General features: G+C 71.1%; 144 protein-coding genes, 3 tRNA genes and 1 pseudogene. 78 read left to right on the top strand and 70 right to left on the bottom strand.

Annotation, left to right across the window (positions count from 1 at the left end; genetic code table 11):
• The first annotated feature begins 50 nt into the window (after positions 1–50).
• Genes HHL10_RS03840 through HHL10_RS03830 form a run of 3 tightly spaced genes read left to right on the top strand, consistent with a single transcriptional unit; the run spans position 51 to position 12,659 of the window.
• A complete protein-coding gene (locus HHL10_RS03840) occupies positions 51–9,083 on the top strand; it encodes an Ig-like domain-containing protein (RefSeq protein ID WP_510528606.1) in 9,033 nt (3,010 codons plus the stop codon).
• A gap of 52 nt (positions 9,084–9,135) precedes the next feature.
• Positions 9,136–10,434: an efflux RND transporter periplasmic adaptor subunit gene (locus tag HHL10_RS03835; protein WP_169159025.1), complete on the top strand. Its 1,299-nt coding sequence runs from the start codon at positions 9,136–9,138 to the stop codon at positions 10,432–10,434.
• Positions 10,428–12,659 (top strand): site-2 protease family protein, encoded by a 2,232-nt coding sequence (locus tag HHL10_RS03830; protein WP_169159024.1) that lies wholly within the window; start codon positions 10,428–10,430, stop codon positions 12,657–12,659. The genes HHL10_RS03835 and HHL10_RS03830 overlap by 7 nt, the downstream gene beginning before the upstream one ends.
• A 242-nt stretch (positions 12,660–12,901) precedes the next feature.
• On the opposite strand, the gene HHL10_RS03825 is transcribed toward HHL10_RS03830, so the two are convergent.
• From HHL10_RS03825 to ypfH, 3 genes are all read right to left on the bottom strand, one after another.
• Positions 12,902–13,759: a 2OG-Fe(II) oxygenase gene (locus tag HHL10_RS03825; RefSeq protein ID WP_169159023.1), complete on the bottom strand. Its 858-nt coding sequence runs from the start codon at positions 13,757–13,759 to the stop codon at positions 12,902–12,904.
• Positions 13,760–13,780: 21 nt separating this feature from the next.
• Complete coding sequence (gene yaaA, locus HHL10_RS03820) at positions 13,781–14,569, bottom strand: peroxide stress protein YaaA (RefSeq protein WP_169159022.1); 789 nt, start codon at positions 14,567–14,569, stop codon at positions 13,781–13,783.
• Positions 14,570–14,687: 118 nt separating this feature from the next.
• Positions 14,688–15,383 (bottom strand): esterase, encoded by a 696-nt coding sequence (gene ypfH / locus HHL10_RS03815; protein ID WP_169159021.1) that lies wholly within the window; start codon positions 15,381–15,383, stop codon positions 14,688–14,690.
• A 143-nt stretch (positions 15,384–15,526) separates the two neighbouring features.
• On the opposite strand from ypfH, the gene HHL10_RS03810 reads away from it, so the two are divergent.
• Genes HHL10_RS03810 through HHL10_RS03790 form a run of 5 tightly spaced genes read left to right on the top strand, consistent with a single transcriptional unit; the run spans position 15,527 to position 18,576 of the window.
• Positions 15,527–16,024 carry a VOC family protein gene (locus HHL10_RS03810; protein ID WP_169159020.1) on the top strand — a complete coding sequence of 166 codons (498 nt, stop codon included), beginning with the start codon at positions 15,527–15,529 and terminating at the stop codon, positions 16,022–16,024.
• 41 nt (positions 16,025–16,065) lie between these two features.
• Positions 16,066–16,473, top strand: coding sequence for a VOC family protein (locus HHL10_RS03805; protein WP_169159019.1), 408 nt, complete (start codon positions 16,066–16,068; stop codon positions 16,471–16,473).
• Positions 16,474–16,496: 23 nt separating this feature from the next.
• Positions 16,497–16,955 (top strand): metallophosphoesterase family protein, encoded by a 459-nt coding sequence (locus tag HHL10_RS03800; RefSeq protein ID WP_169159018.1) that lies wholly within the window; start codon positions 16,497–16,499, stop codon positions 16,953–16,955.
• 44 nt (positions 16,956–16,999) lie between these two features.
• On the top strand, positions 17,000–18,007 hold the full coding sequence (locus HHL10_RS03795; protein ID WP_169159017.1) for an XdhC family protein: 1,008 nt from the start codon (positions 17,000–17,002) through the stop codon (positions 18,005–18,007).
• A gap of 14 nt (positions 18,008–18,021) precedes the next feature.
• Complete coding sequence (locus HHL10_RS03790; RefSeq protein ID WP_169159016.1) at positions 18,022–18,576, top strand: nucleotidyltransferase family protein; 555 nt, start codon at positions 18,022–18,024, stop codon at positions 18,574–18,576.
• Positions 18,577–18,611: 35 nt separating this feature from the next.
• On the opposite strand, the gene HHL10_RS03785 is transcribed toward HHL10_RS03790, so the two are convergent.
• The gene (locus tag HHL10_RS03785; protein WP_169159015.1) at positions 18,612–21,029 is read right to left on the bottom strand and encodes a YgiQ family radical SAM protein; all 2,418 of its coding nucleotides are present in this window, start codon (positions 21,027–21,029) and stop codon (positions 18,612–18,614) included.
• A gap of 224 nt (positions 21,030–21,253) precedes the next feature.
• On the opposite strand from HHL10_RS03785, the gene HHL10_RS03780 reads away from it, so the two are divergent.
• Positions 21,254–22,678 carry a methyl-accepting chemotaxis protein gene (locus HHL10_RS03780; RefSeq protein WP_169159014.1) on the top strand — a complete coding sequence of 475 codons (1,425 nt, stop codon included), beginning with the start codon at positions 21,254–21,256 and terminating at the stop codon, positions 22,676–22,678.
• Here HHL10_RS03780 and HHL10_RS03775 read toward each other — a convergent pair.
• Positions 22,666–24,084 carry an aminotransferase-like domain-containing protein gene (locus HHL10_RS03775; protein WP_169159013.1) on the bottom strand — a complete coding sequence of 473 codons (1,419 nt, stop codon included), beginning with the start codon at positions 24,082–24,084 and terminating at the stop codon, positions 22,666–22,668. The genes HHL10_RS03780 and HHL10_RS03775 overlap by 13 nt on opposite strands.
• 170 nt (positions 24,085–24,254) lie before the next feature.
• Between HHL10_RS03775 and HHL10_RS03770 the strand changes: the two genes are divergently transcribed.
• Positions 24,255–25,466, top strand: coding sequence for an aminotransferase-like domain-containing protein (locus tag HHL10_RS03770; protein ID WP_169159012.1), 1,212 nt, complete (start codon positions 24,255–24,257; stop codon positions 25,464–25,466).
• 51 nt (positions 25,467–25,517) lie between these two features.
• On the opposite strand, the gene HHL10_RS31105 is transcribed toward HHL10_RS03770, so the two are convergent.
• Positions 25,518–28,592, bottom strand: coding sequence for a DUF4347 domain-containing protein (locus tag HHL10_RS31105; protein ID WP_169159011.1), 3,075 nt, complete (start codon positions 28,590–28,592; stop codon positions 25,518–25,520).
• A gap of 70 nt (positions 28,593–28,662) precedes the next feature.
• Positions 28,663–29,913, bottom strand: a complete 1,251-nt coding sequence (locus tag HHL10_RS03760; protein WP_169159010.1) for a glycosyltransferase family 4 protein — start codon at positions 29,911–29,913, stop codon at positions 28,663–28,665.
• Between the two features lie 220 nt (positions 29,914–30,133).
• Between HHL10_RS03760 and HHL10_RS03755 the strand changes: the two genes are divergently transcribed.
• A complete protein-coding gene (locus HHL10_RS03755; protein ID WP_375138931.1) occupies positions 30,134–31,450 on the top strand; it encodes a PQQ-dependent sugar dehydrogenase in 1,317 nt (438 codons plus the stop codon).
• A gap of 47 nt (positions 31,451–31,497) precedes the next feature.
• On the opposite strand, the gene HHL10_RS03750 is transcribed toward HHL10_RS03755, so the two are convergent.
• From HHL10_RS03750 to dbpA, 4 genes are all read right to left on the bottom strand, one after another.
• The gene (locus HHL10_RS03750) at positions 31,498–32,262 is read right to left on the bottom strand and encodes a ParA family protein (RefSeq protein ID WP_169159008.1); all 765 of its coding nucleotides are present in this window, start codon (positions 32,260–32,262) and stop codon (positions 31,498–31,500) included.
• 112 nt (positions 32,263–32,374) lie between these two features.
• On the bottom strand, positions 32,375–34,834 hold the full coding sequence (locus tag HHL10_RS03745) for a response regulator (RefSeq protein ID WP_169159007.1): 2,460 nt from the start codon (positions 34,832–34,834) through the stop codon (positions 32,375–32,377).
• Positions 34,835–35,077: 243 nt separating this feature from the next.
• Positions 35,078–36,994: an ABC transporter ATP-binding protein gene (locus HHL10_RS03740; protein ID WP_375138930.1), complete on the bottom strand. Its 1,917-nt coding sequence runs from the start codon at positions 36,992–36,994 to the stop codon at positions 35,078–35,080.
• Between the two features lie 31 nt (positions 36,995–37,025).
• Positions 37,026–38,450 carry an ATP-dependent RNA helicase DbpA gene (gene dbpA / locus HHL10_RS03735; protein WP_169159006.1) on the bottom strand — a complete coding sequence of 475 codons (1,425 nt, stop codon included), beginning with the start codon at positions 38,448–38,450 and terminating at the stop codon, positions 37,026–37,028.
• A 272-nt stretch (positions 38,451–38,722) separates the two neighbouring features.
• Here dbpA and HHL10_RS03730 point away from each other — a divergent pair, with 272 nt between their 5' ends.
• Both HHL10_RS03730 and HHL10_RS03725 read left to right on the top strand, forming a co-directional pair.
• Positions 38,723–39,736, top strand: a complete 1,014-nt coding sequence (locus HHL10_RS03730; protein WP_169159005.1) for an LLM class flavin-dependent oxidoreductase — start codon at positions 38,723–38,725, stop codon at positions 39,734–39,736.
• Positions 39,737–39,741: 5 nt separating this feature from the next.
• A complete protein-coding gene (locus HHL10_RS03725; protein WP_169159307.1) occupies positions 39,742–39,984 on the top strand; it encodes an RNA-binding S4 domain-containing protein in 243 nt (80 codons plus the stop codon).
• Between the two features lie 22 nt (positions 39,985–40,006).
• On the opposite strand, the gene HHL10_RS03720 is transcribed toward HHL10_RS03725, so the two are convergent.
• A complete protein-coding gene (locus HHL10_RS03720; protein WP_169159004.1) occupies positions 40,007–42,112 on the bottom strand; it encodes a TonB-dependent receptor plug domain-containing protein in 2,106 nt (701 codons plus the stop codon).
• A 204-nt stretch (positions 42,113–42,316) separates the two neighbouring features.
• Between HHL10_RS03720 and HHL10_RS03715 the strand changes: the two genes are divergently transcribed.
• Both HHL10_RS03715 and HHL10_RS03710 read left to right on the top strand, forming a co-directional pair.
• A complete protein-coding gene (locus tag HHL10_RS03715; RefSeq protein WP_205832900.1) occupies positions 42,317–43,291 on the top strand; it encodes a Tim44 domain-containing protein in 975 nt (324 codons plus the stop codon).
• Positions 43,292–43,304: 13 nt separating this feature from the next.
• Positions 43,305–43,865, top strand: coding sequence for a protein-tyrosine phosphatase family protein (locus HHL10_RS03710; protein WP_235971063.1), 561 nt, complete (start codon positions 43,305–43,307; stop codon positions 43,863–43,865).
• A gap of 77 nt (positions 43,866–43,942) precedes the next feature.
• Here HHL10_RS03710 and HHL10_RS03705 read toward each other — a convergent pair whose 3' ends face one another.
• Positions 43,943–44,155, bottom strand: coding sequence for a cold-shock protein (locus tag HHL10_RS03705; protein ID WP_169159003.1), 213 nt, complete (start codon positions 44,153–44,155; stop codon positions 43,943–43,945).
• Between the two features lie 263 nt (positions 44,156–44,418).
• On the opposite strand from HHL10_RS03705, the gene HHL10_RS03700 reads away from it, so the two are divergent.
• From HHL10_RS03700 to HHL10_RS03690, 3 genes are read left to right on the top strand one after another with little or no spacing between them, the layout of a single operon-like run.
• Positions 44,419–45,048, top strand: a complete 630-nt coding sequence (locus tag HHL10_RS03700) for a pseudouridine synthase (RefSeq protein WP_169159002.1) — start codon at positions 44,419–44,421, stop codon at positions 45,046–45,048.
• Between the two features lie 19 nt (positions 45,049–45,067).
• The gene (locus HHL10_RS03695) at positions 45,068–45,670 is read left to right on the top strand and encodes a flavin reductase family protein (protein WP_169159001.1); all 603 of its coding nucleotides are present in this window, start codon (positions 45,068–45,070) and stop codon (positions 45,668–45,670) included.
• Positions 45,667–46,425, top strand: a complete 759-nt coding sequence (locus HHL10_RS03690) for an SDR family NAD(P)-dependent oxidoreductase (RefSeq protein WP_169159000.1) — start codon at positions 45,667–45,669, stop codon at positions 46,423–46,425. Before HHL10_RS03695 ends, HHL10_RS03690 begins: the two co-directional genes overlap by 4 nt.
• Positions 46,426–46,438: 13 nt before the next feature.
• On the opposite strand, the gene thpR is transcribed toward HHL10_RS03690, so the two are convergent.
• Positions 46,439–46,996 carry an RNA 2',3'-cyclic phosphodiesterase gene (gene thpR, locus HHL10_RS03685; protein ID WP_169158999.1) on the bottom strand — a complete coding sequence of 186 codons (558 nt, stop codon included), beginning with the start codon at positions 46,994–46,996 and terminating at the stop codon, positions 46,439–46,441.
• A 158-nt stretch (positions 46,997–47,154) separates the two neighbouring features.
• Between thpR and HHL10_RS03680 the strand changes: the two genes are divergently transcribed.
• On the top strand, positions 47,155–48,399 hold the full coding sequence (locus tag HHL10_RS03680) for an MFS transporter (RefSeq protein WP_169158998.1): 1,245 nt from the start codon (positions 47,155–47,157) through the stop codon (positions 48,397–48,399).
• Between the two features lie 145 nt (positions 48,400–48,544).
• On the opposite strand, the gene HHL10_RS03675 is transcribed toward HHL10_RS03680, so the two are convergent.
• The 4 genes from HHL10_RS03675 to HHL10_RS03660 all read right to left on the bottom strand — a co-directional run bounded on the left by HHL10_RS03675 (position 48,545) and on the right by HHL10_RS03660 (position 52,821).
• Entirely contained in the window at positions 48,545–49,678 is a 1,134-nt protein-coding gene (locus HHL10_RS03675; protein WP_169158997.1) for a YbdK family carboxylate-amine ligase, read from the bottom strand.
• Between the two features lie 141 nt (positions 49,679–49,819).
• The gene (locus tag HHL10_RS03670; protein ID WP_169158996.1) at positions 49,820–51,022 is read right to left on the bottom strand and encodes a cation:proton antiporter; all 1,203 of its coding nucleotides are present in this window, start codon (positions 51,020–51,022) and stop codon (positions 49,820–49,822) included.
• 105 nt (positions 51,023–51,127) lie between these two features.
• Complete coding sequence (locus HHL10_RS03665; protein ID WP_169158995.1) at positions 51,128–51,871, bottom strand: 2OG-Fe dioxygenase family protein; 744 nt, start codon at positions 51,869–51,871, stop codon at positions 51,128–51,130.
• 47 nt (positions 51,872–51,918) lie between these two features.
• The gene (locus HHL10_RS03660; RefSeq protein ID WP_169158994.1) at positions 51,919–52,821 is read right to left on the bottom strand and encodes an ion transporter; all 903 of its coding nucleotides are present in this window, start codon (positions 52,819–52,821) and stop codon (positions 51,919–51,921) included.
• A gap of 109 nt (positions 52,822–52,930) precedes the next feature.
• Between HHL10_RS03660 and HHL10_RS03655 the strand changes: the two genes are divergently transcribed.
• The 7 genes from HHL10_RS03655 (at position 52,931) to HHL10_RS03625 (ending at position 63,117) form a co-directional block, all read left to right on the top strand.
• A complete protein-coding gene (locus HHL10_RS03655) occupies positions 52,931–53,482 on the top strand; it encodes a YaeQ family protein (RefSeq protein WP_169158993.1) in 552 nt (183 codons plus the stop codon).
• Between the two features lie 73 nt (positions 53,483–53,555).
• A complete protein-coding gene (locus HHL10_RS03650; protein WP_169158992.1) occupies positions 53,556–53,840 on the top strand; it encodes a GNAT family N-acetyltransferase in 285 nt (94 codons plus the stop codon).
• Positions 53,837–54,415, top strand: coding sequence for a DUF924 family protein (locus HHL10_RS03645; RefSeq protein ID WP_169158991.1), 579 nt, complete (start codon positions 53,837–53,839; stop codon positions 54,413–54,415). Before HHL10_RS03650 ends, HHL10_RS03645 begins: the two co-directional genes overlap by 4 nt.
• Positions 54,416–54,448: 33 nt before the next feature.
• Positions 54,449–54,928, top strand: coding sequence for a RidA family protein (locus HHL10_RS03640; protein WP_169158990.1), 480 nt, complete (start codon positions 54,449–54,451; stop codon positions 54,926–54,928).
• A 274-nt stretch (positions 54,929–55,202) separates the two neighbouring features.
• On the top strand, positions 55,203–60,323 hold the full coding sequence (locus HHL10_RS03635; RefSeq protein ID WP_169158989.1) for a pre-peptidase C-terminal domain-containing protein: 5,121 nt from the start codon (positions 55,203–55,205) through the stop codon (positions 60,321–60,323).
• Positions 60,324–60,365: 42 nt separating this feature from the next.
• Positions 60,366–60,626 (top strand): hypothetical protein, encoded by a 261-nt coding sequence (locus tag HHL10_RS03630; RefSeq protein ID WP_169158988.1) that lies wholly within the window; start codon positions 60,366–60,368, stop codon positions 60,624–60,626.
• 187 nt (positions 60,627–60,813) lie between these two features.
• Complete coding sequence (locus HHL10_RS03625; protein WP_169158987.1) at positions 60,814–63,117, top strand: ATP-binding protein; 2,304 nt, start codon at positions 60,814–60,816, stop codon at positions 63,115–63,117.
• Between the two features lie 73 nt (positions 63,118–63,190).
• On the opposite strand, the gene murB is transcribed toward HHL10_RS03625, so the two are convergent.
• A complete protein-coding gene (gene murB / locus HHL10_RS03620) occupies positions 63,191–64,219 on the bottom strand; it encodes a UDP-N-acetylmuramate dehydrogenase (protein ID WP_169159304.1) in 1,029 nt (342 codons plus the stop codon).
• Positions 64,220–64,270: 51 nt separating this feature from the next.
• Between murB and HHL10_RS03615 the strand changes: the two genes are divergently transcribed.
• The 4 genes from HHL10_RS03615 (at position 64,271) to HHL10_RS03600 (ending at position 67,575) form a co-directional block, all read left to right on the top strand.
• On the top strand, positions 64,271–64,768 hold the full coding sequence (locus HHL10_RS03615; protein WP_169158986.1) for a YajQ family cyclic di-GMP-binding protein: 498 nt from the start codon (positions 64,271–64,273) through the stop codon (positions 64,766–64,768).
• 187 nt (positions 64,769–64,955) lie between these two features.
• Positions 64,956–65,804 (top strand): CheR family methyltransferase, encoded by an 849-nt coding sequence (locus tag HHL10_RS03610; protein WP_169158985.1) that lies wholly within the window; start codon positions 64,956–64,958, stop codon positions 65,802–65,804.
• Complete coding sequence (gene cheD / locus HHL10_RS03605) at positions 65,804–66,451, top strand: chemoreceptor glutamine deamidase CheD (RefSeq protein ID WP_169158984.1); 648 nt, start codon at positions 65,804–65,806, stop codon at positions 66,449–66,451. The genes HHL10_RS03610 and cheD overlap by 1 nt, the downstream gene beginning before the upstream one ends.
• A gap of 11 nt (positions 66,452–66,462) precedes the next feature.
• Positions 66,463–67,575 (top strand): protein-glutamate methylesterase/protein-glutamine glutaminase, encoded by a 1,113-nt coding sequence (locus HHL10_RS03600; RefSeq protein WP_169158983.1) that lies wholly within the window; start codon positions 66,463–66,465, stop codon positions 67,573–67,575.
• 404 nt (positions 67,576–67,979) lie between these two features.
• Here HHL10_RS03600 and hemW read toward each other — a convergent pair whose 3' ends face one another.
• The 5 genes from hemW to HHL10_RS03575 are packed head-to-tail and all read right to left on the bottom strand — an operon-like array spanning position 67,980 to position 72,505.
• A complete protein-coding gene (hemW, locus tag HHL10_RS03595; protein ID WP_169158982.1) occupies positions 67,980–69,224 on the bottom strand; it encodes a radical SAM family heme chaperone HemW in 1,245 nt (414 codons plus the stop codon).
• Complete coding sequence (locus tag HHL10_RS03590; RefSeq protein ID WP_169158981.1) at positions 69,217–69,849, bottom strand: non-canonical purine NTP pyrophosphatase; 633 nt, start codon at positions 69,847–69,849, stop codon at positions 69,217–69,219. The genes hemW and HHL10_RS03590 overlap by 8 nt, the downstream gene beginning before the upstream one ends.
• Positions 69,846–70,583, bottom strand: coding sequence for a ribonuclease PH (gene rph / locus HHL10_RS03585; RefSeq protein WP_169158980.1), 738 nt, complete (start codon positions 70,581–70,583; stop codon positions 69,846–69,848). The genes HHL10_RS03590 and rph overlap by 4 nt, the downstream gene beginning before the upstream one ends.
• A gap of 22 nt (positions 70,584–70,605) precedes the next feature.
• Entirely contained in the window at positions 70,606–71,502 is an 897-nt protein-coding gene (locus HHL10_RS03580) for a PP2C family protein-serine/threonine phosphatase (protein ID WP_169158979.1), read from the bottom strand.
• Positions 71,503–71,536: 34 nt separating this feature from the next.
• Positions 71,537–72,505: a serine/threonine protein kinase gene (locus HHL10_RS03575; RefSeq protein WP_169158978.1), complete on the bottom strand. Its 969-nt coding sequence runs from the start codon at positions 72,503–72,505 to the stop codon at positions 71,537–71,539.
• Positions 72,506–72,533: 28 nt separating this feature from the next.
• Between HHL10_RS03575 and HHL10_RS03570 the strand changes: the two genes are divergently transcribed.
• From HHL10_RS03570 to HHL10_RS03555, 4 genes are all read left to right on the top strand, one after another.
• Positions 72,534–73,442, top strand: a complete 909-nt coding sequence (locus HHL10_RS03570; protein WP_169158977.1) for a YicC/YloC family endoribonuclease — start codon at positions 72,534–72,536, stop codon at positions 73,440–73,442.
• 23 nt (positions 73,443–73,465) lie between these two features.
• Positions 73,466–74,086, top strand: a complete 621-nt coding sequence (gmk, locus tag HHL10_RS03565; RefSeq protein WP_169158976.1) for a guanylate kinase — start codon at positions 73,466–73,468, stop codon at positions 74,084–74,086.
• A gap of 34 nt (positions 74,087–74,120) precedes the next feature.
• Positions 74,121–74,324, top strand: coding sequence for a DNA-directed RNA polymerase subunit omega (gene rpoZ / locus HHL10_RS03560; RefSeq protein WP_169158975.1), 204 nt, complete (start codon positions 74,121–74,123; stop codon positions 74,322–74,324).
• Between the two features lie 95 nt (positions 74,325–74,419).
• A complete protein-coding gene (locus HHL10_RS03555) occupies positions 74,420–76,699 on the top strand; it encodes a RelA/SpoT family protein (protein WP_169158974.1) in 2,280 nt (759 codons plus the stop codon).
• A gap of 40 nt (positions 76,700–76,739) precedes the next feature.
• Here the strand turns inward: HHL10_RS03555 and greB are convergent, their stop codons facing one another.
• The 9 genes from greB to hemC form a co-directional block, all read right to left on the bottom strand.
• Positions 76,740–77,300 (bottom strand): transcription elongation factor GreB, encoded by a 561-nt coding sequence (gene greB / locus HHL10_RS03550; RefSeq protein ID WP_169158973.1) that lies wholly within the window; start codon positions 77,298–77,300, stop codon positions 76,740–76,742.
• A gap of 105 nt (positions 77,301–77,405) precedes the next feature.
• Positions 77,406–77,669 carry a hypothetical protein gene (locus HHL10_RS03545; protein ID WP_169158972.1) on the bottom strand — a complete coding sequence of 88 codons (264 nt, stop codon included), beginning with the start codon at positions 77,667–77,669 and terminating at the stop codon, positions 77,406–77,408.
• A gap of 132 nt (positions 77,670–77,801) precedes the next feature.
• Positions 77,802–77,878 (bottom strand) — tRNA-Arg (locus tag HHL10_RS03540).
• A gap of 42 nt (positions 77,879–77,920) precedes the next feature.
• Positions 77,921–78,106, bottom strand: a complete 186-nt coding sequence (locus HHL10_RS03535) for a hypothetical protein (RefSeq protein ID WP_169158971.1) — start codon at positions 78,104–78,106, stop codon at positions 77,921–77,923.
• Positions 78,079–78,155: transfer RNA gene (locus HHL10_RS03530), tRNA-Arg, on the bottom strand. Before HHL10_RS03530 ends, HHL10_RS03535 begins: the two co-directional genes overlap by 28 nt.
• A gap of 34 nt (positions 78,156–78,189) precedes the next feature.
• Positions 78,190–79,431 (bottom strand): heme biosynthesis HemY N-terminal domain-containing protein, encoded by a 1,242-nt coding sequence (locus HHL10_RS03525; RefSeq protein ID WP_169158970.1) that lies wholly within the window; start codon positions 79,429–79,431, stop codon positions 78,190–78,192.
• The gene (locus HHL10_RS03520; RefSeq protein WP_310734516.1) at positions 79,431–80,420 is read right to left on the bottom strand and encodes a uroporphyrinogen-III C-methyltransferase; all 990 of its coding nucleotides are present in this window, start codon (positions 80,418–80,420) and stop codon (positions 79,431–79,433) included. Before HHL10_RS03520 ends, HHL10_RS03525 begins: the two co-directional genes overlap by 1 nt.
• An 83-nt stretch (positions 80,421–80,503) precedes the next feature.
• Positions 80,504–81,298, bottom strand: coding sequence for a uroporphyrinogen-III synthase (locus tag HHL10_RS03515; protein ID WP_310734515.1), 795 nt, complete (start codon positions 81,296–81,298; stop codon positions 80,504–80,506).
• Positions 81,299–81,306: 8 nt separating this feature from the next.
• Positions 81,307–82,245 (bottom strand): hydroxymethylbilane synthase, encoded by a 939-nt coding sequence (gene hemC, locus HHL10_RS03510; RefSeq protein ID WP_169158969.1) that lies wholly within the window; start codon positions 82,243–82,245, stop codon positions 81,307–81,309.
• Positions 82,246–82,365: 120 nt separating this feature from the next.
• Here hemC and ppc point away from each other — a divergent pair, with 120 nt between their 5' ends.
• Complete coding sequence (gene ppc / locus HHL10_RS03505; protein WP_169158968.1) at positions 82,366–85,161, top strand: phosphoenolpyruvate carboxylase; 2,796 nt, start codon at positions 82,366–82,368, stop codon at positions 85,159–85,161.
• 42 nt (positions 85,162–85,203) lie between these two features.
• Here the strand turns inward: ppc and HHL10_RS30160 are convergent, their stop codons facing one another.
• Complete coding sequence (locus tag HHL10_RS30160) at positions 85,204–86,016, bottom strand: peptidoglycan-binding domain-containing protein (protein ID WP_205832899.1); 813 nt, start codon at positions 86,014–86,016, stop codon at positions 85,204–85,206.
• Positions 86,017–86,030: 14 nt separating this feature from the next.
• Entirely contained in the window at positions 86,031–86,576 is a 546-nt protein-coding gene (locus tag HHL10_RS03495; protein ID WP_169158967.1) for a hypothetical protein, read from the bottom strand.
• A 38-nt stretch (positions 86,577–86,614) separates the two neighbouring features.
• Between HHL10_RS03495 and argH the strand changes: the two genes are divergently transcribed.
• From argH to HHL10_RS03480, 3 genes are all read left to right on the top strand, one after another.
• Entirely contained in the window at positions 86,615–88,012 is a 1,398-nt protein-coding gene (gene argH / locus HHL10_RS03490; RefSeq protein ID WP_169158966.1) for an argininosuccinate lyase, read from the top strand.
• Between the two features lie 136 nt (positions 88,013–88,148).
• On the top strand, positions 88,149–88,433 hold the full coding sequence (locus HHL10_RS03485; RefSeq protein ID WP_169158965.1) for an antitoxin: 285 nt from the start codon (positions 88,149–88,151) through the stop codon (positions 88,431–88,433).
• On the top strand, positions 88,433–88,834 hold the full coding sequence (locus tag HHL10_RS03480) for a type II toxin-antitoxin system VapC family toxin (RefSeq protein WP_169158964.1): 402 nt from the start codon (positions 88,433–88,435) through the stop codon (positions 88,832–88,834). The genes HHL10_RS03485 and HHL10_RS03480 overlap by 1 nt, the downstream gene beginning before the upstream one ends.
• A gap of 61 nt (positions 88,835–88,895) precedes the next feature.
• On the opposite strand, the gene HHL10_RS03475 is transcribed toward HHL10_RS03480, so the two are convergent.
• From HHL10_RS03475 to HHL10_RS03445, 7 genes are read right to left on the bottom strand one after another with little or no spacing between them, the layout of a single operon-like run.
• A complete protein-coding gene (locus tag HHL10_RS03475) occupies positions 88,896–89,786 on the bottom strand; it encodes a formate dehydrogenase accessory sulfurtransferase FdhD (RefSeq protein WP_169158963.1) in 891 nt (296 codons plus the stop codon).
• A gap of 18 nt (positions 89,787–89,804) precedes the next feature.
• On the bottom strand, positions 89,805–90,167 hold the full coding sequence (locus HHL10_RS03470; protein ID WP_169158962.1) for a hypothetical protein: 363 nt from the start codon (positions 90,165–90,167) through the stop codon (positions 89,805–89,807).
• A gap of 23 nt (positions 90,168–90,190) precedes the next feature.
• Positions 90,191–91,306, bottom strand: coding sequence for a formate dehydrogenase subunit gamma (locus HHL10_RS03465; protein WP_169158961.1), 1,116 nt, complete (start codon positions 91,304–91,306; stop codon positions 90,191–90,193).
• 17 nt (positions 91,307–91,323) lie between these two features.
• Positions 91,324–91,566 (bottom strand): hypothetical protein, encoded by a 243-nt coding sequence (locus tag HHL10_RS03460; RefSeq protein ID WP_169158960.1) that lies wholly within the window; start codon positions 91,564–91,566, stop codon positions 91,324–91,326.
• Positions 91,563–92,213 carry a formate dehydrogenase FDH3 subunit beta gene (fdh3B, locus tag HHL10_RS03455; RefSeq protein WP_169158959.1) on the bottom strand — a complete coding sequence of 217 codons (651 nt, stop codon included), beginning with the start codon at positions 92,211–92,213 and terminating at the stop codon, positions 91,563–91,565. The genes HHL10_RS03460 and fdh3B overlap by 4 nt, the downstream gene beginning before the upstream one ends.
• Positions 92,214–92,247: 34 nt before the next feature.
• Positions 92,248–95,247 (bottom strand): formate dehydrogenase subunit alpha, encoded by a 3,000-nt coding sequence (locus HHL10_RS03450; protein WP_169158958.1) that lies wholly within the window; start codon positions 95,245–95,247, stop codon positions 92,248–92,250.
• A gap of 33 nt (positions 95,248–95,280) precedes the next feature.
• Positions 95,281–95,493 (bottom strand): twin-arginine translocation signal domain-containing protein, encoded by a 213-nt coding sequence (locus tag HHL10_RS03445; RefSeq protein ID WP_169158957.1) that lies wholly within the window; start codon positions 95,491–95,493, stop codon positions 95,281–95,283.
• A gap of 411 nt (positions 95,494–95,904) precedes the next feature.
• On the opposite strand from HHL10_RS03445, the gene HHL10_RS03440 reads away from it, so the two are divergent.
• From HHL10_RS03440 to HHL10_RS03425, 4 genes are read left to right on the top strand one after another with little or no spacing between them, the layout of a single operon-like run.
• Positions 95,905–97,305: a sigma-54-dependent transcriptional regulator gene (locus HHL10_RS03440; protein WP_310734514.1), complete on the top strand. Its 1,401-nt coding sequence runs from the start codon at positions 95,905–95,907 to the stop codon at positions 97,303–97,305.
• On the top strand, positions 97,305–99,275 hold the full coding sequence (locus tag HHL10_RS03435) for a sensor histidine kinase (RefSeq protein WP_169158956.1): 1,971 nt from the start codon (positions 97,305–97,307) through the stop codon (positions 99,273–99,275). Before HHL10_RS03440 ends, HHL10_RS03435 begins: the two co-directional genes overlap by 1 nt.
• Before the next feature lie 38 nt (positions 99,276–99,313).
• Entirely contained in the window at positions 99,314–99,613 is a 300-nt protein-coding gene (locus HHL10_RS03430) for a hypothetical protein (protein ID WP_169158955.1), read from the top strand.
• Positions 99,597–100,016, top strand: a complete 420-nt coding sequence (locus HHL10_RS03425; RefSeq protein WP_169158954.1) for a putative toxin-antitoxin system toxin component, PIN family — start codon at positions 99,597–99,599, stop codon at positions 100,014–100,016. The genes HHL10_RS03430 and HHL10_RS03425 overlap by 17 nt, the downstream gene beginning before the upstream one ends.
• Positions 100,017–100,099: 83 nt before the next feature.
• Here the strand turns inward: HHL10_RS03425 and HHL10_RS03420 are convergent, their stop codons facing one another.
• The gene (locus HHL10_RS03420; RefSeq protein WP_169158953.1) at positions 100,100–100,627 is read right to left on the bottom strand and encodes a DUF3455 domain-containing protein; all 528 of its coding nucleotides are present in this window, start codon (positions 100,625–100,627) and stop codon (positions 100,100–100,102) included.
• 237 nt (positions 100,628–100,864) lie between these two features.
• Here HHL10_RS03420 and HHL10_RS03415 point away from each other — a divergent pair, with 237 nt between their 5' ends.
• From HHL10_RS03415 to HHL10_RS03400, 4 genes are all read left to right on the top strand, one after another.
• Complete coding sequence (locus HHL10_RS03415; RefSeq protein ID WP_169158952.1) at positions 100,865–101,599, top strand: GntR family transcriptional regulator; 735 nt, start codon at positions 100,865–100,867, stop codon at positions 101,597–101,599.
• 105 nt (positions 101,600–101,704) lie between these two features.
• Entirely contained in the window at positions 101,705–102,691 is a 987-nt protein-coding gene (locus HHL10_RS03410) for a tripartite tricarboxylate transporter substrate binding protein (RefSeq protein WP_169158951.1), read from the top strand.
• A 5-nt stretch (positions 102,692–102,696) separates the two neighbouring features.
• On the top strand, positions 102,697–103,545 hold the full coding sequence (locus HHL10_RS03405) for an amidohydrolase family protein (RefSeq protein ID WP_169158950.1): 849 nt from the start codon (positions 102,697–102,699) through the stop codon (positions 103,543–103,545).
• The gene (locus tag HHL10_RS03400) at positions 103,542–104,531 is read left to right on the top strand and encodes a Bug family tripartite tricarboxylate transporter substrate binding protein (RefSeq protein WP_169158949.1); all 990 of its coding nucleotides are present in this window, start codon (positions 103,542–103,544) and stop codon (positions 104,529–104,531) included. Before HHL10_RS03405 ends, HHL10_RS03400 begins: the two co-directional genes overlap by 4 nt.
• Before the next feature lie 254 nt (positions 104,532–104,785).
• Here HHL10_RS03400 and HHL10_RS03395 read toward each other — a convergent pair whose 3' ends face one another.
• Genes HHL10_RS03395 through HHL10_RS03375 form a run of 5 tightly spaced genes read right to left on the bottom strand, consistent with a single transcriptional unit; the run spans position 104,786 to position 108,853 of the window.
• On the bottom strand, positions 104,786–104,995 hold the full coding sequence (locus tag HHL10_RS03395; protein ID WP_169158948.1) for a hypothetical protein: 210 nt from the start codon (positions 104,993–104,995) through the stop codon (positions 104,786–104,788).
• A 13-nt stretch (positions 104,996–105,008) separates the two neighbouring features.
• Positions 105,009–106,226, bottom strand: coding sequence for an aminotransferase class I/II-fold pyridoxal phosphate-dependent enzyme (locus tag HHL10_RS03390; protein ID WP_235971061.1), 1,218 nt, complete (start codon positions 106,224–106,226; stop codon positions 105,009–105,011).
• A gap of 35 nt (positions 106,227–106,261) precedes the next feature.
• Entirely contained in the window at positions 106,262–107,515 is a 1,254-nt protein-coding gene (locus HHL10_RS03385) for an MFS transporter (protein ID WP_169158947.1), read from the bottom strand.
• Positions 107,516–107,526: 11 nt separating this feature from the next.
• A complete protein-coding gene (locus HHL10_RS03380) occupies positions 107,527–108,264 on the bottom strand; it encodes an iron-containing redox enzyme family protein (RefSeq protein ID WP_169158946.1) in 738 nt (245 codons plus the stop codon).
• A 37-nt stretch (positions 108,265–108,301) separates the two neighbouring features.
• Positions 108,302–108,853, bottom strand: a complete 552-nt coding sequence (locus HHL10_RS03375) for a GNAT family N-acetyltransferase (protein ID WP_169158945.1) — start codon at positions 108,851–108,853, stop codon at positions 108,302–108,304.
• Positions 108,854–109,078: 225 nt separating this feature from the next.
• On the opposite strand from HHL10_RS03375, the gene HHL10_RS03370 reads away from it, so the two are divergent.
• The 3 genes from HHL10_RS03370 to HHL10_RS03360 all read left to right on the top strand — a co-directional run bounded on the left by HHL10_RS03370 (position 109,079) and on the right by HHL10_RS03360 (position 112,185).
• Positions 109,079–110,053 (top strand): GlxA family transcriptional regulator, encoded by a 975-nt coding sequence (locus HHL10_RS03370; protein WP_169158944.1) that lies wholly within the window; start codon positions 109,079–109,081, stop codon positions 110,051–110,053.
• A 74-nt stretch (positions 110,054–110,127) separates the two neighbouring features.
• Entirely contained in the window at positions 110,128–111,474 is a 1,347-nt protein-coding gene (locus HHL10_RS03365) for a M20 metallopeptidase family protein (RefSeq protein WP_169158943.1), read from the top strand.
• Between the two features lie 255 nt (positions 111,475–111,729).
• Positions 111,730–112,185, top strand: coding sequence for a PilZ domain-containing protein (locus HHL10_RS03360; protein WP_169158942.1), 456 nt, complete (start codon positions 111,730–111,732; stop codon positions 112,183–112,185).
• Positions 112,186–112,197: 12 nt separating this feature from the next.
• Here the strand turns inward: HHL10_RS03360 and HHL10_RS03355 are convergent, their stop codons facing one another.
• The 5 genes from HHL10_RS03355 to apbC form a co-directional block, all read right to left on the bottom strand.
• Positions 112,198–112,830 (bottom strand): TorD/DmsD family molecular chaperone, encoded by a 633-nt coding sequence (locus tag HHL10_RS03355; protein ID WP_169158941.1) that lies wholly within the window; start codon positions 112,828–112,830, stop codon positions 112,198–112,200.
• 156 nt (positions 112,831–112,986) lie between these two features.
• A complete protein-coding gene (locus tag HHL10_RS03350) occupies positions 112,987–115,092 on the bottom strand; it encodes a 4Fe-4S binding protein (protein ID WP_169159299.1) in 2,106 nt (701 codons plus the stop codon).
• A complete protein-coding gene (locus HHL10_RS03345; protein ID WP_169158940.1) occupies positions 115,046–115,744 on the bottom strand; it encodes a DUF3306 domain-containing protein in 699 nt (232 codons plus the stop codon). The genes HHL10_RS03350 and HHL10_RS03345 overlap by 47 nt, the downstream gene beginning before the upstream one ends.
• A gap of 51 nt (positions 115,745–115,795) precedes the next feature.
• Positions 115,796–116,287 carry a DUF3305 domain-containing protein gene (locus HHL10_RS03340; protein ID WP_169158939.1) on the bottom strand — a complete coding sequence of 164 codons (492 nt, stop codon included), beginning with the start codon at positions 116,285–116,287 and terminating at the stop codon, positions 115,796–115,798.
• 1 nt (position 116,288) lies between these two features.
• Positions 116,289–117,380, bottom strand: a complete 1,092-nt coding sequence (gene apbC / locus HHL10_RS03335; RefSeq protein WP_169158938.1) for an iron-sulfur cluster carrier protein ApbC — start codon at positions 117,378–117,380, stop codon at positions 116,289–116,291.
• A gap of 112 nt (positions 117,381–117,492) precedes the next feature.
• On the opposite strand from apbC, the gene metG reads away from it, so the two are divergent.
• Entirely contained in the window at positions 117,493–119,592 is a 2,100-nt protein-coding gene (gene metG, locus HHL10_RS03330; RefSeq protein WP_169158937.1) for a methionine--tRNA ligase, read from the top strand.
• Positions 119,593–119,728: 136 nt separating this feature from the next.
• A complete protein-coding gene (locus tag HHL10_RS03325) occupies positions 119,729–121,405 on the top strand; it encodes a SulP family inorganic anion transporter (protein WP_169158936.1) in 1,677 nt (558 codons plus the stop codon).
• A 120-nt stretch (positions 121,406–121,525) separates the two neighbouring features.
• Here HHL10_RS03325 and HHL10_RS03320 read toward each other — a convergent pair whose 3' ends face one another.
• Positions 121,526–122,434, bottom strand: a complete 909-nt coding sequence (locus HHL10_RS03320; protein WP_169158935.1) for a CYTH domain-containing protein — start codon at positions 122,432–122,434, stop codon at positions 121,526–121,528.
• Between the two features lie 70 nt (positions 122,435–122,504).
• Positions 122,505–122,978, bottom strand: a complete 474-nt coding sequence (bamE, locus tag HHL10_RS03315; protein ID WP_169158934.1) for an outer membrane protein assembly factor BamE domain-containing protein — start codon at positions 122,976–122,978, stop codon at positions 122,505–122,507.
• Between the two features lie 68 nt (positions 122,979–123,046).
• Here bamE and HHL10_RS03310 point away from each other — a divergent pair, with 68 nt between their 5' ends.
• The 4 genes from HHL10_RS03310 (at position 123,047) to HHL10_RS03295 (ending at position 126,466) form a co-directional block, all read left to right on the top strand.
• Positions 123,047–123,250 (top strand): DUF3460 family protein, encoded by a 204-nt coding sequence (locus tag HHL10_RS03310; RefSeq protein ID WP_169158933.1) that lies wholly within the window; start codon positions 123,047–123,049, stop codon positions 123,248–123,250.
• A 48-nt stretch (positions 123,251–123,298) separates the two neighbouring features.
• The gene (locus tag HHL10_RS03305) at positions 123,299–124,246 is read left to right on the top strand and encodes a segregation and condensation protein A (RefSeq protein WP_169158932.1); all 948 of its coding nucleotides are present in this window, start codon (positions 123,299–123,301) and stop codon (positions 124,244–124,246) included.
• A gap of 268 nt (positions 124,247–124,514) precedes the next feature.
• Positions 124,515–125,378, top strand: a complete 864-nt coding sequence (locus HHL10_RS03300) for a hypothetical protein (protein WP_169158931.1) — start codon at positions 124,515–124,517, stop codon at positions 125,376–125,378.
• A gap of 23 nt (positions 125,379–125,401) precedes the next feature.
• Positions 125,402–126,466: a TAXI family TRAP transporter solute-binding subunit gene (locus HHL10_RS03295; protein WP_169158930.1), complete on the top strand. Its 1,065-nt coding sequence runs from the start codon at positions 125,402–125,404 to the stop codon at positions 126,464–126,466.
• 67 nt (positions 126,467–126,533) lie between these two features.
• On the opposite strand, the gene HHL10_RS03290 is transcribed toward HHL10_RS03295, so the two are convergent.
• The gene (locus HHL10_RS03290; protein ID WP_169158929.1) at positions 126,534–128,378 is read right to left on the bottom strand and encodes an ATP-binding response regulator; all 1,845 of its coding nucleotides are present in this window, start codon (positions 128,376–128,378) and stop codon (positions 126,534–126,536) included.
• Between the two features lie 4 nt (positions 128,379–128,382).
• Positions 128,383–129,108 carry a response regulator gene (locus HHL10_RS03285; RefSeq protein WP_169158928.1) on the bottom strand — a complete coding sequence of 242 codons (726 nt, stop codon included), beginning with the start codon at positions 129,106–129,108 and terminating at the stop codon, positions 128,383–128,385.
• A gap of 179 nt (positions 129,109–129,287) precedes the next feature.
• Between HHL10_RS03285 and kefC the strand changes: the two genes are divergently transcribed.
• On the top strand, positions 129,288–131,180 hold the full coding sequence (gene kefC / locus HHL10_RS03280) for a glutathione-regulated potassium-efflux system protein KefC (protein ID WP_169158927.1): 1,893 nt from the start codon (positions 129,288–129,290) through the stop codon (positions 131,178–131,180).
• Positions 131,181–131,343: 163 nt separating this feature from the next.
• On the opposite strand, the gene HHL10_RS03275 is transcribed toward kefC, so the two are convergent.
• A complete protein-coding gene (locus tag HHL10_RS03275) occupies positions 131,344–132,096 on the bottom strand; it encodes a sulfite exporter TauE/SafE family protein (RefSeq protein WP_169158926.1) in 753 nt (250 codons plus the stop codon).
• Between the two features lie 66 nt (positions 132,097–132,162).
• Here HHL10_RS03275 and HHL10_RS03270 point away from each other — a divergent pair, with 66 nt between their 5' ends.
• Together HHL10_RS03270 and HHL10_RS03265 are read left to right on the top strand one after the other, a co-directional pair.
• Positions 132,163–132,828: a trimeric intracellular cation channel family protein gene (locus tag HHL10_RS03270; RefSeq protein WP_169158925.1), complete on the top strand. Its 666-nt coding sequence runs from the start codon at positions 132,163–132,165 to the stop codon at positions 132,826–132,828.
• Positions 132,829–133,039: 211 nt separating this feature from the next.
• A complete protein-coding gene (locus HHL10_RS03265) occupies positions 133,040–133,474 on the top strand; it encodes a DUF1841 family protein (RefSeq protein WP_028999432.1) in 435 nt (144 codons plus the stop codon).
• A 240-nt stretch (positions 133,475–133,714) separates the two neighbouring features.
• On the opposite strand, the gene dxs is transcribed toward HHL10_RS03265, so the two are convergent.
• From dxs to xseB, 3 genes are read right to left on the bottom strand one after another with little or no spacing between them, the layout of a single operon-like run.
• Entirely contained in the window at positions 133,715–135,622 is a 1,908-nt protein-coding gene (gene dxs / locus HHL10_RS03260) for a 1-deoxy-D-xylulose-5-phosphate synthase (RefSeq protein ID WP_169158924.1), read from the bottom strand.
• Positions 135,623–135,652: 30 nt separating this feature from the next.
• On the bottom strand, positions 135,653–136,534 hold the full coding sequence (locus tag HHL10_RS03255) for a polyprenyl synthetase family protein (RefSeq protein WP_169159298.1): 882 nt from the start codon (positions 136,532–136,534) through the stop codon (positions 135,653–135,655).
• Between the two features lie 2 nt (positions 136,535–136,536).
• Positions 136,537–136,779: an exodeoxyribonuclease VII small subunit gene (xseB, locus tag HHL10_RS03250; RefSeq protein ID WP_169158923.1), complete on the bottom strand. Its 243-nt coding sequence runs from the start codon at positions 136,777–136,779 to the stop codon at positions 136,537–136,539.
• A gap of 283 nt (positions 136,780–137,062) precedes the next feature.
• On the opposite strand from xseB, the gene HHL10_RS03245 reads away from it, so the two are divergent.
• A complete protein-coding gene (locus HHL10_RS03245; RefSeq protein ID WP_169158922.1) occupies positions 137,063–138,184 on the top strand; it encodes an aromatic ring-hydroxylating oxygenase subunit alpha in 1,122 nt (373 codons plus the stop codon).
• 16 nt (positions 138,185–138,200) lie between these two features.
• Here HHL10_RS03245 and HHL10_RS03240 read toward each other — a convergent pair whose 3' ends face one another.
• Positions 138,201–139,163 carry a diacylglycerol/lipid kinase family protein gene (locus HHL10_RS03240; RefSeq protein WP_169158921.1) on the bottom strand — a complete coding sequence of 321 codons (963 nt, stop codon included), beginning with the start codon at positions 139,161–139,163 and terminating at the stop codon, positions 138,201–138,203.
• 9 nt (positions 139,164–139,172) lie between these two features.
• On the opposite strand from HHL10_RS03240, the gene HHL10_RS30950 reads away from it, so the two are divergent.
• From HHL10_RS30950 to HHL10_RS03215, 5 genes are all read left to right on the top strand, one after another.
• Positions 139,173–139,763 carry a phosphatase PAP2 family protein gene (locus HHL10_RS30950; protein ID WP_169158920.1) on the top strand — a complete coding sequence of 197 codons (591 nt, stop codon included), beginning with the start codon at positions 139,173–139,175 and terminating at the stop codon, positions 139,761–139,763.
• Positions 139,764–139,821: 58 nt separating this feature from the next.
• Positions 139,822–140,313, top strand: a complete 492-nt coding sequence (locus HHL10_RS03230) for a hypothetical protein (RefSeq protein WP_169158919.1) — start codon at positions 139,822–139,824, stop codon at positions 140,311–140,313.
• A gap of 82 nt (positions 140,314–140,395) precedes the next feature.
• Positions 140,396–141,268, top strand: coding sequence for a DMT family transporter (locus HHL10_RS03225; RefSeq protein WP_169158918.1), 873 nt, complete (start codon positions 140,396–140,398; stop codon positions 141,266–141,268).
• 56 nt (positions 141,269–141,324) lie between these two features.
• Positions 141,325–142,188, top strand: a complete 864-nt coding sequence (locus tag HHL10_RS03220) for a sulfurtransferase (protein ID WP_169158917.1) — start codon at positions 141,325–141,327, stop codon at positions 142,186–142,188.
• A gap of 79 nt (positions 142,189–142,267) precedes the next feature.
• Positions 142,268–142,702, top strand: a complete 435-nt coding sequence (locus HHL10_RS03215; protein ID WP_169158916.1) for a universal stress protein — start codon at positions 142,268–142,270, stop codon at positions 142,700–142,702.
• Positions 142,703–142,871: 169 nt separating this feature from the next.
• Here HHL10_RS03215 and HHL10_RS03210 read toward each other — a convergent pair whose 3' ends face one another.
• Both HHL10_RS03210 and polA read right to left on the bottom strand, forming a co-directional pair.
• Positions 142,872–143,654: a ZIP family metal transporter gene (locus tag HHL10_RS03210; RefSeq protein WP_169158915.1), complete on the bottom strand. Its 783-nt coding sequence runs from the start codon at positions 143,652–143,654 to the stop codon at positions 142,872–142,874.
• A gap of 119 nt (positions 143,655–143,773) precedes the next feature.
• Positions 143,774–146,524: a DNA polymerase I gene (gene polA / locus HHL10_RS03205; protein ID WP_169158914.1), complete on the bottom strand. Its 2,751-nt coding sequence runs from the start codon at positions 146,522–146,524 to the stop codon at positions 143,774–143,776.
• 77 nt (positions 146,525–146,601) lie between these two features.
• On the opposite strand from polA, the gene HHL10_RS03200 reads away from it, so the two are divergent.
• From HHL10_RS03200 to HHL10_RS03185, 4 genes are all read left to right on the top strand, one after another.
• The gene (locus tag HHL10_RS03200; protein WP_169158913.1) at positions 146,602–146,922 is read left to right on the top strand and encodes a hypothetical protein; all 321 of its coding nucleotides are present in this window, start codon (positions 146,602–146,604) and stop codon (positions 146,920–146,922) included.
• Between the two features lie 3 nt (positions 146,923–146,925).
• Positions 146,926–147,906, top strand: a complete 981-nt coding sequence (locus HHL10_RS03195; protein WP_169158912.1) for a homoserine kinase — start codon at positions 146,926–146,928, stop codon at positions 147,904–147,906.
• Positions 147,903–148,769 carry a BPSS1780 family membrane protein gene (locus HHL10_RS03190; protein WP_205832898.1) on the top strand — a complete coding sequence of 289 codons (867 nt, stop codon included), beginning with the start codon at positions 147,903–147,905 and terminating at the stop codon, positions 148,767–148,769. The genes HHL10_RS03195 and HHL10_RS03190 overlap by 4 nt, the downstream gene beginning before the upstream one ends.
• A 280-nt stretch (positions 148,770–149,049) precedes the next feature.
• A complete protein-coding gene (locus HHL10_RS03185; protein ID WP_169158911.1) occupies positions 149,050–149,247 on the top strand; it encodes a hypothetical protein in 198 nt (65 codons plus the stop codon).
• A gap of 180 nt (positions 149,248–149,427) precedes the next feature.
• Here the strand turns inward: HHL10_RS03185 and HHL10_RS03180 are convergent, their stop codons facing one another.
• Positions 149,428–151,776 (bottom strand): UvrD-helicase domain-containing protein, encoded by a 2,349-nt coding sequence (locus HHL10_RS03180; protein ID WP_169158910.1) that lies wholly within the window; start codon positions 151,774–151,776, stop codon positions 149,428–149,430.
• 71 nt (positions 151,777–151,847) lie between these two features.
• Between HHL10_RS03180 and HHL10_RS03175 the strand changes: the two genes are divergently transcribed.
• From HHL10_RS03175 to HHL10_RS03165, 3 genes are all read left to right on the top strand, one after another.
• On the top strand, positions 151,848–152,648 hold the full coding sequence (locus tag HHL10_RS03175) for a gamma-glutamyl-gamma-aminobutyrate hydrolase family protein (RefSeq protein ID WP_169158909.1): 801 nt from the start codon (positions 151,848–151,850) through the stop codon (positions 152,646–152,648).
• Positions 152,645–153,730: a patatin-like phospholipase family protein gene (locus HHL10_RS03170; protein ID WP_205832897.1), complete on the top strand. Its 1,086-nt coding sequence runs from the start codon at positions 152,645–152,647 to the stop codon at positions 153,728–153,730. The genes HHL10_RS03175 and HHL10_RS03170 overlap by 4 nt, the downstream gene beginning before the upstream one ends.
• A gap of 162 nt (positions 153,731–153,892) precedes the next feature.
• The gene (locus HHL10_RS03165; RefSeq protein ID WP_169158908.1) at positions 153,893–154,870 is read left to right on the top strand and encodes a GMP reductase; all 978 of its coding nucleotides are present in this window, start codon (positions 153,893–153,895) and stop codon (positions 154,868–154,870) included.
• 156 nt (positions 154,871–155,026) lie between these two features.
• On the opposite strand, the gene HHL10_RS03160 is transcribed toward HHL10_RS03165, so the two are convergent.
• Entirely contained in the window at positions 155,027–155,848 is an 822-nt protein-coding gene (locus HHL10_RS03160) for a MipA/OmpV family protein (protein ID WP_169158907.1), read from the bottom strand.
• Positions 155,849–156,051: 203 nt separating this feature from the next.
• Between HHL10_RS03160 and HHL10_RS03155 the strand changes: the two genes are divergently transcribed.
• Positions 156,052–158,883: a valine--tRNA ligase gene (locus tag HHL10_RS03155; RefSeq protein ID WP_169158906.1), complete on the top strand. Its 2,832-nt coding sequence runs from the start codon at positions 156,052–156,054 to the stop codon at positions 158,881–158,883.
• Between the two features lie 155 nt (positions 158,884–159,038).
• Positions 159,039–159,905: a UTP--glucose-1-phosphate uridylyltransferase GalU gene (gene galU / locus HHL10_RS03150; protein ID WP_169159296.1), complete on the top strand. Its 867-nt coding sequence runs from the start codon at positions 159,039–159,041 to the stop codon at positions 159,903–159,905.
• A gap of 77 nt (positions 159,906–159,982) precedes the next feature.
• Here galU and HHL10_RS03145 read toward each other — a convergent pair whose 3' ends face one another.
• Together HHL10_RS03145 and cysM are read right to left on the bottom strand one after the other, a co-directional pair.
• Complete coding sequence (locus HHL10_RS03145; RefSeq protein WP_157268095.1) at positions 159,983–160,210, bottom strand: sulfurtransferase TusA family protein; 228 nt, start codon at positions 160,208–160,210, stop codon at positions 159,983–159,985.
• Between the two features lie 21 nt (positions 160,211–160,231).
• Positions 160,232–161,137, bottom strand: coding sequence for a cysteine synthase CysM (gene cysM / locus HHL10_RS03140; RefSeq protein ID WP_169158905.1), 906 nt, complete (start codon positions 161,135–161,137; stop codon positions 160,232–160,234).
• 109 nt (positions 161,138–161,246) lie between these two features.
• Here cysM and HHL10_RS03135 point away from each other — a divergent pair.
• The 3 genes from HHL10_RS03135 (at position 161,247) to HHL10_RS03125 (ending at position 163,294) form a co-directional block, all read left to right on the top strand.
• Positions 161,247–161,331 (top strand) — tRNA-Leu (locus HHL10_RS03135).
• Positions 161,332–161,453: 122 nt separating this feature from the next.
• Positions 161,454–162,053 carry a rhomboid family intramembrane serine protease gene (locus HHL10_RS03130; protein WP_169158904.1) on the top strand — a complete coding sequence of 200 codons (600 nt, stop codon included), beginning with the start codon at positions 161,454–161,456 and terminating at the stop codon, positions 162,051–162,053.
• A gap of 107 nt (positions 162,054–162,160) precedes the next feature.
• Complete coding sequence (locus HHL10_RS03125) at positions 162,161–163,294, top strand: S1C family serine protease (protein WP_235971059.1); 1,134 nt, start codon at positions 162,161–162,163, stop codon at positions 163,292–163,294.
• On the opposite strand, the gene HHL10_RS03120 is transcribed toward HHL10_RS03125, so the two are convergent.
• Positions 163,291–164,184 (bottom strand): SDR family oxidoreductase, encoded by an 894-nt coding sequence (locus HHL10_RS03120; protein WP_169159294.1) that lies wholly within the window; start codon positions 164,182–164,184, stop codon positions 163,291–163,293. The genes HHL10_RS03125 and HHL10_RS03120 overlap by 4 nt on opposite strands.
• A gap of 134 nt (positions 164,185–164,318) precedes the next feature.
• Between HHL10_RS03120 and HHL10_RS03115 the strand changes: the two genes are divergently transcribed.
• Together HHL10_RS03115 and HHL10_RS03110 are read left to right on the top strand one after the other, a co-directional pair.
• On the top strand, positions 164,319–165,368 hold the full coding sequence (locus HHL10_RS03115) for a CDP-6-deoxy-delta-3,4-glucoseen reductase (RefSeq protein WP_169158903.1): 1,050 nt from the start codon (positions 164,319–164,321) through the stop codon (positions 165,366–165,368).
• A 5-nt stretch (positions 165,369–165,373) separates the two neighbouring features.
• Positions 165,374–166,351, top strand: coding sequence for a Bug family tripartite tricarboxylate transporter substrate binding protein (locus HHL10_RS03110; protein ID WP_169158902.1), 978 nt, complete (start codon positions 165,374–165,376; stop codon positions 166,349–166,351).
• A gap of 112 nt (positions 166,352–166,463) precedes the next feature.
• Here the strand turns inward: HHL10_RS03110 and HHL10_RS03105 are convergent.
• Positions 166,464–166,701 (bottom strand): annotated as a pseudogene (locus tag HHL10_RS03105) (ABC transporter ATP-binding protein); the annotation flags it as partial.

Here is a 166,701-nt window from a genome sequence, read left to right as displayed (position 1 = left end):
CCGACACCGGCACGGCCACCATCACCGTCACCCCGGTCAACGATGCCCCGGTGGCCGGTGACGACGCCTTCACGGTGGCCGAGGACAGCGCGGGCACCGTGCTGAATCTGCTGGGCAACGACACCGACATCGACGGCGGCGCGCTGCGCATTGCTTCCATCAACGGCACCGCCATCAGCGCCGGCACCGCCTACACCATCGCCGTGACCAACGGCACGGTGTACGTCAGCACCGCCGGCGTGGTCACCTTCGCCCCGGCCGCCAACTACAGCGGCACGGTGAGCTTCAGCTACGAGGTCAGCGACGGCACGGCTACCGACGCCGGTACGGCCACCATCACCGTCACCCCGGTCAACGATGCCCCGGTGGCCGGTGACGACGCCTTCACGGTGGCCGAGGACAGCACCGGCAACCTGCTCAACCTGCTGGGCAACGACACCGACATCGACGGCGGCGCGCTGCGCATTGCTTCCATCAACGGCACCGCCATCAGCGCCGGCACCGCCTACACCATTGCCGTGACCAACGGCACGGTGTACGTCAGCACCGCCGGCGTCGTCACCTTCGCCCCGACCGCCAACTACAGCGGCACGGTGAGCTTCAGCTACGAGGTCAGCGACGGCACGGCTACCGACACCGGCACGGCCACCATCACCGTCACCCCGGTCAACGACGCCCCGGTGGCTGACGATGACGTTTTCACCGTGGTCAAGAACAGCGGTGCCAACGTGCTGAATCTGCTGGGCAACGACACCGACATCGACGGCGGCGCACTGCGCATCGCTTCCATCAACGGCACCGCCATCAGCGCCGGCACCGCCTACACCATCGCCGTGACCAACGGCACCGTGTACGTCAGCACCGCCGGCGTGGTCACCTTCACTCCGGCCGTCAACTACACCGGCACGGTGAGCTTCAACTACGTCGTCAGCGACGGCACGGCTACCGATACCGGCGCGGTCACCATCAACGTCGCGGCGGCCGCCAACGTCGCACCCGTGGCCGTTGACGACAGCTCCACGGTCGCCGAGGACGGCTCGCTCACGCTGAACCTGCTCGGCAACGACACCGACGCCAATGGCGACACGCTGCGCATCGCGTCCATCAATGGCACCGCCATCAGCGCCGGCACCGCCTACACCATCGCCGTGCCCAACGGCACCGTGTACGTGAGCACCGCCGGCGTGGTCACTTTCACCCCGGTCGCCGACTACAGCGGCACGGTGAGCTTTGACTACGTCGTCTCCGACGGCAACGGCGGCACCGATACCGGCACGGCCACCATCACCGTCACCCCGGTCAACGACGCCCCGGTGGCCGGTGACGACGCCTTCACGGTGGCCGAGGACAGCACGGGCACCGTGCTCAACCTGCTGGGCAACGACACCGACATCGACGGCGGCGCGCTGCGCGTGTCTGCCATCAACGGCACCGCCATCACTGCCGGCACCGCCTACACCATTGCCGTGCCCAACGGCACGGTGTACGTCAGCACCGCCGGCGTCGTCACCTTCACCCCGGCCGCCAACTACAGCGGCACGGTGAGCTTTGACTACGTCGTCAGCGACGGCACGGCTACCGACACCGGCACCGCCACCATCACCGTCACCCCGGTCAACGATGCCCCGGTGGCCGGTGACGACGCCTTTACCGTGGCCGAGGACAGCACGGGCACCGTGCTGAATCTGCTGGGCAACGACACCGACATCGACGGCGGCGCGCTGCGCGTGTCCTCCGTCAACGGCACCGCCATCAGCGCCGGCACCGCCTACACCATCGCCGTGCCCAACGGCACGGTGTACGTCAGCACCACCGGCGTGGTCACCTTCACCCCGGCCGCCAACTACAGCGGCACGGTGAGCTTCAGCTACGAGGTCAGCGACGGCACGGCTACCGACACCGGCACGGCCACCATCACCGTCACCCCGGTCAACGATGCCCCGGTGGCCGGCGACGACAGCTTCACCGTGGCCGAGGACAGCACCGGCACCGTGCTGAACCTGTTGGGCAACGACACCGACATCGACGGCGGCACGCTGCGCGTGTCCTCCATCAACGGCACCGCCATCAGCGCCGGCACCGCCTACACCATCGCCGTGCCCAACGGCACCGTGTACGTCAGCACCGCCGGCGTGCTCACCTTCACCCCGGCCGCCAACTACAGCGGCCCGGTGAGCTTCGACTACGTCGTCAGCGACGGCACGGCTACCGACACCGGCACCGCCACCATCACCGTCACCCCGGTCAACGACGCCCCGGTGGCCGGTGACGACAGCTTCTCGGTGGTCGAGGACAGCACCGGCAACGTGCTCAACCTGCTCGGCAACGACACCGACGCCGATGGCAACACGCTGAGCATCCAGTCCATCGGCGGCGTCGCGCTCACTCCCGGCATTGCGCAGACCATTCCCGTGCCCAACGGCACGGTGCAGGTCAGCGCCACCGGCGTGATCACCTTCTCGCCCTCGGCCAACTACCGCGGCCCGGTGAGCTTCAACTACGTCGTCAGCGACGGCACGGCTACCGACACCGGCACGGTCAGCATCAACGTCACCCGGTTCAACGTCGCCCCGGAGGCCGATGACGAGAGCGTCACGGTGGCCGAGGACGGCTCAGTCGCGCTGGACCTGCTCGACGGCGACACCGACGACGACGGGGACCCGCTGCGCGTCCAGTCCATCAACGGCGTCACCCTCACCGGCGGCGAGCAGACCATCACCGTGCCCAACGGCACCGTGCGCGTCGGCGCCGACGGCACGCTGACCTTCATCCCGGCCGCCAACTACAACGGCCCGGTGAGCTTCGACTACGTCGTCACCGACGACTTTGGCGGCACCGACACCGGCACGGTCAACGTCACCGTCACCCCGGTCAACGACGCCCCGGTGGCCGTTGACGACCGCTTCACGGTGGCCGAGGACGGCACGGTCACGCTCAACCTGCTCGGCAACGACACCGACGCCGACGGCAACACGCTGGCCGTCCAGTCCATCCACGGCACCCTGCTCACCGGCGGCGAACAGACCATCGCCGTGCCCAACGGCACGGTGCGCGTCAGCGCCGCCGGCGTCATCACCTTCACCCCGGCCGCCAACTACAGCGGCCCGGTGAGCTTCGACTACGTCGTCACCGACGGCACGCTCACCGACACCGGCACGGCCAGCATCAGCGTCACCCCGGTCAACGACGCCCCGGTGGCCGTGGACGACAGCTTCACGGTGGCCGAGGACGGCACGGTCACGCTGAGCCTGCTCGGCAATGACACCGACATCGACGGCGGCACGCTGCGCCTGCAGTCCATCCACGGCGTGGCACTCACCGGTGGCGAGCAAACCATCAGCGTGCCCAACGGCACGGTGCGCATCAGCGCCGCCGGCGTGCTGACTTTCGTTCCGGCCGCCAACTACAAAGGCCCGGTGAGCTTCGACTACGTCGTCACCGACGGCACGGCCACCGACACCGGCACGGTCAGCATCAGCGTCACCCCGGTCAACGACGCCCCGGTGGCCCGTGACGACGGCTTCACCGTGGCCGAGGACAGCCCCGGCATCACGCTCGACCTGCTCGACGGCGACACCGACGTCGATGGCAACACGCTGAGCATCAGCTCCATCAACGGCGTGGCGCTCACTCCCGGCATCGCGCAGAGCATCGCCGTGCCCCACGGCACGGTGCGCGTCGGCGCCGACGGCGTGATCACCTTCGTTCCGGAGGCCAACTACACCGGCCCGGTGAGCTTCGACTACACCGTCACCGACGGCAGCCTCACCGACATCGGCACCGTCAGCATCGCCGTCACCCCGGTCAACGACGCGCCGGTGGCCGTTGACGACCACTTCACGGTGGCCGAGGACACTCCGCTCACGCTCAACCTGCTGGGCAATGACCGCGATGCCGACGGCACCACGCCGCGCCTGCAGTCCATCAACGGCGTGGCGCTCATCGGCGCCGAGCAGAGCATCAGCGTGCCCCACGGCACGGTGCGCGTCAGCGCCGCGGGCGTGCTCACCTTCATTCCGGAAGCCAACTACAACGGCCCGGTGAGCTTCGACTACGTCGTCACCGACGGCAGCCTCACCGACACCGGCACGGTCCGCATCGCCGTCACCCCGGTCAATGACGCTCCGGTGGCCGTGGACGACAGCGTCACGGTGGCCGAGGACGGCACGGTCACGCTCAACCTGCTGGGCAACGACACCGACATCGACAGTGGCACGCTGCGCATCCAGTCCATCAACGGCATCGTGCTCACCGGCGCCGAGCAGAGCATCGCCGTGCCCCACGGCACCGTGCGCGTCGGCGCCGACGGCACGCTGACCTTCATCCCGGAAGCCAACTACAACGGCCCGGTGAGCTTCGACTACGTCGTCACCGACGGCAGCCTCACCGACACCGGCACGGTCCGCATCGCCGTCACCCCGGTCAACGACGCCCCGGTGGCCGTGGACGACCGCTTCACGGTGGCCGAGGACACCCCGCTCGCGCTCAACCTGCTGGGCAATGACCGCGATGCCGACGGCACCACGCCGCGCCTGCAATCCATCAACGGCGTGGCGCTCACCGGCGGCGAGCAGAGCATCAGCGTGCCCCACGGCACCGTGCGCGTCAGCGCCTCGGGCGTGCTCACCTTCATCCCGGCCGCCAACTACAACGGCCCGGTGAGCTTCGACTACGTCGTCACCGACGGCACGGCCACCGACACCGGCACGGTCAGCATCACCGTCACCCCGGTGAACGACGCCCCGGTGGCCGGCGACGACAGCTTCACGGTCGCCGAGGACGGCACCGGCACCGTGCTCAACCTGCTGGGCAACGACCGCGATGCCGATGGCACCACGCTGCGCCTCCAATCCATCAACGGCGTGGCGCTCACCGGCGGCGAACAGAGCATCAGCGTGCCCCACGGCACCGTGCGCGTCGGCGCCGACGGCACGCTGACCTTCATCCCGGAAGCCAACTACAACGGCCCGGTGAGCTTCGACTACACCGTCACCGACGGCAGCCTCACCGACACCGGCACGGTCCGCATCGCCGTCACCCCGGTCAACGACGCCCCGGTGGCCGTGGACGACCGCTTCACGGTGGCCGAGGACACCCCGCTCGCGCTCAACCTGCTGGGCAATGACCGCGATGCCGACGGCACCACGCCGCGCCTGCAATCCATCAACGGCGTGGCGCTCACCGGCGGCGAGCAGAGCATCAGCGTGCCCCACGGCACCGTGCGCGTCAGCGCCTCGGGCGTGCTCACCTTCATCCCGGCCGCCAACTACAACGGCCCGGTGAGCTTCGACTACGTCGTCACCGACGGCAGCCTCACCGACACCGGCACGGTCAGCATTGCCGTCACCCCGGTGAACGACGCCCCGGTGGCGCGTGACGACAGCGTCACGGTGGCCGAGGACGGCGCGGTCACGCTGAGCCTGCTCGGCAACGACACCGACATCGACGGCGGCACGCTGCGCCTCCAATCCATCAACGGCGTGGCGCTCACCGGCGGCGAACAGAGCATCAGCGTGCCCCACGGCACCGTGCGCGTCGGCGCCGACGGCACGCTGACTTTCATCCCGGAGGCCAACTACACCGGCCCGGTGAGCTTCGATTACGTCGTCAGCGACGGCTATGGCGGCGCCGACACCGGCACCGTCAGCATCGCCGTCACCCCGGTCAACGACGCCCCGGTGGCCGTGGACGACCGCTTCACGGTGGCCGAGGACACCCCGCTCACGCTCAACCTGCTGGGCAACGACCGCGACGCCGACGGCACCACGCCGCGCATCCAGTCCATCAACGGCGTGGCGCTCACCGGCGGCGAACAGAGCATCACCGTGCCCCACGGCACGGTGCGCGTCGGCGCCGCGGGCGGGCTCACCTTCGTCCCGGCCGCCAACTACAACGGCCCGGTGAGCTTCGACTACGTCATCACCGACGGCATGGCCACCGACACCGGTACGGTCAGCATCGTCGTCACCCCGGTCAATGACGCCCCGGTGGCCCGTGACGACAGCTTCACCGTGGCCGAGGACAGCCCCGGCATCGCGCTCAACCTGCTCGACGGCGACACCGACGTCGATGGCAACACGCTGAGCATCCAGTCCATCAACGGCGTGGCGCTCACGCCCGGCACCGCGCAGAGCATCACCGTGCCCCACGGCACGGTGCGCGTCGGCGCCGACGGCGTGATCACCTTCGTTCCGGCCGCCAACTACACCGGCCCGGTGAGCTTCGACTACGTCGTCACCGACGGCCAGGGCGGCACCGACACCGGCACCGCGCGCATCGCCGTCACCCCGGTCAACGACGCCCCGGTGGCCGGCGACGACCGCTTCACGGTGGTGGAGGACAGCAAGGGCAACGTGCTCGACCTGCTCGGCAACGACACCGACGCCGACGGCAACCGCCTGAGCATCCAGTCCATCAACGGCGTGGCGCTCACCGGCCGCGAGCAGAGCATCGCCGTGCCCCACGGCACCGTGCGCGTCAACGGCAACGGCGTGATCACCTTCACCCCGGCGGCCAACCACAACGGCCCGGTGAGCTTCGACTACGTCCTCACCGACGGCCAGGGCGGCACCGACACCGGCACGGTCAGCATCGCCGTCACCCCGGTCAATGACGCCCCGGTGGCCGATGACGACGGCTTCACGGTGGCTGAGGACACCCCGCTCGCGCTGAACCTGCTGGGCAACGACCGCGATGCCGACGGCGACACGCTGCGCATCCAGTCCATCAACGGCACGCTGCTCACGCCGGGCACCGCCCAGGTCATCGCCGTGCCCCACGGCACGGTGCGCGTCGGCGCCGACGGCACGCTGACCTTCGTGCCGGAGGCCAACTACAACGGCCCGGCGAGCTTCGACTACGTCGTCACCGACGGCACGACCAGCGATACCGGCACCGTGCGCATCGGCGTCACCCCGGTCAACGACGCCCCGGTGGCCGGCGACGACCGCTCCACGGTGTTGCAGAACAGCAGCGGCAACGCGCTGAGCCTGCTCGCCAACGACACCGACGCCGACGGCGACCGCCTGAGCATCCGGTCCATCAACGGCGTGGCGCTCACCGGCCGCGAGCAGAGCATCGCCGTGCCCCACGGCACGCTGCGCGTCAACGGCAACGGCGTGATCCGCTTCACCCCGGAAGCCGGCTACACCGGCCCGGTGAGCTTCGACTACGTCCTCACCGACGGCACCGCCACCGACACCGGCACGGTGAGCATCAGCGTCGATCCGGTCGCGCCGCTCGCCGTCAGCAGCATCAGCGTCAACGAGGCCTCGCCCTACGCGGTCTTCACCGTCACCGGCAGCGCCGGGCAGTCGGTGAGCCTGGCGCTTGGCGGCGGCACCGCCACCGGCGCCGGCGTGGACTTCGGCGCCACCGGCGGCGCGAACCTGCAGGTCTCCACCGACGGCGGCAAGACCTGGACGAGCTACGGCGCCGCCGTCACGCTGCCCGCGGGCGGCGCGATCCTGGTGCGCACCCCGCTCACCGACGACGCGGTCAGCGACAACGGCGAGACCTTCACGCTCAGCGCCACCCCGGCCGGCGGCGTGGCCGCCACCGGCACCGCCACCATCCGCGACGACGGCACCGGCACCGTCTTCAAGGGCGACGGCACGTCTGACCCGGCCGGCCGCCGTACCGACGACCGCCCGGTGAGCGTCAACAGCGTCAGCGTCAACGAGGCCTCGCCCTACGCGGTCTTCACCGTCACCGGCAGCGCCGGCCAGTCGGTGAGCCTGGCGCTCGCCGGCGGCACGGCCACGGCCGGCGTGGACTTCGGCACCGGCGGGCTGCAGGTTTCCGTCGATGGCGGCAAGACCTGGGCGGGCTACGGCGGCGCCGTCACGCTGCCCGCGGGCGGCGCGATCCTGGTGCGCACGTCCATCGTCGAGGACCGCATCTCCGACAACGGCGAGACCTTCACGCTCACCGTCACCCCGGCCGGCGGCGTGGCCGCTACCGGCACGGCCACCATCAAGGACGACGGCTCCGGCGACGTCTTCGGTGCCGATGGCCGCATCGATCCCGACGCCCCGCGCACCGACGACCGCCCCATCGTCATCTCCAGCCCCAGCGTCACCGAGGGCTCGGGCGACCTGCTCTTCGCCATCACCGGCAGCCCCGGCCAGCCGGTGACCCTGCGGCGCGAGGGCGGCTCGGCCGCGGCCGGCGAGGACTACGGCACGGAGCTGCGCTACTCGCTCGACGGCGGCAAGACCTGGCTGCGCTACGGCGGCGGCCCGGTCGCGCTGTCCGCCGACGGCAGCCTGCTGGTGCGCGTGCAGGTGAACGGGGACGACAGCATCGAGGACAACGAGGATGTGCGGCTGGTCGTGGCCCCGGTCGGTGGCCAGGCCGTCACCGGCACGGGCACGATCGTGGACGACGACGTCCCGCCGCCGCCCGTCCAGCCGGAAGCCCCGCCCACGCCGGCACCTGCGCCGGCGCCGGCCTCGGCCGAGCCGCCCCCGGCGCCCTCGCCCGCGCCGCAGACCCCGGGCTTCGCCGCGCTGGGCCTGCCCGCGGACAACCCGCTGGCCGACCCGCTGCAGCGCTTCACGGGGCTCAACCCGTGGGATGACCAGCGCAGCGGCTCGGAGCGCGGCGCCGGCATCGACGACATCTACACCCGCTCCAGCGGCTTCCGCACCATGGTCACGCCGGCCAAGGAGCCCCTGCTGCGCCTGTTCAACGGCGTGGAGGACCAGGTGGTCACCACCCGCGTGATCAACGTCCAGCTCCCGGCCGACGTGTTCGTGCACACCGACCCCAACGAGACGGTGCTGCTCACGGCCAAGCAGGCCAACGGCCAGCCGCTGCCGGGCTGGCTGCACTTCGACGGCAAGGCGGGCACCTTCACGGGCGAGCCACCCCCGGGTGCGGCGGTGGATTTGCGTGTGGTTGTCACGGGCCGCGACACCAAGAACCGCGAGGCCAACGCGGTGTTCCGTATCCTGTCGCAGCCCGCGACGGTGACGCCCTCGGGCCGCGTCGGGCTGGACACCCAGCTCATGCGCGGCGAGGCGCTGGCGCACCGCAACGGCCAGTGGCAGGCCCAGCGCCATGCCCTGCGCCGGACCTGACCGGCTGAGCAGCAACACCGGCTGACCAGCAGTACCACCCCCGGGAATTGCCATGAGTCTGAGCGCCGAGGCCACCTTGCAGTTGCTGGCCACGGTCCGCGCAGCGCAGACGCCGGCGGCACGACGCTTCGTGCTGCTCGACGGCACGCGCGCGCACCTGCCCTACCACGCCGCCGTCCTCTGGCAGGACGGCGCGCTGTTCCACTCCGGCGCCAGCCAGGTCGATGCGCACGGGCCCTACGGCCAGTGGCTGCAGCGCCTGGCGCGCGCGCGTGCCGGCCAGGCCGGCCCCTTCGGCGCGCAGGAGCTGCCGGCGCTGGCCGAGGACTGGGCGCAGTGGTGGCCGCCGTATGCGCTGGCGTTGCCCGCGGGTGCGCGCGGCGCGCTGCTGCTGGTGCGCGAGATGCCCTGGACGCCCGGCGAGATCGCCGCGCTGCAGGAATGGCTCGACCTGTGGCTGCTGGCCGAGCAGGCCGCCGTGGCGGCGCAGCCGCGCAAGGCGCTGGACCTGGGCGCGCTGCGGGACAAGGTCCGCGGCTTCAGGCCGCGCCGCCGCAGCATGGCGGTGGCCGCGGCGGTGCTGCTGGTGCTGGCGCTGCCGATCCGGCTGACCGTGCGCGCGCCCGGCGAGATCGTGCCGCGCGAACCCACCGTGCTGCGCGCCACCGTGGAGGGCATGGCGCAGCGGCTGCTGGTCGAGCCCAACCAGGTGGTCAAGGCTGGGCAGCTGCTGGCCGAGCTCGACGACGCCCAGGCCGCGAGCCGGCTGCAGGTGGCGCGCCAGGCCCTGCTCACCGCCGAGGCCGAATGGCGCCAGACCATGCAGCAGGCCCTCACCGACGCGCGGGCCAAGGCCCAGCTGGCCGTGGTGCAGGGCCGCGTGGCGGAAAAGCGCACCGAGGTGGCCTACCTCAGCGAGCAGGTGCAGCGCACCGAGGTGCGCGCCCCGCATGACGGCGTGGTGCTGGTCGAGGACCCGGGCAACTGGGCCGGGCGCACCGTGGCCGCCGGCGAGCCGCTGCTGCGCCTGGCCCGGCCCGAGGACCAGGAGGTCGAGGCCTGGCTGTCCGTGGCCGACGCGGTGGAGCTGCCCCCGGACAGCGGCATGCGGCTGTTCCTCTCCAGCCGCCCCGCCGAGCCCGTGGCCGCGCAACTGCGGCTCTACGCCTACGAGGCCGCGCAGCGCCCGGACGGCACCCTGGCCTACCGGCTGCGCGGCCGCCTCGAAGGCCCGCCGCGCGAGCGCCTGGGCGCGCGCGGCACCGCCCACGTGGACGGCGCGCGCGTGCCGCTGGTGTACTGGGTGCTGCGCCGGCCGCTGGCGGCGCTGCGCGAGGCCCTAGGATGGTGAACGCGACGGCCGGGGCCGCGACGCCGGACGCTCCGGCCGCGGCGAAGACGGTCATTGCGCCCACGCCGGCCGTCGCCGCGGTGCCGGAGGTCCGGCGGCCGGCCCTCTCGCTGCCGGCCAGGGCGCCGGCCGCCCCGCCGCCGTGGCCCGAGCTGCGCCAGGACCTGCAGCTGCACCATGCCCCGGCGCTGCACGACGGCACGCCCAGCTGGACGCTGCACGACCCGGTGCGCCACCGCTTCACGCGCATCGACTGGATCACCTACGAGGTGCTGCGCTGCTGGTGGATGGCCGACCCGGCGCTGATCGCCGAGCAGGTCAACGCCCACACCACGCTGTCCATCTCCAGGGAGCATGTGCTGCGCGTGCTGGACTTCGCCCACCGCCACGAGCTGCTGCAGCCCACGGCGCCGCCGCGCGGGCCCGAGGCCGAGCCGGGGCTCAAGGCCGTGGGCACCTGGCTGCTGCACCACTACCTGTTCTTCCGCATCCCGCTGTTCAACCCCGACCGGCTGCTGCAGCGCCTGCTGCCCGCGGCGCGGCGGCTGGGCAGCCGCGGCTTCACGCGGGCCACGCTCGCGGCGCTGGTACTGGGGCTGCTGGCCGTGGCGCGCGACTGGGAGGCGTTCCGGGCCCAGGCCGTGGACCTGATGTCCTGGCGCGGACTGGCGCTCTACGGCCTGACGCTGGTGGCGGTGAAGGTGGCGCACGAGTTCGGCCATGCCTTCGTCGCCCGCGCGCACGGCTGCCGCGTGCCGACCATGGGCGCGGCCTTCATGGTGCTGTGGCCGGTGGCCTACACCGACACCTCCGAGGTGTGGCGGCTGTCGGACGCGCGCGCGCGGCTGCAGGTGGCGCTGGCCGGGGTGCGCACCGAGCTGAGCATCGCCGCCTGGGCCACGCTGGCCTGGGCGCTGCTGCCCGAGGGGCCGCTGCGCACGGCGGCCTTCATCCTGGGCACGCTGACCTGGGTCGGCACGGTGCTGGTCAACCTCAGCCCGTTCATGCGCTTCGATGGCTACTTCGTGCTGTGCGACCTGCTCGACCAGCCCAACCTGCACGAGCGCAGCTTCGCGCTGGCGCGCTGGTGGCTGCGCCGGGCGCTGCTGGGCTGGCAGGCGCCGCCGCCGGAGGAGCTGCCGCCGGCGCGGCGCCGGCTGTGGGTCGCCTTCGCTTTCGCCACCTGGGCCTACCGGCTGGTGCTGTACCTCGGCATCGCCTGGCTGGTCTATCACTTCGCCATCAAGGCGGTGGGCATCGTGCTCTTCGCCGTGGAAATGGGCTGGTTCGTCATGCGCCCCGTCATTCAAGAGCTGCGCGCCTGGCACGCCGGGCGCACCCACTGGCGCGGCAGCGCGCGGCAGCGCCGCAGCGCCGCGGTGCTGGCCGCGCTGGCCGTGCTGGGCTTCATCCCGCTGCCCTCGCACGAGAGCGCCGGCGCGCTGCTGCAGCCGGCCCAGCACCTGGCGCTGCGGCTGCCCGCGACGGCGGTGATGGAGGCCGTGCACGTGCAGCCGGGTCAGCGCGTCAAGGCCGGCGCGCCGCTGCTGGAGGCCTCGGCCGCGGCGCTGGAGCAGCGGCTGCAGGCGGCGCAGGTGCAGGTGCGCCGGCTCCAGGCCCAGGTGGCCGGTGCCAGCGTGGACACCGTGCAGCAGGCGCAATGGGGCTCGCTGCAGGAGCAGCTGGTGACGGCGCGCCGCGAGGTCGAGGCGGTGCAGGAGGAGATCGAGCGGCTGCGCCCGCGCGCGCCCTTCGACGGCGTGGTGCTGGCGCTGGAGGACGGGCTGCGCCCGGGCCTGGTGGTGAGCCCGCAGCAGACGCTGCTGCAGTTCGCCGCGTCGGGGCGCTGGCGCGTCGTGGCCTATGCCGGCGAGAACGCCGCGCGCGCGCTGCGCCCGGGCGACGAGTCCAGCTTCATGGCCGACGCCGCGCCGCTGCGGCGCCTGTCCGCGCGCGTGACCAGCGTGGCCCCGCACGCCAGCACGGTGCTGGGCGAGCCGCTGCTGGCGCAGGCCCACGGCGGCGCGGTGGAGGCCGTGCCGCACGGGCGTGAGCTGCTGCTCACGCAGCCGCTGTACCGCGTGGAGCTGGAGCTGCTGGAGGACCCGGCACTGTCGCTGCGCCAGTGGCGCGGCCATGCCGTGCTGCCGCAGCCCGCGCGCAGCCTGTGGGAGCGGCTGTGGACGGCGGGCGCCAGCGTGCTGGTGCGCGAGCTGGGGTTCTGATCCGGCCTCCTGGCCGAAGCTGAATGTCTACTCGTCAGGCCCGTGCAGGCGCAGTGCTGTGCGGGGAAAGTCTCAGGTTGGTGACCGTGAGCTGGACGGCCTCCATAAACACCTCGTCATTCCCGCGCAGGCGCTCACCAAGGGTGGGCGCCTGCGCGGGGGTGAAGAAGTAGTAAGCGAAGCGGGCCAGCTTTGGCCAACGCTCAACGACTTCCGCCTCAAGACACAGCTCGCCCCGCCCCTCACACGAACACCCTCTCCCGCAGCCACTTGGTGGCGACCCACTTCTCGCCGTCGAGCACCGGCGCGCCGCCGTGCAGGGTGCGGGTGTCGGGATGCGGGCGCTCGTAGCTGAAGAACACGGCGTTGCCCTTGAAGGGCGCGACCTCCAGGCCGACGTCGGGGAAGGTGGTGCCGCCGCCCTGCGCCGGGGTGTTCAGGTACATCACCACCGTGCCCACGCGCTGCCCGCCGCGCTGCAGGATGGCCGGCGTGCCGGGCTGCTCGGGGTCGAAGTAGTCGTGGTGCGGCCGGTACTCGGCACCGGGCCCGTAGCGCAGGATCTGCAAGCCCTCGCCGTTCTCCACCGGCCAGTTCACCAGCGCGGCGATGCGCTCCTCGATGCGCCGGTGCAGCGCGGTCTCGCCCCGGCCGAAGAACATGCCGCTGCTGGTGCGCGCGGCATTGACCTCGCTGCCGCCGGTGGCGGTGTCCACCGTCTCCGAGCGCGCCAGGCGCGGGCGCGCCAGCTCGATGAGCTGGTCGCACTCCTCGTCGGACAGCAGCCCGCCGAACACCACCACGCGCGGGTTCTCCATGGTCATGAGCACCTGCACCTGGCGGTCGCCGGCCTGCATGGTGCTCGGGCGGCTCTCCAGCGCCGGCTCGGGCACCGCCACCTTGGCCAGCGGCGCGGGCTGCACCGTGGGCTTCTGCAGCGAGTCGATGAAGCCCTGCAGCGTGGACTCCATCGCTTCCATCGCCGTGGCCTCGTCCCAGCCGCTGGCGCGCATGGCCGCCAGCACGGCCTCGGGCCGGTGGCCGGCTCGAGCCTGGTCGATGATCCACTGGCGCAATTCGGGCGTGATCTGCTGGCTCATGTCGGGTCTCCCCTGATCTGCTTAGTCCTGCTGACGGCGGCGGAACACCAGCCGCTCGGTGGTGGAGGCGGCGGCGTCGAAGCGGTAGCCGTCGCTGTCGAACTCACGCAGCGCCTCGACCCGGGCGGCACGCTGCTCGATGGCCCAGCGCGCCATCAGCCCGCGCGCGCGCTTGGCCCAGAAGCTCACGACCTTGTAGCCGCTGCCCTTCCAGTCCTCGAACACGCATTCGACGATGCGCGTGCCGGCCAGCGCCTTGCGGTCCACCGCCTTGAAATACTCCTGCGACGCCAGGTTCACCAGCACGGGCTGCGCGTCCTGCGCCAGCTGCGCGCGCAAGTGTTCGGCGATGCGCGTGCCCCACCAGGCGTAGAGATCCTTGCCGCGCGGGTTGGCGAGCCGGGTGCCCATCTCCAGCCGGTAGGGCTGCAGCCGGTCCAGCGGGCGCAGCACGCCGTACAGGCCGGAGAGGATGGCCAGATGCCGCTGCGCCCAGTCCAGGTCCTCGGCGCCCAGCGTCTTCGCGTCCAGCCCGTCGTACACGTCGCCGTCGAAGGCCAGCACCGCAGGCTTGCTGTTGTCGTCGTCGAAGGTGGTGGACCAGGCGCCGTAGCGCGCGACGTTGAGCGCGGCCAGCGGGCTGGAGAGGTCCATCAGCGCCGAGATCTCGGCCGGCGTCCTGGTCTTGAGCAGTTCCACCAGCGCCGCGGCCTCGTCGATGAAGGCCGGCAGCGTGGCGCGCTCCAGCACGGCGGGCGGCGTGGGGGTGTCGTAGTCGAGGGCCTTGGAAGGCGAGAGCAGGAAGAGCATGAAGGCGGCGGGGTTCAGGATGCGGGGCCGAAGCGGGGCTTTGGCCGGAGATGCCGCATTTTGCGCGGTCCACCCTGACTCAGGGTTTTCCTGGGAGACCGGCCCGCCAAGCCCTCATTCAATGCGTGCCGCCGCTCTGCAGCGAGGGCACCGCGCCCAGCGCGGCCTGCCAGGTGCGGTGCGGGATGTGGGTGCGCAGGCGGTGGATGGCCTCGTCGATGAGCGCGGGGTGCAGCTCGTGGCCCACGCCCTCGGCGATGTCCAGCGTGGCGTCGCCGCCGAGCAGGCCCAGCCGGTCCAGCGCCTCGCGGGCATGGCGCGGCGGCATCACCGCGTCGGCGCCGCCATGCAGCAGGTGCAGCGTGGTCTGCTGCGGCGCATGGTCGGGCAGCGTGGCGTAGCGGCCGCTGAAGGCCAGCACGCGCCCGGCCAGGCCGTCCTCGGCCTGCGCCGTCTCCAGCGCCAGGATCGCGCCCTGCGAGAAGCCCACTAGCGCCGTCGCCGCCGGCGCGGCGCGCAGCCGCTCCTGCGCCGCGCGCAGCCAGGTGACGAAGCGCGCACGCGCCTCGGCCACGCGCTGCGGCCGGTTCTCCTCGGTGATGCCGCTCACCGAGAACCACTGCCGTCCCGCGGGGCCGGCGTCGTAGGCGTCGAAGCCTTCGGGAATCAGCAGCGCCGCCTGCGGGAACTCGTGGCGCAGCGCGCGCGCCAGCGGCAGCATCGAGGCGGCATCCCCGCCCACGCCATGCAGCAGCACCATCAGCTGCGGCGGCACCCCCTGGTTCGGAGGCAAGAATTCGAGACAACTACTCATCCGGGGATTGTGCGGGAGCGGGCCAGGGGCACCGGGACACCCATTGAAACCCCTTCCGCGGACGCCATTGAAGAGCCTCTACCCTGGACAGCCCGGGCCGGGCCTGGGAGCCTGACGCCGCCCTTCACACCAGGAGCCGCGCCATGCCCAATGTCCAGAAGATCACGCCCTGCCTGTGGTTCGACGGCCAGGCCGAGGAGGCCGCCCGCTTCTACGTGAGCGTGTTCCCCAACTCGCGCATCACCCATGTCTCCCACTTCACCGAGGCCGGCTTCGAGGTGCACCGCCGCCCCGCCGGCAGCGTGATGACGGTGGCCTTCGAGCTCGACGGCCAGAGCTTCACCGCGCTCAACGGCGGGCCGGAGTTCAAGTTCAATGAGGCGCTGTCGCTGCAGGTCTATTGCGACACGCAGGAGGAGGTGGACCACTACTGGGTGCGCCTGTCCGACGGCGGCGACCCGGCCGCGCGGCAGTGCGGCTGGCTCAAGGACCGCTGGGGCCTGTCCTGGCAGGTGGTGCCGCGCCTGCTGGACTGCCTGATCGCCGACCCCGACCCGGCCAAGGCCGGCCGCGTCATGGAGGCGATGCTCAAGATGCAGAAGCTCGACATCGCCGCGCTGCAGCAGGCGCACGGCGGTTAAGGTGCCGCCTCCGGCTCAATCCCCGTCAAGGAGCAGCAGCGATGCACGAGCAGATCTATCTCAACCTGCCGGTGAAGGACCTGCAGCGGTCCATCGACTTCTTCACCCAGCTGGGCTTCACTTTCGACGAGCGCTTCAGCAACGAGCTGGCGACCTGCATGGAGGTGGGCCCCAACATCCACGTGATGCTGCTGACGGAGCCCTTCTTCCAGGGCTTCATCGGCGACAAGCAGATCGCCGACGCGCGGCGCCACACCGAGGCGCTGATCTGCCTCAGCTGCCACAGCCGCGCGCAGGTGGACGGGCTGGTGCAGCGGGCGGCGGAAGCCGGCGGCCGCATCCCGCGCCCGCCGCAGGACCAGGGCTTCGTGTACGGCCACGCCTTCGAGGACCTGGACGGCCACATCTGGGAGCTGATGCACCTCACCGGCACGCCGCCCAAGGCCTGAGCGACACGACGCGGTCCCCGCCCATGCAGCGCATCGGCCTGATCTCCGACACCCACGGCCTGCTGCGCCCCGAGGCGCTGGCGGCGCTGCGGGGCTGCGATGCGCTGGTCCACGCCGGCGACATCGGCCCGCCGGAGCTGCTGGAGCGGTTGAAAGCCATCGCGCCGCTGACCGTGGTGCGCGGCAACAACGACCGCGCCGACTGGGCCCGGGCCTTGCCGCACACCGCGCTGCTGCCGGTCGAAAACGTGCTGGTGTGCGTGGTGCACGACGTCAAGGAATTGAGCAGCCCGCCGCCCGCGGGCGTGCGCGTGGTGGTGTCGGGCCACTCGCACCGCCCGGGCTGCGCCGAGCGCGGCGGGCTGCTGTGGGTCAATCCGGGCAGTGCCGGGCCGCGGCGCTTCAAGCTGCCCGTCTCGGTGGGCGAATTGCTCATCGAGGGCGCCGCCGTCGAGGTGCGCCTGCACACGCTGGCGGTGTAGCCGCCGCGTTCATCAGACCAACCACAAGGGAGCACGACGAAGCCATGGAAGCCGTCGATCTGGAAGTGATGCGCGCCGCGCTGGCCTGGACGGCACAGGGCAAGCGCTGCTGGAGCGCCACGGTGCTGAGCACCTACGGCTCGGCGCCGCGCCCGGTGGGCGCCATGGCGCTGCTGTGCGAGGACGGCCGCGTGGCCGGCTCGGTCTCGGGCGGCTGCGTCGAGGACGACCTGATGGCGCTGCTGCAGGCCGACGCCGCCGGGCTGGAGGCGGGGCAGCGCCTGGTCTACGGCCGCGGCGATGCGGAGCGCGCCCGGCTGCGCCTGCCCTGCGGCGGCAGCCTGGAGCTGTGGGCCGAGCCCGCGCCGCTGGCCGATTTTCAACAGGCGCTGCGCTTCATCGACGCGGGCCAGGGCTGCGTGCGCGAGATCGACCTGCCCGACGGCGGCTCGCGCGTGCGCGCCGCCCAGGCCGGCGACGTGAGCATGCTTGCCGAGGGCCGCTTCGCGCAGCGCCTGGGGCCGCGGCGGCGGCTGGTGCTCATCGGCGCGGCGGAGGTGTCGCGCTACCTGGCGCCCATCGCGCGCACGCTGGACTTCGAGGTGATCGTGATCGACCCGCGCCGCGAGTACCTGGACAGCTGGCCGGCAGAGCTGCCGGCGCGGCGGCTGGCGCAGATGCCCGACGACGCGCTGCTCGCGCTCCAGCCCGACGCCGGCACGGCCGTGGTCGCGCTCTCGCACGACCCGAAGCTCGATGACATGGCCCTGCTGGAGGCGCTGCCCAGTGCCGCCTTCTACGTCGCCGCCATGGGCTCGGCGCGCAGCACCGCGGCGCGGCGCGAACGGCTGGCGCTGTTCGAGCTGGCGCCCGAGGCGATCGCGCGGCTGCGCGGCCCGGCCGGGCTGGACCTGGGCAGCCGCACGCCGCCGGAGATCGCGGTGGCGATCGCGGCGGAGCTGATCCAGTGCAGCCGCGCCGAGGAGACGCGCCAGCGCCGGCAGGCCGCGGCAGCGCTGGACGCGGCGGACACATGCCGGGTGGACGGGTGAGCACGGTTCGACCTTTGCTCCTGGCCGCCGGCTTCTCGGCCCGCTTCGGCACGGACAAGCGCGTGGCGAGGCTGGCCGAGGGCGACACGCTGCTGGAGCGCAGCTTGCGCGTCTGGGTCGAGGCGCTGGGCCCGGTGTCCGTGGCGCTGCGCGCCGAGGACGCGGCGCTGGCGCTGCGGGTGGAGGCGCTGGGCGGGCACCCGCTGTCCTGCACCCGCAGCGAGGAAGGCCTCGGTGCCACGCTGGCGCAGGCCGCGGCGCAGCTGCCGCCGGGGCCGGTGCTGGTCGGCCTGGCCGACATGCCCTTCGTGCAACCCCAGACGTTGCGGGCGCTGGCGCGGCGGCTGGAAGACGGCGCGGAAATCGTGGCGCCCTACTTCGGCGAGCGGCGCGGCAACCCGGTGGGGTTTGCGGCGGCGCGGCGCGAGCTGCTGCTGGGATTGAGCGGCGACCGCGGCGCGGGAGCGCTGCTGCACGCGCTGCCGCTGGAGCGGGTGGCGGTGGAGGATGCGGGAGTGCTGCTGGATATCGACCGGCCGGGGGATCTGGAGGCGGGGACGGGGGGCTGAGCCGGCAGGCTTCACCCCCGCGCCGGCCCGCCGCCTCAACGCCCCTTGCGCCCGCCCGCCACCTTGGACGCCCCCGGGCGCGAGCCCGTCTCCCGCGGCGGCAGCCCGGTGTGCTGCGTCAGCAGCGTGCCGCGGCGCGGCGCGGCGCCGGCCGGCTTGGCATGGGACACGCCGCCCTTGGCCGGTGCCGCCTTGGAGCCCGGCGCGCCGCCCGAGAGCTTGGTCACCGCCGGCGCCACCTTGCCGCCCGGCTTGGCCACCGAGGCCTTCGCCCCGGCCGCCGTGCTGTTCTTGCGCCGCGCGCTCTGATACGCGCCGTCGGTGGCGGGCTGGAAGGTGGGAATGAGGTGGTGCTTGCCGTTGCCGATCAGGTCGGCACGGCCCAGCTCCTTCAGCGCCTCGCGCAGCAGCGGCCAGTTGTTGGGGTCGTGGTAGCGCAGGAACGCCTTGTGCAGCCGGCGCCGGCGCTCGCCGCGCACGATGTCCACCTTCTCGCCCTTGGCCGGGTCGCGGCTGATGCCCTTGAGGGTGTTGAGCCCCGAGTGGTACATGGCCGTGGCCGTCGCCATGGGGGAGGGATAGAAGGTCTGCACCTGGTCGGCGCGGAAGCCGTTGCGCTTGAGCCAGAGCGCGAGGTTCATCATGTCCTCGTCGCTGGTGCCCGGGTGCGCGGCGATGAAGTACGGGATCAGGAACTGCTGCTTGCCCGCCTCGGCGCTGAACTGCTCGAAGAGCTGCTTGAAGCGGTCGTAGGTGCCGATGCCGGGCTTCATCATCTTCGACAGCGGCCCGCCCTCGGTGTGCTCCGGCGCGATCTTCAGGTAGCCGCCGACGTGGTGCGTGACGAGCTCCTTGATGTACTCGGGCGACTTCACCGCCAGGTCGTAGCGCAGGCCCGAGCCGATCAAGATCTTCTTGACGCCCGGCAGCGCGCGGGCGCGGCGGTACATCTTGATCAGCGGCCCGTGGTCGGTGCGCAGGTTCTGGCACACGTCCGGGTAGACGCAGCTGGGCTTGCGGCAGGCGGCCTCGATCTCCGGGCTCTTGCAGCCCAGGCGGTACATGTTGGCCGTGGGGCCGCCCAGGTCCGAGACCACGCCGGTGAAGCCCGTGACCTTGTCGCGCATCTCCTCGATCTCGCGGATCACGGAGTCCTCGCTGCGGCTCTGGATGATGCGGCCCTCGTGCTCCGTGATCGAGCAGAAGGTGCAGCCGCCGAAGCAGCCCCGCATGATGTTCACGCTGAAGCGGATCATTTCCCAGGCCGGGATCTTGGTCGCGCCGTCGTGGCGGCCGCTCTCGTCGGCATAGCGCGGGTGCGGGCTGCGCGCATAGGGCAGGTCGAACACGTGGTCCATCTCCGCCGTGGTCAGCGGGATGGGCGGCGGGTTGATCCACAGGTCGCGCTCGCCATGGCGCTGCACCAGCGCGCGGGCGTTGCCGGGGTTGGTCTCCAGGTGCAGCACGCGGTTGGCATGGGCGTAGAGCACCGGGTCGGACTTGACCTGCTCGTAGCTCGGCAGCCGGATCACGGTGCGCTCGCGCGGGGGCATGGCGATGCGGCCGCTCTTGCGGCTCACCGGCATGGCGACCACGGCCACCGCCACGTCGCCGTCCTGCGGCTGCGCGCCCTCCTCCTTGGCGCAGCTGCTGCCCTGGGCGGCGGCCTGCTCCTCGGTGGTCAGGTAGGGGTTGATGTGCTCGTCGATGCGCCCGGGGCGGTCCACCTCGGTGGAGTCCAGCTCGAACCAGCCTTCGGCGCTCGGGTCCTCGGTGCGGCGCATGAAGGCGGTGCCGCGCACGTCGGTGATGCGCTCGACCGGCTCGCGCCGGCCCAGCCGGTGCGCGACCTCGACCAGCGCGCGCTCGGCGTTGCCGTAGAGCAGCAGGTCGGCCTTGGAGTCCACCAGGATCGAGCGGCGCACCTTGTCCTGCCAGTAGTCGTAGTGCGCGATGCGGCGCAGCGAGGCCTCGATGCCGCCGATGACGATGGGCACCTCCGGGAAGGCCTCGCGGCAGCGCTGGGCGTAGACCAGGCAGGCGCGGTCCGGCCGCGCGCCGCCCTGCCCGCCAGGGGTGTAAGCGTCGTCGCTGCGGATCTTCCGGTCCGCGGTGTAGCGGTTGATCATCGAATCCATGTTCCCGGCGGTGACGCCCCAGAACAGGTTCGGCTTGCCCAGCGCCTTGAAGGGCTCGGCACTGTGCCAGTCGGGCTGGGCAATGATCCCGACGCGAAAGCCCTGCGCCTCCAGCACGCGGCCGATCACGGCCATGCCAAAGCTGGGATGGTCCACGTAGGCGTCGCCGGTGACCAGGATCACGTCACAGCTGTCCCAGCCGAGCGCGTCCATCTCCTCCCGGCTGGTGGGCAGGAATTTGGCCGTGCCGAATCGCTTGGCCCAGTACGGGCGCCAGGAAGTGATCGGCTTGGCGGTGGGCGGGAGTTGAGTCACGGCGGCGGGCTGGTGCGGGCAAACCCCGTATTGTCCCCGGACACCCTCGGCACACCGGCTCAGGGGTTGTGCAGAAAGCCGTTTTGTTCTTCGGTTTCTAAGGGTTCACCAGACCTGTAGTGCGAACAACGCGCTTACAGAATGACACATCAAGTCGCCGGCCGAGCCGGCCCGGGCCAGGACACAGCGGCCCATTGACCTTTGGCAGCCAAAGGGGAGAAACGATGAGCCTGCGCAACCTGTCGGTCCGCAACCGGCTGGCCCTGGTGTTCGGCACGCTGGTGCTGATGGTGTGGCTGGTGTCCGGCTTCACGCTGCACACGCTCGGCCAGGAGCAGCACAGCCTGGAGCGCTATGCGGCGCTGGTGGCGCAGGGCCAGACGCAGGCGGCCGGCGCGCTCCAGGCCGCCGCCGCCGCGGCCTACGACCAGAGCCGCGTGCTGCTGCTGGGCGCCTGCCTGCTGGCCGGGGCGCTGGCCATGGGGCTGGGGCTGTGGGTGACGCGCAGCATCACCGGGCCGATCCAGCAGGCGCTGGCCGTGGCGCAGTCGGTGGCCGCGGGCGAGCTGCGGGTGGACATCGACGTGCGCGGCCGCGACGAGGCCGCGCGGCTGCTGCAGGCGCTGGCGCGCATGCGCGACGCGCTGGTGCACATCGTCGCCGACGTGCGCCGCCATGCCGAAGGGGTGGCCGGCGCCAGCACGCGCTTCGCCCAGGGCAACCAGGACCTGAGCCGGCGCACCGAGCAGCAGGCCGCCTCGCTGCAGCAGACCGCGGCCTCCATGGAGGAGCTGGGCAGCACCGTGCAGCACAACGCCGGCCACGCGCGGCGTGCCAACGAGCTGGCGCGCGAGGCCTCGGCCGTGGCGGCCCAGGGCGGCACGGTGGTGGCGCAGGTGGTGTCCACCATGAAGGGCATCGAGGCCGGCTCGCGGCGCATCGCCGACATCGTCAACGTCATCGACGGCATCGCCTTCCAGACCAACATCCTCGCGCTCAACGCCGCGGTGGAGGCCGCGCGCGCGGGCGAGACCGGCCGCGGCTTCGCCGTGGTCGCCGGCGAGGTGCGCTCGCTGTCGCAGCGCTGCGCCGGCGCGGCCAAGGAGATCAAGGCCCTCATCACCGACAGCGTGCAGCGCGTGGGCGCGGGCTCGGCCCTGGCCGACCAGGCCGGCCACACCATGGAGGACGTCGTCGCCGCCATCGGGCGCGTGACCGAGCTCATGGGCGAGATCAGCGTCGCCAGCACCGAGCAGAGCAAGGGCGTGGCGCAGGTGTGCCAGGCGGTGACCGAGATGGACCACGTCACGCAGCAGAACGCCGCGCTGGTGCAGCACGGCGCCTCGGCCGCGGACGGCCTCAAGGCCCAGGCTCAGGAGCTGCTGCAGGCGGTGGCGGTGTTCCAGCTGACGCGCCAGGCCAGCGCGCCGGCCCCCATGCTCGTCGCGCCGGTGGCGGCCACATCGGTCCCGGCCCCGGTGGCGGCCGTCCCGATGGCGGCGGCCCCGGTGGCTACGCCGCGCTGGGACGGCACCGAGCGGCGCGGCCCGCAACGCGCCACCAACATCGCGCGGCCGGTGTTCCGGGCCCGGCCGGCCGTGGCGCTGGTCCAGGCGATGCCGGCGCGCACGGGGACTTACGGGGACTGAGGCGCGGCCCGCGCCAGCCACTCCTGCAGGAACTTCAGCAGCCGCGCATCGGTGGCCCAGGCCGCGTTGATGCGCAGCCGGTCCAGCCCCGCGCCGCGGCGCGAGAACATGTGGCCGCCGGCGATGACGATGCCCGCCGCGCGCGCGTCCTCCACCAGCGCCGGCGCCTCCACACCGGGCGGCAGCGCCGCCCACAGGAACACGCCCTCCGCGCCGGCCGCGTCGGCGTCGAAGCGCAGCCCGCAGCGCTGCAGCGCCGCGATGGCCGCGGCCCGCGCCCGCGCCAGCCGCTCGCGCAGGCGCAGCACGTGGCGGTGGTAGCGCCCGCTGCGCAGCACCTCCGCCACCAGCGCCTCCTCCAGCGTCGAGCCCGAGAGCACGTCCATGAGCTTCAGCTCCACCAGCCGCTCGGCCAGCGCCGGCGGCGCGGCCAGGTAGCCCACGCGCAGGCTGGGGCTGAGCACCTTGTTGAAGCTGCTGATGTAGATGACGCGGCGCAGCCCGTCGATCTGCGCCAGCCGCACGCCGGCGTCGCCGGCAAGGTCGCCGTAGACGTCGTCCTCCACCAGCATGAAATCGAAGGCCTCGGCCAGGTTGAGGATGCGGTGGCTGCGCGCCGGAGCGGTGCTGGCGCCGGTGGGGTTGTGCAGCAGCGTCTGGGTGAAAAAGGCGCGCGGCCGGTATTCCTCGGCCAGCTGGGCCAGCGCCTGCAGCTCCGGCCCCTGCTCGTCGCGCGGCACGCCCACCACGCGCAGGCCCAGCGCGGCGAGCTGGCTGTGCAGCAGGAAGTAGCCCGGGTCGTCCACCAGCACCACGTCGCCCGGGCCGGCCAGCACGCGCGCGGCCAGCTGCAGCGCCTGCGAGGCGCCGAAGCTCGTCACCAAGTGCGCGGCGGTGGCCGGGATCTGGCGCCGCGCCAGCCGCTCCGCCAGCTGCGCGCGCAGCGCCGGCAGGCCCTGCACCGGCGGGAGCACCGCGGCCTCGGCGCTCTCGCGCAGGCTGCGCGCCAGCGTGGCGGGGGCGATGGCGTCCTCGTACCAGTGGCGCGGCAGGTAGCCCGAGCCGGCCTGCAGCAGCGTGGCGTCGGCCGACAGCGCGCTGTGCGTGAAGCCGGTGGTGGTGGTGGCGGGCGCGGGCGGCGCCGGCGACGGGCCTTCCGCCGCCCGGCCGCTGGGGCGCAGCACGAAGTAACCGGCGCCGGGACGCGAGGCCACGTAGCCCTGGCCGGCGAGCCGGTCCAGCGCCACCAGCACGGTGTGCACGCTGACCTCCAGCCGCGCCGCGAGCTGTCGCACCGAGGGCAGTTTCGCGCCGGGCAGCAGCAGGCCCTCGTCGATGCGCTGCGCGAAGTGGCGCACGATCTGCTCGGTCAGCGGGACGGCGGTGTCCTTGGTCAGGGTGAACATGGCGGCGGCAAAGGGGGAAGCCCGCGGATTCAAGCATGCCCCCGTGCGCCAACTGTTGCGGTCGCCGCACCGAACAGTGCGCTCAACCGTACTGGTCACCGTCACGGGACAGCCTCGCGCCGCGCCCCTACCGTTCAGGTCCGGCCCACTGCTCCTTCCCGAACGACGCCATGACCACTGCCACCAGCCTCTATCCCCTGTCCACCCGTGCCGCGGCGCTGCGCAGCTCTGACGTGCGCGAGCTGCTGAAGGCCGCGCAGCGCGCCGACGTGATCTCGCTGGCCGGCGGCCTGCCCGCAGCCGAGCTGTTCGATGCCGAGGGCCTGCGCGCGGCCACGCGCGCCGCGCTGGAGACGCCCGCCGCCGCGCTGCAGTACGGCCTCACCGAGGGCCAGCCGGCGCTGCGCGCCGCGCTCGAAGCCCGCGAGCGCAGCCACGGCATCGCCCTGGCCGGCCGCTCCCTGCTGGTGACCACCGGCTCGCAGCAGGCGCTGGACATCGTGGCGCGGCTGCTGCTGGACGAGGGCGACGTGGTGGTGGTGCAGCGCCCCAGCTACCTGGCCGCGCTCCAGACCTTTGCCCTGGCCGGCGCGCAGTGCGTCGGGCTGGAGGAGGACGAGGACGGCGCGCGCGTCGAGGACCTGGAGACGCTGGCCTTTGCGCGCAAGCCCAAGCTGATCTACCTGGTGACGCCCTTCGCCAACCCGTCCGGCGCCTCGCTGTCGCTGCGCCGGCGCCAGTGGCTGCTGGACTGGGCCGCGCGCCACCAGGTGCTGGTGCTGGAGGACGACCCCTACGGCGTGCTGCGCACCGAAGGCGAGGCGCCGCCGAGCCTGATGGCGCTGGCGCAGGACGTGCCGGGCGCGGCCGCCTGGTGCGGGCGCACCTCCACGCTGTCCAAGGCCGTGGCGCCGGGCCTGCGCCTGGGCTGGCTGCTGCTGCCGCAGGCGCTGGCCGAGGCCGCGGCGCGCGTGAAGCAGGCCCTGGACCTGCACACCTCCTCCTTCGCCCAGGAGGTGGCGGCGCAGTACCTGGCCGGCGACCGGCTGGAGGCGCATCTGCAGCGGGTGCGCGGCGCCTACCGCGAGCGCCGCCGCGCGCTGTGCGAGGCGCTGCACGCGGCCTTCGGCGACGCGCTGGTGTTCAGCGAGCCCGAGGGCGGCATGTTCGTGTGGGCGCGCTTCACCGACGGCACCGACACCCGCGTGCTGCTGCCGCGGGCGCTGGCCGCGGGCATGGCCTACGTGCCCGGCGACGCCTTCTACGCCGACGCCGCGCCGCGCGACCGGCTGCGCCTGAGCTTCACCACGGAGCCGCCGGCGCGGCTGCGCGAGGGCGTGGCGCGGCTGCACGCGGCGTGGCAGGCGACGCGCGGCGCATAGCCCGCGCCCGGCACGGCGCCGGGGCGGCGGCTCGGGCCGCCGCCCGCGGGCTCACACCACGAACAGGTCCACCGCGCTGAGCGCCGTGCCGGCGGTGAGCTTGGCCACCAGCACCGCCGCGCCGGCGCCCGTGCCATCGGCGTCGTAGAGCAACTGGCCGGTGGACTGGGTGTAGATCAGCCGGTCGCCGGCATCCAGTGCCCGCGTGCCCTGCACGAAGGCGCCGCTCCCCACCTGCCCGACCGGGCCCAGCCGGGTGAACACCGCGTCGTCGAACTCCAGCCGGTCATCGACGCTGCTGAAGTCGCCGAGCGTGTCCAGCGTGGCGGCGCCGGGCAGGTCGATGAAGCGGAAGGCGTCCTGGCCGGCGCCGCCGCCGAGCAGGTCCAGCCCCAGGCCGCCGATGAGCAGGTCGTTGCCCATGCCGCCCTGCAGCGTGTCGTTGCCCGCGCCGCCGTCGAGCTGGTCATGGCCGTCGGCGCCGGCAAGCACGTTGGCCGCGGCGTTGCCCAGGATCAGGTTGGCCAGCGCGTTGCCCGTGCCGTTGACGGCTGCGGCACCGGTGAGCGTCAGCCGCTCCAGATTGGCCCCCAGCGTCCAGCTCACGCCGGCCTGCACGGTGTCGATCTCGGCGGCCAGCGTGGAGCTTTCATTCACCACGTCGAGCGCGTTGTCCACCACGTAGACGTCGTTGCCCGCGCCGCCGATGAGCGTGTCCGCGCCCAGGCCGCCGTTGAGCACGTTGGCCGCGGCGTTGCCGGTGAGCGTGTCGCGGCCCGAGCCGCCGATGGCGTTCTCGATCAGCGTGCCGAAGCCGAGGAAGGACTGGCCGGCGGCCAGCAGGCTGGCGGCCTTGCTGCCCACGAAATTCCAGCTGCCCGGGTTGAGGTTGATGCTGACGTTGGCCGCCTGCCCGGCCGCCGTCACGGTGTCCACGCCGGCGCCGTCCCAGATATAGCGCTCGCTCAGGGAATAGGTATTGTTGGCGACGCGGGCCTGGGTATTGACGCCGGCAAGATAATGAATCGTCGCCAGGTCGAATATGCCGATATTCTGCACCCAGGGCGCGCTGCGGTTATAGCTCATCACCGTATTGGCCTGATTATCCTCGGCCGGGTTGAGCACGGGCGCCTCGAAGGGGTGCTTCAAATACAGCGAATGCCCGATCTCGTGCAGCAGCACCTGGAAGCCATAGCTGCCCCGGGCCATGTCCACGACGCTGCTGTGGATGTGCACGGCCCCGCCGTCGATGGCATAACCCGAGGCGTTGTAGACGTTGCCCGAAGTCAGGTTGTCACGGAAGAAACGCATGCCCACGCCGGCGCTGTCGGCCACTTCCACGAAGCGCAGTCCCGACACCGCGCTGTAGGCGGCCAGCGCCTCGCGCACGGCGGCCTGCTGCTGCGCTGAATAAAGCGCAAAACCGGACGTGCCGCTGGCCTGGGTCGCGAAACTGTATTGAACCGACCGCGCGCCGCCGATGGCGGAATTCATCATCGTCCCGGAATACAGGGTCGAGACGAAATAAGGCAAGGCCTGCGCGCCGTTGGTGTAAATCACCTGCTCGATCGATTTGGGCACGTAGACGTTGCTGGCCGAGACATAGGCCATATCCTTGGTGCCGGCGCTGTCGATGACGCGGTCGTTGAGGTCGTCGAGGTAATAGACGTCGTCGCCGCTGCCGCCTTCGAGCCGGTCGCCGCCCGCGCCGCCCTGCAGCGTGTCGTTGCCGCCGTAGCCCACCAGCGTGTCGGCCCCGGCCCCGCCGTCGAGCGAGTCGCTGCCGGCGTCGGCGAACAGGTCGTCGTCGCCGTTGCCGCCCAGCAGCGTGTCGGCGCTCAGGCCGCCGTCGAGGTTGTCATTGCCGTCGCCGCCGTCGAGCAGGTTGTTGCCGCTCTGGCCGTAGACGTTGAGGAGGTCGTTGCCGGCGCCGCCGAGCAGCGTGTTGCCGCCGCCGCCGCCCAGCAGCGTGTCGGCACCCAGGCCGCCGTCGAGCCGGTCGGCGCCGGCCTGGCCCTCCAGGTGATCGTCGTCGGCACCGCCCAGCAGCGTGTCGAGCCCGTCGCCCCCGAACAGCACGTCGCGGCCCGCGCCGCCGTCCAGGACGTCGTCGCCGCTCCAGGCTTCCAGGTGGTCGTCGCCGTTGCCGCCCCACAGCGTGTCGTTGCCCGATCCGGCCTGCACCGAGTCGTTGCCGTCGCCGCCGTCGAGGCGGTTGTGGCCGAGGTAGTTGCGCGTGACCAGCCGGTCGTTGCCGGCGTCGCCGAACAGGGTGTTGTTGCCCGCGCCGCCGTCGAGATAGTCGTCGCCGGCGCCGCCGCGCAGCGTGTCCAGGCCATCGCCGCCGAAGAGCGTGTCCAGGCCCAGGCCGCCGTCGAGCTGGTCGTTGCCCGCGAAGGCCTGGAGCTGGTCGTTGCCGGCGCCGCCCAGCAGCGTGTCGTCGCCGATCCAGCTCACGAGCGTGTCGTTGCCGTCGCCGCCGTCGAGGCGGTCGCTGCCGCCGTAGCCGTAGGTCTGGATGTTGTCGTGGCCCGCGCCGCCGGCCAGCACGTCGTTGCCGGCGCTGCCGAGGAGGGTGTCGTCGCCGGCCGTGCCGGTGTAGGTGTCGTTGCCCAGCGTGCCCTGCCAGGTGCCGAGCACGCCGGCGTAGGCTGCGGGCCGCAGCGTGGCGGCCTCGATGGCGCCGGTGGCGGCTTCCAGGCGCCAGTCGCCGCCCAGCGCCGCGGCGCCGGTGAGGCCGGTGGAGGCGGCGACGTCGGCGCCGGTCAGGGCCGCGAGCCGGCCGATGAAGTGCGTTCCGTCCTCGCCCTGCGCCACGTTGCAGCCGTAGAGCAGCAGGTCTCCGTCGGCGGCGAGCGAGGCGCCCAGCGCCCGCAGCCGCGCCGCGTCGGCGCCCAGTATGGCGTCGTCCAGCACGCCGGCACCCAGCCACAGCGCGCCGGCGCTGCCGTGGCTGACGATCTGGATCGAGGCCAGCCCGCGGTAGGCCGCGGCGGCAGCCAGCATCTGCGTGAGGCCGTCACGCTCCGCCTCGACGCGCACCCAGGCGCTGTCCGGCGGCAGGGCCGCGACGAGGTGCTCGAAGTCGGCCACGCGGCTGTCGATGAAGACGAGATGTCGGGTCACAGTCACTTCCTTCTTGTTGGTGTGTGGACGGCAACCGCTCCCGCCCCATGCGCCGGCCCCGGGCCGGCATTCAGGCTGGCCGCGACCGGCCCGAGGAGGCCACCCGCTCCAGCAGCTTCAGCCCCTGCGGCAGGCAGCGCGTGGCCAGGTCGTAGCGCTCCACGACGGTGGCGCGCGCGGCCCGGCGCACGGCCTCGACCTTGGCACCGCCCTGCAGCACCTGGGCCAGCCGCTCGGCCAGCGCCTCGGTGTCGAAGAAGTCGGTGAGCCAGCCGTTGCGGCCATGCTCGATGACCTCCTCCACCGGCGCGGTGCGCGAGCCCACCACGGCGCAGCCGCTGGCCATGGCCTCCAGCATTGACCACGACAGCACGAAGGGGTACGTCAGGTAGGCATGTACCGCCGAGACCTGCAGCAGTTGCAGGTACTGCGGGTAAGGCAGCTTGCCGGTGAAGTGCACGCGCGACCAGTCCACCCGCTCGCCCAGTTCGGCCTGCAGCCGCGCGCGGTAGCTCTCCCCGGGCGGCAGGCGCTGGCCGTAGCTCACCTCGTCGCCGCCCACCACCACCACGCGCGCCTGCGGGGCGCGCGCCTGCAGCGCCGGCAGGCTGCGCATGAAGACGTGGAAGCCGCGGTAGGGCTCCAGGTTGCGCGCGACGTAGGTCACCACCGGGTCGCCGCGGCGCAGCCGCAGCTCCTGCCAGGCGAACTCGGCCAGCGCATCCGGCCGCACCAGCCGCGTGTCCACGCCCTCGTGCACCACGCTGAGCCGGGGCTGGTACACGGCCGGAAACTGCGCGCGCTGCCACTCGGTGGGGCAGACGCCGGCGTCGATGTCGTCCAGCGCCAGCAGGTGAGGCGTCTTGCGCAGCTGCAGCCGCGCCAGCGCGTCCGGGCCGCTGGGGTACTCAGGGTCGAAGCCCACATCGGCGCCGCGTGCGCGGTAGAAGAACTCGCAGTAGCCCAGCAGCGGCGTGTCGGGGCACTCGCCGCGGATGAACAGCGCCTCGCCCCAGCCGGGGTGGACCACGATCAGGTCGGGCTTGAGGCCCTTGGCATTGAAGGTGCGCAGCGCGCGCGCCACGGCCTGGCCGCGGGCGATCTGGGCGTCGAACTCGCGCAGGTGCGCCGGCGTGGCGGCCAACTGCTTCGGCTCGGGCAGGCCGTAGCCGAACACGCTCAGCCGCGGATGGCGCACGCCCCAGCGCTCCACGGCGCCGCGCTCGCCTACGGCCAGCACCTCGTCGCCGCGCTGCAGCAGCGCCGCAATGAGGTGCCGGAACTGCGCCGGCATGTTCTGGTGGATGAAACAGATGCGCATGAAGAAAACGTCAGGAAGAGAAGCGGTGCGGGTCGAGCCAGGGCAGGACCGCCGCAGTGAGCGGGAAGGAGTCTGCCTTCAGAGCCTTACATCGCGTTGCAACAAGTCACGCTGTTATCGGCAAGCCGGCGCCGCCTTTACAGGGCGAGCGCTGCGCTGCCCGCGCGGCCCGGGATTTGCCCCGGGACCGGGTATCGAGCCGCATCGAGGAGAAACCTTCGTGAGCCTGCGCCGCCCCTTACTGGCCGCCCTTGCCGCCGTGCTGGCGGCCTGCAGCAGCAGCACGCCCCACCCGCCGCCGGACGAGGTGACCGGGCCCGACCCCAAGCTGCCGGCGCCGAACAAGAGCCTCATTCCCACGGTGGACATCGCGCCCGCCTTGGGCTGGCCCGCCAACGCCAAGCCGGTGGCGGCACAGGGCCTGCAGGTGGCAGCCTTCGCCACGGGGCTGGAGCACCCGCGCTGGCTGCACGTGTTGCCCAACGGCGACGTGCTGGTGGCCGAGACCAACGCGCCGCCCAAGCCCGAGGACGGCAAGGGCATCAAGGGCTGGTTCATGAAGCGCACCATGGCCAAGGCCGGCGCCGGCGTGCCCAGCGCCAACCGCATCACGCTGCTGCACGACGGCGACGGCGACGGCGTGGCGGAGACGAAGTCGGTGCTGCTGCAGGGGCTCAATTCGCCCTTCGGCATGGCGCTGGTGGGCGACAGCCTGTTCGTGGCCAACACCGACGCGGTGGTGCGCTTTCCCTACCGCGCCGGCGAGACGCAGATCACGGCTCCCGGCGAGAAGGTGACCGACCTCCCCGGCGGGCCGCTCAACCACCACTGGACCAAGAGCCTGATCGCCAGCCCTGACGGCCGGCGCCTGTACGCCACCGTGGGCTCCAACTCCAACGTGGCCGAGAACGGCCTGCCCGCCGAGGAAGGGCGCGCCGCGATCTGGGAGATCGAGCTGCCCGGCGGCGGCAAGCGGCTGTTCGCCACCGGGTTGCGCAACCCCAACGGCATGGCCTGGGAGCCCGGCACCGGCGTGCTCTGGACGGTGGCCAACGAGCGCGACGAGATCGGCAACGACCTGGTGCCGGACTACCTGACCTCGGTGCGCGACGGCGCCTTCTACGGCTGGCCCTGGAGCTACTGGGGCCCCAACGTGGACGAGCGCGTGCAGCCGCCCAACCCCGAGGCGGTGGCCAAGGCGGTGAAGCCGGACTACGCGCTGGGCGCGCACGTGGCGGCGCTGGGCCTGGCCTGGAGCGGCTCCGCCGCGCTGCCGCCGGCGCTGCGCGAAGGCATGTTCGTGGGCGAGCACGGCAGCTGGAACCGCAAGCCGCTGTCGGGCTACCAGGTGGTGTTCGTGCCCTTCAAGGGGGGCCGCCCCGAGGGGCTGCCGCAGCCGGTGCTCACCGGCTTCGTCAACGACAAGGGCGAGGCCCAGGGCCGCCCGGTGGGCGTGGCCATCGACGGCCGCGGCGCGCTGCTGGTGGCCGACGACGTGGGCAATACGGTGTGGCGGGTGACGGCGGCGGGGAAGTGAGGCGTGCTGCCGGTGTCACGGCAACGCAACCCAATGGAGCCGTCGAATCACCCCGGCAGCGCCTCGTGCAGCTGCTGGAATTCCTGGGTGAGCTTGTGCCTCGGGTCCAGGTGCACCATGGGTTGCGCGCGCTGGTGGGACTCGCGGATCTTCACCGAGGCGCTCAGGTAGGGCTGCAGCACCGGCATCCCTTCCTCGACGAGCTGGCGCACCAGCTGCTGCGGCAGGTTGGCGCGGGGCTGGTACTGGTTGACGACGATGCCGTCCACGCGCAGCGCCGCGTTGTGGTCGGCGCGGATCTCCTGGATGCTGTCGAGCAGCCCGTCCAGCGCGCGGCGCGAGAAGGCATCGCAGTCGAAGGGAATGAGGCAGCCGCTGCCGGCGATCAGCGCCGAGCGCGTGTAGAAGTTCAGCGCCGGCGGAGTGTCGATGTAGATGCGGTCGTAGTCGCCGGCCAGGGCGGCCAGCGCGTCGCGCAGCTTGTACATCTTGTAGCGCGACTCCAGCTTGCCCTGCAGCTCCTCCAGCTGCGGATGCGAGGCCAGCAGCGACAGGTTCTCGAAGGGCGTGGGCACCACGTACTCGGCCAGCGGGCGCTCGTTGAAGATGCTCAGCACGTTGGTGAAGAAGCCGCCCAGGTGCGGCGTGCCCTCGGGCACGGCGTCGCCCAGCAGGTAGTGCGTGGAGTTGCCCTGCGGGTCCAGGTCCACCACCAGGGTGCGCAGCCCCTGGTGCGCGCTGATGGCCGCCAGGTTGCAGGTGATGGTGGACTTGCCCACCCCGCCCTTCTGGTTGAACACGACGTACCGCATGCGCTTCCCTTCCTTTGCTGCTCGGCCGCCGGCCGCAAACCGTCTATTGTGCAGTGCGGCAAAAGTTCAATCCCCGAAATGCCTTCCCGGGCGGGACCCTCCCGGGTCCGGTTCAGGCCGCCTCGCGCTCCGGCCCCCAGGGCTCGGCATGCGGCGGCAGGTTGCCGCCATGGGCCCGGGCGCGGGCGATGCCGCGCTCGATCACCGCGCCCAGCGCCTCGCGCGTGAAGGGCTTGCTCAGGTAGTCGTCCATGCCGGCGCCCAGGCAGCGCTCGCGGTCGCCCTCCATGGCGTTGGCGGTCAGCGCCACGATGGGCGTGCGCCGGCGGCCGGGCTCCATGCGCTCGATCTCGCGCAGGCGGCGCGTGGCCTGGTAGCCATCGAGCTCGGGCATCTGGCAGTCCATCAGCACCAGGTCGTGCGGGCCCGCCTGCCAGTGCTCCAGCGCCTCCAGCCCGTTGGCCGCCAGCGTCACCTCGCAGCCCAGCGCCTCCAGGTGCGCCTGGGCCAGGATCTGGTTGATCTCGTTGTCCTCGGCCAGCAGCACGCGCAGGCCGCCGGCGGGCAGCGAGGGCAGCGGCGGCGGCGCCACCGGGGGCGCCACCTGGCCGGGCGCGCCCAGCGACTGCAGCAGCCCGTACAGCGCCTGCCGGCGCACCGGCTTGGACAGCCAGCGCACCAGCCCGTCGGCGCTCTCGCCGCCGGCCTCGGTGGCCAGCGGGCTCAGCACCGCCACCGGCAGCCCGGCCCAAGCCGGCTCGGCATGCACCGCGCGCGCCAGCGCCAGGCCATCCAGCGCGGGGCCGCGGTGGTCGGTGAGCAGCAGGTCGAAGCGCTCGCCCCGCGCGGCGGCCTGCGCCAGCCGCGCCTGCGCCTGCGCCGCGTCGGCCACCGGCTCGACCCACACGCCCCATTGCGCCAGGTAGGCGGCCAGCACGTCGCACGCCGTGGCGTTGTCCTCGACCAGCAGCACGCTCAGCCCCTGCAGGCTGCCCTCCGGGCCGGCGCGCGGAGCCTCGCCGGGCAGCGGGCGCAGCGGCAGCCGCAGCGTGAACGTGGCGCCCTGGCCCGGCTCGCTGCGCAGCGTGATCTCGCCGCCCATGAGCCGCGCCAGGTGCTGGCTGATGCTCAATCCGAGCCCGGTGCCGCCGTAGCGCCGCGTGGTGGAGCTGTCGGCCTGGGTGAAGACGTTGAACAGCCGCGCCTGCACCGCCGCGTCGATGCCCGGCCCGGTGTCGCGCACTTCGATCGCCACCCGCGTGGGCACGCCCGCATCGTCCGGCGCCTCCACGCGCAGGCTCACCGCCACCTCGCCGCGGGCCGTGAACTTCAGCGCGTTGGACACCAGGTTGGCCACGATCTGCCGCACCCGCAGCGGGTCGCCCAGCACGCGCTCGGGCAGCGCCGGGTCGATGCCGCACAACAGCTCCAGCCCCTTGCCCTGCGCCGTGGGCGCGAACAGCAGCGTGCTGTCCTCCACCACCAGCCCCAGGTCCAGCGGCACGCTCTCCACCGTCAGGCGCCCGGCCTCGATCTTGGCCAGGTCCAGGATGTCGTTGAGGATGGACAGCAGCGACTGCCCCGAGGCCTGCGCGGTGCGCGCGAAGTCGATCTGCCGCTGCGACAGCGGCGTCTCCATCAGCAGCTCCAGCATGCCCAGCACGCCGTTCATGGGCGTGCGCAGCTCATGGCTCATGTTGGCCACGAACTCGCTCTTGGCGCGGTTGGCGGCCTCGGCCACCTCCTTGGCCTGGCGCAGCTCCGCGGTGCGCTGCTCGACCATGGCCTCCAGCTCGGCGCCATGGCGCGCCAGCGCATCGTCGCGCTGCTGGATCTCGCCCAGCATGGCGTTGAAGCCCAGCACCAGGCGGCCGATCTCGTCGTGCCCGTCTTCCTCCACGCGCACGTCGTAGCGGTGCTCGCGCGAGACCTCGTCCATCGCGGCGGAGAGCCGGTGCACCGGGTCGATGATCTTGCGGCGCAGCCGGGCCGAGATCAGCACCGCGCCGCAGGCCGCCAGCGCCGCCAGCGCCAGCGAGGCCGCCAGATGGCGCGCGGCGTTGCTCCACAGCGCGCCCAGGTCGGAGTCGATGAGCAGCTGCCCGGCACGCTGGCCCTCGAAGGCGATGTCGTGGCTGCTGAGCTGCTCGCTCCAGCCCTGCTCCAGCGCCATGTCGGCGCCCGCGCGCCGGGGCAGCCCCGCGGCGCGCACGCGCAGCTCCATCTGCCAGCGCCGCGACTCGCCCAGGCCGCTCTGCCGGTAGTGCGCCAGCACCACGCCGGCATCGTTCAGCAGCAGCGCGCCGCGCACCTCGGGCCGCTCCGCCAGACCTTGCAGGATGCCCTCGGCCGCCTCCAGGTCGCCCAGCACCAGGGCCGCGCGCAGGTGGTGCACCAGCATGCGCGCCACGCTCAGCGACTCGGTCTGCATGCGGGCGCGCTCGTCGATCATCTGGCGCGACACCTCCACCACGCCCAGCAGCAGCGCCGCCAGCATGGCCGCGCAGGCCACGGCGAAGCGCAGCTGGCGCCGGATGGAGTGGTCCAGCCAGCGGCCCAGCAGGGAGCTCATGCACCCGCTCCCGGATGGCCATGTCCGCTGCACGGCACGGTCCGGACGCCACGAAGGCGGAGGCGGGACGGCAGGAAGAAACAAGCGGTAGCCATGGGACGGGCCCGAAGGGGCATGCAGGGAGTACGTCACCCACTTCGGAAAGCGGCCTATCGCCCTTGAGCCACCAACGGTGACATCAAGAAAGTGGATGTAAATGCCGGTAGCGACGTGTGTAGCCGCGCCGCTCCCCGGGCCGCGCCCTCAAAGCGCCGGCCGCGGCACCTCTTCCTCGTCGTCGTCGGCGCGGCCGAGCACGTGCAGCGCGTCCTCCTCTTCCTCGCCGATGAAGCCGCCGCTCTGGTGCGCCCACAGCCGCGCGTAGATGCCGCCGCGCGCCAGCAGGCTGCGGTGGTCGCCCTCCTCGACGATGCGGCCCCGGTCCAGCACCACCAGCCGGTCCATGGCGGCGATGGTGGACAGCCGGTGCGCGATGGCCACCACCGTCTTGCCTTCCATGAGCTTGTAGAGGCTGGCCTGGATCGCGGCCTCCACCTCGGAGTCCAGCGCGCTGGTGGCCTCGTCGAGCAGCAGGATCGGCGCGTCCTTGAGCATCACGCGCGCGATGGCGATGCGCTGGCGCTGCCCACCCGAGAGCTTCACGCCGCGCTCGCCGACATGGGCGTCGTAGCCGTGGCGGCCGGTCGGGTCGTTGAGGCTCTGGATGAAGTCGTGCGCCTCGGCGCGCTTCGCAGCGGCCATCACCTGCGCGTCGCCGGCGTCGGGGCGGCCGTAAACGATGTTGTCGCGCACCGAGCGGTGCAGCAGCGAGGTGTCCTGCGTGACCATGCCGATCTGCGCGCGCAGGCTGTCCTGCGTGACCTTGGCGATGTCCTGGCCGTCGATGAGGATGCGTCCGCCCTGCACGTCGTAGAAGCGCAGCAGCAGGTTGACGAGGGTGCTCTTGCCCGCGCCGGAGCGCCCGACCAGGCCGATCTTTTCGCCCGGGCGGATGTGCAGGTTGAAATCCTCCAGCAGCGGCTGCCCGTGGCCATCGCCGCCGTAGGCGAAGCGCAGGTGCTCGAAGCGCACCTCGCCGCGCGTGACCTGCAGCGCCGGCGCGCCGGGCTCGTCCACCACCGTGCGCGACCGGCTCAGCGTGTTGATGCCGTCCTGCACCGTGCCCACATGCTCGAACAGCGAGGCCATCTCCCACATGATCCAGTGCGAGATGCCGTTGAGCCGCAGCGCCATGGCGGTCGAGGCCGCCAGCGCGCCGGCGCTGGCCTCGCCGCGCAGCCACAGCCACAGCGCCATGCCGGCGGTGCAGCCGATCAGGCCCATGCTCAGCGTGTGGTTGACGACTTCGAAGCCGCTGACCAGCCGCATCTGGCCGTGCACGGTGACCATGAACTCCTGCATCGCGCCGCGCACGTAGGCCGCCTCGCGCTGCGCGTGCGAGAACAGCTTCACGGTCGTGATGTTGGTGTAGGCGTCGGTGATGCGCCCGGTCATGAGCGAACGCGCATCGGCCTGGGCCTTGGAGACGCGGCCCAGGCGCGGCACGAAGTACCACAGCGCCAGCCCGTAGCAGACCACCCAGACCGCGAAGGGGCCGACCAGGCGCAGGTCGAAGGCGCCCACCACCGCCACCATGGTCACGAAGTAGATGGTGACGAACACCAGGATGTCGCCCAGCGTGAACCAGGCCTCGCGCACCGCCAGCGCGGTCTGCATCACCTTGGTGGCCACGCGCCCGGCGAACTCGTCCTGGTAGAAGGCCAGGCTCTGGCCCAGCATGCGGCGGTGGAAATTCCAGCGCAGCCGCATCGGGAAGTTGCCGGCCAGCGTCTGGTGCTTGAAGGCCGTCTGCAGCGCCACCACCAGCGGGCTGAACAGCAGGATGGCCGCCAGCCCCAGCAGGTTCCACTTCTCGCGCTCCCACAGCTGCGCAGGCGGCACGCCGGCGAGCCAGTCCACCATGCGGCCGAGCATGCCGAACAGCAGCGCCTCGAAGGCGCCGATGAGCGCGGTGAGCAGCGTCATGCCCAGCAGCCAGGGCCGCATGCCCTGCGAACAGGCCCACAGGAAGGGGAAGAACTGCTTGGGCGGGCTGGGCGGCGGCCCTTCCGGGTAGGGATCGACCAGGCGCTCGAAGAACGCGGACAGGGAACGGAACACGGAACCTCTTTTCTGATGGGGTCGGTCGGGCTCAGGCGTCCTGCGGCGCGTCCTGCAGCAGCCGCAGCTTCACGCGCCGGCCCTTGATGCGGCCCTGCGCCAGCCGCGCCACCACGGCCTCGGCCACCTCGCGCGCCACGGCCACGTAGGTCTGGTAGTCGCCGACGTTGATGCGGCCGACCTGGCCGGCCTCCAGGCCGCCCTCGCCGGTGAGCATGCCCAGCACGTCGCCGGGGCGGATCTTGTCCTTGCGTCCGCCCAGGATCTGCAGCGTGTGCATCGGCGGGCGCAGCGCGCCGCCGGGCGCCTCCTTGAGCGCATCGAGCTTTTCCCAGCGCGACTCGCGGCCCTGCTGCTGCTCGATGAAGCCCACGCGGCCCATCTCGTCGAGGCTGGCCAGGTTCAGCGCCAGGCCCGGCGCATCGGCGCGGCCGGTGCGGCCGATGCGGTGCACGTGCTGCTGCGCGTCGGGCGTGATCTCGACGTTGATCACCGCGTCCAGGCCCTCGATGTCCAGGCCGCGCGCGGCCACGTCGGTGGCCACCAGCACCGAGCAGCTGCGGTTGGCGAAGCGGATCAGCACCTGGTCGCGCTCGCGCTGCTCCAGTTCGCCGTGCAGCGCCAGCGCCTCGATGCCCTGCGCGCGCAGCACGTCCACCAGGTCGCGGCACTGCTGGCGCGTGTTGCAGAAGGCCAGGCTGCTCTCGGGCCGGTAATGCGCCAGCAGCTGCGACACGGCATGCAGCCGCTGGTCTTCCGTGACCTCGAACCAGTGCTCGACGATGCGCCCCGGCGCGTGCGCCTCGGCCGCCTTCACTTCCCTGGGCTCGCGCAGGAAGCGCTGCGCCAGCTTGGCGATGCCTTCGGGGTAGGTGGCGGAGAACAGCAGCGTCTGCCGCTGCTTGGGGCAGCGCGCGGCCACGGCGGCGATGTCGTCGAAGAAGCCCATGTCGAGCATGCGGTCCGCCTCGTCCAGCACCAGGGTGGACAGCGCGTCGAGCTGCAGGTTGCCGCGCTCCAGGTGGTCCAGCAGCCGGCCGGGCGTGCCCACCACCACGTGCGCGCCATGGGCCAGGCTCTCGGCCTGGGGCTTGATCGGGCTGCCGCCGCTGAGGTTGAGCACCTTGACGTTGGCCTCGGCGCGCGCGAGGCGGCGCACCTGCTGCGCCACCTGCTCGGCCAGCTCGCGCGTGGGGCACAGCACCAGGGCCTGCACGTCGGGCCGCGCCGCGTCCAGGCGCGCCAGCAGCGGCAGCGCGAAGGCGGCGGTCTTGCCGCTGCCGGTGCGCGCCTGCGCGATCAGGTCGTGCCCGGCCAGCGCCAGCGGCAGCGCCGCGGCCTGGATCGGGGTCATGGAAACGAAGCCCAGTTGCTCCAGGTTGCCCAGCAGCGCGGGCGGCAGCGGCAGCCGGTCGAAACCCGGGCCGGCCGCTGCGGAGGTGATTGATTCGGTCATTGCGGCGATTATCCGGAGCCCCATCAAGCCGCACCGGCAAGGGACTTGCCGCGGGCCCGGCAGCGGGGCTGGGTTAGATTGCCCGCCCTGCCGTCCCGGCGGCTCTTTGCACTCATGCGCGCTCCGGCCATGAGCACGAACACTGAATGCCCGTTCGTGCTGAGGTATCGAAGTACGAACGGGCGCTGCAGCCAGGTGGCAGGGCTTCGATACCTCAGCCCGAACGGGATGGGCCAACCGTTTTTCTTTGGCGCCGCGCCGCCGTGCCACTCATGAAACTCTCCGTCCTCGACCAATCCGTTTCCCTGGCCGGCGCCGGGGAAGACGCGGCGATCCGCGACACGCTCGACCTGGCCGTGCACTGCGAGGCGCTGGGCTACCAGCGCTTCTGGTGCTCGGAGCACCACAATTTGTTGACCATCGTGGGCAGCGCGCCGGAGCTGCTGCTGGCCGCCATCGCCGCGCGCACCACGCGCATCCGCCTGGGCAGCGCCGGCGTGATGCTGCCGCACTACTCGGCGCTGAAGGTGGCCGAGCAGTTCCGCGTGCTGGACGCGCTCGCCCCGGGCCGCATCGACCTGGGCGTGGGCCGCGCCCCGGGCGGCGACATGCGCACCGCGCGCGCCCTCAATCCCAACGCCTACGCGGCGGCCGAAAACTTCCCGCAGCAGGTGCAGGAGCTGCAGGCCTGGGTCGGCGGCGCGACGCTCCAGGGCATCACCGCGCACCCGCGCCCGCCCGAGGGGGCCGGCGTGGAGCGATCGCCCGAGCTGTGGATGCTGGGCAGCTCGGACTACGGCGCGCAGCTGGCCGCGCACCTGGGCCTGCCCTACGCCTTCGCCTACTTCTTCATGGACGGCCAGGGCGTGGAGCAGGCGCTGCACCTCTACCGCACGCTGTACCGGCCCAGTGAGCGGCACCCGAAGCCGCAGGCCACGATCTGCGTCTGGGCGCTGGCGGCCGACACCGAGGAGGAGGCGCGGCACCACACGCTGTCGCGCGAGCGCTGGCGGCTGGACCGCGCCCGCGGCGTGTTCGGCGCGCTGCAGCCGCCCGACGAGGTCGCCCGGCGCGGCTTCGACGCCATCGAAACGCAGCAGCTGGAGCCGATGCGTCATAAAGCCTTCGTCGGCACGGCCGGGAGCGTGGGCCGGAAGCTGCGTGCGCTGGCGGCGAACCTGGATCTCGACGAGCTGGTCATCAACACCTGGGCTTTCGACCCGGCCGTGCGGCGGCGCTCCTATGCGCTGCTGGCACGCGAATTCAACTTGAAGGGGAGCGCGTGATGCGCATGCAACAGATCGATTTCGAGCTGCGCGGGGACTTCATCCCGCTGGACGCGCTGCTCAAGGCCACGGGCCTGGCCGACAACGGCGGCGCCGCCAAGGCCATGGTGGCCGCCGGCAAGGTGGAGGTGGACGGCCAGCAGGAGCTGCGCAAGACCGCCAAGCTGCGCGCCGGCCAGGTGGTGGCCGTGGCCGGCACGCGGGTGCGCATCACGCCGCCGACGGGGGCAGCTTCACTGCCGGAGTGAAGATGGCGCACCGCCCCTTGGCTCAGAGCTTCATCTCCAGCCGCAGCAGCCAGTCCACGTCACTGCGCGTCACCGTCTGCGAGAACTCGCTCACGCCCGCCGCCTCCACGCCGCTGCCGCGCAGGTAGTCCGGCGTCGTGAGGTTGGTGGCCGACAGCCGCAGCGCCAGGTTCGGGTTGAAGTTCCACAGCGCGTAGGCGTCGAACACCGGCTTGCGGCCCTGGCGCGCGAATTCCGTGGCCGAAAGCCGCGTGACGTAGCCCGGCGTCCAGTTGAAATTCGCGCCCAGCGTCAGCGGCACGCTGCGCAGCTTCCAGTCCGCGCCCAGGTTGGCCGTCATGCCCGGCTGCTGGTCCACGCGGTTGTCCGGCCCCGGCACGTCGTGCACGCGCGAGCGGAAGAAGCTCACGTTGCCGCGCAGGTCCAGCGCCGGCGCCTGCGCCATGAATTCACGCAGCGCGAACTTCGCCTCCAGCTCCAGGCCCTGCACCGTGGCGTCGCCCACGTTGCGCGGCCGGTTCACCCAGCGCGCGCCCGCGCCGGGCAGCGTCTCCAGCCGCGTTTCGTTGCGCACCAGCTCGCTGATCTCGCGGTGGAACACGCCCGCGCTCAGCACCCCGCCGCCGCCCAGGTAGCGCTCGAAAGTCAGGTCCAGCCCGGTGGCCAGCTCGGGGCGCAGCGCCGGGTTGCCGGCGCGGTCGGGGCTGGTGGGCGAGTTGTCCGTGCTGGGCACCGGGCGGCCGATGAGGCTGCCCAGCGTCAGCGCGCGGTAGCTGCGCGTCAGGCTCAGGCGCAGCTGGTCGCGCTTCTTGGGATCGGGCTTCCACACCGCGTGCAGCAGCGGGCTCCACACGGCGCTGCGGTTGCGCTGCGCGTCGTCCAGGCCCGCACCGCGCGTCTCGATCGCCTCCCAGCGCAGCCCGGCATGCGCGGCCCAGTGGCGGTTGATCTCCCACTCGTCCTGCGCATAGACCGCCACGCGCTGCGAGCGCGCCTGCAGGCTGTTGCCGAAATCGGGGAACAGCGCCGCGCCGTTGAGCAGGTTGACGCGCGCCTCCTCGCGCCGCGAGCCCTCCAGCTCCAGCCCGGCCACGCCGCTGTGCGACTCGGCCAGCAGCGTCGAGGCCTTCACGCTGGCGCTCCAGCTGTGGTCCGTGGTGGTGGCCTGGTCGTCGCGCGTGCGCAGCGCGCGGCCGGCGGCATCGCGCTCGAAGCGCAGGCCGTCGTCGTCGTACTGCCAGCGCCCGAGGCTGGCGCGCCACTCCAGCCGCGTGCCGTCGTCCAGGCGCTGGTTGCGCTGCGCGCTCAGCCGCGTGAGCGAAAAGCGGGTCCGGCCGCTGCCGTCGGAGCGCACGTAGGCCGGGTCGGCGAGGTCGAACACGCCGACGTGGCGGCGGCTGTCGCCTTCGGCGTAGAGGGCGAAGGGCGTGAGCGTGAAGCTTTCACCTTCGCCCAGCCGCCACTGCAGCCGGCCGTTGAGGCTCAGGCGCTGGCGCTCGCTGCGGCTGTCGCTGGCCTCGCGCCGCAACAGGGCGCCGCCGCCGTCGCTCACGCTGCGCACGCTCTGGGTGTCGCTGCGCGTGCGCGCCGCACCCAGCGTGAGCGTGTAGGACAGCGCATCGGCGCTGCCGTTGCGCGTCCAGCTCAGGCCCGGGCTCAGCAGCCCGTCTTCCAGGCCCAGCGACAGCCGCAGGTCGTTGAGGCGCTTCCTGAAGCTTTCGCGCGTGACGATGTTGAGGGTGCCGGCGATGGCGCGCGCGCCGGTCTCGGCGGTGGGCGCGCGCAGGATTTCGATGCGCTCGACCTGCTCCGGCGCCAGCGAGTCGATCTCGAAGCCGCGCGGCACGGCCTCGCCGTCGAGCAGGATCTGGGTGTAGCCGTTGCCCAGGCCGCGCAGGCGCGGGTTGCCGCCGCGGCCCGGGGCACCGTCCACCGTCACGCCGGGCAGGCGCTTGAGCAGCTCGCCCAGCGTGGCGTCGCCGAAGCGCTCGATCTCCTCGCGCCCCACCACGGTCTTGGCCACGGTGGACTCGCGCCGCTCGCGCAGGTCGCTGCCGACGCGCTCGCCGGTGATCTCCACCCGCTGCGGCGCCTCGGCAGGCACGGCCTCTGCCGATGGAGAGGGCACGGGCGTTGCCGCGGTTTGCGCGGCGGCGACGGTGGCCAGGCCACATGCCAGGGCGGCTAGGCCCAGACGCTGGAACGGGAGAGCGGACTTCGGACAGGACATTCCGAAATTGTCATTCACCCTTATTGGGGAACTTTGTCACGCCCCCATCATTCAGAACCGGAAGCCCGGGCCATCGCCCGGAGACCTCAAGAGAGACAAGCAATGAGCAAGACAAGGACTGGACTGCTGGGTGCGCTGATGCTGGCCGTGGCGGCCGTGTCGTTCACGCCCGTGGACGTGGAAGCCAAGCGGCTGGGCGGCGGCGGCTCCTCGGGCATGCAGCGCAGCCTGCCGCAGCGCAGCACGCCGCAGACGCCCCCACCGCAACAGGCGCCGAACCAGGCCGCGCCGGGCCAGCAGGCCACCGCGCCGGCGGCCGCTGCGGCGGCCGGCAAGCGCAGCTGGCTCGGCCCCGTCGCCGGCCTGGCCGCCGGCCTGGGCTTGGCCGCGCTGTTCAGCCACCTCGGCATGGGCGAGGCCGTGGCGAACTTCGTGATGATGGCGCTGCTGGCCGTGGCGGCGATCTTCCTGATCCGCTTCCTGATGCGCCGCTTCATGGGCAACAAGACCGCCGCTCAGCAGCCGGCCTTTGCCGGCGCGGGCGCGGCCGGCACGGCGTCGAACTGGAACGCGCAGCCGCCGGGCTTGAACGCCTCGCCGATGCAGCGCCAGGCTGACGCCTTCGGCACGCCGGCCTCCAACCCGGGCTACACCAGCGCCGGCGTTGCCGACAGCGCGCTGGCGCCCAAGGCCGCGCCGAACCTGCCGGCCGACTTCGACGTGGCCGCCTTCGAGCGCATCGCCAAGCAGATCTTCATCCGTATGCAGGCGGCCAACGACGCTAGCGACCTGGAAGACCTGCGCAGCTTCACCACGCCGGAGATGTTCGCCGCGGCGCGGCTGGACCTGCAGGAGCGCGGTGCCAAGGCGCAGACCACGGACGTGGTGCGCGTCGATGCCCAGGTGCTGGACTGGGCCCAGGAGCCCGACCGCCAGGTGGTGAGCGTGCGCTACAGCGGCCTCATCCGCGAGGAGCGCGACGCGCCGGCCGCGGACTTCGACGAGGTCTGGCACCTGGTCAAGCCCAACGACGGCAGCCGCAACTGGGCCATCGCCGGCATCCAGCAGTACCACTGAGGCCCCCAGCGCAATGAGCAGCACGCCCGACATGGCCGGCAACGGTCCGTCCACCACGCCGCCGCCGGGCGCATCGCGGGTGCTGGGCAGCGCCGCGGCCGTGATGCGCGGCGTGGCGCTGCCGCCGGACGTGCCCGGGCGGCTGTGGCTGTCGGCCATGCCCGGGCGCTTCGAGCCGCTCAGGCGCTTCCTGGCCGAGGCGCGGGAGCGCAAGGTGGCACTGGTGCTGTGCCTGGCGCCGGTGGAGGAGCTGGCGGCGCTGTCGCCGGCCTACCGCACCGCGGTGACGCAGGGCACGCTGCCCTTTCGCTGGCTGAACCTGCCCATGCGCAACTTCGGCCTGCCGCCGGACCTGCCCGACTTCCACGACGGCATCGCCCAGGCCACCCAGGCGCTGCGCGCGGGCGACGCGGTGCTGCTGCACTGCGCCGCCGGCCTGGGGCGCACCGGCAGCGCCGCGGCCTGCGTGCTCAAGTCGCTGGGGCTGCCCACCGAGCAGGCGCTGCAGCGCGTGCGCGAGGCGGGCTCGAACCCGCAGACGGCGCAGCAGACCGGGCTGGTGGAGCGCTTCTGAGCCGCGGCGCCTGACCGCGGCCCCATAACGAAAAACGCGGCCAGCGGCCGCGTTTTTTCATGCTCAGGCGTTCCGGCTCAGAGGGCGCGGATGCTGGCGGCCTGCAGGCCCTTGGGGCCCTGGCGCACTTCGAATTCCACGCGCTGGTTTTCCTGCAGCGTCTTGAAGCCGTCGGACTGGATCTCGCTGAAATGCGCGAACAGATCCTTGCCGCCGCCATCGGGGGTGATGAAACCATAACCCTTGCCGGCATCAAACCATTTCACGATGCCGCTTTGCTGAGTGCTCATGCAAATACCTTGTTGTTGAAGCGTCAAACCCCGCCCACGTCTCCCACGGGCGGAGACAGAAACGCTCAAGAGCGTCGATCGGGAATTCGAACCAGGCCGGCCAAGGGCTCGTCCCCAGGGGGAACACCACTCGGCGGAGCGGGAAAGACCAGCAATAACAATCTTGGCAATTCTGCGCGAACCATTCTACACACCGAGCTTTTGGGCTCCTGACGGCGTTTTCACGGCATATATGCTCGCGCCCACATAGGCTCCCGCACCCCATGGACGCTATTTCCTTGCTGCACGCTGACGAATCGCTGTTGATACTCGTCAAACCCTCCGGGCTTTTGGCCGTACCCGGACGAACCATGTCCGATTGTTTGGCGGCACGCGTGCAATCTCAATTTCCCGACGCGCTGGTGGTGCACCGGCTGGACATGGCGACCTCGGGCCTGATCGCCATGGGCCGCGGCGCGGCAGCGCAACGCGCGCTGAGCATCGCCTTCGCCGAGCGCCGCGTGCACAAGCGCTACATCGCGCGGGTGGCGGGCCGCCTGGAAGCGCCGGCGACCGGCTGGGGCGAGATCGAGCTGCCGCTGCGCTGCGACTGGCCGAACCGGCCGCGGCAGATGGTCGATCCGGAGCTTGGGAAAGCGTCGCTGACGCGCTGGCGCGTGCTGGCGCACGAGGACGACGCCACGCGCGTGGAGCTGGAGCCGGTGACGGGCCGCTCGCACCAGCTGCGCGTGCACCTGGCGGCGCTGGGCCATCCGATCCTGGGCGACGAGCTCTACGCCCCGGCCGAGGCGCTGGCGCGCGCGCCGCGGCTGCTGCTGCACGCGGCGGAGCTGGCGCTGCCGCACCCGCTGCACGGCGAGGTCATGCGCTTCGCCAGCCCGGCGCCGTTCTGAGCGGCGGCATCATCGCCCCATGCGTCAAGACGTTCCCTTACCCCAAGCCTACCGCCTGCTGAACCACGGCCCGACCGTGCTCGTGAGCGCCGCCCATGGCGGACGCCGCAACCTCATGGCCGCCGCCTGGGCCATGCCGCTGGACTTCGATCCGCCCAAGGTCGCGGTGGTGCTCGACAAGAGCACCTTCACGCGCCAGCTGATCGAGGCCTCCGGCGAGCTGGTGCTGAACCTGCCCTGCCGCGCCCAGGCCGACATGGCCTACACGGTGGGCAGCTGCAGCGGCGAAACGCTCGACAAGTTCGAGGCTTTCAACATCGGCAGCTTCGCCGGCAGCGCCACCGGCGCGCCGCTGGTCGAGGGCTGCGTGGCCTGGCTGGAGTGCCGGCTGCTGCCCCAGCCCGACGTGCAGACCCGCTACGACCTGTTCCTGGCCGAGGTGGTGGCGGCGCAGGCCGACACGCGCGCCTATGCCCAGGGGCGCTGGCGCTTCGGCACCGGGCCGGACGCCGACCCGGCGCTGGACAAACTGCGCACGCTGCACCACATCGCCGGCGGCCGCTTCTTCGTCACCGGCGAGCAGCTGCAGGCCCGTTCGGAGGTGAAGGAGGTGAAGTCATGAGCCGCCTGGTCATCCTCACCGGCGCCTCGCGCGGCATGGGCCGCGCCCTGGCCGTGGCGCTGCTGCAGCGCGAAGGCACCCGGCTGCTGACGCTGTCGCGCCGTCCCGACGCGGCGCTGGAGGCCGAGCCCCGCGCCGCCGGCAGCACGCTGGAGCAATGGGCGCTGGACTTGGCGCAGCCGGTCGAGGCCGCCGCGCGGCTGGAGGCCTGGCTCGCGGCGCAGGGTGGCAACTCGGTCTCGGAAGCGGCGCTGGTCAACAACGCCGCGCTGCTGACGCCGCCGGGGCCGGTGGAGTCGGTGGAGGCCGACCTGCTCTCGGCCGCGCTGCGCGTGGGACTGGAGGCGCCGGTGCTGCTCACGCGCGCCTTCCTGCGCGCCACCGAGCCCTGGCGCGTGCCGCGCAAGGTGCTCAACATCTCCTCGGGCCTGGGCCGGCGTGCCATGGCCGCCAGCGCGCCCTACTGCGCGGTGAAGGCCGGGCTGGACCACTTCACGCGCGCGCTGGCGCTGGACGAGGCGCTCAAACCGCTGGGCGCGCGCGTGGTGTCGCTGGCCCCGGGCGTGATCGACACCGACATGCAGGTGCAGCTGCGCGGCGGCGACCCGGCGCATTTCCCGGACCACGACCGCTTCGTGCAGCTGCGCGCGCAAGGGCTGCTCGACAGCCCGCAAGCCGCCGCCGCGAAGCTGCTGGCCTACCTGGAGCGGCCCGATTTCGGCCAGCAGCCGGTGGCGGATGTGAGGGAGCCTTGAGCGGGCCGGCCGCTCAGACCGCCTCGGCCGTCCTGAGCACCTTGTAGAAGCCGCCGTCGGACTGCACCAGCGCCAGCTGCGCCAGGCGCCAGTGCAGCGGCGGCGGCGCCACCGGCGGCTTGGCGCCTTGCGCCTGGCGCGCCAGCGTCAGGTGCGGACGCCAGGGCTTGGCTTCCAGCGACACGCCCAGCTGGCGCAGCCGCAGGCCCAGCTGCGCGTGCAACGCCTGCAGCGAGGCCGGCACGGTGTCGGGCTCCAGCACCGCGATGCCGCCGCGCCACAGCGACGGCTGCGACAGCGTCAGCTCCGCCGCCGCGAAGGAGGCCGGCATGGCCTGGACCAGCGGCTCGACCTGCGCCTGCGGCACCTCGCCGATGAAGTGCAGCGTCAGGTGCAGCTTGGAGGCCGGCGTGGTGCGCGCCTGCGGCGGCCAGCGCCACAGCTGCTGGTGGGCGCGCGCCTCCCAGCGCTGCGCGTCATCCGGCCACAGGCCGATGAAGAGCCGGGCCATGGCGGCATTGGGAGTGGAGTTGTTGTCGGAAAGCACAGCGGTGGCGTCGGGCGTTGTCATGCCCCCTACCCTAGCCGGCCCGGGCGTTTCGCGTAAGCTGGTTGGGCTCATGCCCCTGCCGCGCGCAGGCATCGCGGCGACCGCCCGCCCGGTCCGCCCGCTTTCCAGTAAGCACCCCCTGATCGTCTTTCGGCCGCTTTCCGAGGCGGCTGCGCTCCATGACCGCCGTTTCGCCCACCGTCTCCGCGTCCGACTCGCCGCTGCGCTCTTTCCGTTCCTTCATGCTGTTCTGGTGGGGACGCCTGGCCGGCACCACGGCGGCGCAGATGCTGATGGTGGCGCTGGGCTGGCAGATGTACGAGATCACCGGCAGCGCCTGGGACCTGGGCCTGGTCGGCCTGCTGCAGTTCCTGCCGGCGCTGGTGCTGACGCTGCCCGCCGGCCACATCGTGGACCGCCACGACCGGCGCTGGCTGCTGACGCTGTGCCTGGCGCTGCAGCTCGTGGTGGGCCTGGCGCTGGCGCTGGGCACGGCCGGCGGCTGGGTCGGCCGCGAGCTGATCCTGGGCCTGTCGCTGCTGCTGGGCGTGGCGCGCGCCTTCCAGATGCCTTCGCAGCAGGCGCTGGCGCCCACGCTGGTGCCGGCGGCGGTGCTGCCGCGGGCGCTGGCCTTCAGCTCCGGCGCGATGCAGGCGGCGGTGGTGGCCGGGCCGGCGCTGGGCGGCTTCCTGTACGCCGCCGGGGCCACGGTGGTCTACGGCGTGTGCGCGGCGCTGTTCGCGCTGGGCTGCGTGCTGATCCTGCGCATCACGCCGGTGGCGCGAGCGGCGCAGCGCGAGCCGGCGAGCTGGAGCTCGATGCTGGCAGGCCTGCGCTTCATCTGGCAGCGCCAGGCGATCCTGGGCGCACTGTCGCTGGACCTGTTCGCCGTGCTGCTGGGCGGCGCCACGGCGCTGCTGCCGATCTTCGTGCGCGACGTGCTGCACACCGGGCCCTGGGGCCTGGGCCTGCTGCGCGCGGCGCCGGCGGTGGGCGCGCTGTTGGTGTCGGTGTGGCTGACGCGCGCGCCCATCGAGCGCGGCGTGGGCCGCAAGATGCTGCTGGCCGTGGGCGTGTACGGGATGTCGATGCTGGTGTTCGGCGCCTCCACCAGCTTCGCGCTCTCCTTCATGGCGCTGTTCGTCTCGGGCGGGGCCGACATGGTCAGCGTCGTGATCCGCCAGACCCTGGTGCAGTTGGACACGCCCGACGAGATGCGCGGCCGGGTCGCGGCGGCCAACTCCATCTTCATCGGCGCGAGCAACCAGCTCGGCGAGTTCGAGTCCGGCGCCACCGCCGCCGCGTTCGGCCCGGTGGGCTCGGTGTTGCTGGGCGGCGCGGGCACGCTGCTGGTGGTGGGGCTGTGGTTCAGGTTCTTCCCCGCGCTGGCGCGGCGCGACCGGCTGCAGGGGCCGGCCCAATAACCCGCTTGCCCGTAACGAGCTTTCCGTTCGCCCTGAGGTATCGAAGGGTGAACGGCTCTCACCGTGGTGCCGCCATCGCAGCCTGACGGCTTCGCACTTCGATACCTCAGTGCGAACGGGTCATTTCACGAATGGAAGGCCGGCGTCACAGCGTCGCCGCCCTTCCCTCGAAGCGCAGGCATTGCCGGCGCACGACCTCGGGCAGGTACTGCTCGTGCGCCTGCACCGCGCGCAGCCAGGCGGCGTCGCTGCCGTCGTCGCGGCCGAGCATGTCGCGCAGCAGCAGCAGCGCTGGCTCGGCCTGCAGCTCGATGGCGTGCGACTCCACCTCCTTGAGCGTCTGCGCGATCTGCGCCCGCAGCGACTGGCGCTCGGCGCTGCGCGCGTCCACCACCTCGCCCTCCAGCCCGAAGCGGCAGGCCTGGAAGCGGTTGTAGGTGTAGGCCAGGTAGTCGTCCTCCTGCGGCTGGAACGGTTTTTCCAGCACCAGGCGCCGCGCCACGCACTGCAGGTAGGCCGCGATGGCCGCCGCCTTCTCGATGGTCAGCGGCGTGTCCATCACCCGCACCTCGATCGTCCCGTACTCGGGCTTGGGCCGGATGTCCCAGTAGAAATCCTTCATGGACTCGACCACGCCGGTGTGGTGCATCTTCCCGAAGAAGGTCTTGAACTCCTCCCAGGTCAGCACGTAGGGCGCGCGCCCGGACAGCGGGAAGGCGAACACCGAGTTCAGCCGGGCTGACTGGAAGCCGGTGTCGCTGCCCTGCACGTAGGGCGAGGAGGCCGACAGCGCGATGGCGTGCGGGATGTAGCGCTGCAGCGCGTGCAGCAGCCACAGCGCCTGGTCCGCGTCGGGACAGCCGATGTGCACGTGCTGGCCGAAGACGGTGAACTGCTTGCTGAGGTAGCCGTAGAGCTCGGAGACCTGGCGGTAGCGCGGCGTGTCGTAGATGCGCCGGCGGCTCCAGTCCTGGAACGGGTGCGTGCCGCCGCCGCACAGGCGCAGGTTCTGCTGCTGGGCGCAGTCCACCAGCGCGTCGCGCACCTCGCGCAGCTGCGCCAGCGCCTGCGGGTGGCTGTGGCACACGCCGGTGGAGAGCTCGATCATGCTGCTGGTGATCTCGGGCTTGACGTCGGCGGCCAGCTTGTGGCGCCCGATGAGGCGCAGCAGGTCGTCCGAGCCGGGCGTGAGGTCGTAGTCGTGGCGGCTGACGATCTGCAGCTCCAGCTCCACGCCCAGCGTGAAGGCCTCGGAACGGGCAAAGGGCGGCAGGCTCATGTCGGAACTCCTTTCATTCGGTGGCAGGCCTCTATGAGCCCGTTCGGGCTGAGGTATCGAAGCCCGGGCGGGCACTGCAGCCTGTCGGATTCGCCCTTCGATACCTCAGGGCGAACGGTTCTCTGTCATGCACTCCACAACTCAGCGCGGTTGCTCGTGGACTTCCGCCTCGTTGGCCAGGCGCAGCCCGTAGAGCAGCACCAGCGGCGCGGGCAGCTCCAGCAGCGCCAGCATGCTCAGCAGCAGCGGCATGAGATCCGCCGCGCTGGCCGGGTGCAGCGCGGCGAAGTCCAGCGCCAGCAGCCAGGCCGTGGCCGACATCGGCAGCAGCGTCGCGCCCAGGCAGCCGGCCTGGCGCCAGCTCAATCCGCTGGCCGGGGCCAGCAGCGCCACGGCGGCGAGCTTGGCCAGCGCGCGCGCGCCCAGCAGCGCCGCGGCCACGCCGATGGCCTCGGGCAGCTTCGCCGGCGACCAGGCCGAGGCGGCGGTGACGAACAGCACCATCACCAGCACGCCGCCGGCGCTGCCGAACTGGCGCCGCCACACCCACGGGCGCGGATGGCGGTTGCGCAGCCAGATGCCCGCCAGCAGCGGCACCAGCAGCGTGGACAGCTGCAGCGTCTTGGCCACGGCCAGCGCCAGCAGCACGCAGCCCAGCAGCAGCGCCACGGCGTTGTCCTGGCGCAGGTCCAGCCGCCGCGCGATCAGCCCCAGCGCCGAGCCCAGCAGCGCGCCCAGCACGATGGAGCCGGCAAAGCCCACCAGCACCGGCAGCAGTGCCTCTTCCCAGCCGGGATTTCCCAGGCGCAGCCCGGCACTCAGGGCCTTGAGCAGCAGCACGGCATAGAGCGTGTTGAGCGCGCTGAGCGTGCTCAGCCGCTCCGTGACCTGCCCGGCGGCGTCGCTCTCGCCAATGACCCGCTGCACCACTGCCGGCGACACGCTCACGGCGATGAAGGCCAGCACCACCGCCACGTTGTGCGGCACCTCCAGCCAGGCCGCCAGCGCGTACACCGCCAGCGCCGTGAGCAGGGATTCGAGGATGCTGGTGGCCAGCAGCGCCGGGTTGCGCAGCAGCCAGCGCAGGTTCAGCCGCGCGCCGGCCTCGAACAGCAACAGCGCCAGCGCCATGTCCACCACCAGCCGCAGCGCGGTCTCGCTGCCGCTGGCGCCGCCGCCGAAGATGGCCAGCACGGTGCCCACGGCGCCGTAGCCCATCAGGCGCGGCCAGTGCAGCAGCCGCCACAGCCCCTCGCCCAGCAGCGCCGCCAGGATCAGCACCAGCGTCGCGCCGAGAAGCGTGTCCGGGCTCAGGTCCCAGGGGGCGGTGACGAGCGAGTTCATGAGGCTCCAGGCTGCGAAGGGGCGTGACTTTGACGCAGTGCAGCATGGAGCGGTGTCACAAGCCGTGACGCCCGGGCGGCGCCACGGCCTGTGCGGGCGGCGGCTTCAGCGGTGCAGCGGGTCCGCCGGCCCCTGGAAGCCGCCCTTGCGCAGCGTCACCACCAGGGTGTCGCGCCAGCCGATCTCGCCCGCGGGCTGGATGGGCGTGGTTTCGTGGATGACGCGGGTGTCGTCCAGCAGCAGCAGCGAGCCGGGCTCGCTCATGGTGAAGCGCAGGCCCTGCGGGCCGTTGGCGTCGAAGACGCGCGTCTCGCCGCCCTTGACGCCCTGGCGATCGACCAGCAGCACCGCCACCAGATCGACGCCGTCGCGGTGCGCGCCCTCGGGCGTGGGCCGGCCGATGCCGTCGGTGGTGTCGATGCGGAAGGCATGCGCTTCCACGTACCAGGGCTGCACGCCGCGCAGCGCGTCGGCCCGGGCCGCGAGCAGGCGCAGCAGCGGCATCCACAGCGCATCGGCCTCCAGCGCCGGTTCCACCGGCTCGAACCAGCGCTCGATGCCGCCGTGCAGCGCGTTGTACTCGACGGGCTGCCAGTGGGCGCGGTGCGGCACGGGCCGCACCTGGCCGTCGCTGACGACGTAGTTGGCGTGGCGCCGGCGCCGGTAGCGGCCGCCGTCGCGCAGGTAGGCGTCGGGCGGCAGCCGGTCCCAGAACGGCCGCCAGGCCTGCAGCGCATCGGGCCCGGCGTGCAGCAGCGTCTGCAGCGCCTGCGGCGAGAGCACCGCGTGGCCCTGCGCGCGCAGGACGTCATCGAGCCGGGCCGGGTCGGTGAAGGGCGGGGGCAGCATGGGAACCTTTCTGGCGAAACGCAAAAGCTTGAGAAGACCAAGGCGCCTCAGGCCTCGGTGTCGGTGAAGTAGCGCGGCAGCCGCGCACCGCAGTCGCGGCAGAAGCGGGCCGAGGGCTCGTGGCCCACGCTCAGGCACGCCGGGCAGGTGCGCGTGGTGGGCTCGCGGCGCACGCGCAGCGCCGTGAACTCGGCGCTGACGATGCCGGTGGGCACGGCCAGTGTGCCCCAGCCCAGCAGCATCATCGCCGAGGCGATGAAGCGGCCCAGTTCGGTCTTGGGCGTGATGTCGCCGAAGCCCACGGTGGTCATGGTCGTGATGGCCCAGTACACCGACACGGGGATGCTGTGGAAACCATTGGCCGGGCCCTCCACCACGTACATCAGCGTGCCCATGACCACCATCACCAGCAGCACGAAGGACAGGAACACCAGGATCTTGCGCCGGCTCGCCAGCAGCGCCCGGCCCAGCATGCCGTACTCCTCGACGTAGGCCCCGAGCTTGAGCACCCGGAACAGCCGCAGCAGCCGCAGCACGCGCACGTCGATGAGCGCGTGCAGCCCCGGCACCAGCAGCGACAGGTACGTGGGCAGGATGGCCAGCAGGTCGATGATCCCGAAGATGCTGCGCGCGTAACGCAGCGGGCGCATCACGCACGACAGCCGGGCGATGTACTCCAGCGTGAACAGCACCGTGAAGGCCCACTCCAGCGCGTCGAAGACCGGGCCCCAGCGCTGGCGATAGCCCGCCACGCTGTCGAGCATGACCACCGTCACGCTGGCCAGGATCAGGCTGATGAGCAGCAAATCGAAGGTGCGGCCGGCCGGGGTGTCGGCCTCGAAGATGACGGTGTAGAGCTTGAGCCGCCAGCCGGTAAGCGGACGGCCCAGGCGTTGCGCATCCGAGCGCGTGGCGCGTTCAAGGGCTGAAGGCTTCGAGGCCAGATTCATGGGCGTCTCCGGTACGGGCCGATTTTCGGCTGTGGCACAGTCGCGCCCCGCTGCCCCACCGCAACCCTCAAGAAGTTTTTCCGATGTCCTTTTCCCGCGGAGCCCGCGCATGGCGCTGAAGTCCACCATCTACAAGGTCCAGCTGCAGCTGGCCGACATGGACCGCCATGTCTACGCCGACCACTCGCTCACCCTGGCGCGCCACCCCTCCGAGACCGAGGAGCGGCTGATGATGCGGGTGCTGGCCTTCGCGCTGCACGTGTCCGCCGACGACACGCATGGCCAGCTGGAATTCACCAAGGGCCTGTCCGACGTGGACGAGCCCGCGCTGTGGCACAAGGACCTCACCGGGCAGCTGCTGCACTGGATCGAGCTGGGCCAGCCCGACGATCGTCGGCTCATCAAGGCCGCCGGGCGCGCCGAGCGCGTCACCGTCATCGCCTACGCCGCCTCCACGCCGGTGTGGTGGGCGCCGCTGCAGGGCAAGCTCTCGCGTGCGCCCAACATCAGCGTGTGGCAGATCCCGGCCGAGCAGAGCCAGGCGCTGGCGGCGCTGGCGCAGCGCGGCATGAACCTGCAGGTCACGGTGCAGGACGGCATCGTCTGGGTTGGCGACGGCGAGCACTCGGTGCAGATCGAGCCGGTGAAGCTCACGCCCTGAGCCGCCCTCCCCGGCCCGGGGCCGGCCGCGGCGGCGCCACAATGGGCCGATCCTGGCTTGTGGAACCCCGCCGATGAACCCTCCCGTCCAGCACAACCCCGACCAGAACCGTTTCGAGTGCAGCCTGCAGGGCGCGCTGGCGCTGTGCCAGTACCGCCGGCGCGACGGCGGCGTCGATTTCGTCCACACCGAGGTGCCCGAGGCATTGAGCGGCCAGGGCGTGGCCGCGGCGATGGTGCGGCAGGCGCTGGAGTGGGCGCGCAGCGAGGGCCTGAGCGTGCGGCCGCTGTGCAGCTACGTGGCCTCCTACATGCGCCGCCATCCCGAGACGCAGGACCTGCTGGAGCGCGGGGCGTGAGCGCCACCGCTCCCGAGGCCCAGGCGGTCCTGGACTTCTGGTTCGGCCCGGCACCGCTGGCGGCACGCCCCCAGTGGTTCACCAAGAGCACCGCCTTCGACACCGAGATCCGCGAGCGCTTCGGCGCCCTGATCGAGGCCGCGCTGCGGGGCGGGCTCGACGCCTGGCAGGCCGCGCCCGAGACCGCGTTGGCGCGCGTGCTGGTGCTGGACCAGTTCACGCGCAACGCCTTCCGCGACACGCCGCGCGCCTTCGCCGGCGATGCGCAGGCGCTGGCCGGCGCGCGCGACATGGTGCGGCGCGGCTTCGACCAGGCGCTGGCGCCGCTGCAGCGCGTCTTCGCCTACCTGCCCTTCGAGCACGCCGAGGACCTTCGCTCTCAGGAGGAGGCGCTGCGCCTCTATGCCGCGCTCAGCGCCGCCGAGCCGTCGCTGGCGGACAACGAGGAGTGGGCGAAGAAGCACCACGTCATCATCCAGCGCTTCGGACGCTTCCCGCACCGCAACGCCCTCCTGGGCCGGGCCTCGACGCCGGAGGAAGTCGAGTTCCTGAAGCAGCCCGGGTCGCGCTTCTGACATCGAACGACGATACGCACGAGGAGAAGAGCCATGTCCGCCGACCAGCGTTTCCTGCAGGCCGCCCAGGCGCTGGGCCACCGCTTCGACGGCGAGATCAAGATCGGCGGCCATTACGTGCCGCTGGTGCGCCACGGTGACCAGGTCCACGTCAGCGGCCAGATCCCGCGCGTGGGCGACACCGTGCTCGTCACGGGCCGCGCCGGCGCCGAGGTGACGCTGGCGCGGGCGCAGGAGGCGGCCAAGGTCTGCGCCATGCGCGCCCTGGCGCTGCTGCAGCGCAGCCTGGGCTCGCTGGACCAAGTGGAGCGCATCCTGCGCATTACCGTGCACGTGCAGTGCACGGCGGACTTCACCCAGCACAGCGAGGTGGCCGACGGCGCCTCGGACCTGCTGTGCTTCGTGCTCGGCAACGAGGCGGGCGCACATGCTCGCACCTCCGTGGGCGCCTACCAGCTGCCCAAGAACGCCACCGTCGAGTTGGAGCTGCTGGCGGCCATCCGCGCGGGCTGACTCCCGGCCTGATCCAGTCGAGCCGACTCCGGCCCAAACCATCCGCGGCGCGGAAACGCCCGCGCGGATTTGCGTTCGCCTTGACACACGGAGTGACAAATTATTGCTCTGTGTGCTAATTTGTTAGCGACCTTCAGAAAGCCGTTGCCTTCGCGGCCGGGCACGCAGGCGCCCTCCTCATCCCTCTCCACGGGTTGTGCCGCCAACCCAGCCGGGCAATCCCATGAGCCAAACCAATCTCCTCAGCACCAGCCAGACCCAGGACCCACAGGCCATGGACACGGCTTTGGCAACCACCCGCACCGTATCCCGGGTGGCGGACGACTACGCCGGCTCCACCGCCACCACCGGCAGCGTCAGCCTGGGCGGCAGCACTTCGGGCAACCTCGACTCCAACTACGACACCGACTGGTTCCGCGTCACGCTGACCGCGGGCCAGCTCTACCGGTTCGAGCTGCGCGGCTACGACAGCGGCAACGGCACGCTGCGCGACCCCGAGCTGCTGCTCTACAACAGCGCCGGCCAGGGCCTCACCCGCGACGACGACGGCGGCACGGGCCTGGACTCGCTGCTGACCTACACCGCCACCTACAGCGGCACCTACTACCTCGCCGCCATTGCCCACAACAGCAGCGGCTACGGCAGCTACCGGGTCAGCGCCTCGGTGGTGGACGACTACGCCGCCTCCGCCGCCACCAGCGGCGGCCTCGCCGTAGGCGGCAGCGCCACGGGCACCATTGAAAGCAGCGGCGATGTCGACTGGTTCCGCGTCACGCTCGCTGCCGGCCAGAACTACCGGCTCGAAGCCCTGGGCGCGGGCACCAGCAGCGGCACGCTGGGCGATCCCTACCTCACGCTCTACAACGCCAGCGGCACGGCGCTGGCCTCCAACGACGACGGCGGCATCAACGGCAACTCGCTGCTGAGCTACGCCGCCACCGCCAGCGGCACCTACTACCTCGCCGCGCGCGCCTACAGCACCGGCACCGGCACCTACCAGGTCCGCGCCTCCGTGGTGGACGACTACGCCGCCTCCACCGCCACCAGCGGCAGCCTCGCCGTGGGCGGCAGCGCCGCGGGCACCATTGAAAGCACCACCGACGCCGACTGGTTCCGCGTCACGCTCACCGCGGGCCAGACCTACACGCTGGAGCTGCGCGGCTACGACAGCGGCAGCGGCACGCTGCGCGATCCCGAGCTGGCGCTCTACAGCAGCACCGGCACGCGCATCACCGGCGACGACGACGGCGGCGCGGGGCTGAACTCGCTGCTGACCTACACCGCCACCGCCAGCGGTACCTATTACTTGGGCGCCATCGCCCATGGCAGCGGCGGCACCGGCACCTACCAGATCAGCGCCTCCGTGGCGGACGACTACGCCGCCTCCACCGCCACCAGCGGCAGCCTCGCCGTGGGCGGCAGCGCCGCGGGCCGCATCGAGAGCACCAACGACATCGACTGGTTCCGCGTCACGCTCGCCGCCGGCCAGAGCTACCGGCTCGAAGCCCTGGGCGCGGGCACCAGCAACGGCACGCTGGGCGACCCCTACCTCACGCTCTACAACGCCGGCGGCACGGCGCTGGGCTCCAACGACGACGGCGGCACCAACGGCAACTCGCTGCTGAGCTACACCGCCACCGCCAGCGGCACCTACTACCTCGGCGTGCGCGCCTACGGCACCGGCCTTGGCAGCTACCAGGTCCGGGCCACGGTGGCCGACGACTACGCCGCCTCCACCGCCACCACGGGAACGCTGGCCGCAAACAGCAGCAGCAGCGGCAACATCAACAGCGCCGGTGACGCCGACTGGTTCCGCATCACGCTCAATGCCGGGCAGACCTACCGGCTCGAAGTGCTGGGCCAGGACAGCAGCAACGGGACGCTGACCGATCCGCTGCTGCGCCTCTACAACGGCAGCGGCGTGCAGTTGGCCTCCGACGACGACGGCGGCACCGGCCTGGATGCGCTGCTGACCTACACGCCCACCGCCACCGGCACCTACTACCTCAGTGCCGGCGCCTACGGCAGCGGCACCGGCAGCTACCGGGTGCGGGCCTCCTCGGACGACTTCGCCGCCTCCACGGCCACCGGCGGCAGCGCCGCGCTCAACACGGTGCGCAGCGGCAACATCGAGTCCGCCGGCGACCAGGACTGGTTCCGCGTCGCGCTGACCGCGGGCAGCACCTACACCATCACGCTCAAGGGCGCGCCTTCCGGCGTGGGCACGCTGGGCGACCCGCTGCTCGACGGCATCTTCGACGCCAGCGGCGTGCGCGTGGCCGGCACCAGCAACGACGACTACGGCGGCAGCCGCGAGTCGCGCGTGGTGTTCACGCCCACGGCCAGCGGCACCTATTACGTGTCCGCCGCGGGCTACGGCTCCGGCACCGGCAGCTACCAGCTGCTGGTCACGGGCAGCGCCAACACCGACATCGCGGCCAGCACCGCCACCACCGCCACGCTGGCCGCGGGCGGCAGCCTGCGCAGCCTGATCACGCCCGCCAACGACGTGGACTGGGTGCGCGCCTCGCTCACCGCCGGGCAGAGCTACGTCATCGAGCTCAATGCCGACACCACCGCCGCCAGCCCGCTGATGGACCCCTACTTCCGCGGCATCTACAACGCCGCGGGCACGCTGATCGCGGGCACCAGCAACGACGACTACGGCATCGGCACCAACTCGCGCGTGACCTTCACGCCCACGGCCAGCGGCACCTACTACCTGGCGGCCGGCGGCTTCGGCACGCAGATCGGCGCCTACGAACTGCGGCTGACGGCGCTGACGCCGACGGTCACGGATGCCGAGGCCGCCAGCACCGCCACCACGGCGGCGCTGACGCTGGGCACGGCGCGCACGGGCAGCATCGACTTCGCGCGCGACGTGGACTGGTTCCGCGTCGCGCTGACCGCGGGCCAGACCTACCGCATCACCGCGCGCGGCGCCGACAGCGGCTCCGGCACGCTGGCCGACCCGGAGATCGGCGGCCTGTACGACGCCAGCGGCCGCATCATCGTGGGCACCGGCAACGACAACAGCGCCGGCACGCCCGATGCGCAGACGCTGTTCACCGCCACGGCCACCGGCACCTACTACGTCGCGGTCCATGCCGCCAACGACGGCACCGGCAGCTACTCGGTGGCGGTCAACGCCGTCACCGCCTCCACCGACCTGCCCGCCAACGTCACCACCACCGCCGTGCTCGCGCCCGGCGGCACGCACAGCAGCGTCATCGACACGGTCGGCGACGCCGACTGGTTCCGCGTCTCGCTCAGCGCCGGCACCACCTACCGCATCGAGGCGCTGGGCTCGGCCACCGGCAACGGCACCCTGGCGGACCCGCTGATCCAGGGCCTGTACAACGCCAGCGGCGCCTTCGTGCCCGGCACCAGCGACGACGACGGCGGCACCGGCACGAACGCGCTCGTGACCTTCACGGCCACGCAAAGCGGCACCTTCTACCTCTCCGTGGGCGCCTTCTCGGCCGCCACGGGCAGCTACCAGGTCCGGCTCACGGCCCAGGGCACCGACACCACGGCACCCACGCTGCTGGCCACCTCGCCCGCGGACAACGCCACGGGCGTGGCCGCGTCGTCCAACCTCAGCATCGAGTTCAGCGAGGCGGTGCGCGCGGGCACGGGCACCATCTACCTCACCGGCGGCGGCGTGACGCGCGCGATCTCGGTGACCGACACCAGCCAGGTCAGCTTCAACGGCTCGACCCTGACCCTCAATCCCAGCGCGGACCTGGCCCTCAACACCGACTACAGCGTCACCTTCGGCGCCGGCGTGGTGAAGGACCTGGCCGGCAACAGCTTCGCCGGCCTCACTTCCAGCTCGCAGTTCAACTTCCGCACCGCCGCCGCGAACCAGCTCGACAGCTGGACGGTGCTGGTCTATGTCGCGGCCGACAACAACCTCGAAGGCTTCGGCATCGCTGACCTCAACGAAATGGAGTCGGTCAACCTGCCGGCCAACGTCAACGTGGTGGTGCTGGTGGACCGCGCCGGCGGCTACGACAGCAGCAACGGCAACTGGACCGACACGCGCTGGGGCTCGATCCGCTACGACACCAACACCTCGACGCTGGGCTCCACGCTGACCTCGCTGGGCGAGCGCAACACCGGCGACGGCGCGACGCTGACGCAGTTCATCAACAACGCCGTGGCCGCCAACCCCGCCAGCCACTACGGGCTGATCGTGTGGAACCACGGCGGCGGCCTCTCGGGCACGGCCTGGGACGACAGCAGCGGCGGCGACAACCTCACGCTGGCCGAGTACCGCGCGGCGGTGGATGCCTCCAACGTGGCGCGCTTCGACCTGCTGGGCTTCGACGCCTGCCTGCAGGGCATGGTCGAGCAGGCCTGGGACGTCAACGGCCTCACCGACGTGCTGGTGGCCTCGCAGGAGCTCGAACCCGGCGACGGCTGGGAGTACCAGGACTTCCTGGGCACGCTGGCGAGCAACCCCTCCTCCACCGCGTTCAACCTGGCCAACGCCATGGTCAGCTCCTACGGCGCTTACTACGCCGGCCAGCCCGACGTCACGCTCTCGGCCACGCGCACCAGCAGCCTGGCCGCGCTGAAGACGGCCATCGACGCCTTCAGCACCGCGGCCATCAACGCCGGCAGCGGCATCGCCGGCCAGCTGGTGTCCGCGGCCACGCGCGCCACGGCCATCGACGGCGGCGACTCCGGCTACCGCGACCTGGGCGACTTCATGCGCGAGGTGGTGTCCACCCTGCCGGGCACGGCAGTGGCCGGCGCCGCGCAGCAGGTGGTGGCGGCACTGGACGCCGCGGTGCTGTCCTCCAGCGGCACCGTCGCCGGCGCCAACGGCCTGAGCGTCTACCTGCCGCTGTCCTCGATCAGCAGCACCTACACCACCGAGCGCTTCACCTTCCTGCAGGACACGGGCTGGGGCAACTTCCTGCGCTTCATGCTCAATGACACGCGCGGCGACGTGCTCACCGGCAACGCCAACGTCAACACCTTCATGGGCTTCGCCGGTAACGACACCATCTCGGGCGCCGGCGGCAACGACGTGTTCACCGGCGGCGCGGGCGCAGACCAGTTCGTCTTCAACACCGCCGCGACCGCCAACGGCGTGGACACGATCACCGACTTCACGGCCGGCAGCGACAAGATCGTGTTCGACGACGACTTCTACGCGCTGGGCATCACCGGCACGCTGGCCGGCACGGCCCTGGGCGCGAGTGCCTTCGTCAACGGCAGCGCGGCGCTCGACGCGCTGGACCGCGTCATCTACAACGGCGCCACCGGCGCGCTGTACTACGACGCGGACGGCTCCGGCGCCGGCGCGGCCCGGCAGATCGCGCTGCTGGGCACCACCAGCCATCCCGCGCTGAGCGCCTCGGACTTCCTCGTGATCGCCTGAGGCCCGGCCCCAACCACCACCACGACCAAGAAGCTTTTCCCCATGCAAACGACTTTCGCCGACACCGTCCTCAACATCACCGTCACCGGTCCGCTGGTGCGGCTGGAGCTGGGCACGGTCACCCCGGCGCCGGGCTCCAACGGCAAGCAGGAGTTCACCACCACGCCGACGCAGCAGGTGGTCATGCCGCTGGAGGGCTTCATCCGCGCCTTCGGCATGCAGGAGACGGTGATCAAGAAGCTCGTCGCCGACGGCGTGATCAAGGCCCAGCCCGCAGCCGCGCCGGGTGCCGCAGCGGGCTGAAGGCGCGTCGCCGGGGCCGCTTGCGGGTGGCGGCCATAATCGGCTGGTTGCGCACGCGCGCCGTGCGCCTGGAGTCCCGAGCCTTGAGAGTCCCGAGTTGCAGTCTCCCTCCACCGGCCGGAGTCACGCCGTCGCAGGCGCGGCGCCTTCCTCTGGCCCTGCGGCGCCCGATGCGGGCGGCAATTCCATGAACACTCCCGCGCGCAGCAACGTGCGCGCGCGGCTGCTGCGCTGGCTGGCCGTGGCGTTGGCGGCCCTGGCCGGCGTGGGCGTGATCCAGTGGCAGCAGGTCGAGCGCCTGCACCGCCTGGCCGAGTACCAGGACGACTACCTGCTGCTGGGCCTGCAGCAGCTGCACAGCGACTACCTGGAGCTGCGCAGCCTGTGGCGCGCGCCGCCGGGGCCGGCGCGCGACGGCGACTCCCTGCAGCAGCGCTACGAGGCCTTCGTCGGCCGCGTGGGCCTGCTCGAAGGCGAGCAGGCGCAGCGCCTGATGGAGCACAGCCCCGAGCTGGAGCGCTCCGCGCGCGTGCTGCGCGACTTCGTCGAGCGCGCCGACCTCTACCTGGGCGCGCAGCCCAAGGCGCGGCTGAGCGAGGAGTCGCACCGCGCGCTGCAGCAGGAGCTGGAGGCACTGGACGAGCCCATCCGCATCCTGTCGCGCGACAGCGCGCAGCAGGTGGCCGCACAGATCGCGCAGCGCCACGCGCTGGTGGCCGAGCATGTGCGCGTGGACCTGGCGCTGACGCTGCTGCTGGCCGGCGGCGCCCTGGCACTGGCCCTGGGGCTGCTGCGCCAGCGCCAGAAGCTCGACCAGCGCAGCGCCGGGGTGGAGCTGCTGGCGCAACGGCTGCGCGAGGCGCGCCAGGAGTCCGAAGCCGCCAGCCAGGCCAAGAGCGCCTTCCTGGCCAACATGAGCCACGAGATCCGCACGCCCTTCCAGGGCCTGCTGGGCATGCTGGCACTGCTGCGCGACACGCCGCTGGAGCCGCGCCAGCAGGAGTACCTGCGCACCGCCGGCGAGGCCGCCGACCACCTGCTGTCCATCCTCAACGACATCCTGGACATGTCCAAGCTGGAGGCCGGCACGCTGGCGCTGCTGAGCGAGCCGGTGGCGCTGCGCCCGCTGGTGGCCGATGTCGAGGCGGTGATGCGCCCGCGCGCCATGGCCAAGGGCCTGGCGCTGCGCGTGCACGTCGCGCCGGAGCTGCCCTCGGCCCTGGAGATCGACGGCACGCGGCTCAAGCAGGTGCTCACCAAGCTGATGAACAACGCCATCCAGTTCACCGACAGCGGCTCGGTGACGCTCAACGTGCGCCTGGGCAACGTCAGCGGCACCTTCGAATGCGCCGTCACCGACACCGGCATCGGCATGGACGAGTACACGCTGAGCCGGCTGTTCCAGCGCTTCGTGCAGACCGGCGGGCCGCGCCGCCATGGCGGCACGGGGCTGGGGTTGGAGATCTCGCGCCACCTGGCGCGGCTCATGGGCGGTGACCTGCTGGTGCAGAGCAGCCCCGGCGCGGGCAGCTCCTTCACGCTGGTGCTGCCGCTGGTGGAGGCGCAGGAGCCCGCGCTGCCCGAGGCCGAGGAGCGCACGCTCGTGGCGGGCCTGCGCGTGCTGGTGGCCGAGGACCACGAGATCAACCGCCGCTACCTCGGCGCGCTGCTGGACCGGCTGGGCCACCGCGCGCGCATCGTGCGCAACGGCGTGGACGCGGTGCAGGCGGTGGCCGAGCAGCGCTTCGACCTGGTGCTGATGGACCTGCACATGCCCGTGCTCGACGGCGCCGGGGCGACGCAGGCCATCCGCGCCCTGCCCGCGCCGGCCGGTCAGGTGCCCATCGTGGCGCTGACCGCCGACGCCCTGCCCGAGACGCGCCAGCGCTGCCTCAATGCCGGCATGAACGACGTGCTCACCAAGCCCGTGACGCTGCAGCAGCTGGCACAGGTGATGCGCCGCCAAGCCCGCACGCGCCAGCCCCAGGGCGCGGCAGCCGAGAGCGCCGCCACGCCGGCGGCTGCGGCCGCGGCCGCCGACCCGGTGCTGGTGGACGAGGCCACCGCCACCGGCGTGGCCCAGGTGCTGTCGGCGCCGCACTACCGCTCGCTGGTGCAGCGCTACCTGGACGATCTGGGCGTGCAGATCCCGGAGCTGTCGCAGAAGCTGCACGCGCTGCAGGACGCGCTGGCGGCCGACGAGGCCACCGCCTCCGGCGCGCCGGAGGCGGATGCCGCGGCGACCGACGCCGTGCGCGCGCAGGAGCCGGCCCTGCGCAGCGAGCTGCGCGAGGCCGCACATGCCGCCAAGGGCGCCGCGCTCAACCTGGGCCTGCCGGGGCTGGCGCAGGCGGCCGTCGAGGTCGAGAAGAACGCCTCGACCGCCGAGCCCGCGGCGCTGATCGCGGCACTGCAGCGCTGGAGCGCGCTGCTGCCGGCCACGCGCCAGGCGCTGCAGCAGTGCGGGCTGCTGCAGGACGAGACGGTGTGATTTCCTGATCCCGTTCGCCCTGAGCCTGTCGAAGGGCTCAGCCCGAACGGGAAGTTTTGTGGGACGGCGTCCGCTACACCACCACCGGCTCGGGTTCGAGCCGGATGCCGAAGCGGCCGTAGACGCTTTCCTGGATGGCGCGCGCCAGCGTCAGCACCTCCGCGCCGCTGGCGCCGCCGCGGTTGACCAGCACCAGCGCCTGCTTCTCGTACACGCCCGCGCGCCCGATGCTCTTGCCCTTCCAGCCGCAGGCGTCGATGAGCCAGCCCGCGGCCAGCTTGACCCGGCCGTCGGCCAGCGGGTAGTGCACGATGTGCGGGTCGCGGCCGATGATGTCGCGGCACTGCTCGGCGCTGACCACCGGGTTCTTGAAGAAGCTGCCGGCATTGCCGATGGCCGCCGGGTCGGGCAACTTGGCGCGGCGGATGGCGCAGACCCAGTCGAAGATCTGGCGGGCGTCCGGCTCATGCACACCGGTTTCGGCCATCTTCTTCTCCAGATCGACGTAGCCGAGCACCGGCTGCCAGGGCCGCGGCAATCTGAAACGCACGCGCGTGATGAGGCTCTTGCCCGCGAGGCCGGCGAAGCCGCCCTGCTTGAAGACGCTGTCGCGGTAGCCGAAGCGGCAGGCGTGGGCGCTGAGCGTGACGCTGCGCCCCGTGACCAGGTCCACCGCGTCCAGCGACTCGAAGCGGTCCTTGAGCTCCAGCCCGTAGGCGCCGATGTTCTGCACCGGCGAGGCGCCCACGGTGCCGGGAATCAGCGCCATGTTCTCCAGGCCGGGGAAGCCGTGCGCCAGCGTCCACTCCACCAGGCCGTGCCAGCTCTCGCCGGCGCCGGCCTCGATGATCCAGGCGTCCGGGCGCTCCTCGACCAGCCGGATGCCGGACACCTCGACCTTGAGCACCAGCGCCGCCACGTCGCGCGTGAGCACGGTGTTGCTGCCGCCGCCCAGCACCAGTTTCGGAGCGCGGCCGAGCTCGGGATGGTCCAGCACGCGGCGCACGTCGGCGTCGCTGCGGATGCGCACCAGCTGGCGCGCCTGCGCGGGCAGGCCGAAGCTGTTGTAGGGCCGCAGGCTCAGACCGCGCTCGATGGACAGGGATTGCTGCATGGCAGAATTTTCGCCGATCCCCTCTTTTACCCCTCCCAAATGCCCAGTTTCGATACCGTCCTCCAGCCTGAACTCGTCGAGGTGCGCAACGCCGTCGACCAGAGCAACAAGGAAATCGGCACCCGCTTCGACTTCAAGGGCTCCGACGCGCGCGTCGAGCTCGCCGACAAGGGCAAGGACAAGGAGCTCACGCTCTACGCCGACAGCGATTTCCAGCTCGGCCAGGTCAAGGACGTGCTGCTGGCCAAGCTCACCAAGCGCAACGTGGACGTGCGCTTCCTCGACGACAGCGCCAAGCCCGAGAAGATCGGCGGCGACAAGCTCAAGCAGCTCGTCAAGCTCAAGGCCGGCATCGACGCCGAGACGGGCAAGAAGATCCAATCGCTCATCAAGCAGAGCAAGATCAAAGTCCAGGCCTCCATCCAGGGCGACACTGTGCGCGTGAGCGGCACCAAGCGCGACGACCTGCAAGCCGTCATCGCGCTGCTGCGCAAGGACATCGACCTGCCGCTGGGCTTCGAGAACTTCAGGGACTGAAGGTTCGGCAGCCCGGCATCCGCCGCAGCTCAGGGCACGTACGGCCTGGCGGCGTGAATTGCGACACCTTGTAAGCGTTGTTCGGCCCTTGGAAGTCGCACCGGGAGTGCAGACTGGCGAGGGCTGAGCCGCCGCCCGCTTCCCCGCGCACCGGCGCGCGGCCATCGGTATCGCCCTTCACCCTGCCATGAGCCTTTCCCCTCCTCCCGTTGCCGTGCCCCCCGAAGGCGAGTTCCCCTTCGGCAGTGCCGACTTCGAGCGCGTGCGCCAGCTCATCTACCAGCGAGCGGGCATCAGCCTGCACGCGGGCAAGCAGGCCATGGTCTACAGCCGGCTCTCGCGCCGGCTGCGCGAGACCGGGCACCGCAGCTTCGCCGACTACCTGCACGCGCTGGAGAGCGCGCGCGGCCCGGCGGCCGACACCGAGTGGCAGGAGTTCGTCAACTGCCTGACCACCAACCTCACCGCCTTCTTCCGCGAGGAGCACCACTTCCACGCGCTGGCCGAGGAGCTGCGCCGCCGCGGCAGCCACATCCAGCGCATCTGGTGCTGCGCCGCCTCCACCGGCGAGGAGCCCTACTCGCTGGCGATGACGGTGCTGGAGTACGCCCCGAACCCGCAGGGCGTGCGCATCCTGGCCAGCGACATCGACACCAAGGTGCTGGCCACCGCGCAGCGCGGCATCTACGACGCCGGCTCGCGCGGCCTCAGCCCCGAACGCCTCAAGCGCCACTTCCTGCGCGGCACCGGCGCCAATGCCGGGCGCATGAAGGTCAAGCCCGAAGTGGCACGGCTGCTGAACTTCTTTCCCTTCAACCTCATGAGCACCCACTGGGAGCTGGGCGAGCCCTTCGACGTGGTGTTCTGCCGCAACGTGATGATCTATTTCGACGCCCCGACCCAGATGCAGGTGCTGCAGCGCCTGCACCGTGCCATGAAGCCCGGCGCGCTGCTGTTCGTGGGCCACTCGGAGAACTTCGGCGACGCGCGCACGCTCTTCAAGCTGCGCGGCAAGACCATCTACGAGCGCGTGTGATGGCGGCGTCCCCCCTTGCGATGTCAGGCAGCCTGCAGAGCTCGGCTCGGCTGGACGAGTTGCGCTCGCAACGCCGCAAGCCCGGCGAGGCCTCCTTCTTCTTCTACGACGCGCACTTCCGCCGCGAGGCCGTGAAGGTGCTGCCGGGCGAGTACTTCGTGCACGACCAGGACAACATCCTGATCATGACCACGCTGGGCTCGTGCATCGCCGCGTGCCTGTGGGACCGCGACCGGCGCGTCGGCGGCATGAACCACTTCATGCTGCCCGATGCCGGCGACGGTGGCCGCTACGGCCTGTACGCCATGGAACTGCTCATCAATGAGCTGATGAAGCGCGGCGCCTCGCGCTCGGCGCTGGAGGCCAAGGTCTTCGGCGGCGGGGCCGTGCTCGGGGGCATGACCACGCTCAACGTGGGTGAGCGCAACACGCGCTTCGTGCTGGACTACCTCAAGACCGAGCGCATTCCCGTCGTGAGTTCCGACGTGCTGGACGTGTACCCGCGCAAGGTGTGCTTCGAGCCCGCCAGCGGCCGCGCCAAGGTCAAGCGCCTGGCACCCACGGCCATGGGCGAACAGCTGCTGGCGCAGGAGCGCGCCGCGGCCAAGGCCGTGCCCTCCGACGCCGGCTCGATCGAACTTTTCTGACTGGAACCGACATGGCAGCAATCCGTGTGGTGGTGGTGGACGACTCGGCGCTGGTGCGCTCGCTGCTCAAGACCCTCATCGACCGCCAGAGCGACATGCAGTGCGTGGGCACTGCCGCCGACCCCTTCGCCGCGCGCGAGCTCATCCGCGAGGTCTCGCCCGACGTGGTGACGCTGGACATCGAGATGCCGCGCATGGACGGGCTGGAGTTCCTGGCGCGGCTGATGCGGCTGCGCCCCACGCCGGTGGTGATGGTGTCCACGCTGACCGAGCGCGGCGCCGAGGCCACGATGCGCGCGCTGGAGCTCGGCGCCGTGGACTTCGTGAGCAAGCCGCGCCTGGGCGTGGCCGAGGGCCTGCACCAGCTCTCCGACGAGATCTGCGACAAGATCCGCGCCGCCGCGCGCTCGCGCATCTGGCGCCGCGTGCAGCCGCCCTGCGCGGCGCCCACCGCGGAAGCGCAGCGGGCCGCGACCCCGGCTGCAACCACCCCCGTCGTCGCACCGCGCGGCCTGGGCCGGCTGTCCACCGAGAAGCTGATCTTCATCGGCGCCTCCACCGGCGGCACCGAGGCCACGCGCGAGGTGCTCACCAGCCTGCCGCCGGACTCTCCGGCGGTGCTGATCACGCAGCACATGCCCCCGGGCTTCACGCGCAGCTACGCCGCGCGGCTGAACTCGCTGTGCCGGCTCACGGTGCGCGAGGCCACCGACGGCGAGCGGCTGCTGCCCGGCCACGCCTACCTCGCCCCCGGCGGGCTGCACCTGAGCGTGGAGCGCAGCGGCGCCAACTACATCGCGCGCGTGCGCGACGGCGAGCCGGTCAACCGCCACAAGCCCTCGGTGGAAGTGCTGTTCGAGTCGGCCGCGCGCGTGGCCGGCCCCAACGCCTTCGGCGTGATGCTCACCGGCATGGGCGCCGATGGCGCCAAGGCCATGAAGCTCATGCGCGACGCCGGCGCCTACAACATCTGCCAGGACGAGGCCAGCTGCGTCGTCTTCGGCATGCCGCGCGAGGCCATCGCGCACGGCGCCGCGCACGAGGTGCTGCCGCTGCAGCGCATCGGCGCGCGGCTGATGGAGCAGCTCGCCGCCACCGCCAGCGGGCCCACGCACCGGGTTTGATTCCAACTCGCGCTTGCCAGTGACGTATTCCGTTCGTCCTGATGCTTCGGTACCTCAGCACAGGGCGCGCCTGTGGCGCGTCGAAGGATGAACGGCCCCTGCTGTAAGCCAGGCCGCGAGAGCCTCACGGATTCGCACTTCGATACCAGTACGAGCGTCCCGGAGAGCCAGCGGTTCCAAGGCGCTGCACCAGCCTTACGGATTCGTCCTTCGATACCTCAGGACGAACGGGTCATTTCACAACCACAGGAATTTGGAATGAGGCGCCCGTACCGCGGCGCGGGCCGGTTTGTTCACCAAGGGTTTACAGTTTTCTCACTCTAAGGCCGTCGAGTGAGAAAACTGTTGACTGGTGGTTGACAATACACCGCCGGATGCAGGGCGTGCTGCCCGCGATCCCGGCCTCAGCCTCCCGGCAGGAACAGCGCCTGCAGGTCGCTCAGGAAGTCGAAGCCCCGCGCGCTCGGCCGCACCACGTCCCCTTCGCGCTCCAGCAGGCCGCGGCGCTCGCCCTCGGCCAGCGCGCGCTGGATCGCCTGCAGCGGCTGCCCGGTGCGCTCGCTGAAGCGGCTCAGCTCGAAGCCCTCCTTCAGGCGCAGCGCGTTGAGCACGAACTCGAAAGGCAGCTCCTTGGGCGTGACGGCCTGCTCGTTGGAGACGGCCTGCCCCTCGCGCGCCTTGGCCATGTAGGTGGCGGGCTCGCGCCAGCGCTGCTGGCGCACGATGCGGTCGGGGAAGCTGATCTTGCCGTGCGCGCCGGCACCGATGCCCAGGTAGTCGCCGAACTCCCAGTAGTTCAGGTTGTGCACGCAGCGGTGCCCGGGGCGCGCGAAGGCCGAGACCTCGTAGCGCTGCAGCCCGGCCTCGGCCGTGCGCTGCACCAGCAGGTCCAGCATGTCGGAGGCCAGGTCGTCGTCCGGCAGCCCCTCGGGCGGGCGCGTGGCGAAGCGGGTGTTGGGCTCCAGCGTCAGGTGGTAGATGGACAGGTGCGGCGGCGCGAAGGACAGCGCCTCGTCCAGGTCGCGCTGCAGCATGGGCAGGCTCTGCCCGGGCAGCGCGTACATCAGGTCGATGTTGAAGGTGTCGAAGGCGGCGGCCGCCTCCGCCACCGCCGCGCGCGCCTGGCCGGCGTCATGGACGCGGCCGACCGCCTGCAGCATCGCGTCGTCGAAGCTCTGGACGCCGATGGACAGCCGCGTCACGCCCGCGGCGCGGTAGCTCCTGAAGCGGTCCTTCTCGAAGGTGCCGGGGTTGGCCTCCAGCGTGACCTCGCAGCCCGGCTCCAGCGGCAGCCGGGCGCGGATGTCCATCAGCAGCCGGTCGATGGCTTCGGGCTCGAACAGGCTGGGCGTGCCGCCGCCGATGAAGATGCTGTGCACGCGCCGGCCCCAGACCTGCGGCAGCGCGGCCTCCAGGTCGGCCATCAGCGCGTCGAGGTAGTCGCGCTGCGTCTGCGGCGCCAGCTCGCCGCCGCCGCGCACCTCGTGCGAGTTGAAGTCGCAGTACGGGCACTTGCGCAGGCACCAGGGCAGGTGCACGTACAGCGACAGCGGCGGCAGCGCCTGCAGCGCGATGGCGCCGGGGCGCAGCAGCCGGATCGGCGCCGCCGCGGGCGTGCCGGGCGCGGCCGGCTCGTGATGTTCAGCCAAGGTGCCAGGCCTCCCGCATCAGCGCCGCCATCTGGCGCGCGGCCAGCGCGCGGTGGCTGTGCGCGTTCTTCACCGCCGCATCGAGCTGCGCCACGGCCTGGCCCAGCGCCGGGATGAACAGCAGCGGGTCGTAGCCGAAGCCGCCCTCGCCCGCGGGCTGCTCCAGGATGTGCCCCTCCCAGCGGCCGAAGGCGATCAGCGGCTCCGGGTCCTGTGCATGGCGCAGCGCCACCAGCGTGCACACGAAGCGCGCGCGCCGGTCCTCGCTGCCCTGCAGCCGCTGCAGCAGCAGTGTGTTGTTGGCGGCATCCTGGCGCTCACGGTAGGCCTCGCGCGGCAGCCACGATGGCAGCTCCACCGGCGCGTAGTGCGCCGAGACCACGCCGGGCGCGCCGCCCAGGGCGTCCACGCACAGGCCGGAGTCGTCGGCGATGGCCGCGCCGCCGGCGGCCTGCGCCGCGTGCCGGGCCTTGGCCAGCGCGTTCTCCACGAAGCTGATGTGCGGCTCCTCGGCCTCGGCGATGCCCAGCGAGCCCTGCGTCACCAGTTCCACCGGCAGGCCCGCGAACAGGCTGCCCAGCTCGGCCAGCTTCTTGGCGTTGTTGGAGGCCAGGACGAGCCTCATGCCAGCACCTCGGCCAGCGCGCGGCGCTGCAGCTCGACCAGCTCGGCGATGCCCTGGGCGCCCAGGGCCAGCAGCGCGTCGAGCTGCTGGCGGCTGAAAGGCGCGCCCTCGGCCGTGCCCTGCACCTCGACGATGCCGCCGTTGCCGGTCATGACGATGTTCATGTCGGTGTCGCAGGCTGCGTCCTCCACGTACTCCAGGTCCAGCAGCGGCGTGCCCTCGACCAGGCCCACCGAGACGGCCGCCACCGCGTCGCGCAGCGGCGAGCGCTGAATGAGGCCGCGCTCCAGCAGCCAGCTCACCGCGTCGTGCGCGGCCACGTAGGCGCCGGTGATGGCGGCGGTGCGGGTGCCGCCGTCGGCCTGCAGCACGTCGCAGTCGATGAGGATGCTGCGCTCGCCCAGGGCGGCCAGGTCGAACACCGCGCGCAGCGAGCGGCCGATGAGGCGCTGGATCTCCTGCGTGCGGCCGCTCTGCTTGCCCTTGGCCGCCTCGCGCGCGCCGCGGGTGTGGGTGGCGCGCGGCAGCATGCCGTACTCGGCCGTGACCCAGCCCTCGCCGCTGCCCTTCTTGTGCGGCGGCACGCGCTCCTCGACCGAGGCGGTGCACAGCACCTGCGTGTCGCCAAACGCGACGAGCACGGCGCCCTCGGCGTGGCGGGTGTAGCGGCGGGTGATGCGCACCGGGCGCAGGGCGTCCGCGGCACGGGCTTGCGTGCGTTCAAACACGGTCATGCTTCTCCAGGAAATGAATGGGTTACTTGGGGCGGCGCTGCGCGGAGCGCCGGATGGCTTCGTTGATCTCGCGGATGGAGCGCTCGATCTCCTCGTCGTCGAACTCGTCGGCGGCCTGGGGCGGCGCCTCGGCGGGCTGGATGGTGGAGGAAAAGCCCACGCCGTGATCCTTGGCGTCCTCGTGCGCCTCCTCGGGCGCCTCCCACTGCAGCGCCAGCGCCGTGACGTTGTCGCTGCGCGCGCCGGCGGCATCCAGCGCCTGCTGCACCAGCGCGGGCACGGCGTCGGCCAGGGGCTGCGCCGAGGCCAGGACGCGCGCGATGTCGGCATCGGCCACGCTGCTCCACAGCCCGTCCGAGCACAGCAGCACGCGGTCGCCGGGCCACAGCCGCTGCGGCCCGCCGCCGTCGAGCACCGGCCGGCCCGGGCTGCCCAGGCAGGTGAAGAGCACGTTGCGGTTGCGCTTGGGCCCGGCCGGGTCCAGCGAGCGCTGCAGCTCGGCGTAGGAGTGGTCGCGCGTGCGTGCCAGCAGCTGGCCCTGGCGCAGCAGGTACAGCCGCGAGTCGCCGCAATGCGCCCAGTAGACATGGCGGCCCTGCAGCACGCAGGCCACCATGGTGGTGCGCGGCGTGTCGGTCATGGCGCGCTCGCCGGCATAGCGCAGCAGCTGCTGGTGCGCCGCCAGCAGCGCGTCCTGCAGGAAGCGCTGCGGATCGGCCAGCCGCGGCAGCGCCTCGCGCTGGAACAGCCCGGCCAGCGTCTGCAGCGCCAGCTGCGCCGCGACCTCGCCCTCCGGGTGGCCGCCCATGCCGTCGGCCAGCGCAAAGAGGCCCGCCTCCCGCGTGTAGCAGTAGCCCATGCGGTCCTCGTTCTTGAGGCGGCCGCCCTTGCGGCTGAGCTGGAAGACGCTGAACTTCATGGCCGTCCCGCCCGCGGCTGCCTTGCGGCAGCGCTCAGACCTTGCTCCCGGTCTTGAGGTTCTCGATCTGCAGCTTGAGCCGCTCGCTGAAGGAGAGCTTGGTGTAGCGGCGCTCGGTCTCGCGGCCGAGCTCCTTCTGCAGCGCGAACACGCTTTGCGGACGCGACAGCGGATCGAGCGACATGCACCACTCCGTGACCTCGATGAGGTTGTCGGAGTAGATGTTGCGCAGCCGCGAAAGGCTCAGTGCCAGGCGGTCCTTTTCCAGGCGCTGCGGCGCGTCGTTGGGCGGGTAGCCCTGCATGCAGGCGTAGATGCAGGCGCCCACGGCGTAGATGTCGGTCCAGGGGCCCAGCGTGCCGTCGCGGCGGTACATCTCGGGCGCGGCGAAGCCGGGGGTGTACATCGGGCGGATGAAGTCGCCCTCCTTGGCCAGCACCTCGCGCGCGGCGCCGAAGTCCAGCAGCACGGCGCGGTTGTCGTCGGTGATGAAGACGTTGGCGGGCTTGATGTCGAGGTGCAGCATCTTGTGCTGGTGCACGATGCGCAGCCCGCGCAGCACCTCGTCGAAGAGGCTGCGGATGGTGGACTCGCGGAACACCTTGTCGCGCTTGAGGTCGCGCGCGGTGACGATGAAGTCCTGCAGCGTGTCGCCCTGCAGGTAATTCATCACCATGTACACGGTCTCGTTTTCGCGGAAGAAATTGAGTACCGAGACCACGCTGGGATGGCTGATCTGGGCCAGCGAGCGGCCTTCTTCGAAGAAACTCTTGAGACCTAGGCGGTAGAGCGCCTGCTTGTCGGCACGCACGCGCGGCGCGAGCTCACCGGGGGCGCGTTCGGCCAGCGAAGAGGGCAAATACTCTTTCAGCGCAACGAGATGGCGCTGCTCATCCTCGGCCAGGTACACCACCCCGAAGCCCCCGGCCGCCAGCTTCTTGACGATCTGGTAGCCGCCCACCACGGTGCCGGCTGGCAACGGGGCCGGCTTGGGCTTTGACATAATCGAATTTTGCAATGCGATAAACGCGATGCCAGTTTACAGCATGACCGGTTACGCCAGCGCCAGCGCGGGCGGGGCCACGAATCCGGAAACGGGCGTGGTGGGCAGCAGGGCCAGCGTGGAATTGCGCTCGGTCAACGGCCGCTTCCTGGACCTGAGCCTGCGGCTGCCCGAGGAGCTGCGCGGGCTGGAGCCGGCGCTGCGCGAGCTGGTCAGCGGCGCCGTCAAGCGCGGCAAGGTCGAGCTGCGGCTGACCACCGGTCGCGAGGGCGACGGCGGCTGGCCGCGGCCCACGCCGGAGCAGCTGAGCCTGCTGTCGCGGTTGGAGAGCACGGTACAGGGCTGGCTGTCCAAGGCCGCGCCGCTGTCGGTGCACGAGGTGCTGCAATGGTGCCGCACCGGCGGCAGCAGCGAGCAGCCCGACGAGGCCGTGCTCGAAGCCGCGCGCGCCGCCGTCGAAGGCCTGCGCGAGGCGCGCGAGCGCGAAGGCGCTCGGCTGGTGGCGATCCTGATGGAGCGGGTGCAGCGCCTGCGCGAGCTCGCGGCGCAGGCCGAGCCGCTGGTGCCGCAGGTGGTGCAGCGCCAGCAGCAGCGCTTCCTGGAGCGCTGGCGCGAGGCGCTGCAGACGGCCGGCGCCGGCGCGTCGGTCAGCGCCGAGGCGCAGGCCGAGCGCGCGCTGACCGAGGCCGCGGCCTACGCCATCCGCATCGACGTGGCCGAGGAGCTGTCGCGGCTCAAGGCGCATCTGGACGAGATCGAGCGGCTGCTGGAAAAGGGCGGCGAGCTGGGCAAGCGGCTGGACTTCCTGATCCAGGAGCTGCACCGCGAGGCCAACACGCTGGGCTCGAAGTCCGCGGCGCTGGAGCTCACCGCGGTGTCGGTGGAGATGAAGGTGGCCATCGAGCAGATGCGCGAGCAGGTCCAGAACATCGAGTGACGCAGCACAGGAACGGAATCGGCATGGAAACCCCGGGCAACCTCTTCGTCGTCGCCGCGCCCAGCGGCGCGGGCAAATCCAGCTTGGTCAAGGCGCTGCTGGAGCTGGACTCGCACCTGGCGGTGTCGGTCTCGCACACCACGCGCGCGCCGCGCGGCCAGGAGCAGGACGGGCGCGAGTACCACTTCATCAGCAACGCCCAGTTCGACGCCATGATCGAGCACGGCGACTTCTTCGAATGGGCCGAGGTGCACGGCAACCGCTACGGCACCTCGCGCAACGCCATCGAGGCGCGGCTGCAGGCCGGCGAGGACGTGGTGCTGGAGATCGACTACCAGGGCGCGCTGCAGATCAAGCTGATCTTTCCGTACGCGGTGCTGATCTTCATCCTGCCGCCGAGCTGGGAGGAGCTGCGCCAGCGCCTGCAGCGCCGCGGCGAGGACCATCCGGAGGTGATCGCGCAGCGCATGATCAATGCCCGCCACGAGGTGGCCCAGGCCCGGCATTTCGACTACGTTATAATCAACGCCCTCTTTGAGACGGCGCTCTTTGATCTGAAGACCGTCGTCCACTCCCAGCGCCTGAAGTACGCGTCACAGAAGCGCAGCAAGTCGCAGGTGTTCGCCGCGCTGGATCTCATCTGAACTCCCGAGCTATTTCTCTGAAGGGGAAGCACGCATGGCCCGCATCACCGTCGAAGACTGCCTCCAGAAGATCCCCAACCGCTTCCAGCTCGTGCTGGCCGCCACCTACCGCGCCCGCATGCTGAGCCAGGGCCATGCGCCCAAGCTCGAGAGCAAGAACAAGCCGGGCGTGACGGCGCTGCGCGAGATCGCCGCCGGCGAGGTGGGCCTGGAGATGCTGCGCAAGGTGCCGGTCTGAGCGACTGAGACATCTTCCCGACGGGCGCCTATGGCGCCCGTTCTCATTTGGGCCTGCCGCGAATGCGGGGGGCGATGACAGGCTAAATTCGCTTCATGGGCATTCGTTCCTTCGCCGCCGATCTTTTGCCGTCCGCGCTCCAACTGGGCTCGCGCGCCCCTTCGCAGGCGCCGTCGCGCTCGCCCGAAGTGGCCTCTTTCGCCGCGCTCACCGACAAGCTGTCCTACCTGAGCAAGGCGGACATCAAGAAGGTGCGCGAGGCCTACAAGTTCGCCGACGAGGCGCACCTGGGCCAGTTCCGCGCCAGCGGCGAGCCCTACATCACGCATCCCATCGCGGTGGCCGGCCTGTGCGCCGACTGGCGGCTCGATGCCCAGGCCATCATGGCCGCGCTGATGCACGACGCGATGGAGGACTGCGGCATCACCAAGCCCGAGCTCATCGAGCGCTTCGGCGCCGCCACGGCGGACCTGGTGGACGGGCTGACCAAGCTGGACAAGCTGCACTTCAGCACCCGCGAGGAATCGCAGGCCGAGTCCTTCCGCAAGATGCTGCTGGCCATGGCGCGCGACGTGCGCGTCATCCTCATCAAGCTCGCCGACCGGCTGCACAACATGCGCACCATGGCGGCGATGGCGCCGCACAAGCGCGGGCGCATCGCGCGCGAGACGCTGGACATCTACGCGCCCATCGCGCATCGCCTGGGCCTGAACCAGAGCTACCGCGAGCTGCAGGAGCTCAGCTTCCAGTACCTGCATCCGTGGCGCCACGCGGCGCTGGCCAAGGCCGTGCAGCGCGCGCGCGGTTACCGGCGCGACATCGTCGAGCGCATCCGCAGCGACGTGGAGAAGGCCTTCGCCAACGCCAAGCTCAGGGCCCAGATCTCCGGGCGCGAGAAGACGGTCTACTCCATCTACATGAAGATGCGCGAGAAGCACACCGGCTTCGCGCAGGTCAACGACATCTTCGGCTTCCGCATCGTCGTGCCCGAGCTGTACGACTGCTACCACGCGCTGGGCGTGCTGCACCAGCTCTACAAGCCGGTGCCCGGGCGCTTCAAGGACTACATCGCCATCCCGAAGGCCAACGGCTACCAGTCGCTGCACACCACGCTGGTGAACCCGCTGGGCACGGCGGTGGAGTTCCAGATCCGCACCGAGCCCATGCACGCCGTGGCCGAGAGCGGCATCGCCGCGCACTGGATGTACAAGGTCAAGGACGACAACGGCCTGGGCGAGGCGCAGCGGCTGGGCGCGATGTGGCTGCAGTCGCTGGTGGACATCCAGGACGAGACGCGCGACGCCAACGAGTTCCTGGAGCACGTCAAGATCGACCTGTTCCCCGACGCGGTCTACGTCTTCACGCCCAAGAGCAAGATCCTGGCGCTGCCGCGCGGCGCCACGCCCGTGGACTTCGCCTACACCATCCACACCAACGTGGGCGACCACACCGTGGCCGCCACCGTCAACGGCGAGCCCGTGGCGCTGCGCACCGAGCTCAAGAGCGGCGACGTGGTGGAGATCGTGACCGCGCCGGGCGCGCGCCCGAATCCGGCCTGGCTGAACTTCGTGCGCACGGGCCGCGCGCGCTCCAAGATCCGCCATTACCTCAAGAACATGGAGCAGGAGGAGTCGCGCACGCTGGGCGAGAAGCTGCTGGCGCAGGCGCTGCGCGCCGAAGGCCTGCAGCTGCCGCCCATGGAGGAGCCCGACGCCCAGGCCGCGGCGCTGTGGCAGGCGCTCACGCGCTGGAGCGGCAACCGCGGCCCGGCGGAGCTGCTCACCGACATCGGCCTGGGCAAGAAGATCGCCACGATCGTGGCCAAGCGGCTGGCGCAGCTGATGCACGAGCAGGGCCAGCGCCCCGACGCGGTGACGCTGACCATGGGCCGCTTTGCCGCGCGCGAGGAAGGCGCGCCCTCGCAGGGCGTGGTCACCATCGACGGCAACGAGGGCACCTCGGTGCAGCTGGCACGCTGCTGCCGCCCCATTCCCGGCGACTCCATCGTCGGCTACCTGGGCCGCGGCGAGGGCCTGACGGTGCATACCGCCGAGTGCGCCGTGGCGCGGCGCCTGCACGAGCGCGACGCCGAGCACTGGCTGCCCGTGGAATGGGCCGAGGACATCACCCGCCCCTTCGAGGCCGCGGTGCTGGTGCTGGTGCAGAACGGCAAGGGCGTGCTCGCGCGCGTGGCCTCGGCCGTGAGCGCCGCCGAGGCCGACATCACCCACATCGACATGGGCGACGAGCATGGCGGCGACAGCGTGGAGATGCGCCTGCTGCTGAGCGTGCGCGACCGGCTGCACCTGGCCGACGTGCTGCGCACGCTCAAGCGCGCCCCGGCCGTGATGCGCGCCCAGCGCGTCAAGCCCTGAACGCGGCCTGAACCCAGCGGCGGCCCGCGCCGCCGCTCACTCAAGCGTGGCCCGGCTCGGGGTAGTGCACTTCCAGCACTTCCAGCACCTGAAGGCCACCGGGCGACATGAACTGCACCTCATCGCCCACGCGCGCCTTGAGCAGCGCGCGCGCGATCGGCGCGATCCAGCTGACCTCGCCGCGCAGGCTGTCGACTTCGTCGATGCCCTTGATGGTGATGGTGTGCTCCTCGCCCTGCGCGTCGGCGTAGGTGACGGTGGCGCCGAAAAACACCTGGTCCGAGCCGTGGTGCAGCGACGGGTCGGCGACCTCGGCGACGTCCAGCCGCTTGGTCAGGAAGCGGATGCGGCGGTCGATCTCGCGCAGCCGCTTCTTGCCGTAGAGGTAGTCGCCGTTCTCGGAGCGGTCGCCGTTCTTGGCCGCCCAGGACACCACCTCGACCGTCTTGGGACGCTCCTCGTCGATCAGCTGCAGCAGTTCCGCGCGCAGCCGCGCGTAGCCCTGCGGCGTCATGTAGTTGCGTCCGCCCCCGGGCAGCGGCGGCAGCACCAGATCGTCGTCCTCGTCGCTGTCGCTTTCCTTCGTGAATGCCTTGCTCATGGCGCGATTGTGGCGCCGCCACACAGTCCCTCAGGGTACGGTGCCGGACCGCCGTCCCTGCGACGGCGGTTTCAGGCCCCGGTCCGGCCAGGGCCTCCGGCTCGTTCAGTGCTTGGCGTTGAGCTTGTTGAAGCCGGGATTGGGCGCGAGGTGATGGAGTCCGCCGGGGCTGGCATCCCCTCCTGTGCCGCAGGGAGCCTGCCATTCCCGCAATTCCTGCTCCAGCACCTGCTCGCCGTCGCGGGCGGCCAGCTCGATGAGGGCGGAGACGTTCTCGTCATCCACCAGTTCCCGCCCCAGGCCCTTCTTGAGCTGGCGGTAGATGCCCTGGATCTGGTCCTGGGGGCCGTTGTCCTGAATCTCTTTCATGAGGCTCTCCTCGCATTGAGCGAATGCCTTCAAGTCAGCAATGCAGGTGCCCGAGGCTGGTGCCGCGAAGGAGCCCGGAGCAGGCCCAGAACGACAAAAGGGCCAGCACTTTCGTGCTGGCCCTTGTCTGTTTGGCGCGGCTGGCAGGATTCGAACCCACGACCCCTTGGTTCGTAGCCAAGTACTCTATCCAACTGAGCTACAGCCGCTGCGAGCCCGCTAGTATAACCTGCATTTGAGCGCTTGCACGTTCAAAGCCGATTATTTTTGTCGGCTGCTGCAATCGTTGCGGGTTGCAGCTCGACGACGCCCAGCGAGGCATCTGAAAAACAAAAACCAGCTTGAGGCTTGGTTTCTGCAAACGTCCCGTTGCTCTTGTTCTTGAAGCGGGCAACGGGCTTCTTGTTGTTGGCGCGGCTGGCAGGATTCGAACCCACGACCCCTTGGTTCGTAGCCAAGTACTCTATCCAACTGAGCTACAGCCGCGCGAAGCCTTGAATTCTATACTAGGTTTTGCGGATCAATCAAGGGCCGCTGCAAATTCATGACATTCATGGGCGCGGTCCTGGTCGCCCTCCTCGCGCGCGAGCTGCGCCAGCGTGCGCCAAGCCCGGCGCCGGGCCATGGACGCGAGCCGCGCATCCCGCGCCGACTGCTCCAGCGGTCGCCGCGCCTTGCCCCAGAGCTGGCGTTCGGCAAAGGCGGCGCCGGCGACCACCACCACGGCCGGCTCCTGCGGGTAAGCCTGCAGCGCCGACTCCAGCCGCGGCAGCCAGTCCGCGCCGATGCCCGGCAGCGCCTGCAGCAAGGCCAGGGCGATCTGCTCGCGCTCTTCCGGGCTCAGCTCGTCCAGACGCTCCCACAGCGGCCGCAGCCAGCCGCGGGCGTCACCATGCGCCCCGAGCGACGCTGCATGCTGCGCCGCGCGCGCCGCGACGAAGGGATCGCGCCGGTCGGACGGATCAAGGCTCTGCCAGACCTGCTCCAGCTGGTCCAGGTCATGCGCCTGCTCCAGCGCCTGGAACGCCAGCGAGCGCAGCAGCCCCTGCGCCGCCAGTGCCGAGAAGCCCTGGTGCTTGGCCAGCAGGCGCGCCGTGGGCAGGGCCTGCAGCGGCTGCTGCGCCAGGCGCTGGGCCTGCAGACGCAGCCGCAGCGCCTGCGTGCGCCGCGCCGTGCCCGGAGGCAGTTCCGACAGCAGCGACAGCGCCTGCGTGGCGTCGCGGTCGTCCAGCGCCCATTCCGCCGCCAGCAACAGAGCGGCATCGTCGCCCGGGCGCGCCACGCCGCCGCGGCGCGTGGCCAGGACCTGGCGCAGCTGCTCGTCGCGCTCGGTGCGGTTTTGCAGACGGTGGGCGCTGGCCGCGGCCAGCAGGTGCGACAGCAGCGCCAGCTCCTGCTCGCCACCCTCGGGCGTGGCCTCGCGCAGCGCCAGGGCGCGTTGCGCCGCCTTCTGCGCCCGGGTGTAGCGCGCGGCCAGGAACTCCGCCAGCGCCAGCCGCAGCGCGGCCTGCGCGGCGCGCTCGCGGCGCAGGGCCCGCCACTCCCGGGCGCGCTGCGGCAGCCCGGTGAGCGCGCGCAGCGCCTGCAGGGCCGACACCAGCACCGCGCCGCCGGCCAGCAGCGCCAGCAGGAACAGGTTGAGCGAGAGGTCCACGCGCCAGCCGCGCCAGTACAGCGAGACCAGCCCGTCGTTGGCACCCAGCGTGATCGCGGCCACCACGGCGGCCACGAACAGCAGCACCAGCCAGATGACGCTGCGCATCAGCGGCCCGCCGCCGCCGCGGCCAGCGCCGCCAGCGTCTCGTCCGGCCGCGGCAGCGACACCTGGCGCGCCTGCGACGCCACCTGCTTCAGCAGCTCCGAAGCCACCTGCACGCGGCGCGAGGCCGGGTCGAAGTAGCGCTCCAGCGCCGCCTGGGCGTCACGTAGGTCCGCCTGCGCCGTGGCGTACTGGCGCGACAGCAGCGCCAGCCGCGCATTGAGCAGCCGCAGCTTGAGGTTCTCGCGCAGGAAGTACATCTGCTCCGGCGCCAGCAGCAGCGCCTCGGGCTGCTGCACGCGCGCCACGCGCACCAGTGAGCGCATCTCCTCCCACAGCCGCACCGGCCAGGCATCCCACCAGGCCACGAGATGGTCGTTCCACGAGGCGCCGGAAGCGCCGGCCTCCGGGGCCGACGCGCCACGCGGCGCTGCCGAGGGTGCGCGGCGCGACTCGGTGGCGGCCAGCAGCGGCAGCTCGTCCACCAGGCGCACCAGCTCATCGAGCCGCAGCGTCAGGCTGGAGAGGTCGCTCACGCCCACGGCCTTGACGCGGTCCAGGTCGCGCGCCAGCGCCCGGCGCACGCGCTCCAGCCGTGGCTGGTTGTAGCGCGCCAGCCGGTCGTCGGCCTGCTGCAGCGCCTGCAGCAGCGGCTCGGTGCTGCCGGTGATGGCGCTTTGCTGCAGCGCCACGCGCAGCGCGGCATCGACGTCGGCCACCACGTTCTCGTCGCGCGAGCGCGCCAGCGACTGGATCAGGTCCTCGATCTGCGTGCGCTGCAGCGCCGCCTCGGACACGCGCGCGTCCAGCAGCGCCACGCGCGCGCCGGCCTCGCGCGAGGCGTCCTGCGCCTGCTTGGCCAGCAGCAGCGCCTGCGCCGCCTCGCCCTGGCTGTCCTGCTGGCGCTTGACCAGCTCCTTTTCCAGCACACGCAGGCGCTGCTGGGTGTTCCAGCCCACGCCCAGCGCGCCCAAGGCCACGACCGAGGCCACGATCAGCGCCCAGTTGCGCAATGCGTCGCGGCGGGAGGTTGAAGGCGCCGAAGGCGGCGGAGCGGCGGAGGAAGCGGCTTGATTCACGGTCGCGGCGATTGTAGGCAGCGGGTTTCAGCGTCCCGGAGCGCGGCACAGACGGCGTCGAAAGCGGGCGACACGGCATCGACCCGGCCAATGCCGAGCTCCCGCGCCGCCTGCGCAATGCGCGGATGCGAGGCCAGCGCCTGCGAGCGCGACCAGTCCGCGCCCGGCGCCAGCGCCGGCAGGTGGCCCACGGCCTCCGAGCTGCTGAACAACCAGATGAAGTGAGGGGCCCGAGACAGGGCCTCGTGCAGCAGCGCCTGCTGCGCGGCATCGAGCCGCGGCGCGCCGCGGCCGTAGGCCTGGAGGAAGTCCACCCGCGCGCCGGCCTCCAGCAGCCGCTGCGCGAGCCAGTCGCGCCCGCCCTCGCCGCGCACCACGCGCACGCGCCGGCCGGCCCAGGGCAAGCTCTGCATGTGTGCCCACAGCGACTCGGAATCGAAGCGTTCCGATGCCGCATCGGGCTGCAGCACGCGCTCGGCCGGCACGCCGGCATCGACCAGCGCCTGCGCCGTGCCCGGCCCCGGCGCGGCGGCCCACACCGATGCCGGCCAGGCCAGGCCCGCCGGCCGCGCCGCGAAGAACCGGCTCACGGCATTGGGGCTGACGAACATGACCGCATCGATGCTGGCGCCGGCGAGCTCCTGCCAGGCGTCGCGCAACGGCCCCGGCGCCACCGCGTCGATGTGCAGCAGCGGCAGCGCCGCGGCGTCGAAGCCGGCGCCGCGCAGCCGCCGCACCCACTCGTCGGCCTGGGGCTGCGGGCGCGTCACCAGCACGCGCAAGGACGGCACGGCGGCGCTCAGTGCGTCGCCTTCAGGTAATCGGCCGCGCCCTGCTGCTGCAGCGCCTGCGCGGCCTGCGCGCCCAGCGCCTCGGCCTGGGCCGCGTCGGCGACGGGAGACTGCAGTTGCGCGCGCAGCGGTGCGCGGGCCGTGCCGTCGGCCACGTCCTCGCCGATGAGCACGTCGATGTGCATTTCGCCGCCGGTCCAGGTGGCGTGCGCGGCCAGCGGCATGCTGCAGCTGCCGCCCAGCGCGCGCGAGACGGCGCGCTCGGCGATGGTGGCCAGCCAGGTCGGCCGGTCGATGAAGCCGGCCAGCTGCTGGATCAATGCCGCGTTGTCGCTGCGCACCTCGATGCCCAGCGCCCCCTGCCCCGCGGCCGGGATCATCTGCTTCTCATCGAACACCGAGCGGATGCGGTGCGCCAGCTCCAGGCGCTTGAGGCCCGCGGCGGCCAGCACGATGGCATCGAACTGGCCCTCGTCGAGCTTGCGCAGCCGCGTGTCGAGGTTGCCGCGCAGCGGCTCGATGCGCAGGTCCGGCCGCAGCGCGCGCAGCTGCACCACGCGGCGCAGGCTGGAGGTGCCCACGCGCGCGCCCTGCGGCAGGGCGTCCAGGTTGTCGAAGCGGTTGGAGATGAACGCGTCGCGCGGGTCCTCGCGCTCCAGGATCGCCGCCAAAGCGAAGCCCTCGGGCAGCACCATCGGCACGTCCTTGAGCGAGTGCACCGCCAGGTGCGCGCGGCCCTCTTCCAGCGCCGTTTCCAGCTCCTTGACGAACAGGCCCTTGCCGCCGACCTTGGACAGCGTGCGGTCCAGGATCTGGTCGCCGCGCGTGGTCATGCCCAGCAGGGTCACGGTGGCACCCAGGCGCTGCTGCAGCAGCGCGCGCACATGCTCGGCCTGCCACAGCGCCAGGCGGCTCTCGCGCGTGGCGATGATCAGAGATTCGTTCATGGGCCGGGATTATCGGCGCCCGCTCCAGCCCCTTTTGGCGCCCCGGGCGCGAGCGTGAAAAGGGCACGGCTCGCGCAACCCTTAGCATCAGCGCTTTTGCTTTTTCGCGAGCCCATACCCATGCCACGCCGCCCTGCTCCCGCTGACGACGCCGCTGAGAAAAACCGCCCGCTGGTGGAGGACATCCGCCTGCTGGGGCGGCTGCTGGGCGAGGTGATTCGCGAACACGAGGGCGCCGCCGCCTTCGACCTCATCGAGCGCGTGCGCCAGCTCTCGGTGGCCTACCGGCTCAAGAACGACGCCAACGCCGGCAAGAGCCTGGACCGGCTGCTCAAGAACCTGTCGTCGGAGCAGACGGTCAGCGTCATCCGCGCCTTCAGCTACTTCTCGCACCTGGCCAACATCGCCGAGGACCGCCACCACGTGCGCCGGCGCGAGTTCCACGAGCGCCTGGCCGCGCAGGGCCACCACCCGGCCCACGAAGGCTCGCTGGCCGCGAGCTTCGAGAAACTCTCCGGCGCCGACGTGCGCGCCGAGGACATCGCCCGCATGCTGGAGCACGCCTACGTCTCGCCGGTGCTCACCGCGCACCCGACGGAAGTGCAGCGCAAGAGCATCCTCGACGCCGAGCGCGCCATCGCCGACCTGGTGGCGGTGCGCGACCACCTGGGCACGCCGCGCGAGCGGGACGAGAACGAGGCGCTGCTGCGCGGGCGCATCACGCAGCTGTGGCAGACGCGCATGCTGCGCTACACCAAGCTCACCGTCGCCGACGAGATCGACAACGCCCTCTCCTACTACCGCACCACCTTCCTGCGCCAGATCCCGCGCCTGTACCGCGAGATCGAGCACATGCTGCCCGGCTACGCGGTGGGCAACTTCCTGCGCATGGGCAACTGGATCGGCGGCGACCGTGACGGCAACCCCAACGTCACGGCCGAGACGCTGAAGCTGGCCCTGGCGCGCCAGGCCGAGGTGGCGCTGCGCCACTACCTGGTGGAGGTGCACGAGCTCGGCGCGGAGCTGTCCACCTCGCAGATGCTCGCCCCGGTGTCGGCCGAGATGCTGGAGCTGGCCGAGCGCTCGCCCGACCACAACCCGCACCGCGAGGACGAGCCCTACCGCCGCGCGCTCACGGGCATGTACGCGCGGCTGGCCGCCACGCTGCACGAGCTCACCGGCACCGAGGCGCTGCGCCACGCCGTGGCGCCGCAGAACCCCTACCTCAGCGCCGAGGAGTTCCTGGGCGACCTGCGCGTGATCGAGGACTCGCTGCACACCCACCACGCCGAGGCGCTGATCGGCCCGCGCCTGGCGCCGCTGATGCGCGCGGTGCAGGTCTTCGGTTTCCATCTCGCCACCGTGGACCTGCGCCAGAGCTCCGACCAGCACGAAGCCGTGATTGCCGAGCTGCTGCAGGTGGCGCGCCTGGAGAGCGATTACTCCGGGCTGGACGAGGCCGCCAAGCGCGAGCTGCTGTTGAAGCTGCTCAATGACGCGCGGCCGCTGCGCGTCATGGGCCACGAGTACTCGCCCTGGACCTGCAGCGAGCTGGCGGTGTTCGAGACGGCGCGCCAGATGCGCCGGACCTTCGGCGCGGCGGCGCTGCGCCACTACATCATCAGCCACACCGAGGAGGTCAGCGACCTGCTCGAAGTGCTGCTGCTGCAGAAGGAAACCGGCCTGCTGCGCGGCCTGCTGGCCGAGGATGCGGCGGTGGACCTCATCGTCAGCCCGCTGTTCGAGACCATCGGCGACCTGCGCCGCGCCGCGCCCATCATGAGCGAGTACCTGGCGCTGCCCGGCGTGCTGGACATGCTCAAGCGCTCCGGCGCCGAGCAGGACGTGATGCTGGGCTACAGCGACTCCAACAAGGACGGCGGCTTCTTCACCAGCAACTGGGAGCTGTACCAGGCCGAGACCGCGCTGGTGGAGCTGTTCGGGCCGCTGCGCGAGCAGCAGGGCCTGACGCTGCGCCTGTTTCACGGCCGCGGCGGCACGGTGGGCCGCGGCGGCGGCCCCAGCTACCAGGCCATCCTGGCGCAGCCCCCGGGCACGGTGAACGGGCAGATCCGCCTCACCGAGCAGGGCGAGGTCATCGCCTCCAAGTACGCCAACCCCGAGATCGGCCGCCGCAACCTGGAGACGCTGGTTGCCGCCACGCTCGAAGCGACCCTGCTGCACCCGACCAAAGGGGCCAGCAAAGCCTTCCTGCAGGCCGCGGCCGAGCTGAGCCAGGCCAGCTTCGACGCCTACCGGCACCTGGTGTACGACACCCCGGGCTTTGCCGACTACTTCTTCGCCGCCACGCCCATCCGCGAGATCGCCGAGCTCAACATCGGCTCGCGCCCGGCCTCGCGCAAGGCCACGCGCGCCATCGAGGACCTGCGCGCCATTCCCTGGGGCTTCAGCTGGGGCCAGTGCCGCGTGGCGCTGCCGGGCTGGGCCGGCTTCGGCTCCGGCGTGGAGGCCTTCCTGGGCGAGGACGAGGCCGAGCGCGCCAGGCGCCTGGCGCTGCTGCGGCGCATGCACAAGCAGTGGCCCTTCTTCAGCACGCTGCTGTCCAACCTGGACATGGTGCTGGCCAAGAGCGACCTCGGGATCGCGCGGCGCTACGTGGACCTGGTGGAGGACAAGCGGCTGGGCAAGAAGATCTTCGCCGCCATCGAGGCCGAGTGGCAGCGCACCTACGACGCGCTCAACCTCATCACCGGGCAGTCGCAGCGCCTGGCCAGCAACCCGGCGCTGGCGCGCTCCATCGAGCACCGCTTCCCGTACCTCGATCCGCTCAACCACCTGCAGGTGGAGCTGATGCGGCGCTGGCGCCGCGAGGCCGAGCACAACGACGAGCGCCTGAAGCGCGGCATCCACATCTCGATCAACGGCGTGGCGGCGGGGCTGCGCAACACGGGCTGACGCGAGGGCCGAGCCGCGGCTCGGCGGGGGCCGCGGCCGCGCTCAATGGCCGTCGCTGGACCAGTGCGGCGGGTCCGACAGCAGCTTGATCACGCCGTAGCCGGCGCCTACCTTGTGCAGCGCGGTGTTCGAGCCGTCGCGCGGGCTCGACAGCGCCACCGCTGCGCCGGCGGCGGTCTTCACCGTGATCGTTCCCGGCCAGCGGATGCTCATGTCGATCGCCAGGCCTTGGATGTGCCGCGAGGTCAACGAGGGCTGAAACACCAGCTCGAACAGGTCCACCATCTCCTGCGCGGCCTTCCTCGACTTCGCATCGTTGCCGTGGTCCCACACGATGTCGCAGCCCGGCTCGGGCGGCACCTCGCCGGGTTTGACCACGCCCTTGGCCACCTTCCAGCTGTAGTGCATCAGGTAGGCGCGGGTGTGGTTGCGGCGCGTGGCGCTCACATCGACCGAAGCGCCCGCCGCCTGCAAGGCCTTGAGGAAGGCCGTCACCTTGGCAGCGAAGCCCGGCTCGAGATCGGCGACGCGGTTGCTGTTCGGAAACCGGGCCTGGTTCGCATGCCACCACTGGGCGCCGCTGAGAGCGGCACCGGTTGCAGTGCCGGCCGGCATGGTCAACGCCTGCCAGGTACGGCCGCCCACGTCCACGCGTCCGTCCCCGGTCTTGGCGCCCAGCACCTTGCGCTGGAACAGGCGGATGGCGTTGATCAGCTCGTCGCTGACCTGGCCGTCCACAGGCAAGGGCACAAGCCCGAAGCGCTGCGCCTGCGCGTTGAGCAGTTGCTGCACCGTGCGCACGTCCGCCTCGTGGTTGACGCCTTCGCTGCCGACCGAATGGGTGATTTCGCTCATGCTGCCTCTCCTCGCTACTCGACCTGGTCTTCGTAGTCCTTCAGCGCCGCCAGGGCATTGGCGTCACTGGCGTAGCGCCGGCGCAGATCGGCCAGTTCGCGATCGGTGCCGGTGCAGTGCTTCTTCAGCTGGGCCTGCAGAAATGCAGCCCGCTGGGCGTCGTAGGCTTCCTCGCCCCGGAAATGGTCACAGGCATCGCGCCGGGCGCGGAACGCGGTGATCTCGGCGGGCAGCGCCGCCGGAGGGGCCGTGGCGGACGCCGCCGATGCACCGGGCGCCGAAGCCGTTGAAGCAGTGGCCTGGGCGGACGCTCTCGATGGCGTCTTGGCCGGGCCGCAGGCGGCCAGGCCGACGGCCAGGACCAGACAGGCCTTCTGGAAGTGCTGCGTCCGCATCGGCAAGCTTGGAGTGGGGCTTGGCCGCAACTGTAACGGGCCCATGCCGTCGAGCCCTGTGGCCTTGGTCACCAGCGCCGGCTGCGCAGCGATGGCTGCCGCGCGGGCCGGGCGACCGTCCAGGGCGGCCAGGGGCGCGCCGATAAAATGGCGGGTTCCGCCCACGGCGCCGCCGCTGCGGCCCAATCCAACCGCATTCCATCATGTCCTCCAACCAACTCGACAAGAAGGCGCAAGCCTGGTCCGCCCTCTTTTCCGAGCCGATGAGCGAGCTGGTCAAGCGCTACACGGCCAGCGTCGATTTCGACAAGCGGCTGTGGCAGGCCGACATCGAGGGCAGCCTCGCGCACGCGGCCATGCTGCAGGCGCAAGGGATCATCGGCGAGCAGGACCTGGCCGACATCCGCCGCGGCATGGCGCAGATCCGCGCCGAGATCGAGGCCGGCACTTTCGAGTGGAAGCTGGACCTGGAGGACGTGCACCTCAACATCGAGGCACGCCTGACGCAGCTGGTGGGCGACGCCGGCAAGCGGCTGCACACCGGTCGCAGCCGCAACGACCAGGTTGCCACCGACGTGCGGCTGTGGCTGCGCGGCGAGATCGACCAGCTCCAGCCGCTGCTGGCCGCCATGCAGCGCGCGCTGGTGAGCGTGGCCGAGAAGAACGTGGACACCATCCTGCCCGGCTTCACGCACATGCAGGTGGCTCAGCCGGTGAGCTTCGCGCACCACATGCTGGCCTACGTGGAGATGTTCGCGCGCGACGCCGAGCGCCTGGCCGACCTGCGCAAGCGCGTGAACCGCCTGCCGCTGGGCTCCGCGGCGCTGGCCGGCACCAGCTACCCGCTGGACCGCGAGATGGTGGCCCAGCTGCTGGGCTTCGAGGCCGTGACGCAGAACAGCCTGGACGCCGTGAGCGACCGCGACTTCGCCATCGAGTTCACGGCCTTCGCGGCCATCGCGATGATGCACGTCTCGCGCCTGGCCGAAGAGATCGTGCTGTGGATGAGCCAGAATTTTGCATTTATCGACCTGGCCGACCGCTATTGCACGGGCAGCTCGATCATGCCGCAGAAGCGCAATCCCGATGTCGCTGAGCTGGCGCGCGGCAAAACGGGACGGGTGTACGGTCATCTGACCGCCCTGCTGACGCTGATGAAGGGCCAGCCCCTCACCTACAACAAGGACAACCAGGAGGACAAGGAGCCCTTGTTCGACGCCGTGGACACGCTGCGCGACACGCTGCGCATCATGGCCGAGATGGTGGAAGGCATCCTGGTGAAGCCCGAGGCGATGGAGAGCGCCGCGCGCCGCGGCTACGCCACCGCCACCGACCTGGCCGACTACCTGGTGAAGAAGGGCCTGCCCTTCCGCGACGCGCACGAGGTGGTGGCGCACGCGGTGAAGGTCGGCTTGCAGCGCGGCGTGGACCTGTCGGAGCTGCCGCTGGAGGTGCTGCAGCAGTTCCACGCCGCCATCGGCGAGGACGTCTACGAGGTGCTGACCCTGCGCGGCTCGCTGCAGGCGCGCCAGGTGCTCGGCGGCACGGCCCCGGTGCAGGTGCGCGCGCAGATCGAGTGGCACAAGCAGCGCCTGGCCTGAGCGGCCTCCCGCTCCGAATGACGAAAGCCCGGCTTGACCGGGCTTTTTTGTGCCTGTCAGCAGGGACTTTGCCCGCCCCGACGCGATAAGGCGTTGCCTAATATCCGGCAGCGATATCTACCAACGGACACCCCTGATGGACACTGCCAAAGTTTTCATGACCGGACGCAGCCAGGCGGTGCGGCTGCCCAAGGCCTACCGCTTCGATACCGACGAGGTGACGATCGAGCGGGCTCCCGACGGCGCGGTCATCTTGCGCCCCAAGCCCCGCGCCAACCTCGGCGAGCGCATTCGGCAGATCCTGGAAAAAGCTGGCGACACCAGCGAGTTCGAGCGCCCCGAGCAGGGTTCGCTGGAACGCGATGCCTCGTGGTGGGACGAGCAGGGTTTCGAGACGCCCAAGCAGCCCGGGCATGAGTGATGCGGCTGCTCGACACCAACATCCGCGTCTACATCATCCGCCGCCGACCTCCCAAGGTGTACGAGCAACTGGCGCGGGTCGAGGCTGAGGGTGTGGCGCTGTCCGTCATCACCGCTCTGGAACTGCAGGTCGGCGCGGTGCGTGCATCCGCGCACCAATACGCGACGCTGATCGGGGAGTTCCTGAACGCCTTCGACGTGTTGCCGCTCGACGCTGCGGTCCGGGAGGTCTATGCACGCGAGCGTGTCGCGCTGGAGCGTGCCGGCCAGATGATTGGTCCGCTCGACATGCTGATCGCGGCCCACGCACTGGCGCTCGATGCGACGCTGGTCACCAACAACCTGCGCGAGTTCAGCCGCATCCCGGGGCTGAAGCTGGAGAACTGGGCCGAAGGCACCTGAACCAGATGCCCAAGAAAAAGCCCAGCAGCGCCGGGCTTTTTCAATCCTGCGGGACAACACCTCAACTCGACCGCACCACCCGCGCCACCGGCGGCGCGGGCTCCGGCTCGGCGTCAAAGCGCTCGAAGCCCGTGTAGCAGAGGAAGTGCCGGTTCGCCGCGCGCCCGAACAGCGTCATGCCCAGCCGCGTCGCCAGCTCGTGGCCCATCTGCGTCACGCCGTTGCGGCTCACCACGATGGGCACGCCCATCTGCGCCGCCTTCATCACCATCTCGCTGGTCAGGCGCCCGGTCGTGTAGAAGCATTTGTCCGCCCCGTCCACGCCGTTCATCCACATCCAGCCGGCAATCGAGTCGATGGCGTTGTGGCGGCCCACGTCCTCGATGAAGTACAGCAGCTCGCTGCCGCGGAACAGCGCACAGCCGTGCACCGAGCCGGCCTTGCGGTGGATGCTCTCCAGCTGGATCTGGCGCATGCGCTCCAGCATGGCCGAGAGCGTGGACTGCCGGATGCGCGCCTGCGCCGCCGAGGGCAGCCGCAGCTCGTCGAACTGCGCCATCGCGTCGCCGAACACCGTGCCCTGGCCGCAGCCGGTGGTGACGATGCGCCGCGCCGTCTTGCGCTCGAAGTCCTGCACCCCGGCGCGCGTCTTCACGGCGGCGGCGTTCACTTCCCAGTCCACCGTGACGGAGTCCACCTCCGCCACCGAGCCCACCAGGCGCTGGTTGCGCAGGTAGCCCAGCACCAGCAGCTCGGGCGCGGCGCCCAGCGTCATGAGCGTGACCAGCTCGCGCCGGTCCACGAACACGGTCAGCGCACGCTCGTTGGGAATGTGGATGACGCGACGCTGTCCGTACTCGTCCAGCACCTCGACCTCGCGCGTGAGCGCCGCGCCGGTGTTGGTCAGGCGCGGCAGCAGCAGGATGTCAGACAAGGCTTGCACGGCAGCCATGGTACGGGGCCTTGCGAGTCAGGGCTTCTTGACGGGCATCGGGGCGGCGGGCGTGGCGGCAGCCGTCGTGGGCGCGGCCGGCGCCGCGGCGGTTTCGGGCGGCGGGTAGACGAAGGGGCCGGGGTCGGCGCAGGGCGGCGTCGCCACCACCTCGCCCACCGGCTTGCCGGCCTTCTTCTGCTCGACCAGGGTGCGCGCGGCCACGCGGTCGCTGGCCTTGCACAGCTGATACGCGGCGACCTTGTCGCTCCAGGCCGTCTTGGCCTTGGCCTCCTCGGCCTTGGCCTTGGCCTCGTCGGACAGCGGTGGCAGCTTCGCGAACGCGGTGCCGCCCAGGAGCGCCACCGCGGCGAGCACGGCGGAACGGGAGAGTTGCTTCATGGTTCTCTTGTCTCCTGCCCGGCTCAGGCGCGGGGCGTGGCGATGGTCGGGCGCGGCGTGGCGGCGCCGGAGCGCTGCGCGGGGATCTTCCCGGCCTTGACGTCGTCGTACCAGAGCTCGTGATGCTCGCGGGCCCAGTCCTCGCTGACGTAGCCGCTGCGCATGGCGCGGTAGGCGCCCTTCACGCCGATCGAGCCCATGTAGATGTGGCCCAGGAACAGGCACATCATCAGGATGGTCGAGACGGCGTGCACCAGGTGCGCCACCTGCATCTGGCCGCGGGTGTAGTCCATGTCGGGAATGAGCTTGTCCAGCACCAGCCCCGAGCCCACCACGGTCAGGCCCAGCCAGAACATGCCGACCCAGAACAGCGTCTTCTCGCCGGCATTGAAGCGGTGCGAGGGCACGTGCCGGCCGGTGAACAGGCCGCCGCCCTTGAGCGCCCACTGCAGGTCCCAGGCCTTGGGCCAGTTGTCGCGCGCGAACATGAGCAGCATCACCAGCATCGACACGGCAAAGGCCGGCCCGGCGAAGTTGTGCGCGGTCTTGAGCGCGTAGGTGAGCCAGCCGAACAGCGCCGTGCCCAGCACGGGCAGCAGGAAGAACTTGCCGAAGGCCATCACGATGCCGGAGATCGCCAGCAGGCAGAACGCGCCGGCGTTGACCCAGTGCGCCGCGCGCTCCAGCGGCGTGAAGCGCTCGATGGTCGCGGGCGCGTGGTCGTCATGGCCCATCGGGCCGCGGCGCCAGTAGAACAGCCCGATGGCTACCACCACGACCAGCAGCAGCGCGCCGCCGTAGGGAATGAGCCAGCGGTTGCGCACCTGGCGCCAGGCCTCGCCGGCGTTGGTATGCGCCGAGCCCGGGTACTGCGTGAAGCGCTGGATCAGCACGCCCTTCTCCACGCCGGGCAGCGTGGTCGTGCCCTCCACCACGCCGCTCTCGCGCACGGCGCGCCACAGCGGCGCATTGTTGCCGGGCTGGCTCCTGGCGCGCTCGGCGTTGGTTTCGTCGGCACGCGGCTGGGCCGGTGCCGCCGGTGCGATCGAGCCCGCCGGCGGCGCCGACTGCGCCAGCACCGGCACGCCGGCACCGGCCAGCGCCACGGCCAGCAGGAGTTTGGGGATCAAGCCTCGCATGGCTGCTCCTCGGAAAGTCACTGCGGCACCGCGGCGGGCGCGCGCGAATACTCGTTCTGGCCCTGGGCGCGGGTGCGCAGCTGCTGTTCCCAGCCCGCGCGCTCGCCGGCGGCCCAGCCCTGAGCGCTGAAGCGGGCATCGCCGCCCTGGAAGGCCGGCTGGTCGGACTTCACCACCTTGACGTCCAGCGCCTGCGAGCGCTCGCCGCAGGCGCCCAGGGCAACCGAGGCCGCGGCGATAAGGATGAAACGCGCGATCACGACTTCACCTCCGCCTTCACCGGCTCGGGTTTGACCGCGCCGCTGCCGGATTGCGGCTGCGCGGGCTTGCCGTAAGCGGTGCCCCAGCCCCAGACCTCGCTGCCCTTGCCGCGCTGCACTACGCGGGTGCGGAAGATGTCCGCCACCACGTCGCCATCGCCGCCCAGCAGCGCCTTGGTCGAGCACATCTCGGCGCAGATCGGCAGCTTGCCTTCCGACAGGCGGTTGCGCCCGTACTTTTCGAACTCGGCTTCGGAGCCGTTGGCCTCGGGGCCGCCGGCGCAGAAGGTGCACTTGTCCATCTTGCCGCGCAGGCCGAAGGTGCCGTTGGTGGGGAACTGCGGCGCGCCGAAGGGGCAGGCATAGGAGCAGTAGCCGCAGCCGATGCACACGTCCTTGTCGTGCAGCACCACGCCCTCGTCGGTGCGGTAGAAGCAGTCCACCGGGCACACCGCCATGCACGGCGCGTCCGAGCAGTGCATGCACGCCACGGAGATGCTCTTCTCGCCGGGCACGCCGTCGTTGAGCGTGACCACGCGGCGGCGGTTCACGCCCCAGGGCACTTCGTGCTCGGCCTTGCAGGCGGTCGCGCAGCTGTTGCACTCGATGCAACGCTCGGCGTCGCACAGGAATTTCATTCGGGCCATGTCAGGTCCTTGTCTCTTTCAGCGGCTTCAAGCTTCAGGCGCGCTCGATCTGGCAGAGCGTCGTCTTGGTCTCTTGCATCATGGTCACGCTGTCGTAGCCGTAGGTCGTGGCGGTGTTGACCGCCTCGCCGCGCACGATGGGCATGGCGCCCTGCGGGTAGTAGGCCGCCAGGTCCTGGCCGCCCCAGCGGCCGGAGAAGTGGAAGGGCAGAAAGACCGTCTCGTGGTTCACGCGCTCGGTCACCAGCGCCTTGACGCGGATGCCCTTGAAGCCCGGCACCGCTTCCATCGGCGGCGTCCTCACCCACACGTACTCGCCGTTGCGGATGCCACGGTCGTTGGCGGCCTTGGGATTGAGCTCGACGAACATCTCCTGCTGCAGCTCGGCCAGGTACGGGTTGGAGCGCGTCTCCTCGCCGCCGCCCTCGTACTCGACCAGCCGGCCGCTGGTCATGATCAGCGGGAAGCGCTGGCCGATGTCCTTGTTCTTCTCCTGCACGCTCTTGTAGAGCGTGGGCAGGCGCCAAAAGGCCTTCTTGTCGTCGTGCGTCGGGTATTTCGCAATGAGATCCGGCCGGTTCGAGAAGATCGGCTCGCGGTGCTGCGGGATCGGGTCGGGGAAGTTCCAAACCACGGCGCGCGCCTTGGCGTTGCCGAAGGGGTGGCAGCCGTGGTTCTTCATGACCACGCGCTGGATGCCACCGGAGAGGTCGGTCTTCCAGTTCTTGCCCTCGGCGGCCTTCTGCTCGGCCTCGGTGAGCTCGCCCCACCAGCCCAGTTTCTTGAGCAACAGGTGGTCGAACTCGGGGTAGCCGGTGGTGATGTCGGCGCCCTTGGAGTGCGAGCCGTCCTCGGCCAGCAGGCTCACGCCGTCGCGCTCCACGCCGAAGTTGGCGCGGAAGTTGCCGCCACCGTCCATGACATGCCGGCTGGTGTCATAGAGGTTGGGCGAGCCCGGGTGCTTGAGCTCGGGCGTGCCGAAGCAGGGCCAGGGCAGGCCGAAATAGTCGCCGTCGAGGCTGTAGCCGCTTTCCTTGTCGGTGCCGCCCTTGGCGCGCAGCGTCTTCACGTCGAAGACGTGCATGTTGCGCATGTGGGCCTTGAGGCGCTCGGGGCTCTGGCCGGTGTAGCCGATGGTCCACACGCCGCGGTTGATCTCGCGCAGCACCGACTCGGTCTCGGGCTCCAGCATGCCGCCCTTGCCCCGGACCATCTTGTAGCCCTGGGTGAACTCCTTGCCGAAGCCCAGCTTGTCGGCGAGCTGGGCCATGATCATGTGGTCGGTGCGGCTTTCCCACAGCGGCTCGATGACCTTCTCGCGCCACTGGATGGAGCGGTTCGAGGCGGTGCACGAGCCGCTGGTCTCGAACTGCGTGGTGGCCGGCAGCAGGTACACGGCGCGGTTGGGGTTGGCGTCCTCGGCCCGGCCGGGCATGGCCGCCATGCCGGCGGTGGCGCTGGGGAAGGGGTCGATCACGACCAGCAGGTCCAGCTTGTCCATGGCCCGCTTCATCTCCAGGCCGCGGGTCTGGGAGTTGGGCGCGTGGCCCCAGAAGATCACGCCGCGCAGGTTGGCGTCCTGGTCGATGAGCTCGTTCTTCTCCAGCACGCCGTCGATCCAGCGCGACACGGTGATGCCGGGCTTGGTCAGCATCCCCGGGGCATAGCGCTGCTTGATGTCCTCGAAGTCCAGGCCCCAGACCTTGGCGAAGTGCTTCCACGCGCCCTCGGCCAGGCCGTAGTAGCCGGGCAGCGAGTCGGGGTTGGGGCCCACGTCGGTGGCCCCCTGCACGTTGTCGTGGCCGCGGAAGATGTTGGTGCCGCCGCCGCTCTTGCCCACGTTGCCCAGCGCCAGCTGCAGCAGGCACGAGGCGCGCACGATGGCGTTGCCGATGCTGTGCTGGGTCTGGCCCATGCACCACACGATGGTGCCGGGGCGGTTCTCGGCCAGCGTCCTGGCGACCTTGTAGGTGGTTTCGCCGTCAACGCCGCAGACCTCCTGCACCTTCTCCGGCGTCCACTTGCTCAGCACCTCCTCGCGCACCTTGTCCATGCCGTAGACGCGGTCGTGCAGGTACTGCTGGTCCTCCCAGCCGTTCTTGAAGATGTGATGCATCACGCCGAACAGGAACGCGATGTCGGTGCCCGAGCGGATGCGCACGTACTCGTCGGCCTTGGCCGCGGTGCGGGTGAAGCGCGGATCGACCACGATCACCTTGCAGCCGTTCTCCTTGGCATGCAGCAGGTGCAGCATCGACACCGGGTGCGCTTCCGCGGCGTTGGAGCCGATGTAGAGCGCCGCCTTGGCGTTCTGCATGTCGTTGTAGGAGTTGGTCATCGCGCCGTAGCCCCACGTGTTCGCGACGCCCGCGACGGTGGTGGAGTGGCAGATGCGCGCCTGGTGGTCGCAGTTGTTGCTGCCCCACAGGCTCATCCACTTGCGCAGCAGGTAAGCCTGCTCGTTGTTGTGCTTGGACGAGCCCACCACGTACATCGCGTCCGGGCCGCTTTGCTTGCGCAGCTCCAGCATGCGGGCGCTGATCTCGCTCAGGGCCTGGTCCCAGCTGATGCGCTGGTACTTGCCGTCCACCAGCTTCATCGGGTACTTCAGCCGGTACTCGCCGTGGCCGTGCTCGCGCAGCGCGGCGCCCTTGGCGCAGTGCGCGCCCATGTTGATGGGCGAATCGAACACCGGTTCCTGGCGCACCCACACGCCGTTCTCGACCACGGCGTCCACCGCGCAGCCCACCGAGCAGTGGCCGCACACGGTGCGCTTCACTTCGACCTTGCGGCTGCCGTCGGCCACGGCGGCGGGTTTGTCGGAAGCCTGGGCCTTCTGCACCAGGCTCAATTGGGAGGCGGCGATGCCGGCGCCCACGCCCAGGCCCGAGCGGCGCAGGAAGGCGCGGCGGTCCAGGGTGCCGATGGCGCGGCGGTTGAAGGCGTCGATGCCGCGGGTCAGGCTGGAGACCAGGCCCGACGACGATGGGCCGGCGGCAGCGGCCGGCGCGGCGCTCTTGCGCGTGAGCAACATGGGGTGTTTTCCTCTTCTCGGGACGCCGGGGGGTCAGATGCGCGCGGTCTGGTAGTAGCGCAGCACGTGCGGCGTGACCTGGTAGCCCTCGCCCTTGGCGGGCTCGGCGGCGGGCTGCGCAGCAGCCGTCGGCGCGGGCGCGGGCTGGCCCTTGGGCAGCACGGCCACGGCGGCGGCCAGGGCGCCGGCGGTGCCGGCACCGGCCAGGGCGCGGCGGCGCGACAGTTTGGATTGGGGCTCGCTCATGAGGCTCTCCTCGGCGGTTTCAGGGGTGCGGCCGGCAGCACAGCGGGCTTGGGCCGTCTCGGGGTGGCGGCGCTTCGCGGGGAAGCGCAGCGGCAGGCGGGTACTGGGGGGCTTAGGCAGCGCCAGACATAGGGCCACGGCGTGCCTGCCGGCACGTCCTCATGCACGCACCGTTCCAGCACATGCGCGCGGCGAGTTTCGTGACGGATCAATGACTTGCGCCGGATCAAGCGGCTTGGCGACAGTCCGGCGCGACAGCTTGTCGCGACAATCCCCGACAACTTGTCGCGGCGCTCGCTGGGGTCGCAGGCAAACCCGGCTACCCGTTCCGGGGGGCCTTCCTACAATCCCGCCGCCCGTGGCCCGCCCGGCCGCCCGGCTCCTCCCTCTCTCACTCCTGGCAGTTCCGACGTGATTCCTGACGCCCCGCCCTCCTCTCCCGCCGAGCGCTGGCCGCTGGCCAGCGTGCTGGTGGTCGATGACGAGGAAGGCATGCGCAGCTTCCTGACCAAGACCCTGGCCACGCGCTGCGGCCAGGTGCTGGCCGCGGGCAGCGCCGAGGAGGCCGCCACGCTGTGCGCGCAGCACCGCTTCGACCTGCTGATCCTGGACATCGCGCTGCCGGGCAAGAGCGGCATCGAGCTGCTGCGCGAGCTGCGCGAACAGGGCCACTCCGGCGAGGTGATCCTCATCACCGCCTTCGCCGACCTCGACACCGCCATCGAGGCCCTGCGCGCCGGCGCCTCGGACTTCATCCTCAAGCCCTTCCGCATCGCGCAGATCCTCAATGCCATGGCGCAGTGCCTGGAGCGCTCGCGCCTGGCGCGCGAGAACTTCGTGCTCAGGCGCACGTTGTCGGAGAAACGGCCGGCCTCGCCGCTGGATGGTTTCATCGGCAACTCTCCAGCGATGGCTTCACTGCAGCATGCGCTGCGGCGCGCCGCCGCGGTGCCGAGCACGGTGCTGCTGTCGGGCGAGTCAGGCACCGGCAAGGAGCTGGCGGCGCTGGCGCTGCATGCGCGCAGCCCGCGCGCGGCCGGGCCCTTCGTGCCGGTGAACTGCGCCACGCTCTCGCCCGAGCTGATAGACAGCGAGCTGTTCGGCCATGCGCGCGGCGCCTTCACCGGCGCGGCCAGGCACCGCGACGGCCTGTTCTATTACGCGCAGGGCGGCACGCTGTTCCTGGACGAGATCGGCGAGCTGCCGCTGGCGCAGCAGGCCACGCTGCTGCGCGTGCTGGAAGAGCGGCGCATCCGCCCCGTGGGCAGCGAGCAGCAGATCCCGGTGGACGTGCGCATCGTCGCGGCGACGAACCGCCCGCTGGCCGAGGAGGTGCGCGCCGGGCGCTTCCGCAAGGACCTGTACTACCGGCTGCAGGTGGTGGAGATCACGCTGCCGCCGCTGCGCGCGCACAAGGAGGACCTGCCGGCGCTGGCGCAGCATTTCATTGCCACGCTGGCGCCGCAGCTGGGGCTGGAGCCCTTCGAGATCACGGCCGAGCAGATGGCCTACCTGCAGCAGTACGACTGGCCGGGCAACGTGCGCGAGCTGCGCAACCTGGTGGAGCGCTCACTGATCCTGGGCGCGCTCAACGTGCAGGCGCTCTACCCCGGGCTGGAGCCCGTGCCCCAGCCGCGCGATGCCAGTGCCGGTGCGGCGGCGCCCACCGACCTGCAGACGCTGGAGAGGCGCCACATCCTGTCGGTGCTGGAGTCCGTGGGCGGCGACAAGACGCGCGCGGCAGCGCTGCTGGGCATCTCGCGGCGCACGCTGGAGCGGCGCTGTGCGGAGTGGCAGGCCGCCGCCTCCTGATGCGCCCCTCCGGCTCCATCCGCCGCCAGCTGCTGACCCTGGCGCTGCTGCCCGCGGGCGTGGCGCTGCCGCTGCTGGGCTTGGCGCTGGCGGGGTGGGGCAGCAGCGCGCTGGACGCGCTGCTGGTCACCAAGGTGCGCTCCGACCTGGCCGTGGCCCATGGCTACCTGGAGCGCGTGCGCGTGGAGATGGGTGCCAACGCCACGGCGCTGGCGGACTCGCAGGCGCTGCAGTCGGCCCTGGCGCGCGGCGCCACCCTGGCCGAGCTCGGCGCGCTGCTGCAGCGCTTCAAGCAGCGCGAGCGGCTGGACTTCGTCAACCTGCGCGACGCCGAGGGCCGGCTGCTGGCCACCGACTTCGGCCCGCCGCCCATGGACAGCCGCGCCGCCTGGTTCGCCGGGCCGGCCTCGCGCTCGGCGGTGGAGGTGCTGGACCCGCGCGACTTCGCCGTGATCGCGCCCGCGCTGCAGTCGCGGGTGGCCGTGCCGCTGCTGCCCACGCGCAACGCCGCGCCCACCGAGCGCGCGACCGAGGAGCGCGCCCTGGTGCTGGTGGCGCGCGCGCCGGTGCAGGACGAGGCCGGCCAGGTGAAGGCCTATCTGCAGGCCGGACTGCTGCTCAACCGCAACCTGGACTTCATCGACCACGTCAACGAGATTGTCTACCCCGAGGGCGCCTTGCCCTTCGGCAGCCGCGGCACGGCCACGCTGTTCCTGGACGACCTGCGCGTCACCACCAACGTGCGGCTCTTCGACGGCCAGGGCGCGCACCGCGCCATCGGCACGCGCGTGTCGCGCGAGGTGCGCGAGGCGGTGCTGGGCCGCGGCAGCACTTGGCTGGACCGCGCCTTCGTGGTGGACGACTGGTACGTCTCGGCCTACGCCCCGCTGGCCGACGGCCAGGGCCGGCGCGTGGGCATGCTCTATGTCGGCTTCCTGGAGCAGCCTTTCAACCGGCTGAAGGTCGGCGTGCTGCTGGGCATCGGCGTGCTGTTCTTCGCCGTGATGGGCGCGGCGGCGTGGCTGTCGCTGCGCCAGGCGCGCGCGCTGTACCGGCCGCTGGAGCACATGGGCCGGACCATGGACGAGGTGCAGGCCGGGCGGCCGGCCCGCGTGGGCCCGCTGCAGGGCAGCAGCGAGGAGCTGGCGGCGCTGGGCGCGCACCTGGACGGGCTGCTCGACACCGTGGACGGGCAGACCCGCGCGCTGCGCCAGGCCAATGCCGAGCTCGACGCCAAGGTGGAAGCGCGCACGCGCGAGCTGCGGGCGGCGCAGCAGCAGCTGCTGCGCAGCGAGAAGATGGCCGCCATCGGCCAGCTCACGGCCAGCATCGCGCACGAGGTCAACAACCCCATTGCCGTGCTGCAGGGCAACCTGGACCTGATGCGCGAGCTGCTGGGCGAGCACGCCCACCGCGTGCGCGACGAGCTGAAGCTGGCTGACGAGCAGGTCGAGCGCATGCGGCTGATCGTGGCGCAGCTGCTGCAGTTCGCCCGGCCCAACGAGTACGCCGGCTACGTGCAGGCGGTGGACGTGGCGCAGGCGCTGCAGGACTGCCTGCGGCTGGTGGGCCCGCAGCTCGCGCGCAGCGGCGTGCGGGTGCGGCAGGCGCTGGCGCACACGCGCAGCGCGTCCATCAACCGCCAGGAGCTGCAGCAGGTGCTGGTGAACCTGCTGCTCAACGCGCTGCAGGCCATGGGAACCGGCGGCGAGCTGCTGCTGGCGAGCCGCGACGAGGGCAACGGCGTGGCGCTGTCCGTCACCGACAGCGGCCCGGGCCTGGCGCCCGAGGTGCTGCGCGACCTGTTCCAGCCCTTCATGACCACCAAGCACGACGGCACGGGTTTAGGCCTGTGGATCAGCCACGGGCTGATCGAGCGCTACGGCGGGACGCTGCGGGCCAGGAACCGGGAGGACGGCGTGAGCGGGGCGGTGTTCGAGGTGTGGGTGCCGGGAGAAGGAGCGGCGTAGCGAAGAACACGCACCCGCACAAAGTCCTTGCTGCGCCCATGTTCGGTACGCTGAGCGCCGAGGCAAAGGAGTCCCTGATGGATGCAACAGCAGAACAAAGCCTGATTTCCAAGATCAGGGCGCTGACGCCGCAGCAAGTGGCGCAGGTTGAGGATTTCGTCGAATTCCTGGCGGCCAAGTCTAGGAAGCGTGAGGCGCTGGATCGGCTGCTGGACATTGCCCCTGCTCTGGAAGCCAGCGGCGCGGAGCCCATCAGCGAGGAAGACATCGCCATCGAGGTGAAAGCTGCACGGGCCGAACGCCGCGCTCGTCAGGACGCCGGTGCGGATCGTTCTTGACACCAACGTGGCGCTGTCGGCGCTGCTGTGGCGCGGCACGCCTTACCGCTTGCTCGCAACCATCCGCCAACGCGGCGACGTGCAGCTCTACAGCAGTGCGGCGCTGCTCACGGAACTGGCCGATGTGCTGTCCCGACCATCGATAGCCAAGCGGCTGGCCCTTATTGGGCGGTCGGCGCGCGATGTGCTGTCCGACTACGTGGAGGCTGTCGAAGTGGTGGAACCTCAAGCCGTGCCGCGCGTGGTACCGAACGATGCGGATGACGATCACGTCATCGCTGCTGCAGTCGCCTCGCACGCTGACGCCATCGTTTCCGGTGACACCGACCTGCTCTCCATGGGCCGCCACGAAGGCATCCAGATCATCGACGCCGCCCAAGCACTGGATCAGATAGCGCCCTGACTCACCCGTTCCCGAATGTCGTTCGCCGCAGGCGCGCCAGCAGAAGCTGAGAGTCCTTCCATCCGTTTGTCTGGAACGCCCCCTCACCGCCGCCCATAAAACACGTAGTCCGCCTCATACCCCACCACCCGCTCCCGTCCCTCGCGGCGGGCGTCGCAGGGTTGAGCCGGGGCCGCGCCGCCCCGGGTGTTGAGCCGCTGGATGTAGCTCACGCCCTGCATCGTGCCCTGGCCGGAGGCGGTGCCGGCGCGCAGCAGCTGCAGCGGCAGGTGCCCGGCCCCGGCCGGCGCCACGGCCAGCGCCCGGCCGGTGACCTTGGAGCCGTCCACCGACTTCCAGGTCGGCCCGGCGTAGGACCAGCCGATCTCGCGCAGGTAGACGTCGTAGAGCCGCGCCGTGGACGCGCCCGACACCCACGCGTAGCGGCCGCCCGCGCCGGCCTGGCGGCAGGCGTAGCGGATCTCGCCCTTGCCGATGGACCACAGCCGCAGCTCATGCCCCGCCGGCACCCGCACCGGCGCGGGCAGCGCGGCGTTGTCCACGGTGGCGGCGGCAGCGGCACAGGCCGCGATCAGGCCGGCGGCGACAAGGACGTGGGCGATGGACGGCACGGCGTTTCTCCTTGGAACGTCGCAGCGGGCCGCACGCTGCCTGGGCACCGCCGCGGCGGCTCACCGGGCGCGCGGCCCATTGGGGCCCGGCACACACCGCCGCAGGCCACGGCAGCGCAGCACGCGCACTGCCCGCATCCGCCGGACAGCGCCTGAAACCGCCTACCGTGGTTCCCCCAGGTCAGGGCCTGCATTCATGCAGGCATACTTCAGTCCTCTATAGGACTAGATCAATTCATGGACCGCCTTCAGCTGATCCAGCCTGAGCCCGGCCAGAGCCGCTATGCCGCGCTGGCCGCGGCGCTGCGCGCGCGCATCGTGGCCGGCGAGTGGCCGCCGGGCTCGGCCATTCCGGCGGAGCAGACGCTGGCCGCCGAGCACGGCGTGGCGCTAGGCACCATGCGCCGCGCGCTGGAGCTGCTGACGGAACAGGGCTTCATCGAGCGCGTCCACGGCCGCGGCACCTTCGTGAAGCCGGCGCTCAGCGGCGGCTCGCTGCTGCGCTTCTTCCGCTTCGGCGACGGCAGCGGGCAGGCGCCGGCCTCGCGCATCCTGGCGCGCGAGACGCTGCCCGCGCCGGCCGAGGTGGCGCGCACGCTGGGCATGGGCCCGGGCGAGCCGGCGCTGCGGCTGCGCCGGTTGCGGCTGCTGGCGCAGCAGCCGTGTCTGCTCGAAGAGATCTGGCTGCCGTTGCCGCTGTTCGAGGCGCTGGCCGAGGGTGACCCGGCCGATTGGGGCGACCTGCTCTACCCGCTGTTCGCCCAGCGCTGCGGCGTGCACGTGCACCGCGCGGTGGACACCATCGGCTTCGGCAGCCTCGGCGCGGAGCAGGCGCGCGCGCTGGCACTGCCGCCCGGCCATCCCTGCGCCCGCGTGCAGCGCCAGGCCTTCGACTTGGCCGGGCACTGCATCGAGGCCCGCACCACGCTGGGCGACGCCAACGCCTTCCACTACACGGTGTCCATCACCTGATCCCTGGCCCGGCCTGGCTGCAGGCCCGCGGGCCTGCGGCGCCACGGGACCAAGCCGGGCTTTTCCCTCCCCCAGCGCCGCCTCAAAAGCACGAAGCGAGAACACATGACTGCCCCTGCTCCCTGGACGCGCCGGCGCCTGCTGGCTGCCTCCGCCCTGCTGGCCGCGCCCGCCCTGTCGCGCGCGGCCGGCGCCATCGCCGGCGGCAAGCCGATTTCCCTGGTGGTGAGCTACCCGCCCGGCGGCGGCGCCGACGTGATGGCGCGGCTGATCGCGCCGCGCCTGGCCCAGGCCCTGGGCCAGGCCGTGGTGGTGGAGAACAAGCCCGGCGCCAGCGGCACCATCGCCGCGACGCAGGTGGCGCGCGCCACGCCCGACGGCTCGATGCTGCTGCTCGACGCCTCCAACTACGCCGTCAACCCGGCGCTGTTCGACAAGCTGCCCTACGACCCGGCCAGCGCCTTCGCGCCGCTGGCGGTGCTGGCGACCTTTCCCAACGTGCTGGTGTGCACGCCCGGCTTCGAGGCGCAGTCGGTGGCCGACGTGCTGCGCCTGGCCCGCGCCAGGCCCAACAGCCTGTCCTACGCCTCCTCCGGCAACGGCTCGGCACAGCACCTGGCCGGCGCGCTGTTCGAGCAGCTGGCCAAGGTCGATCTCACCCACGTGCCCTACCGCGGCGGCGGCCCGGCCATGACCGACGTGATGGGCGGCCAGGTGCCCCTGTTCTTCGCCAACGTGGCCTCCGCGCTGGGCCACATCCAGAGCAGGCGGCTGCGCCCGCTGGCCGTCACCTCCAAGCTGCGCACCCGCGCCCTGCCCGAGGTGCCCACGCTGGAGGAGTCCGGCCTCAAGGGCTACGAGGTGCTGGAGTGGAACCCGGTGCTCGCCCCCGCCGCCACGCCGGCGCCGGTGCGCGCGAAATTGGCGGCAGCGCTGCGCAGCGCCATGGCCGACCCCGAGGTGCTGGCGCGCGTGCGCAGCCTGGGCGGCGAGGTTTTCACGGGCGACGAGAAGGCCGCCGCCGCCTTCCTGCGGCAGCAGCAGGCGCTGTGGACCCAGGTGGTGCGCGAGCACCGCATCACCCGGGAGTGAGCGCCATGCGGGAGCCAGGCATCACCCGCCTCTCTGATTCACCGGAAGACGGCGGCTGGGACTGCCACGTGCATGTCTTCGACATCGCCGCGCCGGTGCAGCCGGGCCACTACGTGCCGGCGCACCGGCCGCTGCACGAGATCGAGGCCCGCGCCGCCGGCCACGGCATCCGGCACCTGGTGCTGGTGCAGCCCAGCGTCTACGGCAGCGACAACAGCGTGATGCTGCGCGCGCTGCAGGCCAGCGCCGGCCGGCACCGCGGCGTGGCGGTGGTCGAGCCGGACGTCTCCGACGCCACGCTGGACGAGCTGCACGCGGCCGGCGTGCGCGGCATCCGTTTCAACCTGGTGTCGCCCGTGGGCCACCAGGGCGATGCCGGCGACGCGCTGCGCTCACTGGCCCCCCGGCTGCGCCGGCGCGGCTGGCATGTGCAGTGGTATGCGCGGGCCGGGCATCTGGCCGGCCTGGCGACGCTGCAGCGCGAAATGGATCTGCCGTTCGTGCTGGACCATCTCGCCGGCCTGCATGCCGCGCTGCCCGCCGAGGACCCGGCCTGGGCCGCCGCCGCGGCCCTGGCCGAGGGCGGCGCCTGGATCAAGCTGTCGGGCTGGTACCGGCTGCAGTCCGTGGAACCCTACCCGGCGCTGTGGCCGGCCATCGAGCGCGCGGCCGCGCTGTTCGGCGACCGCTGCGTGTGGGGCTCGGACTGGCCGCACACGAGCTTCGCGCCCGACGCCCTGCCCACCTACGACAGCACCCTGGCGCCGCTGCGCCGGGTACTCGGCGACGCCGCCACGGCGCACCTCCTGCGGGCCCACGCGCCCGCCCTCTACCTGCAGGACCCCACGTCATGAACGATCTACAACTCACCCGCCGCCAGTGGCTGGCGCTGGGCGGCGCCCTCGGCGGCGCGACCCTGTGGCCGGGGCTGGCCCAGGCCCAGGCTTGGCCCTCTAAAGCCGTGCGCTTGGTGGTGCCCTTCGCCCCGGGCGGCAGCTCCGAGATCGTGGCGCGCGCTGCCGCCGCGGAGCTCACGAAATCGCTGGGACAGTCGGTGTACGTGGACAACAAGCCCGGCGGCGCCGGCAACGTCGCCATGGGCGAGGTGGCGCGCGCGGACGACCAGCACACGCTGATCCTCGGCCACATCGGCACGCTGGCGGTGAATCCCTTCATCTTCCCCAAGCTGCCCTACGACCCGAACAAGGACTTCAAGGCCGTGAGCCTGCTGGCCAAGGTGCCCAGCCTGTACGTGGTCAACCCGGCGCTGCCGGTGAAGAACCTCAAGGAGCTCATTGCCCTGGCCAAGAGCAAACCGGGCCGGCTCACTTACGGCTCGGCCGGCAACGGCAGCGCCGGCCACTTGGCCATGGAGTACCTGAAGATGGCCACGGACACGTTCATGCTGCACGTGCCCTACCGCGGCACCGGCCCGATGCTGACCGACCTGATCGCCGGCCGGCTGGACGCGGCCTCGGTGGGCGCACCGGCGATCCTGCAGTTCATCAAGGCCGGCAAGCTGCGCTGCATCGCCACCGGCACGCCGCAGCGCATCCCGCAGCTGCCCGAGGTGCCCACCGTGGCCGAGCAGGGCTTCCCGGGCTTCGAGATGACGCAGTGGTACGGGCTGATGGCGCCGGCCAACTTGTCGCAGGCCGCGCTGGAGCGCCTGGCCCCGGCGGCGGCCGCGTCCGTGAAGACGCCCGCGGCGCAGGAGCACTACAAGACCGAGGCCGCCCTGGCCGTGGGCAGCACCCCGGCCGATTTCGCCGCCTTCATCGCCGCGGAACAGAAGCGCTGGAAGCCGGTGATCGAGCGGGCCAAGATCAAGCCGGATTGAAGGAGGAACGGGGGACGTGCGCCGGAAGTCAGAGCGCCAGTGCGAATGCAGGCGCACACCACTTGCTGAGCTTTTGTCGGCCTAGCAACCAGCTCACGCGCAGCTTGGGGACCGCCTGGGTTCCCGCCTTCGCGGGAGTGACGAAGTGGAGTACGGAGCGCGTCAGCTTTCGGCCAACGTCCAGCGACTCTTCCCCACCGCACTGCGCTTGGACGATGCCCAACCCAGCTCGTTCGGTATCAGCCGCCCCACCCTCAAAAGCGGCAGCTCGCCCCCAGCACCGCCTGGTCCACCAGCCGGTTGCCGTACTGCAGCGGGTCGGCCAGCAGTCCGGCCCACAGGGCGCCGAGCATGAGCAGCAGCCAGCGCCGGGCCTGGCGCCGGGAGCGGCTGCGCAGCGCCGTCAGCAGGAACGGCAGCGCCAGCGCGGCGGCCAGCAGCAGCTTGAGCAGCGTCAGCGCCATGGCGTCCTGCGCCTCAGGAGGCGGTGGCCAGGCTTTCCTGGAGCTCGCGCGGGACGATGTCGGCCCGCGCCAGGGCGGCGTCGAGGTCGTCCACCAGGTCGGTGAGGTCTTCCAGGCCCACCGACAGTCGCACCAGGTTGTCGCCGATGCCGGCCTGGCGCCGCTCCTCGGCCGTGAGCCGGCAGTGGGTGGTGGAGGCCGGGTGCGTGACCATGGAACGCGTGTCGCCGATGTTGGTGGCGATGGCCACGAGCTGAAGCGCGTCCATGAAGCGCCAGGCCTCCTCGCGCGTGTCGCCCACCTCGAAGCTGAACACGGCGCCGTGCCCGCGCTGCTGCTGGCCGATGAGGGTGTGCTGCGGATGCTCGGCCAGCCCGGTGTAGTGCACCCCGCGCACGCTGCCATGCTGCTGCAGCCAGCGCGCCACGGCGCCGGCGGAGGCGCTCATGGCGCGCACGCGCATCTGCAGCGTCTCCAGGCTCTTGAGCAGCATCCAGGCGTTCATGGCGCTGAGGCTGCTGCCCAGCGTGCGCATGACGCCGCGCAGGTCGGACACCAGGCGCTCGCTGCCCAGCACGGCGCCGGCCACGCAGCGGCCCTGGCCGTCGATGTACTTGCCGGCCGAGTGCAGCACCAGGTCCGCGCCCAGTTCCAGCGGGTTCTGGAACACCGGCGTGAGCATGGTGTTGTCCACCACCAGCAGCGCTCCCATGGCGTGCGACAGCGCCGCAATCGAGCGGATGTGGGCCACCTGCTGCACGGGGTTGGAAGGCGACTCCAGGAACACCAGCCGGGTGTTGCTGTCGATGGCGCGGCGCCAGGCGTCGAGCCGGGTCAGCTCCACGGTGCGCACCTGCACGCCGAGGCGGCCGAAGTAGTGGCGGAAGGCCGTGAGCGTGGTGCCGAACACGTCCTTGGACACCACCACGTTCTTGCCCGCCTCCAGCCAGGCATGCGCCACCCCGGCGATGGCGGCCATGCCCGAGGAGAAGGCGATGCCGTCCTGCGCGCCCTCCATGGAGGCCAGGCGCTGCTCGAAGGCGCGCACCGTGGGATTGGTGAAGCGCGAGTAGACGTTGCCCTTGCTCGCGCCGGAGAAGCGCGCGGCGGCCTCGGCGGCCGACTTGAAGACATAGGCCGAGGTCATGGCGATGGGCTCGCAGTGCGAGTCCGACAGGTCTTGGTGATGCCCTTCGTGGAGGGCCCGGGTCGCCATGTGATGCGCAGTCATTTCTTCCCCCTGCCGATGTGCGTGGATGGATGGGCCTACTTCGCGCCGACCCGGGAGCGGGACGCGGCGATGACCGTGGGCGCGACCGGCGTGCGCTCGCGCAGGCCCAGGAACCCGGCCAGCCCGCCCAGCGCCGTCAGCAGCACCAGGGCCGCGATGACGTTGCGGTAGTGGCCGCTGGCGTCGAAGCTCCAGGCGCCGAGCTGTACCGAGGCGAAGGCGCCGAGCTGGTGCACCAGGAACAGCAGGCCGAACACCTGCCCCTTGATGGCCGCGCCGTAGCGCTCGAAGCAGTACATGGACGTGATCACCACGGTGCCCAGGTAGCTGGCGCCGAACACCACCGCGAAGCCCAGTGTCTGCACCTCGGGGTTGCCGCCGGCCAGCAGCAGCAGCATCGCCACCGAGCGCAGCAGGTAGAAGCCCGCCAGCAGCGCGTGCTTCTTCCAGTGCATGGCCAGCCAGCCGGTGAACAGGCCGCTGGCCAGCTCCAGCACGCCCAGCAGGCTCAGGCTCAGCCCCATGCGCGCGCGCGAGGCCTGCACGCCTTCCCAGAAGGGAATCAGGTGCACGTCGATGAAGGCCATGGTCGCGCCGCAGCCCAGGAAGCCCAGCGCCAGCACGTAGAAGCCCGGGTCGGCGCGCACCTGGCGCCACACCGCCACCCGGGGGCCGGCCTCGGCGGGCGCCTGCGACAGGCCGGCCTGGTCCATGGCGCGGGCGCCGAGCCAGGCCAGCACCGCCACCGGCCCGGCCAGCAGCAGCGCCACGCCGCCGAAGGCCTCGGCCCAGCCCAGGTGCGGCCTGAGCGCCATCCACAGCGGCGACAGCACGATGAAGCCGATGGAGGTTCCGTTGGTGACCAGCGCGAAGGCGAAGCCCTTCTTGCGGTGCTCGAACAGCCGGTCCACCAGCACGCCCATGGGCACGTAGGTCATGGCCGCCAGCGCGAAGGCCCCGCCCAGGCCGTAGGCCGCGATGAACAGCGCCAGCGACCCGGGGAACAGCGTCGGCAGCGCCAGCGCGGCGCCCCCCACCAGCGCGCCCGCCACCACCGTGCGCAGCGGGCCGGCGCGGTCGCTGAGCGCGCCCACCACGGGCGACATCAGCCCGGACACCAGCATGAACAGCGACATGGACCAGGCCAGGTCCGCGCGCCCGCGGCCGAAATGCTCGGCCAGCGGCACGAAGAACATCTGGTACACGCCCTTGACGGTGGTGGACAGGAACATCACCACGAAGCCCAGGGCCACCAGGCGGTGGATCAGATAGCGGTCCGTGTGGGCCATGACCGCTCCCGTCAGGCCGCCGCCAGGGTGGTCCGGACCGCGACCGGAGCGCGGCAGTACTCGCGGTACATGTTTTCGTACATCGCGTAGAACAGCCCGCAGGTGTGGTCCACCGCCTGCAGCGCCTCCTGCTGCATCCGCGCCGTGCCGCACAGCTCCGACACCAGGCTCAGGCCCTGCTCCACATGGCCCACGTCCTCCTTCTGGTGCACCGAGAAGAACAGCAGGTCCTCGGGCTTGAGGCCGTAGGCGCGCGCCAGCAGCTCATGCCGGGGCTCGCCGTCGCTGGTTTCCAGGTTCTGGCCCTCGCTGGCGATGAGTACCGCCGCGGCGCCGATGTGGTAGAGGGCCGGGTCGCGCACCGCCGCCGCCCGGTACTCGATCAGCTCGCGGGTGGCCGGCAGCGGCCGCACCGCGTCGCGCTGCTCATCGCTGATGTCCAGGGCACGCAGGAAGCGCTGTATCAGCACCACGTGGTTGTCGGTCCGGGACAGCCGGCCCGTCTCCTCCTCGTAGACGTTGCACAGCAGGGCCCTCTTGAAATGGGGCAGCGGGCAATAGAAGAACAGGTGCTCGACATAGCCCAGGAAATGCTTGGTGAGCTGATAGCCCTGGAGCGCGACCTGGCGCAGGAGCTCGATATCGGGTTGCCCGGGGTCGAACAGTTTTCCGAATATCGGATGCGACAAGGTCAAATGACGCTGCAATTCCTGCCGCAGTGCCTCCTTGAAAACTCGCTTGTCCTGCATGGACCTGCTCCCTCTGGTGAATTGGGTCAATCCGCCGTCAATCCGGTCCGAACATGTGGGCCCGCAGCGAAGCCGTGGTCTGCACCATGAAATGCCCCCGGTGGCTCACGCCACCGATGCGGGCATAATCTTCCAGCACGCCGTAGGTCCTGAATCCGAAACGCTGCCACAGCATATGGGCGCGGCTGCCCTCGCGCACGTCGAGCACCAGTTGCTCCACCTGCAGCGCCTCGGCGCGCCGGACGATTTCCCGGAAAGCGGCCTTGACCACCTGCCCATTTCGGAATTGCGGCGCCACCACGCCCTTGCCGATTTCGGCGCGATGCCGACAATTGTGCATGCCGTTGAGCGTCAAAATCGCCATGACTGCCGGCTCCCCGCCCACGCGGCCCAGCAGCACATGGGATTCACCCGAGGCCATGCGGCGGTTCAGGTTGAAAAGAAAATACTTGGCTTCGGTTTCCGACATCGGCGCCGCATAGCCCAGCGTGCCGCCGTCGTTCACCGTCGTATTGATCAAGCCAATGATGGCCTGGCCCTCATGGGGGTCGAGACTGGAAATCCAGCCACAATTCAGGTCTGCAACCATGAGCGGCCCTGTAAATCGGTCGGGTTACCGATACTAACTACCGTCCCCAGGGGCTGACAGCAAACTTCAGGCTACAAATAGCAAAAAAACGGACATGAGTTGCCGCAGGGCACTCACCGATGACTTCCCTATATGTAAAAATGGGTTACCCCAACCGACAAGCAATAAAAATGACATCCACCACATCAAAGTCAGCCGCCGTTGCAGCGACGCAAGGGAGCCACGATGAATAAGGCCTACTTCCTGGTGCTCCCGCATGTGCACATGCTGGACCTGGCCGGCCCGCTGCAAATCATGGGCACGCTGGGCGAATTAGGCATATCCGGCGTCAATATCCAGTGCATCGGTCCGCAACAGGATGTTCTCACCTTCCAGAACGTGGCACTGCGGCATATTTCACCGCTGCCCGACAGGCTGGACCCGGACAACGTGATTTTCGTCATCGGCAGCAAGCTGGACGAGAAACTGATGGGCTCGCCGGCCTGGTTCCAGGCCGCCGACTGGCTGCGCAAGCAAATATCCACCAGGAATCCGCCCCAGGTGGCAGGCATATGCACCGGGACTTTCCTGCTGGGCGAGGCCGGCCTGCTCGACGGCCGCCTGTGCACCACCCATCACCAGTTCGTCCAGCAATTGCGGCGGCTGCATCCGGCGGCCCAGGTGGTGGACAACCGCATCTGCGTCCAGGACGGGAAACTCTGGACCTCGGCCGGCGTGGCCTCGGGCATCGACCTGGCCCTGCAATTGATTGCCCAGAGTTTCGGCGACCATGTGGCCATTCAGGTCGCGCGCGAGAACGTGGTGCATTTCCGCCGCTTCGGCAACGACCCGGAGCTGGGCGTGAGATTCCGCTACCGCGCCCATGGCAACCAGCTGGTGCACAGCATGCAGGACGAGATTTCCAACAATTTGTCCAAGGCCTGGACCTGCGAGGCGCTGGCGCGAAAATCGGGTTTCAGCAGCCGGCACTTGGCGCGCATATTCAAGGCCGAAACCGGCATCACCATGAAGCGCTACCAGATGGAGCTGCGCATGGACCTGGCGCGCCGCCTCATCACCGGCTCCACGCTGACGCTGGAGCGCATCGCCGAGCGCTGCGGCTTCAGCAGCATGCAGGCCTTCCGCTCCAACTGGAACAAGTGCGAGGAGATCCCGCCCTCGCAGCTGCGCCAGCAGAACCGGAACGCGGAAGTGGAATAAAGGCACACTCGCGCGCCTGGCTTGCACGGGCCCAGGCGCCCTCCTCTCCCCTGGCTCAGATGGACGCTTCTCCCATGCCGCGAACCCCTTGGACACCCCGGATCACGGCCGCGCTGGCGCTGGCGGCGCTGTGCGGCGGCGCGCAGGCGCAGCAAGCCCAGCAGGCGCCGGACCCCGAAGCCGCCGCGCTGGCCGCGCGCATCGCCGCCGTGCAGCCCCGGCTCGTGGCCTGGCGGCGCGACATCCACGCCCACCCCGAGCTCTCGGGCCAGGAGGTGCGCACCGCCCAGCTGGTGGCCGAGCACCTGCGCGCGCTGGGGCTGGAAGTGAAGACCGGCGTGGGCGGGCATGGCGTGGTCGGTGTCCTCAGGGGCGCGCTGCCGGGCAAGGTGGTGGCGCTGCGCGCCGACATGGACGCGCTGCCCATCGCCGAGAACACCGGCCTGCCCTTCGCCTCGCGCGAGAAGGGCCGCCACGGCGGCGAGATGGTCCCGGTGGCGCATGCCTGCGGCCACGACGGCCACACCGCCATCCTGATGGGCGTGGCCGAGGTGCTGGCCGGCATGCGGGCGCAGCTGCCCGGCACCGTGAAGTTCATCTTCCAGCCGGCCGAGGAAGGCATCCCGGACCCCGGCGGCCACGCCGCGCCGGCGAGCTGGGGCGCGCGGGCCATGGTCGAGCAGGGCGTGCTGGACGGCCCGAAGGTGGACGCGATCTTCGGCCTGCACATCGCCCCCAACCTGCCCGTGGGCGCGGTGGGCTGGCGCAGCGGCCCGCTGATGGCCAGCGCCGACTCGGTGCGCATCACCGTCAAGGGCGCGCAGGCGCATGGGGCCATGCCCTGGACGGGCGTGGACCCGATCCCCGTGTCGGCCCAGATCGTCACGGCGCTGCAGACCATCGTCAGCCGCCAGCTCGACATCACCCGCGAGCCCGCCGTGCTCACCATCGGCTCAATCCACGGCGGCAACCGCGAGAACGTGATTCCCGAGTCGGTGGAGATGCAGGGCTCGCTGCGTGCCTTCGACGAGGAGATGCGCGCCGACGCCAAGCGCCGCATCACGCGCACCGTGGAGTCGGTGGCCGCGGCCGGCGGCGCGCAGGCCAGCGTGAGCTTCGGCCCCACCAACTACGCCGTGACGGCCAATCCCGCGCCGCTCAGCGAGAGCGCGGCGCAGTCGCTGCGCCGGGCCACCGGCGGCAAGGTGGTGACGCTGCCCAAGATCAGCGCCTCGGAGGACTTCTCCGAGTTCCAGCGCGTGGTGCCGGGCTTCTTCTTCATCCTGGGCGCGCTGCCCGAGGGCAAGACGCCGGCGACCGTGTCGCCCAACCACGCGCCGGGCTTCGACTTCAACGAGCAGGCCCTGCCCGTGGGCGTGCGCACGCTGGTGACGCTGGCACTGGACCACCTCGCCCGCTGAGGCAGCACCTCCTGCCAGCGCCCCGGCACACGATAGAAACCCGTTGTTACCAAGTCGTCGCCATGATCCCGCCCGGATCGTGATTTCTACGGATGGCGCCGGTGCAACTGAATGTATAAAGCGCGGCACGCTCAACCGATGACGAAGCTCCCGCGCACACTCCACCCGGCCCATGGCCGCCCTGGTCGCGGCTTCGCCGCTGCCACGCCCCGTTGCAGCCAGCGCCTTCAGCAGTCCACCAACCAGCCGTACCGCATGTCCGCAGGAAGCACACAGGCCCAGAAGCTGGGCACGGGCGCCGAATTCCGCCGACATCAACGCGAGCGCTTCGTCAGCACCGTGCACCTGCTGCTGCCCGGCCGGCGCATCGTCGAGGCGCGCACGCTGGACATCAGCGTCGGCGGCCTGCTGGTGGTGTCGCCGCTGAGCGTGCCGGACCACGCGGTGTGCGGCGTGCGGCTGCTGGTCCCAGCCATCCCCGAGGGGACGTTCCAGGTACTGGCTCGCGCGCAGGTGGTCAGCAACCGCTTCAGCGGCAAGGAAAACGGCTTCCTGATGGGGCTGCGCTTCACCGCCCTGCCCCGGGCCTCGCTGGCGGCGATCCGCGAGTACCTGGCAGACAAGACCACCAACGCGGCCCGGCCGAACCGGCTGCGCGGCTACTCGCCGGGCGCGGACGAGAGCGAGGACGCCCCGCCGCCATTGTCCTGAGGCCGGGCGGCCTCACTCGATCAAGTCAAAACCCTGGGTCTCGACCTGCATGAAGGCCGCGGTGAAGCCGGCCAGCGCCGCGTAGAGCCGCGCCCGCGGCTGGGCCTGCACCGCCTCGCACAGCCGCTCGACCCACGGCTGCACATGGGCGCGGAAAAAGCGGCGCTGCTGCTCCAGGTTGCACACCGCCACGTCGTCGCCGGCGATGAGGAAGCGCATGACCTCGAACACGCAGGCGACGTGGTCCTCGGTCTCGCCGCGCGACGGGTCGCGCTCCAGTCCCAGGCGCGCCAGGTCGTCGCGCAGCGCCACCAGCGGGCGCTCGTTGAGGAAGCCCGCCAGGTAGTAGGAGCCGTACAGGAACACCTCGGGCTTGCCCACACCCTCGAACAGCGCCACGTACTCCTGGCGCGCCGCGTCCTCCGTGGTGGCGCGCATGGCCGCCACCAGCGCCTGCCACGGCGCTTCCAGGAAGGCGCCGGGCTGCGGCGCCTCGGTCACCGCCACCGCGAACTGCTGGAGCAGCGCCGCGTCCGGCGGCGCCCACCACAGCCGCGCCAGCAGCCCGTAGGCCTCGGCGCGGGCCAGTTCCTCGGCGTCGTCCATGGTGGCCAGGCTCAGGGCCTGGAGGTCGTTGTTGCTCATACGGACTTCATGAAGTCTTTGGACTCTGATTTCCGTTCGTCCTGAGGTATCGAAGGATGAACGGCCTCGGCTGCGCGGCAGGCCGCAGCGCCCGCTCGTGCTTCGATACCTCAGCACGAACGGGCTTTTGGCGTTCGACAGGGTTTGATTTGCAGATCACAAATCCGTGATCCGCACTTCGCTGGGGTTGGAATAGATGTCGATGACGCGGCAGTCGCCGCACATCTTCAGCCGCTGCAGCGCCTCGCCCTGGAACATCGGGTGACCCGCCAGGCGGCCCAGCATGGCCTCCACCGCCTGCAGCGTGCCGAAGGGTTTGCCGCAGCGGATGCAGGCGAAGGGCTGCGCCTCGTTGAGCACGCGGGCCTGCTTGCGCGCCTTGCCCGCGTCGGCCAGCCACAACCGCGGCTGCAGCGTGATGGCGTCCTCCGGGCAGGTGCCGGCGCACAAACCGCACTGCACGCAGTTCTTCTCGATGAAGCGCAGCTGCGGCTTGTCGGGGTTGTCGGCCAGCGCCGCCGAGGGGCAGGCGCCCACGCAGCTCAGGCACAGCGTGCAGCGGCCGGTATCGACGTTGATGCTGCCCAGCGGGCTGGCCGCGGCCAGCGCGATGGCCTCCGGCAGCGCCTGCGGTGCCTGGGCCACCAGGTGCTCCAGCGCCAGCTCCAGCGTGGCGCGCTTTTCACTTTGCGCGGCGAAGGCGGCGGCCAGCCGCACCACGGAAGCCGGCAGCGCCGAGCGCAGCGTGGCGTCCAGCGCCGCGAGGTCGCGCGCGTCGCGGGCTTCCAGGAGCTGCACGTGCACGCCCGCATAGCCCAGCCCCGCCAGCAGCGTGTTGGCCACCTCGGCCTGCTCGGCCAGCGCGGCGCGGTACTCGGGCGCCTCCTCGTCGGTGAGCAGGATGAACACCTGTGACGCCCCCTGCGCCTTGGCCGTGAGCCACAGCTCCAGGCCGACGCTGGCCGTGTGCCACAGCTCCACCGGCAGCACGCGCGCGGGCAGGCCGTGGGTATCGGCATCGGTGCGCGCGGCGCGCCCCAGCTCGCCCAGCAGCCGCGAACCCGCGCCTTGGCTATGCAGCAGCAGCGCCGCGTCGCGCCCGCCGGCGCGGGCGTAGGTGGTGAGCAGCGTGCGCAGCCGCTTGGCGGTGGTGGGCGCGTCCGGATAGGCGTAGCTCAGCGCACCGGTCGGGCACACCGTGGTGCAGGCACCGCAGCCCACGCACAGGTGCGGCTCGACGCGGATGCCGCCCGTGGTGGCGAGCTCGCTGGTGATGGCGCGCGCCGAGCAGATCTGCACGCAGGCGTCACAGCCCACGCGCTCGTTGCGGCTGTGGGCGCAGATCTTTTGCTTGTACTGGAAGAACTTCGGCTTTTCGAACTCGCCGGTGAGCTCGCGCAGCTTCAGCACGGCGTCGAACAGCTTCCCGGCGTCGGCGCCGACGTGGAAGTAGCCCTGCGGCAGCGCGTGCTGGCTGAAGGCCGGCGCGGGGCGCAGGTCCAGGATCAAGTCAAAAGTCTCGGACTGGCTTTCAGTCGCGCGGTTGAAGTCGATGGCGCCGGCCACGGCACAGGCCTTCACGCAGGCGCGGTGCCCGGTGCAGCGGCCCAGGTCGATCTGGTAGTCGAAGCCGATGGCCCCTTCCGGGCAGACGTCCACGCAGGCGTTGCAGCGCGTGCACAGGTCCAGGTCGATGGGGTTGGCGCTGTCCCAGCGCACCTGGAACGCGCCCAGCCAGCCGCTCAGGCCCGTGAGGCGCCCGGCATGCACCGCGCGCTCGCGCACCTGCGGCAGCGCGCTGCCCACGTCGCTGAGCAGCAGGCTCACGTCCAGCTTGTCCGCCAGCATCGCGGCGGCGCGCTCGGCGGCTTCCGCCGCGCCGATGACCAGCAGCCGTCCGGCGCTGCGGTAGCTCACGGTGGGCACCGGGTCGGGGTCGGGCAGCTGCGCCGCGGCGATGAGCGCGGCGAGCTTCGGCATGGCCTGGCGCGCGTCCTTGGACCAGCCGCCGCTCTCGCGCAGGTTGACGAAGCGGATCGGCTGCTCCTCGGCCGGCAGCGCGCCCTCGGTCTGGGCGTTGAGCTCCAGGAACAGGCGCTTCTCCTGCGTGCAGCCCACCAGCAGCTGCTCGCCGGCCACGGCGGCGGCCTTGGCCGCGCGCTGGAAGTGGACCGCCTCGTGGCGGCACAGCAGGTTGTGGACGGTCTGCAGCCCTTCAGCCTGCGGCAGGGCCTTGGCCAGGGCCGGGCCGTCCAGCGGCATCGTCCGGTTGCAGTTGCAGATCAGCGTTTTCATGAACTTCGGGTTCCGTCAGGAGCGGCCGTGACGCCACGGCCGCGGTATCGGGCGGCAGCGCGGGCTCGGCCGCGGGCGGCGCCTCTTCAGGCGCGGCAGCCGCCGCGGCGGGCGCGCCGGCCCCGTCCTCGGGCTTGTTCTTCTCTTCGTCCTCGTCGTCGAAGAGGCCCAGCAGCTTGGACTGCGCCAGCTGGCGCAGCATGCCGGGGGGCAGCGGATCGGGCTTGCCGTAGTCGTCGATGTAGATGTCGAGCCCGTCCATCACGTTGAAGTGCGGATCGGCAAACAGCTTGCGCAGCGCGGCGTTCTTCACGTCCGGCGCCACGTCCGGCGCGACGAAGCGGGAATAGTCCGAATCGCGGCCGAGCTTGGCCACGTCTTCCAGCGTGGGCGGCGGCTCGGCAGGCGCGGCGGGTACGTTGTCCGTTCGCCCTGGGCTTGTCGAAAGGCCTGCAGCCTGATCAGGCAGCGGGGCCTCGACAGAGCCTGTCCTGAGCTTGTCGAAGGGCTCAGCCCGAACGGAACTCTTTACTTCCGGCGGCGGCTCGGGCGGCTGCTCGCCGCGCGCCACCTGCGCCTTGCGCCGCGACCAGCGCGAGAAGAAGCCGTCTTCGGCCATCGGGGACTCCTGCTGCGGGACGGATGAGGCGGGGTCGGACGCGCCGGCGCCTCAATCCTCGCGCCCGCGCTCCTCCGGGCGCTGGAACGACACCGGGCGCTGGCGCTTCTTGGGCTCGGGGCGGTAGTGGGCGTCGACGTAGGCCTGCAGCCAGTCGCGCACCTCGGGATGCAGCGGCACGTTGTCCACGCGCTCCTGGGCGTCGAGCCAGCGGCCGGCCTCGTTGTAGGAGAGGCTGACGATCTCGGGCCAGGCACGCGAGGGGTCCTCGTCATGCACGCGCCACATCACGAACCACACCGGCGAGCCGGAGCTGAGGTTGAGGTAGTAGCCCTCGGCCTCGTCCCTGAACAGCTCCAGCGTGAAGCCGGGGAAGAGGAAGCTGGCGGTCTTGCCGTCGTCGCGCAGCAGCCGCGGCTCGGTGCCGAAGGCGCCCTCGTCGGGCACCACCTCGGCGATGCGGTGGCGCCAGTCCTCCCAGCGATTGGGCTGCTGCTCGCGCTCCATCAGGACCGCGACCCGGACCGACGGCCGCTCCGACATCTCAGGTGTTCTTGGAGATGGTGATGGTGGGGAACTTGCTGCTGAAGTCCTTGGCCTTGGCGGCGATCTTGACCGCCACCTGGCGCGCCACGGCCTTGTAGATGCCGGCGATCTCGCCCTCGGGGTCGCTCACCACGGTGGGGCGGCCACTGTCGGCCTGCTCGCGGATGCCCAGGTTCAGCGGCAGCGCGCCCAGGTAGTCCACGCCGTACTCGGCCGCCATCTTCTTGCCGCCCTCGGCGCCGAAGATGTGCTCGACATGGCCGCAGTTGGAGCACACGTGCACGGCCATGTTCTCCACCACGCCCAGGATGGGCACGCCCACCTTCTCGAACATCTTCAGGCCCTTGCGCGCGTCCAGCAGCGCGATGTCCTGCGGCGTGGTCACGATCACGGCGCCGGTGAGCGGCACCTTCTGCGAGAGCGTGAGCTGGATGTCGCCGGTGCCCGGGGGCATGTCCACGATCAGGTAGTCCAGGTCGCCCCAGTTGGTCTGGCGCAGCAGCTGCTCCAGCGCCTGCGTGGCCATGGGGCCGCGCCAGATCATGGGGTTGTCGGCGTCGATGAGGAAGCCGATGGACATGACCTGCACGCCGTAGTTCTCCAGCGGCTCCATGGTCTGGCCGTCGGCGCTCTCGGGGCGGCCCTCGATGCCCATCATCATCGGCTGGCTGGGGCCGTAGATGTCGGCGTCGAGGATGCCCACGCGCGCGCCCTCGGCGGCCAGCGCCAGCGCCAGGTTCACGGCTGTGGTGCTCTTGCCCACGCCGCCCTTGCCGGAGGCGACGGCGACGATGTTCTTGATCTTGGGCAGCAGCTGCACGCCGCGCTGCACCGCGTGCGCCACGACGTGGACGCTGAGGTTGGCGCTGACGTTGTCCACGCCGCTCACGCTGCGCGCGGCGGCGATGAGCGCGCGGCGCAGCGGGGCGATCTGGCTCTTGGCCGGGTAGCCCAGCTCGACGTCGAAGCTGACGTCGCCGCCGTCGAGCCGCAGGTTCTTGAGCTGGCGGGTGGAGACGAAATCACGCCCCGTGTTGGGATCGATGACGGTCTTGAGCGCGTCCAGCAGCGCGGCTTCGGTGGCGGCCATAGGGGTGTGGTGAAAGGGTGTTTCCAGAAACGGCGCGCAGTCTAGCCCAGGGGAACTGACCTTGACCGCAAGCCTAGAATCGAGGATTGCACTGCGCGCGAACACACCCTCGATGACCAGCCTCAAGCCCCGTCAGCTCTTCGTCACCACCGCGCTGCCTTATGCCAACGGCGCCTTCCACATCGGCCACATCATGGAGTACATCCAGGCCGACATTTGGGTGCGCTTCCAGCGCATGCGCGGCCACCAGGTGCACTTCGTGGGCGCCGATGACGCCCATGGCGCGCCGATCATGATCGCCGCCGAGAAGGTCAACAAGACGCCCCAGCAGTTCGTGGCCGAGATCGCCGCGGGCCGCAAGCAGTACCTCGACGGCTTCCACATCGCCTTCGACCACTGGCACTCCACCGACGCCCCGGAAAACCATGAGCTGGCGCAGGACATCTACCGCGCCCTGCGCCGCGAGGGCCTGATCGCCATCCGCAACATCGAGCAGTTCTTCGACCCCGTGAAGTCGATGTTCCTGCCCGACCGCTACATCAAGGGCGAGTGCCCGCGCTGCGCGGCCAAGGACCAGTACGGCGACTCCTGCGAGGTCTGCGGCGCGGTCTACGCCCCCACCGAGCTCAAGAACCCCTACTCCACGCTCACCGGCGCCACGCCGGTGATGAAGAGCTCCGAGCACCACTTCTTCCAGCTGTCCTCGCCGCGCTGCCTGGAGTTCCTGCAGCAGTGGACGCAGGCCAGCGGCCGGCTGCAGCCCGAGGTGCTCAACAAGATCAAGGAGTGGTTCGCCGCCGACGAGGAAGGCCACGTGGGCCTGTCCGACTGGGACATCAGCCGCGACGCGCCCTACTTCGGCATCGAGATCCCCGACGCCCCGGGCAAGTACTTCTACGTCTGGCTGGACGCGCCGGTGGGCTACCTGGCCTCGCTCAAGGCCTGGTTCGACCAGGGCGGCCCCAAGGCGCGCTACGGCGAGACACGCAGCTTCGAGCAGTTCATGGCCGACCCGGCGGTGGAGCAGTACCACTTCATCGGCAAGGACATCACGTACTTCCACACCCTGTTCTGGCCGGCGATGCTGCACTTCAGCGGCCGCAAGGTGCCCGACAACATCTTCGTGCACGGCTTCATCACCGTGAGCGGCGAGAAGATGAGCAAGTCGCGCGGCACCGGCATCAGCCCGCTGAAGTACCTGGACATCGGCATGAACGCCGAGTGGCTGCGCTACTACATCGCCGCCAAGCTCAACGCCAAGGTCGAGGACGTGGACTTCAACCCCGAGGACTTCGTCGCGCGGGTGAACTCCGACCTGGTGGGCAAGTACGTCAACATCGCCAGCCGCGCCGCCGGCTTCATCGCCAAGCGCTTCGACGGCCACCTCTCCGCCGACCTGGGCGTGGAAGGCCGCGCCCTGCTCGACGGCCTGCGCGCCGCACGCGAGGACATCGAGCGCCTGTACGAGGAGCGCGAGTTCGGCAAGGCGGTGCGCGAGGTGATGGCGCTGGCCGACCGCGTCAACGCCTACGTGGACCAGCACAAGCCCTGGGAGCTGGCCAAGAACCCTGAGCTGGCCGCGGCGCTGCACGACGTGTGCAGCACCTGCATCGAAGCCTTCCGCCTGCTCACCATCTACCTGAAGCCCGTGCTGCCGGCCGTGGCGGCGCAGGTGGAGAAGTTCCTGCAGGTGGAACCGCTGACCTTCGCCGACGCCGCCCGGGCCCTGGGCGCGCACCGCATCGGCGCCTACCAGCACCTGATGCAGCGCGTCGATCCCAAGCTGCTGGACGCGCTGTTCGAGCCGCCGGCAGCCGCCCCGGCGCCGGCCGAGGAAGCGCCGGAGCTGCCCGGCGGCGAGGAGATCGCGCCGACCATCGGCATCGACGACTTCGCCAAGATCGACCTGCGCATCGCCCGCATCGTCGAGGCGCGCAAGGTGGAAGGCAGCAACAAGCTGCTGCAGCTCACGCTGGATGTGGGCGAAGGCCGCACCCGCAACGTCTTCAGCGGCATCCAGTCGGCCTACACGCCCGAGCAGCTGGTGGGCAAGCTCACCGTCATGGTCGCGAACCTGGCGCCGCGCAAGATGAAGTTTGGCCTCAGCGAAGGCATGGTGCTGGCGGCCAGCCACGCCGACGAGAAGGCACAGCCCGGCATCCACATCCTGGAACCCTGGCCGGGGGCGCAGCCCGGCATGCGGGTGCGCTGATGGCGCGGCGCCCGGCCCCGAGGCATAGCCTGGTGGCCGGGCTGTCGCGCCGCCGCCGCTTCATCGCGCGGCTGCACCACTGCGGACCTCCGGCGGCGCCCCCGTGCGCCCGCCGTCCACCACTTCCGGAGGTCCCATGCTCGCCCTGCACCGTTTCCATCCGCGCTCGCTCCAGGCGTTGCGCGGCTACACCCGACAGCAGCTCATTGCTGACCTGGGCGCCGGCCTGACGGTCGGCATCGTTGCCCTGCCGCTGGCCATGGCCTTCGCCATCGCCAGCGGCCTCAAGCCCGAACAAGGCATCTTCACCGCCGTCATCGCCGGCTTCCTCATTGCCGCGCTGGGCGGCTCCAGCGTCCAGATCGGCGGGCCGGCCGGGGCGTTCATCGTCATCGTCTACGGCATCCAGGCCCAGTACGGGCTGGCCAATCTGCTCATCGCCACCATGCTCGCCGGCGTGCTGCTGTTCGCCATGGGGCTGCTGCGGCTGGGCGCGCTGGTGCGCTACATCCCGGTGGGCGTGGTCATCGGCTTCACCAACGGCATCGCGGTGCTCATCGGACTGTCCCAATTGAAGGACCTGCTGGGCCTGCGCATCGACAAGATGCCGGCGGACTTCTTCGCCCAGATCGCCGCGCTGTGGGCGCACCTGCACACCTTCAACGCCTCCGCGCTGGCGCTGGGCCTGGGCAGCCTGGCGCTGGTGGTGCTGTGGCCCAAGTCCTACGCCATGCCCACCGCGCCGCTGGGCCTGCTGCAGAAGCTGCGCCGCCATGCGGCGCAGGTGCCGGGCACCGTGATCGCGCTGGCGCTGGCCACCGTGGCGGCGCGGGGGCTGGGGCTGGAGGTGGAAACCATCGGCTCGCGCTTCGGCGGCATCCCGCAGTCGCTGCCCGCCTTCGCGCTGCCGGCCTTCGACTGGGCCACCGCCAAGCAGCTGCTGATGCCCACGCTGACCATCGCGCTGCTGGGCGCCATCGAGTCGCTGCTGTGCGCGCGCGTGGCCGACAACATGAGCGACCTGCCGCGCCACGACCCCAACCAGGAGCTGATGGCGCAGGGCGTGGCGAACTTCGTGACGCCCTTCTTCGGCGGCATGCCGGCCACGGGCACCATCGCCCGCACCTCCACCAACGTGCGCGCCGGCGCGCGCAGCCCGGTGGCGGGGATGGTGCACGCGCTCACGCTGCTGGCCATCGTGCTGGTGGCGGCGCCGCTGGCCGAGCATGTGCCGCTGGCGGCGCTGGCCGGCATCCTGCTGTTCGTGGCCTGGAACATGGGCGAGTGGCACGAGTTCGCGCGGCTGCGCCAGTTCAAGCTGAGCTACCGCCTGGTGCTGTTGGGCAGCTTCGTGCTCACCGTGGTGTTCGACCTGACGGTGGCGGTGGAAGCCGGGCTGGTCATGGCCTGCGTGTTCTTCATCTGGCGCATGAGCGAGCTGTTCCGCATCGAGCCGCTGCCGGTGGCGGAGCTGTCGCCGGGCGTGCAGGTGCGGCAGGTCTACGGCGCCCTGTTCTTCGGCGCGGTGGGCAAGCTGGAGCCGCTGGCCGAGCAGCTGCCGCCGGGCACGCGCGTGCTGGTGCTGGAGATGCACCGCCTGGTGGCGCTGGACAGCACCGGCGTGGACACGCTGGCGCAATTGGCGCGCACGCTGCGCCGGCGTGGCATCGAACTGATGCTGGCCGAGGTCAATGAGCAGCCGCTGTCGCTGCTGCAGCGCACCGAGTTCGAGGAGGTCATCGGCCGCGGCCACATCGTGGCCACGCTGGAGCAGGCGCTGGCGCTCTACGCGGCGGCGCCAAAGGCAGCCTGAGCGGCGGGAGATTGTCCACTCGGAGAGGACGCCTGACTCACTGAGCGCCAATGAGTGAGGCGATTGTCATGCCAGTGTAGACAGTCTCCCCAGTCCGCCCAGCGGCGGGGCCGCGCTGGATCAGCCCTGCGCCGCGCCCAGCAGCTCCAGCGCCAGCCGGTTGAAGCCGGGTGCGCGCAGCAGCTCGCCGGCGGCGGGCAGGCGCTCGGCCTCGGGGTGGGCGGCGACGGCATCGAGCTGCTCGCGCAGCGCCTGCAGTGCGGTGGCCACGGGCAGCAGCGCCTCGGCGCGCAGGGCGGCGTCCACCGCCTCGCGCAGGGCCTCCAGGTGCTCATCGCCACCCAGGCCGTCGGCCAGCTCGCAGGCGTTGGCCAGCAGCTGGCGCAGCGCCGTGTCCAGCGATTCGGGCTCCAGGCGCAGCGGCGGCACCACGGCGATGCCGCGCGCCAGGCGCTCGCCGCGCTCGGCCTTGCTGCGCACGTCCAGCCACAGGCCGTGGCGCAGCACACCCTCGCCGGCCAGCGCCAGCAGCGCCTGCACCGGGCCTTGCAGCAGCTCGTACTCCAGCTCGCACAGCTCGGCCGCCGCGGCACCCGCGCGCAGCACGCCCTCGTCCAGCGCCAGCTCGATGAGCGCATCGGCCTGCTGCAGGCGCAGCACGGTGCGGTGCACGTCGGTCTCGAAGGTGGGCTGCGGCTGTGCATCGCCCAGCGCGCGGCGCAGCGCCGCGCCGGCGGGCGTGCCGTCGTGGCGCGACAGGTCGAGCGCGGGCTCGGCCTCGTCCAGCGCCACCTCGTGCTCCAGGCGCTTCATGACGCCGTCGCCGCGGCCCTTGAGCGTCTGCACCCAGCGCTCGCCCTCGCGGCGCAGGCGCAGCGCCATGCCGGCCGCGGCCAGCGCGCGCTCGGCCGTGTCGAAGTAGCGCGCCTGCAGCCGCAGCGGCTGCCCGCCGGCGGCGTTCACTTCGGCACGCAGCGCCTCGCGGGCGGCGGCGGGGATCTGGAATTTCAGCTCGGTTTCGGTGCTCATGGCGATGGGGGAAGGCGCCGCGCGGCGACGGCTCGGGCAAGGGTGGATGGGAAACGGCCGGCGGGGCCGGTCAGCGGTCGTTGATGTGCTCGTCCATGCTGCCGGTCTTCTGGACCAGGCCCTGGGCATCGAAGGTGACGCTGAAGATCTTCTCCTGCTGGCCGTCGAGGTAGCGCCAGTCCCAGACCTCGGTCTGGCTGAGCCGGTAGGGCGTGCGCTTGGCCGGACGGCCCAGCAGGTCGCGCACCTGCTCGCGCGTCATGCCGGGCTGCACCTGGGCGAAGTAGCGCGGGGCAAGCACCTGGCGCAGCGCGCTCATGCGCCCGTCAGGGCCGATGGTGATGAGGTAGTTCTGGCGGCCGGCGGGCTGGCGCGTGTACTCCAGCGTGCGCGAGCCGTCGCTCTCCTCGCGCACGCGCTCGGGCTCGCCGAATTCGCGGCGCACGTCAGCCTCGGTGGACAGGCCCTCTTCGAGCTTGGCGATGTGCCGCTCGTCACAGCCGGCCAGCAAAACACCCAGCGCCGCCAGCGCGGCCAGCTTCATCCAGACCAATCGCCACCCCCCGCAAAGTTAAAATGCCGGATTCCCCCAACATTGTCCCGCCGCCCGCCATGCCGCTCTTCTGGAAGCCCTACAAGTCCGAGTTCACCCAGTTCATGGACGAGCTCAAGGCCAAGAACCCGCAGATCGAGGCGCAGCAACGCGCCGGCCGCGCCCTGCTGTGGGACCGCCCGCAGGACCGCCAGGCGACGTCCGAGTGGCGCACCGCTCGCGTGCCGCAGCAACCGTACGTCTACCAGACCAAGGCCCAGTAAGTTCGCGGCACGCGGGCGCCGCCCGCGACGGCCGCCTCAGCAGCTTCGATGGCCGTATCCGCCACCCTGACGCCCGCCGCCCCCACGGCGCCCGGGCCCGACACCGCCACGACACACCCTGCTGCGCAGGGGGCAGCGGCGCCGCACCCCGGCGCCGCGGACGCCGCGCACACCGCCGGCGTGCCGCTGCCGCAGTCCGCCCCGGACGCGGGCGACACCGCCGTGGCGCGGCTCTACGGCGAGCCGCTGTTCAAGCTGCCGCAGGACCTCTACATCCCGCCCGATGCGCTGGAGGTCATCCTCGAAGCCTTCGCGGGGCCGCTGGACCTGCTGCTCTACCTGATCCGGCGCCAGAACTTCAACATCCTCGACATCCCGCTGGCCGAGGTCACGCGCCAGTACCTGGGCTACGTCGAGGAGATCCGCAAGCGCAACCTGGAGCTGGCCAGCGAGTACCTGCTCATGGCGGCCATGCTCATCGAGATCAAGAGCCGGCTGCTGCTGCCGCCGCCCAAGAACGAGGACGGCGCCGAGCCCGAGGACCCGCGCGCCGAGCTGGTGCGCCGGCTGCTGGAGTACGAGCAGATGAAGTCGGCCGCCGCCAAGATCGACGCGCTGCCCACGCTCGGCCGCGACTTCATGGCGGCGCAGGTGGCCATCGAGCAGGCGCTGGAGCGGCCGCTGCCGCAGGTTGCGCCCGAGGAGCTGCGCGAGGCCTGGCTGGCCATCGTGCGCCGCGCCAAGCTCAACCAGCACCACACCATCACGCGCGAGCAGCTCTCGGTGCGCGAGCACATGAGCATCGTGCTGCGCCGGCTCAAGGAGCGGCGCTATCTCGAATTCGAGGCGCTGTTCGACGTCAAGCGCGGCCTGCCGGTGCTGGTGGTGACCTTCGTCGCCATGCTGGAGCTCGCGCGCGAGCGGCTGCTGGAGATCACGCAGGCCGAGGCCTTCGCGCCCATCTACGTGCGGCTGGCCGCGCCGCAGACCGAATGAGGCGGGGCCCGGGACGATCCCGGGCACCCCCGCCACAAGCCCGTGCACCACGCGGCTGCCGCAGAGCGCGCTAAGCGGCAAGCCGGATGTTTGTCCTCCCCCTGATGGGCGAAATCGACACCCCTGCAAGCGGGGGGATGCTGCGCTGCGGCATGGGTGCGGACGCATACCCTTCCCGAGCCATGTGTCAGCGACATGGCGAGGGACGCCGACCGGCGGCGTAGCGGAGCCCGGGCCGCGGGACACCCGGCCGGGCGGGATTGAAGCCATGCCCACAGCACCATCCGCATCCTGGGTGGCCGAATGCGCCGCCTGCCATCACAGCAATCCGGCGCGCGCCCATTTCTGCAGCGTCTGCGGCGCGCCGTTGCATTCACCCGCCGCGGCGGCCGCCGCAGCGACAGCGGCCGCCAAGGCCTCGTCGGCAGCGCCGTCCGCGGAAGCCGCACCGGGCGAGCAGCCCGAGCCCAAGGGCTTCATGCTGCATTTCAACGACGACAACACCCTGGCCATCGCGCCGCGCTACACCTCCCCGGACCCCGGCGATGCCGAATCGGCACCCGCGGCGGCCTCGATGGAGCACCCCGCCGCCGCTGCCGTGCCCGCCTCGGGCCATGCCGATTTCCATTTCAGCCTGCCCGGACCGCAGCACCGGCAAGAGCCCCCCGCGGCCCTGCCCCTGGCCGGGCGCGCCGGCCGGCCCTCTACCACCGTGGTCGGCGCCATGCTGGCGCTGACGGCCCTGGTGGCCACGGGCAGCTACCTGCTGGGGCGCAGCACCGCCCCCGTGGCCCAGGCCACCGCCCCGATGACCGTGCAGCCCACGGCCGCGACCGCCGCGGCGCTGAACACCGCACCGGCACCGGTGACGCAGCAGCTGGCCACCGCACCGGCCGCGCCCGCGCTGCCCGCCACGGCAACGCTGCCACCCACGGCCACCGGTCAGGGCCAGGTGCAACAGGCGGTGGCGCCCATGGCGCCGGCCCTGCCCTCCCGGCAGGTGGCCGAGGCATCCGTCACCCGGGCTGCGCCGGCCACGCCGGCCGCCCCGGTCGCCCTGCCGGCGGCACGCGCGCCGGCCGCCACGCCCTGCAATGCCACGGTGGCGGCGCTGGGGCTGTGCGAACCCTAAGACCACCATTGGGAGGAACTGTCATGCGCATCGTCCGCACCGGGCTCGCCCTGGCCTGTGCCCTGGCCACCCTGGCCGCACAGGCGGCATCTGCCGATTACAAGATCGTCACCGCCTCCGAGCGCGGCACCTACATCCAGATCGGCCGCGACCTGGCGCGCTTCGTGGCGCCGGACGCCGACATCACGCTGGAGGCCCTGCCCTCCGCCGGCTCCGCGGAAAACGTGCAGCGCCTGCGCAACGAGCCCGGCGTGAAGCTGGCGCTGGTGCAGTCCGACGTGTACCAGGCCTTCCTCGACCGGGCCTCGGCCGGCAACCCGCAGGCGGCCGAGACCATCAAGCCGCTGCGCGTGGTCATGCCGCTCTACAACGAGGAGATCTACTTCATCACCCGGGCCGACTCGCCGCTGCAGAGCGTGCACGAGATCCGGGACGCCAAGATCAACGTCGGCCCGCTGCTCAGCGGCACGGCGCTGTCGGCCACCACGCTGTACAAGCAGATGTTCGGCAAGCCGCTGCCCGAAGGGCAGGCCAGTTACCTCAGCAACGAGGAGGCGCTGGTCAAGCTCACCGTGGACAAGAGCATCGATGTGGTGGTGGCCGTGGCCGGGCAGCCGGCCAAGCTGCTGGTGGACATGAAGCCCGAGGCGCGCCAGCTCATCCGGCTGCTCAAGTTCGATGCCTCCAACCCGGCCAGCAAGGCGGCGCTGCAGACCTACTTCCCCTCGGTGATCAAGGCCAGCAACTACCCCAACCTGCTGCCCGAGGACGTGCCGGGCGTGGCCGTGAAGGCCTTCCTGGTGACCTTCAACTACGGCCGCGCCGACACCACCACCCACCTCACCCGCTTCGCCCGCTCGCTGTGCCAGAACTTCCCCACGCTGCAGGCCGAGGGACACCCGAAGTGGAAGGAAGTCAGCCTGTCGCTGCCGCCGCTGGGCAAGGGCTGGAGCTACTACGCGCCGATGGTGCGCGAGATGAACACCTGCGCGAACGCACAGACGCAGGCCCGCGCCAACCGTCCGGTCCAGCCGGTGAGCACGCAGTGCGGGCAGCAGGAGCGCATCCTGGGCCTGTGCCGGCCCTGAGCGCTTGACGCCCGCGCCGCCGCCCGACGGCGGCGCTCCCGAACAGGCCGCCCCCGGGCGGCCTGCGTCATTTGGGGGGCATGCTCAGCTTGAAGCCGATCATGGCGCGCAGCTTGTTGGGCAGCACGGGCTTGATCAGCAGGTGGAAATCGTGCTCCTCGGCCTCGTTCTCGTGCCCGCTGAGGCTGCTGCCCGTGATGACGATGGCCGGCAGCCGCGCCTCGGGCCAGCGGCGGCGGATGATGTCCAGCGCATCCAGCCCGGTGCGCCCCTCGGGCAGCCGGTAGTCCACGATCAGCAGGTCCGGGCGCTCCGGCGCAGGGCTTTCGGTCCAGGCCTGCGCGGCGCCAACGGCGTCGAAGTCCACCACGCGCGCGCCCCAGGCCTTGAGCAGCACGGTCAGGCCCTCGCGCACGGCCGGCTCGTCCTCCACCACCACGATCAGCCGCTCCTGCAGGCTCAGCCCCAGCGGCATCTTGGGGGAGGCGTCCACCAGCCCGGCCGGCGGCGCCTCCACCACGCCCGGCGGCACCTCCAGGCTGAACACCGTGCCGTGGCCCACCCGCGAGCGCACGTTCAGCGGCACATCCATCAGGTCGGCCAGCCGCTTGACGATGGCCAGCCCCAGCCCCAGGCCCTTGCGCTGGTGCGGCTCCAGCGGGCGGTGGCTGTTGACCTGGTAGAACTCGTCGAAGATGCGCGGCAGGCTCTGCTCGGCGATGCCGATGCCGCTGTCCCACACCTGCAGCAGCAGCCGCTCGCCGCGGCGGCGGCAGCTCACCAGCACGCCGCCGTCCTCGGTGTAGCGGATGGCGTTGCTCACCAGGTTGCGCAGGATGCGCTCCAGCACCACCGGGTCGGCGTGCACCACATGCGCGTCGCCGCGGAAGCTCAGCGCCAGCCCCTTCTCGAAGGCGATGGGCTCGAAGTGCAGCCGCAGCCGCGCGAACACGTCACGCAGCCGCACCGCCTCGGGCTTGAGCTCCACGCCGCCGGTGTCGATGCGGGTGATGTCCAGCAGCTCGCCGAACAGGCCCTCCAGCGCGTCCACGCTCTCGTTGATGCTGTTGACCAGCGCAGCCACGCCCGGGTCGCTGCAGCGCTGGCGCAGCGTCTCGGCGAACAGCCCCATGGCGTGCAGCGGCTGGCGCAGGTCATGGCTGGCGGCGGCGAAGAACTGCGTCTTGGCGCGGCTGGCGGCCTCGGCGGCGCGGCGCGCCTCCTCGGCCGCGGCCATCTCCACGCGCAGCTGCGCGGCGAGCTGGTCGGTGTGCAGCTTGAGGTCGATGGCCTGCGCCAGCGCGCTGCGGTAGGTGCGGCCCATGAGCCACACGGCGCCGAAGAGCACGCAGATGATCAGCGCCAGCTGCAGGTGGAAGGGGTGGCCGGTGTCGCTGGCCACGCGGGCCACGGTGGGCAGCAGCACCAGGCACAGGAACGTCATGAAGACCTTGGGCTGTCCGGCCAGCATCTGCACCGAGCCGACGCAGTAGCTGTAGATGATCAGCAGCAGCGCCACCTGGTGCGAGGGCGTGCCCAGGTCCCAGAACAGCCACGCCGCCGCGCCCCAGCAGCTGCCCAGCAGCAGCGCCAGCGCACGCCAGCTGCTGCGCCAGTCCAGCAGCGTGGCATCGTCGGCATCGCGATGGCGCCTGAAGCGCAGGTAATGCGCCAGCCGCAGGCACCACAGCACCGCCATGACGCCGACCCAGCCGAACAGCCGCCACCGGTCGGCCACGCCGCTGTAGAAGGCCAGGACCAGCAGCACGCCCACCAGGTTGCCCGCCAGCGTGGCGGGCGTCTGCACGTACAGCGCGCGCGCATGCTCCAGCCGTTGCGCCTCGGACGACGGTGCGGCCACGGCGGGCGCGGTCGGTGCCGCCGCGGTGGTCGTCGGCAGCACGGTGCTCATGGCCTCAGTGGCGCTGTGCCGACGCCGAGCCGCCCTGCTGCTGCGCCATGCGGCTCACGGCCAGCACGGCCTGCGTGCGCGTGCTGACGTTGAGCACGCGCAGCACGGCCGCCACATGGTCCTTGACCGTTTCCACCGACAGGTTGAGTTCGCGCGCGATGAGCTTGTTGGGCAGCCCCTGCAGCAGCTTGCCCAGCACCTCGTTCTGGCGCGGCGTCAGCCCGGCGACGTTGGGCACGGGCAGCCCCGAGGCCGCGCCCTGGGCCGGCTGCATGCGCGGCTGCAGCAGCGGCGGCGGGGGCGGCTCCTGCGCCGCGGGCGGCAGGCCGCTGCCCAGGCCGGTGGGCACGGGCGGCACGAAGATGCCGCCCGACATCACCAGGCGCAGCGCCTCGAACAGCAGCTCGTTGGAGGCGCGCTTGGGCACGAAGCCCATGGCGCCGAGGTCGATGGCGCGCAGCACGTCGGGCGCGCGGTCGGTGCCCGAGACCACCACCACCGGCAGCGCGGGGTGGTCGCGGCGCATCTCGGTCAGCACCTCGAAGCCGTCGGCGTCGCCGAGCTGCAGGTCCAGCAGCAGCAGGTCGTAGTCGGCATCCTCGGCCAGCCGCTGGCGCAGCTCGCGCGCGCTGGCGGCGCAGGTCACGCTGACATCGTTGCCCAGTCCACGAATGACGCCCTGCAGCGCCGAAAGAATCAGTGGATGGTCATCCACGAGCAGCACCTTCATCACCGTCTCCCGAGCAAGGAACAACGGCCTTGAGCGTAGCGCTGCCGTGCGGACCGCGACAGCCCTCCGGGTTACCGTCCGTGCATGGGCTATCGTGGCAATTCCCATGTGCTTGCCGATGACGACGATGTCCCTGCCGCCCTGCCCGCCCTCGAACGACCGGCCCTGGAGCACGCGTGATGGAGCATGAAGTCAGTGGCTGGCTGCTGTCGGGCCTGTTGTACCTGGGCGCCGCGGTGATCGCGGTGCCGCTGGCGCGGCGCCTGGGGCTGGGCTCGATCCTGGGCTACCTGGGCGCGGGCATCGCCATCGGCCCCTTCGGGCTGGACCTGGCGGGCGACGCGCAGGCGATGCTGCACTTCTCCGAGTTCGGCGTGGTGCTGATGCTGTTCCTGGTCGGCATGGAGCTGGAGCCGCGCCGGCTGTGGGCGATGCGCCGGCCCATCTTCGGTTGGGGCAGCGTGCAGCTCATCGGCTCGGCGGCGCTGCTGGCTGGCGTGGCCATGCTGCTGGGCACGCCGGGGCGGCTGGCGCTGGTGGCGGCGCTGGGCCTGGCGCTGTCCTCCACCGCCATCGGCCTGACCGAGCTGGCCGAGCGCAACCTCAGGAGCACGGCCGCCGGCCAGGGCGTGCTGGGCGTGGCGCTGCTGCAGGACATCGCCGCCATCCCGATCCTGGCGCTGATCCCGCTGCTGGCCGGCGTGCCGCACGAAACCGTGCACGAGGACGGCTGGGCCGGCTGGCCCGCGGCGCTGCGCGCGGCGCTGGTCATCGGCGCGGTGGTGCTGGGCGGCCGGCTGCTGCTGCGCCCGGCGCTGCGCTGGAGCGCGCGCAGCCGCACGCCGGAGGTGTTCACCGCCGCGTCGCTGCTGCTGGTGGTGGCGATCTCCGCGCTGATGCAGGCCGCGGGCTTGTCGATGGCGCTGGGCGCCTTCCTCGCCGGCGTGCTGCTGGCCGACAGCGAGTACCGGCGCCAGATCGAGACCGACCTGGAGCCCTTCAAGGGCCTGCTGCTGGGCCTGTTCTTCATGGCCGTGGGCATGAGCGTGGACTTCGGCGTGGTGGCGTCGCGCCCGCTGGCGCTGCTGGGAGTGGTGGTGGGCTTCGTGGCGCTCAAGGCGCTGCTGCTCATGGCCATGACCACGGGCATGCGGCTGCCGCTGCCCGAGCGCCCGGTGTTCGTGCTGCTGCTGGCGCAGGGCGGCGAGTTCGGCTTCGTGGTGTTCCAGGCCGCGGCGCTGCGCGGGGTGATGGATGCGGGCACCGCCTCGCTGCTGGTGGCGGCGGTGGCGCTGTCGATGGCGCTCACGCCCTTGCTGCTGCGCGCCGCGGACCGCTGGCTGGCGCCGCGCCTGGCGGCGCAGCGCAGCCATGGCGAGCTGCCGGTGCTGGAGGAGCCACAGCAGGCGCCGGTGATCATCGCGGGCTTCGGCCGCTACGGCCAGGTGGTGGGCCGGCTGCTGGCGGCACAGGGCCTGGCGGCCACGGTGCTGGAGCACGACGCCGACCAGGTGGAGACGGTGCGCCGCTTCGGCTGGCCGGTGTTCTTCGGCGACGCCACGCGGCTGGACCTGCTGCGCATGGCCGGCGCCGAGCAGGCGCGCGTGATCGTGGTGGCCATCGACGACATCGCGCAGAGCCTGGCGGTGGTGGACCTGGTGAAGCAGCATTTCCCGCAGCTGCAAGTCGTGGCGCGGGCACGCAACGTCACGCACTACTACGGGCTGCGCCACCGCGGCGTCTCGCTCATCGAGCGCGAGACCTTCGACAGCGCCCTGCTCAGCGCGCGCAGCGTGCTGGAGCTCATGGGCTACGACCGCGAGTTCGCCCGCACGCAGGCGCAGCGCTTCCGCGCGCACAGCATCGAGCTGCTGGAGCAGATGGCGCCGCACTTCGGCGACGAGCAGCGGCTGCTGGCCATGGCGCGCCAGGGCCGCGAGCAGTTGGAGGCGCTGTGGGCGCGCGAGCGCGCCGAGCGGGCTGAAGCCGCCGCGGCGCGCAAGGCCGCCACCGGGGAAGCGCCGCTGCCCGCGCCCGGCGTGGCGCCCTCGGAGCCGCCGCCGGCGGGGTGAGGGGCCACCTGGGAGCGGCAGGTCCGCGCTGGCCGCGGAGGATTGTCAGCCCAGGGGCAACAACTTCATCACTCAGCGCTTCCGAGTGCGCGAGTTGTGAAGCAGAGGTGAACGATTTTCCCGCCGCGGCCCCGGCGGCCGGGTTGCAGCGGCACCGGCCGGCTCAGACCACCGCATCCCACACCAGCTTCACGCCGGTGAGCAGCATCCCCAGCGAGAACAGCCCGTAGAACACGCGCTGCGAGATGCGGCGCACCACGTGCACGCCCAGCCATACGCCCACCGGCGCCAGCGGCATCAGCACCAGCGAGGTGGCCAGGTTGCGCATGTCGATCAGCCCCAGCCAAGCGTATGGAATCCACTTGGAGGCGTTGACCGCGGCGAAGAACACCGCCGTCGTGGCCGTGAACGCCACCGGCGACAGCCGCAGCGGCAGCAGGTAGAAGGCCGCCGGCGGCCCGCCCGCGTGCGCCACGAAGCTGGTGAAGCCCGAGGTCAGGCCCAGCAGGAAGCCCAGCCAGCGTGGCGGCGGCGGCGCATCGGCGCGCGGCGGGAAGAACCAGCGGATGGCCAGGAAGGCCAGCGTGATCACGCCCACCAGCCCGGCCACGATCTTGGCCGGCAGCACGCCGAACAGCAGCGTGCCCAGCACCGTGCCCAGCAGCCCGGCGGGCAGCAGCAGGCGGATCAGGGCGCGGTCGAACTCGCGCAGGAACACCGCCAGGCCCAGCGCGTCCATCACCGCCAGCAGCGGCAGCATGATGGCCGCGGCCTGCGGCACCGGCACGGCCAGCGCCATCAGCGGCACCGCCAGCGCGCCGAAGCCGGCGCCGAAGCCGCTCTTGGCCAGCCCCATGAGCAGCACCGCCGGCGCCGCCACGGCATAGAAGGACGGGTCGGTGATCAGCGGCGGCATGCGGCGGGCAAAGCGGGGGTGGCGCCGCGGCGACAATGCGCGCCGCAACGGGGGAGCAGGCAAGACATGGAGAGACTTCCGGACTGGTGGGGCGCATTGTCCACGGCGCAACTGGTGATCGAGATCGTGGCGACGCTGGCCTTCGCGCTGTCCGGGCTGGTGGAGGCGGCGCGCAAGCGGCTCGACGTGGTGGGCGTGTGCGTGGTGGCCGGGCTCACCGCCTTCGGCGGCGGCACGCTGCGCGACGTGCTGCTGGACAGGCGCCCGTTCTTCTGGGTGCAGCACGCGGGCTGGGTCTGGGCACTGCTGGCGCTGGCGCTGGGGGCGATGCTGTTCATGCGCGCGCGCCACCTGCAGCCCACCGAGCGCGCCATGCTGTGGCCCGATGCGCTGGGGCTGGGCCTGTTCGCTGCCAGCGGCACGCAGATCGCGCTGCAGGCACAGATGCCGGCGCTGATCGCCGTGGTCATGGGCGTGATGACGGCCACCTTCGGCGGCGTGCTGCGCGATGTCGTCTGCAACCAGATCCCCTCCGCCTTCAGCGACCACCGCCCCTATGCCGTGCTGGCCTTCACCGGCGGCTGGGTCGTGGTGGGCGTGCAAGCGCTGGGCGGCGGCGACGAACTGGCGCTGGCCGCTGCGGCGCTGGTGGTGTTCGGCCTGCGGCTGCTGGCGCTGCAACTGGACTGGCGCGTGCCGGCCTGGCGCTTCGAGGACGACCCGACATCCTGAACGGCCTCGGGCCGTGCCCGGCAGGGTGGCTAGCACCAAACTGTCCACAGATCTCGAACAATATCCCCGCTCATTGGGGTCATTGACCAACCAAACTGACCAATCCGTCTCCTGTCCAAGGACCGTGACGGGCCGGTTCCGGGATTAGCCCGGGAGTCGTCGAAGCCAGCGCCCCGGGGCGGGACAAGAGCCACGGCGACAATCGCGGGCTATGTTCCAACCTTCCCAACATGACGTGCGCCGCTTCTTCTGCGAGGTCTGGCGCAAGCACCGCGAGGGCGGCGTGCTCACCCCGATGGAGGCCGTGGCCGCGCCCTGGGTGGCCGAGCACCCCGAGTACCACGGCGAGCTTTCGGACGTGGAGGCCGCGCTGGCGGCCGATTACAAGGTGGAGGACGGGCGGGTGAACCCCTTCCTGCACCTGTCGATGCACCTGTCCATCAGCGAGCAGGTGTCCATCGACCAGCCGCGCGGCATCAAGCAGGCTTTCGAGCTCCTGGCGGCCAAGCTGGGCTCGGCGCACGAGGCGCAGCACGAGGTGATGGAGTGCCTGGGCGAGATGATCTGGGCCTCGCAACGCACGGGGCTGCCGCCGGACGGGCAGGCTTACCTGGAGTGCGTGCGGCGCCGGGCGACGGCGCGCTGAGCGGCGTGGGCATCACGCCGCCCCGCCGGCAAGACGGGCTTGGCGAATGCGGCGCCGGACTTGGCCGGCGCTGCCGTTTCACACCAACTCGCCTTTGGAACTGAAGTAATCCGTTCGAGTTGAGCCCTTCGACAAGCTCAGGACAGGCTCTGTCGAAGCCCTGCGGCGATATCTGAGCGCCGGCCCTTCGACAGGCTCAGGGCGAACGGGATTTGTTTCACCGACCGAGACGAACTGGATTCACTCGTTGACCGCCGCCTGCACCGGCGCCACCAGCGCCGGCTTGGGGCCGAAGCGCTTGAGCACGGCCTGCTCGATGCCCGCCGCATCCAGCCCCACCAGGGCCAGCAGCTTGGCCGGGTCGCCGTGCTCGATGAACTCGTCGGGCAGGCCCAGCGCCAGCACCGGGGTGTCCAGCCCCGCGGCCTGCAGCGCCTCCATCACCGCCGCGCCGGCGCCGCCGGGCAGACAGCCCTCCTCGACGGTGACGATCGCGTCGTGCGTGCGCGCCAGCTCGGCCACCAGCGCGGTGTCCAGCGGCTTGATGAAGCGCATGTTGGCCACCGTGGCGTCCAGCCGCTCACCCACCTCCAGCGCCGGGTACAGCAGCGTGCCGAAGGCCAGGATCGCGATGCGCTGGCCGCGGCGGCGCACTTCGCCCTTGCCCCAGGGCCACTCCGCAAAGCCCGGCTGCACCGGCTTGCCCACGCCGGCGCCGCGCGGGTAGCGCACGGCCACCGGGTGCTGCTGGCGGAAGGCGGTGGTCAGCGCGGTGCGGCACTCGTCCTCGTCGGCCGGCGCCAGCAGGCTGACGTTGGGAATGCAGCGCAGGAAGGCGATGTCGTAGGCACCGGCATGCGTGGCGCCGTCGGCGCCCACCAGGCCGGCGCGGTCCAGCGCGAACACCACCGGCAGGTTCTGCAACGCCACGTCGTGGATGAGCTGGTCGTAGCCGCGCTGCAGGAAGGTGGAGTAGATCGCCACCACCGGCTTCAAGCCCTCGCAGGCCAGGCCGGCGCCGAAGGTCACGGCGTGCTGCTCGGCGATGCCCACGTCGAAGTAGCGCTGCGGGAAGCGCTGGTGGAACTCCACCATGCCCGAGCCCTCGCGCATGGCCGGCGTGATGCCCACCAGGCGGGGATCGGCCGCGGCCATGTCGCACAGCCACTGGCCGAAGACCTGGGTGAAGGTCGGCTTCGGCGGCGTGGCCGGCTTGACCAGGCCCAGCGCCGGATCGAACTTGCCGGGGCCGTGGTAGGCGATGGGGTCGGCCTCGGCCAGCTTGTAGCCGTAGCCCTTCTTGGTGACCACGTGCAGGAACTGCGGGCCCTTCTTGTCGCGCAGGTTCTCCAGCGTGGGGATGAGGGCGTCGAGGTCGTGGCCGTCGATGGGGCCGACGTAGTTGAAGCCGAACTCCTCGAAGATCGTGCCCGGGATCACCATGCCCTTGGCGTGCTCCTCCAGGCGGCGCGCCAGCTCCAGCAGCGGCGGCGCGTTCTTGAGCACGCTCTTGGCGCCCTCGCGCGCGGCGGCGTAGAACTTGCCGCTCATCAGCCGCGCCAGGTACTTGTTGAGCGCGCCCACCGGCGGGCTGATCGACATGTCGTTGTCGTTGAGCACCACCAGCATGTTGGCCGGGATGCCCGCGTGCGGCACGCCGGCGTTGTTCAGCGCCTCGAAGGCCATGCCCGCGGTCATGGCGCCGTCGCCGATGATGGCCACGGCGTGGCGGTTCTCGCCCTTGAGTTGCGCGGCCAGCGCCATGCCCAGCGCCGCGGAGATGGACGTGGAGCTGTGGGCGGTGCCGAAAGTGTCGTACTCGCTCTCGTCGCGGCGCGGGAAGCCGCTGATGCCGCCGAGCTGGCGCAGCGAGCCCATGCGCTCGCGTCGCCCGGTGAGGATCTTGTGCGGGTAGGTCTGGTGGCCCACGTCCCACACCAGCCGGTCGTGCGGGGTGTCGAAGACTGCGTGCAGCGCGATGGTGAGCTCCACCGTGCCGAGGTTGCTGGAGAGGTGGCCACCGGTGCGGCTCACGCTCTGCAGCACGAAGTCGCGCAGCTCGTGCGCCAGCAGCTTGAGCTCCGCGCGCGAGAGGCGGCGCAGGTCGGCCGGGGCGTTGATCGTTTCGAGCAGGGGGTGAGCGTTCATCGTGCAGTGGTGTGCGGCGCTCGGCCGTCGTCAGCAGTCGCGGTCCACGACCTTGTCGGCCAGGGCCGCCAGCCGTGCGGTGCTGGCCAGTCCGGAGCGGGCCAGCGCGGCGCGGGCCTGGTCGCGCAGCTCCAGGGCATGCCGGCGCGCGGCCTCCAGGCCCAGCACCGAGACATAGGTCGGCTTGTTGTCGTGCAGGTCCTTGCCCGCGGTCTTGCCCAGGGTGTGGGACTCCTGGGTCACGTCCAGGATGTCGTCCACCACCTGGAAGGCCAGGCCCAGCGCCGCACCATAGTCGGCCAGCGCGGCCAATGCGTCGGCAGGGGGATGGCCGCAGGCCGCGCCCATGACCACGCTGGCCTGCAGCAGCGCGCCGGTCTTGCGCCGGTGCATGTCGCGCAGCGCCGCCTCGTCGAGCTTGCACCCCACGCTGGCCAGGTCGATGGCCTGGCCGCCGGCCATGCCGGCATGCCCGGCCGCGCGCGCCAGCAGCCCGCACAGCCGCGCCTGCAGCGCCGGCTCGACCGTGCCCTGCGGGGGCGTGAGCACCTCGAAGGCCAGGGCCTGCATCGCGTCGCCGGCCAGCATGGCCTGGGCCTCGCCGTAGCGCACGTGCACCGTGGGCTTGCCGCGGCGCAGCACGTCGTTGTCCATGCAGGGCAGATCGTCGTGCACCAGCGAGTAGGCGTGGATCAGCTCCACCGCCACCGCCGCGCGCAGCGCCGCCTCGCGCTGGCCGTCCACGGCCTCGCAGGCCGCCATCACCAGCAGCGGGCGCAGCCGCTTGCCGCCGTCGAGCACGCCATAGCGCATGGCCTCGCCCAGGCCGGCCGGGGCCTCCGCGGGAACCCAACCCTGCAGCACCGACTCGACCTCGTCGAGCACGGACTGCACCCAGTCATCCAACTTCATATTCATGTGCCCGTCCAGGGCTTGAGCTGCCCCTCTTCCAGCAGCTTGACCTGCTCTTCCACCGCCTGCAGCCGCCCGCGGCACAGGGCCAGCAGCTCCGCGCCGCGCTTGTAGCTTTCCAGCAACCGGTCCAGCGGCAGCTGCCCGTCTTCCATCGCCTGCACCAGGCGCTCCAGCTCGGCCAGCGCGTCTTCGTAGCTGGCGGACGCCGGGGTTTGTTTGTCTGAGGCAGGCTGACGCGGCATTTCGTGAGGCGAAAAAAGCGAGGCGTGATTGTAGTCAGCTGACCTTTCCCGGCCCTGGCAACGCGGCTGCTGTGGCGCCCCGGCACAACGGCTCCACGCCGTTGCGGCCTAGGGTTGGTCCTGGCTTGCAGCCTTTCGCAAGGACTTTGCACACCTCAAAGGCACCCCTACCCCCCCTGGCTACAATCCGCCCCTTGCCTTCCGCCCGGAAGGCATATTTCCATCCCACCCTCAAGTCTTGTGGTGGGCGGGTTGACATTGGTTTTTGGAGATCCTGGGGATCATGTCCGACCTGAGCATCAGCCTTGAAGCTCTTGAGCGCAGCCGCTCGCAACTTTCGGTTTCCACCTATTTCGACGAGGCGTTGTTCCGCAATGAACAACGATTGATCTTCCAGCCTGGCCCGCGCTACCTCGGGCACGAGTTGGCGGTGCCGGAGGTGGGTGACTACTACGCGCTGCCCCAGGAAGGCGAAGGCCGGGCCCTGGTGCGCACGCCCCAGGGGCTGGAGCTGATCTCCAACGTCTGCCGCCATCGCCAGGCCGTGATGCTGCGCGGGCGCGGCAACACCAAGCACAGCGTGGTGTGCCCGCTGCACCGCTGGACCTACGACCTGCACGGCCAGTTGCTGGGCGCGCCGCACTTCGCGCACGACCCCTGCCTGAACCTCAACAACTACAAGGTCCGCACCTGGAACGGCCTGGTGTTCGAGGACAACGGCCGCGACATCGAGGCCGACCTCGCCGGCATGGGCCCGCGCGCGGCGCTGGACTTCAGCGGCTACGTGCTCGACAAGGTCCAGGTGCACGAGTGCAACTACAACTGGAAGACCTTCATCGAGGTCTATCTGGAGGACTACCACGTCGGGCCCTTCCACCCGGGCTTGAGCGGCTTCGTCACCTGCGACGACCTGCGCTGGGAGTTCGCCAAGGAGTACTCGGTGCAGACCGTGGGCGTCAACGGCGCGCTGGGCAAGCCCGGCTCGGACGTCTACAGGCAGTGGCACGAGGCGGTGCTGCGCTACGGCCAGGGCCAGCGGCCCCAGCAGGGCGCGATCTGGCTGACGTACTACCCGAACATCATGGTCGAGTGGTATCCGAACGTGCTGGTGGTCTCCACGCTGTTCCCGATCAGCACCCAAAAGACGCTCAACCTCGTCGAGTTCTACTACCCCGAGGAGATCGCCGCCTTCGAGCGCGAGTTCGTCGAGGCCCAGCAGGCCGCCTACATGGAGACCTGCGTCGAGGATGACGAGATCGGCGAGCGCATGGACGCGGGCCGGCTGGCGCTGCTCAAGCGCGGCGACGACGAGGTCGGCCCCTACCAGAGCCCGATGGAAGACGGCATGCAGCACTTCCACGAGTGGTACCGGCGCGTCATGGGCGCGGAGCTCACCGCCCGGTGAGGCCCGCGCCGCCGGCTCACGCCAGCGGGCCGGCCGCTTCCGGCACGGGGGCGCGCAAGCGCAGCAGCCCCTCGCGCCGGCGCAACACCAGCGGGGTGCGCAGCATGCGCAGCTCGCCGTCCAGCACCACCGGCAGGCGCCGCGCACGCACGTGCAGCGTCGCCTGCCGCAGCGGCTGGGCGAACACTTCCTGCAGCGAGGACAGCTCCTCGCGCCACGCGCCCCAGGCCAGCTTCAGCAACCGCCACGCATCGACCTCGCGCACCGACAGCAGCCCCAGGGCGCCATCGGCCACCTGCCGCGCCAGCGCGGCGTCCACGTCTTCCAGCTGCAGCGGATTGGCCGCCACGAACACTAGCGAGCTGCGCAGCCGCCGCCGCTCGTGGCCCAGGTCCAGCACCACCGCGCGCCGCGCATGCGGGCGCAGCAGCGTCCACAGCGCCGAGGCCAGCGCCACCACGCGGCGGCGGCCGAAGCGCTTCTTGTGCCCCTCGCGCGCCTGGATCAGGCTGGAGTACAGCCCGAAGCAGCAGTTGTTGAAGAACAGCGCCCCATTGACCTCTCCGGCCGCCAGCGGCCGGGCCTCGCCGTGCACCGCCACGGCCACCGCCTCCTCCAGCGCCAGCGGGATGCCGTGGCGCCGCGCCACGTGGTTGAAGGTACCCAGCGGCAGCAGCGCCAGCTCCGGCCGGGGCTCGGGCCGCCCAGCCACGGCGTTGGCCACGGTGTTGAAGCTGCCGTCCCCGCCGGCGACCACCAGCACCTCGGCGCCGCTGGCCGCGGCGGCCTGCGCCAACGCATCGAGCCGGCCGTCCACGGCCTCGAACACCTGCGGCTCCACGCCTTCCCGGGTGAAGGCCTGCACCAGCCGCAAGCGCAACTCGGCGTCGCCATGGGCGCCGGCACGCTGGTTGAGCACCAGCGCGAACCGGGGCGCGGCGTGGGAAGCGGACTCGGAACCGGGAGCCGGTTGATGCATGGACGCTGGTTGCTCCTGCTGTTGCCGCTGGCGGTGACGGCGCTGCTGCTGTGGGCGGCGCCGCGCCTGGAGCGCTGGGCGCGCTGGCAGGCGCTGGAGCGGCGGGTGGCCGTGATGGTAGGACGCCACCAGCACCCGCGCGTGGTGGCGGCGGCGCTGGACATCTCCGCCCTGGGCTCCTCGACGCTGGTGGCGCTGCTGGGCCTGGTGGCCGCGCCGGCGCTGTGGGCCGCCGGCGGCACGGATGCCGCGCTGGCCCTGGCGCTGGCCACCGTGCTGCCCGGGCCGCTGGGGCGCTGGCTCAAGCACCGCACGCAGCTGGGCCGGCCCCAGGCGTCGCGCAGCATCACCTTCGGCAGCTCCTTCCCCAGCAACCACACGCTGATGGCCAGCGCCTGGTGGCTCACGGCGGCGGCGATCACCGCGCCGCTGCTGCCCACCGACGCGCTGCGCACCGGCGCCTGGATGCTGGGCACGCTGCTGCCGCTGGCCGTGGGCGTGTCGCGCGTGACCCTGGGCGCGCACCACGTGGCCGACGTGGTGGCCGGTTGGCTACTTGGTTTCGGGCTTTCCGTGGCATTGGTCACCCCCAGCAACTGAAGGAGCGGGAACACGGCTTGCTAAGGCTGAAAATCCCCCTTTGGGAGGTACCTCACCCATGCACACGTTGTGGAACACGGTTCGCGACGACCACCAAACGATTCGCATCTACCTCGACAAGATTGAAGGCCTCAAGCGTGAGCGCCCGCAACTGCGCTGCGCGGCGCTGCGCGAGCTGCTCGCCTTCGTGGCGGCGCGCGACGCGGCGCTGGCGGAGGTGCTGCCGATGGCAGGCGCTCCGGCGCATGCCGCGCAGGCGCTGCAGGCCCGCCGGCGCGCCTGCCGCCACGCGCTGTTCCAGGGCCTGCGGCTGGAGCCCCACAGCGCCGACTGGTGGAGCTTCTTCGCCGACGGCCGCCGCCGCCTGATGGCCGGCATGCGCTGGGAAGAGATGCTGCTGCGCCGCATGAGCCCGCCGCGCGACGCGGAGGCGCTGCTCGACGCCTACGTCGACCGCCGCGAGCGCCTGCTGCCCCATGCGCGCGCCCAGCTGCAGCGCCTGCAGGCGCGTCCGGAACCCGAGGAAATGCCGCTGCCCGCCGCCGCCTGAGCGCCGCGCCGGTTCCACGCTTCGTTCTTCGCACGGCCGCCGCCCCGGCGGCCGTTTTCTTTGCGCGGCCGACAATCGCGGGATGCCCGCCCCGTTGCTGATCCTCTGCGCCTCGTTCCTCTTCGCCGCCATGGGGCTGTGCATCAAGCTGGCCTCGGCCCACTACGCCACGGCGGAGATCGTCTTCTACCGCGGCCTGGTCGGCGCGCTCACCATCGCGGCGCTGACCAGGTTGCGCGGCGGCACGCTGCGCACGCAACGGCTGGCGATGCACGGACGGCGCAGCTTCACCGGCGTGTGCGCGCTGAGCCTGTGGTTCCACGCCCTGGCCGGGCTGCCGCTGGCCACGGCCATGACGCTGAACTACATGTCCTCGGTCTGGATGGCGGTGTTCCTGCTGCTGGGCGCGGCGCTGCTGCGCGGGGGCCGGCGCGTCGATGCCCGGCTGGTGGCGGCGGTGCTGGCCGGCTTCGCCGGGGTGGTGCTGGTGCTGCGGCCGACCATGGGCCCCGAGCAGCTGGGATATGGCCTGGCCGGGCTGGTGTCCGGCATGCTCGCCGCTTCGGCCTACCTGCAGGTGCAGGCGCTGGGCCGCGCGGGCGAGCCCGAGTACCGCATCGTCTTCTACTTCTCGCTGGGCGGCATGGCCGCCGGCGTGGTGGGCATGGCCTTCAGCGGCGTCCATGCGCACAGCGCCGAAGGGCTGGCGCTGCTGCTGGCCACCGGCGTGCTGGCCACGGTGGCGCAAATGATGATGACGCGCGCCTACGCCATCGGCCGCACCCTGAGCAACGCCAGCCTGCAGTACAGCGGCATCGTGTTCTCCTGCCTGCTGGGCGCGCTGGTGCTGGGCGACCCGCTCACGCTCACCGCGCTGGCGGGCATCGCGCTCATCGTCGCCGCCGGGCTGGCCGCCACCTGGCTGCGCAGCCAGCCCGCGGGCGCCGGCCAGTGAGCCGGGCGCCTCCCGGCGCGGACAATGCCGCTCTTCCCGACGGAGACCTCCCGCCCATGCCCTACCGCACCCTGATCACCGTGGACCAGCTGCAGGCGCTGCAGCGTGCCGGACAGCCCGTGCTGCTACTGGACTGCAGCTTCGACCTGGCCGACCCGAGCGCCGGCGAGCGCGCCTACGCCGAAGGGCACCTGCCCGGCGCGCATTACCTGCACCTGGAGCGCGAGCTCAGCGCCCCGGCCGTGCGCGACGCCCAGGGCCGCTTTCCCGGCCGCCATCCGCTGCCCGGGCGCGAGGCGCTGGCCGCGCTGCTGGGCCGGCTCGGCCTGCGCCCGGGCGTGCAGGCCGTGGCCTACGACGCGCAGGGCGGCATGTTCGCCGCGCGCGCCTGGTGGCTGCTGCGCTGGCTGGGCCACGACGCGGTGGCGGTGCTCGACGGCGGCCGCCAGGCCTGGGCCGAGGCCGGCGGTGTGCTCGACCCCGCCGTGCCCGCGCGCGACGCCGCGGCCGCGCCCTACCCGGTGGGCGCCTCCACCATGCCCACGCTCGATGCCACCGCGTTGCTGTCGCAACTGGGCCGCGTGCGCATCCTGGACGCCCGCGCTCCCGAGCGCTACCGCGGCGAGACGGAGCCGCTGGACGCGGTGGCGGGCCACATTCCCGGCGCCCTGAACCGCTTCTTCAAGCTCAACCTGCAGCCCGACGGCCGCTTCAAGAGCGCCCAGGCGCTGCGCGCGGAGCTGGCGCCGCTGCTGGCCGGCGGCGACCCGGCGCGGCTGGTGCAGCAGTGCGGCTCGGGCGTGACGGCCTGCCACAACCTGCTCGCCTTCGAGCACGCCGGCCTCGGCGGCAGCCCGCTCTATCCCGGATCGTGGAGCGAGTGGTGCTCCGACCCGGCGCGGCCCGTCGCACGCTCTTGATGGGCATCAAGCCGGCGGCACCCGCCGGCGCGACACTCGGTGCATCGGCCCAGCGCCCAACACCAGGAAGGAGTCCCTCATGTACAAGCGCATCCTCGTTCCCACCGACGGTTCCGAGATCACCGCCAAGGCCGTGCGCCAGGCCATCGACCTGGCCAAGCTCACCGGCGCCGAGCTCGTCACGCTCAGTGCCAAGGAGCCCTTCCCCTACGGCGCCATCTCCGAGATGCAGCCCACGCCGCCGCAGGAGTTCTTCGACGCGCAGGACCGCATCGCCAACCAGCGCGTCAGCGGCGTGCTGGAGGCGGCGCAGGCCAGCGGCGTGAGCTGCAAGGCCCTCACCATCGAGGCCCTGCACCCGTGGGAGGCGATCTGCGAGCAGGCCCAGAGCCTGGGTTGCGACCTCATCGTCATGGCCTCGCACGGCCGCCGCGGCGTGGCCGCGCTGCTGCTGGGCAGCGAGACCCAGAAGGTGCTCACGCACGCCACCATCCCGGTGCTGGTGGTGCGCTGACGACCCGTTGCGCGCCCCCGGCCGGTCAAGCCGGTGGCGCCGGCCGATGCGACAGCCATCGCGTCGGCACCACGCCGGGACCGCGCTTGCCGCGTCCCGGCGTTTTTGTTTTCAGCTCCACACCCGTTCGCCCTGAGCCTGTCGAAGGGCTCAGCCCGAACGGCAGGCCTCAGTGGTGGTGCAGCGTGCGCGTGGCCAGCAGCACCAGACCCAAGCCCGCGGCCAGCCAGCCCAGTTGCGCCAGCGTGGCGCGCAGGCTCAGCCGGCGCTGCAGCTGCGGCAGCAAGTCCGCCACCGCCACGTAGATGAAGCTGCTGGCGGCGATGACCAGCAGGTACGGGAACAACGGCTTCCAGGGCTCCACCACCAGGTAGCCCACCACCCCGCCCACCACCGAGGCCAGGCCCGACAGCGCGTTGTAGAGCAGTGCGCGCCCGCGCGAGAAGCCGGCATTGAGCAGCACGATGTAGTCGCCGACCTCCTGCGGGATCTCGTGCAGGATCACCGCCAGCGCCGTCACCAGGCCCAGCTGCGGGTCCGACAGGAAGGCCGCGGCGATGATGATGCCGTCGCAGAAGTTGTGGATGCTGTCGCCCAGCAGCACGGTCCAGCCGCCCTTGCCCGCCTGCTCGGCGTCGAAGCCGTGATGGTGGTGGTGGTGCGGGTCGTCGCCTTCGTGGTGGTGGCCGTGGCGGTAGAGCTCGGCCTTTTCCAGCAGGAAGAAGAAGAGCAGTCCCACCAGCAGGGTCAGGAACAGCCCGTGCGAATCGGTCGCATCCTCGAAGGCCTCGGGCAGCACGTTGAGCAGCGCCGTGCCCAGCAGCACGCCGGCCGACAGGCTCACCAGGCTCTTCACCAGCCGGCCCAGCACGCTGAGCGTGAGCTGCGCGGCGATCAGGACCGACAGCAGCCCGCCCAGCAGGGTGGCGACGATGATGTACGCAAGGGTCATGGAAAAACAGCGACCGCGCCGGAGCGCGGTCTGCGAGGAAATGGACGGGCCGCGCCTTGGCAGGCGCGGCCGGCAGGGGGCGGCATCTTAGCAATGCCCCCGGCCGTGTCAGCGCGGCGTCAGTGCGCCTCGTCCCAGTTGCGTCCCACACCCACCTCGGCCAGCAGCGGCACCTTCAGCGCCGCCACGCCGGCCATGAGCTTCGGCACCTCGGTCTTGACCCAGTCCAGTTCGGCCTCGGGCACCTCGAACACCAGCTCGTCGTGTACCTGCAGCACGATGCGCGTGAGCCGGCCCTGCTCGTCCAGTGCGCGCTGCACCGCCAGCATCGCCAGCTTGATCAGGTCCGCCGCCGTGCCCTGCATCGGCGCGTTGACGGCCTGGCGCTCGGCCTCGGCGCGGCGCGGACCGCTGCCGCCGCGGATCTCGGGCAGATACAGCCGCCGCCCGAACACCGTCTCCACGTAGCCGCGCTCGGCGGCCTGGGCGCGGGTCTCGTCCATGTAGCGCTTCACGCCGGGATAGCGCGCGAAGTAGCGCTCGATGTAGGTGCGCGCCGCCTTGGTCTCGATGCCCAGCCGCCGCGCCAGCCCGAACTCGCTCATGCCGTAGATGAGCCCGAAGTTGATGGTCTTGGCGTAGCGGCGCTGCTCGCTGTTGACGTCCGCGGCGGCCACGCCGAACACCTCCGCCGCGGTGGCGCGGTGCACGTCGCTGCCCTCGGTGAAGGCGCGCAGCAGCCCTTCGTCCCCGCTGATGTGGGCCATGATGCGCAGCTCGATCTGCGAGTAGTCGGCGCTGGCGATCACGCAGCCTTCGGGCGCGATGAAGGCCTCGCGCACGCGCCGGCCTTCCGGCGTGCGGATGGGGATGTTCTGCAGGTTCGGCTCGTTGCTGGAGAGCCGCCCCGTCACCGCCACCGCCTGCGCGTAGGTGGTGTGCACGCGGCCGGTGGCCGGGTTGACCATCTGCGGCAGCTTGTCGGTGTAGGTGCTCTTGAGCTTGGCCAGGCCGCGGTGCTCCAGCAGGCGCGCTGGCAGCGGGTGGTCCAGCGCCAGCTTCTCCAGCACCTCCTCGTCGGTGGACGGCGCGCCGCTGGCGGTCTTCTTCACCACCGCCAAGCCCAGCTTGTTGAACAGGATCTCGCCGAGCTGCTTGGGGCTGCCCAGGTTGAAGGGCTGGCCGGCGAGCTCGTGCACCTCCTGCTCCAGCGCCAGCAGCCGCTGGCCCAGCTCATGGCTCTGCTTGGCCAGCACCTCGCGGTCGATCAGCACGCCCGTGCGCTCCATGCGCGCCAGCAGCGCCGAGATGGGCAGCTCGATGTCGCGGTAGACGTGCAGCAGCCCGGGCTCGGCCTCGACGCGCGGCCACAGCGCGCGGTGCACCGCCAGGCACATCTCGGCGTCCTCGCAGGCGTATTCGGAGGCGCGCTCGATGTCCACCTGCGTGAACGGGATCTTGCTGGCGCCCTTGCCGCACAGGTCCTCGTAGCTCAGGCCACGGCGATTGAGATGCCGCTCGGCCAGGCTCTCCAGCGAATGCGGCTTGTGCGCCTCCAGCACGTAGCTCTGCAGCAGCGTGTCGTGCACGTAGCCGCGCACGCTGATGCCGGCGTTCTGGAACACGTGCAGGTCGTACTTGGCGTGCTGGCCCAGCTTGGGTTTCGAACTGTCCTCCAGCCACGGGCGCAGCTTGTCCAGCACGGCATCGAGCGGCAACTGGTCGGGCGCGCCGGCGTAGTCGTGGCGCAGCGGCACGTAGCAGGCCTCGCCGGGCGCCACCGACAGCGACAGGCCCACGATGCGGGCCTGCAGCGCGTCCAGCGAATCGGTCTCGGTGTCCAGCGCGGTCAGCGGCGCGGCGTCGATCTTCCGCAGCCACTGCTCCAGCGCCTCCATGGTCAGCACCGTCTCGTAGCGCTTCTCGACGGGCGTGGAGGCTGTGTCCATGAGCGTGACCAGGTCACCCTGCGCGTCGGCGCGGCCCTCCATGGCGATCTCTTCCTCCAGGTCACGCTTCCAGGTCTTGAAGCCGAAGCGCGTGTAGAAGGCCAGCAGATCGTCGCGATGCACCGGGCGCAGCGCCAGCGCGTCCAGCGCCGGCCAGCCGGGAACATGCTTGGCCAAGTCGCAGTCGCAGTGCACGGTGACCAGGCGCCGGCCCTGCGGCAGCCAGTCCAGCGCCTTGCGCAGGTTCTCGCCCGTCACGCCTTTCATCTTGGGCGCCGCCTCGATCACGCCGTCGAGCGAGCCGTACTCGGCCAGCCACTTGGCGGCGGTCTTGGCGCCGACCTTCTCGACGCCGGGAATGTTGTCCACCGTGTCGCCCACCAGGGTCAGGTAATCGACGATGCGGTTCGGCGCCACGCCGAATTTCGCCAGCACGCCGGCCTCGTCCAGGCGCTCGTTGCTCATGGTGTTGATGAGCGTCACCTGCGGCGTGACCAGTTGCGCCAAGTCCTTGTCGCCGGTGGAGATGACCACCTCGTGCCCGGAAGCCGCGCCCACGCGCGCCAGCGTGCCGATCACGTCGTCGGCCTCCACGCCCTCGACCTGCAGCACCGGCCAGCCCAGCAGCTTCACCACCTCGTGGATGGGCTCGATCTGCTCGGCCAGCGCCTCGGGCATCGGGGCACGGTGCGCCTTGTAGTCGGGGTACCACTCGTCGCGGAAGGTGGGCCCGGAGGCGTCGAAGACGCACACCGCGTGCGCCGCCGGGACCTGCTCGCGCAGCCGCTGCATCATCGCCACCATGCCGTGCAGCGCGCCGGTGGGCACGCCGCCGGGGCCGCGCAGGTCGGGCAGCGCGTGGTAGGCGCGGTAGAGGTAGCTGGAGCCGTCCACCAGCAGGAGGGTCTTGTTCTCGCTCATTTGGCGGATTGTCAATCAGGCCGAAGTGCCATCCATGCCCCCCGAGAGAGCCCCCGCCCCGCTCCTACAATGGCGCCATGAACGCCCTCCTCCGCCCTGCCGCGGCGCTGGCCGCGCTGTGCGCGACGCTGCCGCTGGCCGCCCAGACTGCCCAGACCGCCGAAAACGCGCGCCAGCTTCCGCCCGAACCCAATGTCCAGCACCTGGTGATCGAGGATGAGGGCGTGCGCGTCGAGGAGCTGCGCGTGCGGGGTCAGACCCAGCGCCTCGTCGTGCGTCCGCGCAACGCCGCGCCTTACGAGGTCATTCCCGGCGGCGGCGAGCGCGACATGAGCAGCGGCCCGGGCAACAGCCGGGGCGCTGCCGGGCAGCGCGTGTGGAACATGCTGAGCTTCTGACCCATGGCCGTCTTCACCGAAGTGACCTTTGAAGAGGTCGACGCCTTCGTCTCCACGCTGGACGTGGGCCGCCTCACCGCGCTGCGCGGCATCGGCGCGGGCATCGAGAACACCAACTACTTCGTCTCCACCACGCAGGGCGAGTGGGTGCTGACGCTGTTCGAGCGCCTGAGCTTCGAGCAGCTGCCCTTCTACCTGCACCTGATGCGCCACCTGGCGCAGCGCGGCATCCCGGTGCCCGAGCCGCGCTCGGACGGCAACGACCAGATCCTGCACCAGCTCAAGGGCAAGCCCGCGGCGCTGGTCAACAAGCTCGTCGGCGGCCACCAGCTCGCCCCCGACCTGCACCACTGCGAGCAGGTCGGCGAGATGCTGGCACGCATGCACCTGGCCGGGCGCGACTTTCCGCTGGCCCAGCCCAACCTGCGCGGCCTGCCCTGGTGGCAGGAGACGGTGCCGGTGGTGCTGCCCTTCCTCGCTCCCGAGCAGCGCACGCTCATCGAGGAGGAACTGGCCTTCCAGGCCGAGCTGGCCGTCTCCGCCGCCTATAAAGACCTGCCGCGCGGCCCGGTGCACGCCGACCTGTTCCGCGACAACGTGATGTTCGAAGGCCTGCCCGGGCGCGAACGCCTCACCGGCTTCTTCGACTTCTACTTCGCCGGCATCGACACGTACCTGTTCGACATCGCGGTGTGCCTCAACGACTGGTGCATCGACCTCGACAGCGGCCGCGGCGTGGACGAGCGCGCCGCCGTCTTCGTCGCCGCCTACGAGCGCGTGCGCCCCCTGACCAGCGCCGAGCGCCGGCTGCTGCCCGCGCTGCTGCGCGCGGGGGCGCTGCGCTTCTGGGTGTCGCGGCTGTGGGACCTGCACCTGCCGCGCGATGCCAGCATGCTCAAGCCGCACGACCCCATGCACTTCGAGCGGGTGCTGCGCGAGCGCATCGCCACGCCGTGGCATCCCCAAGGAGAGCGCGACGCATGAGTGCATTGCCCCTGCCCCCGCCGCCCCTGCTGCTGCAGACCCTGCCGCCGCGCCGGGGCGTGCTGTGGGTGCAGCGGGCCTTCGCGCTGTTCCTGCGCCGGCCCATGGGCTTCACGCTGCTGTTCCTGTCCTTCCTGTTCGTGGCGCTGTTCGTGATGTCGCTGCCGCTGGTCGGGCCGATCGTGGTGATGATGGCGCTGCCGCTGCTGTCGCTGGGCTTCATGGTGGCCACGCGCGGGGCGCTGCAGGGCAAGCCGGTACATCCGGCGCAGTACGTGGAGCTGCTGCGCGCCCGACCCAAGTCACGGCGCCGAAGGCTGCTCAAGCTGTGCTTCTTCTACGGCGTGGCCACGGCGCTGATCGCGGGGCTGTGCGACTGGGTGGACGGCGGCCGCTTCGAGCAGCTGCACGTGGAAATGATCGTCGAGAACGGCGACCCCGGCGCGCTGCTGCGCGACGCGCAGTTGCAGTTCGGGCTGCTGCTGCGCGTGACCCTGACCACGCTGCTGGCGCTGCCCTTCTGGCATGCGCCGGCGTTGGTGTGGTGGGCCGAGCAGGGCACGGCGCAGTCGCTGTTCTCCAGCTGGATCGCCTGCTGGCGCAACCGCGGCGCGCTGGTGGTCTACGGGCTGACCTGGATGGCGCTGCTGCTGGGCTTCCTGCTGCTGGTCACCACGGTGTTCTCGCTGCTGGGCGCGCGCCAGCTCGCCGGCGTGGCCGTGCTGCCCGCGGGGCTGATGTTCAGCTGCGCCTTCTACGTCTCGCTGTACTTCACCTTCAGCGACAGCTTTGGCTGGAATGAAGAGCCGGCGGGCAGTGGGGGAGCGCCGAAAGACCAGGCGCCGCTGGACGGAGCGGCGTGAGCGCCGCGCGGCGCAGCTCAACCGCTTTCACTCCCTGCGGCAGCCGCTGCTTCGGACCGCGCGGCACGGCCGTGGCCGGCAGGCCCAGCGCCAGCCGCGTGGCGGCCAGGAAACTCTCACTCAGGCAAGTCATGGTGATCACTTCGGTGTGACGGGCTGCCCGGGGCAGCGACCGCGGCAGTGTCGCCACGCCCCGTGACGGCCGCATGTCACACCCATGACCGTCCCGTGAACGCCCCCGGGCCGGCGGCCGCCCCCCCACCCCCCACAATCGCGCCCCATGAAGATCCGCCCCCTGCTCCTCGCCCTGCTCGCCGCCCCGCTGCTGCTCTCCGGCTGCGCCGTGGTGACGGTGGCCGGCGCCGCCGCCGGGGCGGCCATCGCCGTCACCGGCGCCGTGGTCAGCACCGGCATCTCCGTGACCGGCAAGGTCATCGAGAAGAGCGTGGACGCCATCGGCGACGACGAGGACGAGTGACCCGCACACCCGGGCATGGCTGAAGCAACAGCCACACCAGCCAAGCCGGCGCGGATTGTCAGTCCAAGGGAGACAGCTTTCTCACCCAGGGCAACCGAGTGACCCAGCCGTAAACCGGCAGGAAACAATTGCCCCGCTGCGCATGGAAGCGGCCCGGGCAGCAACCCAGGCCGCAGCCCTTCAGTCGATCGGCGTGAGCTTGGCCACCGACAGCGCCAGCCACTTGCGGCCGTGGCGGCCGAAGTTGACCTCGGCGCGGGTGTCCTCGCCGCTGCCCTCCAGCGTCACCACCACGCCCTCGCCGAAGCGGTTGTGGAACACCGCCTTGCCCACCGACAGCCCGTGCGAAGGCGCGGCCTTGGGCACCAGCGGCGGCGGCGCGGGCTCCTTGCGCGCCTGGAACGGCGACCCGGCCGCCTGCTGCCACGCCTGCCGCGGCGTGAAGGCCATGGCGCCCTGGAAGCCCGTGCGCGGCGTGATCCACTTGAGCGCGCCCTCGGGCAGCTCATCGAAGAAGCGGCTCTTGACGTTGTAGCGGGTCTGCCCGTGCAGCAGCCGCGTCTGGCTGAAGCTCAGGTACAGGCGCTTGCGGGCGCGCGTGATGGCTACGTACATCAGGCGCCGCTCCTCCTCCAGCCCGTCGGCGTCGGACAGCGAGTTCTCGTGCGGGAACAGCCCCTCCTCCAGCCCGGTGATGAACACGGCGTCGAACTCCAGGCCCTTGGCCGAGTGCACCGTCATGAGCTGGATCGCGTCCGAGCCGGCCTGCGCCTGGTTGTCGCCCGCCTCCAGCGAAGCGTGGTTGAGGAAGGCCGCCAGCGGGCTGACGATCTCGCCGGTCTCGGCATCGGGCAGCAGCTCCGCGCCGATGGCCGGCGCGTCCTCGGGCCGCAGCTCGTCCACCGGCAGCGCCACCACTTCCTTGCCAAAGCCTTCCTGGGTGACGAAGGCCTCGGCGGCGTTGACCAGTTCCTCCAGGTTCTCGATGCGCTCCTGGCCGTCCTTGTCGGCGCGGTAGAAATCGAGCAGCCCGCTGGCGTCGAGCATGCGGCTGATGATCTCGCGCAGCGTCAGGCCCTTGGTCCGCTCGCGCAGGCGCAGGATCAGGTCGTTGAAGGCCGCCAGGTTGGTGCCCGCCCGGCCCGTGACCGCGCCCACGCTCTGGTGCAGGCTGCGCCCGCTGGCGCGCGCGGCGTCGGTGAGCTGCTCGATGCTGCGCGCGCCGATGCCCCGCGCCGGGAAGTTCACGACGCGCAGGAAGCTGGTGTCGTCATGCGGGTTCTCGACGAGGCGCAGGTAGGCCAGCGCGTGCTTGACCTCCGCGCGCTCGAAGAAGCGCAGGCCGCCATAGACGCGGTACGGGATGCCGGCGTTGAACAGCGCGCTCTCCAGCACCCGGCTCTGCGCGTTGGAGCGGTAGAGGATGGCGATCTCGCTGCGCGGCAGCCCGCCGCGGTGCAGCAGCTGCGCTTCCTCGACGATCCACTGCGCCTCGGCGTGGTCGCTCACGCTCTCGTGCACGCGCACCGGCTCGCCGGGGCCGGCCTCGGTGCGCAGGTTCTTGCCCAGGCGGCGGCTGTTGCGCGCGATCAGCCCGTTGGCGGCGTCGAGGATGTTCCCGTAGCTGCGGTAGTTGTGCTCCAGCTTGACGACGCTCTGCACGCGGTACTCGCGCTCGAAGTCGGCCATGTTGCCCACGCGCGCGCCGCGGAAGCCGTAGATGGACTGGTCGTCGTCGCCCACGGCGAACACGCTCTGCCCGCCGCCCGGGGGCGCGAGCATCTTCAGCCACGCGTACTGCAGCCGGTTGGTGTCCTGGAACTCGTCCACCAGCACGTGGCGGAAGCGCTGCCGGTAGTGCACCGCCAGCGCCTCGTGGTCGCGCAGCAGCTCGTAGCTGCGCAGCATCAGCTCGGCGAAGTCCACCACGCCCTCGCGCTGGCACTGCTCCTCGTAGGCCTGGTAGATGAGCGCGAGCTGGCGCGTGTGCGGGTCGCGCTGCTCCACGTCGGCGGGGCGCTTGCCTTCCTCCTTGCAGGCGGCGATGAACCAGCTCACCTGCTTCGGGACGAAGCGCTCCTCGTCCAGCTTCATGGCCTTGATGACGCGTTTCACCGCGGACACCGAGTCCGCCGCGTCCAGGATCTGAAAGCCCGAGGGCAGCCCGGCCTGCTTCCAGTGCGCGCGCAGCAGCCGGTTGCACAGGCCGTGGAAGGTGCCGATCCACATGCCGCGCACGCTCAAGGGCAGCAGCGCCGAGAGGCGCGCCATCATTTCCTTGGCGGCCTTGTTGGTGAAGGTCACGGCCAGCAGCCCGCCGGGCGAGACCTGGCCCGTCTGCAGCAGCCAGGCGATGCGCGTGGTCAGCACGCGGGTCTTGCCCGAGCCCGCGCCGGCCAGGATCAGCGCCGGCTGGGCCGGCAGCGTCACGGCGGCGAGCTGTTCGGGATTGAGGTGGCGCAGCAGCGCGTTCGGCACGGCCGGCCCTGCGGCGGCCGGCGCGGTTTCATTGATCGACGGGGAACCCATGGGGCATTTTAGGAGCTGCCCCCCGCTCCACGGGGGTGCGGCCCAGGCACCGCATTCGCTCCTTCCAGGCCATGGCTCCCCTGCTCATCGGCATTTCCGCCCGCATCTACTACCCGCAGGCCCCGGTGGCCGACACCGGCGGCGTCTTCACCCGCACGCTGCATTACCTGGAGCAGTCCGTCGCCCACTGGGTCCTCAAGCCGCATGTGCTGGCGCTGATGATCCCGGCCATCGAGCGCGAAGGGCTGCTGCAGCCGCGCGAGGTCAACCTGGCCGACTACGCCCGGCAGCTCGACGGGCTGGTGCTGCAGGGCGGCAACGACGTCTCGCCGCGCAGCTACGGCGAGGACCCGATGCACGCGGACTGGACCGGTGACCGCATTCGCGACCGTTACGAGATCGAACTCTTTCGTGCCTTCCTTGCCGCCGGCAAGCCCGTGATCGGCATCTGCCGCGGCTGCCAGCTCATCAACGTGGCGCTGGGCGGTACGCTGTACCAGGACATCCCCACGCAACTGCCCGAGGCCATCGGCCACCGCGACCTCATGCGCTACGACCAGCAGTTCCACGACATCGAGCTCACCCCGGGCTCACGGCTGTCGCAGCTCTACGGCGGCGCCACGCACGGCGAAGTCAATTCCATCCACCACCAGGCGGTGAAGGACCTGGGTGAAGACCTCGTGGTCGAAGCCCGCGGCGTGCCCGACGGCGTGGTGGAGGCGGTGCGCTGGCGCGGCTCCAGCTACGTCTTCGGCATGCAGTGGCACCCGGAGTTCATGGCCGGTGACGCGCCCGACCCGCGCCGGCTCGGAGGCGACCCGATCCTGCTGGACTTCCTCAGCGCCGTGGCCGAGCGCAAGGAACGGCGTTGAGCCCCCGGCTCTGGCCCTGGCTGCGCGGCGCGGCGCAGCGCCCGGTCGCGCTCGCCCTGCAGGGCGGCGGCGCGCACGGCGCCTTCACCTGGGGCGTGCTCGACGAGCTGCTGCAGCGCGACGACCTGCGCATCGAGGCGCTCAGCGGCACCAGCGCCGGCGCCATGAACGCCATCGTGCTGGCGCATGGGCTGCTCGACGGCGGCCCCGCGGGCGCGCGCGAGGCGCTGCACCGCTTCTGGCATGCCGTGAGCCAGCAGATGCCCGCCGGCGCCATCCGCCCGGCGCGCAGCGACGACGAGGTGCCCAGCCTGCACCCGGCCGCGCAGGCGCTGCTGCAGTGGACGCGGCTGCTCTCGCCCTACGCGCTCAATCCGCTCAACCTCAATCCGCTGCGCGGGCTGCTGGAGTCGCAGATCGACTTCGAGCGGCTGCGCGCCAGCCGCGGGCCGCAGCTCTTCATCGCCGCCACCAATGCCAACACCGGGCAGCTGCGGCTGTTCCGCCGCCACGAGCTCAGCGTGGAGGCGGCGCTGGCCTCGGCCTGCCTGCCGATGGTGATGCAGGCGGTGGAGATCGACGGCGAGCCGTATTGGGACGGCGGCTACGCCGCCAACCCCGCGCTGCTGCCGCTGGTGTGCGAGGGCACGGCGCCGGACCTGCTCATCGTCACCCTCAATCCGCGCGTCTTCGGCGAGCTGCCGCGCACCGCGTCGCGCATCCAGCAGCGCGCGCTGGAGATCGGCTTCAACGCCTGCTTCCTGCACGAGCTGCGCTGGCTGCTGCAGTTGCAGACGCTGGCGCGCCAGGGCGCGTGGCGCGGCTGGGGCTGGCGCCGCCGCGTGGCCGCGCTGCGGGTGCACGTGATCGAGGCCGACGAGCAGCTCGCCGGGCTGCCACTGCACACCAAGCTGATCCCGCACCGCCCCTTCCTGGAGACGCTGCGCGACCGTGGCCGCGCGCAGGCCCAGGCGTGGCTGGCGCAGCAGGGCCAGGCCATCGGCCAGCACTCCAGCGCCGACCTCGCGGCCCTGCTCGGCGCCGGGGCATTGCCGCCCGGCCCCGACGCCGCCCCTGCGTAGAATGCGCCACCGGGCCCAAATTTTTGGAGCCCGGTTTTTTGTGCCCGCACCGTCCTTGCTGACGGCTTCGCGGGACAGCCGGGCTCCAGGTCAAGCGCTCGCAGCCATTGGGCCGCGCACTGCCACAACGCGCCGCCTCTAGACCTTCATCTGGAGCCAGCTTTGGACATCTTTGATTACGACAACGTGCTGTTGCTGCCGCGCCGCTGCCGCGTGGAAAGCCGCAGCGAGTGCGACACCTCGGTGCAGTTCGGCCCGCACCGCTTCAAGCTGCCGGTGGTGCCGGCCAACATGAAGACGGTCGTCGACGAGCGCATCGCCGCCGGGCTGGCGCGCGAGGGCTATTTCTACGTCATGCACCGCTTCGACCTCGACAACGTCGCCTTCGCGCGCTCGATGCGCGAGCAGGGGCTGCTCGTCTCGATCAGCTCGGGCGTGAAGGAGGCCGACCGCGCCGCCATCGACCGCCTGGCCGCCGAAGGCGTGGGCGCCGACTACATCACCATCGACATCGCCCACGGCCATGCCGACAGCGTCCAGCGCATGATCGGCTACATCAAGCAGAAGCTGCCGCAGGCCTTCGTGATCGCCGGCAACGTGGGCACGCCCGAGGCCGTGATCGACCTGGAGAACTGGGGCGCCGACGCCACCAAGGTCGGCATCGGCCCGGGCAAGGTCTGCATCACGCGGCTGAAGACGGGCTTCGGCACCGGCGGCTGGCAGCTCTCGGCGCTGAAGTGGTGCGCGCGCGTGGCGACGAAGCCCATCATTGCCGACGGCGGCATCCGCCACCACGGCGACATCGCCAAGAGCGTGCGCTTCGGCGCCGCGATGGTGATGGTGGGCTCGCTCTTCGCCGGCCACGAGGAAAGCCCGGGGCGCACGGTCGAGGTCGATGGCCAGCTCTACAAGGAGTACTACGGCTCGGCCTCGGACTTCAACAAGGGCGAGTACAAGCACGTCGAGGGCAAGCGCATCCTGGAACCGGTCAAGGGCAAGCTCGCCGACACGCTGCGCGAGATGCGCGAGGACCTGCAGAGCTCCATCTCCTACGCCGGCGGGCGCGAGCTGCGCGACCTGCGCAAGGTGAACTACGTCATCCTCGGCGGCGAGAACGCGGGCGAGCACCTGCTGATGTGAGCCCGGCACGGGCGACGGCGACGGCCGTGCCCTGCCCAGCGCGGTCCAGGGCTGATGTAGCCCTGGATTGCTCAGAAAATCCGAACAATAGCCGCATATAGTGCGGCCACTATCCAGTCAGACTGGCCAATCCCGCGCTGCTCTGCGCCGTTGACTTCAGTCCTCCTCGCCCGGGCGCGAGGAGCTGGCGAAGACATAGGTCAGCGCCACGCCCGCCGACCAGTGCTCGCGCTGGCGCACCAGCGGGCTGTCGAGGAAGCTGGCACCGCGCAGCGTGTCCCAGCGCACGAAGCCGCCTAGCCACCACGGGCCCAGGCGCCGCGTCGCCGTGCTCATCAGGTAGCCGCCCGCCATGCCGCCGCCGGGCTGGTAGGCCGGCCGCCCGGGCGCGGCGTTGGCGGCCGGCACGCCATAGAACACCTCGTTGTAGCGCCGGTTCTGCGCCACGGCCGCCGCCGACAGCGCCACGCGCCAGCCGCGCGCCTCGGGCAGCGACAGGCGCAGCTGCGGCGTCGCCACCCAGCCCTTGAAGCCGCCTTCCGAGCCCAGCCCCAGCGCCGCACGCACGGGCAGCCGCAAGTCCAGCCGCCAGCGCTCGCCCTGCGCCACGTTCCAGTTGAGGTTGGGTCCCAGCTCGACGATGGTGGGCAGGTCCGCCATGCCGCGCCGGGCCTCGTTGTCGCGGCTGCGGTTCGGCGGGGTGCCGGCCAGGCTGAGGTCGATATCCAGCCGCTGCGTGTTCCACAGCAGCGCCCGCGCGCCCTCGCGATCGGCGCGCAGCACAGGGCCGCGGTAGACCACGTAGGGCAGCGGCAGCAGCCAGGTGTGCGACTGGTCCGAGCCGCGGTAATGAGGCAGCTGCAGCACGGTGCCCCCCGCGCCCAGCTCCCACAGCGGCTCGGCCGCCGGGGCCGCGGTGACGGCGCCGCCGAGCAGGGCGGCGCAGAGGATGGGATGCAAGGGCTTGGGCGGTTTCATCGGCTCATCGGTGGGTGGCACAAAGGCGGCGCGCGCCGGGAGCGGCCTTGGTTCGTGAACCCCGGCGCGTCCGCCCGCGGGGCAATCCGAGCGCCCGCAGGAGGCCCCTGGGGCGCACCCTACAATCCCGCACCCCCCTATGAACCCTGACGGCGCCGGCGCGCAACGCGCTTCCAGCGCGCCGGCGTGCCTTTGCTTCCGCCATGACCGAACTCGCCAAATCCTTCGAGCCCGCCGCCATCGAGGCCCACTGGGGCCCGCTGTGGGAAAAGAGCGGTGCCTACGAGCCGACGCTGGACCCGGCCAAGCCGTCCTTCAGCATCCAGCTGCCCCCGCCCAACGTCACGGGCACGCTGCACATGGGCCATGCGTTCAACCAGACGATCATGGATTCGCTCACGCGCTACCACCGCATGCGCGGCTTCAACACGCTGTGGGTGCCGGGCACGGACCACGCGGGCATCGCCACGCAGATCGTGGTGGAGCGCCAGCTCCAGGAAAAGGGCATCAGCCGCCACGAGCTCGGCCGCAAGAACTTCGTGGCGCGGGTGTGGGAGTGGAAGGAACAGAGCGGCTCCACCATCACGCAGCAGATGCGCCGCATGGGCGACAGCGTGAGCTGGCCCCACGAGTACTTCACGATGGACGAGAAGCTCTCGAAGGTCGTCACCGAGACCTTCGTGCGGCTGTACGAGGAGGGGCTGATCTACCGCGGCAAGCGCCTGGTCAACTGGGACCCGGTGCTCAAGTCCGCCGTGTCGGATCTGGAGGTGGAGAGCGAGGAAGAGGACGGCTCGCTGTGGCACATCCGCTACCCGCTGGCCGACGGCTCCGGTGAGCTGGTGGTGGCCACCACCCGCCCCGAGACCATGCTGGGCGACGTGGCGGTGATGGTGCATCCGCAGGACGAGCGCTACCAGGCGCTCATCGGCAAGCAGGTGGCGCTGCCGCTGACGGGCCGCACCATCCCCGTGATCGCCGACGAGTACGTGGACCGCGAGTTCGGCACCGGCGTGGTGAAGGTCACGCCCGCGCACGACGTCAATGACTACGCGGTGGGCCAGCGCCATGGCCTGCCGATGATCAGCATCTTCACGCTCGATGCCAGCCTCAACGAGCAGGCGCCCGAGGCCTACCGCGGCCTGGACCGCTTCGAGGCGCGCAAGACCATCGTGGCCGACCTGGAGGAACAGGGGCTGCTGGCCGAGGTCAAGAAGCACAAGCTGATGGTGCCGCGTTGCGCGCGCACCGGCCAGGTCGTCGAGCCCATGCTCACCGACCAGTGGTTCGTGGCCATGACCAAGCCCGGCGCCGACGGCAAGTCGATCGCCGAAAAGGCCATCCAAGTCGTTGATGACGGCTCGGTGAAGTTCGTGCCCGAGCAGTGGATCAACACCTACCACCAGTGGATGAAGAACATCCAGGACTGGTGCATCAGCCGCCAGCTGTGGTGGGGCCATCAGATCCCGGCCTGGTACGGCAGCGGCGGCGAAATCTTCGTCGCGCGCAGCGAGGAGGAGGCCCGCGCCCGGGCCGAGGCCGCCGGCTACCGCGGCGAGCTCACCCGCGACGAGGACGTGCTCGACACCTGGTACTCCTCGGCGCTGGTGCCCTTCTCCAGCCTGGGCTGGCCGGAGAAGACGCAGGAGCTGGACCTGTTCCTGCCCTCTTCCGTGCTGGTCACGGGCTTCGACATCATCTTCTTCTGGGTGGCCCGGATGATCATGATGACGGTGCACTTCACCGGCCAGGTGCCCTTCCGCCACGTCTACATCCACGGCCTGGTGCGCGACGCGCAGGGCAAGAAGATGAGCAAGTCCGAGGGCAACGTGCTCGACCCGGTGGACCTCATCGACGGCATCGCGCTGGAGCCGCTGCTGGCCAAGCGCAGCACCGGGTTGCGCAAGCCCGAGACCGCGCCGCGCGTGCGCAAGGACACGCAGAAGGAGTTCCCCGAGGGCATCCCCGGCTACGGCGCTGACGCGCTGCGCTTCACCTTCGCCGCGCTGGCCAGCCTGGGCCGCAACATCAACTTCGACTCCAAGCGTTGCGAGGGCTACCGCAACTTCTGCAACAAGCTCTGGAACGCCACGCGCTTCGTGCTCATGAACTGCGAGGGCCAGGACTGCGGCTTGGCCGAGCATGGCGCGCAGGAATGCGTGCCCGGCGGCTACCTCGACTTCTCGCCGGCGGACCGCTGGATCAGCGGCGAGCTGCAGCGCGTGGAGGCGGCGGTCGAGCAGGGCTTTGCCGAGTACCGGCTCGACAACGTCGCCAACGCCATCTACTCCTTCGTCTGGGACGAGTACTGCGACTGGTACCTGGAGATTGCCAAGGTGCAGATCCAGACCGGCACGGCCGAGCAGCAGCGCGCCACGCGCCGCACGCTCATCCGCGTGCTGGAGACGGTGCTGCGCCTGCTGCACCCGATCACACCCTTCATCACCGCCGAGCTATGGGAACGCGTGGCGCCGGTGGCCGGCCGCAAGGTGGCCGGCGACGGGCAGAGCCTCGTCACCGCGGCCTACCCCCGGCCGCAGCTGGAGCGCGTGGACCCGCAGGCCGACGCCTGGGTCGCCAAGCTCAAGGCGCTGGTGGGCAGCTGCCGCAACCTGCGCGGCGAGATGAACCTCTCGCCCGCCGAGCGCGTACCGCTCTACACCTTTGGCGACGAGGGCTTCGTCAACGTCGCCGCGCCGGTGCTCAAGGCGCTGGCCAAGGTGTCGGAGGTGCGCGTCTTCGCCGACGAGGCGGCTTTCGCGCAGGCCACACAGATGGCGCCGGTGGCGGTGCAGGGCGAGATCCGGCTGGCGCTGCACGTCGAGATCGACGTCGCGGCCGAGCGCGCGCGGCTGTCCAAGGAAGTGGCACGGCTGGAAGGCGAGATCGCCAAGGCCAACGCCAAGCTGGGCAACGAGAGCTTCGTGGCCCGCGCCCCTGCCGCCGTGGTGGCCCAGGAGCGCCAGCGCGTGGCCGACTTCAGCCAGAACCTGGAGCGCCTGCAGCAGCAGCTGGCGCGGCTGCCCGCGGCTTGAGCGAAATCAGACCCGGGAAGATGACGGGGGCCTGACAAGGGTCCTCTCTCAGGCTCCTCCGGGACCCCGGCTCCAGGCGGCCTGCAACAGCCAGTTACGGCAGAAGCCCGTGCCAGAATCGGTCATCACCACGTGATGGAGCCACGATTCACATGATGCAAATCAAGAAGGCCGTTTTCCCGGTTGCCGGTTTGGGTACGCGCTTCCTGCCTGCGACCAAGGCGCAACCCAAGGAAATGATGCCGGTGGTGGACAAGCCGCTGATCCAGTACGCGGTGGAAGAGGCCTACGCTGCCGGCGTGCGCGAAATGATCTTCGTCACCGGGCGCCACAAGCGCCCCATCGAAGACCACTTCGACATGAGCTTCGAGCTGGAAAAGACGCTGGAGCAGGCCAACAAGCAGGAACTGCTGGACGTGGTGCGCAGCGTCAAGCCCGCCGACATGGAGTGCATCTACGTGCGCCAGGCGCAATCCCTGGGCCTGGGCCATGCCGTGTTGTGCGCCGAGCGGCTGGTGGGCAACGAGCCCTTCGCCGTGCTGCTGGCGGACGACCTGATGGTGGGCGAGACGCCGGTGCTCAAGCAGATGGTGGAGCAGTTCGCCGAGTGGCGTACTTCCATCCTGGCCGTGCAGGAGGTGCCGCTGGCCTACGTCAAGCGCTACGGCATCGTGGCCGGTACGCCGGTGAACGAGCGCATGACCGAAGTCACCCGCATCGTCGAGAAGCCCGCGCCCGAGGAGGCCCCGTCGCGGCTGGGCGTGGCCGGGCGCTACATCCTCACCCCGGGCGTGTTCCACGAGATCCGCACCCAGAACGTGGGCGTGGGCGGCGAGCTGCAGCTCACCGACGGCATTGCCGGGCTGCTGCGGCGCGAGAAGGTTTTCGCCTACAACTACCAGGGCAAGCGCTACGACTGCGGCAGCAAGGAAGGCTTCCTGAAGGCCAATGTCGAGCTGGCGCTGGAGCATCCCGAAATCGGCACCTGGTTCCGCGGCTACCTCAAGCAGCTGACGCTGTAATCCATCACCGCCACTGCCGGGTCAGTGGCGCCCGATGAAGACACCCACGCCCACGGCGTGGGTGTTTTTCTTTCCGACTACCGCTTGCGCAGGCAGTGCACGAACTCGTCGCCGCTGCTGGTCTGCTCCACCAGCTCGTGGCCGGTCTGGCGCGCGAAGGCCTGGAAGTCGCGCACCGACCCGGGGTCGGTGGCCACCACCTTGAGCACCTGGCCGCTGTCGATCTCGGCCAGGGCCTTCTTCGCCTTGAGGATGGGCAGCGGGCAGTTCAGGCCGCGCGTGTCGATTTCCTTGTCCACTTGCATCGAGGTTGATCCTTCAGCAGCTCAGGCCGGAAACACGCCGGTGGAGAGATAGCGGTCGCCGCGGTCGCACACCACGAACACGATGGTGGCGTCGCGCACCGTGCGCGCGATCTGCAGCGCCGCCCAGCAGGCGCCGGCCGCCGAGATGCCGGCGAACAAGCCCTCTTCGCGCGCCAGGCGCCGGGCCATGTCCTCGGCATCGGCCTGACTCACGTACACCAGCTCGTCCACGGCCGACGGGTCGTAGATCTTGGGCAGGTAGGCCTCGGGCCATTTGCGAATGCCCGGGATGCGCGAACCTTCCGACGGCTGCGCGCCGACGATGCGCACGCCCGGGTTTTGCTCCTTGAGGTAGCGGCTCACGCCGGTGATGGTGCCGGTAGTGCCCATGGCGCTGACGAAGTGCGTGATGCGCCCCTCGGTATCGCGCCAGATCTCCGGCCCGGTGGTCTCGTAGTGGATGCGCGGGTTGTCGGCATTGGCGAACTGGTCGAGCACCAGGCCCTTGCCGTCGCGCTGCATCTGCTCGGCCAGATCCCGGGCGTACTCCATGCCGCCGCTGCGCGGCGTGAGGATGAGCTCGGCGCCAAAGGCCTTCATGGTCTGCGCGCGCTCCACGGAGAGGTCCTCCGGCATGATCAGCAGCATGCGGTAGCCGCGGATGGCCGCAGCCATGGCCAGCGCGATGCCGGTGTTGCCCGAGGTGGCTTCGATGAGGGTGTCGCCGGGCTTGATCTGGCCGCGCTCCTCGGCGCGGCGGATCATGCTGATGGCGGGACGGTCCTTGACCGAGCCGGCAGGGTTGTTGCCTTCGAGCTTGCCGAGCAGGATGTTGTTGCGCTCGGCCAGCATCGCGCCTTCGAGGCGCTGCAGCCTCACCAGCGGCGTGTCGCCGATGAACTCTTCGAGGGTCTTGTACGAGGGCATGAGCAGGCAATGGAATCGTTTATGCGCCATTGTCGCAGTGCCCCCCGGGACCTGCCTGCGCCCATGACATAATCCGCTTTCAATACGCGAGCGCTGCTTCGCACCCACGGCCCGGGTGGCGAAATCGGTAGACGCAGGGGATTCAAAATCCCCCGCCGCAAGGCGTGCCGGTTCGAGTCCGGCCCCGGGCACCACGCATGGTTGCGACAGCAACGCCGCCTTCGCCGGCCGCCGGCGCACCATCCGCACGCGCGGATGCTGCAGGCAGCCTCTTCCCGCACCTGACGCCCGGCACGTTCTGCGCTGCCGTACCGCCATGCCCTCGATGCCCCCCATCACCAAAGCGTTCATGCTCGCCTGCGTGGGGATGTTCTGCATCGGCTTGCTGCTGCCCGTGCCCTTCGAGTCGTTGCTGGCGCTGTGGCCGCTGCGCAGTGGCAACTTCTGGCCCTGGCAGCCGCTGACCTACGCGTTCCTGCATGGCAGCGTCATGCACCTGTTCTTCAACATGCTGGGGCTGTGGATGTTCGGCAGCGAGATCGAGCGGCTGTGGGGCAGCCGCCGCTACCTGCACTTCCTCATTGCCAGCGTGCTGAGCGCGGCCGTGGCGCAGCTGCTGTTCACCCAGCTCATTGGCTCGTACTCGCCTACCGTGGGCGCGTCCGGCGCGCTGTTCGGGCTGCTGCTGGCTTTCGGCATGATGTTTCCCAACCGCACGATCATTCCGCTCTTCCCGCCCATCCCGATGAAGGCCAAGGTCTTCGTGGCGGTGTTCGGCGGGCTGGAGCTGTTGATGGGCATGTCGGGCGGCAGCGGCAGCGGCATCGCGCACTTTGCCCACCTCGGCGGCATGCTCGGCGGCTTCCTGATGATCCGCTACTGGCGCGGCCAGACACCGTTCGGCCGCCGCCGCTGACGACGCGCCGGATTCGGCGCTGCATCATCTTTTCGTCCCGTCGCGCGCCCGCGCGGCCTTGGCATGCGCATTGCCTGAGTTCAGGCAGTCCCTCCCGGGAGTGCGCCATGTCTTCTCCCCTGCTGACCACCCAGCCACGGCGCCGCTTGCGCCACTTTCTGTCCGCTCCGCGATTGCGGCTGTGGCTGACGCTGGTGATGGCGCTGGCCAGCGCCTGGGTGTGGACCGTGGCACAGGCCCAGGAGGCTTCATCCGCGGCAATTGCACCGTCGCCCGAGGCCGCTGAGGAAAGCGGCGGGATGTCGGAGCAGGCGCGCATCCAGGCCTTGCGCCGCGCCAGCGACGCCGTGCTGGGCGTGGAGGTATTGGGGCTGGCCGACGCCCGCTCCAACGCCTCGGTAGGGCGCGAGCGCCAGGGCTCGGGCGTGGTGATCGACAGCGACGGGCTGGTGCTGACCATCGGCTACCTCATCGTCGAGGCCGAGCAGGTGCAGCTGGTGCTCGATGACCAGCGCCGCCTGCCCGCGCGCGTGGTGGCCTACGACGTCGCCACCGGCTTTGGCCTGCTGCAGGCTCTCACACCGCTGCCGCTGGCGCCGGTACCGTTGGGTGACAGCGCGGCGTTGCGCCATGGCGAGCCGCTGATGGTGGTCAGCGGCGGTGACAACGGCGCCGTGAGCCTGGCGCAGTTGGTGTCGCGGCGTCCCTTTGCCGGCTACTGGGAGTACCAGATCGACCAGGCGCTCTTCACCGCTCCGCCGCGCACCGACCACAGCGGCGCCGCGGTGTTCAACGCCGAAGGTGAGCTGCTGGGCGTGGGCTCGCTGCTGGTGGCCGACGCGTTGGGCAACGACTCGCCCACCCATCTGCCGGGCAACATGTTCGTGCCGGTGGAGCTGCTCAAACCCATCCTGGCCGAGCTGCGCCACAACGGCACCACGGTCGCCAGCCGCCGTGCCTGGCTGGGCTTGAACTGCATGGAGCGCGATGGCCAGGTGCGGGTGCTGCGCGTGAACGACGACAGCCCGGCCGAGGAGGCCGGGGTGCAGCCGGGTGACCGCATCGAGCGCATCGACGGCGCCCAGGTGCAGTCCCTGGAGCAGTTGTGGAAGCAGCTGTGGAACGGCGGACAGCCCGAACGCGTCATTACCCTGGACATCCGCCGGGAAGGTGAACCGCACCGCCTCACGCTCCACAGCGTGGACCGCATGACCACGCTGAGCAAGGCTGAAGGCATCTAGCCGCCCTGCAGTCCCTCGCGCACCGTGGCATAGCGCAGCACCAGCCGCAGCTCCCGCTTGAGCCGGCGGTTCACCAGCCGCCGCGACTCGCCCATGAAGCTCAGTTGCAGCGGCGAGAGCCGCTGCAGCGCTTCCTCACGGGAGATGCGCGGCGGGCGCGGCAGGCCGAACAGGTCGGCGGCGAAGTCGAAGTAGTCGCCCATGCGCAGCTCGGTGTCGTCGCTGGCGTGCAGCACGCGCTGCGGCGCGCCGCGATGCAGCGCCGCGACGCAGGCGCGCGCCAGATCGTCGGCATGGATGTGGTTGGTGTAGACGTCGTCCTCGGTGCGCAGCACCGGGCTGCCACGCCGCAGCCGCTCGGCGGGATGGCCGCCGGGCCGGTCCAGCGCATAGATGCCGGGGATGCGCAGGATCGTCACCGCCACGCCGCAGCGCCGTCCCCAGGCGCGCACCTGGGCCTCGGCATGCACGCGACGGCGCGCGCGCGCGGTGGCCGGGCGCACCGTGCGCGTCTCGTCGAAGCAGGCACCGCCGCAGTCGCCATAGACACCCGTGGTGCTGCCGTACACCAGGCGCCGTGCGCGCGGGCGCCGTGACAGCGCCTGCAGCAGCCGCGCCGTGCGCGGATCGCCCTCCCCTTCGCCCGGCGGCGGCGCCAGGTGCAGCACCGCGTCGGCCATCCCGGCCAGGCGGGCCAGCGTGGCGGCGTCGTCCAGGTTGCCATGGAGCGGCTGCACGCCCGCGGCGCGCAGGGTGTCGAAGCGCTGCGGCGAGCTGCTCAGCGCCAGCACGCGCCAGCGCCCGGCCAACAGCCGCGCCACGCGCAAGCCCACGTCACCACAGCCCACGATCAACAGGACAGGACGGCGGAAGGCAGTGGGCAGGCTCATGGCGGGACGGATCGACAGCGCGGAAGACGGCACGCGGCGGTGTGAGGGCAGCCCGGCAGGCGACAATCGCACCTTTGTTCTTCCTGCTGCAGCCGCGGCGGCGCGCCAGTGTACGGGCCGTGCGGCCTTCAACCATGAGCTACAAGATCGACGTGCAGCCCGCGGGGCTGAGTTTCGAGGTGGATGGCGAAACCATCCTGGCCGCGGCCATCCGTCAGGGCATCGGCCTGCCCTACGGCTGCAAGGACGGCGCCTGCGGCTCCTGCAAGAGCAAGCTGCTGGAGGGCCAGGTCACGCACGGCCTGCACCAGCACAAGGCGCTGTCGGAGGCCGAGGAGGCGGCGGGCCTGATCCTGACCTGCTGCGCCACGCCGCAGAGCAACTGCGTGATCGAGGCGCGCAGCGTGCCCGGCGCCGGCGAGTTCCCGGTGCGCAAGCTGCCCGTGCGCGTCATCAGCATCGACAAGCCCGCGCCTGACGTGGCGGTGCTCAAGCTGCAACTGCCGGCCAACATGCCTTTCGAATACCACGCCGGGCAGTACATCGAGTTCCTGCTGCGCGACGGCGCACGGCGCAGCTACAGCATGGCGAATCCGCCGCATGCCGGCCCGATCGAGGCCTCCGCGCCGCCGACGATGGAGCTGCACATCCGCCACATGCCCGGCGGGCTGTTCACCGACCAGGTCTTCAGCACCCTCAAGCCGCGCGACATCCTGCGCATCGAAGGGCCTTTCGGCAGTTTTTTCCTGCGCGAGGACAGCGACAAGCCCATGGTGCTGCTGGCCAGCGGCACCGGCCTCGCCCCGGTGAAGGCCATCATTGAGCAGATGCAGGCCAAGGGCCTCACGCGCCCCGCCGTGCTGTACTGGGGCTGCCGCCGCAAGGCCGACCTCTACATGCACGACTGGGCGCTGCAGGCCGCCAGCCAGCTGCCCTGGCTGCGCTATGTCCCTGTGCTCAGTGAGCCGCTGCCCGAGGACCAGTGGAGCGGGCGCACCGGCTTCGTGCACGAGGTGGTGATGACCGACCTGCCCGACCTCTCGGGCCATCAGGTCTACGCCTGCGGTGCGCCGGTGATGGTGGAGGCCGCGCACCGCGACTTCACCAGCCGCTGCGGCCTGCCCGACGAAGAGTTCTACGCCGACGCCTTCACCAGCGAGGCGGACAAGCACGAGGAGGATTGAGCCCGATGCGACGCCGCACCGCCCTGGGCCTCCTTGCCGCCGCCGCGCTGCCGCTGCACGCGCAGCCTTCGGCACGGCCGATCCGTTTCATCGTTCCCTACCCGCCCGGTGGTCCGCTGGACACGGTGGCGCGCGCCCTGGCCGAGCGCGTCAAGGACAGCCTGGGGCTGGTGGTGGTGGAAAACCGGCCCGGCGCCGGCGGCAACATCGGTGCCGACCAAATCGCCAAGGCGGCTCCCGACGGCCACAGCCTCGTGATGGGCGCGGTGGCCACGCATGCCATCAATCCTTGGCTCTACCGCCGGCTGCCCTACGACCCGCTGCGCGACTTCACGCCCGTGACGCTGGTGGCGCAGGTGCCCAATGTGCTGGTGATGAACGCCGAGACTGCGGCACGGCTGAAGATCGCCAGCGTCCGCGACCTCGTGGCCTATGCCAAGGCCAATCCCGGCAAGCTCAATTACGGTTCGGGCGGCAACGGCAGCGCCGGACACCTGGCCGGCGAGATGTTCAAGTCGCAGGCCGGCGTGTTCATGGTCCACATCCCCTACGCCGGCGGCAACGCGGCGCAGCTGGCGCTGTTGTCGGGCCAGGTCGATCTCACCTTCGACAACCTCGCCTCGGCCGCGGCCAACATCAAGAGCGGCCGGCTGCGCGCGCTGGCCGTGACAACGGCCAAGCGCAGCGCCGCCATGCCCGATCTGCCCACCGTCGCCGAGGGCGGTCAGGCACTGGGGCTGGGGCAGTTCGATGTGGGGACCTGGTTCGGCATCTTCGGCCCGGCGCGGCTGCCGGCCGAGCTGACGCAGCGCCTGAACAAGGCCTTCGTCGAGGCACTGGGCTCACCCGAGCTGCGCAGCCGCATGGCCACGCTCATGGTCGAGCCCTCACCCTCCACGCCTGAAGCCTTCGGGCGCTTCGTGCAAACGGAGCTGAAGAAGTACGAGAAGGTGGTGAAGGCCTCGGGCGCGCAGGTGGACTGACCAGGCGCCCGCGGTCCGCCACGGACCGACCCAAGCAAAAGGGCCGCGCATGCGGCCCTTTTGTCGTCAGGGACAGCGCGCCAGCCTGAAAAGGCCCGGACGCGCGGCCAGCTCACTCGCCCAGGTACGCCGCGCGCACCTTGGGGTCGTTGAGCAGCTGCCTGGCGTCGCCGGTCATGGTGATCTCGCCGGAGTCCATGACGTAGCCGCGGTCGGCCAGGCCCAGCGCGCGGCTGGCGTTCTGCTCCACCAGCAGCACCGTCATGCCCTGGCCGTGCACGTCGCTCACGACCTCGAAGATCTTGTCCACCATGATCGGCGACAGCCCCATCGAGGGCTCGTCGAGGATG

Source organism: Azohydromonas caseinilytica (assembly GCF_012927045.1).
Taxonomy (GTDB): Bacteria; Pseudomonadota; Gammaproteobacteria; order Burkholderiales; family Burkholderiaceae_C; genus Azohydromonas; species Azohydromonas caseinilytica.
The sequence above is the reverse complement of the archived record's forward strand: the minus strand, read 5'-3'. Positions and strand labels throughout refer to the sequence as shown.

Coding starts and splice junctions, on each gene's coding strand:
- HHL10_RS03270 (WP_169158925.1), top strand. CDS start 132,163: ATGGAGAGACTTCCGGACTGGTGGGGCGCATTGTCCACGGCGCAACTG.
- HHL10_RS03240 (WP_169158921.1), bottom strand. CDS start 139,163: ATGCATCAACCGGCTCCCGGTTCCGAGTCCGCTTCCCACGCCGCGCCC.
- HHL10_RS03320 (WP_169158935.1), bottom strand. CDS start 122,434: ATGAGCACCGAAACCGAGCTGAAATTCCAGATCCCCGCCGCCGCCCGC.
- HHL10_RS03805 (WP_169159019.1), top strand. CDS start 16,066: ATGCACGAGCAGATCTATCTCAACCTGCCGGTGAAGGACCTGCAGCGG.
- HHL10_RS03450 (WP_169158958.1), bottom strand. CDS start 95,247: ATGTTGCTCACGCGCAAGAGCGCCGCGCCGGCCGCTGCCGCCGGCCCA.
- HHL10_RS03630 (WP_169158988.1), top strand. CDS start 60,366: ATGCAAACGACTTTCGCCGACACCGTCCTCAACATCACCGTCACCGGT.
- gmk (WP_169158976.1), top strand. CDS start 73,466: ATGGAAACCCCGGGCAACCTCTTCGTCGTCGCCGCGCCCAGCGGCGCG.
- bamE (WP_169158934.1), bottom strand. CDS start 122,978: ATGAAGCTGGCCGCGCTGGCGGCGCTGGGTGTTTTGCTGGCCGGCTGT.
- HHL10_RS03470 (WP_169158962.1), bottom strand. CDS start 90,167: ATGAAGCAACTCTCCCGTTCCGCCGTGCTCGCCGCGGTGGCGCTCCTG.
- HHL10_RS03555 (WP_169158974.1), top strand. CDS start 74,420: ATGGGCATTCGTTCCTTCGCCGCCGATCTTTTGCCGTCCGCGCTCCAA.
- kefC (WP_169158927.1), top strand. CDS start 129,288: ATGGAGCATGAAGTCAGTGGCTGGCTGCTGTCGGGCCTGTTGTACCTG.
- HHL10_RS03200 (WP_169158913.1), top strand. CDS start 146,602: ATGAACGCCCTCCTCCGCCCTGCCGCGGCGCTGGCCGCGCTGTGCGCG.
- HHL10_RS03370 (WP_169158944.1), top strand. CDS start 109,079: ATGAATAAGGCCTACTTCCTGGTGCTCCCGCATGTGCACATGCTGGAC.
- HHL10_RS03625 (WP_169158987.1), top strand. CDS start 60,814: ATGAACACTCCCGCGCGCAGCAACGTGCGCGCGCGGCTGCTGCGCTGG.
- yaaA (WP_169159022.1), bottom strand. CDS start 14,569: ATGCTCTTCCTGCTCTCGCCTTCCAAGGCCCTCGACTACGACACCCCC.
- HHL10_RS03830 (WP_169159024.1), top strand. CDS start 10,428: ATGGTGAACGCGACGGCCGGGGCCGCGACGCCGGACGCTCCGGCCGCG.
- HHL10_RS03780 (WP_169159014.1), top strand. CDS start 21,254: ATGAGCCTGCGCAACCTGTCGGTCCGCAACCGGCTGGCCCTGGTGTTC.
- HHL10_RS03475 (WP_169158963.1), bottom strand. CDS start 89,786: ATGGCTGCCGTGCAAGCCTTGTCTGACATCCTGCTGCTGCCGCGCCTG.
- HHL10_RS03195 (WP_169158912.1), top strand. CDS start 146,926: ATGGCCGTCTTCACCGAAGTGACCTTTGAAGAGGTCGACGCCTTCGTC.
- HHL10_RS03640 (WP_169158990.1), top strand. CDS start 54,449: ATGTCCGCCGACCAGCGTTTCCTGCAGGCCGCCCAGGCGCTGGGCCAC.
- HHL10_RS03375 (WP_169158945.1), bottom strand. CDS start 108,853: ATGGTTGCAGACCTGAATTGTGGCTGGATTTCCAGTCTCGACCCCCAT.
- HHL10_RS03355 (WP_169158941.1), bottom strand. CDS start 112,830: ATGAGCAACAACGACCTCCAGGCCCTGAGCCTGGCCACCATGGACGAC.
- HHL10_RS03750 (WP_169159008.1), bottom strand. CDS start 32,262: ATGCGGTACGTCGTGTTCAACCAGAAGGGCGGGGTGGGCAAGTCCACC.
- HHL10_RS03180 (WP_169158910.1), bottom strand. CDS start 151,776: ATGGGTTCCCCGTCGATCAATGAAACCGCGCCGGCCGCCGCAGGGCCG.
- HHL10_RS03465 (WP_169158961.1), bottom strand. CDS start 91,306: ATGCGAGGCTTGATCCCCAAACTCCTGCTGGCCGTGGCGCTGGCCGGT.
- HHL10_RS03115 (WP_169158903.1), top strand. CDS start 164,319: ATGAGCTACAAGATCGACGTGCAGCCCGCGGGGCTGAGTTTCGAGGTG.
- HHL10_RS03705 (WP_169159003.1), bottom strand. CDS start 44,155: ATGAGCACTCAGCAAAGCGGCATCGTGAAATGGTTTGATGCCGGCAAG.
- argH (WP_169158966.1), top strand. CDS start 86,615: ATGTCCTCCAACCAACTCGACAAGAAGGCGCAAGCCTGGTCCGCCCTC.
- hemC (WP_169158969.1), bottom strand. CDS start 82,245: ATGAACGAATCTCTGATCATCGCCACGCGCGAGAGCCGCCTGGCGCTG.
- HHL10_RS03480 (WP_169158964.1), top strand. CDS start 88,433: ATGCGGCTGCTCGACACCAACATCCGCGTCTACATCATCCGCCGCCGA.
- HHL10_RS03210 (WP_169158915.1), bottom strand. CDS start 143,654: ATGACCCTTGCGTACATCATCGTCGCCACCCTGCTGGGCGGGCTGCTG.
- HHL10_RS03650 (WP_169158992.1), top strand. CDS start 53,556: ATGAACCCTCCCGTCCAGCACAACCCCGACCAGAACCGTTTCGAGTGC.
- HHL10_RS03410 (WP_169158951.1), top strand. CDS start 101,705: ATGACTGCCCCTGCTCCCTGGACGCGCCGGCGCCTGCTGGCTGCCTCC.
- HHL10_RS03570 (WP_169158977.1), top strand. CDS start 72,534: ATGCCAGTTTACAGCATGACCGGTTACGCCAGCGCCAGCGCGGGCGGG.
- HHL10_RS03575 (WP_169158978.1), bottom strand. CDS start 72,505: ATGTCAAAGCCCAAGCCGGCCCCGTTGCCAGCCGGCACCGTGGTGGGC.
- HHL10_RS03215 (WP_169158916.1), top strand. CDS start 142,268: ATGTACAAGCGCATCCTCGTTCCCACCGACGGTTCCGAGATCACCGCC.
- HHL10_RS03545 (WP_169158972.1), bottom strand. CDS start 77,669: ATGAAAGAGATTCAGGACAACGGCCCCCAGGACCAGATCCAGGGCATC.
- ppc (WP_169158968.1), top strand. CDS start 82,366: ATGCCACGCCGCCCTGCTCCCGCTGACGACGCCGCTGAGAAAAACCGC.
- HHL10_RS03160 (WP_169158907.1), bottom strand. CDS start 155,848: ATGAAACCGCCCAAGCCCTTGCATCCCATCCTCTGCGCCGCCCTGCTC.
- HHL10_RS03350 (WP_169159299.1), bottom strand. CDS start 115,092: ATGCCGCTGGACGGCCCGGCCCTGGCCAAGGCCCTGCCGCAGGCTGAA.
- HHL10_RS03130 (WP_169158904.1), top strand. CDS start 161,454: ATGCCCTCGATGCCCCCCATCACCAAAGCGTTCATGCTCGCCTGCGTG.
- HHL10_RS03835 (WP_169159025.1), top strand. CDS start 9,136: ATGAGTCTGAGCGCCGAGGCCACCTTGCAGTTGCTGGCCACGGTCCGC.
- HHL10_RS03305 (WP_169158932.1), top strand. CDS start 123,299: ATGGCCGTATCCGCCACCCTGACGCCCGCCGCCCCCACGGCGCCCGGG.
- HHL10_RS03265 (WP_028999432.1), top strand. CDS start 133,040: ATGTTCCAACCTTCCCAACATGACGTGCGCCGCTTCTTCTGCGAGGTC.
- dbpA (WP_169159006.1), bottom strand. CDS start 38,450: ATGACCGAATCAATCACCTCCGCAGCGGCCGGCCCGGGTTTCGACCGG.
- greB (WP_169158973.1), bottom strand. CDS start 77,300: ATGAGCAAGGCATTCACGAAGGAAAGCGACAGCGACGAGGACGACGAT.
- fdh3B (WP_169158959.1), bottom strand. CDS start 92,213: ATGGCCCGAATGAAATTCCTGTGCGACGCCGAGCGTTGCATCGAGTGC.
- HHL10_RS03285 (WP_169158928.1), bottom strand. CDS start 129,108: ATGAAGGTGCTGCTCGTGGATGACCATCCACTGATTCTTTCGGCGCTG.
- HHL10_RS03230 (WP_169158919.1), top strand. CDS start 139,822: ATGCACACGTTGTGGAACACGGTTCGCGACGACCACCAAACGATTCGC.
- HHL10_RS03175 (WP_169158909.1), top strand. CDS start 151,848: ATGGCTCCCCTGCTCATCGGCATTTCCGCCCGCATCTACTACCCGCAG.
- galU (WP_169159296.1), top strand. CDS start 159,039: ATGCAAATCAAGAAGGCCGTTTTCCCGGTTGCCGGTTTGGGTACGCGC.
- HHL10_RS03405 (WP_169158950.1), top strand. CDS start 102,697: ATGCGGGAGCCAGGCATCACCCGCCTCTCTGATTCACCGGAAGACGGC.
- HHL10_RS03435 (WP_169158956.1), top strand. CDS start 97,305: ATGCGCCCCTCCGGCTCCATCCGCCGCCAGCTGCTGACCCTGGCGCTG.
- HHL10_RS03430 (WP_169158955.1), top strand. CDS start 99,314: ATGTTCGGTACGCTGAGCGCCGAGGCAAAGGAGTCCCTGATGGATGCA.
- HHL10_RS03715 (WP_205832900.1), top strand. CDS start 42,317: ATGAGCAAGACAAGGACTGGACTGCTGGGTGCGCTGATGCTGGCCGTG.
- HHL10_RS03660 (WP_169158994.1), bottom strand. CDS start 52,821: ATGAATCTGGCCTCGAAGCCTTCAGCCCTTGAACGCGCCACGCGCTCG.
- HHL10_RS03290 (WP_169158929.1), bottom strand. CDS start 128,378: ATGAGCACCGTGCTGCCGACGACCACCGCGGCGGCACCGACCGCGCCC.
- HHL10_RS03155 (WP_169158906.1), top strand. CDS start 156,052: ATGACCGAACTCGCCAAATCCTTCGAGCCCGCCGCCATCGAGGCCCAC.
- HHL10_RS03390 (WP_235971061.1), bottom strand. CDS start 106,226: ATGACTGCGCATCACATGGCGACCCGGGCCCTCCACGAAGGGCATCAC.
- cheD (WP_169158984.1), top strand. CDS start 65,804: ATGGCGGCGTCCCCCCTTGCGATGTCAGGCAGCCTGCAGAGCTCGGCT.
- HHL10_RS03395 (WP_169158948.1), bottom strand. CDS start 104,995: ATGGCGCTGACGCTGCTCAAGCTGCTGCTGGCCGCCGCGCTGGCGCTG.
- cysM (WP_169158905.1), bottom strand. CDS start 161,137: ATGCCCTCGTACAAGACCCTCGAAGAGTTCATCGGCGACACGCCGCTG.
- HHL10_RS03185 (WP_169158911.1), top strand. CDS start 149,050: ATGAAGATCCGCCCCCTGCTCCTCGCCCTGCTCGCCGCCCCGCTGCTG.
- HHL10_RS03800 (WP_169159018.1), top strand. CDS start 16,497: ATGCAGCGCATCGGCCTGATCTCCGACACCCACGGCCTGCTGCGCCCC.
- HHL10_RS03710 (WP_235971063.1), top strand. CDS start 43,305: ATGAGCAGCACGCCCGACATGGCCGGCAACGGTCCGTCCACCACGCCG.
- HHL10_RS03610 (WP_169158985.1), top strand. CDS start 64,956: ATGAGCCTTTCCCCTCCTCCCGTTGCCGTGCCCCCCGAAGGCGAGTTC.
- HHL10_RS03690 (WP_169159000.1), top strand. CDS start 45,667: ATGAGCCGCCTGGTCATCCTCACCGGCGCCTCGCGCGGCATGGGCCGC.
- HHL10_RS03695 (WP_169159001.1), top strand. CDS start 45,068: ATGCGTCAAGACGTTCCCTTACCCCAAGCCTACCGCCTGCTGAACCAC.
- HHL10_RS03795 (WP_169159017.1), top strand. CDS start 17,000: ATGGAAGCCGTCGATCTGGAAGTGATGCGCGCCGCGCTGGCCTGGACG.
- xseB (WP_169158923.1), bottom strand. CDS start 136,779: ATGCCGCGTCAGCCTGCCTCAGACAAACAAACCCCGGCGTCCGCCAGC.
- HHL10_RS03445 (WP_169158957.1), bottom strand. CDS start 95,493: ATGAGCGAGCCCCAATCCAAACTGTCGCGCCGCCGCGCCCTGGCCGGT.
- HHL10_RS03145 (WP_157268095.1), bottom strand. CDS start 160,210: ATGCAAGTGGACAAGGAAATCGACACGCGCGGCCTGAACTGCCCGCTG.
- HHL10_RS03225 (WP_169158918.1), top strand. CDS start 140,396: ATGCCCGCCCCGTTGCTGATCCTCTGCGCCTCGTTCCTCTTCGCCGCC.
- HHL10_RS03275 (WP_169158926.1), bottom strand. CDS start 132,096: ATGCCGCCGCTGATCACCGACCCGTCCTTCTATGCCGTGGCGGCGCCG.
- HHL10_RS03580 (WP_169158979.1), bottom strand. CDS start 71,502: ATGAAGTTCAGCGTCTTCCAGCTCAGCCGCAAGGGCGGCCGCCTCAAG.
- HHL10_RS03365 (WP_169158943.1), top strand. CDS start 110,128: ATGCCGCGAACCCCTTGGACACCCCGGATCACGGCCGCGCTGGCGCTG.
- HHL10_RS03670 (WP_169158996.1), bottom strand. CDS start 51,022: ATGAACTCGCTCGTCACCGCCCCCTGGGACCTGAGCCCGGACACGCTT.
- HHL10_RS03725 (WP_169159307.1), top strand. CDS start 39,742: ATGCAACAGATCGATTTCGAGCTGCGCGGGGACTTCATCCCGCTGGAC.
- HHL10_RS03810 (WP_169159020.1), top strand. CDS start 15,527: ATGCCCAATGTCCAGAAGATCACGCCCTGCCTGTGGTTCGACGGCCAG.
- polA (WP_169158914.1), bottom strand. CDS start 146,524: ATGAGCGAGAACAAGACCCTCCTGCTGGTGGACGGCTCCAGCTACCTC.
- HHL10_RS03675 (WP_169158997.1), bottom strand. CDS start 49,678: ATGAGCCTGCCGCCCTTTGCCCGTTCCGAGGCCTTCACGCTGGGCGTG.
- HHL10_RS03220 (WP_169158917.1), top strand. CDS start 141,325: ATGCCCTACCGCACCCTGATCACCGTGGACCAGCTGCAGGCGCTGCAG.
- dxs (WP_169158924.1), bottom strand. CDS start 135,622: ATGAACGCTCACCCCCTGCTCGAAACGATCAACGCCCCGGCCGACCTG.
- HHL10_RS03120 (WP_169159294.1), bottom strand. CDS start 164,184: ATGAGCCTGCCCACTGCCTTCCGCCGTCCTGTCCTGTTGATCGTGGGC.
- HHL10_RS03245 (WP_169158922.1), top strand. CDS start 137,063: ATGTCCGACCTGAGCATCAGCCTTGAAGCTCTTGAGCGCAGCCGCTCG.
- metG (WP_169158937.1), top strand. CDS start 117,493: ATGACCAGCCTCAAGCCCCGTCAGCTCTTCGTCACCACCGCGCTGCCT.
- HHL10_RS03525 (WP_169158970.1), bottom strand. CDS start 79,431: ATGCGCAGCGTCATCTGGCTGGTGCTGCTGTTCGTGGCCGCCGTGGTG.
- apbC (WP_169158938.1), bottom strand. CDS start 117,380: ATGGCCGCCACCGAAGCCGCGCTGCTGGACGCGCTCAAGACCGTCATC.
- HHL10_RS03300 (WP_169158931.1), top strand. CDS start 124,515: ATGCCCACAGCACCATCCGCATCCTGGGTGGCCGAATGCGCCGCCTGC.
- HHL10_RS03700 (WP_169159002.1), top strand. CDS start 44,419: ATGGACGCTATTTCCTTGCTGCACGCTGACGAATCGCTGTTGATACTC.
- HHL10_RS03340 (WP_169158939.1), bottom strand. CDS start 116,287: ATGTCGGAGCGGCCGTCGGTCCGGGTCGCGGTCCTGATGGAGCGCGAG.
- HHL10_RS03125 (WP_235971059.1), top strand. CDS start 162,161: ATGTCTTCTCCCCTGCTGACCACCCAGCCACGGCGCCGCTTGCGCCAC.
- HHL10_RS03665 (WP_169158995.1), bottom strand. CDS start 51,871: ATGCTGCCCCCGCCCTTCACCGACCCGGCCCGGCTCGATGACGTCCTG.
- HHL10_RS03775 (WP_169159013.1), bottom strand. CDS start 24,084: ATGTTCACCCTGACCAAGGACACCGCCGTCCCGCTGACCGAGCAGATC.
- HHL10_RS03110 (WP_169158902.1), top strand. CDS start 165,374: ATGCGACGCCGCACCGCCCTGGGCCTCCTTGCCGCCGCCGCGCTGCCG.
- HHL10_RS03635 (WP_169158989.1), top strand. CDS start 55,203: ATGGACACGGCTTTGGCAACCACCCGCACCGTATCCCGGGTGGCGGAC.
- HHL10_RS03600 (WP_169158983.1), top strand. CDS start 66,463: ATGGCAGCAATCCGTGTGGTGGTGGTGGACGACTCGGCGCTGGTGCGC.
- HHL10_RS03730 (WP_169159005.1), top strand. CDS start 38,723: ATGAAACTCTCCGTCCTCGACCAATCCGTTTCCCTGGCCGGCGCCGGG.
- HHL10_RS03190 (WP_205832898.1), top strand. CDS start 147,903: ATGAGTGCATTGCCCCTGCCCCCGCCGCCCCTGCTGCTGCAGACCCTG.
- HHL10_RS30160 (WP_205832899.1), bottom strand. CDS start 86,016: ATGAGCGAAATCACCCATTCGGTCGGCAGCGAAGGCGTCAACCACGAG.
- HHL10_RS03760 (WP_169159010.1), bottom strand. CDS start 29,913: ATGCGCATCTGTTTCATCCACCAGAACATGCCGGCGCAGTTCCGGCAC.
- HHL10_RS03680 (WP_169158998.1), top strand. CDS start 47,155: ATGACCGCCGTTTCGCCCACCGTCTCCGCGTCCGACTCGCCGCTGCGC.
- HHL10_RS03485 (WP_169158965.1), top strand. CDS start 88,149: ATGGACACTGCCAAAGTTTTCATGACCGGACGCAGCCAGGCGGTGCGG.
- HHL10_RS03770 (WP_169159012.1), top strand. CDS start 24,255: ATGACCACTGCCACCAGCCTCTATCCCCTGTCCACCCGTGCCGCGGCG.
- ypfH (WP_169159021.1), bottom strand. CDS start 15,383: ATGAGTAGTTGTCTCGAATTCTTGCCTCCGAACCAGGGGGTGCCGCCG.
- HHL10_RS03325 (WP_169158936.1), top strand. CDS start 119,729: ATGCTCGCCCTGCACCGTTTCCATCCGCGCTCGCTCCAGGCGTTGCGC.
- thpR (WP_169158999.1), bottom strand. CDS start 46,996: ATGACAACGCCCGACGCCACCGCTGTGCTTTCCGACAACAACTCCACT.
- HHL10_RS03255 (WP_169159298.1), bottom strand. CDS start 136,534: ATGAAGTTGGATGACTGGGTGCAGTCCGTGCTCGACGAGGTCGAGTCG.
- HHL10_RS03590 (WP_169158981.1), bottom strand. CDS start 69,849: ATGAGGCTCGTCCTGGCCTCCAACAACGCCAAGAAGCTGGCCGAGCTG.
- HHL10_RS03295 (WP_169158930.1), top strand. CDS start 125,402: ATGCGCATCGTCCGCACCGGGCTCGCCCTGGCCTGTGCCCTGGCCACC.
- HHL10_RS03345 (WP_169158940.1), bottom strand. CDS start 115,744: ATGGCCGAAGACGGCTTCTTCTCGCGCTGGTCGCGGCGCAAGGCGCAG.
- HHL10_RS03400 (WP_169158949.1), top strand. CDS start 103,542: ATGAACGATCTACAACTCACCCGCCGCCAGTGGCTGGCGCTGGGCGGC.
- rpoZ (WP_169158975.1), top strand. CDS start 74,121: ATGGCCCGCATCACCGTCGAAGACTGCCTCCAGAAGATCCCCAACCGC.
- HHL10_RS03310 (WP_169158933.1), top strand. CDS start 123,047: ATGCCGCTCTTCTGGAAGCCCTACAAGTCCGAGTTCACCCAGTTCATG.
- rph (WP_169158980.1), bottom strand. CDS start 70,583: ATGACCGTGTTTGAACGCACGCAAGCCCGTGCCGCGGACGCCCTGCGC.
- HHL10_RS03825 (WP_169159023.1), bottom strand. CDS start 13,759: ATGAGCCAGCAGATCACGCCCGAATTGCGCCAGTGGATCATCGACCAG.
- HHL10_RS03745 (WP_169159007.1), bottom strand. CDS start 34,834: ATGAGCTCCCTGCTGGGCCGCTGGCTGGACCACTCCATCCGGCGCCAG.
- HHL10_RS03415 (WP_169158952.1), top strand. CDS start 100,865: ATGGACCGCCTTCAGCTGATCCAGCCTGAGCCCGGCCAGAGCCGCTAT.
- HHL10_RS03655 (WP_169158993.1), top strand. CDS start 52,931: ATGGCGCTGAAGTCCACCATCTACAAGGTCCAGCTGCAGCTGGCCGAC.
- HHL10_RS03380 (WP_169158946.1), bottom strand. CDS start 108,264: ATGCAGGACAAGCGAGTTTTCAAGGAGGCACTGCGGCAGGAATTGCAG.
- HHL10_RS03615 (WP_169158986.1), top strand. CDS start 64,271: ATGCCCAGTTTCGATACCGTCCTCCAGCCTGAACTCGTCGAGGTGCGC.
- HHL10_RS03360 (WP_169158942.1), top strand. CDS start 111,730: ATGTCCGCAGGAAGCACACAGGCCCAGAAGCTGGGCACGGGCGCCGAA.
- HHL10_RS03385 (WP_169158947.1), bottom strand. CDS start 107,515: ATGGCCCACACGGACCGCTATCTGATCCACCGCCTGGTGGCCCTGGGC.